The organism is Azospirillum oryzae (genome assembly GCF_900177515.1).
GTDB lineage: Bacteria > Pseudomonadota > Alphaproteobacteria > Azospirillales > Azospirillaceae > Azospirillum > Azospirillum oryzae_A.
Genome location: NZ_FXAK01000009.1, coordinates 395,915 through 623,638, shown reverse-complemented (window position 1 = coordinate 623,638; position 227,724 = coordinate 395,915). Strand labels below are relative to the sequence as shown.

Below are 227,724 nucleotides of genomic sequence, written 5' to 3'. Positions count from 1 at the left end.
GACAGATGCATCGTCGTCAGCACGACCGCGCTGCTGAGCAGGGTGATCACCGTGCCGAGGGCGGCCAACTGGGGGAACGAACCGTTGCTCCACAATTCCAGAATCACAAAGCCGACAACCGGATTCCGGCTCCCGGCGAGCATCGCCGACGCCGTGATGTCACCGGAGATGAGAACGAACAGCAACGTCCATCCGGCGACGAGCCCCGGAAGCATCAGCGGCAACGTGACGCGAAGGAACACGCGTCCCTGGGAGGCGCCGGCCATCAATGCCGCCTCCGACAACTGCGGCCCCACCTGCGAAAGCGCGGTGCTGGCGCTCAGCGTCGCCTGCGGGATGTACAGCACGACATAGGCCAGCAGCAGAATCAGAATGGTACCGTGCAGGTAGAAAGGCGCACCGGAAAATGAGACGACGAACGCGATGGCGATGACGAGGTGCGACACAGCGGCCGGCAGCTTCGTCGTGCTGTCGATCGCCGCCGCCGCTAGGGATTTCCGGTTTCGGTCGATAAAGAAGGCGATGACGGCGGCAAGAGCCATGCCCACCGTCGCGCCGAGCATGCCGAGGAAAACGCTGTTGATCAGGGCGCTCTGGGAATAGGCGGTGTCGATGAAGACGTTCTTGTAGTTGGACAGGCCGAGATTCTGGAATCGGATGACTGGCGTCCAGAAAGGCTGGAAACTCACCACCACCAGCGCGAAGAAGGGCAGCACCGACGACACCGCGAGATAAAGGAGAAGGAGAATTTGTGCCGGCGTCCTGTAGATGCCGAGCTTTATCTCCGCCGTGCGAAGTCCCCGGCCGCCGATGGTGGAAAAATTCCTGCCGGCGAGTATGCGGGATTGAGCCCACCACGCGCTTCCGATCACCACCGCGACGATCAGTGCCAGCATCAGCGCGGTTCCGGTCTGCGGCGGATAGCTGGCGGTCATGAGCTTGACGATCCGCACGGCCAGCAGCTCGACGTCCGCCGGCATGCCGATGACTGCCGGCAACGAGAACAGGGACAGGCCCATGATCAGGGCCAGGATCATCCCCGCCATGACAGCCGGCTTCACCGATGGAATCGTGACTTTCGTCAGGGTTTGCCAGGCGCCCGCTCCGCTCATCCGGGCGGCCTCCTCGATCGCGGGGTCGAGATTCTTCAGATGGCTGGAAACGCTGAGGAAGACATTGGGCAGGAGATAGATCGAGAAGACGAAGACCAGCCCGCCCCAGGAATAGATGTTGATGACGGCCTGGGTGCTTTCGATCCCGAGCATCGATCCGAGGCTGAGCGCCCAGCGGTTCAGGAAGCCAGAACGGGGAGACGCCAGAAGGACCCACCCGATCGCGCCGGCGATTGGCGGAACCAGCACGGGGAGCATCGGCAGGAAGCGCGTCAGGCCCTTCATGCCGATGTCGGTGCGTTCGACAAGCCATGCGAACAGCGAACCGATGACAGTGGCGACGATCACCGACGCGCCGATGACCGCGACAGTATTGAAAAGCACACCAACGATCCGGTCGTCGACGATCTGGTGGAGCAGAGTCAGCGTCGAAGACCCGTCGGCGATGAAGACATTGAGGATGACGACGATCATCGGATAGACGATCAGGGTGCAGGTCGCCAGCGAGATCAAAAGGGCGATCGGAGAGAATAGGTTGATGTCCCGCAATCTCTTGGGAAAGCACCGCTTGGGGATCGCCGGAGGCGGAAGCGAGGAGGCAGGGGTGTGGGACATTCAGGCGACCCTCTCGATGCGATCGTCGCCCAGCACTTGGAGGTCCGTGCTTCGGATCCAGCACCAGACCTCGGTGCCGACATCGAAACTCTGCGGACGCTGGTCGCGCACGCGCAGTTGCTGCCCGCCGATATCCACCAGATATTCGTTGTGCGTTCCCATGAAGGCCACGGCGGATACCCTGCCGCGCCAACCGTTATTCGCTTCCGACGGTGTTGCGCTGATGCTCCAGCGTTCCGGGCGCGACATGACCACGATGTCCCGCTGGCTGCTTTTCACCTGCTCGCCCGGCACGGTGAGTTCGCCGAGCGCCGTCCTGACCCGGGCGACCGGCGCCGTGCTCAGCAAGGTCCCTTTAAGGAAGTTCGCCGAGCCGACGAATTCGGCCACGCGCATGCTGGCGGGATGCAGATAGATGTCCTGCGGCTTTCCGCATTGCGCGATCCGCCCGTTGCCCAGCACGACGATCCGATCGGCCAGCGCCATCGCTTCGTCTTGGTCATGCGTCACGTAGATCGCGGTGAAGCCGAGCTTCTTCTGCATCAGGCTCAATTCGAAGCGGAGATGCTCCCTCACCTTCGCATCGACGTTCGACAGTGGTTCGTCGAACAGGATTAGGTCGTCGCTGCAGACGAGGGCGCGGGCAAGGGCGATCCGCTGCTGCTGTCCGCCGCTGAGCTGTCCCGGATGTTGTTGGGCGATGTCCGAGATGTGCATCATGGTGAGCACGTTCCGGATTTTGTCGGCGGCGTCCGTCTTGTCCACGCCGCGCATCTGCAGCGGAAACTGGATGTTCTCATAGGCCGTCATGTGGGGCCAGAGCGCGTAGGATTGAAACATCATGCCGATGCGCCGCTTCTCCGGCGCGATGTTGATCCTGGCCGTGGAATCGAAGACGGTCCGCTCGCCAATGGCCACGGAGCCGGAATCCGGCGTTTCGAGACCGGCGATGCAGCGCAGCAGGCTCGTTTTCCCGCAGCCGCTCGGTCCTAGCAGAACGAGAAATTCGCCTTTCCGGATGTCGAGCGAGATGTCGTCGATCGCGCGTACCGGGGTGCCATTCCGGCGGACAAAGTGCTTTTGCACGTTGGAAAGTCGTATATACGGAGAACCGCCAGCCATGAAAATCTCCTGGTGCGCTGGAGAGCCCTGCGATCCGCAGCGACGATCGCAAAGAGGAAAAGGGAGATGCCGTGTCAGTGACCATTCATCTCCCGAGCGGAGCGATAGCAACTCTTACCTGATCTTCAGAAGATCAAGGATTTCCTTGGTGTGTTGGGGAAGCTCGGTGATCTTCGGATCGCGGTAATTCGCCGGCAGCGGTGCCGTCCCGGGAATGTTCGGGAAGGGAGAAACGCTGGTCGCGCCGCTGAAGGCCTGCTGCCCCGCTTCGGTGAAGAGAAAATTGTAGAGGCACTTGGCGGCCTTCGGGCTGTCGGCTCCCTGGGAGAGCATGGTCATGAATTCCACCCCAGTCGTCAGCGGCGGCATGACGAAATCGATCGGCGCGCCCTGAGTCTTGAGCGGAGCGAGAACCGAGGAGACGTTTGGAACAGCGACCGCATATTCACCGGCCGCCAACTTCTGCGTGCCTGGAACGATGCTTTCGAAGATCACCGGCTGCTGCGCCGCCAGCGCCTTTAGGTAATCCGGCCCCAACTCGTCGCGCAGAATGCGGTAGATTGCCATGTAGGTCGGCACGTTGCGCGGGTCGCCCAGCGTGATCTTGCCCTTGAACTCCGGACGGATGAGATCCTCCCAGCTCTTCGGCGGCTTGGGTCCGACGAGGTCCAAGTTGTAGGAGATGCCGAGGACGTTGATGTTTGTCAGCGCGGCACCGCGATCGAACCAGCGATCATCCAGCTTGGACACGGCCGGCAGCTCTGCCTTGGCGAACGTGACGAACCATCCCTTGTTGAAGCCGGTGTTGATGAAATTCGGATCGGCCAACGTGATCAGGTCGGCGTTGACGACCCCGGCGTCCCTCTCAGAGGCGTATCTTGCGGCGAGGGCGCCGCTGGCAAGCCGGAACGCGTCGATCTTGATGGCGGGATAGGCTTTGGAGAATGCCTCCACCGCCGCGGTGTTGCGTGACGGATCCTGGGCGGAATACCAGACCAGCCGCGGTTCGGAGGCCGCCTGCCTGCAGACCTCCTCAATCGGTTCCGCGAGAGCCGGGGCCGTGAAGGTTCCGAGAACGGCGGCCAGAGACGCCATCCACAAGCCCTTGCTTTTCAACCATGTAGACATGCTGTTGCGCCTCATCCTTGTCATTGGAAGAGCATCGAGGCGGGATCGGCGCTGTCGATCATCGGCAGCGCCATGCCGCTCGACTTCATGAAGGCGATCTCATGCTTCATGTCGTCAACCGTCAGCGGCCTGGTCTTCCAGGAGGCCGATTCCGAGGCGAACAGGAGATCGAGCGTCGTCGCGTCAAGGTCCGGATAAGCCCTTGCGATGGCGGCCTTCACCGCGGCCGGGCGTTCGTCGATGGCCTTGGCGAGGTCGTCGTTCACCGTGGACAGACGCTTCATCAGCTCAGGGTTCGCCTCGGCCACCTCGCGCAGCGCCTGTAAGCTGGCCGAGCTGACCGGCGAGTTCTCGGCCGCCAGCTCGCCCTTGGGGCCGCTGATCCAGACAACGCCGGAGCCTTTGACGACCGGGGGAGCCCAAGACGGGGCTCCGGCGATGTAGCCCTGGATCGCTCCGCTTTCGAGCGCGCCGGCCATGGTCGGTGGAGACATGAAGGTCAAGCGCGGAGCCGCGCCCACGGCAGTCGTGGCCCCCTTAATGGCGACCGTGTAGACCGAGGTGGCGGTCGTCGAGGCGATCACCAGCCCGTTCAGCGCCTTCAGGCGCTCGGCCACTGGCGCGTTCGGCGAAACGCCGAGCTTGTCCGCCGCCGCCTTAGAAAGGACCAGCGACCCGCTGAGGCCGCTGTAGGTATTGGCGATCACCACCACCTTCTGGCCCCGCCCCTGGGCGGCGATAATCTCGCCGGACCCGGACAGCGCGATCTCCACCGATCGCGAGAGGAGCGCCGTCATGGAGGCGTTGGAACTCTCCATGGTGATGATCTTGGCGTTGAGGCCGTGCTTTTCGTAAAGGCCCATTTCCTTGGCGATGCGCACAGGAGCCGTGCCGAAGCCCACCGAGCCGAGGGCGATCGAGACTTCCTTCATTGCCTGGCCATGGGCCGTGCCGGCCGTTGCGAGGATGATCGTGCCGAAAAGGCCGCCCTTAAGTCTGTTCAGACCGTTCATTCTTTCCTCCCATTGCCTTGGCATCCGGCTTTCAACCGGAGCCTGCGCGCTCAGGTCTGTGTTTCCGGTTGGATCGAGCCCTTCGCGCTCTGCCAGCCGAGTGCACGGCTCTCCACGAATTTCAGGATGCCCAGCAGGATGATGCTGATCACCATCAGGATGATCAGGCCGGCGAAGACGGCGGCGGTGTTGAAGAAGGAGGTCGCTTCCTTGATGCGGAAGCCGACGCCGGCCTCCGCCGCGACGAACTCGCCGACGATGGCTCCGATCAAGGCATAGGGAAGGCCGATGCGGATGCCCGTGAAGACCCAGACAGCCGAATAGGGAAGGGCGATCTTGGTCCAGATGTCCCACGGTTGGGCGCCGAGCAGGCGGGCGTTCTCCACCAGGTCGCGATCAACTTGGCGCGTCCCCTGATACGTCGTGAAGAAGACCATGAAGAAGACGAGCATGCCCGAAAACATCACCTTGTTGGTGATGCCGATCCCGAACCAGAGCACGAAGAGGGGGGCGAGCGCGATCTTCGGCAACGTGTAGAACGACAAGATGAAGGGCTCGAAGAGATTGCCGAGAAGGCGGTTCCAGCCCAGAATGAAGCCGATGAGACCGCCGACGGCGCTACCGATCAGGAAGCCCAGCCCGGCTTCCGTCAGAGTCAGCTGCAGATCGGAAGTGAGCAGTCCCGAGGCCGCCCAGCGCCAGAGTTCGACCATGACGTTGCTCGGACTGCTCGTCCAGAAATCGGTCCGGAAAAGACGGGCCACCGTTTCCCAGGCGAGGAGGGCGAACAGCGCGATGCCCATCTGGATGGCGGCGACGCTCTCGGGGACCAGCGACGGAAGCCGGCCGGTTCGGCTTTTGCCGCCCTGTTTTGCGAACATCGACATTCCGGTCTCCTCAATGAACGTCCAGGGCGGTCCAAAGCCGCTTGAAATAGGCGCTGAAGGCCGGATCGGATTGGACGTCGATCACGTCGCGCGGCCGGGCCAAGTCGATGTCGACTACCAGCTTCGGCCGGCCCGGCCGCTTCGACATGACGACGACGCGGTCGGCCAGGGTGATCGCCTCGTGCAGGTCATGGGTGACGAACACGAAGGTCGCGCCGGTTTCCTGCCAGAGCTTCAGGAGTTCGCCGTGCATGCGCGTGCGCAGTTGCGCGTCGAGGCTGCCGAACGGCTCGTCCATCAAATAGAGGTCGGGACTGTAGGCGAGCGTGCGCGCGATCATCACTCGCTGGAGCATGCCGCCGGAAAGCTGCTTCGGATAAGCCTGCTCGAAGCCCTTGAGGCCGACCTTCTCCAGCGCGGCCGCGACGCGCGCGGCCGTTTCGGCCTTCGGGTGTTTGCGGAATTCCAGCGGGAGGCGGACATTCGCCTCGACGGTGCGCCAGGGCAGGCAGAAGTTCTTCTGGGTGATGTAGCCCACATTGTGATTGATGCGGTCGACCAGCTCGCCCTTGTAGCGCACGGTTCCCTCGGACGGTTTCAGCGTGCCGGCGACCATGTTGAGAAGAGTGGATTTGCCGCAACCGCTCGGCCCGACGATCGCCAGGAACTCCCCGCGCTTCACCGTCAGCGACGTCGGTCCCATGGCGTGCAGGCCGCCGAACCGTGCCACGACGCCCTGGAAGTCGATGACGGTTTCCCGATCGTCATGGGCCGGCAGCGGTGGCATAGTCAAAGCGGTCATTCCCATTCTTTCCCCCTCCCATCTCAAAAAGCGCTTTTGGCTTGGAACGTTTGGACAGCGGCGGCTTCCGCTCGGTCGGATGGTTCAGAAACCGGCGATGGCGTCTTTGATTCACTTAGTGACGCCGACGGCGACCGGTTGCCCGTTCCTGATCTGACCGATGTAGTTGACGGTCATGATCTGGGCGTCGGTCCCCATCGTGCTCTTGCCGCCGAAACTCAAGTCCTGGCCTTGCAGGGACTTCATTGGCAGCGCCTTCGCGAAGGCGCCAGCCACCTTCTCGGCGTTGTCCGGATCGCCGGACAGGGAAATGGCCTTCAGCAGGACCTTGACGGAGTCGTAGCAGGGAACGATGAATTCGTTCGGAGGCTGGCCGATCTTCTTCTGGAAGCGCTCCGAGAGCTCCTGGTAGGCCTTGTTGGCGGGGTCGGCATAGAGGATGTTGACCATGCCTTCCGCGGCCGCCGCGCCGGCGGCGGCGACGATCTCGCGGGGGCCGGGGCCACCCAAGGCGCTGAAGGCGTTCTTGTAGCCGAGTTCGCGCGCCTGCCGCACGATCAGGCCGGCCAAAGCCGGGCTGGAAGAGCCGAGCTCGATAAAGTCGGGCTGCATCGCGATGACGCGTGTCAGCAGCGGCTGGAAGTCCTTCTGCGTGCGGTCGTAAAGTTCGCGGGTGATGACCTCGTAGCCTTCCTTGGCAAACCCGCGGGCGCTGACATCGGTGATGTCCCAGCCCGTCTCGTCGTTCGGATTGACAATGGCGACGCGCTTGCCGGGCAGGTTTCCCTTCATCCAGCGAATGGCGCCCTCCATATACTCGGTCGGTGTGCTGTACATCCGGATGATGTGTTTGATATCGGCGTTGATGACCTTTCGGCTGTAGGATCCGGTCAGGACGAGAACATTGTCCCGCTCGACATCCTGCGTCATCGCCAGCATGGCTGCGGAACTCATGGTCATGAAGAACTTGGCGCCGTCCTCGTTGACCAACCGGTTGTAGGCGGCCAGGGACTCCGACGCTTTGTACTGGTCGTCGTAAACGATCACCTCGACCTTGCGCTTGGCTCCGTTGACGTCGAGCCCGCCCGCCGCATTGGCCTCCTCGGCGGCGAAGCGTGCCGCTTCGGCCGCGGCGATGCCCCAGGCGGCACCCGGTCCGGTCATCATGCCGATCACACCGATCTTGATGGCCTGGGCTGTGGCGTATCCGGGAAACGCAAAGGAAAGCACGATGGCCCCGGCCATCCATGAACGCGCTGGCATCGGCGTTTTCCCTCCCTGCATATTATTGTATAATGGTCGTACCATAAAAAAGGAGGATTTTCAAATTCATAGTTTCCGGCAATGCCCAAACGGGGAGGTCGGTCCGGATCGGTTGCGTCTCGATTTTAAAGATTGCGCGTATGCCTCATTGTTTCGCCCCCAAACTGCATGTCCGAAGAGCGCTTGTCAGGGAGCCGGCGCGAGAGCGGCCGGGGCGTCGTCGGCCGCGCCGCCGATCGCTCCACCGGCTTTTCGTGGCTACAGTTTTGGATCGATCAGTGTCGCGATGTTTTCCATGGAACGGATATTCCGCAGCGCCAGCAGACAATCGTCGGCCGCCGTCTCACCGTAGACCGGCGTGACGAGTTTGCGGAACTTCCGGTCGATCATGGCGTCCGACAGGGGCTTCTGAACTGAGCCGAGCGGAACAGAACAGGACAACGACAGCACGCTTCCGTCGCCGAAGGTCGCCTCGCACAGGCATTGCTGGTCCGTCAGGTCATCCCGCCCCGTTACGGTGATTAGGGCCTGCGTCTGTGCGACATCAGCAGGAATCACGAACGCGTCGGCGATCGGTTCAAACGCGCTGTCGGGGTCGCAGATCACCCGTGCGCAGAGATAGCTCAGGGAAACCATGGCCTCGAAGCCGTTGGCCGGCGTGCTGTTTCCTCCCAGCCGGTGTGCGACGGGCGAGACGAACACATCCAACCGTTCGAGGCGCCGGCCCTGCCGCAGGGCTTGAGCATGGAGATCCAGGCAGCACTCCATGGCCGCGTGCGAGATGAAGCCGGTGGGATAGGCTTTGAAGGCGGTCGTCTCGCAGACGAAGGTCCGACCGAGGCCGCCCAGCGCCGCCTCCCTGTCGGGCGTGGATGCGACAAGGCCGATAAGGCCGTTCCGGCCCGACAGGGAGGCGATGTCGCAGGTGAATCCGGCCTGGGTGAGTTTCGCCGCGACGTACCCCGACTCCGCGGCGAGCGCCGGGACGTAGGAGGCCGCCATTGCGCCGTGGGTGCCGCGCGTGCCGCTGGCGCGCGCCGCCGCCAAGCCGAACGCATTGCAGACCTGGGCTTCATCGAACCCCAGCAGATGGCCGACGGCCGCAGCAGCGCCGATGCCTCCGGCTAGTCCCGTCGGATACCAGCCGAACGGTACCTGGGCCTTGGGGCCGAACATGGCCAAGGCAACCCTGCATTCGATTTCCATGCCGAGACAAAGAGCATTGATGGCGTCGGCTCCCGACACCGGCCGACTGCGCGACAGGCCGAAAATCGCCGCGGCGACCGGGCCGGCGGGGTGCAGCGTGGTCTCGAAATGAATGTCGTCGTAGGCCAGACAGGCGGAACTCAGGCAGTCGATGAGGACGCTGGCCGAGGCGCTCAGTGTTTCGGTGCGTCCAATCGGCGGAAGGAAGGTGCCCGATCCGTCGTCTTGGCAGGATCGGACGGCCCGATCTACGGTGCTCGATCGGGTTCCCCCGACGGTGCACCCATACCAGTTCACAAACGTGGCCACGTGATAATCCAGATTCTGCGTTCCGCTGAACCCGGTGGCAAATCTGGCGAGGACCGAACCGATATCGTCCATGTGCATCCTCGGAGCTCCCACAGTCTTGGCGGATACGGTCTATGGCCGGCGGCGGCGGGCACAGGCACGGTTTCGCCGCAGATCACTGAATCTTCAGAAGCTCAAGAATATCCTTGGCGTGCTTGGGCAGTTCGGTGATCTTCGGATCTTTGTATTGCGCCGGCATGGCGGTCGCCCCGGCGAGATGCGGGAACGGGGACACCGCGATCGTGCCCGTGTAGGCCTTTTGACCGGTGTCGGTGAAAAGGAAATTGTAGAAACACTTCGCGGCCTTGGGACTGTCGGCTCCCTCGGAGATCATGGTAATGTATTCATTCCCCGTCGTCAGGGGCGGCACCACGAATTCGACCGGGGCACCCTGCGCCTTCAGCGGATTGACCACGGACAGGGAGTTCGGGAAGGCGATGGCGTATTCCCCGGCCGCCATCTTCTGCGTGCCCGGCACGCCACTCTCGAAAAGAACCGGCTGCTGCGCCGCCAGCGCCTTCAGGTAATCCGGGCCCAACTCGTCCCTGAGAATGCGGTACAGCGCCAGGTAGGACGGAACGTTGCGCGGATCGCCGAGCGTGATCTTCCCTTTGAATTCCGGGCGAAGCAGGTCTTCCCAGGTCTTCGGCGGATGACTCCCGACAAGATCGACGTTGTAGGAGATGCCGAGGATGCTGTTGCCGGTTACCGCAGCACCGCGATGGAACCATTTGTCGTCCAGCTTCGCCAAGGCGGGGAGGTCCGGCTTTTCGAATTTGACGAACCACCCCTTGTCGAAGCCGGTGTTGATGAAGTTCGGATCGCCGACGCTGATCAGATCCGCGTTGATGACCCCCGCCGTCCTTTCGGAGGCATACCGCGCAGCCAGGGCGCCGGTCGTCAGCCGGAACATTTCAATCTTGATCCCGGGATAAGCCTTCGAAAAGGCGTCCACCGTGGCCGTGTTCCGTGACGGATCCTGGGAGGAGTACCAGACCAGCGGTGGTTCGGACGCTCCTTGCTTGCAGCTCTCCTCTATCGATTCCGAAAGAGCCGGCACACTGAAGGAGCTGAGTGCGGCGATCAACGGCAGTATTCGTAGGCACCTGTGGTTCACGCTTAGTTCCTCCCGATAAAATTTGTTCAAGACGTTCGCGATCACGTGGATCGACGGCGTCTCGGATGCGGAGGCTGTGTCCGCGCCTTTTGGTCAGACCTTAATCAGAGGTCGATCCGATGTCAATGGTCGGGCTGGCGATTGTCTTCGAGGCGGACGATGCCGTCAGCGCCCTTTGGGCGGTCGGGGAGGGCGCCCATCCAGACGATCGTCTTGGAAACCGATCCATGTCGAATTGACAACGGTCGGTCGGTTTGGGTAGAAATGGTATGACCAAAATGTCTGGCGCCCGTGTCGATGTTTCCCTCACCTAGATGACGGTTTGCTTGAAGTTGTCGGAATGGCCCAGGACCACAGGGATGGGTGTCCTGACCATGAGTGCCCGATCGGGATGTCCGATAACTGCGCCACCCTCAAAAATTCAATCCGAAGGAGAGATTCAGATGAAACTCATGGACAAGCGGAAACTCGGCAGCGGGGGACTTGAAGTTTCCGCCATCGGGCTCGGTTGCATGGGAATGAGCTTTGCCTATGGTGCGGCCCCTGAAAAATCGGAGATGATTTCGCTCTTGCGCCAAGCGGTCGAACGCGGCGTGACGTTCTTCGACACGGCGGAGGTCTATGGCCCATTCGCGAACGAAGAGCTTGTGGGCGAGGCCCTGGAGCCTTTTCGTGGCGCGGTGGCGATCGCGACGAAGTTCGGATTCAAGCTCAAGCCCGACGGCTCGCGGGGGTGGGATGGATTGGACAGCCGGCCCGAGCATATCAAGGCCGTCGCCGAAGGGTGCCTGAAGCGACTCCGCGTCGAGGCGATCGACCTGTTCTACCAGCACCGGACCGATCCCGATGTGCCGATCGAAGACGTGGCTGGAGCCGTGGGCGACCTGATCCGTGAAGGGAAGGTCAAGCATTTCGGCTTGTCGGAAGCGGGGGCCGACACGATCCGCCGCGCGCACGCCGTTCAGTCGGTCACGGCCCTGCAAAGCGAATACTCGCTGTGGTGGCGCTATCCGGAAGAGGATATATTGCCCGTCCTTGAGGAACTGGGAATCGGCTTCGTGCCCTATAGCCCATTGGGGAAAGGCTTTCTGACCGGCAGCATCGACGTGAACACGGCATTCGACAGCTCCGACAATCGCGGCACTCTGCCTCGATTCCAGCCCGAGGCTCGAAAGGCGAATCTCGCGCTGGTCGATCTTTTGACGACCATCGCCGAGACTAAGGGCGCGACGGTCGCGCAAGTCGCCCTGGCATGGCTGATGGCCCAGAAGCCTTGGATCGTGCCGATCCCCGGGACGCGTAAGCTGAGCCGTCTGGAGGAGAACATTGGAGCGGCCGACGTGGTGCTTTCGGCGGAGGACCTCAAGACCATCGAAGCGGGAGTTGCCGGAATCGATGTGCAGGGTGAGCGCTACCCCGAGCACATGAAGCAGTATCTGGAACGCAAATAGCTTTGATCCATGCCCCCGCGGTTTCAGCAGGGGAATGGAATTTCCCAGCTACGGCGGGTTTGATCGAAGCGGGCGGGTGTGATAGCCGGTGCTGGGGCTGACCCCGGCACCAGCGTCACGGGACATTTGCCCCGAATATTCATTAGCACGACTTTTAAGTTTTATCAGAACGAGTCATCCAATCAAAAACTGGTAAGAAAATCAGGGTGATCGTCTTGTTCGCGTGGCAAGAGGAACCGGTCCCTTGATCTCTTTGAGATGATTGACGGGTGCGCCATTGATTAGCCGCCCTTATGAAGCCATGCCGACAATAGCAGCTAATGGCAGGCTGGCACGAGCGCTACACTGCTTTGCAACACAGCCGACAGAGCGGACTGGCAGGGCGGGATGGAAACGGACGTCTGCCGCGGACAAGGGATCGATCATGACGAACAGGACCACCGGCTCCCCCCCATCGCGGAACGGGGTCAGGGTGCAGCCGCCAGCCGTGCCCGTCAACCGAACGGTGATCTTGGCGATCATCCTGCTGAGCTACGTGATGATCGTGCTCGACGTCTCGATCGTCATCACGGGGTTACCGAAGATCCAGGCGGAACTCGGCTTCACCGACGCAGGACTGTCCTGGGTTTCCAACGCCTACACGTTGGCCTTTGGTGGCTGTCTTCTGATCGGGGCCCGCGCGGGCGACATTTTCGGCCGCCGCCGCATGTTCGTGACGGGGCTTACCATTTTCGTGATCGCGTCGCTTTTAATCGGCGCCGCCCAGACGCCGCTCTGGCTGATCGCCGCGCGCGCCGTTCAGGGGTTCGGTTCGGCCATTCTGGCGCCCTCGACGCTCGCCCTGTTGCAGACGAATTTCCCAGCCGGCCCGGAGCGGACGCGAGCGATCTCTTATTACGCCTCGGCGGCCGGTGTGTCGGCCAGCGTCGGCCTTGTGCTCGGCGGCGTGCTCGCCGACTGGCTCTCCTGGCGTGTCGGCTTCTTCATCAACGGACCGATCGGTGTCGGTTTGGTTCTCGTGGCCTTACGCGCCGTTCGGGAGACGCGGCCGCAATCAGGAGCCTTCGACCTGATCGGCGCGGTGACGTCCACACTGGGCATGAGCGCCCTCGTTCTCGGGATCGTCAACTCGGCCGCCGACGGCTGGTCCTCTACCCGAACGCTCCAGGCGCTCGCGGCCAGTGGGGCCCTGCTGGCGATCTTCGTCCTCACCGAACGGGTCGTGAAGCAGCCAATTATGCCGTTGCGGCTGTTCGCCAGCCGGGAGCGCTCCGCCGCCTACGCGGCCCGCATGCTCTTCATCGGCGCGAATGTCGGCTTCTTCTTCTTTTCGACCCAGCTCATGCAGGGTGTCCTCGGTTACAGTCCGGCCATGGCCGGGCTTGCCTTCCTGCCAGCGACGATCACGAATTTTCTGGTCGCCTTGGGAGCGCCGCGGCTGATCGCCCAAATCGGCAGCCGCAATGTCCTGGTCGGGAGCATGCTGTTTGGGTTGATCGGCATCGCCTGGCTCTCCGGCGCATCCGCGGGAGGGGACTATTGGGTCGATCTCGGCTTGCCGATGCTGCTGATCGGGATCGGGCAGGGTGGCGCGCTCGGACCGCTCACGCTGTCGGGAGTCGCCGACGTTCCGGCCGCCGACGCGGGTGCGGCATCGGGACTCGTCAACACCGCCCACCAGATCGGCGGCTCGCTCGGCCTGGGCCTGCAGGTCGCCGCCGCCGCGATCGGCGCCGGTGCGTTCACAGGCAGGGAGTTGCTCGCCCACCGGGTCGGGAACGCCATGGGCTGTGCCGTACTCCTGGTGGTCCTCGCGCTCCTGGTGGTCCTGGTCGCAGTTCCACGTGCCAAACCGGCGGAGGTCGTGCCGACAGGCGTCCCTCGGCAATCTCCTGAAGGATCCATGGAACGGCCTTTGGCACGTGAGCGCGTTCAGGAGGAACGGTGATGAAGCGGGGATTGTCGAACACCGCCTCGGCCCTGTGTCTGGCCTTGGCATCCTGTGTCATCGACGAAGAGAGCGCCGCCTCGCCGCCCGCCGGCGACAAAGCCGGTATGACGCAGGAACCGACGATGCGACATCGGAGCCATCTGGCCGTGGATGACAGGATCGGTGATCTTCTGAACCATCCCGCCTTCGCCGGCTTTGCTCCCCGGATTTTGCCGTGGGATGACCGTGTCTATGACAAGTCCCTTCGGTTGTGGGAGATTGGTTCGCTTCTTCCCTATCACAGCCATGTCGAGCCGGCGGTTGTGATGAATGCGCTCAACCGCATGATTGACGACGCCAACAACGGCGAGACGATCTTTTATGATTTTTACACGGGAGTGGAGAAGAACGAGGAGCCGGCGAAGGGGAACACCGGCTTGTTCTTTTTCCGCGGAAAGCCGCGAGCGCCATTCGCGATTGTATGTCCGGGCGGCGGGTTCGCCTATATCGGCTCCGTCCATGAAGGCTTCCCGTATGCCGCTGCCATCAACGCCAGGGGCTATAACGTGTTCGTGCTGCGCTACCGGGCCGGTCATGGCGCCGCCGTTGCGACCCGGGATCTTGCCGCCGCTCTCTCGTGGATTTTCCGCAATGCGGACAGGCTTGGCGTTGGCACCGGAGGCTACTCCCTCTGGGGCAGTTCCGCCGGGGCAAGGATGGCCGCCGCCATCGGTTCGCACGGAGCCCGGAGCCACGGAGGCGACGACCTTCCAAGGCCTGCGGCCGTCGTGATGGCCTACACGGCGTATTCCGGCCATTCCGCCAAGGAGCCGCCCACCTTCGTGGTCGTTGGCGGGCAGGACCACATCGCGCCGCCTTCTGCCATGCAAAGGCGGGTTGGCGCCTTGCGCGGGACGGGCGTGGAGGTCGAATACCGCGAGTATGGAGGTCTCGGTCATGGCTTCGGCACCGGCTTCGGCACCAGCGCCGACGGCTGGATCGACGACGCCGTCGGATTCTGGGAGCGGTTTCTCGATTCAGGGAACGGCTGGGGGCAATCGCCATAACCCCAGGCAGCACGCTCAATTCATTAACAGATCTTATGGGTGTAAGAACATTGTGCGGTCCAATCCGTAATGAACCAGCGCGCTAGTGTCCGCGATCGGACAGCAGGGCAGGTGCTGAAAGGCGTCCGCCACATCTTGGCGCGGGCCTCCCTCCCATCCTCGCTAAATCACAAGGAGCACGATCATGCAAACCCGCACACTCGGAAACAGCGGCCTCGAGGTTTCGGCTGTATGGGCTTTGCTCCGGTTTATGGCGCCGCTCCGGACAGGAAGGACGGAATCGCGTTGATCCGTGCGGCCGTCGAGCGCCGCGTCACCTTTTTCGACACGGCCGAAGTCTATGGCCCCTTCACGAATGAGGAACTGGTCGGGGAGGCGCTCGAACCCTTCCGCGATCGGGTGATCATCGCCACGAAGTTCGGCTTCACCTTCGGCGACGACGGCAAGCAGCAGATCCTGAACAGCCGGCCGGAGCATATCCAGGTGGTGGTCGAGACGTCGCTGAAGCGGTTGCGCACCGATCGCATCGACCTGCTCTACCAGCATCGCGTCGATCCAGCCGTGCCGATCGAGGAGGTCGCAGGAACCGTCAAGGACCTGATCGCCGCCGGCAAGGTCAAGCATTTCGGCCTGTCCGAAGCGAACGTGCGGACGATCCGCTGCGCACACGCCGTCCAGCGCGTGACGGCTGTGCTGAGCAAATGGTCTGCTGTTCTGGCGCGGTCCGGAAGCGGAGCTTCTTCCCGCCCTCGAGGAGCTCGGGATCGGTTTCATGCCCTTCAGCCCGCTCGGCGCCGGCTTCCTGACCGGAACGATCGACGAGAACACGCATTTCGATCCGACCGACTTCCGCAACAACGTGCCGCGTTTTTCGCCCGAGGCTCGCAAGGCGAATTTCGCCCTCGTCGAGGTGATCAGGGCCGTCGCGGCCCGCAGGGGGCGACTCCGGCGCAGGTGACGCTCGCTTGGCTGCTTGCCCGGAGTCCCTGGACCGTGCCGATCCCCGGCACCACCAAACAGCATCGGCTCGAGGAAAACCTCGGTGCGGTCGACCTCGCGCTGACGGCCGCCGACCTCTCCGAACTCGACACCGAAACGTCCAAGATCACCATCCAGGGCGAGCGGCTTCCCGAAGCCGCGCTCAAGATGACCGGGCGCTGAGCGTGACCCGGCGAACGGAGACCGCACCGTGACCGATCCCATGAGACTGCTGACCGTCGGAGCAACGGGAAGCATCGGCCGCCACGTCGTGACGCGAGCCGTCCGCGAGGGCTACGCCGTTCGCGCGCTAGTGCGCGACCCAGACCGGGCCAGGCATTTCCCGCACGAGGTCGAGGTGATCGTGGGGGACCTGACGCGTGCAGACACGCTTGAGGCGGCGGTGGCCGACATCGACGCCATCGTTTTCACCCATGGCACCTATGGTGGGGACCCTGGTGCCGCCAGGGCAGTCGATTATGGCGGGGTACGCAATGTCCTGGCCGCCCTGCAAGGCCGCAAGGTCCGTGTCGCGCTGATGACCACGATCGGGGTCACCGACCGGAAAGGCGTCCATGACTGGAAGCGACGCGGTGAGCGGCTGCTTCGTGTGAGCGGCCTACCTTATACCATCGTCCGCCCAGGGTGGTTCGACTACAACAAATCCGACCAACGGCGGCTGGTCCTGCTGCAAGGTGACCGTCGGCAATCGGGAACACCACGCGACGGCGCTGTCGCGCGCGATCAAATCGCGGAGGTTCTGGTCCGCAGTCTCCGGTCGCGTGCGGCGCTCCGCAAGACGTTCGAACTCGTCAGCGAAACCGGGTTGGAGCCCGCCGATGTCGAGGCTCTTTTCGCCGGGTTGGATGCGGATCCCGTCGATGCCTTGGACGGTGTGCATGACGCAAGGAATATGCCTCTTGCCGCGGAACCCCAGCCGGTTCAGATGGATCTGAAACAGGAGGGGACCGCGCTTTGAGGCGCGGTCCGCGTCAGGGCGTGCAAGGCGGCGTTTCGGCCGCCGCCTTGCTTTGACCGTTGCCTCAGCAGCTGTTGCGGAGGCCGGCGGCGACGCCGTTGATCGGCGTGTTGCATGGAGGAGGAAGAGGCAAAGGAGGGCGCCAATCCCCACTGTTGGTCAGGCGACACGGACGGAGATCGGGCATCCAAGATCGAGCATTCGGTTGAGGACCTGGACTGCGATGGCAACCTCGGTGGCCTGGACCTAGCCGGTGTGGAAGCGTAGGGCGTCGCCGATGACCTGCTTCCAGCGTCCGATCTGTCCCTCGACCTATGTCCTCTGATTGTAGACGCTGCTCCGCGGCCACGCCATCAGCCCGGTCTCGGCGACCCGCTTGATGTCGCGGTCGCGCTGGGAGGGTTTGGTCGCCGCCGTGGCGCTGAGCACGGCATCGGCGCGGGGTGGGATCACCATCGCGGCAGCCGGATGGCGCTCGTGCAGGGTGGCATACACAGCGGTTCGGTCATAGGCGCCATCGCCCAGGAAGAGTTCGACCGGCTCGGCGATCTGGTCGAGCAAGGGCCCAACCTGCGAAGCGTCATCGACATGGCGGTCGGTCAGCGTGGATGCGACGATCCGGCCGGTCACCGCGTCCAGGCCGATGTGCAGCTTGCGCTCGGAACGCCGCTTCTCCGTGGCGTGTTTTTCGACCAGCCACTCGCCCGGCCCGCCCAGCTTCAGTCCCGAGCTGTCGACCAGCAGGTGGATCGGCCCGCCGGTGGCGCGGGGCTGTGCCAGCAGCGCCAGCGTCCAGGCGCGCCGACCGAGCGTGGAGTAGTCAGGCACCGGCAGGTCGAAGCCGAGCAGTTGGAGGATGGAGGCGATTAGCCCTTCGGTCTGGCGCAGCGCCAAGTGGAACACCGCGCGCAATGTCAGGGCTGTGGTGATCGCCAGATCGGAGTAGTGGGGTTGACCACCCGGCGTGGTCCACGGCGCGGCTCTCCAGGCAGCGATGGCGTTATCCGTGAACCAGACCGTCAGACTGCACCGCCGGCGCAGCATCTCGTTGTAATCCGTCCAATTCGTCACGCGCCGTTTCGGTCGCGGAATATGGTGACGGCGAGCGGCATTGGCTTCGTGCGGCATGACGGGGAAATCCGAGCGGCAGGAACAGCCTCCTTCCTACGGCATCCCTCCCATCCGTATAATACGCTCGCGGGCTTACGAGATCGACGACATCCGAGGAGGATAATGTCGCAATCGGCGAGCCGCCACCGTTCCCGTGACAACGCCAAGCTTAGGGAAGTGTCCGGGAAATGGGGACCATCTCACCCCTTCAGACCACGTTCTGGTTCTGACACGGCAGGGCGGGGCCAACCGGCTGGACTTCACCGTAAAGTTGGAGCTGATTCGGCATCCCGGCCGCGCGCTTGTCCTGGTTGAGGAGGCGCTCGACGCTCTAGTCGTCTGAACCACTCTTAAGGCTCCCGCAGGCCAGCCTCGGATTCATAAGTTCTGCTAATAAGCCTTTGCCGGATTTCCGCAGAAACATTCGACCTGTTTCCAGGTTTACGAGCGGACTGATGCATTCCTTCAAAGAGCGCCGCCACCTGCATTCGCTGCGGTCGTCGAAACTCAGGAGAGCTGCATGTCCGAGCCTCGAAGTCTGCCCGTATCACGGCGCAACTTGCTTGCGGCCGGCGCCGCCACGGTCGCGGCGAGCGTCACGCCTGCAGCGGCGCGGTCCGCCCAGCCGGATCGACCGAATTTGAACGCAGGAGGCCAAGCGATGGCCAGAGTGTCGCTCCAAGTGAATGGACAGGCCCACTCCGTGGACCTCGACACGCGGACTACGCTATTGGACGCACTTCGCGAGTATCTGAAGCTCACCGGGACCAAGAAAGGGTGCGATCATGGCCAGTGCGGCGCTTGCACGGTGATGATCGACGGTCGCCGCATCAACTCCTGCCTGACCCTGGCCGTGATGAACGAGGGACGCCGGATCACGACGATCGAGGGGCTCGGCACGCCAGAAGCGATGCACCCGATGCAGGCGGCCTTCGTGAAACATGATGGCTATCAGTGCGGCTACTGCACGCCCGGCCAGATCTGCTCGGCGGTCGCCATGCTGGACGAGGTGAAGGCCGGCGTGCCCAGCCACGTCACCGCCGATCTGTTGGCTGCGCCGGACCTCACGCCTGCGGAGCTCCGTGAACGGATGAGCGGTAACATCTGTCGCTGCGCGGCCTATTCGAACATCGTCGACGCGATCACCGAGGTCGCGGGAGGGACAGGATGAAGGCTTTCACCTACGAGCGCGCCAGCTCGCCCGAACAGGCCGCCCAGATGGTCGCGCGCACTCCGAACGCAAAGTTCATCGCGGGCGGCACAAATCTCCTCGACCTGATGAAGCTTGAGATCGAGACGCCCACGCATCTCGTCGACGTCAACAGCCTGGGGCTCGACAGGATCGAAGCGACGCCGGATGGCGGCCTACGCATCGGTGGCTTGGTGCGCAACACCGACCTCGCGGCCGACCTGCGCATCCGCCGCGACTATCCGGTGCTGTCGCATGCGCTGCTCGCCGGCGCTTCCGGCCAGCTTCGCAACGCGGCCACGACGGGTGGCAACCTGCTCCAGCGCACCCGTTGTCCGTATTTCTACGACACGAACATGCCGTGCAACAAGCGCACGCCGGGCAGCGGCTGCGGCGCGATCGGCGGCGTCACCCGCCAGCATGCGGTCATCGGCCACAGCGACGCCTGCATTGCCACCAACCCGAGCGACATGGCCGTGGCCCTCCGGGTTCTCGACGCTGTCGTCGAGACGGTTCAGGGGGACGGGAAGACCCGCACCATTCCCATCGCGGAGTTCCACCGCCTGCCCGGCGGCACGCCGAACGTCGAGACCGTCCTGGCCGCCAGCGAGATGATCACCGGGGTCGTCCTGCCCAAGCCGCTTGGCGGTGTTCAACTCTATCGGAAGGTGCGGGACCGCGCATCCTACGCCTTCGCCCTGGTCTCGGTCGCGGCGGTCATTCGCAAGGATGGCGGTTCCCGCGTCGCGCTGGGTGGGGTGGCGCACAGGCCGTGGCGGGTGGAGGCAGCGGACGCCAGGCTGGCGGACGGCGCCCGCGCCACCATGGCGGAACTGCTGGCGGACGCGCGTCCCCAGCCGGAAAACGCCTTCAAGGTCACCCTGGCCGAGCGAACCCTGGCTGCCGTGCTGGCACAAGCGAGGATCTGACCATGAAGTTCGAAACCGCCGCCACCGTCAATCCGATCGACCGGATGAAGGTCATCGGCTGGCCGACCGAGCGGATTGACGGCCCGTTCAAGGCCACCGGGCGGGCTTCTTATGCCTATGAATGGCACGACGTCGTGCCGAACCAGGCCTATGGCTATATCGTCGCGAGCGCGATCGCCAAGGGGCGGATCAACAGGCTGGACGTCAGCCGGGCGAAGCAGGCGCCCGGTGTGATCGCGGTTGTCACCGCCGAGAATGCCGGCAAGCTCGGCAAGGCGCAGCGCAACACCGCCACGGTGCTCGGCGGCCCGGAGATCGAGCATTATCACCAGCTGATCGCTGTCGTCGTCGCGGAGACCTTCGAGCAGGCCCGGGCGGCCGCCGGGCTGGTGGAGGTCGACTACACCCGTGAGCCGGGTCGGTTCGACCTGAAGGCGGAATGCGACTCCGCCACGGATCCCGGCAAGATCACCGGCGGGAAATCCGACACCACCGTCGGCGACTTCGACCGCGCCTATGCCGCGGCGCCCGTGACGCTCGACGCCACGTATACGACGCCCGACCAGTCCCACATGATGATGGAGCCCCCATCGACCATCGCGGCGTGGGACGGCGGCAGTCTCACCGTCTGGACGTCGCACCAGATGGTCGATTGGGCGCGCAGCGACCTGGCCACCACCTTCGGCATGCAGAAGGAGAAGGTGCGCGTCGTCTCGCCCTATGTCGGCGGTGGATTCGGGGCCAAGCTGTTCTTGCGTGCGGATGCGGTGGCGGCCGTCCTTGGCGCGCGCGCCGCGGGGCGGCCGGTGAAGGTCGCGCTGCCGCGTCCCCTCAGCGTCAACAACACGGTGCACCGTCCGGCGACGATCCAACGCATCCGCATTGGCGCTGAACCCGGCGGCAAGATCACGGCGATCGCGCATGAATCCTGGTCCGGCGATCTGCCCGACGGCAAGGCGGATGGCGCGGTGCACCAAACCCGCCTGCTCTACGCCGGGGCAAACCGGATGACCGCAACCAGGTTGGCCACGCTCAATCTGCCGGAAGGAAACGCGATGCGTGCCCCAGGCGAGGCCACCGGTCTGATGGCGCTGGAGATCGCCATTGACGAGATGGCCGAGAAGCTCGGCCTAGATCCGGTCGAGTTCAGGATCCTGAACGACACCCAGATCGTTCCGGATTCACCCTCTGAGGCAAGCGACGATGATCCGCAGGCGGGGGCTCCCACCGAGGGTCATGAAAGCCCGGAACGCCGCTTTTCCCAGCGTCACCTTGTGGAATGCCTGCGCCTGGGCGCCGAGAAGTTCGGCTGGAACCGGCGCAACCCGCGGCCAGGGCAAAGCCGCGAAGGCGACTGGCTGATTGGGCTGGGCATGGCGGCAGCCATTCGTGGGAATCACATGACCAAGTCGGCGGCACGGGTGCGCCTCGACCGCCGGGGCATCGTGACCGTCGAAACCGACATGACTGACATCGGCACGGGCAGCTACACGATCATCGCGCAGACGGCGGCGGAAATGATGGGCGTGCTGCTCGACAAGGTGGTCGTCCGGCTTGGTGACTCGGCCTTTCCGGTCTCGGCGGGGTCGGGAGGCCAGTGGGGCGCCAACTGCTCGACCTCCGGCGTCTATGCCGCCTGCGTGAAGCTGCGCGAGGCGGTCGCGCAGAAGCTGGGCTTCAACGCTCTCGATGCGGTGTTCGAGGACGGACATGTCCGCTCGGGCGGCCGAAGCCTCCCACTGGTCCAAGCCGCCGGCGACGGCGAAATCGTGGCCGAAGACATGGTGGAGTTTGGCGGCATCACCGAACAGTACGAGCAGGCCACCTTCGGCGCCCAGTTCGTCGAGGTGGCCGTGGACGCCTACACCGGCGAGACCCGCATCCGCCGCATGTTGTCGGTGTGCGATTGCGGCCGGATCCTAAATCCGACGGCAGCCCGCAGCCAGGTGATCGGCGGCATGACCATGGGCGTGGGCGCTGCGCTGACCGAGGAACTGGCCGTGGACAAGCGCTTCGGCTTCTTCGTCAATCATGACCTTGCCGGCTACGAGGTGCCGGTGCATGCGGACATTCCCCATCAGGAGGTGATCTTCCTTGGGGATGGCGACCCGATGTCGTCGCCGATGAAGTCGAAAGGCGTCGCGGAGCTCGGCATCTGCGGCGTCGCGGCAGCCGTTGCGAACGCGATCTACAACGCGACGGGCGTGCGGGTCCGGGACTACCCCCTTACTCTGGACAAGCTTCTGCCCGGTCTGCCCGCCATCAGCTGAACTCGCATTCGGCCAGAGAGCGCCTCCACAATCGATCCACGTAAGCGCCCGCTTACGCAGGTTTCGCCAAGGATCGCAGCCCACTGTTGTCGATCTCAGACCCAACCGTGGATGACCTCAGGCGGCCACGTCCACCTGCTGGTATTAACCCACACAGCGGAGGAGTGGCTGCCGGCCGTGCGAACCCGACGCTGTCACTCAGGGCCATCGGCGCCCAGTTAGAGGCGATGCGGGAGACCACGCCGCGCGGCGGGTGCAGTTGGGCGACGGCCTCGGTCAAGAACCTGCTGGACCGTGCCTAGGCGCAGGGACTGCTCCTTGCCGGAGCCGCTCCCGCTTCGCGACCGAGAAATTGATCGGGCAGCATGTTCTGCTGCCTTCACTTTGCTGCGGGTATCGCATCCGCCCTCCCGCTGCTGCTCGAGCTTATGGGGGCGGGCGGAGCACGTCGCTCACGCCCGCGCCGGATTCAGAGCTTTCGGGTGCCGAGCCACTTCACCTTCTCGGGATCGCGATGGTCGAAGAAACTGCTGGCCTTTTGGTCGAGCGTCGCGATCAATGCGATATCATCCTGATCCAGCTCGAAATCGAAGATCGCGAAGTTCTCAGCCATGCGCTCCTTGCGCACCGACTTGGGGATGGCGACGATGCCGCGCTGGTTCAGCCAACGCAGCACGACCTGCGCTATGGTCTTGCCGTGCTTCTGTCCGATCGATTGGAGCAGCTTGTTCGAGAACAGCCCGTTCTTTCCTTCCGCGAATGGTCCCCATGCTTCGGCCTGGACCTTGTATTCATCCAAGACCGCCTTCGCATCGTCCTGGCTGTGGAAGGGGTGGATCTCGATCTGGTTGACTGCCGGCGTGATCTCGTTGTGGAGCACGAAATCCACGAGCCGGTCGGGGTAGAAGTTGCTGACGCCGATCGCGCGGATGCGGCCGGCGCGGTGTAGCTCCTCCATCGCGCGCCAGGCACCATACACATCGCCATAGGGCTGATGGATCAGCCAGAGGTCGAGATAGTCGAGCTGCAGCTTGTTGAGCGAGCGCTCGAAGGCAGCCTTGGCGCTTTCGTAGCTGGCGTCCTCGATCCACAGCTTGGTGGTGACGAACAGCTCGCGGCGGTCGATTCCATGGTTGCGGATCGCGCTGCCGACCGCCTCCTCGTTTCCATAGGAGGTCGCAGTGTCGAGCAGCCTGTACCCAACGTCGATCGCCTCGCGAACGCTGCGCTCGCACTCAGCGGGATCGGGCACCTGGAAGACGCCGAAGCCGAGACTCGGCATCTCGACGCCGTTGTTCAACTTCACGGCGGGGATGTTGGTGGTCATGGTCAGTCTTTCTGTTGAGCGGCTCAGCGGTTGATGAGACGCTGATATGACGCAGGGTAGCGTTCGCCTTGAAGCTGGATGCGGTTGAGTGCCTGTTCGATGCGGCCGAGGTCGTCGCTTGTCAGCTCGACGTCGGCACCACCGAGGTTCTCCTCAAGCCTGTGCAACTTGGTGGTGCCAGGGATTGGTACGATCCACGGCCGCTGCGCGAGCAGCCAAGCAAGCGCGATCTGGGCGGGCGTCCGCGACTTTTCCATGGCGATTGCGGTCACCAGATCGACCAGCGCCTGGTTGGCGGTGAGCGCGTTGGCCTGAAAGCGGGGAACGTTACTGCGGAAGTCATCTTTGGCGAATACCGTCTTTGGGCCGAGCTTCCCGGTCAGGAACCCCTTGCCGAGCGGTGCGAACGGCACGAAACCGATGCCCAGTTCTTCCAGAAGCGGCAGGATTTCCGCCTCCGGCTCGCGCCAGAACATCGAATATTCGCTCTGGAGCGCGGCGAGCGGCTGCACTGCATGGGCGCGCCTAATTGCCTCGGGCCCCGCCTCGGACATGCCGAAATGCCTCACCTTGCCGGCGTCAATCAGCTCCTTGACGGTGCCAGCTACATCCTCCACCGACACGTCCGGATCGACACGGTGCTGGTAGAATAGGTCAATTCGGTCGGTGCGCAGCCGCTGAAGCGCCTCATCGGCCACTTGCCGAATGCGCTCGGGGCGGCTGTCCATGCCGTCCGACGGCAGGCCATTCTTAAAGCCGAACTTGGTCGCAATCACCACCTGATCGCGGACAGGTTCAAGTGCCTCGCCAACGACCTCTTCGTTGAGGCCGGGGCCATAGGCCTCGGCGGTATCGAAGAAGGTGACACCACGCTCGTGCGCGGCGCGGATAAGCTTGATGGCATCCCGACGGTCTGTCGCCGGTCCGTAGCCGTAGCTCAGCCCCATGCAGCCGAGGCCGAGAGCAGACACCTCCAGATCTCCAAGTTTTCTGACCTTCATGCTGATGCTCCTTCGGAAAAACAACAGCCGGCACCGGGCGTCGTGTGTCGGGCTGTGTACAACGGTGGCGGGCTACCGCCGGACGACGATGTGGACGCACCGCCGAATCAAGCGCCCGGAACGGTGCGGAAGGCGATGACCAACGCGAGGACAATCATGGCTGCGGCCGTTGCCGTGGCATTCTCGACCCTGTGCGAGAGCAGACCGACTCCCATCAATGTGCCTGAACTGATGACGGAAACGGCGACCTGGACGCTGATGCCGAGGGAACTGCCAAGCTGATGGGCCGCGTTGATAATGCCGGAAGCCACTCCTGCATCTTCGACGGCGATGTTGGCGATGCCGGACGCTGTCAGCGGGCCGAGCGCGCCGCCCTGGCCAACCCCGATCAGCAGCATTGGAAGAGCGAGCCCTCCGAGATAGGTCGTCCCCGAAGAAGCCTGGGCAAGCCATGTCATGCCGATGAGCCCCAGCAACATGCTGCCCACCAACACGTTACGGCCGCCGACCAGCCTAATCAGCCTGGGTGCACCCAATGCGGCCATGAAGTTGACGATCATCGCGGGCATGAAGGCAAGTCCGGCCAGTGTGGGACTATAGCCAAGAACCCCTTGCATCAATTGGGTAGAGAAGAAGAAGAAGCCCATATTCGCGCCGATGAACAACATGCGGGCGGCATAGGCGCCGGAGCGTTCCCGGCTGGCGAACAGTCGCAGGGGCATGATCGGTCGCTTCGCCCGCCATTCGATCAGCACAAAGCCACCCAGCAGCACAACCCCGCCTGCAAGCATCTTGATCGTCAACGGGTCGGACCAGCCCGCAGACGTCGAATTGACGATGCTAAAAGCCAGCGCGCTCATCCCGAGCGTCGACGTCAGTGCTCCGGCGAAATCGAAGGTCCCGGACCGCCGGGGAGTTTCACGAATGTGCCTGCGAGCGGCGAGGATCAAGCCAATGCCGATCGGCAGGTTGATGAAGAACCCGACGCGCCACGACAGCCATTCGGCAAGAATGCCCCCGAGCACCAGGCCGATACTGGCCGACACCCCGGCCGCAGAGGCGTAGTAGGAGATTGCGCGTGTCCGCTCGGGGACAGCTAGTAAATTGGTTTGCAGAAGCGCGAGGGCCGACGGCGCTAGGATAGCGGAGCCAAGTCTCTGAACCGCTCGCGCGGTAATCAGCCACTCCGGAGTCTGCGCAAGGCCGATGAGGAGTGACGAGGTCACAAAGATGGTGAGGCCGCCGACAAGCATGCGGCGGCGGGCGAGGATGTCGTCGGCCCGTGCGCCGAGCCGGAGGAAACCGCCGATGGTCAATGTATAGTCGTTGGACACCCATGAGAGACCAGCATCAGAAAACACCAGGTCGGTGTGGATCTTGGGCATTCCGGTAATGATAATGGGGGTGTCGAGCGCGATCATCGCGTAGCTCTCCAGAAATAGAGCGTTATTCGTTTCGATTGATAGAAATATCACTTGCATGATTTTGCATTATGGCTGCCGCCGGTGCATAATTTACTGTCTTAACGGTCATGCTTCGGCACCTTGCGTGCGGCGGAGACGTATTTCCGGTTTTTGGGCTGGTTTGCTGTCTCGTACTGTAGCGCTCGCCCCGGCAAGCGATAATGCGCTATAATTTAAATACGGTCATAAGCAGGTTTAATGAATGGCGCACGATAACTACAACGACCTCGCAGCCTTCGTTCTCGTTGCGAGGGAGCGAAGCTTCACCCGGGGCGCTGCCAAACTCGGTGTGTCGCAGTCCGCCCTCAGCCAGACGATCAAGGGGCTGGAGGAACGGCTCGGGATACGGCTGCTCAGCCGCACAACCCGAAGCGTCTCACCCACGGAAGCGGGTGAGCGATTGTTGCAGACGATCGCTCCTCGCTTCGAGGAAATCGACTTGGGACTGGCGGCACTCAGCGCGTTGCGTGGGCAACCGGCAGGGACCATCCGCATCACCGCCGGCGAGCACGCAGCCATTTCCGTCCTTCAACCGGCCTTGAAACGCTTCCTGCCGGACTATCCCAACATCAAGATCGAGATCATCATCGACTATGGCTTGGTCGATATCGTGGCCGAAGGGTATGATGCAGGGGTCCGCCTGGGTGAGCAGGTGGCGAAGGACATGATTGCAATTCGCATCGGTCCGGACATGCGCATGGCTGTCGTCGCCTCGCCGGACTATTTCGAGCGCAATTCTCCGCCGCAAACCCCGCAGGATCTGACAGCCCACAACTGCATCAACATGCGGCTTCCCACATATGGTGGATTGTTTCCGTGGGGACTGGAAAGAGATGGTCGTGAGACGAAGGTGCGTGGAGAAGGGCAGCTTGTCTTCAACAGTCTGGCCATGAGGATCAGTTCTGCCCTCGACGGATTGGGCATCGCCTATCTCCCCGAAGATCATGCCCTTCCCTACATTGCAGAGGGCCGGCTAATCCGGGTGCTGGATGATTGGTGCCCACCATTCCCTGGATACCACCTTTACTATCCCAGCCGCCGGCAGTCATCGTCTGCCATGGCTGTACTGGTTGAGTGCCTCCGCTACCGTGGAAGCTGATCCCGCCATTCGCTTCCTGTGTGGATGAGGTGTATGGACAAGGTACTGTCAGGTTGGCTTGCGGGTGGAGTCTGTGGCAGGTTCCCGGGTATGAGCATGAGGACGTCGGGATGGCGTTGTTGCATAAATCGGACTGCGAGCAAGCTGCCCGCCATCTCCTGGGTTTCAGGCGAGCTTGCGTGAGACCGGCATTCCGAGGCTGGTCATCCGATTAAGGACGGCGCATGCGATCCGGGCCTCGATCTTCTGAGCAGGCAGACTCCTGGCCCGGAGGCTCCGTCCGATGAGAACCTTGTAGCGGAAGAAAACGGTTTCGACGAGGGCGCGCCTTCCATAGCCGGTCGCCGCCTGCCAGATCATTCGGCCCTTCTCGACGATCTGCTGGATGTGGTGGTCGCGCTGAGTGGGAGTGGTGTCGGCCTGCTGGCTCAGCACCGCCGTGGCGCGGGGCGGGATGATCACCGCGGCAGTGGGGTGCCGGTCGGAAATGGCGCGGTAGACGGGATCTCCATCATACGCGCCATCCGCCAGCAGCGCATTGACCGGGCCGGGGACCTGGTCGAGCAAGGGGCCAACCTGGGAGGCGTCGCCGTCCTCGGTTGTGGTCAGCTCCGCAGCCAGGATGTCACCGCTGTCCGGATCGATGGCAATGTGTAGCTTTCGCCAGCTCCGGCGCGGCTTTCCGCCGTGCTTTTCCAAGTGCCACTCGCCGGCCCCGACCATCTTCAGGCCCGAGCTGTCGATCACCACGGTCATAGGGCCGATCGGCTTCACCAGCGCGGCCGCCAGTGACAGGCGGGCGCTACGTCGGGCCAGCGTCGTGTAATCGGGAACCGGCAACTCCATGCCGAGGATCTGGACAATGGAGCGCAGCAGCCCCTCCGTCTGCCGCCATGGGCGGCCAAAGGCCAAGCGCAGCATGACCCCGGTCTCTATGGCGATGTCCGAGTAGGCTGCTGGACGGCCTCTCCGGCCGGTGACGGCGGGTGTCCATGCCGCGAGAGCCTCGGGTGTCACCCAGATCATAAGGCTCCCGCGTTGCCGAAGAGCCCGGTTGTACTCTCCCCAGTTCTCGACCTTGTACTTGGCCTTCGGGATCCGGTGACGGCGCGGTTCATTATGCTTATACGGCATGCGGGCACTCGGCGGCGGAGCCCACCTCTATACCGGCTGCGCCGACGTCCCGCACCACGAACCGGATTTATGCGACAACCCTCCTCTATACCCGTCAGAACCCTCACACCGCCAGTCCTCGGTGATTTATGCGCCAACGTCCCCCGCTGGCGACGCCGACTTCCGCCGCGCCCTTCGTTGGCCACAGGTCAATCAACTTGACGATGACGTCGGCTCGGTTGCCGTGACAAAGCCCCTGAGAGTACAGGAAGTTTGTACTTCGGAATAGAACCTACCGCGCCTATTCGTGGAATCACCTGATGGGTAGAGCGGAAGCTGTGCGCCAATGACATCAGCCATATAGCAGGAAGCTAATTAAATAAATACCCAATGCAGTTTTGCGCCTTGGTAGCTTCCATGCTTTGCCTGATTGTAAACAGCTTGGCCCACTTCAGTGGCGCTTGCGCTGGTCATCAGAGGTAAGAGCCGCCTTGGTACTTCTAAAAGGAAAAATATATTATGCAGCCTGTGTTTACATAATTCAATTTAGAGAGCACTATCAACACCTGACTCTATGTGACGTTGGAGAGTGCTTGAATGAGCGCGCATGCGGACCAGAAAGAGCTCGTTGCCTTGACCGCCAAAATCACTGCTTCCTACGTGCGTGGACAAGCGATCCCAGCCGCCGCTCTGCCTGAGTTGATCCAGTCTGTCTATGGCGCTTTGAACCAAGCGGGGCAGCGGAAGGAGATCAAAGAGGAGAGACAAGCACCTGCGGTGCCGATCCGCCGGTCGGTCGCTCCGGATGCGATCACTTGCCTGGAATGCGGTAAGCGGAACCGGATGCTCAAGCGGCACCTGGGGAGCGAACACGACATGACGCCTGACGAGTATAGAGCCAAATGGGGCCTGCCAAGCGACTACCCAATGACTGCGCCCAACTACGCCGCACAGCGATCAGAATTGGCAAAGGCTCACGGACTGGGACGCCTGCGCACTATACAACCAAACACTGAGCGCAACGAGCAGCCGGTGGTAGCGGCGCCGCAGCCTTCGCCTGCCAAGAAGGGTCGAAAAAAGTCCGCGGCATAACGCACGGGAAGCGCGGCTCATGATGGGGCAGGGCGTCGATGACGGTCGGTGGCGGCTTCGGAGCCCAGTTGGTGCTCCGGTGCCGCTGCCCCCCTGGCTGCGTGCCGACACCAGAAGACGCTGAGAACGTCGGCATAGGTGTTCTGGCAAGGTTCGGCCGTAAAGATGTCCAGAAGCCCGCCAAAGTCAGCCAATAAGCCAATTGATGACAATGCCCAGATTGCCCTAAATCGCTGTAACTTGGAAGGGGCTCAGGGCACAATCGGCCCCCAGGCGGTAGGGAGAGGCAATGTTTGTCGTGAGTGAGGAGGAGCGGTCAGCCATCCGCCAGGCGTTCGAAGCCGGCGGTGAATGGGCCGCTGTGGCCGAACTGCGTCGGTACTTCCCGCTCCAGCGCAATGAGGATGCTCTGTCAGCCGTGCGGGCGATCGTGCGTTGGCCTTCAGAGGCGTCATTGTCCAACCGCAACACCCGCCGCAAATCGGATCCGCCAAGCCCTCGAGCGAACGCACGCCACGAGCCGACCGCCCCCGAAACCACGATGATCGACCCCGCAAAGACACTTGGGCGCAACGCTGATCGTGTTGGGAGCTGGCAGTGGACACCAGCGACCTACGAGGCAGTCGCCGTCGATCCCGCCGGCGGCGAGGGTGTAATAACCATCATGCTGTCCGGTGAGGTTTGCGGCGCCTTCGGGGTCGACCAACGAGTGGCCGATGATCAGGCTGCGATTTGGGTGATCACGCATCTGTTGACTGGACAACGTCTGCCCCGCGAGTTTCTGACGCGGGAAGCGGCGACCGCCTGTGTGGAGAAGCTTCAGGGGCTGCGCTGCTGGAACAGCGGGGATGCTGCGGCAATGCTGAGCCATCCCGATACGCAATTTGCCCAACGTATTCTGCTGGCTGCACCAGACAGCCGCGAGACGTGAAAGGATGCCGTTAGCAATTCTGCCGTCCGGAAGCGACCGCGCCTTGCCTGCAGTGGACGACGAGAGCAGCACGCTTCAGAGTGGGAGGGGCAGGGTTGATCAGTCGCCGGTGGCTGAGCTACCCTTGGCCACCAGTACAGGCCAAGCCGTGTGACTCCATCACAGGCTGCGGTTCCCCCACAGGCAGGAGCGGACATGGCTGGCGGCCACAAGTGGGCGTTCAAGACGAAGCTCCGAGCACGCGCTTTTGGATGGCGCGGGTCTCAAACTGCTGCTGCGCGCTTGAAGGAGGCTGTGACCGAGATCAAGACGGTCGGCAAGTCCAATCCGTTGGTGGCGGGGGAGGGCGCCCTCGCGCTTATGGAGCGGCTGTGGCCCGCCTTCGAGCAAATCGATACCTCCTCGGGTGCCTTGGGTAGCGCTGTCAACAAGGCACTCGGCGTGCTGATTCCGGTCCTAATTATGGCACCGGCCGATCCCAAAACCCGCGCCAAATGGCTGGAGCGCCTGTACCAAGCTGTACTTGATGACGGAGTGCAGTATCTGTTCCCGGTTGAGCAGCGTTGGGGGGAGATCGCCGTCTATCCCGAACTTATGAACGAGTACGCCGACCTTCTCACGCCGTCCCTGCAACGGGTCTGGTCCGATAGCGTGCCCGGCGGCTATCTTATCGGCGGGACAATCGGTTTGTCTTGTCTGCTCGAGGTCGGGCGGTATGGTGACCTGTTGGATCTGCTCGCGACGTCCCGTCATCGCTTCTGGTCGGATCATTGGTTCGGCGCCGAGGCGCTGGCACGCCAGGGGCTGGTTGATGCCGCCATCGCCTACGCAGATGGTTGCCGTGATCCAAAGCTCCGCAGCTATGATGAGAGGGCCATCGACCGCTTCTGCGAGGCGCTTTTGCTCCGATCGGGGCGGGCAGACGAGGCCTACCAGCGCTATGGACTCCGCACCGGTGTGGGATCTACCTACTTGGCGATCTATCGCCACACTGTGCGCAGCTACCCCGGTCGGGACAAGCGCCAGCTCCTCCTCGACCTCATTCAGACCCGCGGGGACGCGGGCAAGTGGTTCGCGGCGGCCAAGGACGCTGGTTTCCTCGACATCGCGCTGGAGTGTGCCAGGTCGATGAGTGCCGAACCGGCGACCTTGATCCGCGCCGTGCGAGACAATGTCGAACGGGAGCCTGATTTCGCCGTTCAGGTCGCGGTGAGCGCGCTGCGCAGTCTTTTGGCTGGCGGTGGGTATGATCCGATCGTTACAGACCTGCATGCTGCGGTTGGTCATCTGATGGCGGCAGCGAGGCGGATCGGTCGTGAGGATTGGGCTTGGGAACAGCTACAGGCAATGGTGGCGGAACCATGCTCCACAGGACGGGAACACATGCGAACCGCATTGAGGGATGTGCTCCAGCGCGGAATGCTGGCACCGGCAGCCGCGAACTGAGCCAATTCGAAAAGGGTTGGGACGTGGCACCAGGGGTAGAGCAGGAAATCTCGGTCGCGGCTGTCGAGGCTCTGGGCGCCCGACGTCTGGCAGAGATCCTGGTTGGGCACGCTTGCTGGGATGTGGGGCTGCATCAAGCGTTACGGCTCGCGCTCGCTTCACGCAGCAGCGGCGATCAGCTGGTTCACACCTTGTGCGATGAACTCGAGCGGATTGAAGGTGATCGCCGGTTCTACGGCTACCGCGAAAGTTCATCTCTGGCCGCCGACCTCGACCGCATCCGTGATGCCATTGTCCGGGACCTGCTGCCACGGCAGCCGAAGGCAGCTATTCAACTGCTCGACCGCTTCATCCGGCTCGACGCCAATGTATTTGATCGGTCCGACGATTCCGACGGCATGATCGGTGACGTCATCAAGCAGGCGGTCGACGATCTGGGAGCAGCCTGGGCAGTGCTGCCTGGCCGTGACCAAGTTCACTTGGCGCATGAGGTCTTCGACATTCTCAATGGGGACGGCTATGGCGTTCATGGTGGTGTTGTCAGCGCCTTTACGGAGGCATTGGGGCAGGAAGGTCTGAGCGAACTGGAGCGCATGATCCGCGAAGATCTAGACCGCTGCCGGGCTGAAGAGCGGGAGGCAAGGACGTGGCCTTTGATCCGCGGGCTCCAGCAGATCGCCGATGCCCGCGGAGACGTCGACAGCTTCGTTGCCGCCCATCGGCTCGCCGGAACCGAAGATCAGGCCCTGAAGGACATCTGCGAGCGCTTGATTGAGGCAGGGCGCGTCGCCGACGCCTTGACCCGAGTGGAAGCGGCGGCGGTTCCAGGTCACCGACGCTGGGAAGTCGATGACCTCCACATTCGGTTGCTGGAACTCCTCGGACGCCAAGGTGATGCCCAAGCGGTGCGCTGGCGGATGTTCTCCAATAGCCTTTCCGAGCATACCCTGCGCGCGTACCTCGCTCATCTGCCAAGCGATGAGCATGAACGGGTGCGCGCGGCGGCGGTGGGAATGGCCCGCCAGCATCGCGAGCCCCATACCGCGCTCAACCTGCTGATCACTCTCGATCTGGATGCGGCGGCGAACCTCGTGCTTACCCGCATCAGCGAGTTGAACGGAGATCACTATTCCAGTTTACGGCCTGCCGCCCAAGCATTGGAAGCCAATCACCCCCTTGCCGCCACCCTGCTTTACCGGTGCATGGGCGACGTTGTTCTGGCGCGGGCACAATCCACACAGTACGAGCACGCTGTCCGTGATCTCGTCGCGGCCGAGCGATTGGCTTCGGCTGTTGGTGATTGGATCGATCATCTATCTCAGGAGGCCTACCGGGAGCGGATCGTCGCCCGCCACCGGCAGAAACGGACCTTCTGGAACCTGATGAAGGCTGCTGGACTGAACTGGAAAGGGTAGGGGGCCAAACTCGATCCCGTGTGTGGCGAATATCCTCTACGATGGCTTGCGAAATGTTCGGCCCACGCGATCAGCGAGTGCACCATCGACGGCGGCGGCATTGGCCGTGTTCCAGGCGGTAGCCACCTTCCAGCACGTCATCGGCATTGGGTTCGACAGCGACCGGATGCGGCTTGAGCGTTGGTTTCATTTGACAAGGAGAACGTCGATTCCGGACATACCTCTGGGTGTAGGTGCAGAAGTGGCCCTGGTACTCCTGGCTCCAACGATCCGGGAACAAATCGTGACAGAAATTGCGCCGGATTTCCCAGTGGATGGTCGAGTGGTGACGATCCACAGCCTCGGCGATCGCCATCATCGGCATTGCGCATGGTTGATGTGATGGTGCTCGGAGAAATTAATCTGCGAGTAATGCTCACCCATCAGCGGTCACAACCGGTAAAGCTCTGTGATTACAAGAAAGTTGCACTTCAGAATAGAACCTACCCCGCCTACAACAAAACGGCACATAATCTGTGTTATGGAAATATGTTTACCAACATGCGATATCGCATAGTTCTACAAACGCAAAATTTCACGTCCTGCGCCAGTGGCAATCAAGCCAAGGGTAGCGTTCGTCAAAGTTGATGATTATCAAGTGACGATGACGCGCGGGGCGTAACCCAACCCTTTCAGCAGCTTGCGAAAGAAGCGCTTGGCCGCCTTCTTGTTGCGCCGGCTCTGGACCAGGATGTCGAGGACAACGCCGTTCTGGTCGATCGCCCGCCAAAGATAATGTTACTTGCCGCGGATGCGGATGAAGACCTCATCCAGCAACCACTTGTCGCCCGGTCGGGGCCGACGGCGCTTGAGGGTGTTGGCGAACGCCAGGCCAAAGCGCAGCCCCCACTCGCGGATGGTCTCGTAACTGACCTCGATGCCGCGCGCAGCCAGGATCAACTCGACCTCCCGCAGCCTCAAGCTGAAGCAGTGGTACAGCCACACCGCTTCATTGATGATCGCCGCCGGAAAACGAAAGCCGCGGTATAGATTGGGCGTCGTGCTCATGCCCGGCACCCTGCCATGCCAATCCGGAAGTCGGCAACCTGACAGCACCTCAGCAGCATCCCAAGTCCCTGCTCCAGCCCCCCGTCATGGCGGCCTCCCGTCACCGCTCCGTCGGGGTCATTGGGGCTGCCCGGCCGGGCCGGTCGCCCTCCCGTTCTGGCCCTTCCCGTCCTGTCCAGGCTCGATGCGCCACAGCTGCGTCTCGAGGCGCGGGCCGGTCTCGGGCTTGAACCAGCTCATGTCCTGAATGCGGGAGCTGGTGACGTAGATGGTCCCGTCGGGTCCCTCCGAGAAGGTATCGGGCCAGCGCAGCCGTTTGTCCTGTACCAGGGTGGCGATGCGGTCCCCGTCACTGACCTTCACCGCGTCCTGCTCGATCGCGCTCAGATAAAGCCGCCCCCGCCCATCGATCCAGAGACCGTCCGTCGGCTCGGTCTCGGCATGCTCCACGCGGGCTTCGAGGTCCTTCTCGGACAGGCGTGGGTTTTCCAAGGCATCCGTCTTGATCCGGTAGAGAGTCCGGCCGGTCAGCGCTTTCCAATAGAGCGTGCGCCCATCAGGAGAGAGCGCGATGCTGTCGGCGGCGAATTCGACCCCGCGCCCGTCGGGCCGGCGCAACTCCCGCCCATCGGTCTTCACCACCACATCCTTTTCCGGCTGGGTGCTCGGGTGGCCGTTAAGGACGCGTCGAGCCTTGCCGCTCTGCAGGTCCACGACGACGAGAGCACCCTTGGCCCCGGCATCGGTCAGATAGGCATGCCGTCCATCCGGTGAAAACCGCACGTCGTTCAGGTAGCTGCCCTGAGGTGCGACCGTCTCGTCGAAGCGGATCACCTGGGCAACCCTGTTCGTCTTCAGATCTATCCTGACGAGCTTGGGCCCGCCCTGCACGACGGGCGCGGTGGCCGGCGCGGCCGGATCGACGACCCAGAGATTGCCGTGCGCATCGGCGACGACGCTCTGGACGCACACGAAGTGATCCCCGGCCGACATCTGGTTCTTCCTGGCATTGCGCCAGGAGTTCCAGGCGTCATCCGGGTAGGGCTTGATGTGGCCGTCGCGCGTCACCTCGGCGACCGAGACCGGTGCATCCTCCGTCCAGCGCGGGAAGTTGACGAAGATGCGCCCATCCTTCGAAACGGTCACTCCGGTCACCTGGTGTTCAAAGCTGGCGACCTGCTGCAGATGCGCCGCTCCCTGGGATGGTGCAGCACTCTGCTGCGCCATGGATGTGCAGGCGGATGTGCCGGCCAGGAGCGTTCCGAAAAGCAGGGTCACCGTTGCGAGCCGTTGCATGTTCATTTCCATCGCGTGGCCATGGTCGTGTGGGATGGGGCGGCCGTCTCACGGCGTGAACGCCGCTCGGAGGCCGCCCGTGTCGTCGATGGTTCAGTGCGGCCGTGCCTTCTCCTGCGCCTTCTCCTGAGTGGCACGATCGGACACCGCTGCGAGGGCCGGTGCGGCCCGCATGTCGGGAGGCACCTTGAAATCCCTGGCTGCGCCTCGCGCCGCCTGGACGCCCCGCGGGAAGCCCGTCCGATCCCTGTAGGAGCGCAGCTGGCTGGAGGGGCGGCGATGGCGGGCCGTCACCCCCTGCGCGCCGATGATGTCGAGCAGCGTCACCCCCAGCACCGCCGCAAGAGCGATCCCGACATTGTCGCGCTTCGGATTGTCATGCCGCATGGCCGTCATTAGGGTGGCGATGTCGAGCCCGTCCCCGGCCACCCGGCTCCACAATCCGAGATGCTTGTCGGGCGAGAGCGAGACGATGCCGTGCCCGAGTTCGCGGACGCCATAGGCCCGTACCAGGGTTTCCTTGCCCTCCATGCCGAGCGCCCGGGTGATGCGCTCCGCCGCGATCAGCTCCGCCAGGCCGAGCCCGATGCTGAACCAGCCGAGTGCCCTGGCCATGCGGTCGGCGGCTCCCAGCGAACTGGGGCCGGAATGGAGAACCTTCGGGTCGCCCTTGGACCGGGCGATGTTCGAGATGCTGTAAGTCACGTCTTCTCTCCCCGATCTTTAGGGTTTCAGGACGACCTTGATGCAGCTGTCCTGCTTGTCGCGGAACACCTTGTACATCTCGGGTCCCTCTTCGAGGCTCACGGTGTGGGTGATGACGAACGATGGATCGATCTGTCCCTCCTCGATGCGGCGCAGAAGGTCATCGGTCCAGCGGTTGACATGCGTCTGGCCCGTCCGGATGGTCAGCCCCTTGTTCATCAGCTGGCCCATCGGGAACTTGTCGACCAACCCGCCATAGACTCCGGGGATTGAAATCACCCCGGCCGGCCGGCAGACGTAGATCATCTCGCGAAGGACGTGCGGCCGGTCGCTTTCGGCTCCCAGCATCTGCTTGGCGCGGTCGTAGACCGTATCCGGCATGGAAGGCGAAACATGGGCTTCCATCCCGATGGCGTCGATGCACTTCTCCGGCCCCAGGCCGCCGGTTAGCTCGTTCAGTCGCTCGACCACGCTCTCTTCGTCGAAGTTGATGGTGACGGCACCGCCGGCTTCCGCCATTTCCAGGCGGTCCGGCAGATGGTCGATGGCGATCACCTGCTTGGCACCGAGGAGGACGGCGCTGCGGATCGCCATCTGACCGACGGGACCGCAGCCCCAGATCGCAACGGTGTCGGTCGGTTGGATGTCGCACTGGACGGCGGCCTGCCAGCCGGTCGGGAAGATGTCACCGAGGAAGAGAACCTTCTCGTCCGGGATTCCATCCGGCACCTTGATGTGCGTCGCGTCGGCGAAGGGAACGCGGAGATATTCGGCCTGCCCGCCGGGATAGCCGCCGGTCAGATGCGTGTAGCCGAACAGACCTGCCGTGGGGTGGCCGAAGACCTTGTCGGCAAGATACTTCTTGCGGTTGGTGGCCTCGCATACCGAGAAATTGCCGCGTTTGCACTGGTCGCACTCGCCGCAGATGATTGTGAACGGAACCACCACTCGGTCGCCGACCTTGAGCTTGTGCTTGGCTTCCGGCCCGACCTCGACGACTTCCCCCATCATTTCATGTCCCATGATGTCGCCGGGCAGCATCGCCGGGATGAAGTTGTGGAACAGGTGCAGGTCCGAGCCGCAAATGGCGCAGCTCGTCACCTTGACGATGGCATCGCGCGGCTGCTCGATTTCGGGGTCGGTGAGGGTGTCGCACCGGATGTCTTCCTTGCCGTGCCAAACCAAGGCTCGCATGCTTTCCTCCTTTATCCTGCCAAGGTGCAGAGCCTTGCGTTTCCGGGAATGCTCCGGACCGAAGGGCAGTTCTCAGCGGGGGTGGTCTGTCGGATTGCAAACCTTCAAACCTGAGCGGGCCGGACCACGTTCCTAGGGATGGTTCCTCAGGGAACCTCCGCGCCGGTGACGCCGGGAGCTTCCCGCTGATGGCCCGTGGAGGGCGGTCGGCGACGAGGGCGAGGTATGGGAGGTCCTCATTCGACGCCGGCGGGACAAGGCCGCCGCAAGGCCGCCGTCACGCCCCACACGAAAACTCCGCACCGGAGCCGTCGCTGCCGATAAAAATGTGCGGCACGGTTCTGCCGGGCGCGAGACGAGGCGCGCAACTTCGCAACATGCCAGACTTGGCGCGACGCCCGTCAGAACCCCAGGAAGTGCCCAGGGGCAAGATCACGGCTGGCTCACCGGCTGATGGTCGGCCCGTCGGTAGCGCGGTAGGCGGTAAGGCGGTCCTGCTGCGGCGACAGCCCGGCACTGCGGCGGTAGCTGCGCGAGAAATGCTCGTAGCTCTGGAAGCCGCAGGCCACCGCGATCTCGGCCAGCGGCTGGGTCGAATAACGGACCAACGACCGGGCACGCTGAAGCCGCAGCGCGACGTAGTAGCGTTGCGGCGACTGGCCGAAGCCGCCCTGGAACAGCCGTTCGAGCTGGCGCAGCGACAGCCCGGCCCTCAGGGCCAGCCCATCGAGGCTCAGCGGCTCCTCCAGATGCTCCTCCATCAGCCGGATCACGCGGGCCAGCTTGGGATGGGCGATGCCGTAGCGCGACGGGATCGACAGGCGCTGGTCGGTGTGCGAATCGCGGATGCCCGCATGGATGAACTGCTCCGACACCGCCGTCGCCAGCCGGTAGCCGGCGTCGAGGCGGATCATATGCAGCATCATGTCGAGCGCGGCGGTGCCACCGGCACAGGTCATCCGCCGTCGGTCGATCTCGAACAGGCAGGGTTGCACCGACACCTGCGGAAACTGTTCGCGGAAACTGTCCAGGCACTCCCAATGCACCGTCGCCTCATAGCCGTCGAGCAGCCCGGCCCAGCCCAGGATGAAGCTGCCGGTGTCGATGGCGCCGAGGATAGCGCCGCGCCGTTCGGCCCGGCGCAGCAGGGCCGTGACAGGAAGGCCACGGGCCTCGGCCGGGTCGAAGCCGGCACAGACGATCAGCAGATCCGGAACCTCGACATCGGGCAGCGGCCGGTCCAGCCCGTGGTCGACCAGCAGGCGCATCCCGTTGCTGGCCGATACGGTGGCCGCGGGGGCGATCATCGTCCAGCGATAGAGCGGCCGATCGGCCAAGCGGTTGGCGACGCGCAAGGGCTCCACCGCCGAGGTGAAGGCCAGCATCGAGAATTTCGGCAGGAGCAGAAAGCCGACATGCCGCGTTTCCGCCATTGCCGTAGCCTCCATGCCCGATCTCCCGGCCGACGTGACGTATTCTGTCATGCAAACGGCGCTTCGCATCAAGCGGAAACCATCCGTTCGCCTAGCATTGGCGAACAGGACGAAACAGCCGCCTTTCCTTCGGCCGCACACACCGATCCAGCCAGCAAGAGGCGCGGAGCCATGACACAGAGAGTCGATGACATCAACCGGCAGGTCATCATCACCTGCGCGGTCACCGGGGCCGGCGACAGCGTCGGCAAGCATCCGGCGATCCCGGTCACGCCGGCACAGATCGCGGCGGCCGCCGTCGAGGCGGCGCAGGCCGGCGCCGCCGTGGCGCACATCCACGTCCGCGATCCCGAGACCGGCCGGGCCAGCCGCAACCCGGCCCTCTACCGCGAGGTGGTGGAGCGGATCCGGGCCAGCGACACCGACGTCATCATCAACCTGACCGCCGGCATGGGCGGGGACCTCTACATCGGTCCCGACCACGCCCCGACCCGCTTCGGCACCGGCACCGATCTGGTCGGGGCCGAGGAGCGCGCCGCCCATGTCTCCGCGCTGCTGCCGGAGATCTGCACGTTCGACTGCGGGTCGCTGAATTTCGGCGACGGCTCGCTCGTCTATGTTTCCACCCCGGACATGCTGCGCGCCCAGGCGGCGCTGATCCAGCGGCTGGGCGTCAAGCCGGAGCTGGAAGTGTTCGACACCGGCCACCTCTGGTTCGCCAAGCAGATGCTGAAGGAGGGGCTGCTCGACCGCCCGCCCCTCTTCCAGTTCTGCCTCGGCATTCCCTGGGGCGCGCCGGCGGAACCGCGCATCATGATGGCGATGCGCGACATGCTGCCGGACGGCGCGCTGTGGGCGGGCTTCGGCATCGGCCGCATGCAGATGCCGATGGTGGCACAGGCCGTGCTGCTGGGCGGCAACGTGCGCGTCGGGCTGGAGGACAACCTGTATCTCGACCGTGGCGTCTTCGCCAGCAACGGCAACCTGGTGGAGCGGGCATGCGGCATCGTCGAACGGCTCGGCGCCCGCGTCGTCGCCCCGGCCGAAGCCCGCGGGATTCTCGGTCTTGCCGGCCTCGGCGACGCCGGCCATCCGGCCTGATCCCGCTCTTCATCCCATCACTACACGGGTTCGATCCTCACATGAGCACTGCACAGCCCAACGATGCCCCCCTGCGCGGCACCATCCGGACCGTCGGCCTGATCGGCGGTGGCGTTATCGGCAGCGGCTGGGCGGCGCGCGCGCTGGCCCACGGGCTGGACGTGGTCGCTTACGACCCCGCCCCGGCCGGCGCGGCGGCCCTGCGCGTCGCGGTCGACAATGCCTGGCCGGCGCTGGAGCGCCGCGGCCTTGCCGTCGGTGCCGACCCTGCCCGCCTGCGCATCGCCGCTTCGGTCGCGGAGGTCGCCGCCACCGCCGACTTCATCCAGGAAAACGCACCGGAGCGCGAGGACCTGAAGCGCGGCCTGCTGGCCGAGATCGACGCGGCCGCCCCGGCCACGGTGGTGATCGCCTCCAGTTCCTCCGGCCTGCTGCCGAGCCGCATCCAGGCGGACTGCGGCCATCCCGGACGGGTGGTGATCGGCCATCCCTTCAATCCGGTCTATCTGCTGCCGCTGGTGGAGATTGTGCCGGGCGACCGCACCGCGGCGGCCGCGGTCGACACCGCCGCGGCTTTCTACCGCAGCATCGGGATGCGCCCGCTGCGCGTCCGCAAGGAGGTCGAAGGCTACCTGTCCGACCGCCTGCAGGAGGCGCTGTGGCGCGAGGCGCTGCATCTGGTCGCCGAGGGGATCGCCAGCACCGAGGAGCTGGACGACGCCATCGTCTACGGCCCCGGCCTGCGCTACGCCTTCATGGGCACCTGCCTCACCTTCCATCTCGCCGGCGGCGAAGGCGGCATGGCCCACATGCTCGACCAGTTCGGCCCGGCGCTGAAGCTGCCCTGGACCAAGCTGATCGCCCCGGAACTGACGCGCGAACTGCGCGACCGGATGGTCGAAGGGACCGCCGCCCAGGCCGACGGCTGGACGGTGAAGGCGCTGGAACGCTGGCGCGACGACTGCCTGATCCGCCTGCTGGAGGTGTTGGAGCCGCTGCGCCGCGACCGGATCCAGGCCCCGGCGACGGTGCCCGCACCATGAGCGGGACGGCGAACGGCGGAACGGAAAACGGCGGGACGGCCGAACCGCCGGCCATCGTCACCCCGCTGCGCCTGCACCGGACCAGCGTGATTCCGGAGTGGGTGGACTACAACGGGCATCTCAGCGAGGCCTATTACGTGCTGATCTTCGGGCATGCGACCGACGCGCTGATGGACGCCCTTGGAATGGACGCGGCTTACCGCAAACGCACCGGCCGGTCGCTCTACACCGTCGACGCCCGCATCCGCTACCTGCTGGAGGTCCACCAGGGCGAAGGGCTGGAGGTTCGGACCTGGATTGCCGGTGCCGACGCCAAGCGCCTGCTGGTCGTCCATCGCATGCACCGCCTGCCCGCGTCGGGCGCCGGGAAGAGCGCGTCCGATCCGATAGCCGAAACCGAACTGGTCCTGCTATCGGTCGGTCCATCCGCGGACCGGCCGAACCCGCAGGCGATGCCTTTCGAAGCCCTCGTCCGCGCCCGCATCCGGCGGATCGCCGCCGCCCACCTCGACTCCGCCCCCGCCCTGCCCGGCCGCTGGACGCCCCCCGAACGGCAGGCCGAACGGCGGGCCAACCACCGGGAGGCGCCGATGCCGACCTGATCCGACGCACCCGCCCGGCCCCTTCCGGCACCATTGCCTGCTCGCCCATCCGGCCGCCCTTTCCCCCGGCCGTCTCGCCCTTTCCGGCCCGCCCTTTTCGGAGCAAGGAGATTCCCCATGCGGTTCCTGAAACATGTCGGCCTGTCCGCCCTCGTCGGGTTGTCCTTGAGCGGCGTCGCGCTGTGGCCTGCCGCCGGCGCCGCGGCGGAGCCGACGCAATGCCAGACGGTGCGGATGTCCGATCCCGGCTGGACCGACATCACCGCCACCACCACCACGGCCTCGCTGATCCTGAAGGCGATGGGCTACAAGCCGGCGGTACAGTCACTGTCGGTGGCGATCGGCTTCGAGGGGCTCAAGTCAGGCAATCTCGACGTCTTCCTCGGCAACTGGATGCCGGCGCAGGAGCAGGCGACGCAAAAGCTGATCGCTTCCGGCTCGATCGAGGTGCTGGCGGTCAATCTGGAAGGGGCGGCCGTGACGTTGGCGGTGAGCGGCAACGCGGCCGAGGCCGGCGTCAAGAGCTTCGCCGACCTGGAGAAGTACGGCGACAAGTTCAATCGCACGATCTTCGGCATCGAACCGGGCGCCTCCGCTAACGCCAAGATCAAGACGATGATCGACAAGAACGCCTACGGGCTCGGCTCGTGGAAGCTGGTGGAGTCGAGCGAGGCGGCGATGTTGGCCTCGGTCGAGCGGGCGACGCGGCGCAACGAATGGGCTGTCTTCCTGGGCTGGGCGCCACACCCGATGAACATCAAGCTGTCGATGGCTTTTCTAGACGGCGGCGAGGAGTATTTCGGCCCCAACCGCGGCAGCGCTACCGTCCGCACCCTGTCGCGCCGTCACTTCGCCCAGGACTGCGCGAATCTCGCCACCCTGTTCAGGCAAATGATCTTCACCGTCAGCATGGAGAGTGAGCTGATGGTCTCGATCCTCAATGACAAAATGACGCCGGAGGCGGCGGTGACCACTTGGCTGAAGGCCCATCCGGCCACGCTCGACTCCTGGCTCGCCAACGTCACCACGACCGCCGGCAAGCCGGCGCTGCCTGCGGTGAAGGGCGCCTTGGGCATCGGCTCCTGACTGGCGGCATCAGGACTGTTCTCGTCACCGCCGATGGGGATGCCTGCCAGACGGCACGCCGTACCGCCTCACCGGCGCGCCGACGCAGCGTGGGCACCGCACGCCCTCCGGCCGGCGATGCCGGCGCACCAGCGCGCAGCACTTCGCATCAGCGATCAAAGCCGTCAGATTCACCAGGGTCTGCGTGGGCATGGCGGATCTCAGGGGCAGTTCTCAGGGGGGCGATCTTCCCCACAGGCGCTGACTTACAGGTCCGATTGCTGCCGAAGCCAAGCACATCCCTTGTCGACCGTCATCCCCGTAAAGGAGTTTGTGGAAAAATCCAACGCGGTCGTGTCCCACAGCTCCTACGCCACGCCATGGGACACGATCCCAGAATGGAGGCGGAGCCTGGACTTGCTGCATCGACAGCATCCGCGCAACATGGCGGTTCAAGCCGGAGGAGCAACGACGGCGTCGCCCTGGCCACTTCGAGCCAAGGCATCGGCAATGAAGCCTGACCTTTTCATCTCCTCCATGAAGCTCCTTATGAATTCATGCCCGGCAGGTCGATTCCTGGGCAAGGCCATCGCCTGCTGGATGAGCAGGAAATTTCCCTCGACCACGCGGAATACCCGACTGCGGGCAGCGGACGCGGCGAGCGGCTGGCGCACGCCGGCGGCGGCGTCCGTCTTGCCTGCCAAAGCCGCCTCTATGGCAGCCGCAGAAGATGGATAATGCACAAGCCGCGCATGCTGCAAAACCCGCGACAAATGAAGGTCATAGGCGGTGTTGCGCCCTGCCGCGATCCGGACTCCGTCGCGGTCGAGGTCATCGACCGTGCCGAAGGGCGAGTCCGCCGGCACGAGATACGTGCCTTCGATGATCACATAGGGCGCCGAATAGTCGAGATCCTCGGCCCGTTTCGGATCGATGGCGAGAAAGCCAACGTCGCAGGCGCCCGACCGCAGAGCATCGAACGCCTTTCCGGCGGTGTCGAACGGCACGAGTTCGACCTCCAGGCCAAGCCTCTCTCCGAGCGCTCGCGCCAGATCGACGGACACGCCGCGAAGATTTCCGGCGGGGTTCTCCAGGGCAAGCACGGTATTCCCGAGGTTGATCGTCGATCGCAGACGTCCCGACGGGGCCAGATCATTGATAATGTTTTGAGAGATATCCGACATTCTTCCTGACTTCCGACAGTGGCAAGAGCCCGCATCGATCCCGCGATGTCTACTCGGATCCCATGCGGCCCGGATGGACAGCGGCTTGCATGAACATCAGCCGGCACAAGACCTTGCCGGGGTCATACCGGCACCATCCCCATCCAGAACATGGACCGGTTGCCGGTATCGATATCGTATTTCCGGATGAACTTCAGTCTGCCGTCGTCACCGATACGAAAGACCGACAATCCTGCGGCAACTACGCGCAAGCGATCGCCATCACGTACGGTGACGGGCAGGTTGTGTTCGGCGACCAGCATGCGGCCACTGGGATCGATGTGGAAGGTGCGCGGATGGATGCCGTGGGACTCGACATGCTGAAGGGGCTTCGGCTGACCCGTCAGTCCGTCGATCTCATACACCGTGATGCCGTTCTCACCCCCCTTGAACACCTGGACTCCGCCGGCCTCCTCGGTCTGCTCCGCCCGGTTCGCGACGTAGAGGAACCTGCCGTTCGGATGCACATGGATCGCGCCGGCGGCTTGCCGTGCGCGGTGCCGCCCAGGTTCGGCCAGGGTACCGGTCCGGAACAGCAACTCGGGATCCACCCTGCCGTCCGGCAGCATGCGGAAGACGCCGACCTCGTTCTGCGTTTCGATCGAGAGAAAGATCCAGGGCTCGGTCGGGTGGAAGTCCAGGTGACGCGGCCCGAAGTTTCTCCCGCCATCCGGGGCGATCGACATCCCGTTGGCAAGCGCGCCACGATGATAGTCGAAGACCTTTATCGCGCCGGGTTCCTCGGCATGGGTGGCGGTGCCTTCGTTGCCGCGCGTGACCAGGATCGCCCGCCTGTTGTCCGGGGTTACGCGCGCCTGGTGGGCGTAGATGCCGGCGTCGACCGGATCGAACTGGCGTACCTCCTCGCCCGGCGTGAAGTCGTCGTTGATCCGGTAGACACGCAGGGCGCTCGGCTTGTTGAAGGCGATCAGGATGTTTTCCGACGGAATGTCGGTGCTCAGGTGGATGGGCCGCGTCGGAAGCGCCACCGGTGCGCCATGCGGCGTCAACGCACCGCTTCCTTCCTCGATCCTGAGTGCCAGGAGATGGTGGGAATTTCCCTTGGCGGCGCCGTTGCCGGGAGACTGGTTGCTCGTCGCGATATAGAGGAAACGCCGAGAGCGATGCGGCCAGGCATATTGCACGCTGTCCGGCAGGGTCAGCGTCTCCCGCTGCGTCAGGGTCATGGCCTCGACGTCGACGTCGTAATGGACAAGGTCGGCGCCCACATTGGCGTAGAGGGCCAATCGGCGCGACGGGACCGTCCCGCCCAGGGCGGTGGTCGAGGTGGAAAAAGCGATGCTTCCGGCGACGGCGCTCAAGAAAACTCTCCGATCGATCATGATGGTGCTCCGCAATCCACGGCGACGTCTGGAATAAGGGCGGCGATCACCCTCCCCCGCTCCCTCACTCGTCACGGATGACGAGCTTGAGCAGGAGAGCGAACACCGTCGACACCGCTAGGAATCCCGCCATTGCGAGCAGTCCGGCTTCGAAGCTTCCGGTGGCGTCCTTGAGCCAGCCCACGATCGTCGGCCCGAAGAAGCCGCCGGTCGTGCCGATCGTGTTGATGAAGGCGATGCCGCCCGCCGCCGCGATGCCGGTCAGGAAGCGTGTCGGTATCGACCAGAAGATCGCCCGGGCGGCGGTGACGCCGAGAAGAGCGGCGGTCAGCCCGAGAAGCGACAGATCGAAACGCCCGGTCCAGATGGCAGCCAGGAAACCCACCACCGCAAGAAAACAGCAGGTCGAGAGATGGGCGATCTTTCTGTTCGACCGGTCGGCGACCCGTGCCCAGACGATCATGCCGATGCTCGCAACGAGATAGGGCAGCGCCGAAATCCATCCGACCTGGAGATTGGAAAGATCCTGCTGCTTGAGGATTTGCGGGAACCAGATCTGGATACCGTAGGAGCCGACGGTGAAGCCGAGATAGACGACGGTGCACACCCACACACGCACGTCGCGCAGGGCCGAGCCGAGCCGGTTGACGGCACGGTCCCGCTTCTCGCCCTCGACGCTCGCGACGATCAACCGCTTTTCGTCCGGCGTCAGCCACGCGGCATCCTGTGGGCAGTCGGCCAGCAGCTTCAACAACACCAGACCGATGATGACCGCCGGCAGGCCCTCGACGATGAAAAGCCATTGCCACCCGGCCAGATCGAGATATCCGTCCAGCCCCAGCAGCGTCCCTCCAAGCGGCCCGCCGATCACCGAGGAGAAGGGGATCGCCACGAGGAACCACGACAGGATCCGGGCACGGTATTGGGCCGGAAACCAGGTCGACAGGAAGAAGGCGACCCCGGGAAAGAAGCCGGCCTCCGCCACGCCCAATGCGAAGCGCATCACGTAGAAGCTCGTCGGACCCGACACGAAGCTCATCGCGCAGGACAGCAGGCCCCACGAAATCATGATCCGCGAGATCCAGATCCGCGCCCCGTACCGGTAAAGCATCATGTTGCTGGGCAGTTCAAAGGCACAGTAGCCGATGAACAGGATGCCGGCGCCCCAGCCGAACTGCGTCGCCGACAAGCCGATGTCGCGGTTCATCTGCAGCGCTGCGAATCCGATGTTGGTGCGGTCAAGGAAATTGAAGACGTAACCCAGCGTCAGTATCGGCAAAATCCTCCAGATCACTTTACGGAAGGCGGCTTTCCTCAGCGTATCGTCGTCATCGACGGTCAGGCTGGCAGGATGAGACTGTTCGATCGTCATATTGGAAACAGATTCCTCCCAATTTCCCTGCCTCCTTATTCCCGAGGCATTTTCGTCATCGAAATCACCCTATGCCGAGTGGCTCCGCACAGGGGATCAAGCGGGTTGGGCGTGCGCCGCGAAGGCCTGGAGTTTGGCCAGAAGCGACGGGTCGAGCCGGATTCCCTCCTGCCGGGCACGCACAAGGTTGCGATTCTCGATCTCGCCCGGCACCAGCACCGGCGCGTTGGGATCGGCCGGCGGCGTGGAATGCAGGATGTCGGCGAAGTCGGTCATGCGCCCGGACAGCCAGTCCGCGCGCCCGAGACGCTTCGTATCGATCAGGATGAAGTAATGGCCGAGGTCCTGGGGTTCCTCGGGCGAGTCGACCCAGGACTTGACGTGGGTGAGATAGGCGGCGCCGGAAAGGAGACCGGCGAGCAGATCGACGACCAGGGCCAGACCGTACCCCTTGTGCCCGCCGATGGGCAGGAGAAAGCCGTTCAGCGCCTCGTTCGGGTCGGTGGTGGGCCTGCCGGCCCGATCCGTCGCCCAACTGTCGGGAATCGGCTGCCCCGCCTTGGCGGCGTTGCGGATTTTCGCCCGGGCGGCAACGCTGACCGCCATGTCGAGGATGATCGGGTCGCCGCCCGGGTTCGGGAAGCCGAAGCCGCAGGGGCTGTTGCCGAGGCGAGCCTCGCTGCCGCCCCACGGAGCGATGGTGGTGGTCGCGTTGCTGCCGATCAGGCTCGCGAAGCCTGCTTCGGCGGCGATGTGGCAGTAGGGCGAAACCGGCCCGAAATGATTGCTGCCCCGCGCCAGCGCCAGGGCGATGCCGGTGGTCGCGGCGGCTTCCATGGCCGCTTCGAGGGCGCGCAGTCCGACCAGCGGGCCGACGCCGTTGTCGCCGTCGACCCTGATCAAGGCAGGGGCGACCTGTTCCAGCCGAATGGACGGCCGCGGATTGATGCCCTTGATCTGCAACCGCTCGCCGTAGGACTCGATCCGGCCGACACCATGCGTGCTAAGGCCGAACATCTCCGCCAGCGTCAGGATGCGGGCCGCATCGGCCGCATCCTTCCGGACCAGCCCCAATCCCATGAGCGCCGTCGTCGCCAACTCCGTGACTTCGGTTTCCGACAACATGCGGCTCGATTGCTCCTTCATCGAAACTTCCTCCACTCACCCGAACGGGCTTTCGCCTAGTGCAGCTTTTTCCCGGATCTGCCGGAACGCTCGCCGGTGATGAGTATGAGGCATTGGATACAGCAGAAAACTGTGCAATATCTATGTTCAGAACACAGGAATCCTGAGCAATGGATACCCGATTTCTCGAATGCTTCGTCGTGGTCGCAGATTGCGGTTCGGTCGCGGAGGCGGCACGCCGGCTGAACATCGCGCCGACCACGCTCGCACTGCGGATCCGCGCCCTGGAAGACGAGCTCGGTTTCACGCTCATGACCCGTTCGGGGCGCACCGCCAAGCCGACACCGGCCGGCGAGGCGCTCGCCGTCCGCGCAGCCGGTATTTTGCGCGACCTACGCGACCTCAGGACATTGCAGAGCGATGAGAAGCCCCAGGGGCAACTCAGGCTGGGGGTCGCCCAGACCGCCATCGCTACGGTGCTGTGCGACGTGCTTCCGGCTCTTGCGCAAAAATACCCGGACCTCGAGATCATCGTTCAGAAAGGCTCATCCACCCAGATATTCGGCAAGCTGGAGGACTCCGAACTGGACGTGGCGTTTCTGTTCCATCCACCATTCAGGCTGCCGAAAAGCCTGGCGTGGAGGCCGCTGAAGGCCGAGCGCTATGTCGTCATCGCGCCCGGTTCGGAAGCCTGCGGCGATCCATTTCAGCTTTTGCGGGAGCGGCCTTTCGTGCGCTACGACCGCTCCCTATGGTCCGGGCAGATCGCGGAAAACTATCTGAGGCAACAGCGCATCCGCCCCAAGGACCGCATCGAACTCGATGCTCTCGACGCCATTGCCGTGCTGGTCGACCGTGGGGTCGGCGTCTCGCTGGTACCGGACCGGGCGCTGCCCCTGCCGGCAGGCTTGACGATCATCAAGCATTCCCTTCCCGAGCCAGCCCCACAACGGGAGCTGGGCCTGCTTTGGCCCGTAACCTCGGCCTATGCGAGACTGATCCGGGTCGTGGAGGAAGAGACCGCCCTTGCAATCGGTAATCTGTAGGGCTTCGCGCTGCCTGAACCGGATGTCGCCGCCTCAAGGGATCAGGCGGTCGGCACGCAGCGCTTCGAAAAGGTCGAAGAAGGCGTCGTCGGTCGGCTGGTAGCGGGTGAAGCCGAGGCGCCGGCTCTTGCTCATGTCGGTGACGACCTCGATCGGCCGTCCGAGATCGGCGTCCGTATGCCAGGGCGAGGCGAGGCGGGCGAGATCGGGTTCCGCCAGCCCTTCGCGCTCGGCGATGCGGCGCCACAGTGGCGCATCGTCCTTCATGACCTGCTCCAGCGGCTGGACGGTGCCGTCGAAGGGCGCCGGTTCCAGGCCGAACCAGTGCGCGATGCGGCCCCACATCCAGTTCCAGCGGAAGACGTCGCCGTTCACGACGTTAAAGTCCTCGTTCGCCGCTTCGGGCGTGGTCGCCGCCCACAGCAGATGGTGGGCGAGCAGGCGCGCGTCGGTCATGTCGGTCAGGCCGTTCCACTGTGCCGCCGATCCCGGGAAACGGAAGGGCCGCCCGGTTTCGCGGCAGAGGATCGCGTAGACGGCGAGCGTCGTCCCCATGTTCATGGCATTACCGACCGCCTTGCCGATCACCGTATGGGGCCGGTGCACGCTCCAGGAAAAGCCGTCGCGCTTGGCCGCGGCGAACAGCTCGTCCTCCTGCGCATAGTAGAAGTTCGGAACGTCGAGCCGGCCCTGGCTCTCGCGGAACGGCGTCAGCGGCAGCTTGCCTTTGCCATAGGCCTCGAAGGGGCCGAGATAATGTTTAAGGCCCGTCACCAGCGCGACATGGCGCACGCTTCCCGCCGGACGGAGTCCGTCGAGAAGGTTGCGGACCATCGCCGCGTTGACCCGGATGTTCTCCGCCTCGCTCTGCTGGCGCAGCCATGTGGAAATGAAAACCACGTCCGGCTTCAGATCCTTCAAGGCGCCTGCCGTGGCCGGCGCATCCTGAAGGTCCGCGGCGACGGGCCGTACGCCGGGCTGTCCGGTCGGGCGCCGCGCCAGACCGTGAACCTCCCAGCCCTCCCCGACCAGCAAGGTCGCCGTCGCGCTGCCGACGATGCCGCTTGCGCCAACTATCAATGCCGATCCTGTCATTCCAGCTACCTTTCGTGCCGCTGGACAGTGAGTTAGAAGCGGCGCATGTGCCTTCAAGCAAATACCGGAAAGCGTTGACGTGATCCTGCCGCGGTTCGGTGGAAACCTGAGCTACGCTCCGAGTGGCGCGGGAGTCTGGCCTCCAGTCTTCGGTGCTGCGGAGCCGGTGACGGGTAGCCCGAGCCCACCCGCCGCGCTCACGGTCCGGCGCCCCTGCCATATCCCGTACCGCCATGGCGGCCAAGCCGGATGAGCAGGCGGCGGAGATCGCGAGGCTGCGACGCGAGCTGGAGCGCGCCCGGCAGGAAAGCGACATTTCAAAACGGCGATCAGCATTTTCCCGGAAGCGCCGAGATGAGGTTCCGCTTCACCGCCGAAAGCCGGGCAGTGGCGGCTCAATCCTCCGCAAGATTTTCGTAAAGCTGCTGCAGGGTGGCGTTCAGCTTGGCGATCTGCGATTCCGAGAGCCCTTCGAAGCTGCGGGCGAACAGCCGCCCCGTTGCATCCTGAATGCGCTCCACCAGTGCGTGACCGGCCGGCGTCATCGTCACCACGGTGACGCGACCGTCCTCGGCGTTGGTGCCGGTGTCGACCAGCCCCTCCGCCTTCATGCGGTAGACGATGCGGGTCATCGTCGACAGCTTGACGATGGCGTGCGTCGAGATCTCTGAAATGCTTGATGTGCCGTGCGTCTTCAGAATGAACAGCACCCGCCAGGTCGGGATGTCGGTGCCGATCCGCTTCAGCGCCGTTTCCATCTTCTGGGTGTAGATGCCCTGGACGCGGGCAAGCCAGTAGAAGGGGAATTCCTCCACCTGGAACTCGGGGTCCGACGGGATGTAGCGGCGCAGCTTCTTGGTGATGGCCATGATGCCCAGTGTCTGTCCAGCGTTTGGCCAGCGTTTGGCGAGGCCCGGCCCCTCTTGTACCAACCGCCGGTTCGGTTGCCAAACAGCTTGCGGTGCCGCACCGGCTCACCAGCCCGGCCCGCGCTCCGCCCGCATCTTGCGCACCATGGCGTCGAAGAACTTCACGGCGAAGCCGCTGTCGCGGATCAGCATGGCGGTCAGGCTGCTGCATTTCTCCCGGACCTCGGTCGACAGCTCCACGTCCTCTCCGCGCATGCTGTCGGCCAGCGTCTGGATCTCGGCGGCGCGCTGCACCGTCCACAGCAGGAAGAAGGTCTTGGCGATGCTGGACTCGCCGACCGCGATGCCGTGGTTGCGCAGCACCAGGATGTGTTTGTCGCCCAGGCTTTCCAGCATGCGCGGCTTCTCGTCGGCGAAGAGCGTGATGCCCTCGAAGGCATGATAGCCGACGCGGCCATGGAGCTGGGCGCCGTAGAAGTCGTTGTGCGAGAAGGCCTGCTTCTTCTGCACGATGGCCGACACCTCGGTGGTGTGGGTGTGGATCACGCAATGGATGTCGTCGCGCGCCTCGTGGATGGCGCTGTGCAGGGCGAAGCCGGCCGGGTTGGCGTCGTAGGGCGACGGCTCCAGCTTCTCGCCGTCCAGCCCGACCTTCAGCAGGTTGGCCGGCGTGACCTCGGTATAGTTCAAGCCGAAGGGGTTCACCAGATAATGGTGCGCTGGCCCCGGCAGGCGGGCGGAGATGTGGTTGAAGATCGTCTCGGTCCAGCCCATGAAATCGACGAGGTGATAGCAGTCGGCCAACTGGCAGCGCAGCGCCCACTCCTCCTCGCCGATGTGATCGGGCTTCACGACGCTGTTGTGGCCCATCTTGGCTGCGGTTGCGGCCATGGTCGTCATGGTTGCGGTCCTCTCTGATGGTTACAGGCGCGCGGCGGCACGCAGCGCGCTGTCGCTCTTGAAGCGGGCGAGGATGGCGATGTTGCGGGTCAGCGGCATCGATAGCCCCTGCAGCTCGGCCAGCTCGATGACGGCCTCGCAGATGGCGGAAAGCTCCAGCGGCAGCCCCTTCTCGAAATCCTGGAGCATGGAGGTCTTCACCGGTCCCATCCTGGCGCCCATCGCCAGCAGGGACGCCGGGTCCAGCTCGATCCGCGCGCCATAGGCGGCGGCGGTCAGCAGCGCTTCCGACAGCATCTGGCGGGCGATCTGCGACAGCGACGGGTCGCCGTAGATGTCCTGCAGCGTCGCCCCCGACACCACCGACAGCGGGTTGGAGGAGAGGTTGGCGATCACCTTGGTCCACAAGGGATCGCGCACCCGCCCGCTCGCCTGGGTATGGATGCCGCAGGCGGTCAGCATGGCGGCGGTGCGGGTCAGCCGGTCGCTGGGACGGTGGTCGATCTCGCCCAGGATCAGCTTCAGCGGGTTGAAGCTGCGGGCGACGCCGGGCGCCATCCGCTCCGCCGTGATATAGGCGATGGCGCCGATCACGCGGTCGAGCGGCACCAGATCCTTCAGCGCCCCGTCGGGATCGACGGCGCGAACGGCGCGGCCCTGATGGCGTCCGCCCTCGCCCTCGAAATACCACCAGGGGATGCCGTTCACCACCGGGACGACCAGCGTGTCCGGCCCGATCATCGACCGGGCCGACCGCACCAGCGCAAGCAGATCCTGCGCCTTGGCGCAGAGGAACAGCAGGTCCGGTTGCCCCAGTTCCCCCGCCGCCCCGGCCTCGACCCGCACATGATGCTCCCCCTCACGGTCGGTCAGGTGCAGCCCGTCCTGCCGGATGACGTCCAGGGTCGCTCCGCGGGCCAGCACGCCGACCCGGTGGCCGGCCCGGGCGATGCGCACCGCCAGCGTGGTGCCGATGGCTCCCGCCCCGGCGATCCCGACATGCCAGCGTCCGGCGACAGGCTGCTTCCGCCAGTCCGGCTCCGTCATGAGGCCAGCATCTCCTGATGCTTGCCGGCCATGCCGAGATACGCCGCCACCACGCGCGGATCATGCGCCAGCTCCGACGCCGGCCCTTCCATGGCGATCCGCCCCAGTTCCAGCACATAGGCATAATCGGCGACGCGCAGGGCCGCCCGCGCGTTCTGTTCGATCAGCAGGATCGACACCCCCTTGCGCCGCAGCTCCGAGATGATGCGGAAAACCTCGCGCACGATCAGCGGCGCCAACCCCAGCGACGGCTCGTCCAGCATCAGCAGCTTCGGCCCGCCCATCAGGGCGCGGGCTAGCGCCAGCATCTGCCGTTCGCCCCCCGACAGTGTCGCCGCCATCTGGCCGCGCCGCTCCTTCAGCCGGGGGAACAGGGCGTAGAGCTCCTCCATCGCCGCGTCCTGCTCGCGCTTCGACCGCGAATGGAAGCGGAAGCCGCCGAGCCGCAGATTGTCCTCCACGCTCATGGTGGCGAACAGGGCGCGCTTTTCCGGCACCAGACTCATGCCGCGGGCGACCATGTCCTGGATCGCCGGGGACTGCCCGACATGGCCGAGGAAGCGGATGTGGCCACGCGACGGCAGCACGCCCATGATGGCGGACAGGAGCGTCGTCTTGCCGGCGCCGTTGGGGCCGATGACGGTGACGATCTGCCCCTCGCCCACCCGCAGGCTGGCGTTGCTCAGCGCCTCGATCTTGCCGTAGGAGACGCAGAGGTCGGAGACCTCCAGCAGCGGCGCGCTCATTCGATCCCTCCCAGATAGGCTTCGAGGACGGCCGGGTCGGTCTGGATGGTCTCGGGCGGTCCTTCGGCGATGCGCTCGCCGAACTCCATGACATAGACGCGGTCGACCAGCCCCATGACGAAGTCCATGTCATGCTCGACCAGCAGGATCGCCATCCCCTCCGAGCGCAGCTTGACCAGCAGCTCGGCCAGCGCCTGCTTCTCCAGGAAACGCAGCCCGGCGGCCGGCTCGTCGAGCAGCAGCAGGCAGGGGTCGGCGCACAGCGCGCGGGCGATCTCCAGGATGCGCTGCTGGCCGAGCGCCAGACTGCCCGCCTCGGCGTGCAGATACTGGCCGAGCCCGACGCGGACCAGTTGGCGCCGCGCCTCGGCCAGCAGCCGGGCCTCTTCCGCGCGGTCCAGTCGCAGGGCCGCGGCGGCAACCCCCTTCGACCCGCGCAGATGGGCGCCGATGGCGACATTCTCCAGCACGGACATGGTGGGCAGCAGCTTGACGTGCTGGAAGCTGCGGCTGAGGCCGGCGCCGGCCATGGCGCGGGCGGTGCGGCCGTCGATGCGCTCGCCGCGGAACAGGATCTCGCCGGAGGTCGGACGGTCGACGCAGGAAAGCTGGTTGAACAGCGTGCTCTTGCCCGCCCCGTTCGGTCCGATCACCGCCAGGATCTCGCCGGCCCGCACGCTGAAGCTGATGTCGCGGTTGGCGACCAAGCCGCCGAAGCGCCGGGTGACGCCCTTGGCCTCCAGCACCACCTCGCCCTTTTGTGGCATGGGGCGGCGGGGCAGCGGCTCGGCGTCGGGCAGGTCCATGCTCTCCAGCGTAGCCGGACGTTGGCGGCGACGCTCGAAGGTCTTGGCGATCCAGCCGGCGATGCCGCCGGGAAGGCGCTGCATCAGCAGAACGATCAGCAGGCCGAAGACGATGGCTTCGAAGTTGCCGGTGCGGCCCAGCAGATGCGGCAGCAGATCCTGCAGCCATTGCTTGGCGAAGGTGACGCCGGCCGCCCCGATCACCGCACCCCAGACCTGCCCCACCCCGCCGATCAGCGCCATGAACAGGAAGTCGATGCCCGCCTGCAGGCTGAAGGGCGCCGGGCTGACGAAGCGCTGGGTGTAGGCATAGAGCCAGCCGGCCAGCCCGGCATAGAGGGCGGCGACCAGGAAAGCGGTCATCTTGGCCCGGAAGCTGTCGACGCCCATCGATTCCGACATGCGCTGCCCGCCGCGCAGGGCACGGATGGCGCGGCCGACACGGGAGTCCAGCAGGTTCAGCGTCGCCACCACCGCCAGCAGCAGCACCGCCCAGATCAGGTAGAACAAGGTTTCCGCCTTGTCGAAGGCGATGCCGAACAGGCTCAGCGCCGGGATGCCCGACAGGCCGGTGTGACCGCCGAGGAACTCCAGATTGCCGAACAGGTAGAACAGCGACAATCCCCAGGCGATGGTGCCGAGCGGCAGGTAATGGCCCGACAGCCGCAGCGTCACCGCCCCCAGCACCGTCGCGATGGCGAGCGTCAGCAGCAGCCCCACCGCCAGCCCGGCCAGCGGCGACCCCGCCATCCAGGCGAGCGGCGCCGGCAGGTCGGCGGCGGACACGGTGGCGAGATAGGCGGTGGCATAGGCGCTGACGCCGATGAAGGCGGCCTGTCCGAAGCTGGTCATCCCGGCGACGCCGGTCAGCAGGACGAGGCCCAACGTCGCCAGCGCGAAGATGCCGATGTTGTTGGCCAGCGTGACCTGATAGGTCGGCAGGACCAGCGGGGCGGCCGCCAGCACCGGCAGCAGGGCCAGCAGGATCCAGCCGGACGGCGACAGTCTGGGCATCGAAACGGTTGGCCTCGCAGCGGGAGTTTTCGACAGCACGCCGGGCTTCATTCCTCGTCCTCCGCGCCATGGTGGGAGAGGGAGCGCCAGACCAGAACCGGAAGGATCAGCGTGAAGACGATGACCTCCTTGTAGCTGCTGGCCCAGAAGGTGGAGAAGGATTCGGCCTGACCGATCAGCAGGGCGCCGAGCGCGGCGACCGGATAGCTCGCCAGCCCGCCGATGATGGCGCCGACGAAGCCCTTCAGGCTGATGATGAAGCCGCTGTCGTAATAGATCGTGGTGATCGGCGCGATCAGGATGCCGGACAGGCTGCCGATCAGCGCCGCCAGCGCGAAGCTGGCCTTGCCCGCCAGCTCCGGCGAGATGCCGACCAGTTCTGCCCCCAGCCGGTTGACCGCCGCGGCGCGCAGCGCCTTGCCGTACAGGCTGCGCTCGAAGAACAGGTAAAGCCCCAGGATCAGGCCGAGCGACACCGCCACCACCCAGATGGTCTGGCTGTTCAGCATCACCATGCCCAGCCTGAGGCCGCCGTCGGAGAAGGGCTCCGTCCGCGCGCCTTCGGGGCCGAACATCAGCAGCCCGATACCGACCAGCACCACATGCACGGCGATCGACACGATCAGCAGCACCAGCGGGTGCGCCGCGGCGATCGGCTGATAGAAGACGCGGTAGAGCGCCAGCCCCAGCGGCACGATCAGTGCCATGGTCACCAGCGCCTGCACCGCGACGCCGGCATCGCCCAGCGGCACCAGCGTGGTCAGCGCGGTCAGCGCCGCGGCATAGCCGACGCCCAGAACCGACCCGCGCCGCACCGCCGGCCGGCCGTCGCGTCGCCATGCGGCGTGGATGTCCATGACCATCGCGGCGGCGGACAGCGCCAGCAGCAGCCAGCCCAGCCGGACCGGCGTCCCGCCCTGCATCGCCGCCATGGTCAGGGCGGCGAAGGCGACGAACTCACCCTGGGGGATCAGAAGGATGCGGGTCACCGTGAAGACCAGCAGGATCGACAGCGCCAGCAATGCGTAGATGGCGCCGTTGGTGATCCCGTCCTGGCCCAGCAGCATGACGATCTGGAAGTTCATGACCGGTATCCCTTCGCTCCGGCGGCGGTGCCGGGAAAAGTCGGGGCCGCCGCCGGATCACTTCACGAGGTCACTTCACCAGCGTCCACTTGCCGCCGGAAACGGTGATCAGCTCGCGGCCGCGCTCGTCGAAGCCGCTGTGATCGGCGGCGGTCAGGTTGTAGACGCCCTGGGTCGCCGGCAGCTCCTTCACCTGTTCCAGCGCGTCGCGCAGCGCGCCTCGGAAGGCGGCGGAGCCCGGCTCGCCGCCCTTCAGCGCGACCGGGATGGCGCGCTCCAGCAGCAGGCCGGCGTCATAGACGTTGGCGCCGAAGGTGGCGGGCTTGGAGCCGTTCTGCTTCTCGTAGGCGGCGACATAGTCGCTGGCGATCTTCTTCGACGGATGGCTGTCGGGCACCTGATCCAGCACCAGCATCAGGCTGGCGGCCAGGATCGTGCCCTCCACCTTCTTGCCGCCCAGCTTCAGGAAGTCGGGCAGCGCCGCACCGTGGGTCTGATAGACCTTTCCGCGATAGCCCTGGTCGTAGAGCGTCGTCTGCGGCAGGACCGAGGAGCTGCCGGGAGCGGCGATCAGCACCGCATCGGGCGAGGCCGACAGGATCTTCAGCCCCTGCGCCGTCAGCGAGGTGTCCTGGCGCTGGAAGCGTTCGCTGGCCAGCAGCTTGATCCCGCGCTTGGCCGCACCCTCGCCGAACACCTTCAGCCAGTTGTCGCCATAGGGATCGGCGGTGCCGATGAAGCCGACCGACTTGATGCCGATCTTCTCCATATGCGCCAGCAGCGCCTCGGCGATCAGGTCGTCGTTCTGGGTGGTCTTGAACACCCATTTCTTCTGTTCGGTCATCGGCAGCACGACGGCGGCGGTGCCGACCGGGGCCAGCATCGGCACGCCGGCCTCGGCGGCGAACTGGATGACGCCCATGGCGTTGGGCGAACCCGACGGGCCGATGATGGCGTCGACCTTCTCCTCGGTGATCAGCTTCTTGAAGGCGGCGACGGTCGCCGTCGGGTCGCTGCCGTCGTCGAGCGTGATGTACTGCACCGACTGGCCGCCGACGCTGGTCGGCAGCAGCGGCACGCTGTTCTTCTGGGGAATGCCGACCAGCGCGATGGGGCCGGTCGAGGAGGTCACCACGCCGACCTTAACCTGCGCGTCCGCCGGAGCGGCGGCACCGGCCGCGAGTGCCCCGAACAGCAGCGAGACCGCCAGTTTCTTTGCAAACACCGCACCCTCCGTTCTGTGTTGCCCGTCTGTTGTGGTCCGCATGGATTGGCCATCGGACCCGTCGGGCCGGTCCGGCAGGCGCCCGCCGGGGCCGCTTCCACCGTCCAACCTCTTGTTATGCTGAAAGAACAAAGCAAAGACCGCGCCAGTGAAAGCTGGAATGCCATCGCAGCGATTGCAGAAAACATCGACAATAGAAGGCACGAACAGTCCATGATCGTCCGGCCGACAAAGGTTCTCTGGAAATACGGGTAGGATCGAAGCTTCCGCACGATGCCGGATCGAACGTCCGGCAATTCTGTTCTTGAAGATTTCGATTGGAACAGCCACCGCGCCCCGCCACCGAAGACCTGCAGCGGTAACGCCGGATGCCCTTGCCGTCCATTAAGCCAGAGTTCCGTGAATCCGCAATCGAATTTTCAAGAAAAATCGCCCATTTTTTAACACTCGATTGCATGCGTTTCAGGCGAATAACCACCAAGTGGGATGATCAGGTACTTTGGAATGACCTTCCGCCCAAAAAGTATCAACGCCTCTAAAATGCGTTGTTTTACAATGCAGTATGTTCAAATCTCCCCCAGCGCCAAGCCCGTGCCGCCCTTTCTCGACGCCCATGGCGTTGCTCGGTTTTTGTGCTTCGCCGTCGGAAATTATTTTTCCAAAGTCAATTGACTATTCATGTTTCTCGCCGTTAGGCTTCGGTCATCCCATCCACCCCGAACCGCTCCGATCCCGGCCGCCAGGACAGGCCCGGTATCGTGCGAGCCACGGGGAATCCGGCAGGACCGGGGAAGGCCATTGCCATGACGATCTTCGTTCAAACGCTCGACATCGCCGGCGACGCCGCGGATCGCAACACCCTCCCGACGGTGGCGATCAAGGACACCATCGACATCGCCGGCACGCCGACGCGCGCCGGGAGCCGGTCGCTGGACGATGCCCCGCCGGCCCCGGCGCATGCCGAAATCGTGCGCAACCTGCTGGCCGCCGGCTGGCGGATCGCCGGCAAGACCACGATGCATGAGCTGGCCTTCGGCACCACCGGCCTCAACCGCTGGGCCGGCACCGCACCGAACCCGAAATTCCCCGATTTCGTGCCCGGCGGCTCGTCCAGCGGATCGGCCGCTGCCGTCGCCGCGGGCATGGTTGATGCTTCGATAGGCACGGATACCGGCGGATCGGTGCGCATCCCGGCTGCCTGCTGCGGCGTCTTCGGGTTGAAACCGACCTTCGGCCGGGTCAGCCGCCAGGGCGTGATGCCGGCCAGCAGCACGCTGGACTGCATCGGTCCCTTCGCCGCCGACATGGGAACCCTGGTCGCCTGCATGATCGCCATCGACCCGAGTTTCTGCCCCGGCTTCGGCCCACTGCCGTCCACCGACGGCGTTACCATCGGCCTGCTTGCGACGGACGCCGATGCCGGGATCGCGGCGGCGGTGCGCGCGGCGGTCGAGGCCGCCGGCCTGCCGGTCGAGCCGGTGCGGCTGACCGGCATGCGCGCGGCCTTCGAGGCCGGGCTTTCGATCATCAACGTCGAGACCTGGGCCGCCTGCGCCGCCCTGGTGGAGACCGGCCTGGTCGGCGAGGACGTGGCCTTCCGCCTGCGCAACGCCGCTTGCACCACGGTCGAGGAGGTGGCGCGCGCCGAGGAGGTCCGCACCAGCTTCACCGCAGAGGTCGACGCGCTGCTGGACCGCGTCGCGGTCATCGCCCTGCCGACCATGGCCGGCCCGCCGCCGCTGGTCGCCGAGGCCGGCGACACCAGCCGCCTGATCCGCATGACGACTCTGGTCCGACCCTTCAACCTGTCCGGCCACCCGGCCATCGCCATCCCGCTCGCCCCCGTCGACGGGGCGCCGGCCAGCCTGCAGCTGGTCGCCGCCAAGGGCGCCGACGAGCTGCTCTGCGCGGTCGCCACCCGCATTGTCGACCGGTTGCCGCCTCCCGACTGACCCGGTCCGCCTCCGGGTCTGCAAGTTCCCAATCCCGATACCCCAATCCTGATGCGATGGACGGAGCCGCGCTCCGAATGCGGACGCGCGCCCTTCCTCCATCGCCTGCCATGGAGATCCCCTATGTTGGCGACTCTGCCCGTGCAGACACCTGACGGCGGCCGGAGCTTCGACGACGCTCTGCTTGCGGAGCTTCTGACCGAGATCCGCGGCCGGCGCGTCGAGTTCGAACAGCAGCAGTTCATCTCCCAGGACATCATCGAGCGATACCGCAAGCTCGGCGTCTACCGTGCCCTAGTCGCCCGGCGCTTCGGCGGTGACGAGTGCTCGCCCGCCGAGTTCTGCCGGCTGGTCGAACGCATCGCCGAGGCCGACGGGTCGGCCGGCTGGGTCGCCAGCTTCGGTATCGGCGCGGTCTATCTGTCGGCCCTGCCGCTCGACACGCTGCGCAGCCTCTATGCCCGCACGCCCGACATCGTCTTCGCCGGCGGTATCTTCCCGCCGCAGCCGGCGGTCTTCGTCGATGGCGGCCTGAAGGTGAAGGGCCGGTGGAGCTGGGCCAGCGGCTGCATGGGCGCCGACATCGTCGGCGTCGGCATCGCGCCGAAGAACAGCGACGGCACCGGCGGCCTGCCGCGCATGGCGGTGATGCCGCGCAACGCGGTCACCATCGAGCGCAACTGGGATGTCGTCGGCCTGCTCGGTACCGGCAGCCACGATCTCGTGGTCGATGACGTGGTGGTGCCGGAGGAATGGACCTTCGTGCGCGGCGGCAAGTCGGCGCTGGACGAGCCGCTCTACCGTTATCCGACGCTGGCCTTCGCGGCGCAGGTCCTGTCGGTCGTCTCGCTCGGCATCGCCCGGGCGGCCTTGGACGAACTGCGCTCGATGGGCGCGCGCGCGTCGGTCACCGGCGCGCCGAAACTGGGGGAGCGCGTCGCCTCCCAGCTGGAGACCGCGAAGCTGGAGGCCGAGCTGCGCGCCGCCCGTTCCTGGTTCTACGACGCCATCGACGAGGTGTGGCAGTGCCTGCTGGCCGGCGACGACCCGGCGCCGGATCGGGTCAGCATGCTGCGCCTGTCCGCCACCCACGCCACCCGCACCGCCGCCGACGTGACGCGCCGGGCGCAGATGCTGACCGGCATGGCCGGCGTCTACGCGCGCTGCCCGATCGCCCGCCATGTCCGCGACGTCCAGATGATCACCCAGCACGCCTTCCTCGGCGACGTCACCTACCAGAACGCCGGCGCCATGCTGTTCGGCCTGCCTCCCCTGCCCGGCTACCTCTGACCCCAATCCCGGAGACCTTCAATGAGCGACAAGAAGCCCCTGCGCGTTCTGTTCTGCATCGGCGTCAACCAGAACTTCTTCGACGCGACGGTGGAGGAGGCCAAACAGGTCTGGGGCGCCTTCTCCACCATGATGCGCGGCATCGGCGAGCTGCCGGGCGTTACGGTGCTGGGCAACCTGGATGACGACCAGATCATGGTCGGCCCGTCGACCAACTGGCCCTGGACCACCTATGTGCTGGCCGACGTGCCGGACATCGAGACGGTCACCGCCGCCTGCAACCTGTTCCGCGTCACGCCCGTCGGCGACGGCACCTTCAAGCTGTGGAAATACTGCCGCGTCGAGGCCCGCGTCGGCCGTGAGCTGGTGATCCCGCAATGACCGCCGCCCTCCCCGCCGGGATTGCCGAAACAGACATCGCCGCCCTGCAAGCACGCCTCGCCCGCTTCGAGGCGGAGGCGGCGGTCCGCGCCTGCATGGTCCGCTACATGGCGCTGTGCGACGCGCTGACTCCGGCCACCCCGCTGGACGAGCTTGCCGGCCTCTTCACGCGCGACGCGGTGTGGGAGGGCATCGGCGAGAAATATGCGAAGACCTTCGGCCGTCTCACCGGCCGCCCCGCTCTGCGGGAGATGTTCGCCAGATACATGGTCGAGCCCTCTCACTTCGCGCTGAACGTCCATTTCCTGACCTCCGAACTGATCCGGACCACCGGCCCGGACAGGGCGGAAGGCACCTGGATCATGCTGCAGACCTCGACCTTCGCCGCCGGCGGATCGCACCTGAACGCCGCCCGGCTGACGGTGGATTTCCGCCTGGAGGAGGGTGCTTGGCGCATGAGCCATTTCCGCACCGAAAACCTGTTCAGCCGCCCGGTCGACGGCTGGAACCGTCCCGACCCGGTTCCGGTCCCGGATTGATCCCCTCTTCCTGTTCGCCCCCTTCCTGTCCGCCCCCTGACGGAAAGACCATCGCGATGGCTATTGACCTCAAGGCTTCCCCGGCAGCGTCCCGCGACCTCGCCGACCTCGTGCGCGCCGACCGCGCCCACACCTCGCTCTACACCGATCCGGCGATCTTCGAGCAGGAGATGGACCGCATCTTCGCCAGCTGCTGGGTCTGGGTCGCCCATGTCAGCGAGGTGAAGGAGGCTGGCGACTACAAGTCCACCTATGTCGGCCGCCAGCCGGTGGTGGTCGTGCGCGACCGCAAGCAGAAGATCCACGTCCTGCTGAACCGCTGCCGCCACCGCGCCGCCACGGTCTGCGAGGAGAAGAAGGGCCGGACCAACAGCTTCGTCTGCCCCTATCACGGCTGGAGCTACGGCCTGGACGGGTCTTTGCGCGGCGTGCCGCATCCGGAAAGCTACGGCCAGTGCCTCGACAAGGGCGAGTATCCGCTGAAAAGCCTGCGGGTCGAGGAATATGCCGGCATGGTCTTCGCCACCTTCCGCGAGGACATCGAGCCTCTGGCCGACTGGCTCGGCCCGGCGAAGAAGTGGATGGACCTGTTCATGAAGCAGGGCGGCGGCTATCCGATCAGGGTGGCCGGCGAGCACCGCTTCCGCTTCCCCGGCAACTGGAAGATCCAGCTGGAGAACACCACCGACGGCTATCACTTTCCGGTCGTCCACAAATCCTTCCTGTCGTCGGTCGACGAGCAGACCGAACGCATGCTGGATTTCGTCAACGGCCCCGGCTTCGTCGAGGATCTCGGCAACGGCCACAGCGTCATGGTGATGATTCCCGAGCTGGTGGATCTGGAGGAGAATCTCGACGCCCCCATCCCCGCCCGCTTCGCAGAGCTGGCGGAGGAGCTGCGCAAGGAGGGCCATGACGAGGCCAAGGTGCGCCGCATCGTCCGCGCCGTCGGCGGGTCGGGCTTCAACCTGAACCTGTTCCCCAACATCGCCTGCTCGATGGCCTTCTTCCGCGTGCTGCGCCCGGTGTCGGTGAACGAGACCGAGATCCACCACGCCGTCATCACCATGGACGGCGGCCCCACCGCCGCCAACCGCGCCCGCCTCCGCTTGCACGAGCATTTCCAAGGCCCGATGGGCTTCGGCACGCCCGACGATTCCGAGGCGTGGGAGCGGGTGCAGAAGGGTGCCCAGGCCGGCACCGACCTGTGGATCCTGCTGAACCGCGGTCTGCCCGGCGAGCGCATCACCGAAGACGGCCGCGCCAGCGACGTCAGCGCCGAGACCGGCATGCGCGCAGCCTACCAGCAATGGAAGAAGCTGATGACGGCGTGAGGGTGAGCCGGGGGTGATGCCCCCACCCTGACCCTCCCCCTGACTCCCCGGAGACCCCCATGAACACCCAACTCCTCACCGAGGTCAGCGCCTTCCTCTGGCAGGAGGCCGACATGCTCGACCACCGCGACTATCAGGACTGGCTGGCGCAATGGACCGCCGACGGCCTCTACATCGTGCCGATCGACCCGGACGTCGCCTCCGGCCCTGCCGACCTCGCCGACCGGCTGAACTACGCCTATGACGACGCCGACATGCGCGCCAAGCGCGTCGCCCGCCTGACCAGCGGCGAGTCCGTCTCGACGCAGCCGGCCTCCCGCACCGTGCGCTCGCTGTCGCGCTTCCGCATCCTGGCCGACGACGGCGCCACCGTCACCGTCCGCGCCGCCCAGCATCTGCGCGAGTTCCGCAAGGAGACGCTGCGCGACTACACCGCCGACGTGACCTACGAGTTGGTCCGCGGCGCGGACGGCTTCCGGCTGAGAGGCAAGATCGTCCGGCTGGTGAACTCCACCGACGCGCTGCACAGCATCGGCTACATCCTCTGACAAGGAGCCCAAGGGATGGCACAGGTCGCACTCGTCACCGGCGCGGCCCAGGGGCTGGGCCGGGTCATCGCCGAACAGTTCCTCGCCGCCGGCTACCGCGTCGCCCTCACCGACATCGCCGAAGAGGCGGTCAAGGAGGCGGCGGCAACCCTCGACCCGTCGGGCGAGGCGGTGCTGCCGCTTGGGCTCGACGTCACCCGCAAGGTTGATTTCGCCGCCGCGCTCGACGCGGTGCTGGCCCGCTGGGGGGCGCTGCATGTGGCGGTCAACAACGCGGCGATGACGCCGATGACCCCGGTCATGCAGATCACGCCGGAGGAATTCGACGCGGTGCTGACCGTCAACCTGCGTGGCACCTTCCTCGGCTGTCAGGTGTTCGGCGCCCATCTGGCGAAGGCCGGCTATGGCCGCATCGTCAACATCGCTTCACTGGCGGGGCAGAATGGCGGCACCGCGTCGGGCGCGCATTACGCCTCCTCCAAGGCCGGCATCCTGACGCTGACCAAGATCTTCGCCCGCGAACTGGCGGCCAGCAATGTCACCGTCAACGCCATCGCCCCCGGCCCGATGGAGCTGCCGTCGGTCCGTGCCTCGGTCCCGCCGGAACGGCTGGAAACGCTGATCGGCATGATCCCGGTGAAGCGTCTGGGCAACCCCGCCTTCGTCGCCCGGATGGCGGTGGAGCTGGCATCAAGCGACGCGGATTTCGCCACCGGTGCGGCCTGGGACATCAACGGCGGCATCTTCATGCGTTGAGGAAAGACGGTCATGACGACGCAAGACACGCTGACGCTGACGGTGGCCCGCCGCCGGGTCGAAGGGAACGGGGTGCTCCTTCTGGACCTCGTCGACCGGGCCGGCCGGCCGCTGCCCCCCTTCGAGGCCGGGGCGCATGTCGATCTGCATCTGGCGCCGGGGCTGGTCCGGCAATATTCGCTGTGCGGCGACCCGGCCGACCGCAACCGCTACCGGCTGGGCATCCTGCGCGATCCCGCCTCGCGCGGCGGCTCGGTCGCGGCGCATGAGGGCTTGCAGGAGGGAACGGAGGTTGCAGTCGGCCTGCCGCGCAACCTGTTCCCGCTGGCAACCGATGCTGCCCATTCGGTCCTGATCGGCGGCGGTATCGGCATCACCCCGATGATCGCGATGGCCCACGCCCTGGTGACCTCCGGCGGCAGTTTCGAACTGCATTACTGCGGCCGCAGCCGCGACGCCTGCGCCTTCCTGGACGAACTGGCGGAGGCCGCCTTCCGCGACCGCGCCGCCCTGCATCTCGACGACGGCCCGGCCGGCCAGCGCCTGGACCTCCCCGCCCTGCTCGGTTCCGCACCCGCCGGCACCCACCTCTATGTCTGCGGCCCGACCGGCTTCATGGACTGGGTGATCGGCGAGGCGGCACGTCTCGGCCTGCCGGCTGAGCGCATCCACCGCGAATATTTCCAGGCGGAGGCCGTCACCGGCGGCAGCAGCTTCGAGGTGGTGGCGCAGCGCAGCGGCAGGACCGTCCGGGTGGCGGAGGACGAGACCATCGTCCAGGCGCTGGGCCGCATCGGCATCAAGGTGCAGATGTCCTGCGAGCAGGGCGTGTGCGGCACCTGCCTGTGCACGGTGCTGGAGGGCACGCCCGACCACCGCGACGTCTTCCTGACCGACGAGGAGAAGGCCGACAACGACCAGATCCTGCTCTGCTGCTCGCGCGCCCGCACGGACACGCTCGTCCTCGACATCTGAGATTAAGGACACTCCCATGGTTGAGGTTTCCCGCTTCCGCAACGGCATGTCGATGCTGACCGGCGCCGTGAACATCGTCACCACCGCAGGTCCCGGCGGCCGGGCCGGCTTCACCGCCACCGCGGTGTGCAGCGTGACCGACCAGCCGCCGACCCTGCTGGTCTGCCTGAACCAGTCCTCCTTCGTGCATCGGGCCTTCACTACCAACGGCGTACTCTGCGTCAACCCGCTCTGCGGCGGGCAGCAATCGCTGTCGGAGGTCTTCTCCAACCGCGGCCTGTCGGCCGACGAACGGTTCGCCCATGCCGATTGGACCAGCCTGGAGACCGGCAGCCCGGCGTTGGCCGGCGCGCTGGTCAATTTCGACTGCCGCATCGTCGACACCCACACGGTCGGCACCCACAGTGTCCTCTACTGCCAGGTCGTCGACATCCGCCAGCGCCCGGCCGGCCCGGAGGGGGCGACGGACGACCATCTCGGCCTCGTCTATTTCAACCGTTCCTATCACCGGCTGGGCGACGCTTCGCGCGCGCTGCCCTGATCCTCACCATTCAGATCGGGGAAGACCGACCCGGCATGGACGAGTTCGGCGTGCAAATCGCCGCGTCAGGCGGTGGCTACGTCATGTTCAAACATTAAGAGGTGGTTTCCAGAACCCTCATCCGATGCCCCCTCCGGAAACCCGCTGATCTGCCGTCGGTTTTCTGTGTCTTTGGCACAGGGAGGCGTGATCTTGCCCCGGTTCGGTGGACACGGGTTCACGCAGATCTTAACTCGGCCTGTTCGGGGGTGATGTATCCGATGGCCGAGTGGGCGCGTTGGCGATTGTAGTAGGTTTCGATTTAGGCGAACACCTCCCGGCGGGCCTGATCGCGGGTTTCGAGCCGAGTGCGGTGGACCAACTCGACCTTGAGGGTGTGGAAGAAGCTCTCCACCTCCCGGCCCTGGAACCTCTGAAGCGCCATTTTGGTTGAGCGATTCACCCCGGGTGGGGCCAGCGGCCTTGCTGGCCCTGGTCCGCTGGGTTGGCGAGCATCGTCATGAGCCCCGACGCGCAACCGCCCCCGATGATCTGGCGCCGCTTGCCGATGGAGCGGCGGCGCAAACTGGCCGTGCTGATCGGCCGCTTGGCCCGCCGACACCTGGAGGCCAGTCCGGGAACGGAGGAGGACAGCGATGACCGGCCCCATCCCAGCCCCGAGCGAGAAGATCCAGGGCGCCCACCGTGACCGTTTGGCCGTCGTCTACGTCCGCCAATCCACGCTTCAGCAGGTCGAGCATCATCAGGAATCGACCCGTCTTCAATACGCTCTGGTCGAGCGCGCCCTCGCCCTCGGCTGGCCACGGGAGCGGATCGTGATCATCGACGAGGATCTCGGCCGCTCCGCCGCCTCGGCCACCGGGCGCCCCGGCTTTCAACGGCTGGTCGCCGACGTCGGTCTGGGCCGTGTGGGGTTGGTCCTCGGGGTGGAGATGTCGCGTTTGGCCCGCTCGTGCTGCGACTGGTACCAGTTGCTGGAGATCTGCGGCGTGCGGCGGACGCTTCTGGCTGATCGTGATGGCGTCTACGACCCGGGTATCTTCAACGACCGCCTCCTGCTCGGCCTGAAGGGCACCATGTCGGAGGCCGAGTTGCATCTGCTCAAGAGCCGCATGCTGGCCGGGCGTTTGGCCAAGGCGCAACGGGGCGAAATCGTCACCAACCTGCCGCGCGGCTACCTCCGCCGGCCCTCGGGAGAGATCGTCTTCGATCCCGATGAGCAGGTTCAGACGACCGTTCGCCTGGTCTTCGACCTCTTCGACCGACACGGCTCGGTCCACCGGGTGCTTGGTTATTTCGTTGCTCACGATCTCACGCTGCCGCGCCGCCTGCGCGCCGGCCCGGGCAAGGGCGAGTTGGAATGGAGGCGGCCCAGCCGCACCACCTTGCAGGACATGCTGCACAACCCAGTCTACGCGGGCGCCTATATCTATGGCCGCCATCCTCACCAAGCCGGAGCGGGGGTTCCCGAGCGCTGGACGGTGCTGATCAAAGACCATTGGCCAGCCTATATCACCTGGGAAACCTTCGAGAGGAACCAGACGCAGATGGCGGCGAATCGCAATCCGGCGGCGGGCGTCGCCCGTGGTGGCCCGGCGTTGCTGGCCGGGCTGGTGTTTTGTGGGCGATGCGGCCAGCGGATGGCCACCGAATATCATGATCAGGGCCGCTTCCGCCGCTATCGCTGCAGCCAGGGAGCGATCCGCTTCGCCGCCCCTTCCTGCCAATCGCTGGGCGGGCGTGAATTGGAGGCGCTGGTTGGCGCGTTGATCTTGCGGACTCTCGAACCGGCGGCGCTGGAGGTCAGCCTGCAATGGGCGGAGGACCTGGACCTGGAACGCCAACACCTCCATCGCCAATGGCGTCAGCGCGTGGAGCGCGCCCATTACGAAGCGGATCGGGCGCGGCGTGAGTATCGCGCGGTCGAGCCCGAGAACCGCTTGGTCGCCCGCGCTTTGGAACGCGCATGGGAGGAGGCCCTGGCGGCGGAAATCCGGGTCCAGGCGGATCACGACCGCTTCCTCGCCCAGCAGCCGATGCCGCTGAGCGCGGCGGAGCGCGAGGCGATCCGGCGCTTGGCCGACGACATTCCCACCCTGTGGCGGGCCGCCACGACGACGGATGCCGACCGCCAGACCATCGCCCGCCTCCTGTTGGACAAGGTCGTGGTGACCGTGGCCGGCGCGACGGAGGCGGTCACGGTGGACTGCCACTGGGCCGGTGGTGTTCATACTCAGCACCCCTTGCGGCGCGCCGTCCGGCGCCGCGACCAACTCAGCACCTTTCCGGCCCTGATGGAGCGCATCCAGGCGCTGAACGCCGACGGCCACAAGGCTCCGGCCATCGCGGCGATGCTCAACACCGAAGGCTGGCACCCGCCCAAGCGGCGCGAAACCTTCACCGACGTCATGGTGCGCGACCTGCTGCATCGCCAAGGCGTGCCGGTGGGGGCCTATCCCCGACCGTCCGCTCGGGTCGAGCGACTGGGACCGGATGAGCGGACGTTGCCGGAACTGGCGGCCCGCCTGGAGATCCCGGCCAACACCTTGTACCACTGGCTGCGCCGAGGCTGGTTGCAGGCCCGACGGGCCTCCGCCGGCGGTCATGCGGTATGGCTGGTCGAGGCCGATGAACAGGAGATCGCCCGGCTGCACGCTTTGCGCGAGAGGAAATCGCTTGCTCTCAATGCTGCAACGAACAATCCAACTTGAGAGGCATCATGCCTGCCAGATGTCCATGGGAGCATTGTCGTAGCAGCAGCCCTTGCGCGACATGGACTGCCGCATGCCGGCCGCCTGCAACAGGTCGCGGTAGTCCCGGGAGGCATACTGACTGCCGCGATCGGAATGCTGGATGAGACCCACAGGCGGCCGTTGGCGCTGGATGGCCATGACCAGGGCCGAGGTGGTGAGTTCGGCGCGCATCGCCCAGCCAACGATCTTCCGGGTCGCCAAGTCGAGGACAGCCGCCAGATACAGCCAGCCTTCAGCGGTAGGCAGGGAAGTAAAGTCGGCAAGCCAGACCCGGTTGGGCTCGGCCACCTGGAAGGCTTGGGCCAGCAGATCGGGAGCGACCGGCAGGCCATGGCGGCTGTCGGTCGTGACGGGCCGGAACCGTGCACATGAGACGGACTGCGAACTCGTCCCGGTGGTCCTCAATGAAGCGGAACCTCATCTCGGTGCTTCCGAGAAGATGCTGATGGCCTTTTTCAAAATGTCGCGTTCCTGCCGGGCGCGCTCCAACTCGCGTCGCAGCCGCGCGATCTCCGCCGTCTGCTCGTCCGGCTTGGCCATGTCGGATACGGCAGGGGCACCAGACCGTGAGCGCGGCGGGTCGCCTTGGGCTACCCGCTGCCAGTTCCGCAGCACCGAAGCTTGCAGGCCCAACTCCCGCGCCACATGCTCCAGCGGCCGGCCGCTCCCTTCCAGCAGGGCAACAGCCTCACGCTTGAACTCATCCGTGAAGGATCGCCTTGTCTTCGTCATCAGACACCTTCCCGCTCCACGCCGAGCTTAGCTGAGGTGTCCACCGAACCGGGGCAAGATCAGATCGATGGGTCACAGAAAAACGGAGGCCAGTTCCGGCGGGCGAGACAGGGTGTGGGCGATCATCTCCAGCGCACCGCGCGTCCCGTCGCGGTCGCAGCCGCCCAGGCACAGCCGGACCGCCTCCGGCGCCGGGCTGTTGACCGAGAAGGCATCGCTGACGACGATGCCGAGCTTGGCCCCGCGCAGGGTCGCGGCGAAGCTGGACCGGCTCCATCCCGCGGGCAGCGGCAGCCAGTAGTGGAAGGCTTCCGGTTTGGAGCGAAGGGCAGGTCCCGGCAGAATACCGCGGGCGATGGTCTGGCGCAGAGCCGATTCCGCCCGGATGGCCGCCAGGATCGCCTGTGCCGTGCCGTCGCCCATCCAGCGGGTCGCCAGCGCCACGGTCAGCGGGGAGGCCATCACCGTCGTTGCCCGCAGGAAGGCGGACAGCTGCCAGACATGGCGCGCCTCGGGAACAACCAGATAGGCGATGCGCAGGCCGGCCCCCAGGATCTTCGCCACGCCGGCGATGTGGAAGACGATGTCCGGCGCCAGGGCCGCCATCGGAACCGGCCCGCCGGCCGGCAGCGCGCCATAGGCGTCATCCTCGACGATGGCGACGCCGTGCCGGCGGGCAATGTCGACCAGGGCCTGACGGCGCTCCGCCGACAGGGTGATGGTGGTCGGGTTCTGCAGGGTCGGATTGCAGTAGAGCGCCTTGGGCGGACGGGTGCGGCAGACCTCGGCGAAGGCATCGGGCAGAATGCCGTCCCCGTCCATCGGCAGGCCGACCACCTCCAGCCCCAGCTGCGCCGCCAGCCCACGCAGGCCGGGATAGGTCAACGCCTCGGCACAGATGCGGTCGCCCGGCTTCGCGAGCGCGCCCAGCACGGCATGCAGGGCACTGTGGGTGCCGGCGCAGACCAGCAGCCGCTCCACCCGCACCGGCAGGCCGCGCAGAGCCAGCCAATCGACGCCTGCCTGCCTGTCCTGTTCGGCGCCGCCGAACTCCTGGTAGCGCAGCAGATCGACCAGATCCTGCCCGACCTCCGCCAGACCGGACCGCATGCGCGCCAGCAGCTCCGAATCCTCGATATCCGGCGGTAGGTTCATCGACAGGTCGGCGGAACACCGCGCCGTGGACCGGACAGGTGGCTGGGTGGCGGAAGCGGCGGTCTCCGCGGTCGGCAGCGGTTCAGGAGCGCAAGGGATCGCCACGGCCGCGTCACGAACGAAGGTGCCGGCGCCGACGCGGGATTCGATCAGCCCGCGCCGCTGCGCCTCCTGATAGCCGCGGGCGACCGTGGTGAAATCGACTTCCAGCGCCTCTGCCAGCACCCGCTGGGCCGGCAGCCGGGCACCGGGGGCGAGGCGCCCGTTGCGCATGTCGTCGGCGATGACGTCGGCAATCGCGACGTAGCGCGGCTTGTCGCTGCCGTGGATCACCGCATGCCAGGGGTGCGGGCGCCCGACGGGAGACGGAAACTGACCTTGTAGCGTTTGCATTCAAACCACGTCCAGCGCATGGATCCAAACTATGCAGCGCCCGTTCCGGAGGCACCCCGCCCCGGACGGGACGGCGCATCCTAAGCGCCCCGCCCCGTCCGTGGCAACCACCAGCTCTGACACCGCGACGAAGTCCCGCAGCCCATTGATTTCCGCCATTTCCACCATCCAGCGGAACATGCCGCACCCTCCTGCCTCTTCTCGCCCGAACTCTGCGGAGCAGCACTGCCGTGGAGCGGAAAATCCGCCCAAATCGTGAGCATCGGGGCAGATTGGTGAAAAATACGTCACTAACAGCCCGATCATTGAGCGGAATCTGCCACTTTGACCGCATTCATTATACGCTACCTCCGCGTTTTTTGTATGGATATATAGGAGTCCCGTCGAAAAATTGACGGCACCGGTGACTGGCATGCGCTTTGCTAATGACTGTAAGCCGGACGCCGTCACGCCAGGAGCGGACAGCCCGGCGCCGGGGGCGTCGATGACGAAGACGCCGAGACCAATAAAGGAGTGCGATCCATGCCTGCCGTCACCAAGCCGCAAAACCAGACCGGCGATGTCCTGGTGGATTACGAGGAGAAGGTGTTCGAGGACGTCAAGGCCGAGCCGGGAGAGAAGGCGCTCGTCACCTTTCACACCGTGGCCTTCGAAGGGTCCATCGGCCTGGTCAACCTGCTGCAGGCGACAAGGCTTCTGCGCAAGGGCTTCGAAACATCGGTCCTGCTCTACGGTCCCGGCGTCACGCTGGGCGTGCAGCGCGGCTTTCCCACCCTGGGCGACGAGGCGTTCCCGGGCCATCAGGCGATGAACAAGCAGATCGTCAAGTTCATGGAGGAAGGCGGCAAGGTCTACGCGTGCCGCTTCGCGCTCCAGGCCCTCTATGGCCACGGAGAGGGGGCGCTGATCCCCGGCGTGCGCCCGATCAATCCGCTGGATGTGCTGGACATCGTCCTGCTCCATCGCAAAGCGAATGCATTCATTCTGAACACCTGGACGCTGTGACGGCGCCGCAAGCGTAAGACCAACCACGCCGCAGGCGTAAAACCAGAGGGCGGAGCATGATGGAGAAACGAACGGTCCGGGTGGCGGCGGTGCAGATCGCCCCCGACCTGGACAGCGCGGACGGAACGGTGGAGCGGGTGTGCCGGGCTGTCGCCGACGCCGCGGCGCAAGGGGCGGCGCTGGTCGTCTTCCCGGAGACCTTTGTCCCCTACTATCCCTATTTCTCCTTCGTGCGTCCGCCCGTCCTGGCCGGCGCCGACCATCTGCGGCTCTACGAGCGCGCCGTCGTCGTGCCCGGCCCGGTCACCGAGGCGGTCGCCGCCGCCGCCCGCGCCCATGGCGTGGTGGTGGTGCTGGGGGTGAACGAGCGGGACCATGGCTCGCTCTACAATACCCAGCTGGTGTTCGACGCCGACGGCCGGCTGGTGCTGAAGCGGCGCAAGATCACCCCGACCTATCACGAGCGCATGATCTGGGGACAGGGCGACGGCGCCGGGCTGACCGTCGTCGACACCGCCGCCGGCCGGGTCGGCGCGCTCGCCTGCTGGGAGCATTACAACCCGCTGGCCCGCTACGCTCTGATGGCCCAGCACGAGGAAATCCACGTCGCCCAGTTCCCCGGCTCACTGGTTGGCCAGATCTTCGCCGACCAGATCGAGGTCACCATCCGCCACCACGCGCTGGAATCCGGCTGTTTCGTGGTGAACGCCACCGGCTGGCTGACCGACGACCAGATCCAGTCGATCACCCCCGACGCCGCTTTGCAGAAGGCGCTCCGCGGCGGCTGCATGACCGCCATCGTCTCGCCGGAAGGCAACCATGTGGTGCCGCCGCTGACGTCGGGCGAAGGCATCCTGGTCGCCGACCTCGACATGACCCTGATCACCAAGCGCAAGCGGATGATGGATTCCGTCGGCCACTATGCCCGGCCGGAGCTGCTGTCGCTCCACCTCGACAACCGCCCCGCAGCGCCGATGACGACGACGGTCACGGCCGCCGTTCCCCCCGCAGCCGCCCCTTCCCCCCAAGCCGAGGCCGACCATGACCACGCCCAGCTCCTCCAGCTTGCCCGCTAGCCGGCTGATCACCGAACTGCAATCCTTTGGCGTCCGTCTGGCAGACCCCAAGGCCGGGGCCCCCAGCCGCCGCGGCGGCGCCGGTCCCAGCGACCACAAGGCGATGACGGTGGATGGCCGCACCGTGATGGTGCCGGTCCACACAGCAGGCGCCTTCGCCTCCCCCTATGTCGCCGAACCGCCGGGTGCCGACGGCGCCAGTCTGGTGCGGCGCGACGGGATGGCAATGGGACGGGTGACATTCCCGCGCCAGCCGCGCTTCTACGCGCTGCAAACCATGGACGGCATCCCCTACTCCAAGATCGCCGTCCTGCACGGTGCCGATGTGCTGGCGACCACGGTCCTACAGACCTGCATCCGCTACCAGAGCCGGACCAAGACCTGCCAGTTCTGTTCCATCGGCCAGTCGCTGGCGGCAGGGCGGACCATCGCCCGCAAGACACCGGAACAGTTGGCCGAGGTGGCGCGGGCCGCCGTTCTGCTCGACGGCGTGCGCCATATGGTGATGACCACCGGCACGCCGCCCACCCCCGACCGCGGCGCCGCCATCCTGTGCGAGAGCGCCGCCGCGGTGAAGGCCGCGGTCGATCTGCCGATTCAGGGCCAGTGCGAACCGCCGGACGACGACCGCTGGTTCGCCCGTCTGCGCGACGCCGGCATCGATACGCTCGGCATGCATCTGGAAGCGGTGACGCCGGAGGTGCGCGCCCGCATCATGCCCGGCAAGGCCGACGTCCCGCTGGAGCGCTATTACTCGGCCTTCAAGGCCGCAGTACCGGTCTTCGGCCGCGGGCAGGTCTCCACCTACATACTGGCCGGGCTGGGCGACAGCCACGAGGCAATCCTGGAAATGGCGGACCGGCTGATCGGGATGGGCGTCTATCCCTTCGTCGTCCCCTTCGTCCCGGTCTCCGGCACGCCGCTGGAGGACCATCCCGCCCCGCCCCCCGCCTTCATGCACGACCTTCTGTCCGCCGTGGGCGGGATGCTGAAGCGCGCCGGCATGCGGGCATCCGACAGCAAGGCCGGCTGCGGCAAATGCGGCGCCTGTTCCGCCCTGTCGCTCTTCGAAGACTGACCCATTTTCCAGGAGTTTCCCCCATGAACAGCATTCCCCATGTCCCGGTCGTCATCGTCGGCGGCGGACAGGCCGGCCTGTCGGTCAGCTACAATCTGAAGAAGCAGGGCGTCGAGCATCTGGTGCTGGAAAAGAACCGGATTGGCCATTCCTGGCGCAACGACCGCTGGGACAGCTTCTGCCTCGTCACGCCCAACTGGCAGTGCCGCCTGCCCGACTACCCCTATCAGGGCAGCGACCCCACCGGCTACATGGTGAAGGACGAGATCGTCGCCTATCTGGAGGGCTTCGCCGCCATGGTGAAGCCGCCGATCCGCGAAGGTGTCGCCGTCACCCGCCTGTCGCGCGGCGCACATGGTGGTTTCGATCTGGAGACCAGCGACGGGCCGATGACCGCCGATCAGGTGGTGGTGGCGACCGGCGGCTACGACATCCCGATCGTGCCACCCTATGCCCATGCCCTGTCGCGCGACATCACGCAGGTCCATTCAGTCGACTACCGCAACCCGGACCAGCTGCCGCCGGGTGCCGTGCTGGTAGTGGGGTCCGGCCAGTCGGGCGTGCAGATCATGGAGGATCTCTACATCGCCGGCCGGCAGGTGCATCTGTGCGTCGGTCCGGCACCGCGTTCGCCCCGCCGCTATCGCGGCAAGGACGCGACGGAATGGCTGATGGAGATGGGCTATTACAAGCTGACGGTCGACAGGCATCCGCTGGGCGACCGCGCCAAGGAGAAGACCAACCATTACATGTCCGGCCGCGCCGGCGGGCACGAGATCGACCTGCGCCGCTTCGCCCTGCAAGGGGTCAGGCTCTATGGCAGCATGGCGGGGATGGACGGCAAGACGGTGTGCTTCGCCGACGATCTCGCCAAGAATCTCGACGACGCCGACGAGGTTTACGTTTCCATCCGCCGCGACATCGACGCCTACATCGCCAAGGCCGGCATCGATGCCCCGGAAGAGCCGCCCTTCGTCCCGGTCTGGGCGCCGGACGGCGTGCCGGACGCCATCGACTGCGCCGCCGAGGGCATTTCCGCCATCGTCTGGGCCATCGGCTTCCGCCCGAACTACGGCTGGATCGAGCTGCCGGCCTTCGACGGCCGCGGCAACCCGAAGTTCCGGCGCGGCGTGTCGCCGGTCGACGGGCTCTATTTCATCGGACTGCCCTGGCTGAACACCTGGGGATCGGGCCGCTTCCTGGGCGTGGCCGATGATTCCGCCTATCTGGCCGAGGTGATGCGCGCCCGCATCGACGCCCGCCAGCCGGTCGCCGCCTGACCGCCGTCCTGCTGTCCCGCCCTCCCAGGGAGACCGACCCATGGCAGAAGCAACGACACCCGACAGCCCGCTGTTTTCCGTCATCGCGAACCCGCTCCCCCACGGGCCGCTCCCTGAACGGCCGTTCGTTCCCGGCCTGCACCGCATCAAGCATGCGACCGAAGGCTGGGAGCTGCGGCAGGCGGCGGCCCTGCGCCGGCAGGTCTTCTGCGTCGAGCAGGGACTGTTCGACGGCGACGACCGCGACGCCATCGACGACCGGGCGCTGACCATCGTCGCCCTGTCCGAGCTGTGCGGGATGCCGGACCGGGTGGTGGGCACCGTGCGCATCCACGAACCGGAACCGGGGGAGTGGATCGGCTCGCGTCTGGCGGTGGCGGCGGACCACCGGAGGGCCGGGTCGCTGGGGGCGTCGCTGATCCGCATGGCGGTCTGCACGACGACGGCGCGCGGCTGCGCCCGCTTCCATGCCCTGGTCCAGAGCCAAAACGCTCTGCTGTTCCGCCGGCTGCGCTGGCGAACCCTGGCGGAAGTGGAGTTGCACGGCCGCCCCCATCACCACATGGAGGCGGACCTCGCCCATTACCCGCCGATCCACGATGGCGCGGCCGGCTTCCTGACGCTGGCGCGGAGGGCGGCATGACCGCCGCCATCCCGTCTCTGGCAGTGCTGGCCGACCGGCTGCGCGCCAGCCCCGGCTTCGCCCACAAGGCGGACATCGCCGCGGTGGTGAGCGCGCTCGGCGTCGGTGGAGGCGGGGCGGTGCCGGTCGGCGACGACTGCGCCGCCATTCCCGACGGCGAGGGGCATCTGCTGGTCGCCGCCGAAGGGTTCGTCAACGGCTTCGTCGCGGCTGAGCCCTGGTTCGCGGGCTGGTGCGGAGTGATGGTGAATGTCAGCGACATCGCGGCGATGGGCGGCCGGCCGCTCGCCGTCGTCGATGCGCTGTGGAGCTGCGGCGAGGAGCAGGCCCGGCCGATCCTCGATGGGCTGCGCGCCGCTTCGGCGGCCTATGGCGTGCCCATCGTCGGCGGCCACACCAACTGCCGCAGCGACAGGCCGCAGTTGGCGGTGTCCATCGTCGGGCGCGCCGGCCCGCTGCTGACCAGCTTCGACGCCCGTCCGGGCGACCGGCTGATGATGGCGGTGGACCTGCGCGGCCGCTATCACGAGCCCAACCCCTTCTACGATGCCGCCACCGCCGCCCCGCCGGAGCGGCTGCGCGGCGACCTCGCCCTGCTGCCGGGGCTGGCGGAGGACGGGCTGTGCCGCGCCGCCAAGGACATCAGCATGGCGGGCGCCATCGGCACGGCGCTGATGCTGCTGGAATGCTCCGGCGTCGGCGCGATCATCGACGTCGCCGCAGTGCCACGGCCGGAGGATGTGCCGCTCGACCGCTGGCTGCTGTCCTTCCCCAGCTTCGGCTTCCTGCTGAGCGTGGCGCCGGAGCATGAGACGGCGGTCGCCGCCCGCTTCCATGCCCGCGGCCTTGCCTGCGCCACCATCGGCGAGTTGCGGCCGGGACAGGAGGTGACGCTGACCGATGGGACGGAGCCGGTGCAGCTTTGGGATTTCGCCGGCCGGCCGCTGATCGGCTGCGGTGCGCCCGTCCTTCCTGCGGAGGAGCGGCCATGACGCTGTCGGTCGCCATCCTCGCCCATTCCACCAACCCGCGCGGCGGCGTGGTCCATGCCCTGGAACTGGCGGAGGCGCTGACCGCGCTTGGCCACCATGCGGTGGTGCATGCGCCCGATCCGGCCGGTCGCGGCTTCTTCCGGACGACCCGCTGCGGAACGGTCGGCGTGCCGGCCCGGCCGGTGCCGCGGGAGGCCGGGCTGCGGTCCCTAGTGGAGGCCCGGGTCGCCAACTATGTCGCCTTCTTCAGCCGGCCCGGAGTCCCGCGGTTCGACCTTTACCACGCCCAGGACGGCATCAGCGGCAACGCCCTTGCCGATCTGCGCGACCGCGGGCGGATCGGCGGCTATCTCTACACCGTCCACCACATCGACGTTTTCGGCGACCCGGCCATAGAGGCCTTGCAGATGCGGGCGATCCGCTCTGCCGACCGGGTTCTGTGCGTCAGCCGCCTGTGGCGGGATGTCCTGGCGCAAGACCATGGCATCGACGCCGCCATCGTCGGCAACGGCGTCGATCGCCACCGCTTCACCCCGGCTTCCACGGCGGCGGATGCGGACTGGCGTGGGCGTCTCGGCCTGACCGGAGGCCCAGTCTTCCTGTCGGTCGGCGGGGTCGAGGCGCGCAAGAACAGCGTCAGGCTTCTCGACGCCTTCCTCGCGCTCCGGCGCGACCTCCCGGACGCGCAACTGGTCGTCGCCGGGGGCGCCTCCCTGCTCGATCACAGCCCCGAAATGTTGGCGTTCGAGGCGCGGATCGCCGCCGGCTCAATCACCACCGGACCCGGAGGGACGGTGATCCGCACCGGACCCCTTCCCGATGCGGCGATGCCGGCGCTCTACCGGCTGGCCGATGCGCTGGTCTTCCCGTCGCTGCGCGAAGGGTTCGGGCTGGCGGTGGTGGAGGCGATGGCCTGCGGCACCCCGGCCATCGTGCCGGCCATCGCCCCCTTCACCGAGCATCTTGAACCCGGGGACGCCGAATGGGTCGATCCGCTCGACAGCGGCTCCATCGCGCGGGCGATGCGCGCGGTGCTGGAGCCGCGACGGGCGGAGGCGTTGCGTGCCGCCGGCTTGGCGAGGGCCGCCGGCTTCGGCTGGGAGAGCTGCGCCGCACGCCATGTCGCCGAATACACCCGATTCCCGTCCACAGCGAGGAGCCTTGTCCCATGCCTGAAATGATCTTCCGCGTGCGCTGGCCCGACGGAACCGTGACGGACTGCTATTCGCCCTCCCTGGTGATCCGCGAACTTCTGGAGGAAGGGGCGGTCTATGGCCTCGCCGACTTCGTCCGCATCAGCCGCGGCGCCTTGACCATCGCCAGCGACCGCGTGGCGGCGAAGTTCGGCTTCCCCTGTTCACGTGCCTCGCGCCAGATCGCGGCCATCGACGCCGCCGCCGCGCGCTTCACCGACGATCCGGACGCGACTGTGACCGTCGTCGCCTTCACCTGACCGGAATGGGAAACACATCCATGGCAGTCGCCCTCAGCCGCTCCATCCCCACCGGCTCCATGCCGGCGGAGTCCCTGCCGTCCGCCCCCTGCCTGGACATCGCCGGAGCGGTCACGGTGGGCATGCCGCAGCTTGCCCTGAACGGGCTGTCGGAACTCTGGCTGGCGAAGGAGTGCGGGCACCGCCATTGGCTGATGCTGGCGGAGCTGTTCAGGCAGCGGTCGCCCGACTTCCGGGACAGCGAGGGTGCGACGCTCTACGCCACCTTCACCGGTTTCTCCCTGTCCGGCGCCCGCCTCCACCATGTGGGGGAACATGACCGGCTCGAGATCTCCGGCAGCATCGCCCGGATCTCGCGTACGCAGTATCTGAGCGTCCAGACCATCCATGCGAATGGCACGCCCGTCGGAACCGTCACGCTGCAATCGATTTTCCTGAAACGGGCGACGGAGGGTGACAACCTGAGCGTGCTGCGTGCATCTCCACACCCGGCGCCGCGCTTCGCCCCCGTCCCGACCGCCGACGCGCCCTTCGCTTCACTATGCCAGCGTTTCCGGCGGAACGATTGGGAGGAGCATCGGACCTTCCGCCGTGACCGGCGCCACCCCGATGGGGAGGTCGTGGTCGATCCCTGTCCGACCGTAGACTTCAACGGTGCGGGCTTCCTCTATTTCGCCAGTTTCCTGGCCATCATGGACCGGGCGGACTGGGCGCTGGAGCGAACGGCCGGGGCGGGTTGGGTCACCACCGGCCGGGAGCTGTTCTATTATGGCAACATCAACCCCGGCGACCGCGTGATCGTCCGCCGCTGCGGCAACGACGACGGGACGGACCGGCGCGTCCGCTGGTTCGACATTCTGCGGGAAAGCGACGGGAAGCGGATCGCGGACGGGTTCTGGAGACGGGATAGGCGGGACAGCCCGTATTGAACCGCTGGCCTGGAATGCGCACCGGCCGCAGGGACGACACACCTTCGAGTAAAGCCGTTCCGAAACGCTGACGAATGGTGCGGGCATAGCCGTCTCCAATACATATGAAGCAGAGGGTGAGGTCGCCCCTCGCCGTCACCATCGGATCGTCCATCGGCCTTGAAACCCAAGTGCTCGTAGAAGCCCCGATCGGACAGGTTCTGCGCGTTGACGTCGACCGTCACTTCTTCCCGGCTATCATGGAATGCCAGCAGAAGCAGGTTGCCGACACCCCTGACGTGACTCTCGGCGTGCACAAACAACGCATCCACATGGTTCCGAGTAGCGCCCAGAAAGCCATGGGGCACGTCTTCCGCATCGACTGCAACCAGCAAATAGGCAGAAGGCACGTACGACTTCTCGACGAAGCTGCCGATCTCCCGAAAAGCTTCATCTGAAAGGAATTCGTGGTTGGCCAAGACGGCACTTCGCCAAATCATAAAGCATCTAGGCAGATCTTGATCTGTCGCCGCTCTCAAGGTGAACATGCTTAATTCCTGACTTTGCGTGGACCGCCCCGGCGTCGGGATCGGCCGAGACCGGCCGTGACGGCTCGGTCGAGCGGCCACGGCGGCATTCGTCGCGGCGGTGCTGCGCACAGTGCCGCTGCGCCGGGTCGGCATCGCCCGCGGCGACACCTCCAGCTTCGCGGTGCGGGCTCTCGGCTGCTGGGGGCTGTCCTACCGCTGCACGCTGGCAGCGGGCGTCACCGTCAGCCGTACCCATGCGGACGAACCGGCGGTCGACGGTCTGGAGCTGATGCTCAAGGGCGGTCAGATGGGTGCGATGATCTGTTCGAACGGCTGCTGGGATAGGCGCCGTCAGGGTATAGCCGGGGGTTTGATGAAAGGCGCCTACACCCCGTGCCGCCGCCGCAGGAATTCAGCCGCACGCTCGCCCACGATCGCGCACGGTGCCTGCGTGTTGCCCGTCGTCACCCTCGGGAGGATGGATCCGTCCGCGACGCGCAGCCGGTCGATGCCGTGGACCGCCAGCGACGCGTCGACGACCGACATGTCGTCGATGCCCATCCGAGCCGTCCCGCATTGGTGCCAGTAGGTCACCGCGGCGTCGCGGAGGAACTGATCGTCGACCGCCGACCCCGCCCCGGGGATGGCCTCGCGCCGGACATAGGGCGCGAAAGCCGCATCGTTCCCGATCTCGCGGCAGAGCTGCACGCAGGCGCGGGCCGTCTCCAGGTCCCGCGGATCGGACAGCATGTTGGGATCGACCAGGGGGGCCACGGCTGGGTCCGCCGACCGCAGCCGCACCTCGCCACGGCTATAGGGCTGCGCCAGCCCCGCGAACATCGTCCACCCATGCCCAGGGACGCCGCGCGCCGCCGTGCGCTCGCTGGGAACGGGGAACTCGACCTGACAGAACAGAAGGTCCGGCGCCTCCAGGTCGGGACGGCTTTTCCAGTAGAGGGTCGCCTCGCTCCCGCTGGCGCGTGGGGCGATCGGCTCCCGATACTCCCAGGTGCAGCCGAACGACACATGATCCTGCAGGCCGCGGCCGACGCCGGGCAGGTGACGCACGACCGGAATGCCGTGCCGGTCGAGTTGGCTCCGGTCGCCGATCCCCGACAGCATGAGCAGCTTGGGCGTGTTGATGGCGCCGGTGGACAGGATGACCTCCGAGCCTGCCGTGAAGGACAGAATCCCGCCGCCCCGTTCGACCTCGACGCCGGTCGCCGTCGTCCCGTCGAAAAGCACGCGGCGCACCAGCGTATCGGTCAGGATCGTGAGGTTCGGCCGGTCGGCCACCGGATGGACATAGGCGCGGTAGAGCGAGTTGCGCCGCCCGTCCCGCAAGAGCATGTCGGTATAGGCCACGCCCCCCGCGGTTTCCATCATCCTGCCATTGGGGCTGTCGTAGCGCGGGATGCCGAGGGACCCGGCGGCGTCGAGCAGCGCGCCGGCGATCGGGCTCGGATCCTGTGCGGGCTGCACCCATACCGGCCCGGAGCCGCCGCGATACTGCGGGTCCGGCGCACCCCGCCAGTTCTCGATGCGTCGATAGATGCCGAGAACCGCCTCGTGGCTCCAGCCGGCATCGCCGGACTGTTCCGCGAAATGATCCCAGTCGGCGCGATGGCCCCTTGCCCACACCATGACATTGATGCTCGACCCGCCGCCGAGCCCCTTGCCCATGGACATGGGAAGCGCGCGGCCGTCCAGATGCGGGTTCGGCTCGGCCTGGAAGCCCCAGTCGCGCCGACTGCCGAGATTCGTGGGCCATAATGCCGGATTGAGCACCGCCTCGTCCTCGTCGCTGCCGCCCGCTTCGATGAGAAGCACGGAGCAGTCGGCATTCTCAGCCAGCCGGCGCGCGATCACCGATCCGGATGCGCCGGCACCGCAGACGATGAAGTCGTAGGCGGGCTTGAGGTTGGAGAGTCTCTGCATCTGATTGTCACGGATGCGTCTGTTGAACTCCTCGGAGCCGCCGGAGATGGAATGGCTCATGTCATGGACCTTTCGATGAGCGGAGGGGATGGGCCGACGGGGCCGGTGCCTAGCGCGACTGCGCGCCGGACTGTCGGGCCGCTTCGTCGATCACCGTCGCGACGACCTCCGACTGCGTGAAGTAGAGGGCATGGCTGGCCGGGACGTTCGTGACCTTCGCGCCGATGCGCTTCGCCATGTCCTGGAGCATCCGCTGGTCGAACGCCTTGTCCTCCGTCGCGATCACCGCCCAGCTGGGCTTGTTCCGCCAAGCGGCATGCTGCAGCTTCACGCCGAAGCTCGCCATGTTGATCGGGACCTGCGACGCCTTCAGGAAATCGACGTCGGCCTTCGTCGCATCCGCGGCGAAGCCGGCGGCGAAATTCTCGGGCTTGATGAAGCCGAAACCGTCCTCGCTCTTCTCGATGACGAACTCGGGCGGCGTCTTGTAGCCGTCATATTGCTGCGCCGTGGTCTCGCCGGCGTCGGGCGACAGGGCGGACACATAGACCAGTCCACGCACCTTGGGATGGACACCGGCTTCGGTGATGACGGTACCGCCCCAGCTGTGGCCGACCAGAACGGCGGGACCATCCTGCCTGTCGAGCGCGCGCCGCGTGGCCGCCACATCGTCTTCAAAGGAGGTGAGCGGATTCTGGACGATCGTGACCCGGTATCCGCGGTTGGTCAGGTCCTCATAGACCTTCCGCCATCCCGATCCGTCGGCAAAGGCGCCATGGACGAGGACGACATTCCTGACAGCCGCCTGATCGGCGGACTGGCCGGTCTGCTGCGCCTGCGAGACCGACGGCGACAGGGTGGCGACCGAAGCGGCCAGGATCAGGGCCTGAATCGTGTTCTTCATGTTTGCCTCCATCCGTTCGCGATAAATGTTATCGCGATATTTGTTTGTATCGTCGGGGCACTCTCTTGTCCAGGAAAATTTATCGCGATATATGTCAGCGGAAGATGCACCACGAAGGGAGCGGTCCATGTCGGACGTGAACAAGCCGGATGTGAACAATCCGCCGGTGCCGCTGGAGGAGCAGCTCTGCTTCGCGATCTACTCGGCCGGAATCGCCATCCAGCGGGCCTACAAGCCGCTGCTGGACGCCCTTGGCCTCACCTATCCGCAGTATCTCGTCCTCAACATCCTGTGGCGGGAAGACGGGCAGACGGTGGGGAGCATCGCCCAGCAGCTTGCCCTTGAATCCAGCACGCTGACGCCCCTGCTCAAACGCCTGGAGGCTGCGGAGCTGATTCATCGCACGCGCAACCCGACCAACGAGAGGCAGGTGATCGTGTCGCTGACGGCCGAGGGAACGGCTCTGCGCTCCAGGGCCGGCTGCCTGGGCGATACGTTGCTCCACGCCTCCGGGCAGTCGCCCGCCGCATTGGCAAGGCTCAACCGCGAGATCGCGCAGCTGCGCGATTCCGTTTACGCGCATATCGGCGGCTGGACGTCGCCAGACGCACATTGAGGAGAAAAGCACTCACCGGCCCCGGTCATGGCCGGATTATGGAATGATCTCCAGCTCGGCGATCCCGTCGCCATCCAGATAGCCGGCAATCGCCCCGGGCAGTTCGATGATCATGGTAATCTCCCTCATCATTTCTCGGCCTTGTCCGGGACGACGACACCAGCCCATCCGACGATGTGGTGCCATCCGTCCCGACCTGACTTCCCGGCACTCTACGACTGAACCCGCATCGCGGTAATCGGGACAAATCGGGATGCGTCGTCGCGGAAATCGGGACAATCAGGCCGGGACGGGCCGGTCGGGCGGAAGCCGGTGGCCGCCATGATGCTCGGTGGGCTCCCTCGCCCGCCACAACCCGATCAGCCCAGCCCCTTCACCATGCCTGACCGTAGAGTTCCAAGGCGTCCTCGTAGCGGACATCGCGCGGATTGTTGACCAGAAGCCTCTGCACCTTCATGGCGTCGGCGGCCAGCATCGGCAGATCGTCCCGCCGCACGCCTACCTGTTCCAGCCGCTGCTCCATCGGCATGGCGGCGACGAGATCGCGCATGGCCTCGATGAAGGCGGCGGCCGCCCCGGCCGGCGTGGCGAAGGAGCGGCCGGGCAGGACCGCCGGGACCAGTTCGGCATAAAGCCCCTCCGCGGCCGGCCGGTTGAACTCCAGCACCGGTCCGAGCATCAGCGCGTTGCTCAGCCCGTGCGGCACATGGAAATGGCCGCCCAGCGGATAGGCCAGGGCGTGGACCGCCCCGACCGGCGCGTTGGCGAAGGCGATGCCGGCGAGCAGCGAGCCCTGGAGCATCGCCGCACGGGCGGCGACGTCGCGCCCGTCCGCGATGACGGCGCGGATGTTGCCGGCCAGAAGGCCCAGCGCCCGCAGCGCGAGGCTGTCGGACAGCGGGTTCTTCTTGTGGCGGGTGGTGTAGGCCTCGATGGCGTGGACCATCGCGTCGATGCCGGTCATCGCGGTAACCCGCGGCGGTAGCCCCAGCGTCAGATGGGCGTCGAGCACCGCAAGGTCGGGATAGAGCAGGCTGGAAACCACCCCCTTCTTCTCGCTGGTGGGCGTGGTGACGATGGCGATCGGCGTCACCTCCGACCCCGTGCCGGCGGTGGTCGGCACCTGGATCAGCGGCAGGCGCGGCCCGTTGGCGAGGCCGATGCCGTAGATGTCCGGCAGCTCCTGCGGCGTGCCGGCCAGCAGGGCGACCAGCTTGGCGGTGTCGAGCGAGCTGCCGCCGCCGAAGCCGATCACCCCGTCGGCCCCGGCGTCGCGCGCCGCCCGCACCGCCAGCGCGATCGACTCTTCCGGCGGGTCGGCCAGCACGTCGGAGAACAGGGCGCAGGCGGTGCCGGCGGCCTTGAAGCCGGCCTCGACCGGCTCCAGCAGGCCAGCCGCCACCAGACCGGCGTCGGTGACGATCAGCGCGCGGCGGATGCCCAGCTCCTTCGCCATTGCGCCCAGCCGGGCCGCCGCCCCCGCCTCGCACACCAGCTTGGGCGTGGTTTCGAACACGAAGTCCGTCATGTCTCGGTCCTCACCGGATCGGGGTTTCAGGCGGTTTCGGCCGGCGCGACCAGCCGCCCGAGCACCGTGCGGAGCGTCTCCGGCAGCGCCGCCGGGCGGCGCGTCTCGCGGTCGACATAGACATGCACGAAATGGCCGCAGGCCGCCGGGGTGGGATCGTCATTGCGGAACAGCCCGACCTCGTAGCGGACGCTGCTGGTGCCCAGCCGCGCCACGCGCAACCCGGCCTCGACCCGGTCGGGGAAGCTGACCGGCGCGTAATAGCTGCAGCCGGTGTCCACCACCAGCCCGATCACCGGGCTGTTCTCGATGTCGAGCGCGCCGTTCTCGATCAGGTACTGGTTCACCACCGTGTCGAAGTAGCTGTAATAGACCACGTTGTTGACGTGGCCGTAGGCATCGTTGTCCATCCACCGGGTCGGGACGATCTGGAAATGGGGGTAGGAGGCGCGGGTGTCGTGCTTGCGGTCCATGCGGCATCCTCTCTGTCTTGGGTTCGTTTTCGGGGACTTCAGGCGACTTCGAACAGGCCGGCGGCGCCCATGCCGCCACCGACACACATGGTGACGACGACATGGCGCACACCCCGGCGCTTGCCCTCGATCAGGGCGTGGCCGACCAGACGGGCGCCCGACATGCCATAGGGATGACCGATGGCGATGGCCCCGCCATTGACGTTCAGCCGCTCGTCGGGGATGCCGAGCCGGTCGCGGCATTGGATCACCTGCGCGGCGAAGGCCTCGTTCAACTCCCACAGCCCGATGTCGTCGACGGTCAGGCCATGTTGCTTCAGCAGCTTCGGCACCGCGAAGACCGGGCCGACCCCCATCTCCTCCGGGTCGCAGCCGGCGACCGCGATGCCCCGGTAGAGTCCGAGCGCCTGCAAGCCCCGCCGTTCGGCCTCCGCCGCCTCCATCAGCACGCAGGCCGACGCCCCGTCCGACAGTTGCGAGGCGTTGCCGGCGGTCACGAAGCGCCCTTCCCGGATCTGCTGGCCGTCGCGGAACACCGGCTTCAGCGCCGACAGCCCGGCCAGCGTGGTGTCCGGCCGGTTGCTCTCGTCACGGTCCAGCGTGACCGTATGACGGGTGGTCTCCCCGGTCGCCTTGTCGTAGCGGGTCATGGTGGTGGTGAGCGGCACGATCTCCGCGTCGAAGCGCCCGGCATCCTGCGCCTCGGCGGTGCGGGCCTGGGAGCGGGCGGCGTAGGCGTCCTGCGCCTCGCGCGGCACGCCGTAGCGCGCCGCCACGATCTCCGCCGTCTCGATCATCGCCATGTAGACGTCGGGGCGGTGCTCGACCAGCCAGGGGTCGCGCCAGCGCTCGACGTTCATGCGGTCGGTCTGCACCAGCGAAAGCGATTCCAGCCCGCCGCCGACCGCCACGGTCATGCCGTCGGCGACGATCTGCTTGGCGGCGATGGCGATGGCCATCAGGCCGGAGGCGCATTGCCGGTCCACCGACTGCGCCGCCACCGAGGTGGGCAAGCCGGCGCGCAGCGCGCATTGCCGGGCCATGTTCATGTGGGTGGCGCCCTGCTGGAGCGCCGCCCCCATCACCACGTCGTCGATTTCCGCGGGATCGATCCCGGCGCGGGCGACGGCATGGGCGATGGCGTGCCCGCCCAGCGCCTGCGCCTGGGTGTCGTTGAAGGCGCCGCGGTAGGCCTTGCCGATGGCCGTGCGGGCGGTCGATACGATGACGGCTTCTCTCACCGGTCTTCTCCTTGTTTCAGCCGGGTCTCGGCCGGCCGGCTCAGCCGGCGGCGTCCGCCGCGCGCTTCAGGATGCGGTCGACATGGCTCAGGCCGGCGTCTATCTCGTGCTGGCGGTCGAGCGAGGCGATCTCGGCGAAGCGGGCGGCCACGGCCTCCGGCGTCCGCTCGCCCTCGGGCAGGTAGACGCCGTCCGATTCGACGATGGCGAGCCGGGCGTAGGTGCCGGCGCCGGCGAGGATCACCGTGCGGCTGGGTGCCCGCTCCGACACCAGGAACAGCGCCGCCGGGGTGACGAAATCCGGGTTCAGCCGGGCCAATGCCGTCTCGTCGAGGATGTCGGACGTCATGCGGGTCGCCGCCGTCGGAGCGACCGCGTTGACGTGGATGCCGTTGCGCACGCCTTCCAGATGCAGAACGTTCATCAGTCCGACCAGACCGGCCTTCGCGGCGCCGTAGTTCGATTGGCCGAAATTGCCGTAGACGCCGGAGGTGGAGGTCGTCATCAGGACGCGGCCATAGCCCTGCGCCCGCATGATCGGCCAGACCGCGTGGGTGACGTTGGCCGCCCCCATCAGATGCACGTCGACGACCGAGCGGAAATCCTCCAGATCCATCTTGGCGAAGCTCTTGTCGCGCAGGATGCCGGCGTTGTTGATCAGCACATCGATGCGGCCCCACAGGCCGTGGGCGCGCCCGACCATCGCCGCGACCTGCGCCGGGTCGGTGACGTTCGCGCCGTCGGCGATGGCCTCGCCGCCGCGGCTGCGGATCTCCGCGACCACCGTTTCGGCGGCATCGGAGGCGCCGCGACCGTCGCGCCCGCCGCCCAGGTCGTTGACCACCACCCTGGCGCCGCGCGCCGCCAGTTCCAGCGCATAGCCGCGCCCCAGGCCGTTCCCCGCCCCGGTGACGATGGCGACCCGCCCGTCGAAGCGGATGCCGTCAGCCCCGATACCGTCCGCCCCGATTGCGTTGGATTGAATGCTCATGCTGCGTTCACCTGTTCTTTCAAAAGGGTCAGGATGATCCAGTCGGCCGCCAGCGCCGGCCTGCCACTGCCCTCGATCTCCACCGTCACCGCATAGCGCGCGGCCAGTTCCCGATCCGACCGGCGGGTGACCTCGCTCAGCACGAAGCGGGCGCGGACCCGTGCGCCGGACCGAACCGGGGCGGGGAAGCGGACGCGGTCGAAGCCGTAATTGATGACCATCGCCTCTCCGGCGATCCTCGGCAGCACGCCCTCCCCCATCGCGGTCAGCAGCGACAGCGACAGGAAGCCGTGGGCGATGGTACCGCCGAAGGGAGTGTCTCGGCTTGCCCGCTCGGGATCGACATGGATGAACTGGTGGTCGTCGATGGCGTCGGCAAAGGCGTCGATGCGCGTCTGGTCGATCTCGAACCAGCGCGACACACCGATCTCGCCGCCGACGCGCCGCTCCAGATCCCCGGCGGGAATGGGTTCGTTCATTGGGCGCGTTCCCATGTTCGTGGTGGCCATTTGGCCTTCGGTTGGGTGCGCCCGCCGCAAAGATTGCTTGCGTCACGCACAAAAAACCTACCAAGTAGTATGTGAGCGCGACCGCTTTGTCCAGGCAGAAATGTTGCCTGTGGGACGGATTGGTCCTAGCTTCGCCTGACCGGCCCCTGCCGGGGTGCCGCGAAGGGACGATGCGGGCGGAACGGGTTGATCGCCGACGAAATTATCGAGTTGGAACTGGACGATGAGCAGTGAAAAGAGCCAGCTGTCACCCCGCATCGACAAGACCGGGAACATCGATATCCTGACCGCCGCCGCCGAATGCTTTATGGAGCAGGGCTATCACGCGACGAGCATCGATGACGTGGCGCGGCGTCTGGGCGCTACGAAGGGCCGCATCTATCATTACTACCGCTCCAAGACGGAGCTGTTCTTCGACGTCCACCGCGAGGGGATGCGGCGCAACTTCGAGGCCGTCACCCCGGTGATGAAGGGGCCGGAGCCGGCGGCGAAACGTCTCAGCGCCATGTTCCGCCAGCACGCCCTGTCGATGATGGAGAATCTCGCCCTGGAGGCGGTGGTCGTGCAGGGTGTCGAGATGCACCGCTTCGGCGCCACGACGCCCGAGCAGCGCCGCACGCTGGCCGAGTTGATGACCGTGCGCAACGACTTCGAGAGCCTGTTCAAGCGGGTCGCCTATGAGGGGGTCGAGGACGGCTCGATCCGCACCAGCGATGTGTCGGTGGCGGTCAAGGTGGCGCTGGGCGCCATCAACTGGTTGTCGATTTGGTACCGCCCCCGCCCCGCCGAGACCCGCGACGACCGCGAGATCCTGGCCGACAAGATCGTGGATTCGATCATGCAGGGGCTGAACGCGCCGGGATGAGGGAAAAAGCCCCTCTCCCATCACGGGAGAGGGGCCCGGCCACCGTTGAAAACTCACTGCGCTTGACCGCCCCTCAGCCGAGTCTTTCGCGCTTGAGGCGGATGCCCGCGGCCTCGCGGTCCCAGCAATCCTCCGTCAGGCCGTCGGCCCGCAGCATGTGCTTCTGGAGCTTGCCGCTGGCCGTCTTGGGCAGTTCCTCCACCACGCGGACATAGCGTGGGACCATGTAGTGCGCCACCCTCGCGGCCAGGAAGCCGACCAGTTCGGCCGGGTCGATCACGGCGCCGGGGATCGGGGCGACGACCGCCAGCACCTCGTCCTCGCCGACATCGCTGGGCACGGCGACGGTCACCGCCTCGCGCACCGCCGGATGGGCGCAGATCTCCGCCTCAAGCTCGAAGGAGGAGATGTTCTCGCCGCGGCGGCGGATGACATCCTTCAGGCGGTCGACGAAGAAGAAGCGCCCGTCCGCCTCCATGCGGAAGGCATCGCCGGTGTGGAACCAGCCGTTGCGCATGGACGCCAGCGTCGCCTCCGGATTGCGGTAATAGCCGGAGCCGAGCGCCCAGGGCCGGTGCGAGCGGATGATCAGTTCGCCGACCGTACCCGGCGGCAGCTCGGCGTCGTTGCCGTCGACCACGCGCAGCTCGAAGCAGGCGCGCGCACGGCCGCACAGGCCCGGCACCATCCCGTCCGGTCCGGCGGTGCGCGGTCCGGCCGTCAGGGGGCTGGCGATCTCGGTCATGTTGTAGACGGTGTGGAGTTCGACGCCGAAGCGCTCGCCGAACCGGGGCGCGTCCTCGCCGAAGGGGACGATGAAGACCTTCTTGAGCGTATGGTCGCGGTCCCGCGCGTCCGGCGGCGCCTTCAGCAGGAAGTTCGCCATGATGCCCAGAAGCAGGACCACCGTGCTGCCGGTGTCGCGGATCGAGTCCCAGAAGTCCGGCGTCCGGAACTCCGGTACCATCGCTATCGACCCGCCCTTGCCCAGCATGCAATAGACGTAAAGCGTGCTGCCGCAATGGAAAATCGGCCCGCAGATCATGCAGTGGTCGTCCGCCGTGATGCTGTCGAAGGCGTCCGGCCCCATCGTGTAGATCTGCACGTAGGAGGTCACGACCCCCTTGGCCGCCCCGGTGGTTCCCGACGAATACATGATCGCGTGGGGGTCCCAGGGCTGGATCGGCCGGTCGAGCGGCAGGCTGAGGTCGGCATCGGCCGGCGCATCCACCAGCGGCGCGACGGTCACGCCGGGCAGGTCGGGCGGGTCCGCATCCGCCGTGCCGACGGTCAGGATCCTGGCCAGCGGCCCGAGCCCGATCTCCGCCAGGCGGCCGATCAGGGCGGCGTGGGCAATCAGGACCGTGGCGCCGGCATTGTCCAGCATATGCTCCAGCGGGCGCCCGCGGCTTGCCGTGTTGAGCGGCACATAGACCGCGCCGAGATAGTTGATGGCGAACCACGCGGTCAGCAGATCCGGCCCGTTTCCCATCCAGCACAGCACATGGTCGCCCTGGCGCACACCCTGCGCCCGCAGGGCCGCGGCGCGGCGGCGGACACGCTCCAGCGTCTCCCGGTAGCTCCAACTCTCGCCCCGCCAGAAGGCGACGAACACCGCGTCGGGCTGCCGGGCGGCCTGCTCCTCCAGGAGATTGCGCAGCACGCACTCGTCCACCGTGGGGATCCGCACCCAATCATCGCCGTGCATCGCCGAAAACCCTCCCTGTTCTTTTCAAACCCTGTCCGGACCACGGGCCTCGCGCCCGTGCCGGCTGCTGCCGTTCATATGTTTGCACCGCCAATCAAACGATTGCAACATACTCAGTAGAATGTTAGGGAGTGGGCATCGGCAAGAACGGCACGCCGCGCCGGCGGAGCCCCGGTGGGGAGGAAAAAGCGGAATGAGCCTTGTTTCGATCGAGCATGCCGACGGGGTGGCGCTGGTCCGCTACGACCGTGGCGGGCGGGCCAACGCCTTGAGCGCGGCGGCGATGGAGAGGCTGACCGACGTCGCCCACCGCCTGCGCGCCGACACCGGCGTCCGCGCGGTGGTGCTGACCGGCACCGGCACGGTGTTCTCCGGCGGCATCGACCTGTCCGACCCGCTGCTCTGGCCTACCGGCACGGATGTCCTGGAACAGCACGCCGCGGTCGAGCGTGGGCGCGCCCTGTGCGACGCCTGGGCGGCACTTCCCCAGCTCACCATCGCCGCCGTCGAGGGGCCGGCGGTCGGCGGCGGCGGTGTGCTGGCGCTGGCGCTGGACCTGCGGGTCTTCGGGCGGAGCGCGCATCTGCGGCTGCCGGAGGCCCGGCTCGGCTTCAACCTCGCCTGGGGCGGGCTGCCGCGTCTGGTCTCGCTGGTCGGTCCGGCGCGGGCCAAGCGGCTGCTGATCACCGACCTGCGGGTCGATCCGGCACTGGCGCTCGATTGGGGTCTGGCCGACCTCGTCGCTGAGGACGGCGCCGCGGTCGACGAAAGCATGCGGCTGGCGGGCGAGGCGGCGGCGGTCCCGCCGCTGGCCCTGCGCATGACCAAGCGCGCCATCGACGCCCAGGCCGACCAGACGCGGCTGGCCCATGGCGACAGCGACCAGTTCCTGCTCGGCCGCCTGCTGCGCGACGCCGCGGCGGCGGCCAAGGCCTGAGACGACTCTTCAAATCAATCAGAATAGGGAGGACAAACGGATGACGACGCTCAAGACCGCTCTGCTCGCGGGTATGGCCGCCTTCGCCTTCACTGGCGCATCGGCCGGCACGGCGCAGACTCAGATCTCCGACAATGTGGTGAAGATCGCCGTGCTCGACGACATGACCGGCATCTACACCGACCTCGCCGGGCGCGGCTCTGTGGTAGCCGCGCAGATGGCGGTGGAGGATTTCGGCGGCAAGGTCAAGGGCGCGCCGATCCAAGTCGTCTTCGCCGATCACCAGAACAAGGCCGACATCGCAGCCAGCGTCTCCCGCCAGTGGATCGACCGCGAACAGGTCGACGTGATCGTCGATGTCGGCAACTCCGCCGCGGCGCTCGCGGTGCAGGAGGTGACGCGCGAAACCGGGCGGGTTCACCTGAACTCCACCGCCGGCACCACCGAGCTGACCAACGAGAAATGTTCCCCGACCGGCGTCCACTGGACCTACGACACCTATGCGCTCGCCAACGGCGCCGGCCGCGCCCTGACCCAGCAGGGCAACAAGTCATGGTTCTTCATCACCGCCGACTACACTTTCGGCCGCAGCCTTGAAACCAACACGTCGAACGCGGTGAAGAAGGCCGGCGGCGAGGTCCTGGGCACGGTCCGGGCGCCGGTGGCGACGCCGGATTTCTCCTCCTTCCTGCTCCAGGCGCAGGCGTCGGGCGCACAGGTGGTGGCGCTCGCCAACGCCGGCGGCGACTTCGTCAATGCGGTGAAGCAGGCCAACGAGTTCGGCCTGAGCCAGAGCGGCCAGAAGATGGTCGGCATGCTGGTCTTCCTGACCGACATCGACAGCCTCGGCCTCGACGTGACCAAGGGGATGATCATCACCACCGGCTGGTACTGGGACACCGACGAGCGGACGCGGGAATTCGCCAAGCGCTTCGGCCAGCGCCATGAGGGCAGGATGCCGACCATGGTGCAGGCCGGAGTCTATTCAGCGGTGCTGAACTACCTGAAGGCCATCGACGCCAGCGGCACCGACAAGGGCCTGACCGTGGTCAACCAGCTGAAGACCATGCCCATCGAGGACATGTTCGCCCGCAACGGCAAGGTCCGCGCCGATGGCCGCATGGTCCACGACATGCACCTCGTCGAGGTCAAGAGCCCGCAAGAGTCCAAGGGACGTTGGGATTATTACAGGATTCTCAGCACCATCCCCGGCAACGACGCCTTCCTGCCGCTGTCCGAAAGCAAGTGCCCCCTCGTGAAGGGCTGAGGGGCAGGACCAATGAGGGCGGTACCGCCAACTTGTTGACCACCCAGTTGCCGAGGCGGGCCGCGCGGGGTATGGGACGGCATGACGACGCGCCCCGATCCCCGCTACGCCGGCTACCGCTATCCCGCCGAGATCATTGCGACGGCGGTCTGGCTGTACTTCCGCTTTCCGCTCAGCCTGCGGATGATCGAGGAACTGCTGGCGGCTCGCGGCATCACCGTCAGTTACGAGACGGTGCGCCAATGGGCTCGGAAGTTTGGCCCCGAGATCGACACCCGGTTGCGCCGAAGGGTGCCGCGCCGGGGCGACAAGTGGCACCTCGACGAAGTGGTCCTGATCATCGGCGGCCGCAAACATCACCTGTGGCGGGCCGTCGATCAGGACGGCTTCGTATTCGACGTGCTGGTCCAGAGCCGGCGCGACACCAGGGCGGCAAGCGTTTGCTGCGCAAGCTTCTGAAGGCTCAGGGCCGGGCGCCGCGGGTGCTGATCACCGACAAGCTGAAGTCCTACGCCGCCGCCAAGCGGGAGATCATGCCGGAGGTGGAGCGCCGGCAGCACAAGGGCATCAACAACCGGGCCGAGAACTCGCATCAGCCGACCCGACGACGGGAACGGCAGAGGAAGCGCTTCAAGTCGCCATATCAGGTCCAGCGGTTTCTCTCCATCCACGATCCTGTTGCCGATCTCTTCCACCTTCGCCGAGACCATCGCCCCGTCGCCGACTACCGTGCCGCCCGCGCCCAGGCCTTCGAGGCTTGGGCGGAGGTGGCCGGCGCCCGGCTCGCGGCGTAACATTGGGCCCCGCTGGCGACGCCGGCTTCCGCCGCGCCCTTGGTTGGCCACAGGTCAATCAACTTGACGATGCCCTTCCGCCGGCTGCCGCTATGTGGCCGCGCGCTCTTCGATGCAATCGACGCGTTCCGGATAAAACGCCAAATATTCGCGGATGGCGGCCACGGCGGGATAGGGAGTCTCGTAAGTCCAGACAGCGTTGATCGCGATGCGATCACCCACGCGCAGGCTGTAGTAAGTGGCATCGCCCTTGTAAGGGCAATGCGTCGTGTGCCCCGTGCGTTCGAAGGCCGTCATGTCCGCATCCGCGCGGGGAATATATTGGACCACCGGCAACGTCGCCTCCGTCAGCGTCAGGGCGCGTGCCGTTTCGGCGACGACCCGGCCGGCGAAGACGACACGAATCCGATTCGGGTTGGGGATGATCGTGATGGGATGCTCGGGGCCGGGAATTTTCACAGCGATACTCCTTGCTCGCCAGTGGTCGCGCCGGTCATGGCGCGGCCGTCATGCCTTATACCAGCGACCTTTGATCCTGACCGATCAGGATCAAGAGCTTCGGCGGTATGGGTCGGCCGCTTGTAACCATGGTGTCGCCAATCGGCGGCCGGCGCTTTCGCCATGCTACTCTGGGCGGCGTGACGGAGCGTTGTCCATGTTTCACATCCGTGCCACAGGTGGCTCCACTGATGAAAGATTGGATCTCAATGAGCATGCAGCCATGGGAAGGACGTGACCGGCTGGTCGCGATCGACATCGAGACGACCGGACGGCGCCTGCCGAGCCTCCAGGACATCCGTAAGGCGCCCAAAGGCCTGCGTCAGCCCGGCATCATCATCGAAATCGGGTGTCTTGAGATCATCCGTGAGGGCGATGGCTGGAGGAAAGCGCGCAGTTGGGAGTCGCGGGTCAACCCCGACGCCCCTCTCCATCCCGACGCCATCAAGGTGCACGGCATCAAGCCCGCCGACCTGAAGGCGGCGCCCCGCTTTCCCGAGGTCGCCGACGCGCTTCTCGCCTTTCTGGGCGAGGATCTTCTGGTGGCGCATGCCTATGAGAACGAGATGGACTTCCTGAACTACGAGTTCGCGCGCTGCGGACGAGCCGCATGGGGTGCCGACACGTTCTCGGCAGACCGGTTCATCTGTACCAAGGAGATGTCGCACGCGGTCTTCCCCGGTGCTTCCGGCTCGCTCGATGCGCTGTGTGATCGGCTGTGGCTCGACCGGAGTGATCGCTTCGCCCACCATGGCGCGCTGCTCGACGCAGACCTGACGGCTGACGCCTTCGTCAAAATGGCGTTGGGAGATACCGGCCCGCGCGACGCCGTATATGAGTGAGGCACAGCGCCGGGCATCGGGATATCGTGCCGCGCGCCCCTGACGGGCGGAAGGCGTCAAGGTCGCGTATCGGGCCAGCTTGCGCTGAATGGCGCAGACTGCTCATGGCGCAGAGTCGACAGTCCGGCGCTTGGCAAACCGATCTCGCGCTGTCGGGCAAGGTGGCGCCGGACTTTACCCGCTGACAGTTGGCCAAGTCACCCGCGAGGACGTGCGGGACCGGCTTGAGAAAGGAGTTGCCCCCCACTTGGTCCTGATCGTTCCGGTGCTATGATTCCGCACTGCGCGAGGCGCCGGGCGAATAGCCCATGACGCGCTTGAAGGCACGGCTGAAGGCGGCTTGCGAGCCGTAGCCGAGCCGATGCGCGGCGGTTTCGATCGGCAGACGCTCCCGGCCGATCCACTGAGCGGCAAGCCGCATCCGCAGCTCCGTCACGTAGCGGACCGGGGTCACGCCGGTCACCTCCAGGAAGCGCTCCGCGAAGACCGAACGCGAGGCGCCCATCTCCGCGGCCAGTTCCGCCACGGTCCAATTGCGGCCGGGATCGCGATGCAGCGCGGTTATGACGCGGCCGAGCCGCGGGTCGCGCAAGGCGTCGATCCAGCCGCGCGCATCGCCGCAACCGCATTCGACCCAGCCCCGCACGATGGAGGCGGACACCACGTCGGCCAGCCGCGCCAGGATGCCGGCATAGCCGGCGCGCTCCGCCCGCGCCTCCCGCTCCATCGCCTCCAGCATCGGCAGGATTTCGGGGTAGCGGTCGAGCAGGGTGCCGACCTGCATCACCTCGGGCATCAGGCCGACCAGAGGCTGCATGGCGCCAAGGTCGAACTCCATGCAGCCGCTGAAGATCACCGCATCCTTCGTCCGGCAGCTTTCCGGCGGGCAGGATTCGAGCGCACCGACATTGCCGCACAGCGGCGCCGTCGCGAAGCTGGCGATGTCTCGGGCCGGAAGTTCCGGCGCCGACAGCAGTTCGTGCGCACCACCGCGCGGCAGCAACACTGCATCGCCGGTGTCCAGCGTGAAGGTGCCGCCGGCGAGCAGCCTCAGCACGACCGGCCCGCGGGCGATGAAATGGAATTGCGCCCGCCCCTCCACCGTCCCGAAACCGATACCGAAGGGAGGGGCGACCTGCATGCGGCGGTACTGCACGCCGGTCAGCCGCATGCCGAGCAGAAGCTCGCTGACGAGGTCGGCGGCGGGAGGGACGCGGGATGAGTCGGGCATATCCGGACTATCGATCAAAAGATGCGGACGTTGTGGCATGGATCGTCCAGAAACTCCATTCTATTCTGCGTCGCAGCATAATCTTCCTGCGAGGACTGACCATGATGGAACCTGTGAGGCAGGCCGGCGCCGCGCCGGCGGAGCCCGCCTGGGGTGCCGTCTTCTCCTTGACGCTCGGCGTGTTCGGACTGGTAACGGCGGAGTTTCTGCCGGCCAGCCTGCTGACGCCGATGGCGGCTGACCTGCATGTGACCGAGGCGATGGCCGGCCAAGCCGTCACCGCGACTGCCGCGGTGGCGCTGGTCGCCAGCCTGCTGATCTCCGCCGCAACCCGCCGGATCGACCGGCGCCATGTGCTGCTCGCCTTTTCGGCGCTGCTGCTGGTGTCCAACCTGGCGGTCGCCTTCGCCCCCGACCTGCTGTCGCTGCTGGTCGGGCGGGTGCTGCTGGGGGTGGCGCTCGGCGGCTTTTGGGCCATGTCTGCCGCGATCGCCATGCGGCTGGTGCCGGAGCCGATGATTCCGCGGGCCTTGTCGATGATCTTCAGCGGCGTGTCCGCCGCCACCGTCTTCGCGGCCCCGGTCGGAAGCTATCTGGGCGACCTGCTCGGCTGGCGCGCAGTGTTCCTGATGGCCGGCGGGCTGGGGCTGGCGGCGTTGGTGGCGCAGGTTTTGTCGCTGCCGCGCATGGCACCGAACGGCCACACCAGCCTCCGCACGCTGGGCGAGGTGATGGCCCGGCCGGGGGTCGGGATTGGCATGGTGTCGATCCTCCTGGTCTTCACCGGACATTTCGCGCTGTTCACCTATGTCCGGCCGTTCCTGGAGACGGTGACCGGCGTCGGCGTCAGCGGCGTGTCGGGCATCCTGCTGGGCTTCGGCATGGCGAACTTCGCCGGCACCTATCTCGGCGGCGCGCTGCTGGCCCGCAGCATGCGGCTGACCCTGACGGTCATGCCGCTGATCATGGGGCTGCTCGGGCTCGGGCTGGCCGCGCTGGGCGGGTCGCCGACCGTGGCCTCGGTGCTGATCGCGTTGTGGGGCGTCGCCTTCGGCGCCGTGCCGGTGGCCTGGTCCACCTGGATCACCCGCACCGTGCCGGACGAGGCGGAAAGCGCCGGCGGCCTCTTCGTCGCGGCGGTGCAACTCGCCATCGCCACCGGTGCGGCGGCGGGCGGCGCCATCTTCGGCGTCAGCGGCGCCGGCGGGGTCTTCGGCGCCAGCGGAATCGTGCTGCTGCTGGCCGCCCTGGTCGTGCTGGGAGGCGTGCGGGCGCGGGCAGTCGCTGTCGCCCCCTGATCACCTCCGTCAGGCGCCCGCGGATGGACCTGCCGCTGTCGCGCTCCGTCTTCAGGACGGCGGGTCCCCCGTGCCACCACCACCGCATCGTACCCGGAAAACCACCTCTCGCTCGGATCAATACCCGCGACATCAATCCTTCGTGATTGTCGACACAAGGAAGTTTAATCCATCGGGCTCAGCCCGGCGTTGCAGGCCGGGTGTCAAGCTCTCGGTGGTGGTTCCCTACTGCTGGGAACGGGATTCCTTCCGCGGTCGGCGGGCCCGTTCGCTATGCTTTATAGCAGCCAACCAACTTCAGCTCCTGGCGCAAAGCAGACTTCACCCATTGTCCGCCAACGCCCCCTGTTCCGACTTGGAGCGCGGATCAAAACCTCGACTGGCTTGAGTAGAATCAATGGTTGGATGCCATGGAATCGGGGTTTTGATCCGCGCTGCTAACACATATCGCGCTGTCCTCTACGACGCTGACCGTGCTTCGGAACAGCCTCACAAGCCGGCCGCCTGGGTGAGATGATGCGGAAGCGGTCGCGGTGCCGCTGGTAGCGCCGGGTCATCACGACCGAAGCATGACCAAGATGCCGCTGGACGAAGCGCTCCTCCGCCTCGGCGGCGGTAACCAGCCCAAGCCCGCAAGGAGTGGCCAGCGAAGCGGTGACGGCGCTCACCCTCCGGCAGATCACCCTCCGGCAGATCACCGCGAAGGCCTGCAGCCAGGGAGGTCGTCTGCACCAAGCGGGCGACATGCTTGTCGGCCAGCCGGTCGGTCAGGGCGCGCTTGCCATCGTGGGCGATGCGGCCCAACTCCATCCAACTCACCAGCGCCGCACCGGGCAACTCAGTGGCGTGGTTCCCGGTCCGACCTCGCGCCAGCCGGTCTTGCCACGGATGTGCAGGACCAACCCTCCCTCCAGCGCTTCGACCCAGCCGCGGCCGTCGGCGGTCTCCTCCGCCCCATTGTCAGCGATCCCAATAACATTTACTCGTAAATCTCATAAAACCAAGCACTTGGTCAGGTCGCAGTATCGTTAACTGGATTCCAATAAGAGGTGGTTTCCAGAACCCTCATCCGATGCCCCCTCCGGAAACCGGCTGATCTGCCGTCGGTTTTCTGTGTCTTTGGCACAGGGAGGCGGGTATGGGACCCACAGTTGCGGCCTTGGTGGCGCGGATCATCGACCGGATCGACGATCGGCCTCGCGGTCCTGGACGTCCGCCGATGCCCACTGCGGAGGTCATCGAAGCGCTTCGCTTCTTCTTGCGTGAGGGTGTCCAGTGGCGCGCGCTTCGGGCCGCGGATGGGCGTGCCTCGGGCTCGACCCTGCGCCGACGCTTGGATGAGTGGCACACGACGGCGTTGCTCCGTCGCGTCCATGCCGTCCTCGTCCGTATGGCACGTTCCGGTCCCGCCGCTGCCGCTTGGGACGTCATAGGGGACAGCTGCTCGGTAAGGGCCAAGCGCGGCGGTGACCTAACCGGGCCGAACCCGACCGACTGCGGCAAACCCGGCACCAAGTATCACGTGGTCGTCTCGACTGACGGTCTGCCGCTGGCGGTCATGCCGTCTGGCGCCAATGTCCATGACACCATGCTCTTCCCTGATCTGGTGCGCTTGGCCCAAGTCGTCTGCTCCGCCATCGGCAGGCTCTACGCCGACGCAGGCTACGACAGCACCGACAATCGATGGCTCTGCCTGCGTGACCGGGTTCAGCCACACATCCGCAAGATCGGCGAGCGCAAGATCGGCGAGCCCCACGGCTCAGGGCTCGGCAAGGTCCGATGCGTCGTCGACCACGGCTGCGCTTGGCTGCTGGCCAACAAACGCCTGGATCGACGACAGGATCGGTTGGGACGCATCATCCTCGCACTGCTCACCGCGGCGGCAATCTTCATCATCGCTAACCGCCTCAGCACATTCTGAAAACCGCCTCTTATTGCGCCGCCGTCAAGCCAACGCCCATAGACGTGGCGGAAAGGCACTCACGAAGGATCGGCCAGGAGTGGTTTGATCGCCACCCCCCGCTGCCGATCCTTGTTCACAAGGCGGCATGCTCCTTGACCGCCTCCTCGAGGCGAGCCTTGAGATTGAGGAACCGCGAATCGATGGCCAGCGGGTCATCGCGGTTGAGCGCGATCATCGCCGCCCGTGCTTCGCCGCCGCGGATCACCTCCAGCGCCTCCGTTTCTATCCCCGCCACGATGGCTGCGGCTACGGCCTCGGCGCTTTCGCGGGTGAAGCCCAACTCCGGACCGGCGTTGTTCGACGCCATCATCGGGGTGTCGGTGGCGCCGGGGTAGACGGTCAGCACATGGACGCCCTCGCCTTTCAGCTCGCGGCGCAAGGCTTCGCCGAACCGTGCCAAGCCGCCCTTGACGCCGGCATAGGTGGCGTAGAATGGCGCGCCGACCAGCCCCAGGCCCGACGAAATATTCACCACCAGTCCCTCGCCGCTGGCACGCAGCGCCGGTAGAGCTGCCCGCGTCAGCAGGATGGGCGCGGTTAGGTCGACGGCGATCATCGCGAGGATGTCCTCCTCCGTGACCTGCTCCAGCCGCCCGGCACGAACGCCGCCGGCGTTGTTGACCAGGATGTCGAGGCCGCCCAATGCGACGAGCGCCCGCTCAAGCGTCTGCCGACGCCCCTCGGTGGTCGCGACATCGGCCACGATGCCGGTCACCGACGCTCCAGCCTTCTGCAAGGTCTCGACTGCGGCGGCCAGCCGGTCGGGGTGCCGGCCGGTGATGACAAGGGCCACTCCCTTTTCGCCCAACGCCTGGGCGGCGGCAAAGCCGATGCCGCTGGAGCCGCCGGTGATCAGCGCGCGTTTTCCAGAAAGAATCATGTCAGCTCCGTTTAGATCGGTTCAGTGACGGGACCTGTCGAGTGGGAGGCGAGAACAGTGCTCCGCCCTGTGTCAGGCACTGGCGGGCTTGCTCCACTCGTTGCCCTTCATGAAGGCGTCGAGCGGCGTGTGGGTGATGTGGTTGGTGTAGTTGCTCATCACCTTGGTGGCGACGCCGAGCACCACCTCCAGGACGTTGCGGCGGGTGAAGCCGGCTGCCAGGAAGGCATCGACGTCCGCATCGGCGACCCAGCCGCGATTGCGCACCACCAGCGTGGCGAAGCGGTGCAGCGCCTCCAGCCGGGCGTCGGGCAGTTCGCTGCCGGCCCGCAGCGCGGCGATCACGTCCTCGCCCATCTTCTGCATCCGGGCGAGCGTGGTGTGGCCGGCCATGCAGTAGTGGCACTCGTTCTCGAAATTGGCGGTCAGATAGACGACCTGCTGCTCATGGGCGCTGAGCGTGGTCTTGGAGAACAGGTCCCACAGCGCCGTGTAGCCGGCCAGCAGTTCCGGCGATTCCGCCATATAGGATTGCAGGTTGGGCACGAAGCCGAAAGCGGCCTTCACGCCCTCGAAAATCGGCTTTGCAGCATCCGGGGCGGTGTCGAGGGTGTGGCTGGTGAACTGGGTCATGGTGGCGGTTCCTTGTTCCGTCGGTTGCGTTCGACGGATCGGACCCTGACCCATTCCAGAGGCGGCGCGTAGGCGGGCTGCGCGACTAATGCTTATGCCTCCTGGGAATGATCCCGCCGGGAATGGTCTCTCCCCAACTCCACCTCGTCCGCCGGCGCACCGTCGCCGGGCACGATGGTGGCGACGAACTCCGCGAAGGCGCGGGCCTTGGTGCTGGCCAGCCGGCCGGTGGGGAACACCGCCCACAGGTCGATCGGCGGCAGCGTCCAATCTTCCAGCACGCGCCGCACTGAACCATTCGCAAGCTCGGGACCGAACATCCAGTCGGACGCGACCGCCAGCCCCAGATCGGCCAGCACAGCCGCCCGTATCCCTTCCGCCGCGCTGACCCGCAACCGGCCGCGCACCACCACCGACGCTTCGGTTCCGCCCTGCCGGAACGCCCAGCTGTTGCTGAGCTGGCTGTAGACCACCGCGTCGTGATCGGCAAGGTCGGCCGGGGTGCGCGGCACGCCTGCGCGGGCGAGATAGGCGGGCGTCGCCACGACCGAGCGGCCACCGCTGGCGACCCGCCGCGCCACAGCCGTCGAGTCCGACAGCGTGCCCATGCGCAACGCAACATCGATACCCTCGGACACCAGATCGATCACCCGGTCGTCCAGGATTACCTCCATGTCCAATTCCGGATGGCGGCTCAGGAACTCGGGCAGGCGCGGCACGATCAGCAGCCGGGCGAAGGTGGTCGCGGCGGAGATGCGCAGCCGTCCCGACAGGCCCGCACCGGCGCCCCGCGCCTCCAGCTCCGCTTCATCGGCCTCCCGGATGGCGAGCCGGGCGCGCTCGTAAAAGCGCAGCCCCGCTTCGGTTGGCGTGAGGCCGTGGGTCGACCGCAGCAGCAGGCGCACCTGCAGCCGCTCCTCCAACTGCGCGATCGTCTTGGAGATGGCCGGCTGGCCCACCCCCAGCTGCCGCGCCGCGCCCGAGAAGGAGCCGGTCTCCACCACCCGCACGAAGCTGGCCATCGCTTGCAATCGGTCCATCGTTATTCCTGACAGGAATTGCCGTTATCGCTCCGGCCGGTCTGCCGCCCGGAGATTGGAATGGCGATAACTCTCCCATCGGCGGCGACGCTGCAAGGGAGAAGCGAAACATGATCGAACTTTATGCATTTGCGACGCCGAACAGCGTCAAGGTTCCGATCGCCTTGGAGGAGATTGGCCTCTCCTATGACCTGAAGCCTGTCAACATCCGCCAGGGCGAACAGAAGGCCGCGGACTTCCTCGCGCTGAACCCGAACGGCAAGGTGCCGGTGCTGGTGGACGGGGCGCTGGTGCTGACGGAAAGCGCCGCCATCCTCGTCCACCTTGCCGAGAAGACCGGCAGGCTGCTTCCGCAAGGCGGCACAGGCCGGGCGCGGGTGTTCGAGCAGCTGTTCTTCCATGCCTCCGCGCTGAGCCCGTCCTTCGGCAATGCCGGCTTCTTCAAGCGCCTCGCCGCCGAGCCGCAGCCGCTCGCCGAAGCGCGGTTCACCGCCGAGGCCAACCGCGTGCTCGACCGGCTCGACGCGCTGCTCGGGGAGCGTCGCTTCGTCGCCGGCGACGACTTCACCATCGCTGACATTGCCCATTTCGGCTGGCTGTGGCGCCGCGAGTTCCCCGGCATGACGCTCGACGGCCGCCCCAATCTTATCCGCTGGTTCGACACCGTCGCCGCCCGGTCCGCCGTTCGACGCGCGATCGCCCGCGTCGAGGCTCTCATCCCCCAGGCCGCCTGACACAGCCGATCCGAACCAAGCCAATCCAAGGAGTGACCCTGATGTCCCGTTTCGAGAGCTACCGTGATGCCTTCGCCAATGCGCGCCTGACCCGCTCGGACAGCGGCGTTCTGGAAGTGAAGCTGCACACCGATGGCGGCAAGCTGGTCTTCAACGGCCACACCCACGAGCAGTTCGTCGACCTGTTCCATCAGATCGGGTCGGACCCGGAAAACCGGGTGGTGATCCTCACGGGATCGGGCGATGCCTTCATGGACGCCATCAGCCCCGAGGGCTTCGATTTCTTCAGTCCGCGCGGATACGACAAGATCTTCCGCGAAGGCAAGAAAGTGCTGATGAACATCCTCGATATCGAGGTGCCGCTGATCGCCGCCCTCAACGGGCCGGTGCTGCTGCATTCCGAATACGCGCTGCTCGCGGATATCGTGCTGGCCACACCGGAAACGGTCTTTCAGGACAAGCCGCATTTCGACTTCGGCATCGTCCCCGGCGACGGCGTCAACCTGCTCTGGCCGGAGGTGATCGGCAGCATCCGCGGTCGCCATTTCATCCTGACCCGCCAAATCCTCGACGCCCAGACCGCCAAGGATTGGGGCGCCGTCAACGAGATCGTGCCCGCCGGCCAACTGCTGGCGCGGGCGCATGAAATCGCCGAAGGGCTGGCCGCCCTGCCGCCGCTCACCAGCCGCTACACGCGCATCGCGCTGACGCAGAAGCTGCGCCGAATCGTCGACGAAGGCGCTGGTTACGGCTTGGCGCTGGAAGGCATCAGCGCGGCCGAGGTGGCCCGCTCCGCCGCCGCGAACGGCTGATCCGTATTTCCCTCCACCCCATACGACGAAGGAAACTCCTATGTCGCTCCAGGAAAAGCTCGACGCTTTCAAGGCCGATTTCCAGGCGGGCAAACCGCCCTACAATGTCCCCCGTTCGGTGATCGAGACGATGCACCGCGCCACCGCCGAACTGATCGCCTCGGGCGCTGCCGGCCGTGCGCTCAAGGCCGGGGACAAGGCTCCCGCTTTCACGCTCAACGATCCCGACGGCAAGGCGGTGTCGTCCACCGCCCTGTTGGCGGAGGGACCGCTGGTGGTCAGCTTCTACCGCGGCGTCTGGTGCCCCTACTGCAACATGGAGCTGCAGGCGTTGCAGGCGGCACTGCCGACCTTCCAGTCGCTCGGAGCAAACCTGCTCGCCATTTCGCCGCAGACGGCCCCGAACAGCCGCAAGTCGGTGCGTCAGAATGCGCTCGATTTCCCGATCCTGTCGGATCCACGCAACGACGTCGCCGCCGCTTTCGGCTTGCGCTTCGAACTGCCCGACTATCTGGTCGAGCTTTACAAGGGACTGAAGAACGACCTGCCGGCATTCAACGGCGATCCGAGCTGGACCCTGCCGATGCCGGCCCGCTTCGTCATCGGGCAGGACGGAACCATCCTCTACGCCGAGGTCAACCCGGACTATACCCGCCGCCCGGAGCCAGAGGACATGCTGCCGGCGCTGCGTAGCGCCAGCCGCTCGGCGGTCGTCTGATCCCTGTCGATCCGCCCGCCTGCAACGACGCCCCCGTTCCGGAACTGGAGCGGGGGCTGGAGAACCAAGATGCAACGCAGTTTCCTCATCACCGGCGCGAGCAAGGGCATCGGCCTGGCTCTGGCCCACCGGCTCGCCGCGAGCGGTCACACCGTCATCGGCATCGCGCGCAATCTGACCGATGATTTCCCAGGAACGCTCTACCCGCTCGACATGGCAAGCCAGACGGCGACCGCCACGCTCGCCGACATCGTCACACGGCATGCGGTCGACGGGGTGGTCAACAATGTCGGACTCGTCCGCCCGCAGCCGCTTGGCGCAGTCGAGTTGCCGGTGCTGGAGGAGGTGATGCGACTCAACCTTCATCCGGCTTTGACGGCGGCACAGGCGGCCTTGCCGGGCATGAAGGCACGCGGCTGGGGGCGGATCGTCAATGTGTCGAGCCTCACCGTGCTCGGCGCCGTGGAGCGCACCGCCTATGCCGCTGCCAAGGCCGCTTTGGTGAGTTTCGCGCGCGGTTGGGCACTGGAGTTGGCGGGCGACGGGATCACCGTGAACGCCGTGTCGCCGGGGCCGACCGAAACCGAGCTGTTCCGTGCCAACAATCCGCCCGGCAGCGTTGGCGAGGCGCGCTACCTTGCAGGCGTACCGATGCGCCGCTTCGCCAAGCCGGATGACATCGCGGCAGCGATCGCCTTTCTCTTGTCCGACGAAGCGGGCTTCATCACCGGCCAGACGATTCATGTCGACGGCGGGGCTTCGATCGGAAAGGCCGGGTTCTGAGCAAGGACGACATGAACCGGCCTGCTCATCGACCTTCCGACAGACGGACCCGCTGCCGTTGCTGTTCACCCGGTGCAGCCGTTCGGGGTCCTCGCGAACGGCGCCCCCGCCGCCCTCCACGGCGTCGCGGGCCGATCAGGGGGCTAGTTTCACGCCGGAGAGACGTTCGCAGATCGCGATCAACCGCTCCTGAAGCCTGCTGTCTCGGCTGGCCGGATGAACCTCGCGGGGCTGCATGTGGTAGAAATAGCCTCCCGTCACCGTCGCGGCCGGATCGTTGCTGACCGCAAGCCAAACCTGTGTCCGGTGAGCCTGCTCGAGGTCGTCGGGAGCACCTGGACCGCCCATGCGCGTCGCCACCCAGCCCGGTTCGAGCGCATTCGACAGGACATCCGGCCAAAATTCCGCGACGGCAAAGGCCAGCAGCACATCGTGCAGCTTGCTCTCCGAATAGGCCTGGGTTCCATCCCAGCGGCGCATCTCCCAGGTAATGTCGTCCAGATCCGCGGATGCTGTGCGATGCAGCCCGGAACTCAAATAGACCAGCCGTTTCGGTTTTTCGATCAGCGCCGTCAGGATGAACGGCGCCAGCGTGTTGATGGCGAAGACATGCGGCAGGCCATCGCCGGTTTCGATGCGCCGCGGCTCGCGATAGCCGATGGCGACATTGTGGATGACCGCGTCATAGGGCCCATGCCGGTTGGCTTTCTCGGCAAGCCGTCTGGTGGCGCGAATGGTCGAGACGTCACCCTCGACCACCGCATGGGCCGCAGGCAGAGAACCCGCGGCGGCCTTGGCCCGCTCGCTGTTCCGTGCATGCAGGACGAGCTCATGCCCACTCTCCGCCAGCAAGGAGGCTGTCATGAGCCCAAGGCCCGCCGAGGAGCCGGTGATGAATATGCGTGCCAATGATCCTCTCCTTCTGTTGGGAAGTCTTCCGCAACGCCCTCTCATTCCGGTGCGTGTCTCAGCGCGATCAGCAATGCGGGAATGCCGATGACCGCCGAGATCGGCATGATCGACCATGGTCCGGCATGATCGACGATCACCCCTCCCACGAAAGCGCCGGCTGCAATGGCGCCGTTGTAGGCGGACACGTAAAGGGAGGACGGCGCCTCGGGTCCGTTTAGATTGGCCGCCGCCTTGAATACCCAGGTCTGCATAAGGACCGGCAAGGCGGTATAGGCGGCACCCCAGACCAGGAGAAGCGCGATGACAAGCCCGCGGTTCGTGCCGGCAAAGCTCAGTGCGGCGATGCTGGCGATCAGGACGATCATCGTGACGAAGAGCGTCGGCCGGTATCCCCGCGCCATGATCGGCCCGATGCCGAAATTGCCCACCAGGCCCGCGGCGCCATAGGCCAGCAGCAGGCCGCCGATCCATGACGTCCCGAAGCCAGTGATCTTCTCAAGGAACGGCGCGATATAGGTGAAGGCAAGGAAATTTGCCGTCATGATGAGTGCGGTCACATAGACCGCCGCGCGTAGGGGCGGTTCCCGCCATGCTTGTGCGACCGTGCTGTGCTTGCCGTCATGGGTCGCGGCGAGATTGGGCAGGGTCAGCCACATCTTGATGAAGACGGCGAGGGAAAGGACCGCGAGCGCGACGAAGACGATGCGCCAGCCGGCGTAATTGCCAAGGAAGGTCCCAGCGGGAATGCCGAGCACGGAGGCGAGCGCCAAGCCGCCATAGACCGCTGACGTGGCCCGAACGGCGTGTTTTTCGGGAACGATCCGCACCGCCATGCTGGCCGCCGTCGACCAGAAGATTCCGATGGCGGCGGCAACGATCAGCCGGCTGGCCAGCAGCACGGCATAGGTCTGCGCGAAATAGGTCAGCACATTGCCGAGCGTGCAGGCCAGGAGAAGGCTGAGCATCAGCCACTTGCGGTTCCAGCGGCGTGTCGCCGCCGTGAGCGGAGTTGCCGCAATCGCCACGAGCATGGCAAACCCCGTCACAAGGAACCCGGCCTGACCGAGCGATACACCGACGCCATCCGCCATCTGAGGCAAAATGCCGATGGGCATCAGTTCAGTGCTGACGAAGGCGAATGTTCCGAGCGACAGGGCAACGACCGCAAGCGCTTCGGCCAGTGGCGAGCGCCGTTTGACGTCCCCGATGAAGGCCGCTGTCGGGGGGGAGTCTCCATGATGCTGATGAACAGCGTTTTCCGTCATGCCAAATCTCCAGCTTTGTGGTTCGACGACCATGCCGAAGATCGATTGATGCGTATAACGTCGATTTGTCGTTTAACTCATGACTGAAAATCACATATTTTCCGATGAGGCAGAGCGGGACATCCGGAGTGTCAGGGATGAATTTCGACGGTCGTATCCTATCCGGCGTCGGCGTGCTGGCCGCTGTCGTCGAAAGAGGAACGTTCGCCGGTGCAAGCGAGATGCTAGGCCTCACCCCTTCCGGGGTCAGTCGCTCGATTTCACGGCTGGAAGACCGGCTGGGTATCCGGCTTTTCGACAGGACGACCCGATCGCTGCACCTGACCGATGAGGGCGCGCGCTTCTATGAGGCCGTCGTTTCGCATCTGGAAGGCATCGAAGAAGCGGCTGGCGCTGCATCGGGGGCTGCCAGTTCGGTGCGCGGCCGTATGCGGGTCAATGTCGATCCGTTCTTTTCCGGGCTGGTGCTGGCACCGCATCTGCGCGGTTTCACAGAGCGTTATCCCGAACTTCAGATCGAGATTCACACCCGCGACGATGTTGGTGATCTGGTCTCGGACGGCATGGACGTTGCCGTCCGCTTCGGGCCGCAGCCGGCGTCATCACTGATTTCACGGCTCCTGCTGGAGACGCGCATCCTGACGGTGGCGGCGCCTTCCTATCTCGCGGCTCACGGCAAGCCGAAAAGGCCGGAGGATCTCTCCGATCACGCCTGCATCCAGTTCCGCGATCCCCTGACGGGACGGCCATTCGAGTGGGAATTCCAGCGTGGCAAACAGGTCCTGCCTGTTCCGACGACAGGGCCGCTCCTGCTGACCGATGTCAACACCATGCTGCAGGCCTGTCTTGCAGGAGCCGGCGTGGCACAGGTCATGTCTCTGGGCATCGGGCACTGGATCGCAAGCGGTGCGCTGATCGATCTCTTTCCGGACTGGCCTGACGAGACCTTTCCGCTTTACGCGATTCAACCGTCCCGCCGCCACCCGGCAGCCAAAGTCCGTGCCTTCCTGGATTTCTGCGCTGAGCTCGCGAGGAATGAGGCTCCTGGCGGTCGCTAGGGTCTGTTGAATTACCTCAGAAGCTGTTCGTGGAGGTCACGCGCTGGCGGCTTGGGTGTCGATCCGGCGCAGGCGTCGGGAGAGGATGGAGACGAAGGCGATCTGGACGAAGGCGAGGAGGTGCTCCTCGACAAAGGCATCGGCATCCGAGAACGCGTCCCAGGAGGCTGGGGTGGTGCTTGCGGGACGAATGGCAGTGCCCATAGAGTGCGGGTCCAAGCGGTGACATCGAGGGCGGCAGACCGACCGGATCACGCCCCTGCCGCAACACCCTTGCTCAGCTTAAAGTAGCATCCCGGCTAAAGCCGGATGGGACGCGCCCGCTGCGAACAGGTTCTTAGTCTGAGGTTGGCCTGAGTTGGGGCGGGGCAGAAAATCTGCCTCGTCCCAGCCGCATTTCCATCTGCCTGGAGCTCCTGTCCGCAAGCGACGGTGCTGCCGCGGCTGGACCGGTTCCTTGGAATCGATGGGACAAAATGTCGCACATTCCTCTGTAGAGGAGGAAGATGGCGGCATCCGCCCGGCGTAGCCTCGTCTTCGTTATGGAAGGGAGGCAGACGTGACATTCTCTTCGAATGAACCATCGCCCATCAATCAAAGGGACCTTCGAAACGCCTTCGGCATGTTCCCGACCGGAGTTACGGTCGTCAGCGTGCTCGACAAAGACGGAAATCCCCGTGGGATAACGGCGAATTCCTTCACATCCGTTTCGCTCGATCCGCCGCTGGTCCTTGTCTGTATCGGAAACAGATCGTTCAGTTTTCCGATCTTCTGCAACACACCGTCCTTCGCCGTGAATGTGCTGCACGAGGGACAGGCCGATGTCTCCAGCCTTTTCGCCTCCCGTTCGCCCGAGAAATTCCAGTCGACCGGCTTCGGCCCGAAACACACCGGCGCCCCGGTCCTGACCGATTGCCTCACTTGGTTCGATTGCACGGTGCACGACCGCGTGATGGCCGGCGACCATCTGATTCTCATCGGCCGCGTGCAGGCCTTCAGCCCCAGCGGGACTGGCATTGGGACGGCAAGCCGGACAGCTCCGCTCGGCTTCTGCCGGGGCCGGTACGCGACGGTGCAAGAAGCTCCGGACGCCGGTGGGGAGACACCGCACGGCATGCAGGTCGGCTACCTCGTCGAAGCGGACGACGGCATCCTGCTGCAATCCGACGGAGCGGGCGGCTGGCGGCTGCCGGGCGGCCGCAGCCGCAAGGCCGAACGGGCACTGCCTCTGGCGGACGGGAGCACACTGCCGCTGCGGCCGGACGATAGCTTCCTTTATTCGGTCTTCGACGTCGCCGGGCAGGACGCCGGCTGTCTGGTCTATCGCACCCGCCTCGCGGCCGATGCGGCGACCATGACCCTTCCGCCGGGCCTCCGCTTCTTCGCGCTCGACGCCCTGCCCTTCGAGGCCATGCCGACGCGCGAGACCCGGGCGATGCTGCGCCGCTATGTCCGGGAACGGCAAGCGGACCGCTTCGGCATCTACATCGACTCAAGCGACGGCGGGCGGCTGGCCATGGTCGACGGCCGCCCCTCTCCCTGGCCCGGCGCCCTCGCCGAAAACGGCTGATCCCCCGCCGCCCCTTCACAAAAATACGAGACCGCGATGCACACCACCTGCAGGTCGCTCGAAGGCACCCGCCGCGCCCTCTATATCGGCGGACGGTTCGTCGAACCGAAAAGCGGCCGCTACATCCCGAGCTACGATCCCACCACCGCCGAGCCCTGGTACGAGCTGGCCGACGCCGGTGCCGAGGACGTCGACGCCGCCGTCGCCGCGGCGCGGGCCGCCTTCGTTGATCCGGCCTGGCGGCGGATGACCCAGAGCGACCGCGGCAAGCTGGTGCGCCGGCTGGCCGAGCTGATCCTCGCCAACGCCGAGGAACTGGCGCTGATGGAGACCCGCGACAACGGCAAGCTGATCAAGGAGATGCGCGCCCAGATGCGCGCCATCCCCGACAGCTACGTCTATTTCGCCGGAATGGCCGACAAGCTGCAAGGCGACACCATCCCGGTGAACAAGCTGGACATGCTGAACTTCAACCTGCGCGAACCGCTGGGCGTCGTCGGCATGATCACGCCGTGGAACTCGCCGCTGATGCTGCTGACCGGCACGCTGGCGCCCTGCCTCGCCATCGGCAACACGGTGGTGATCAAACCGTCGGAACACGCCACCGCCTCCACCCTGGCGCTCGCCGAACTGGTCACCGAGGCCGGCTTCCCGGACGGCGTCGTCAATGTGGTGACCGGCGGCGGCGCCACCGCCGGGGAGGCGCTGACCCGCCACCCCGGCATCGCCAAGATCGTCTTCACCGGCAGCACCCAGACCGGCAGCCGCATCGCCGCCAACGCCGCCGCCAACCTCGTGCCCTGCCAGATGGAACTGGGCGGCAAGTCGCCCCATGTGGTGTTCGGCGATGTCGACATCGAGCGGGCGGTGAACGGCGTGGTCGCCGGGGTCTTCGCCGCCGCCGGGCAGACCTGCGTCGCCGGGTCGCGCTGCTTCGTCGAGGCCGCCATCTACGATCGCTTCGTCGAGGCGCTGGTCGCCCGCACCGGACGCATCACCGTCAGCCACCCGATGGAGGAAACGACCGACATCGGCCCGCTCGCCCTGTCGGCGCAGCTCGCCAAGGTCGAGGACTATGTCGCCTCGGGCCTGCGTGACGGCGCCCGGCTGGCCGCCGGCGGCCGGCGGCCCCAGGCGGCGGGGCTGGAGAAGGGCTGGTACTTCGAGCCGACGGTGCTGGCCGACGCGCGCAACGACATGGGCTTCATGCAGGACGAGATCTTCGGCCCGGTCGTCGGCGTTGTGCCCTTCGCCTCGGAGGACGAGATGATCGCCATGGCGAACGACACCCGCTATGGCCTTGCGTCGGGCATCTGGACCAGCGACATCGACCGCGCCATGCGCTTCGCCACCCGGATCGACGCCGGCACCGTCTGGATCAACACCTACCGCGCCGCCGCCTACATGTCGTCGAACGGCGGCTTCAAGCAGAGCGGCTACGGCCGGCGCGGCGGCTTCGACGTGATGCGCGAGTTCTCGCGGTCGAAGAACGTCGTCATCGACTATTCCGGCGCCATGCAGGACCCCTTCGTCATCCGGCTGCGCTGATCCGCCCCGACCGGGCTTCGCCTCCCCCGAGAAAAGGACAAGGACATGAAGTTCGCCGTCGCGCTTTCCATGGAGCGCTTTTCACCGGACACGCCGATGAGCGACGTGACCAGCACCATGCTGGAGCTGGTGAAGATGGCCGACCAGGGCGGCTTCGAGACCCTGTGGACCGCCGAGCACCACACGATCGAGTGCACGATCTCCCCCAACCCCTTCACCATCCTGACCTGGCTCGGCCAGCACACCGAGCGAATCCGGCTCGGCACCGCCACCATCGTCGCCCCCTATTGGAGCCCGATCCGGCTGGCCGGCGAGGCGGCGCTGTGCGATCATCTGACCGGCGGCCGGCTGGAGTTCGGCATCGCCCGCGGCGCCTACCAGTACGAGTTCGACCGCATGGCCGGCGGCATGCCCCAGCAGGAGGGCGTCGCCTACATGAAGGAGCTTGTGCCGGCGGTGCAGAAGCTGTGGGCCGGCGACTACGCCCATGACGGTCATTACTGGAAGTTCCCGCTGGCGACCTCGGTGCCCAAGCCGTTGCAGACGCCGCACCCGCGCATCTGGGTGGCGGCCCGCGACCCCGGCACCTTCGACTGGGCCGTCGGCATCGGCGCCAGCATCCTGTCGACGCCGCTGGCCGCCCCGGCCGCCGAGATCGCCGTGCTGGGCGAGAAGTTCCGCAAGGCGGTCGCCGACCATCCGGAGGTGCCGCGCCCGCGCTTCATGATGCAGCGCCGCACCTGCTGCTACGAGCGGCCGGAGGAGGCCGAACTGGCGGTGCGGCACAGCATCGACTACGGCCGCAGCTTCGAGAACCTGTTCCAGAACATCGGCACGGTGACCAACGGCTTCCCGACCGCGGTGTCCTATGAAAGCGTCGCCGGCCGCGACAACTACAGGCCGGAGAACGTCCTGAAGAACCTGATGTTCGGCACGCCGGACGAGGTGATCGAAAAGCTGCTGGACTACGAGGCGGCCGGCGTCGACCAGTTCTCGCTCGGCCTGTCCTTCAACCTGCCGGTCGAGCTTCAGCGCAAGACGCTCGACCTGTTCGCCCGCGAGGTGCTGCCGGTCTTCGCCGCGCGCGAACGCGACCGCCGGCACGAGGAGGAGCGCCGCCTTGCCGCAGCAGCGCCGCGCATGGCCGCGGCGGGGCGCTGACCATGGCCGACTCCCGTCACTTCACGATCGGGCCGGTGACGCTGAACTATCGGCTCGACGGCCGGGGACCGGAGCCGCTGGTCTGCATCCACGGCGTCGGCTCTTACCTGGAGGCCTGGAGCGGTGTGGCGGAGCGGCTCGCCGACCGCTTCACCATCCTGACCTTCGACCTGCGCGGCCATGGCCGGTCCACAAGGATCAAAGGCCGCTACGAGATCGACGATTTCGTCGGCGAGACGCTGGCGCTGGCCGACCATGTGGGGTTCGGCCGCTTCAACCTTGCGGGATTCTCGCTGGGCGGGCTGATCGCCCAGCGCCTGACCCTGACCCATCCGGAGCGCATCAAGCGGCTGGTGCTGCTGTCCACCGTCGCTGGCCGCAATCCGGAAGAGCGCCGGCGGGTGCTCGACCGTCTGGCGGCCCTGCAGGCCGGGCAGCCCGGCTCGCATTACGACGCCTCGCTGTCGCGCTGGCTGACCGAGGGCTTCCAGGAGCAGAACCCGGAGTTGATCCGGGGCCTGCGCGAACGCAACGCCGAAAACGACTCCGACTGCTACGCCGCTGCCTACCGCGTCCTGGCGGAAACCGATTTCGGCGGCTTTCTCGACCAGATCCGTTGCCCGACCCTGATCGCGACCGGGGCGGAGGATATCGGCTCCAACCCGCGCATGGCGCGCACCATGCACGACAGCATCCCGGGTTCGCAGCTGCACATCCTGCCGGGCCTGCGCCATTCGATCCTGATCGAGGCGCCGGACGCGGTGGCGGGGCTAATGGGCCGATTCCTGACGGCCGCCGACCACCCGAAGGAGACCGCAAGCTATGGATGAACCCCTGCAACGGGCGGGCGAACGCGTCCGGCGCGACGTGCTCGGCGACACCTATGTCGACCGCGCGATGGCGGCGGCCGACGACTTCTCCCGGCCCTTCCAGCAGATGGTCAACGAATATTGCTGGGGGCAGTGCTGGGCCGACGACGCGCTCGACCGCCGCCAGCGCAGCCTGCTCAATCTCGGCATGACCGCGGCGCTGGGCCGCATGCACGAGTTCGAGCTGCACCTGCGCGGCGCCATCCGCAACGGCCTCTCCGACGCCGAGTTGCAAGCGGCGCTGATCCAGATCGCGGTCTATTGCGGCATTCCCTCCGGTGTGGAGTGTTTTCGCATCGCCCGCAAAATCCGCCAGGAGATCGCCGGGGACGGCACGGGAGACACGCCATGATCGTCGAGGAGCGCATCTACCGCATCCGTTCGGGCAAACTCCGCGAGTATCTGGCGCTGGTGCAGAGCGAGGGGCTGGCGATCCAGCAACCGATCCTCGGCAATCTGATCGGTTACTTCGTCAGCGAGATCGGCCCGCTCAACCATGTCGTCCACATGTGGGGCTATGCCGATTTCGAGGACCGCACCGCCCGCCGCCAGCAGCTCTCCGAGGATCCGCGCTGGCAGGCATTCATCCCGAAACTGGCGGCGCTGATCGAGACGGCGGAAAACCGCATCCTGCTGCCGACCGCCTTCTCGCCCCTGAAATGACGAACCGGCAGCGTCATGCTCCGATTCGGAGGAACGATAGGGCTGCTTTTCCTTTGTTTCGCAGGAAGACAGGAAGACGCACAAGTCTTCCTAATGGGCACAAGTAAAAATCTTAAAGACAGGGAAAGCCCACCGAACACAACGATGGGAGACGGTTGTGACAGAACGACTGAGGGTAGAGAATCTCTATAAAGTTTTCTCCAAATCTCCCGATCCGGCCCTGCGGATGTTGGCCGCAGGTGCAAAAAAGGCCGATGTTCTGGCAAAAACCGGAATGGTCGTAGGGTTGAACGACGTTTCACTGTCGGTTCCGAGCGGCGCCATCTATATGGTGATGGGGCTGTCGGGATCGGGCAAATCCACCCTGGCGCGCTGCATCAACCGTTTGAACGAACCGAGCGCCGGTCGGATCCTGCTGGACGGCCGCGACATCGTCGCCGCCGGCGAGGCGGAGCTGCGCGACATCCGACGCACGCGCATCTCCATGGTGTTCCAGCATTTCGCCCTGCTGCCGAACCGCACCGTCGCCGAGAACACCGAGTTCGGCCTGAAGCTCCAGGGAGTCTCCCCCCAGGCCCGGCGGCGCCGGGCGGAGGAGGTGCTGTCGATCGTCGGGCTGGCGCGCTGGGGCAACCACTACCCCCACGAGCTGAGCGGCGGCATGCGCCAGCGGGTCGGGTTGGCCCGTGCGCTCGCCACCGATGCCGACGTGCTGATCATGGACGAGGCGTTCAGCGCGCTCGACCCGCTGATCCGCACCGAGATGCAGGACGAGCTGCTGCGCCTCCAGCGCACGCTGAAAAAGACCATCCTGTTCATCACCCACGATTTCCAGGAGGCGCTGAAACTCGGCACGCGGATCGCCATCATGGCCGACGGCGAGCTGGTCCGCGAGGGCACGCCCCAGTCGATCGTGCTGGAGCCGGGCAGCGATTATGTCGCCGCCTTCACCCGCGAGGTCGACCGCTCGCGCCTGTTCGACGCCCGCTGGGCGATGACCCCGGTGCAGCCCGTCCCGCTGGCCGCCGGTCTGTGCCTCGCCGAGACGGGCGACGGCGGCGGGCTGGTGCTCGACGACGGCGGCCATGTCGTCGGCGCGCTCGACTCCGAGACGCTGCGTGGCCTGCGCGACACCGCCAACTTCGGGAATAGCGGCTTCGGCGCCCTGCGCAAGGACTTCGTCACTGTGCGCGAGTGCGACAGCCTTCTCGACGCCGCCCGCGCCCACCGGGCCGGACGGCCGATGGCGGTGGTCGACGAGGAGGGCCGGCTGACCGGCACGCTCGCCGCCGACCGCATCCTGGCGGGCATCGCCGCCGCCCCTCCTCACCCAGCGGGAGGCCTGCATGCTTGACGCAAACGACCTCAACATCTTCCCGGTCGACGCCTGGATCCAGGACGGCGTCGCGTGGATCGCGCTGAACCTTCGTCCGCTCTTCCTCGCCATCAAATGGCCGGTCGAGTATGTCCTGAACCTCAACATCTTCCTGCTCCAGGAGATTCCCTTCCTCGCCATCGTGGCGGTGGCGGTGCTGCTGGCCTGGCGGCTGGCCAGTCTGGGGGTCGCCTGCTTCAGCGCCGTCGCCCTGGTCGCCATCGCCGCGCTGGGGGTCTGGTCGGAGGCGATGACCACCCTGTCGCTGATCACCACGGCCATCGTCATCTGTGCGGCCGTCGGCATCCCGATCGGCATCGGCTGCGCCCGCAGCGACCGGATGTGGGGCGTGGTCCGCCCGATCCTCGACATCATGCAGACGACCCCGACCTTCGTGTATCTGGTGCCGGTGGTGATGCTGTTCGGCGTCGGCACGGTGCCGGGCGAGGTGGCGGTGGTGACGGCGGCGGCCCCGCCGCTGATCCGTTTCACCAACCTCGGCATCCGCATGGTCGAGACCGAGATGGTCGAGGCTGGTCTCGCCTTCGGCGCCACCAAGCGGCAGCTGCTGTGGGAGGTCCAGCTTCCGCTGGCCGTGCCGACCATCCTCGGCGGCCTGAACCAGACGGTGCTGACCGCGATGGTGATGTCGGTCGTCGTCGCCATGATCGGCGCGGAAGGGCTCGGGCTGGTGGTGCTCCAGGGCCTCGGGCGGCTCGACGTCGGCCGCGCCGCGGTGGGCGGCATCGCCATCGTCCTGCTGGCGATGATGCTCGACCGCATCACCCAGAAGCTGGCCCAGCCCGGCGGCCCCGGCGGACGCCCGCTGCTCCGCAGCCTGCGCGCTCTCGTCCGCTCCGGTCGTACGGCTGACGACAAGACGGTCGCCAGCCCGGCCACCTCCAAGCCGGCGATTTCCAGTCCGGACCAGTGATCCAGACCCCAGACCGTTAGCCCCGGACCGCAAGCCCCATTCCACCCGAATCCCGTCCCGACCCCGATTGAGGAAACCGCCATGCCCTTCTTCACAAAGTCGGTCGCCAAGTCCCTCTCCGTCGCCGCCTTCCTCGCCGCGGCCTGCGTCCAGCCGTCGCTGGCCGCCGACCAGCCCGGCAAGGGCAAGACCATCCGCTATGCCCAGTCCGACAGCCTCGGCGCAAACTACGTCACCGCCCAGATCGTCACCGCCGCCTTCAAGGAACTCGGCTATTCGGTCAAGCTCAGCACGCTGAGCACGACCCTGTTCTTCCAGGCGGCCGCGCAGGGCGACCTCGACATCGCCACCGACATCAACTTCCCGCAGCGCGAACCCGCCTTCCGCAAGGTGGAGCAGCAGGCGACGATCGTCGGCGGCGGCCTGATCAAGGAGGGCGGCGTCAACGGCTACCTGATCGACAAGAAGACGGCCGACGCCCACCACATCACCTCGCTGGAGCAGATGAAGGATCCGAAGATCGCCGCGCTGTTCGGCAAGGGCGGCAAGGCCGACCTGGTCAACTGCGATCCCGGCTGGAGCTGCGGCGACGTGGTCGATTTCCAGCTCGACAAGTTCGGCCTGAAGGACACGGTGAACTCGGTGCGCGGCAAGTACGAGCCGCTGATGGTCGAGGCCGTCGCCCGCGTCCGCCGCGGGGAGCCGGCCTTCTTCTACGCCTGGAGCCCGTCCTGGGTCACCAACACGCTGGTCCCCGGCAAGGACGTGGTCTGGCTGCCCACCCCGTTCGACGCCCTGCCCCCGTCGGTGCCCAACAAAGGCACGGCGCTGGTCAGCGGCGTGTCGGGCTGCGCCGGCGGCGCCGACCCCTGCCGGATGGCGATGGCGTCCTGGAACTGGAACACCGTCGCCAACCGGGACTTCATCGCCGCCAACCCGGCGGTGAAGGCGCTGGTCGAGAACATCGGCTTCCCGCTGCAGACCTGGGCCGGCTGGGAACGCAGCATCAGCGAGAAGGGCGCCAGCGAAAGCCATATCCGTGCGCTCGCCCAGGAATGGCTCGCCGCCAACAAGCCGACCTTCGAGCAATGGGTCGCCAGCGCCAGGGCGGCGAGCTGACCCCACCGCGAACGCTCCCCAGTTTCCACCCCCGAAGCCCCCGGCCGCTCCCCGGTCCGGCCGGCTTCGGGACCGGACATCAGAGAATCGGACAGGACATGATGGACATCGGACTGCGCAAGATCTCCACCTTCATCGAGGAGACCATCGTCGAGGGCGGTAAGCCGGCCGAACGGCCGATCACGTCGGTCGTCGTCGCCGCCGTGCTGCGCAACCCCTGGGCCGGCCAGGGCTTCGTCGAGAATCTGCGGCCGGAGATCCTGCGGGTGGCCCCGGTGCTGGGGGCCGAGATGACGCGGCGCCTGGTCGCCCTGATGCCGGCCGCGCGCATCGAGGCCTATGGCAAGGCCGCGTCGGTCGGCGTCAACGGCGAGATCGAGCACGCCTCCGCCCTGATCCACACGCTGCGCTTCGGCAACATGTTCCGCGAAGCGGCGCAGGGCACCACCTTCCTCAGCTTCACCAATACCCGCAACGCCCCGGGTGCCCTGCTCGCCCTGCCGATGATCCACAAGACGGAGACCGGCAAGCGGGCGCATTTCCTGACCGCCAATTTCCAGGTTCCCGATTCCCCCGGTCCCGACGAGCTGCTTGTCGCCATCGGCGCATCGGACGGCAGCCGCGCCCATCCGCGCATCGGCGACCGCTTCCTCGACATGGAGGAGATGGAGGCGGAAAAGGCCGGCGCCCGCTGAGGATTCGCCCGATGACGCTGCTGTTCTGTTCGGGCATCGACAATGCCGACCTTTGGCGGGAGGCCCTGAGCCGCCGCCTTCCCGACGTGACGGTGCGGGTCTGGCCGGAGGTCGGCGACCCGGACGACATCGACATGGCGCTGGTGTGGCAGCCGCCGCCCGGCATCTTCGCCGAACTGCCCAACCTGCGGCTGGTGATGTCGCTCGGCGCCGGGGTCGAGACGCTGCTGGCCGACCCGTCGCTTCCCGACGTGCCGCTCGTCCGCATGGTGGCGGACAGCCTGAGCGACGACATGGCAGGCTTCGTCGCCCTCCAGGTGCTGCGCTGGCATCGCCATTCCGACGCATTCGATGCCGCGCAGGCGGCCGCGGTCTGGCGGTGGCTGCCCTACCGGCCGGCCCGCGAGGTCTCCGTCGGGCTGCTCGGGCTGGGGGAGCTGGGACGGGCCGCCGCCACCGTCCTGGGGGCGCTGGGATACCGCGTCCTCGGCTGGAGCCGGTCGCCGAAACAGCTGGACGGCGTGGAATGCTTCGCCGGCCCCGGCGGGCTGGAGGCGATGCTGCCGCGTTGCGACCAGCTGGTCTGCCTGTTGCCGCTGACCGCCGACACCCGCGGCATCCTGGACCGGCGCCTGTTCGCCCGCCTGCCGGCCGGGGCAGTGCTGGTCAATGCCGGGCGCGGCGACCATCTGGTCGAGGAGGACCTGCTGGACGCCCTCGACCGCGGCAGGCTGGGCGGCGCCAGCCTGGACGTGTTCAGCGAGGAGCCGCTCCCGGCCGGCCATCCCTTCTGGCGGCATCCGCTCATCCGCGTCTCCCCCCACAGCGCCGCCGCCACTCACCCGGCGCAGGCGGTGGAACAGGTGGCAGCGACCCTGGCGGCCTTCCGCGACGGGCGGCCGCTGGCCAACCGGGTCGACCGGGGGCGCGGCTATTGATGATGCCGCCGCTGCTGCCGGTGATGGCCGCCGCCGTCCTGCTGCAAGCCGGCAACGGGCTGCTCCAGGCCCTGCTGCCGCTGCGCATGCAGGCGCAAGGCCTGTCGGCGTCCGATATCGGCATGGTGGCGTCCGCCTACGGCGTCGGCTTCGCCGCCGGCTGTCTGGCGGCGCCGAGAGTCGTCCGCCGGCTCGGCTTCGTCCGCGCCTATGCCGGGCTGGCGGCGCTGATGGCGATCCTCGCGCTCGCCCTGCCGCTGGCCGGCGGCAACGTCGGCTGGGTCCTGCTGCGCGCGCTGACCGGCGTCGGCTTTGCCGGGCTGTTCACGGTGATCGAGGGGTGGATCGGCGCCGGAGCGCAGGACGGCAACCGCGGGCGGGTCCTGGCGGTCTATATGGTCACCACCAAGCTGGCGCTGATGGCCGGCCCCCTCCTGCTCGACCCCGGCGGCGACCAGCCCTTCCGGCTGCTGATCCTTCTGATCCTGCTGTCGGTTCTGCCGGTCGCCCTCACCCGGCCGGCCCGCCCGGCCCAGCCGACCGCCGTCTCGCTCGACCTGCGCGGGCTGTTCAGGCTCGCGCCGTCGGCCCTGGTCGGTTGCTTCGCGGTCGGCGTGGTGACCGGCACGATGATAGCGTTCGCCCCGCTGTACGGGCTGCGCATCGGCCTGTCGGAACCGGCAGCCGCTGCCCTGCTCGTCGCCCTTCAGGGCGGCAGCCTTCTCGCCCAATGGCCGCTCGGCGCGCTATCGGACCGGCGGGACCGCCGCGTCGTGATCGCCGCCGTGGCCGCGACCGGCGCCGTCCTGTCCGCCGGGCTGGCGATGCTGCCGGCCGGCAGCCCGGCTTGGCTGGTGTGGGCGGGGTTCGCGCTGTGGGGCAGCCAGGTCCTGTGCATCTACGCCCTGTGTGTCGCCCACGCCTGCGACGTGGTGCCGCCGGGCCGCATCGTCCCCACGGTCAGCGGCCTGCTGGTGGTTTGGGCCGCCGGAGCGATGGTCGGTCCAGTGCCGGGCGCCCTGCTGATGGACAGGCTCGGCCCGCCGGGACTGTTCGTCTACGCCGCCGCCGGTTGCATCGCGCTGGCCGCCTTCGTCCTGATCCGCCGCGCCGTGCGGGAGCGGGATCGGGCGCCCGGCCGGCCGCCCTTCCGCCCGCTGCCGCCCGACAGCCTGACGGGAGCGGCAATCTCCGGCCCCCGGACGGTCATTGAACCCTCTGGCATTGAACCCTCTGGCATTGAGCGCTCTGGCATCGGGCCGCCGGAAGGGCGCTGATGTTCCGCTTTTTCCGAGTACCGTCATCGGGTTAGAGTCGGTCGAAACCGGGCCTGGGCCCATCCGTTCGCCGGAGGAACATTGGTCGAGACGTCGCGCATCCAGTCGCTGCGCGTGGTGGCGAGCCTGATCAATTCGGGTGGGGATCTGGCGACGGTGCTTCAGCGCCTCGTCCTGGCCGCCTGCCGGCATGCCAACTGGTCGATGGGGTCGATCATGGCGGTCGATGTCGAGCATGGCTACGCCCTGGTCGTCGTCCGCCACGACCCGACGCTGATCCAGCGCCCGCTGCCCGACCGCTGGGAGCTGGCGACCAGTCCGTCCCTGGTCGCCCTGCGGCGGAACGAGCCGATCTTCATCCCCGACGCCCGGGTATCTGAGGAGTTCCCCGGCTATCGTCGGGAGGCCTTCGAGCGCGATTATCACAGCGTGTTGGTCGTGCCGATGAACTGTACCGACGACAGCGGCCGGCCGCTGGTGCTGAGCGTCGTGTCCCGCGGTATCATCGAAGTGAGCGAGGAGGATCTCGCCTTCATCGGCATGATCGTCCAGCTCGGCGAGATCGCGGTGGAGCGCCAGCATCGGCTGCGCGCCGAGACCCTGGCCGCCGAACGCCTGCAACTGGCGCTGGAAGTGAATACCTCGCTGCTGCGGCAGGCGCTGGAGGACGGGGCGATGGCCACCCTTCTGCCCCGCATCCGCGACCTGCTGCCCTACTCCATCGTCATCGTCGACTTCACCGCCAACCTCGTCACCGCCGACCGGGCGCCCTGCGGCAGCGACATCGGCGACGCCGACTGGCAGGCGGCCGTCGCAGCCGACCTCGGCCCCTCGATCATGAAGGCGGCGCGCGCTGCCATCGACCATCCCGCCGCCGCCGAGGCGACCCTGTTCTGGGAGGTCAACGGCAAACGCATCCGTACGGCGCCGCGCATCGAACCGCTGACCGCCGACGGCGAAGTGGTTGGCGTTCTGATGATTTTTCCGGGTCCGCAGCCTTACGGCCAAGCCGATCAGCTCCTGCTCGACGGCATCAAGCACGCCCTCGGCATCCAGATGCTGCGCAACGTCATCCGCTTCCGTTACGAGAACCGGACATTGACCGAGCTGTTCCTGGAACTGGTGGAGCGGCGATGGCGGGATCACATCGACATCGGACAACGCGCGCTGCGGCTCGGCCTCAACCTCGATCTGCCGACCCAGATGATCCTGGTCGGACTGCCCGGCCGCAGTCCGCGGGCAGTGAGTGCCGCGGCCGACCTCCACATCCCGGTCCAGAGGCTGCTGTCGCTGCATGGGATCACCGGCACGCTCGTCACCGTTCCGGCCGGACTGGTCTGCCTCATTCCCGCCGTCGACGAGCGGAGCCATGGTCCGGTCAAACGGCTGATGGCGCAGATCGCGCGGTCCGTCGCCGACATCCTGCATGCCGAACCATTCGTTGTGCTGACGAGCCGCTGCATGGCCCCACCGGACTATGCGGAGGCATGGGACCGTGGCTGGCGGATGATCCGCATCGCCGAAGAGTTCGGCCGCCCCGGCGTCCTTGATGCCCGGCAGTTCGGCCCACTGCCCATGTTGCTGGCTGCCGCGAACACCCACGAGGTGCGCGGCTACGTCGCCGACAGCATCGGCGCCCTCATCGAGTACGACCGTCAGCATGGGACGCCCTATCTGGAGACGCTTTCCGCCTATCTGAAGACGGGGTGCCGCACCAAGGCCTGCTCCGACCAGCTTGGCGTGCACGTAACCACCCTGCGCTATCGGCTGACACGCATCGAAGAGCTGTTCGGTATCGATGTCGAAAGCCCCGATCGCCGCTTCTCGGTTGAACTCGCCATTCACCTGAGCGGGGTTATCGACCGGTCCACCTGATCTCGGAAAGGCTCCGTCAACTCCCGCACCAGTCCTGCGGTGCCACGGCGGCGTCACCTCGATCTGGATGGAATTGAGAACCTGTTCGCAGCAGGCGCCTCCCATCCGGCTTTAGCCGGGATGCTACTTTAAGCTGAGCAAGGGTGTTGCGGCAGGGGCGTGATCCGGTCGGCCTGCCGCCCTCGATGTCACCGCTTGGACCCGCCCTCTATGGGCACTGCCATTCGTCCCGCAAGCACCACCCCAGCCTCCTGGGACGCGTTCTCGGATGCCGATGCCTTTGTCGAGGGTGTGCTGGTCGAACTGACGGCAATGGCGAGTGACGGCACCCGTCCAGCCCGCAACGGGCCCAAAGATCCTCTCACCGGAGCAGCGCTGCGCAAGGCGATTTTGGCGATCTGGTGCGTATGCTTCTGCGGCATGCAATGGCGCGCCATCGGGCAGCTCACCGGCATCCCGTTCGGCAGGTTGTACACTCTACGACCGGCTGCGCCGGACGTGGCGTCTGGCCTGAGACGATACCGCGGAACCGAGCACGGTGGTGATCGACAGCCGGACCTGCCCCTCGGCCCCGAGTTGCTCGGCGCGCGGCGTGGACGGGGGTAAGAAGTAGACACTGAGGCTCGGCGCCGGCCAGTCATGCACAACTTTAGATTGCGGCATGTCGCAGGGCGGGCCGCTACTCCCTTCAGGCCGCGAACATATGGCCTAAAGCCTTGCCTTCGCCTCTTCCGCCACCCGTTCCGGCGTGATGCCGAAGTGGCGGTAGAGGTCGGGCACCGCGCCGGACGCGCCGAACCTGCTCATGCCGACGAAGCCGCCATCCTCGCCGATGTAACGCTCCCACCCTTGGACCACCGCCGCCTCGACGGCGATCCGCACGGTGGATCGGTCGATGACGGCGCGGCGATAGGCCTGATCCTGCTGCTCGAACAGTTCCCAGCAGGGCATCGAGACCACGGCGGTGGGTACCCCACCGGCCTGCAGCAAGTTGCGGGCCTGCAAAGCGATGGCGACCTCCGACCCGGTGGCGAGCAGCGTGATCCGGCGCTTGCCCCCCTCCGCCTCGGCCAGTACATAGCCGCCGCGCCGGCAGCGGTTGTCGGCATCGCCGTCGCGGCGCACCGGGTCCAGCGGCTGCCGGGCGAAAACCAGCGCGCTCGGGCCGGAGCGCTGCTCCAGCGCGATCTCCCAGCATTCGGCCGCCTCCACCGCATCAGCGGGGCGCAACACCAGCAGGTTGGGGATGGCGCGCAATGCCGCCAGCACCTCCACCGGCTGATGCGTTGGGCCGTTGGTGCCGATGCCGATGGAATCGTGGCTGAACACGAAGGTGACCGGCAGCCCCATCAGCGCAGCCATGCGGATGGCAGGGCGTTCGTAATCGCAGAAAGCCAGATAGGTGATGCCGGTGGCCACCACCCCGCCATGGGCGGCCATGCCATTCAGCATGCTGCCCATCGCATGCTCGCGCACGCCGTAATGGACGTAACGCCCGGCGCGATCGTCGGCGGTGAAGGCGGCCAGCCGCCGCTTGTGCAGAGTAGCGCCCTCCAGGTCCGGCGCGCCGCTCAGCATTTCCGGAATGACCTCCGTCATCAGGTCGACAATGTCGCCGGAGATCTTGTAGCCATGGTCGCTGTGCCCGCTCTCCGCCATGCGGCGCTTGAAGGCATGCAGCACGTCGGCCCAGCCGTCAGGCAGCCGCCCCTCGCGCAGCCGATCCAGGTCGCGCCGCTTTTCGACGGGCAGCGCGGCGACACGTGCTTGCCAAGCCTGCTGCTCCGCACCACCCCGGCGGCCGGCCTCCAGCCACGCGGCACGCACATCCTCGGGAATCTCGAAGGCAGCATGAGGCCAGTCGAGCGCCCGGCGGGCAGCGTCGGTGTGTTCCCTGAACAGCCGGGCGCTGTGGGCGGCCCGCTGCCCCTCATGCGGCAGGCCGCGGCCGATGCTGGTCGTACAGGCGATCATCGACGGCCTGGGATCAAGCTTCGCGAGGCGCAGCGCCTCCGACACCGCGTCGATGTCGTGGCCATCGACCTCCTGCACATGCCAGTTGCTGGCGCGGAAGCGGGCGGCCATGTCGTCGGACAGCGCAAGGTCGATGCCGCCATCGTCGGTGATGCGGTTGTCGTCCCACAGATAGGTCAGCTTGCCCAGCCGCAGATGCCCGGCGAGCGCGATGACCTCCTGCCCCACGCCCTCCTGCAGGCAACCGTCGCCGACCAGAGCATACGTGCAATGATCGACGATGCCGTCGCCGAAACGCTGGTTCAGGAAGGCTTCGGCCAGCGCCATGCCGGCGGCATTGGCGATGCCCTGCCCCAGCAGCCCGGTCGTCACCTCGATGCCGCAGGACTGGTGGATTTCCGGATGGCCGGCGGTGTGCGATCCCATCACCCGGAACCGCTTGAGCTCGTCCAGCGTCATCGCCTCGTAACCGCTGAGATGCAGCAGCGAGTAGATCAGCATGGAGCCATGGCCGTTCGACTGGACGAAGCGGTCGCGGTCGAACCACAGCGGATCGGCGGAGTTGAATCTCAGGTGCCGGGTGAAGAGCGCCGTCGTGATGTCGGCGGCGCCGAGCGGGGTGCCGGGGTGGCCCTCGCCTGCGCGCTCAATGGCATCCATGGACAGAAAGCGGATCGCGTTCGCCATTCGGCGCGGATCGACGCTGGTCATCATGTGGTCCTTTCGGGAATGCGGAATGGTGCGGGGCTGCGCCGTCACGTCACCAGATTGATCGGCCGCCCGGCCGCGAAGGCTTCGATGCAGGCGGTGACCTGCTCGGCGACGGCCCGCCGCGCCTCGACGCTGGCCCAGCCGATGTGCGGCGTCAGCAGGAAGTCGGTGCGCTCGGCAAGGCGGAGGAAGGGGTGGTCGTCCGGCGGCGGCTCCACCGCCGTGGCGTCGACGGCGGCACCGGAGATCAGCCCGCCTTCCAGCGCGCGGACCAACGCCATGTCGTCGATCAGCCCGCCGCGCGAGGTGTTGATGACCAGCGGCCGGCGCGCCATACGGGCGAACTCCGCCTCGCCCAGCAGATGGCGGGTGGCGGGGGTCAGCGGGCAATGCAGGGTCAGCACGTCGCTTTCGGCCAGCACCGCGTCGAACGGCACATGGTCCGGTCCGCCAGCCGCCTCCCCCTTTCGGCCGGCGAACAGCACGCGCATGCCGAAGGCGCGGCCGATGGTCGCCACCGCCTGCCCGATGGCGCCGCGCCCGACGATGCCGAGGGTCGAACCGTGCAGGTCACGGATCGGGTGGTCCAGCAGGGTGAACTGGCCGCAGGCCTGCCACGCCCCCGCCGCCACCGACTCCCGGTAGGCTGGCAGCGACCGGCGCAGCGCCAGCATCAGGGCGAAGACATGCTCCGGCACTGTATGGATGGCATAGGCGCGGACGTTCGACACCGCGACGCCACGCGCGCGGCAGGCGGCGACGTCGACATTGTCTGTTCCGGTCGCCGCGACGGCGACGAAACGCAGGTCGGGCAGTTGCTCCAGGGTCTCGGCCCGGATCGGCACCTTGTTCACGATCAGGACGGTCGCCCCACGCGCCCGCTCCACGATCTGGCCCGGCGCGGTGCGGCCGTATTCACTCCACTCGTGTGGCAAGTCCGGACGGCGCAGCGCAATGTCCGCCCCCATGGTGTCCTGATCGAGGAAGACGATCCGCTCCATCATCTCCTCCCCTCGGGCCGTCCCCCGGTAGTGCCGTTCATCGCGTGATAGCTGCGGATGACCTGACTGTCGTCCATCGTCCCTTCGCCACGGCCGGAGGTTGCGAGGAACATCTGGTGGGCGACGGCGGCCAGCGGCAGCGCCGCCTTGGCGTCGCGCCCGGCCTCCAGCACGATCCCCAGATCCTTGACGAAGATGTCCACCGCGCTGGTGATCTCCGGCTCCGCCTCCAACATGCGCGGGCCGCGGTCCTTCAGCATCCAGCTCGACGCCGACGACCCGCTCATGATCTGCAACAGGATGTCGAGGTCGACCCCGACCTTGGCGGCCAGCGCAAAGGCCTCCGCCACCACGGCGATGTGGACGCCGCACAGCAGCTGGTTGACGGTCTTGACCGTGGCACCCTGTCCCGGCTTTTCGCCGACATGGAAGACCTTGTCCCCCATCGCCGCCAGGATCGGACGCACCCGCTCCACTGTCGCGGCATCGGCGGCGGCCATGATCGACAGCGTTCCCGCCACCGCGCCCACAACGCCTCCGGAAACCGGCGCATCGACGAAGCGGCGGCCGGCCGCCTCCACCCGTTCGGCCAGCGCGGCGACGGCCCCCGGCGGACAGGTCGCCATCAGGATCACCGAACCGCCGACCGGCAGGGCCTCCAGCGCGCCGTCGGCGAAGAGCGCGGCGTCGGCCTGGGCAGCATTGACCACCATCAGCACCAGTGCGTCCGCACCAGCCGCTGCCGCCGCCGCACTGGAGGCGCCCTTGCCGCCGGCACCCTCCAGCACCCCGACACTCCCGGCCCGCACATCGAAGCCCTGAACGGCGAAGCCCTTCGCCAGCAGATTGCGCGCCATGGGCATCCCCATGGAACCGAGGCCGATGAAACCGACTGTCGTCATCGTATCTTGATCCTTGGATTGCTCGGCAGATTAGGGGGCCGCCGGCTCAGTACAGGATGGTCGCAGGCACGTAGGACACGAGGCCCAGCACGACCAGCGCCACCAGATAGAAGGGCCACAGCTCGCGCACGATGGCGCCGATGGGCTCGCGGGAAATGGCGGCGGAGATGAACAGCGTGGTGCCGATGGGCGGCGTGAACAGGCCGATGCTGAGGTTGACCGCCATCATGATGCCCAGCTGGATCGGGTCCATGCCGATGGCGCCGCCGACGGCGACGAAGGTCGGACCCAGCAGCAGGATCGCCGCCGGCAGGTCCAGGAACATGCCGACCACCAGCATGATCAGGTTCATCGCCAGGATGATCAGCCACGGCTCCTTCAGCACGGTCTGAGCATAGCCGGCCACCGCGTTGGGGATCGCTTCGGTGATCAGCACATAGCCGACGAGGTTCGACGCGGCGATCACCAGCATGACGACGCCCGTCGTCACCACCGTCCCCATCAGGGCGGCATGGATGCGCTTCCAGGTCAGGTCACGGTAGATCAGGATGCTGACCAGCAGCGCATAGGCGACGGCGACGACGCTGACCTCCGTCGGGGTGGCGATGCCGAAGCGCAGCAGCACCAGGATGAAGGCGGGCATCAGCAGCGCCGGCAGGGCGGCGAACGTCGCCTGCCCCAGCGCCCGCAGTCCGCCCTCGCCCTTCAGCAGGGGGAAATTGCGGACCCGGCCGCTGACGTAGCACACCACCATCATGCCGGCGGCCAGCATCAGGCCCGGCAGGATCCCTGCCAGGAACAGCGAGGCGATGGAGGCGTTCGACACCGCGGCATAGAGGATCAGCGGGATCGACGGCGGGATCAGCCCGGCGATCACCGACGAGGACGCAGTCGCCGCCGCACCGAAGGCCGCCGGATAGCCCTCGCGCTTCTGCCAAGGGATCAGCATGGACCCGAGCGCCGAGGCCTCCGCCACCGCCGATCCGGACACGCCGCCGAAGATGGTGGAGCCAACGACGGTGACCTGGGCCAAACCGCCGGGATAGCGACCGACCAGGGCGGCGGCGAAACGCACCAGCTTCTGGCCCAACGTGCCGCTCATCATCAGCGCGCCGGACAGGATGAAGAAGGGGATCGCCAGCAGCGGGAAGCTCTGGGTCGGCTGGAACAGCTTGACGACCGCGATCACGGTCGGCACCGACCCCATCGTCATCACCGCGGCGCCGGAGCTGATGACCAGCGCATAGCCGACGGGAAAGGAGAGCAGCAGGAGAAGGCCGAAGACGGCGACCATCACGACGGTCATATCTCTTCCTCCGACACGTGGGCGCGGACGGACCGCGGGTCTTCGGCGATCAGCAGGCGCAGGAAGGTGGTGACGGCGGTCAGACCCACACCGACGAAGCCGGCGATCAGCGACAGGTAGGCCCAGCGGGCGCTGACGCCCGTCACCGGATAGATTTCACTGCCGGTGATCTCGATGACGGCCAGACCGATGTAGGCGAGATAGAAGAAGGTTGCCCCCACCACCACCTGCATCGCCAGCAGCAGCGCGCGGGCCAACCGGCGGGGCAGCAGGTCGAGCAGCAGCGCGACCGAGATGTGTGCGCCCTTCTGCGCCGCCAGCACCACGCCGCCCATCACCAGCCAGGGGAACAACAGGTTCGGCAGTTCGGACGGCCAGCCCAGCCCCTGGGTGGTCAGGTAACGGACGACGACCTCGGCGCCCAACGCCAGGAACAGCACGATCAGGGACAGGATCGCCACGACGGCGGAGACGACGGAGATGGCACCGTCGGCCGCCTGGAGAAGGGTGGCGGGGAGTCCCGCCACCTCATGCTCCCTCTCGTGGGACACCGTCATCACGGCGCCGCTCCGGCCGCGGCTTCCTTGCGAACCAGGGCGACCAGTTCGGGGAACTGCTTCTCCCACTTGTCATAGACGGACTTGGTCTTGGCGACGAAGGGGGCCGGGTCGACCGTGTTGAACTTCACGCCGGCGTCTTCCATCTTCGCCTGCAGTTCCTTGTCGGCCTTGGCGGACATCTCGCGGTTCAGCTTGCCGGCCTCGGCCGCCGCTTCCAGCACCGCCGTCTGATCGGCCTTCGACAGGGTGTCGAAGACGATCTTGCTGGCCAGCAGCGGGGTCGATTCATACTTGTGCCCGGTCAGCGAGATGTATTTCTGCACCTCGAAGAGCTTCGACGAATAGATGTTCATCAGCGGGTTCTCCTGCCCGTCGACCACGCCCTGCTGGAGCGCGATGTAAAGCTCGGAGAAGGCCAGCGGCATCGGGTTGGCGCCGAGAGCCTTGAAGATGTCGACCGTGATCGGGTCCGGCGGGGTGCGCAGCTTGATGCCGGCGAGATCCTCCGGCTTGGTGATCGGCCGGACATTGTTGGAGACATGGCGGATGCCGTTGTCCCACATCGCCAGCAGAACCAGACCCTTGGCCTTCGACGCCTCGTCCAGCTTCTTCGCCACCGGACCGTCCAGGACCTTCCACGCCTGCGGCAGCGACTGGAACAGGAAGGGCAGGCCCAACACGGCATATTCCGGCACGACGCCCGAGGTGGTGCCCTGCGAATTGGCGCTGAAGGCCAGCGTGCCGAGCCGCATGCTGGTCAGCGCCTCCACGTCGTCGCCATACTGGGCGCTGCCGCCGACCTCGATCTTCACCCGGCCGTCCGTCTTCTTGGCGACGAGTTCCGCGAATTTCAGCGAGGCTTCCGCCTTCGGATTGCCCGGGGCCGCGTTGTGGGCCAGACGCAGGACCTGCTGGGCCCAGGCGGCGGGCGACGCGACCAGGGCGGTGCCCACCACCAGCGACAAAAGCAGCTTCTTCATCGGATCTCTCTCCCTATGGATGTTTGTTGGTTGGTCGGGTGTGATCGGGTGGACGGATGCCGGGTTACAGCCATCCCTTGATGCTGGCAGCCATGGCGTCGGTGGAGATGCCGTAGAGGTCGTGCAGGGTCGGCAGGGCGCCGGCCTTCAGGAACTCGTCGGGCAGGCCGATCTGGCGGAAGACGGGGGCGACGCCGCCGCGCAGCAGGGTGCCGGCCACCGCCTCGCCCAGACCGCCGATGACGGTGTGGTTTTCCGCCACCACCACCATGCGGCCGGTGCGTGCGGCCTCGCGCAGGATGGTCTCGGTGTCGAGCGGCTTGATGGTGGGGACGTGCAGAACCGCGACGCCGACCTTGTCGGTCTCCAGCCGCTGCGCCAACTCCAGCGCCCGCATCGTCATGATGCCGGACGAGATGACCAGAACCTCGGCGCCGTCTCGCAGCAGCTTGGCCTTGCCGAGTTCGAACTTGTAATCGTACTCGTCCAGAACCAGCGGGACATTGCCGCGCAGCAGCCGCATGTAGACCGGCCCGTTGTGGGCGGCCATGGCCGGGACCACCTGCTCGATCTCGTGGGCGTCGCAGGGGTCGATCACCACCATGTTCGGCATGGCGCGGAACAGCGCCAGATCCTCCGCCGCCTGATGGCTGGGGCCATAGCCGGAGGTCAGGCCCGGCAGGGCGCAGGCGATCTTGACGTTGCGGTTCTCCTCCGCGACCGTCTGGTGGACGAAGTCGTAGGCCCGGCGCGAGGCGAAGACGGCGTAGGTGGTGACGAAGGGCATCATCCCCTCATGCGCCATGCCGGACGCCGCACCCATCAGCAGCTGCTCGGCCATCCCCATCTGATAGAAGCGGTCGGGATAGGCCTGGGCGAAGATGTGCAGGTCGGTGTATTTGGCGAGGTCGGCGGTCATGCCGACGATCTCGTTCCGCTGCTTCGCCAGCTCGACCAGCGCATGGCCGAAGGGCGCCGGCTTGGTCCGCTGACCTTCCGCCGCGATCGAGGCGATCATGGCGGAAGTCTTCAGGCGCGGCTTTGCAGTGGTATTGGCAGCGGTGCTCATGCGGTCCTCCCGGCGTCGAGCGCATCCAGCGCCAGCTGCCATTCGTGCGCGTCGACGCGGATGAAGTGGTTCTTTTCGCGGGCTTCGAGGAAGGGCACGCCCTTGCCCATCTTGGTGTCGCAGACGATCATCCGCGGCTTGGCTTCGGGGTGCGACTTGGCGGCGTCGAACGCCGCGACCACCGCGTCCATGTCGTTGCCGTCCACCCGCTGGACGAACCAGCCGAAGGCCTCCAGCTTGTCCACCAGCGGCTCGAACGCCATCACCTGGGTGGACGGCCCATCGGCCTGCTGGTTGTTGACGTCGACGATGGCGATCATGTTGTCGAGCTTGTAATGGGCGGCCGACATGATGGCCTCCCACACCGATCCCTCGTCCAATTCGCCGTCGGAGAACAGCGTGTAGACGCGGCTGGCGGAATTCTTGCGCTTCAGCCCCAGCCCGATGCCGACCGCGATGCTGAGGCCGAGGCCGAGCGAACCGCCCGACATTTCCATGCCCGGCGTGTAGCTGGCCATGCCCGACATCGGCAGGCGGCTGTCGTCGCTGCCGTAGGTCTCCAGCTCTTCCGCCGGGACGATGCCGGCCTCAATAAGCGCGGCGTACAGCGCGATGGCGTAATGGCCGTTGGACAGCAGGAAGCGGTCGCGCTCCTCCCAATGCGGGTCCTCGGGACGATACTTCATGGCGTGGAAGTAGGAGACCGCCAGCACGTCGGCGATGTCCAGCGCCTGGCCGATATAGCCCTGCCCCTGCACCTCGCCCATCAGCAGGGCGTTGCGGCGGATGCGGTAGGCACGTTCGGCCAGCGGCACATTGTGCCCGAGCGGGGTGGTGTCGAGTGCGGTGTCCACGGAAGGTGTCTCCAGCATATCGGGATCAGTGGATCAGCATGCCGCCGTTGACGTCGAGCGTGGCGCCGGTGATGTAGGAGGACAGCTCCGAGGCCAGGAACAGGCAGGAGCGGGCCACATCCTCGGCATCGCCCAGGCGGTTCAGCGGGATGCCCTTCAGGATTTCCGCACGCAGCTCGTCGGTCAGCTTGCCGCCGGTGATGTCGGTCTGGATCAGGCCCGGCGTCACCGAATTGACGCGGACATTGTCCGGCCCCAGTTCGCGCGCCATCGCCTTGGCGAGGCCCAACACGCCGGCCTTGGCCGCGCTGTAATGCGGACCGCCGAAGATGCCGCCTCCGCGCTGCGCCGACACCGACGAGATGCAGACGATGGATCCCGACTTGCGCTCGCGCATGTGGGGGACGACAGCCTGGCTCATGTACAGCGTGCCGCGCAGGCTGACGTCGGTCACCGCCTCGTAATTCTTCGGACCAATGTCCATGAACTTCAGCGGCTGGGTGATGCCGGCGTTGTTGACCAGCACGTCGATGCGGCCGAACTCCTCCACCACGCGGGTCGCGGCGGCGAAGCAGGCGTCGCGGTCGGTCACGTCGCAGGCGAAGCCGCGATGCGCCTCTCCCAGTTCGGCGGCGGCTTCGGCCGCTTGGGCGCCGTCGAGGTCCAGGATGATCGCCCGCCCGCCATGCAGCGCGAAAAGCCTTGCGGTCGCCCGGCCGATGCCGCGGCGCGACGCGGCGCCGGTGATCACGCAGACCTTGTTGGACAGCAGCATGCTCGCTCCCTCTTGTCGAAGCAGGCTCCGCCGTGGCGGCACAGAGGGTGCCGCGACGGAGCGTCGGTTTCGCTCGGTTGTGGTGATTTCGATCAGACTGTTCGATGATTCGCTCAGCCGATGATTGATGTGATCCTATGATCTTGAGATGAATTCGACAAACGAATAAGATCGCTCATCGATGAACTGAATTCATCTGAAGGGTGCGATGCGGAAACGCGTCTCCATCAAGGCATTGCAGGCCTTTGAAGCCGCAGCACGGCTCGGTTCCTTCGCGACCGCGGCGGAGGATCTGGGACTGACGCCGTCGGCGATCAGCCATCAGGTGAAAATTCTGGAGGAACAGTTAGGGCTTCCGCTGTTCCATCGTGTTCACCGCGCGGTCACCCTGACCGACGCCGGCCGGAGCTATGCCAACGAGATCATCGGCGCATTCGCCCGCATGGATGCCGCCACCCGCAACGTCACCAGCACCGGCAGCGGTACGACGATCCTCACCGTCCGGTCGATGCCCAGCTTCGCCACCCAATGGCTGATGCCGCGGCTGAACCGGGTCAAGGCGCTGCATCCCGCCATCGACATCCGCCTCCAGGCTTCGGTCTCGCCCATCGATCTGACGGCCGGCGCGGTCGATGTCGACATCCGCTACAACCCCGGACCGCCGCCGGCCGGCTGCGTGCTGGAGCAGTTTCCGGAGGACGTCATCGTCCCGATGTGCTCGCCGGCGCTAGCAAACGGCCTCAACCCGATCCGGGAGCCGAAAGACCTCAGCCGCCACATCCTGATCCATTCGGAGGTCAATATCCTGGGCTGGCGCGACTGGATGCGCCGGCACCGCAGCGTCCATCTGGACATGGACCGCGGCCTACGCTTCGACCGCTCCTTCATGGCGATCAACGCCGCAGTGAACGGCATGGGGGTGTGCCTGGACAGCCTGCTTCTCGCCCGGCAGGAGCTTCAGTCCGGCCAACTCGTCGTCCCCTTCCCCACCGAAGGGCTGCGGGCGCAGGGGCATGGCTTCGTCACGCTGAAATCGACTGCCGCGTTGCCGAAAATCCAGCTGTTCCGCGACTGGCTGTTCGGCGAGCTGGAGGCCGGGCGCGATTGGGAGGAGCAGTATCTGATGTCGCTCGACTTTGGCGCACAAATGGGCGTGGGATCGTGGCCTCGCTGATGCGCCTGCTCGGCCTGGACCTACCGGTCTCGGATCACACGACCTTCTCCCGGCGCAGCGCCGATCTGGCAGTCGCATCGGCGCTGGCCCGGACGGACGGGCCGGTCAGCGCAGTCATCGATTCCACCGGGCTGAAAGTGTTCGGCACGGGCGAGTGGCACTTGGAAAAGCATGGTGGCCAAGCGCGCCGGAGTTGGAGACAACTGCACTTGGCGGTTGATCCCGGTAAGGGTGAGGTCCCCGCCTCCGAGTTGACGAGTAACGAGGACGGTGATGCGTCGCTGGTCGGTCCATTGCTCAACCAGATCGCCCGCCCACTTGGTACGGTACTGGCCGATGGCGCCTACGACGGCGAGCCGGTCTACCGCGTCGTGGCCGCCCACAGCCCGGACGAGGAGGTCATCATCCCGCCGCGCTCGACCGCGGTGCCGAGCGACACCGCCGCCAGCGCCTCCGCACTGGACTTGCCCGGAGCAAGTGGAGAGCCAGTGTGTCGATTCTACGCAGCGACCTCAAAGACACAGGGGCTTTTGAAGCCGAGTGAGGAGTGTCGCCGGATTGGATCATAGAAGCCGTCGGTGTAGCGGCCAATGGCGATTTCAGCCTGCCGCCGCGAAGTAAAGATCGTGCGCCACACCAACTCTGACTTCAAGGTCTTGAAGACAGTCTCCACCATCGCGTTATCGTAGCAGTTCCCGCGCCCGCTCATCGAAACCAACATCGCGCTCTCCTGCAACACCTTCTGGTAATCATCTAAACAGTATTGGCTTCCACGATTTGAATGATGGATCAGACCGGGAGGTGGCTGCCGAACGGTAATAGCCCGCTTCAACGCTGTGATCGCCAACTCCTTGGTGATCCGGTCACTGGTGGCCCATCCCACGATCCGGCGGGAGTGCAGATCCAGCACGATGGCCAGATAAAGCCAGCCTTCAGCGGTCCAGACGTAGGAAATGTCGGCTCCCATTTCCGGTTCGGCGCCGGAGCGGAGAAAACCTCGTTCTCACAACGCAGACGGACCAGTTCCTTTTGCACATCGTCATGTGGACCGGACAGAAGCTCCGCTTCCTGATATTGCGATCTCCATCGCGTCAGCGTTGATTTGCCAATCCCCAAATCAGCCGCCACTTCCCCGACAGTCCGGCCGCTCGTTGCGATAAGCCGAACAGCTTCCCGCTTGAGGTCTTCCGTCAGCTTACGCCGATGCCCGTCACCCATGCCAAAGCTTCTGGTCCCTTAGACCATAGATGGAGGCTCTCCACTTGCTCCGGGCAAGTCCAGAATGACGCTGATTGGCGGCCGGGATGAGGATCGATGCCGGGACCCCGGTAGCGATCAGCGCCGCCGGGGAGGGCACCGGCTCCGTCCTTTCATTACGGGAGCTTGCGGAAAGACCCGTTCACAAGGGGTAGTAGCCAAGGATGGCTTTTGTCTCGAAGCACTCCTCCAGCCCAAAGGTGCCGTATTCGCGCCCGTTGCCGGATTGCTTGTAGCCGCCGAAGGGCGCATGGGCATCCCAGGCGGGATGGTTGATATGGAGCTGACCGGACCGGATTTGGCGTGCGACCCGCCGGGCGCGCTCCAAGTTGGAAGACTGGACATGGCCACCCAGCCCGAACACCGTGTCGTTGGCGATCGCCACGGCCTCTTCCTCAGTTTCATAGGGAATGATGCAGAGGACGGGGCCGAAAATCTCCTCCTGCGCGATGCGCATGCCGCTGGTCACCCGGGAAAAGATGGTGGGCCGCACGAAATAGCCGGGGTCGAGCCCCGCAGGTTTGCCGGGGCCGCCACACAGCAGCCTCGCGCCTTCCGCGATGCCGACCGCGATCATCCGCTGAACGCGGTCGAACTGTGCCCTGTTCGCGATCGGACCCAGGGTGGTCTGCGGGTTTCGGGGGTCACCGACGACGATCGTCTCCACATGGCGTCGGGCCAGCGCCTCCACTTCGTCCAGCCGGTCGGCTGGTACGATCATCCGGGTCGGCGCGCTGCAGGATTGTCCAACGTTGCGAAAGGCCGACGTAATGCCCAGCGGCACCGCCTTCTCGAAATCGGCGTCCGGCAGCAGGATGTTGGGCGACTTGCCGCCCAACTCCTGGACGACGCGCTTGACCGTGACGGCGGCAGCCTGGGCCACCAGAACCCCGGCCCGCACCGATCCGGTGATGGAGACCATGTCGACGCCGGGATGGGCGGCGATGGCGGCCCCCACCTCTTCGCCGGTGCCGTTGACCAGGTTGAAGACACCCGGCGGCGTCCCGGCATCGTGCAGGATCCGGGCGAACAGCAACGCGCTCAGCGGCGAGAGTTCGCTGGGCTTCAGCACGACGGTGCAACCGGCGGCAAGCGCGGGCGCCAGCTTGGCGGTGATCTGGTAGAGCGGCCAGTTCCAGGGTGTGATCAGGCCGCAGACGCCGATCGGTTCGCGGACGATCGCCGTCGTCCCTTTCCGGATGAGGAACTCATAGCCGCCCAGAACCTCGACCATCGCCCGCAGGTGTGCAATGGCCAGCGGCACCTGCGCGGTGCGGGCGAAGCCGATGGCGGTTCCCATCTCCGCCGTCATGGCGAAGGCCAGTTCCTCGGCGCGCGCTTCCATCAGATTCGCGATCCTCTGCAGCAGGGCTCGCCGCTCCTCCACCGGGGTCATGGAGAAGGTGGCAAAGGCCCTGCGCGCCGCGGTCACGGCCTTGTCGACATCCTCGGCCGTGCCCGCCGCGATGGAGCCGATGACCGTTTCGGTGGCCGGATCGACCACAGACATCGTCGCACCGGAGGAGGGAGCGACCCATCGGCCGTCGATGTAGAAATGCCGCGCTTCCTCCAGAACCATCTTTGCTCTCCTCTTGCAGCCGTCGCCGACCGATCCGGTGTCCGGGGCCGGCTCTCAGTGCAGAATGTCCTGCAGCTTGTAATAGGCGCCGACGAAGGGCAGGAACCAGGTAGGACCGAAATGGCCCGGAATAGCCGGCCAGTCGAAATCACGCAATGGATTGGCGGCGGCGTTGCCGTCCATGACCTTGGCCATGATCTGGCCCATGTGGGTCGACATCTGCGTGCCGTGGCCGCTATAGCCCATGGAATAGAACAGGCCGTCGCGTTCGCCGGCCCGCGGCAGGCGATCCGCCGTCATGTCCACCATGCCGCCCCAGCAGTAGTCGATCCTAGCGTCGGCCAGATCGGGAAAGATCTCGATCATCGAGCGCCGGAGGATGGTGCCGCTCTTGGCGTCCGACCGGGGGTCGGATTTGGCGAAGCGCGCCCGGCCGCCGAACAGCAGCCGATTGTCCGGCGTGATGCGGAAGTAGCAGACGAAGTTCCTGGTGTCCGTCACATTGCGGCGACGCGGCAGCAAGGCGTCCAGGCGGGTGGGCGACAGGGGCTCCGTTGCGATCAGAAATGCGCCGACCGGCACGATGCGGCGGCGGAAATAGGAAAGGGGGCCGACCGCCGAGGTGCCGGTCGCCAGCAGCACCTGCTTGGCGGTGACTGAACCGGACGGTGTGGAGAGCCGGTGCGCGTATCCGTTCAGCCGCTTCATGGCGGTGACCGGCGTGTTCTCATGCAGCCGCACTCCCTGGCGTGCGGCTGCCGTCGCCAAACCATGGGCGAACTTGCCCATATGCATGGCTGCACTCTTGGGAAAGATCAGGCCGCCGAAATAGCGGTCGCTGCCCAGTTCACTCTTCAGGTCCTGTCGTGAAACCATATAGCTGTCGGGATCGGCGCCACGCGCCATCAACTCCTGCGAGCGCGCGAGCTTGTCGTAATGCGCCGGCTTCGCCGCCACCTTCAGCTTGCCGACGCGCTTGAAATCGCAGTCGATGCCTTCCTCGCCGATGATGCGCTCGACGGTGTCGACCGCGGCGTCGTAGCTCAGGTAGAGCCGCTTGGCGGCGTCGGCGCCCAGCCGGTCGACCATTGCGGCGTAATCGCGGGCGAAGCCGTTGTTGCACATGCCGCCGTTGCGTCCGGACGCGGCGCCGCCCAGCTGTCCCGCTTCCAGCAGGATGACCCGCGCGCCCTTCTTCGCCAGGGCGAGCGAGGCGGACAGTCCGGTGAAGCCGCCGCCGACGACCGCCACGTCATAGTCGCCCTCGACGGGTCCCCGGTCGGAACCGAGGAATTTGGGCGCGGTGTCGAGCCAATAAGGTGTCAGTTTCATCGCAATCGCCTCAACCGAAGGACTGGCTGGCAACGCCATAGATGCGGTCCGGCCCGGGCACCGGAGGGCGCGTGCCCCGGACCATCGTCGTGACGGCGCCGACGTCCGGCAGGCCTTGGGCGGTCAGCCAATCGCCGAGACCGCTTTCGCCATCAATGTCGATGCGCAGGAACTCGCCGGCCTTCGCCTGCAGGAAATGCCGGATCAGCGACCGGGCATCCTCGGTGGATCGGGCGACCACCGGCCCGATGGCTTGACCGAGCCCAAATGGGCGGCAGATGGCGAAGCCTCGCACAGTGTCATTGCGTTCGATGACGGCGGCACTGCCAATCCGCAGGAACTCCGTGATCAGCTTCGTCCGCCTGGCCCCGAAAGCGTTTTCATCGATGCGCAGAATCGTGGGCATGTCGTCCAGCCGTGCCGAGCGGACTTGGCCGTCATCGCCGGATGGCGGCGTCAGGGTCGTGTCCGCCGGCAGCCATGCCTGATGCTGGTGAACTGTCCCGATGTCGCGGAAGCCGAAAGCCGCGTAGAGGCACCGTCCCTCTTCGGTCGAGTTCAGCAGAATGCTGCGGCCGCCGTTCGCGGCGAGCAGATGGTCCATCAACATCCGCCCAAGACCGCGACCCTGCATGGCGGGGGAGACGATGATGATGCCGCAGGTCGCGAAACGGTCGTCATAAGGCCACCACAGGGCGGACGCCACGATCCGTCCGTCCGCCACCGCCAGCACGCCTTGCCCCAGCCCGAGCGCGACGCTCCAATCCTCGCGGCGATAGGGCCAGCCGACCGCCTGCGACAGAGGCAGCGCGCCGTCGAGGTCGGAAGGCGTCATGGCACGCACCATGATGGAGGCGGTGGTGGGAATCACTGTTCCAACTCCATCAGAAACTTGACCCGATGGATGCCGGGCTGGTCCCGGTCCGAACCGCGACGGCGTCGATTTCGACCAGATAGCCGTAATGGAGTTCAGGCACCGGCACGACCGATCGCGCCGGTCGGGCGTCCCCCAGCATCTCAGCGTAGATCGCGTTGAAGCGCGGCCAGTTCGCGACGCCCACGAGGTAGACGGTCACCTTCAGCAGGGTCGCGGCGTTGCCGCCGGCGGCCTCCACCACCGCGATCATGTTCCCGATCGCGAGGCGGGCCTGCCGGTCGAAATCCGCGTCCGCGTGATGGGTGCCGTCGTGTGCGATGGGCAACTGGCCCGAAACATAGATGAGGTCGCCATGGCGGACGCCCTGCGAATAATGACCTCCGGCTGGTGCCGCGCCGTCGCTGGATATGGGGACCACGTCCAGGCCCTGTGCTTTCGAGTCCGTCATGTCACCACCCTCCGAAACGGGGCCAGACGGCCTCGATCTGGTCGCCGCCGCTTCGCACCACGTGATAGGCCTCATGCTGGGCACCTGTGGCGCAGGCGTGGTTGGGGAGGATGCGTACCCGGGTGCCGATCGGCAGGTCGGGCAGCCGGGCGTCCAACCCTGGACGCAGGGCGATGATCCCGTGCTCCTGGTTGGCGTCGGACAGGATCAGGTCGCCGAACAGCTTTCCATCGATGTCGCAGACGAGCCCGTAGCCCTGGTCGATCTTCTGCTTGGCGGTTCCCCGGTCGCGGGACATGGCCATCCAGCCGGCATCGACCAGAATCCAGCCCTTTTCCGGCTGATGGCCGATGACCGTCGCAAGCACGGAAAGCGCGATGTCGTCGATTCCGCAGACGCCGATGCCCGCCATCACCAGGTCGAAGAAGACGAACACGCCGGCGCGCACCTCCGTCACCCCGTCCAGCGCTTCCGCGAAATGGGCGGTGGGCGTCGAGCCTACGCTGACCACCGGACAGGCGAAGCCGGCGTCGCGCAGCAGGGTCGCGGCCTGCACCACGCTGGCGCGCTCCACCTCGGCGCAGCGGCGCAGGGCGTCGTCCCCGACCGCGCCGTAGCTCGCCCCCGCATGGGTCAGGACGCCACGCAGACGGCCGCCATCCTCCAACGTCCGGGCAATCCGGACCAGGGTCGCGCGGTCACCGGGCAGAACGCCGGACCGGTGTCCGTCGCAATCGATCTCGATGAGGGCAGGGATCGGATCTCCTGCCCGTCGGGATGCCTCGGCCACCGCCCGCGCCTGTTCCACGGTATCGAGCGTAACAGCCAGATCGACACCGTCGGCGCGCAGCGCCAGGATGCGGTCGATCTTGTCCGGGGAAACGCCCACCGCATAGATCAGATCCCGGACACCCGCACGGGCGAACTGTTCCGCCTCCTTCAAGGTGGATACCGTCGCAGGGCCCGACGGGGACGTCATCACCCGCTGCGCGGCGTCGACGGATTTCGCCGTTTTCAGATGCGGTCTCAGCGTCACGCCCAGGCTGTCGAGCCTTTCACGAAGTCGGCGGACGTTGCGGTCCATACGGTCCAGGTCGAGAAGGAGGCAAGGCGTGCTGACCTCCTTCAGGCCAAGGGAGTGGGAGAGGTTTCGCATCGGGTCATCCAGCAGGGCCAGGGTCCGTTCCGCAGCTCAAAGCCGCGACAGTCCTTGCATTCTACGACGCGCCATGTAGCGTTCAATTAACGATTTATACAGCAAACATTAAGGCACAACTTAATGCTTACGAGCGACGATCTCGTCTTCTTCGGCGTCGTTTCCAGCTCCGCCTCGCTCGCCGATGCCGCGAGGACGCTCAACGTCACGCCGCCTGCCGTCACGCAACGTCTGAAAGCGCTCGAGCAGCGCATCGGCGTCCGCTTGATGGACCGCACGAGCCGCGGCCTGGCCCTCACCGACGAGGGCGAGTTGCTGGTGGCCGAAGGGGCGGCCATCATCGAGGCCATCGAAGGGCTGTCTGAGTCGCTCGACCGGCGGACGACGCGGGTCAGAGGCAGGCTGAGGATTGCGGCGCCCTATGGGTTCGGACGGGAGCATGTCGCGCCGGTCGCGGCGAAATTCGCGCGACTGTATCCGGAAGCCACCGTTGCCCTGGAGTTGTCGGACCATCCCAATGTGCTGACGTCCGACAGTTGGGATGTTGTGATCCATATCGGTACGCTGAATGCTGGCGAACGGCTGGTCACGACGCTCGCGCCGAACGGACGGGTGGCCTGCGCCTCTCCGACTTATCTTGCGGAGCATCCACCCATCCAACATCCCGAAGACATCCTGCGTCATCGCTGCCTCGCGCTCCGGGAGAATGACGAGGACGTGACGCTATGGCGCTTTTCCCATTCGACAGAGGGCGCCAGGACGGTCCGCATCAAGCCGGCGATGTCCACCAACGACGGCATGATCCTGCGCGCCTGGGCGAAATCGGGACTTGGCGTGATCGTACGGTCGGAGTGGGATGTGGCCCAGGATCTCGCCACCGGCCGACTGGTCCGGATTCTGCCGGAATGGGTGTGTCCGGCTGCGGATGTCGTCGCGTTGCTGAGCTCGCGTCATGGCCGCAGCCCGAGATCCACGGTGTTTCTGGCGATGATGCGTGAAGCGTTGAATCCGCCCCCCTGGCGCCTCTCCGACCATTGATCACTGGCAAGGTCGGCAAGGCCGGCACGATCGTCGTGCGCGCCAGTTCGGTCGGCAGATCGACCTGAAGACGCCCCCGCAGGACCGGGACAATGCCCTTGATGTCGTGCACGTTGGCCGGCGCTGCATCCGCCAGCGGAATGCCGTTATTCTCGACGGCAATATGGACCTTCACGCCGCGGATCTTCTTGCCGCCGTCCACGCCACGCGCGAAGCAGCTCGGGGCCGAAGGACAGGTGCGGCTGTCGGTCACCACCGTGCTCGGCTCGGCCGGATCGCCGCGTCCCCTCCGCCGCTATGGTTGTCAACTCCGTCAGCACCTCATCCACGAAGGCATCGACATTCGAGAACTGTCCCAGGAAGCGGGCGTGGTGCTTGCGGGACGAACGGCGCTGCCCATAGACTGCTGACCCGAAGGCTGTTGACGATGCTCACAGCCCTACCAGACCGGCCACCCGGCGCAACACCGGTCAGGACGGGCCCGTCACGAACAAGCTCTCATAACCATACTGTTATGTAGTGCGCAAAAAATCTCATTTGTCGTTAATCGCTGGGACTGCAATCTTCGTTTCCATCAGCTTAACGGATAATCTGTTGGCTGGGGCACTCGACATTTCCCAATGTGGATAGCCACCGGGGTCTGGAATGGAAAGAAGTACGGAAGTACCCACGATCACGCCACCAGCAGGTGTGGACGTCTCCGGGTTCTTGATGGAAATCAAAACTCAGCTTGGTGAACGAGGCGTCATAACCGCGACAGCGGACATGGAGGGGTATTGCACCGATTGGCAGGGCAAATATCGAGCCGCAGCGCTCGCTGTGCTGAGGCCGGCTTCAACGATGGAAGTTGCCGAGGTGGTCCGGCTTTGCCTGGAGCATGGAGTGACCATCACGCCGTGCTCTGACGGGCGCCGTCGTGGAGCTTGCCGTCCCGTACGTCAATCCGTGCCGCTCCGAAGCGTCTCCTGGACCGCCGGCATGCATTCCAGCGCGGCGGCGACGATGGGGTTGCCGGCGGCTCGCTTGTGGAAAAGCCAGATATCGCCAAGGAAGACCGCGTCATTCAGCTTGAGGATCTTCAAGCTGCCGCGGCTCACCCCGCGCCGGACGAAGGCGAGCGACATCAAGCCAAGGAAATTGTAGCTTTTCATCAACGCTTCGCTGGCGGACAGCGAAATGGTCTGCACGCAGCCCTCCGGAAAGCTCAGGCCATGGCGGCGCATCCACGCTTCCAGCGCCATGAAGGATGGGGATTCGCGCGGCGGCAGAATCCATGGCACGCCGGCAAGGTCGACAGGGACGAGGCCCCGCCTGGTGGCGAGTGGGTGCCCCTGGCCGCAGACGATCACCAGCGGGTCGTTCAGCATGGGTTGACCCATGGTGTCGGCGGCATGCAGGCCGGCGGGAGCGGTACGGCTGAACACGAAGTCCAACTCGCCGGCTTCCAACATCGGGAACAGTTTGTCGCTGGTTGCCTCAATGAATCGCAGACCTGCGTTGGGCGCTTTGTTTTTCAACTGCAGCGTCAGGATCGGCGCCACCACCGGCAATACGGTGACAACTGCCCCGACCGTCAGCGTTCCGGAGATGCCGCTGCACAGGGCATCCACCTCATGCCGGGCCTGCTCCAATTGCAGCAGGATTTCCCGCGCATAGCGCAGCAGGGACTCACCCAACGGCGTAAACTGCAAACGGTTGCCAACGCGGGTCAACACCGCCGCGCCCAATCCAGCCTCGATTTCTGCGATCTGCTTGGAAATGGCCGGCTGAGTGACGTTCAGCCGCTCCGCCACCAACCTGATCTGCCCAAGAGTGGCGAACAGCGACAGCAGACGCAGGTGGTTCAGTTTAAGCCCGCGCTGGAAGAAGCGCTCGATCTGCTCCATTGCCGTCTCCAGGCTATTCGGGTTGAGCGTTGCAAGCGAGAATCCACACGTGCTCAGCCGCTTTCACATAACCAACAGGTTATGGGGTGCAGATAAAATGTCAATTGACTATCAAGTGCCTGCATAACATCGTCGCAATACAATTAGCAGCCAAAATAATCAGCCTATCGTGCAGTTTTCTGACGGTGCAAAGCTCAGAAAATCGCCACGGCTTCCAAAAAAAGCCTCCGAATTGGAAAAATCAATGCAAGGGAGAGGAAGGGCATTGCGATGACTGAGGAAAACGCACCAGAAGCGAAGCACGCTCCTTGGAAGACCGTCATTCTGGCCAGCCTTGGCGGCGCGCTGGAAATGTATGATTTCATCATTTACGGCGTCTTCGCCATGGAGATTGCCAGCCAATTCTTCCCGGCTTCGAACCCGATTTCGTCGCTTCTGCAGACCTTCGCCGTGTTCGCCATCGGCTACGTCTCGCGGCCGCTCGGCGGCATCGTGCTCAGCAGCTTCGGCGACCGCTTCGGTCGGCGTGTGGTCTTCCTGGTGTCGATCTTCGCCATGTCGAGCTGCACGATGGCGATCGGCCTGATCCCCGGCTATGACAGCATCGGTGTCGCCGCTCCGATCCTGCTGATCCTGCTGCGGCTGGGCCAGGGCTTCTTCCTCGCCGGCGAGCTGCCCTGCTCGATCACTTATGTCGTCGAGGAGATGCCCGAGCGGGCAAGCTTCGTCAGCGGCCTCGTCATCTTCTGTCTGACCAGCGGCGTGTTTGTCGCCACCCTGGTCAGCGTCCTCCTCCACAGCACACTTCCAGCGGCCGAGGTCGGGAGTTACGGTTGGCGCATCGCCTTCGTCCTGGGCGGGCTGCTCGGGCTGCTCTCCTATTGGCTGCGCACCTCGCTGGAGGAGTCGAACGGCTACCGGCAGATGAAGAGCCATGTCGCCAGGCATCCGTTCCGCAGCGTCATCACCACCTATCCGCGGCAGGTGCTGGTCGGAATCGGCGTGGCTGGGATCGTCAACACCGCCAACAGCCTGCTGTTCGTCGTACTGCCCTCCTACCTGACCGGCGTCCTCCATTACGACGCCGCCGCCACCAGCACCGCGCAGAGCGTCGGTATCGCCGCCTCCACCGTTTCGATCCTGGTGGTGGCCTGGCTCGGTGATCGCATCTCGACCGTGATCCTGCACCGCGTCGGCTGCCTGCTGATGCTGGTCGGGGCCTATCCCCTCTACCAAGCGTTGGTCGACCATCAGATCGGCCTGCTGCCCGCGTTCGTCATCGTCGGCATCGCCGGCGGCTTCGTCAGCGGCACCTATGCCCATCTGCTCGCCAGTCTGTTTCCCACCAACGTGCGCTTCAGCGGCATCGCCCTGTCGCTGAATCTGGCAACCGTGATCTTCACCGCCATCACCCCTCTCGCCATCACCCAGCTCACCCGTTCCACCGGGCTGGTCGCCGCTCCCGGCCTCTACCTGTCGGTGGTGGCGCTGCTGGCACTCCTGGCCGGCGTCCTGCTCCACCGTCTGCAGAGCCGGGCCGCAAGGGCGCACAGGCCGGTCGACGGCGTTCCCTCAGCCGCATTGCAGTGAAAGGCATTCAGACAGATGTCCCGCCGTAACCTGATCGTCATCATGTCCGACGAGCATGACCCGCGCATCATGGGATGCGCCGGTCATCCTCTGGTCCGCACGCCGAACCTCGATGCGCTCGCCGCCCGCGGGGTCCGCTTCTCCAATGCCTATACCCCCAGCCCAATCTGCGTGCCGGCCCGCGCCGCCTTCGCCACCGGGAGGCGGGTCCACCAGACACGGCATTGGGACAATGCCATGCCCTACACCGGAGAGCAGCGGGGATGGGGCCATGTGCTGCAGCAGCACGGCATCCGCGTCGAGAGCATCGGCAAGCTGCATTACCGCGCCGAAGAGGACCCCGCTGGCTTTGATCGCGAGCACATCCCGATGCATGTGGTCGGCGGGCATGGCATGGTCTGGGCGTCGATCCGCGACCCGTACCTGGTCAAATGGACCTCCACCCGCATGATTGGCGAGCGCGTCGGCGGCGGTGAATCCTCCTACACGTCCTACGACCGCTCGGTTACCGCCCGCACGGTCGACTGGTTGCGCGACGCGGCCACCCGCAACGACGAACCCTTCGTCCTGTATGTCGGTCTGGTTGCTCCGCATTTCCCCCTGATTGCGCCGGAGGAGTTCTTTTCGCTTTATCCGCTCGACCGCATCCCGCCGGCGAAGCTGCATCCGGCCGACGGCTACCAACGGCACCCCTGGGTGCAGGCAGCCGCCGAGTTCGACCGCACCGAGGAGAAATTCACATCCCCGGAGGAGCGGCTGAAAGCTTTCGCCGCCTATTTCGGCCTTTGCAGCTTCCTTGACCACAATGTCGGGCGCATCATCGGAACCTTGCGTGACCTGGGGCTGGATGACAGCACCACCGTGATCTACACCTCCGACCACGGCGATAATCTGGGCGCGCGCGGGCTTTGGGGCAAATCGACGCTTTATCAGGAAAGCGTCGGCATTCCGATGATCGTCGCCGGGCCGGAGCTGCAGCCGGCGGTCCGCACCACGCCGGTCGATCTGCTGGATCTCTTCCCCACCATCCTGTCCGCTGTCGGGATCGATCCGGCTCCGGAGATGGAGGACCGTCCCGGCCGCTCCCTGTTCGACCTCGCCGCCGCGCCGGACGAGCCGGACAGGGTCGTCTTCAGCGAATATCATGCGGCCGGCAGCAACACGGGCGGCTACATGCTGCGCAAGGGACGCTGGAAGTATCACCATTATGTGCGGTTCCAGCCCGAGCTGTTCGATCTGGAAACCGACCCGGAGGAGGCCGTCAATCTTGCCGGCGATCCCGCCCATGCGCCGGTTCTGCGCGCCATGGAAACGGAGTTGCGCCGCATCTGCGATCCCGAGGCTGTCGACCGTCAGGCCAAACTGGATCAGGCGGCATTGATCGAGCATTTCGGTGGTCCGGACATCGCCGCGACTCTTGGCGCCGCGGGTGCCACTCCTGCCCCCACCGCCCTCCACCCGGCCTGACCTTCAGCCCCCCGCCAGCTCGATCCGAAGTGAGGCCGGTCCCTCGCCGCAGCAGTCGCGGCACGGTGGCCGGCCCCTCCGCATCGGGCGCGCAACGGATTTTCCCCATGCTGTTGCCGAAACGACCGCGCCCTCCGGCAGGAGAGCCGCGCAAGGGAGCTGCCGTGTCCGCGCGCATCGCCCGGCGCCTGAACCGCGAGCGCCCGCCCGCCGGCTCCTATCTCGTCCGTCTGATTACACGGCCGTCGCGCGGGGCGGTCACCTTCCGCCAATGGGTGCGCCGGGGCGAAATCGGCATCGTCGGATTGGCCCTGCTGTCCGGCGCTGCCGCCGGGCTTCTGGCGCTTCTGATGAGCGAAGCGACGCACGGCCTGCATGTGGCGTTGTTCGGCGCCGGCGCCCAGTACGGCCTCAGCCTGCTGGAGGACGCCGATCCCCGCCTGCTGCTGGCGCTGCCGGCCCTTGGCGGACTGCTGCTCGGACTGCTGAATTGGGGCATTGCCAGGCGTGGCCTGCGGACGCCGATCGATCCCATCGAAGCCAACGCCCTGCATGGGGGGCGCATGAGGCTGTCCGACGGCGCGGTGGTTGCGGCGCAGAACATCGTCTCGAACGGCTTCGGCGCCTCGGTCGGGCTGGAAGCCGCATTCGCCCAAGTCGGCAGCAGCTTTGCATCCCGGCTGGGTGGCGCCTTCGGCCTGCGCCGGGGGGATTTGCGGGTGTTGGTCGGATGCGGTACCGCCGGAGCGCTGGCGGCCGCCTTCTGCGCGCCGATCACCGGCGCCTTCTATGCCTTCGAACTCGTGGTCAGTACCTATTCGATCGCCAGCCTGGCGCCGGTCATGGCCAGCGCCGTCGCCGGCATGCTGTTGGCGTCGGCGCTGGGTCGGACGGCAGTGCTTGCCGGCGCCGGCAGTTTCGCGGCGCCGACGCTCGGCGATTACGCCCTCGCCCTCCTCCTCGGGCTGCTTTGCGGTCTGCTCGCCATCGCATTGATGAAGGGGATGACGCTGGTGGAGGCTTTGCTGCGCCGTGCCGTTCCCTGGGGTTGGTTGCGTCCCGTGGCGGGTGGGTTGGCCGTCGGCGGCCTTGCCCTTCTGTCCACCGGAGTGCTTTCGGCGGGCCACGGCGTGCTCCATCTGGCACTCGCCAGCGACCTGACGTTGCCACTGCTCCTTGGGCTGCTGGTCCTCAAGACCGCCGGCACCGCGATCTCTATCGGCAGCGGCTTCCGCGGCGGCCTTTTTTTCGCCTCCCTCCTTCTCGGCGCACTGTTCGGCAAACTCTTTGCCATCGCCGGAGTGACTCTGCTTCCACCGGCGATGATGCCGACCACGGTCGATCCGATGCTGTACGCGGTAATCGGAACCAGCGCCTTCGGCGCGGCGGTGGTCGGCGCTCCGCTCGCCTTGACGTTTCTGGCGCTTGAGGGCACCCGCGACTTCGCCGTCGCCGGTCCGGTGCTGGTGGCGGTCATCGCGGCGACGATGGTTGTGAGGCGCCTGTTCGGTTATTCCTTCGCCACCTGGCGCTTCCATCTGCGGGGGGAAACCATCCGCAGCGCCCATGACATCGGATGGCTTCGCGACCTGACGGTAGGACGTCTGATGCGCCGCGATGTCACCACCGTGCCGCTCGGCGTGTCGTTGGCGGTGATCCGGCGCACCTATCCCTTGGGCGCCACGCAACGGCTCATCGTCGTCGACGATGCCAACCGTTATGCCGGGCTGCTGTTGCTGCCGGAGGTGCATGCCGCCGGGCCGGTGTTCGACACCATCGACCCGCTGGTGCGCCTACGGCAGCGGGCGCTATTGCCGGCGATGAACGCCAAGGAGGCGATGGCTCTGTTCGAGGATGCCGAGACCGAGGCCATGGCGGTTGTCGATGGTGTCCAGACGCTCCGCGTCCTTGGAATGCTGACGGAGGCCCATCTGCTGCGCCGGTACGGCGAAGAGGTGGACAAGCGCCGCCGTGACGAAGTCGGAATTCCGTAGACTGGCAGATGACTTAGTCCTACAGCCGGGATCATTTTCAGGCCGGCCTGTCGAAGGGTTTATCCTACCGCGTGGAGGTTGGGATGACGACGGCAACGGAAGTGACGACTTGGGCTCGGGGTCTGGATGCGCTGGCTGGCCGGATTGGTCCACGATTTTGCCGGCCAGAGGCGCGCGAGCGGGCACGGCGGTATCCGGCTGGGCTTCTGGCGCCGCTGGGACGGAAGAACGGCTGGAGCTGGCCGAAGCAGCCGGTGACGCCAGTCCCGACGGCGTCCAGGATTTCCTGGCCCGGATGCGTTGGGACGCCGATGCTGTTCGCGACGACTTGCGGGCTTACGTCGTTGAGCATTTGGACAATCCCGACGCCGTGCTGGTGCTGGACGAGACCGGTTTCCTGATAAAGGGCGAGCGTTCGGTCGGCGTGCAGCGTCAATACTCGGGCACTGCCGGACACATCGAGAACTGACAGATCGGCGTCTTCCTGGGCTACGCCGGCCGACACGGCTATGCCCTGATCGACCGCACCCTGTATTTGCCGCAGTCCTGGGCCGGCGATGAGGAACGCCGCCGCACGGCTTGGGTGCCGGAGGAGGTGCCCTTTGCCACCAAGCCCAAGCTGGGTCTCACGATGCTGAAGCGGGCGCTGGACGCCGGCGTGCCGTGTGCCTGGGTGGCGGGGGACAGCGTCTACGGCACCGACAGCGCCATCCGACGGGCCATCCGACGGGGACTGGAGCGCCGCCGGGTCGGGTACGTGCTGACCGTTACAAGTGGTCAGCGGCTGTGGCCGGGCACGGTGAGCGACTGAATCGAAGAGGTGCCGGCCGATGGCTGGCACCGGCTCAGCGCCGGCGATGGCGCCAAAGGCCCGCGCTTTTACGATTGGGCGCGCCTGCCGTTCCGTGACGCGCCGGAGGGGCCGGCTCATGTACTTGTGGCGGGCCGTCGATGACGAAGGCGAGGTGTTGGAGGTGCTCGTCCAGCGCCGACGCGACAAGGCTGCGGCTTTGAAGTTGATGCGCAAGCTGCTGAAAAAGTATGGCTTTGCGCCCACCCAGGTCACCACCGACAAGCTCCGGTCCTACAGGGCCGCCTCCCGCGATCTGGGTCTGACCGCCCACCATGAACAAGGGCGGCGAACGAACAACCGGGCCGAAGTCTCACACCAGCCGGTGCGGCGACGAGAGCGCAAGATGCAGCGGTTCAAATCGATGGGTTCCGCCCAGCGCTTCGTATCCGTGCATGCCACCGTCTACAACACCTTCAACCTCCAGCGTCACCTGGTCTCCCGCCGCACCCTGCGTACCTTCCGGGCATAGGCCGTGGCCGACTGGCAGGCCGCGACTGCCGCAGCGGAAACCAGTTGCGGACTTCGCAACTTCTATTTGCCGCCTCAGTTGCCGTGTCAAAGCCCTGCTTGGTCATGATGACCCCACTCTCTCAGATGATGGGGACTCCAGCAAACTCGGCGCGGTTCAGTCGGCGGCGGCCGCAATCTTCCTTGCCTCGTTCAAGTTGACGTGACGGGGCCTGCCGAAGCAACCATCGCCCTGACCTGCAAGCCGAACATCGCCGGAAGGCTGGGCCGCTCATCCTGCCTTTACAGCTTCGGCTGGATGATCTTATCTCCGCATCATGGATCGTCGCAGGCTCCAGTTTTTTGTCGCGCTCTGCGAAGAGCTGCATTTTCACCGTGCCGCCGCGCGGTGCCGCATCACGCAGCCCGCCCTCAGCCAGCAATTGCGCCAACTGGAGGAAGAGCTTCAGGTTCAGTTGATCCACCGCAACAAGCGGCGCGTTTCCCTGACGAGAGCCGGCGAGACCTTCCTGGGCGAAGCCCGGAAGATTTTGAATCAGATGGAACGGGCCGCGCAACTCGCGCGTCAGACGGATCGCGGCGAAATCGGGCAATTGTCGGTCGGCATGACCGCACCGGCGCTCTACATCGTCTTCCCCGAGATCATGCACCGGTTCCGCATGGCATTGCCCAATTTCGGCGTGAACGTCCATGTCATGACGACGTCGGAGCAGGAAGAAGCCTTGAGGGCAGGAGCGATTGATGTCGGCATCTTCCATCCCCCGCTCGACGATCAGTCGCTGTCGTCCCACCCCATCGCGCGCATGCGCTTCAATGTCGTGCTGTCGGATCGCAACCCATTGGCCGAACGGCCGCGCCTGCGGCTTGAGGATCTCTCCAGGCAACGCTTCATCATCTTCCCGCGCGTAATCGGCCCACGCCTCTACGATGAGATTATCAGCCTGTGCCAGCAGGCGGGATTCAGCCCTGAGCTGATTCTCGAAGCCTCCCCCGCGCAATCGATCATCGCGCTGGCCGCAGCGGATTTCGGGATCGGCCTCATCGCCTCCGATCTTCAGCAATTCGCACGGCCCGGGGTGGTCTACCGTCCGCTCGACGGGCCGGCACCCCACCTGACGCTCGGGGTTGCCTACCAGAGCGACGACACCTCTCCCGCCATTCAGACATTTCTGGACGTCGCGACCGCGGTGGGCGAACTGGTCTCGTGAACAGTCAGCCTCTCACCCCGATCGTCAGAGGCGCAAACATCGGTCGGTGAAAACTTTCTCTTATCAATCAATCATTTTTAAAAGTTGGACCTACTCAGTTCATTGGCCCTATCGTTCGTGCAACGGAGGATAAAGCCGATGAAAGTCTTCATGATTGGGGAGGCTGCCAATCACAAGGACAAGCTGGCCGCTTTCCTGACGACTCCCTGCGACATCATACCCCTTCCCCGTGAAGCCGCCCAATCGTCCCAGTTCGATTCTGCGATCACCGGAGACGACGTGGTCGTGTCTTTGCGGTTCTCCCGACACGATGGACCCGCACCGGACTTCCGGCTTCTGCATGTGCCGGGGGCCGGGCTGGATGGCATCGACATGCCCTCCCTGCCGTCCGGCGCCAGCCTGTGCAACGTTTTCGAACATGAGATCCCCATCGCCGAATTCGTCATGTCGGCGATGCTGAACTGGGAGATCCGTCCTGACGCCCTGCGCGGCTCCTTCGCCACGGAAACATGGTCCGACGTCTACCGGGCGCGCGTGCCGCATGGAGAGATCCACGGACTGACCCTGGGACTGATCGGCTTCGGCCGTATCGGGCGGACCATCGCCCAGCGGGCGGCGGCCTTCGGCATGCGCATCCTTGCCGTGGACCAGTTCGCCGCCGATCCCAATGGTCTTGCCGAGGCGATCCTGCCGCCGGACCGCTTGCCGGATATGCTGGCGCAGTCGGATTACGTGGCGATCGCCTGTCCGCTGACCGGCGAGACGCGCGGGCTGATCGGAGCGGCCGAACTCGCCGCCATGAAGCCGACGGGCGTGCTGGTCAACGTATCACGCGCGCCCATCGTCGATGAAGAGGCGCTGTACGACGCGCTGCGGCGCCAAGCCATCGGCGGTGCGGTGCTTGACGTCTGGTACGGCTATCCGGCCGGGGCGGACGACCGGGTGGCGCCCGCGCGCTTCCGCTTCGAGGATCTGCCGAATGCGGTCTGCACCCCGCATTCCTCGGCCTGGACCACCAGGCTGCCCGAACGCCGCTATGCCTTCATCGCCCGGAACATCGACCGGCTGACTGCCGGCGAGCCGCTGCTGAACCTCGTGCGGGCACCTGCTCCGGCATCACTTCCCGCCATCCAAAACACGAGCATCCCATGATCCGAGACACCGAGGACCTCGCCCGCCGGAGCGCCGGCGTGCCGATCAAGATCACCGGCGTGAAGACCTTCGTCGTCAACGCCGAGATGCGCAACTGGATCTTCGTGAAAGTGCTGACCGATCAGCCCGGTCTCTACGGCTGGGGCGAGGCCAGCCTGAACTGGAAGACGCGGGCCGTCACCGGCGCCGTCGAGGATTTGGAGCCGACCGTGCTCGGCCGCGACCCGCGCGATATCGAGCAGTGCGTCCGCGCGATGAACAAGTTCAGCTATTACAAGCTGGGCATGGTTGGCGTGACGGCGATCAGCGGCATCGAGCACGCGCTCTGGGACATCTTCGGCAAGAGCGTCGGCCTGCCCGTCTGGCGCCTGCTCGGCGGCAAGGTCCGCGACCGCGTGCGCGTCTACACCCATCTCGGCCTCGGCGAGATGAAGTCGGTCTACGAGACCTTCGACGTCGGTTCGCTGAAGGAACGGGCCGCGGCGGTGACGGAGAAGGGCTACGATGCGCTCAAGGTCGTGTTCATTCCCTATGGCGCCCACAGCGCGCCGATTCCGGCCCAGCGCCATGTCGGCAAGATGATGCAGGCGCTGCGCGACACGGTGGGCGACGGCGTCGACATCATGATCGACTTCCACGGTCGCCCCGGCTCCATCGCCGCCGCCATGAGCTACATCCGCGAACTGGAGCCCTACCGGCCGATGTTCTGCGAGGAACCGGTCCAGCCCGGCGATACCGAGGCGCTGCGCCGCATCGCCGAGCAGGCGGACTGCCCGATCGCATCCGGCGAACGGCTGGTCGGGCTGAAGGAGTTCCAGCCCATCTTCGCCCAGAAGGCGGTCCATATCGCCCAGCCCGACCTGAACCACACCGGCGGCCTGCTTGAAGGAAAGCGGATCGCGGCGCTGGCGGAAGCCGACCTGATCGGCATCGCCCCGCACAATCCCAACGGTCCGCTGGCCGGCGTCGCTGCCCTGCATTTCGACATCTCCACGCCGAACTTCGTCATCCAGGAGGAGATGAGCGGCGCGGTGCCATGGTACGACGACGTGGTGCAGACCCCGATCCGCCGCACCGGCAGCCATTGGGAGGTGCCCGACGCCCCCGGCTTCGGCATCGAGGTGAATGAGACGGAGGCGGCGAAGCACCCGTTCAAGCCGGAGGTGATGCACACGACCTCGGCCGTTCTGGACGACGGCACCATCGTCGATTGGTAAGCGCCGCCCTCACCGACCTATCGGACGGATTTCCATCATGAGAGAATTCAGCACCCCCGGCGACGTGTTCAACGCGCTGCCATCGCGGGTCGTCTTCGGAGCCGGGGCCATCGACCGGATCGACGCGGAAGTGGAGCGGTTGGGCGCGAAGCATGCGCTCGTCGTATCCACTCCCGGCCGCAGCGCCATGGGCGGACGTGTCGCAGACCGCCTTGGAAGCCGTTGTATCGGCATCCTGCCGGAAGCGATTTCCCAGGTGCCCATCGAACTTGCCATCCGGGGCCGGGCCAAGGCGCGCGAAATGGGCGCCGACTGCCTGGTCAGCGTCGGCGGTGGAGCCTCCATCGGTTTGGGCAAAGCCATCGCGCTGGAACTCGGGCTGCCGATCATCGCCGTGCCGACCACCTATTCCGGCTCCGAGATGACCGGCTTCTGCGGGATCACCATCGACGGCGTCAAGCGGATGCACCAGAGCCTGCGCATGCTGGCGGGCACCGTCGTTTATGACCCCTCGCTGACGCACGGGCTGCCGGTGGACGTCAGCACGGCCAGCGCCATGAACGCGCTCGCCCATTGCGTCGATGCCATCTACACCCCCACCATCAGCCCTGTGATCGTACCGGCGGCGATGGAGGGCGCGCGGGCGATCATGGACGCGCTGCCGCGGGTGGCGGCCCGTCCGGACGATGGACAAGCGCGTGCCGACCTGCTGTACGGCGCCCACCTCGCCGGTGCGGCGCTGGCCGGCGGCTTCGCGCTCCAGCATGGCGTCGCCCATGTCCTGGGCGGCACCTACGGCGTGTCGCATGGATTGTCCCATGCGCTGGTGCTGCCCCATGTGGCAGCCTACAATGCACCCTTCGCTCCGCAGGCGATGGACCGGCTGGCCGCCGCCATGGGGGTGGAGGACGTCGGCGCCGCCATTTTCGACATGATGGAAACGGTCGGCCTGCCGACGCGGCTGACGGAGGTCGGCTTTTCCGCCGACCGGATCGAGGAGGCCGCCCGGATCACCGTCGAGACGGACAACAGCTACAACCCCGGACCGGTGACCGAAGAAGCCGTGCGCGGCATCCTCGCGGCGGCAGTGGAGGGGCGTCGCCCAGGATCGCCGTCGGGCCGGTAAGGGCCGGCCGGCACGGAGGGCTAACCGGACAAGAGAACACAAAATGGGAGGAAACCACGATGTTGATCAAGCGTAGGCAGTTTCTGGCCGCCACCGCGGCGGGCGCCCTGGCCGCACCCTTCATCTCAAAGGCGCATGCCGCGGAATTCGCATGGAAGTTCGGCCATGGCTTCCCGGCCAGCCACCCGCTGCATGTCCGCGCTGTCGAAGCGGCCGAACGCATCCGCAAGGAGACCGGCGGCAAGGTCGACATCGCCGTCTTCCCCAACAGCCAGCTCGGCGGCGACAGCGACCTGCTGGCGCAGGTGCGCTCCGGCGGCATCGAATTCTTCAGCACCGGCGGCCTGATCCTGTCGACCCTGGTCCCCGTTGCGTCGATCAATGGCATGGGGTTCGCGTTCAAGGACTATGACGCCGTCTGGAAGGCGATGGACGGCCAGCTCGGCGGGGTGATCCGCAAGGGCTTCGACAAGGCGGGCCTCCACGCCTTCGACCGCATCTGGGACAACGGCTTCCGCCAGATCACCACCAGTACCAAGCCGATCACCGGGCCGGCCGATCTGGCGGCCTTCAAGATCCGCGTCCCGGTCAGCCCGGTCTATGTGTCGCTGTTCAAGGGGTTGGGCGCGTCGCCGACCAGCATCAACCTGGGCGAGGTCTATGCCGCGCTGCAGACCGGCGTGGTCGACGGACAGGAGAATCCGCTGGTGGTGGCCGACACCGCCAAGTTCTACGAGGTGCAGAAATTCTGCTCCATCACGAACCATGTCTGGGACGGTTCGTGGATCGTCACCAACGGCCGCTCCTGGCGTGGACTGCCCGAGGATTTGCGGCAGATCGTCAGCCGGAACCTGAACGACGGCGCGCTGCAGCAGCGCCAGGACATCGCCGGCCTGAACGAGGCGCTGCAAGGTTCGCTCTCGCAGAAGGGGCTGACCTTCAACAAGGTCGATCCGGCGCCTTTCCGGGAAGCCCTGCGCAAGTCCGGCTTCTACGGTGAATGGAAGGCCAAATACGGTGAAGAGGCCTGGAGCGCCCTGGAAAGTTCGGTAGGGGCGCTGACATGACGGCGGTGGTGGATCACAAGTCCACCGCCGGCTCGCCCGACAGCGCCAGCCGGTGGCTGGCGCACGCCGACCGGCTTCTGGGCTGGCTATCCGAACTGCCGGTGGCGCTTCTGGTGGCCGCGGAAGTGGTGATTCTCTTCACCGGCATCGTCGCCCGCTACGTGCTCCACGCTCCGATCACCTGGTCGGACGAACTGGCGTCGATCCTGTTCCTGTGGCTGGCGATGCTGGGAACCGTCGTCGCCTTCCGCCGTGGCGAGCATATGCGGATGACCGCGTTCGTCAGTTGGGCATCGCCACGCGCGCGGGCGTTCCTCGATGTCTTCGCGGTGGCCGCGGCACTCTGTTTCCTGCTGCTGGTCATCCTGCCGGCGGGCGAATTCGCCTGGGAGGAGTTGGAGATCACCACCCCGGCCCTGCAGATCTCGAACATGTGGCGCGCGGCCGCCTTGCCGACCGGTCTCGGGCTGATGATCGCGACGGCTCTGATCCGCCTCGCACGGGTGGGCGACCTCAAGCTGGTGGCGGGTGCAGTGGCGGCGGTCGCGGCGATCGCCGCATTGTTCTTCGTCCTGCAGCCGGTGTTGGCCGATCTCGGCAAGCTCAACCTGCTGGTCTTCTTTGTGCTCGTGGTTGCAGGGGCTGTGTTCGCCGGCGTGCCCATCGCCTTCGCCTTCGGCCTGTCGAGCTTCGGCTATCTCGCCCTGACCACCAGGGTGCCGCTGCTGGTCGTCGTCGGCCGGATGGATGAGGGCATGTCACACCTGATCCTGCTGTCGGTGCCCCTGTTCGTCTTCTTAGGACTGCTGATCGAGATGACCGGCATGGCCCGCGCGATGGTGGCGGTGTTGGCCAACCTGCTCGGCCATGTGCGCGGCGGCCTGTCCTATGTGCTCATCGGTGCGATGTATCTGGTGTCCGGCATCTCCGGCTCGAAGGCTGCCGACATGGCGGCAGTCGCCCCGGTGCTGTTCCCCGAGATGAAGGCCCGCGGTGCCAAACCGGGTGATCTGGTGGCGCTGCTGGCGGCGACCGGCGCGCAGACCGAGACCATTCCGCCGAGCATCGTGCTGATCACCATCGGCTCGGTCACCGGCGTTTCCATCGCTGCGCTCTTCACCGGCGGCCTGCTGCCCGGCCTGCTGCTGGGGGTGATGTTGTGTCTGGTTGTCCGCCACCGCTACCGCCATGAAAACCTGTCGGGAGTGCGTCGGCCGACCGGTCGTGAGTTGGGCCGCAGCCTGGTGGTGGCGCTGCCCGCGCTCGCCCTCCCTTTCGTCATCCGCACCGCGGTGATCGAGGGCGTCGCGACGGCGACCGAGGTTTCGACCATCGGCATCGTCTATGCCGTCGCCGTTGGATTGCTGGTCTATCGCCGCTTCGACTGGGGCCGGGTGGTTCCCATGCTGGTCGAGACCGCGGCGCTGTCGGGAGCGATCCTGTTCATCATCGGCACCGCGACGGCGATGGCCTGGTGCCTGACACGCTCGGGATTCTCGACCGATCTGGCGCAGTTCATGGCCGGCCTGCCGGGAGGCGCCTTCACCTTCCTCGCCGTATCCATCGTCGCCTTCATCATCCTCGGCAGCGTGCTGGAGGGAATTCCGGCCATCGTACTGTTCGGCCCGCTGCTGTTCCCCATCGCCCGTGAGATGGGCGTGCATGAGGTGCAGTATGCGATGGTGGTGATCCTCGCCATGGGCCTCGGCCTGTTCGCCCCGCCCTTCGGCGTCGGTTTCTATGTCGCCTCGGCAATTGGCCGGGTCAACCCGGATGAGGGCATGCGCCCAATCCTGGGCTATCTGGCGGCTCTGCTGGTCGGACTGGTGCTGGTCGCCGCAATTCCCTGGCTTTCGACCGGCTTTCTGTGATTGCCGTTCGTCGTAGCCGCCCGAAGCCGGCCCCGGTTCGCTCCGGGGCCGGCTTTGCCGTATCAAGGCGGTCTGCGCGTAACGGCGCCTACACCGGCGCCAGCAGATGGTCGGACCCGATGGAGCGTTGGTGCACAACTTGGCGCGTTGACAGAGGTTCCGGTTTCCCACATGAACGAGCGTTTCGTACGCGAGGCGGGAGCGCACCGGCTGCTGCTGGGCACGGATTTCTACTCCTCGCCCAAACTGTTCAGTGTTCCGTTCCCCCTGCCGGAAATCCTCGCCTCCGACCTGACGGACGGGGACTGCGCGGAGATCCTGGGCGGCAACGCCCGCCGCCTGCTGGGGCTTGCCTGAAAGGCCGGCCCAGGCGGTTTCACGACCCGCCGGGGCTGCGCCCATCATTCCGGCACGGAGCCTTTCACCACGACGCGCATCAGCACACGGCGGTGCTTGCCCATCTCGTAATTGGCCGTGGCGCGGTGCAGCAGGCAGCGGTTATCCCAGAAGACGAGGTCGCCGTGCCGCCAGCGGTGGGTGCGGACGAAGCGGTCCTGCGTCGCGTGCTCCAGCAGCTCTTCAAGCAGGGCGCGCCCCTCCTCCTCCGACATGCCCTCAATGTGGGAGCTGTACATGCCGATGTAGAGGCTCTTGCGCCTGGTCTCGGGATGGGTGCGGACCAGCGGATGGGCGATGGGAGGCGCGGCGACGATGTCGTCTTCGGTCGGCGGGGCGCTGCCGGTGTAGCGGCGCATGAACTCCAGGCTCTGCACCGACTTCAGCCCGTCGATCCGCCGGCGCGTGTCCTCCGGCAGGGCGTCGTAGGCTGCGATCATGTCGGCGAACTGCGTGTCGCCGCCGTTCGGCGGCAGTTCCACCGCGTGAAGCATCGTCAGCAGCGACGGCTCGCGCAGGAAGGACTTGTCGGTATGCCAGAAATAGTTGGAGCTGATGAAGGGCTTGGCCACCGGGTTGCCGCCGGCGTCCAGGTTGGTGATGGTGTGGACCGCATCCCATTTCGACCCGTCGGACAGCCGGATCATGTGTCCCTCGATGGGGCCGAACAGTTCGGCGAAGCGGTACATGCGCTCCTTGTCCAGCGACTGGTTGCGGATCACCAGCAGATGATGGTCGCGGAAGGCCGTCCGCACCGCCTCGACCGTCCTATCGTCGAGCGGCCGGGACAGGTCGAGCCTGTCGGTCTCCGCCCCGATGATGCCGTCAAGCGGCGTGAACAGGGAGTGGGCCGCAACATCGGCTGATGCGGCGGCGGAACTGGCGGCTGGCGCATGGAGGCTGTTCATCTGGACGGTTCCTCTTGCAGGTCGGTTGGCTTTCAGAGCGGTCGGCGGCAGGCCCAGAGGGCGGCGCGCATCAGAATTTGGCGGTGGACCGGGTGTTCCAGGGACGCACGGTCATGGCCCAGCGTATCGGCCACCACCCGGCCCAGCCCGGCGTCGCGCACCCACAGGGCGGGCCAGGCGCTCCCTCCTTCCGCCGCCACGATCGCCAGAGGCTGGAGACCCTCGGCCAGATCGAAGTCGCCATAGGCCTCGTCGGTGACGGTGAAGGGCGGCAGGCCGGCGGTCAGGGGATGGGAAACGTCGGTGGGGATCAGGGTGACCGGACCGCGCGGCGGATGGGCGGAGCGGCCCCACACCCAGGCTCCACCCAGCAGATCCCTCCATTCCGGCCAGTCGTCGAAGCAGATCAGTGCGGTATGCAGGCCGAGCAGCCCGCCCCCGCCGCCGACGAAGCGTGAAAGCCTCTCCCGTCCGGCCGGCGACAGCGAAAAGGCCCAGCGCTCGCGGTGCGGGGCGTATTTCTCGCTGCCCAGCATCCGCCAACGCAACGCATAGACGGTGAGCAGGTCGAATCCACCCCGATCCAACGCCTCCAGCCCGCCTTCGATATCGTCGGTGACGGTCGAGACGACCCCCACGCCGTCCAGAATCCTGTCCAGCGCCGGAGCGGCGTCGGCGAAGGGATGGCCGATGCCGCCAGTCAGGATCAGGTTGCGGATCGTTCCGCTCATCGGTCACCCGCCAGGGACTTCGCCGCCGGGGCGCGGCGTGGCAGGTGCATCTTCAGGCTGAAGGACACGCCGCCATCGACCATCAGATGCTGACCGTGGATGTAGCGCGCCCGGTCCGACACCAGGAACAGCACCGCATCGGCGACATCGTCGGCGGTGCCGAGCGAGCGGGCGGGCACGGCGCCGCCGCGCACGGCGCGCACCTCCGCGTCGGCGTAGATCGGCGCCGACATGCCAGCGTCGATGAAGCCGGGGCCGACGGCGTTGACCCGCACGCCGCGCGGCGCCAGCGCCAGCGCCAGATGCTCGGTCAGCAGCGCGACCGCCGCCTTGGTCGCCGGATAGGCGCCTGCGTCGGGGCTGGGGGCGACGGCGTTGAGCGAGGTGATGTTGACGATGGCCCCCGATCCGCGCTCCGCCATCCGGCGCGCCACGGCGCGGGTGACGATGAAGGTGCCGGTCAGGTTCACGTCGACAACCTGGCGGAAATCGGCGACGCTGTGCTCCAGCAGTTCGCCGAAGCGGACGATGCCGGCATTGTTAACCAGCACGTCGGGTGCGTCGTCAAAGGCCTCCGTCATCGCGGCAACCACCGCGTCGATCTGCGCCTCGTCGGTCACATCGGCGGTGAAGGCCAGGGCGCCGGGAATCCGCGCCGCCTCCGTCTCCAGCCCGGCTGCATCGAGATCGAGCAGCGCCACGCGGTATCCTTCGCCGGCCAGACGGCGCGCGATGGCTGCGCCCAGTCCGCCGCCGGCTCCGGTCACCAGAGCGGTCTTGGTCATGCGATCCTCCCGGAAATACGGGTGTTGAACATTGACGGAACCTCCGTCACGGCGCGCTCTGCACTCATCACAGCGTGCTCTGCACGATGCCGCCGTCTACCGGGATGGCGGTGCCGGTCAAGTAGCTGGCGCTTTCGGACCCCAGGAAGACGATCAGGTCGGCGACCTCCTCGGGCCGGGCGAAGCGGCCGAGCGGGATGCCGGCGGCGATGCCGGCCGCGGTGTCCTCCGCGGTGCGGCCCTGGGCGGCGGCGCGGGCGCCGACGACCTGGGTCATGCGGTCGGTCGCGGTCCAGCCGGGACAGACGGTGTTGACCAGGATGTTCTCCGGCGCCAGTTGGGTCGCCATCGTCTTGGCCCAGCCCAGCGCTCCCAGCCGCAGGCTGTTGGACAGCATCAGCTCGCCGATCGGCTGCTTGACGGAATAGGAGCTGATGTTGATCACCCGCCCCCAGCGCTGCCGGCGCATGTGGGGAATCGCGGCGCGGGTGGCGTTGACAGCCGACATCAGCGTCAGGCGGAAGGCATCCTCCCAGTCGGCGCCATCCAGCCCGTCGAAGGTGCCGGGCTTCGGACCGGCGGCGTTGTTGACCAGGATGTGGATGGTGCCGAAGGCGTCGGCGACCTCATCGACCAGCCGCTCCACCGCCTCCGGGTCGCCGACATCGGCCGGCACCGTCAGCACCGGGCCGCCGTCCGCCGCCAGAAGCTCCCTCGCCTCCTCCAGCCGGCCCGGATCGCGGCCACAGATGGCGACGGCGCAGCCTTCGCGTGCGAACCCCAGCGCCGCCGCCCGTCCGATGCCCTGGCTGCCGCCGAGCACCAGCGCGACCTTGCCCTTCAGTCCCAAATCCATCGCTGTGGTCTTTCTCTTCAGAATGCGGCGGCGGACACTCATCCGCGGGGGCGCTTGCTGACGACGGTTCCGGCTTCGGGCTCGAAATAGCAGCGCTCGGGCTTGTAGGTGCCGCTCGCCACGGTGATGCCCCAGCTCCCCTCCTCCAGCGCCATGAAGCCGTGGATGTCGGCGGGCGGAGCGATCACCACGCTGTCGCCCGGCTCCAGCACGCGGTCCTCGACCACGGTCAGGTCGGCCTTGCCGGGAACCGAGCCGTCGTCGCGCCGCTCATAGACGGTGTGCTTCACCCGCCCCCGATAGATCGCCATGCTTTCCCAGTTGCCGTGGTCGTGGACGGCGATGGGTTGGCCGTCGGGCAACTCGAACAGCAGGATCGACAGGTCGCCGTCATAGTAGAGGTACTGGGAATTGGCGACATGGTTGCCGATGCGCGGCACGCCGGCCGTGCATAGGTCGGGACGGGCGGCGAGCGCGGCAAGCGGTTCGCGCAACGCCGCCGTCAGGCGGGCGGTGTCGTGTCCGTGGGTCTCGATCGCCCGGATCACCGCCTGGGCGCAGGCGCGGATGGCGGTACCGGTCTCGGGGCTCGCGACCATGATGAATCCTCCTGTAAGGCGGGGTTCAGAGCGCCGCAAGCAGGCGGCGGGTGGCGGCGACCGCGCGCGCCACGCGGGCAGGCGCGTCCATCGTCCGCGCCAGGGTGGCGGTCGGGATTTCGAGGGCGAGCGGCAGGCCGGTCGGAAGCGCGCGCAGCAGCCCGGTCAGGTCGATGCCGCCTTCACCCGGAAACAGCCGCTCCTTCACCGCCGTGTGCAGCAGGGAGTCGCGGTCGGTCCCATGGTCGCGCGGGGCATCGCAGAGATGCATGTAAGCGAACAGGCCGGGCGGGATCGCCGCCACATCGGCCGGCGTGCCGCCGGAGCGGTCGTAATGCAGCGCGTCGAGCGCGATGCCGATGTTCGGGCGCTCCACCCGGCCGATCAGCCGGGCGGCGGCGGCGGCGCTCGGCACGCTCATCCAGGGCACGAACTCGAACTGCACGGTCAGGCCGAAGCCGGCCGCATCGTCGCACAGCCGCCCCAGCCTTGCCGCCAGCCTCCCCTCGTCGGGATCGTCGCCGGTCGCCAGCACATGGCGGGCGCCCAGCTCGGCCGCGGCTTCCAGGAAGGGGCGGAAGGCGTCGAGGTCGGTGTGGGGCAGGACGCGGGCGGTGTTGGCGTCGAGCGCCGTGACGCCGCAGTCGGCCATGCGCCGCTTCATCTCGCGCCGCAAGGCGGGGTCGGCCAGCAGCGGCATCGGTTCGCCATCGGGCTGGCCGCCCAGCAGGCGCAGGCCGACATGGGCGCAACCGTGGTCCGCCGCCACCGTGACCATGTCCGGCGGCGACAGCTCCGGCACCGTGTAGTAGGAGAGCGACAGCGGATTCATGCCGCGCCTCCCGCCGCCTCGATGGAAGACGGAGCCGGACGGACGCCGCCATACTGAGCCCAGGTGCCGGCGACGTGCCATCCGGCATCCACCACCAGATTGACGCCGGTGATCGCCGACGCCCGGTCGGAGGCCAGGAACTCGATGCTCTCCGCCACCTCGCGCGGCTGCACGATCCGGCCGAGCGCCGTGAATTCGGCCGGATCGGCAGCGTAGCGGCCCGACCGGATCCGTTCGACCACCCGCGGCACCAGCGTCGAGCCGGGGGAGACGCAGTTGACCCGCACCCCGGCGCGCCCCCACTCCCCGGCGAGATTCAGCGTCAGGCTGACCACCCCGGCCTTGCTCGACGCATAGGCATGGACCGGCACCGAACCGATGGCGGCGATCGACGCGATGTTGACGATGCTGCCCCGCCCCTGCCGAGCCATGCGGGTGCCGAAGGCGCGATTGGCGTAATAGGTGCCGGTCAGGTTGACCTGGACCGTGCGCTCCCACACCTCCAGCGGCAGCTCGGCCGGCGGCAGCACCGGCTGGAAGACGGCGGCGGCGACCACCAGCGCGCCGACCGGACCATGCGCCGCCTCGATGGCGGCGGCGGTCTGGTCGACCGCCGCGGCGTCGGCGATGTCGAGCGCCAGCGCGGTGCCGCCGATCTCGCCGGCCACCCGCTCCGCCGCATCCGGATCGAGGTCGGCGACGGCCAGCCGCCAGCCGCGCGCCGCCATCAGGCACGCGGTCTCCGCGCCGATGCCGTTGCCGCCGCCGATGACGACGGCCAGCGCGCCGTCCGCGGTCCAGGTCTGCTGCGTCATGGCGGATCGCCCCGTCACTTGCGCAGGTCGGCGGCGAGGAAGGAGCTGTCCAGCACCTTCGACCAGTCGACCGGGCCGGACCATTCGCCCATGCGCTCCATGCCCTTGACCCAGATGTTCAGGGCGTCCATGTCGAAATCGCCCTGGCTCCAGTACTTGATCGCCGCCATGCGCTTCATCGAGGTGGTGGCGACATCGACCGGCAGCGTGTCGCCGTAGCGCTTGGCGACCATCTTCGCGGCCTCCTCCGGGTTCTCGTAAATGAAGTTCACCGCCGAGCGCCATGCGGCGAGCAGCCCGCGCAGCTGGTCCGGGCTCTTGCGCATGAAGTCGCCGGTGGCGACGCCGACGGTCGGCGTCATCGACGGCAGGTTCTCCAGCGAGAAGGCGACCTTGTAGCGGTCCTTGCGGGCGCTGTAGAGCGGCTCCAGGATCAGCGCCGCGTCCACCCCGCCCTGTTCCAGTGCCGACAGGCCGGAGCCGACGGAGCCGAGCGCCACCATGTCGGCCTTGCCGGGGAAGCCGGCCGCCTCGAAGGCCATGACGACCATCAGCTCGCTCGACGATTTCGGCGCGGTGATGCCGACCTTGCGGCCGACCAGATTCTTGACCGAAGAGACGCCGCTGTCCGGCCGCGTCACCCACAGCAGGTCGTCCACCCGGCGGATCGCGGTGTGGACGATGCGGATGTCCATGCCCTGCCTGATGCCGGCCAGCGCGGTGGAGGTGCTGACGATGCCGTAGCCCAGCCCGCCGCCCACCATGTTGCGGATGCCGGTGCCGCCGCCGACCGAGCTCATCACGTCGGTGACGTCGACGCCGTTCCTCTTGTAGTCGCCCCGCTCCAGCGCCACGGCGATCGGAGCGGTGTTCAGCAGGGCGCCGTAATGGGACGCCATGATCTCCAGCGCATGGGCCTGCGGCGCCGAAGCCAGCAGGCCGCCGATCAGCGGCACCGCTGCCAGCGCACGGGTCAGGAAACGGGTGATGGTCATGGCGTCCCTCCGTTGAAGATTTTGTCTTTTCTCAGCAGGCGGCGGGCGTTGCCGGCCAGCGCCGGCGACACGGCGCCGTGATGTCCGTCCTCCGGCTGGTCCCAGCCGGCGAAGTTGGTGCCGAAGACCAGCCGGTCCGGCCCAACCACCTGGGTCAGCAGCGCCAGCGCCCGGTCGTCGTTCAGGTGCGTGTCGAACCACAGGCGCGACAGCATCTCCTCGAAGGCGCCATCCTTCTTCATGGACTGGCTGGCCCAGGGCCGCTTCATGCCGGCCTGCGCCAGGCGCCCGGCGGTGAAGGCGGCGGCACCGCCGCCATGGCTGATCCAGACGTCCAGCCTGGGGTGGCGCTCCAGCACGCCGCCGAATATCAGGGTGGCGATGGCGATGGTCTCCTGCGCGGCGAAGCCGATGATAACGTCGAGGTCGAAGCGCTTCAGCGCCGGATCGCCGGGCGGACCGTCGATGCCAGCCGGGGCCGGATGCAGGAACAGCGGCACGTCCAGCCGGACGAACGCCTCGTAGAGCCTGTCGAACTCCGGGCTGTGCAGCGGCTCGCCCGCGAATTCGGTGCCGGTCGCCGCCCCCCACAGGCCCAGTTCCCCGACGGAGCGCTCCAGCTCCTCCGTCGCCGCGCGCGGATCCTGCATCGGCAGGGCGGCCAGCCCGCCCAGCCGGTCGGGGTAGCGCCCGACCAGTTCCGCCAGCGCGTCGTTGTGGCGGCGGCAGAAGGAAACGGCCGAGGGCACGTCGATGTGATGGAAGTAGTTCAGCGGACTGGCCGACAGCACCTGGAAGTCGATACCAGCCTCATCCATGCGGCGCAGCCGCAGCTCCGGATCGGTGAAGGGGCTATTCAGGTGGCGGACGCCGCTCAGCCGGTAATTGCCGACACGGTACCAGGGCTGGCCGTTCTCGTCGACGCCGTGTTCCGGCCCGTGGGCACCGGCGGCGCCGTTGGTGGCCTCCAGGCGGACATGGGCATGGACGTCGATCAGCTTTGCCGTTTCGATGGGCATGACGGGGTCCTTTCCGCCGGGCGGGCCGGCGGCCGGGAAGGAGGTGACAGGCGAAGAGGACGCTCGAAGGCGGGTGCCGCTCAGGCGACCCGGTGCATCCGGTTGTCGATCGCGAGTAGTGCGCTGTTGACCGCCAGGGCGAACAGGCCGATCAGCACGGTGACGCTCATCATCGTCGCGGTGTCGTTGACGCTGATGCCGTTCATGATCATGAAGCCCAGCCCGCGCTTGGACGCGAACATCTCGCCGACCATCACGCCCAGCAGGGTGATGGAGAAGCTGATGCGCAGGCCGGTCACAATCTCCGGGACCGTCGCCGGCACCAGGATCGCCGTCAGGGTCTGCATCCGCGTCAGCCGCATGGCGCGGGCCGAGCGCCGTAGCACCGGGTTCATGGCGCGGATGGCGCCCATGGTGACCAGCATCATCGGGATGAAGCCGTGCAGCGTGCCGAACGCCACCTTCGCCGGCATGCCCAGTCCGAACAGCAGCAGGATCACCGGATAGAGCGTGACCTTGGGAATGGCGTAGAGGGTGACGAACAGCGGCTCCAGCACGTCCGACAGCGCGCGGTTCGCACCGATCAGCACGCCCGCCAGCCCGCCGCCGATGCAGGAGATCAGCAACGACAGCCCGAGCGCCTTCGCCGTCTCCGCCACGTTTTCCCAGAAGGACGGGTTGCTGAACAGGACGACCAGCCGGTTCAGCGTGACAGCCGGCGAGGCCAGCGCCTCGTCCCCCGCGAGCCCGTGGAACAGCTGCCAGCCGCCCAGGATCAGCAGGGCGATGACGGCGGTGGCCGCCAGCTTCTCCCCCGTCCCGGCGGTGTCGCGGGCACCGCCGACACGGCCGGCGCCCGAGCGGTGGCGCACCCGCTGTTCCGCCCAGTGCAGCAGCACGGTCAGGCTGGACACGAAGACCACCACGAACAGCAGCAGCGCGTACATCGTCCGGTCCTGGAGATTGTTGTACGCGAAGGCGATGGAGTAGCCGAGCCCGCTGCCGGCCAGGATGAACTACGCTCCGATAACGCCGGTCACCGAATAGCTCAACGCCAGCTTCACCCCGGTGAAGATGTGCGGCCCGGCGGCCGGAAGCTGGATCAGCAGCGCGTCCTGGACGCGGTCGAGGCGGTAGGTGCGGCCGACCTTGCGCAGCACCGGCGGGATGCGGTCCAGCCCGGACAGCGTCGCCGTCACCATCGCCATCACCGCATAGAGGAAACCCATGGCGATGATCGGCAGCGCGTTCATGCCGAGCAGAACGATGAACAGCGGATACAGCACGAAGAAGGGCAGGGCGTAATAGCTGGCGATCAGCGGCTCGACCGCCCGGCGGACCCGCGGCAGGGCGTGCAGCGCGACGCCGCCGGCGAAGCCCGCCACCATCGCGGCGACGGCGGCGGCCAGGATGTTGCGCAGGGTGAAGCCGATCTGCGACCAGAACCCGTCGGTTCCCATCAGCCGGACCAGCTCGGCCAGCATCTCCGACGGCGGGATCATGGTGGCGCGCCCGACATAGCCAAGGCGACAGGACGCCTCCAGCGCCAGGACGGCGGCGGCAGTGATCAGCAGGCGCTGGATGCCGGCCCGCGTCATCCCGCGACCCTCCGCTGGCTGGCCATCGCCTTCAGCGATTCCTCGCGCAGCGTGTTCCACAGCCGGGTGGTGACCTCGCCGAAGGCGGGCTCGGCGGCGATGGCGCTGGTCCGGTCGCGCGGCCAGCCGGTTTCGACGATCTCGATGAAGCGGCCGGGACGCGACGACATCACGCCGATGCGGTCGGACAGCATCGCCGCCTCGTCCAGCGCGTGGGTGATCAGCAGGACGGTCGCCCCGCTGGCCCGCCACAGCCGCAGCAGCTCGTCTCCCATCAGCAGGCGCGTCTGCTGGTCGAGCGCGCCGAACGGCTCGTCAAGCAGCACGAGGCGCGGACGCATCACCAGCGTGCGGGCGATGCAGACGCGCTGGCGCATGCCGCCGGACAGCTGGTTGGGATAGGCGTCGGCGAAATCGTTCAGCCCCATGAAGTCGATTGCATGGCGCACGCGGTCTTCCGCCTCGGGACCGCGGAAGCCCGCGCGTCGCAGGCCGAAGCCGATGTTGTCGCGCACGGTCAGCCAGGGAAAGGACGCATCCTCCTGGAACACCACGCCGACCCCGTCGGGAACCGTGCCGCGCACCCGCTTGCCTTCGAAGGTGATGGTGCCGTCGGTGGGGGCGCTCAGACCGGCCAACACATCGAGCAGGGTCGACTTGCCGCAGCCGGACGGACCAACGATCGAGAAGAACTCTCCCCGGCGCAGTTCCAGATCGACCGGCCCCAACGCATGGACCGCCGATCCGAAGATACGGGTGACGCCAGTCATCACCGCATGGGCCCCGGCCGCCAGACCGTTGGAGCCCGGAGTGCGGCCGAAGGGAATGGGGTGCGCCGGATGGGACGCGCCTGCCGGATCCTGGGGGACCGGCGCTCTTTCTGACGATAGGCCACGCATGGGCTGCATCTCCCTCCCGGTGTCGGGCGTTCGGCGTTCCGCCTGACTTCTGTTTGTTTTGTAAGCATACAAATGCAGCCTGCCGACCCTGTCCAGGACAGCTTTGGACCACCCCCATATAAAAATTGTTTGCCCTCCCCCGCCGCCGGTGCGAGGCTTGTGGCCGTGCCGGCGCCGTCCGCCCTGCCGCAGCCCCCAAAAACGATGGATCACGACGGATGCGCAGCCGCCAGCTGGAAAGTTTCATTCTGGTTTGCGAATTGGGCAGCATCAGCAAGGCGGCGCTGGCACTGAACATCGCGCAGCCGGCGCTGGGGGTGCAGATCAAGGCGCTGGAGCGGGAATTCGGGGTGCCGCTGCTGGTCCGCACCGTCACCGGCACCCACCCTACCCCGGCCGGCCTCCTCTTCCTGGAAGAGGCCAGGCTGATGGTGCGGCGCCTGGAGGATTTGAAACGTTCGCTGCGCGAGCTCGCCGGGCAGGTTCCGAGGACGCTGGCGGTGGGACTGACCCCCAGCCTGTCGGGGCTGCTGGCCGGCCGCCTGATGGAACGGCTGCACGGCGCCCTGCCGGGGGTCGAATTAAAGCTATTCGAAGAGCTGAGCCACGCCCTGATCGGCCATGTCTCGTCGGGCAAGCTGGATCTGGCGCTGGCCTACACGGTACCGCCCAGCCGCATGCTGCACCGCGAACCGCGGCTGAACGAGGCCTTGTGCCTGATCACCCATCCGGGCTCGCGCTTCGACGGGACCGGCCCGGTGTCGCTGGCGGGCATCGCCGACGCCGAACTGGCGATGCCGAACGCGGGCGATCTCGTCCGACGCCTGGTCACCGATGCGATGACCGCGCGCGGGCTGGCGCCGAACATCGCCTTCTCGCTGGAATCCATGCAGGCGATCAAGGACATGGTCCGCCGCGGACTGGCCTGTGCGATCCTGCCGCACAGCGCCGTGGCGGAAGACGTCCAGGCCGGCGTGCTGGTGATCCGGCCGATCAGCGAGCCGGCACTGACGCGCACGCTGTTCCTCATCCGCCCGACCGTCGGCGAACCGAACGCCGCGACGGCCCAGGCGCTGCACATCATCAACGGCCTGCTGGACGAGTTGAGGCGCCGGGACCCGAACTTCACCGTCGCGGTGGAGCAAGCCTGACGCCCTTCCCCGTCCGCCTTCCCTGTCCGGGGCCGTAAACCGGGCCGCCGGATCACACGGCGACCATCTCCATCAGCCGGGCGCGGTCGGCGGGCGAGGCGGCTTCGCCATGAAGCGTGATGCGGCCCCGCTCCACCGCGTAGAAGCGGTCGGCGACGTCGAGCGCGCGGTGGATGTTCTGCTCCACCAGCAGGATGGTCAGCCCCGCCCGCTTCAGTTCGGTGATGATCGCGAAGATCTCGTCGACGATCATCGGCGCCAGCCCTTCCGTCGGCTCGTCGATCAGCAGCAGCTTGGCGGTGCCCACCATCACGCGGGCCATCGCCAGCATCTGCTGCTCGCCGCCGGACAGGGTGGTGCCGAGCTGTCGCCGCCGCTCGGCCAGACGGGGGAAGCGGGCGAAGGCCTGTCCGATCGCCTGCTCGTTCTCCCGGCGCGCCCGGCCGGGGCATTGCAGCAGCCCCAGCCGCAGATTCTCCTCGACGCTAAGGCCGGGGAAGATGCGGCGGTCCTCCGGCACCAGGCCGAGCCCGAGGCGGGCGATGGCGTCCGGCGTCCGGCCGGCCAGATCGACGCCGCCGAAGCGGATCGCGCCGGAACTGGCCGGAACCCACCCGGCGACGGATTTGAGGATGGTGGTCTTGCCGACGCCGTTGCGGCCGAACAGCCCGACCACCTCGCCCGGACCGGCCTGCAGGGACACCCCCTGCAGGACGTGGCTCAGGCCGTAATGCGCGTGCAGGTTCTCAATGGAAAGCATGGGTGTCACCGGTGTCCGAAATAGGCGGCCTGTACGGCGGGGTCGGCGCGGACCACGGCGGGCGGCCCCTCGGCGATCTTCCGGCCCTGGGCCATCACGACGACATGATCCGACAGGCTCATCACCAGCCCGATGTCGTGTTCGATCAGCAGCACGGTCAGGTCGCCGGCCAGCGAGCGGATCAGCGCGCCGGTGTCGGCGGTGTCGCCGTGGCTCATCCCCTGGGTCGGCTCGTCCAGCAGCAGCACCCGCGGTTCGGCGGCCAGCGCCACCGCGATCTCCAGCCGCCGCTGTTCGCCGTGGGAGAGGTTGCCGGCAAGCTCGCGCGCCTTGGCCGACAGGCCGAAGCGCTCCAGCAGCGCGTCGGCCTTGGCGAGCGCACGACGGCTGTGGCCGACCGGACGCAGCGCATGCCAGGGCCTTTCCAGCACCTGCGCGGCGATCCGCAGGTTTTCCAGGACCGGCAGCTCGAAGAACAGGTTGGTGATCTGGAAGGACCGCGCCAGCCCGGCGGCGAGCAGCCGGTCGGGCGAGCGCCCGGTGACGTCGGCGCCGTCCAGCGTCACCCGGCCGCCGGTGGGGCGGATGGCGCCGCTGATCAGGTTGAACAGCGTGCTCTTGCCCGCCCCGTTGGGGCCGATGACCGAGGTGATCCGGCCGGCGGCGGCGTCGAAGCCGACGCCCGCCACCGCCTGGAGCCCGCCGAAATTCACCGACAGGTCGCGCACGCCCAAGGCACAGGCGCCGCCGGCTGTTGCCGTTCTGAGGGGAGATGCCGTCATGGTGTCGCTCTCCCCTGTTCGCCGCGGCGGCTCAGCCGGGCCAGCAGGGCGCCGACCAGCCCCTTGCGCAGGAAAATGACGGACAGCATGAAGATGACCCCCACGACGATCAGGTGATGCTCGGTCCAGGACCCGACGACCGAGCGCAGGGCGGTCAGCAGCAGGCTGCCCACCACCGGCCCGACCAGCGTGCCGACGCCGCCGACGATGACGGTGATGACGGCATTGCCGGAGGTCTCGAAGAACATCAGTTCGGGCGAGACGAAACCGCGCAGCATCGGGTAGAGCGCCCCCGCCAGCGCCGCGACGCAGGCGGCCAGGACATAGACCGCCAGCTTGTAGCGCCAGGCGTTGAAGCCCAGGAACGGCACGCGCTTCTCGTTGGCGCGGATGGCGGCCAGCGTCCGGCCGAACGGCGCGTCCATCAGGTAGGACAGCCCGGCATAGGCGACCACGGTCAGGCCGAGCACCAGCAGGAAGAAGGACAGCGGGTCGGCGGTGTCGAGGCTGAACGGCCCGAAGCCGACCTGGATCTGCGGAATGCCGATCAGCCCGTCCGAGGCGCCCAGCGCGCGGGTGTTGTAGACGGTCTTGGCGGCGACCTGGGCCAGTCCAAAGGTGATGAGGGCGAAATAGACGCCCTTCACCCGGTTGGCAATGACGCCGCCGATCAGGCCGGCCACGCCGCCCGCCAGCAGGGCCGCCGCCATCGCCAGCCAGAAGCTGGGAGCGACGTCGCGCAGGACGAGCGCCGAGACATAGGCGCCCAGCCCGAAATACAGCGCCTGCCCCAGCGACAGCAGGCCAGTGTAGCCCAGCAGCAGGTCGACGCTCATCGCCAGCCCGGCGAAGATCAGCGCCTCGGTCGCCAGACGCAGGTAGAAGCCGTTGCCGGTCGCCCAGGCGACGGCGGCGAATCCCAGCGCCGCCGCCAGGAAGATCAGCGCCAGCCAATGGACCGGGGCCAGGCGGGACGATCGCGATGCCGGACCGGCACGGCCGGGATCGGAGACGGTGCGCAACGTGGCCTCAGGCATGTCCGAGCCTCCCGAACAGGCCCTGCGGCCGGACCATCAGCACCAGCACCATGATCCCGAACACCAGCGGGTCGGACCAGACCGGCGAGATGTAGAGGCTGGAGAGCGCCTGCACCTGGGTCAGCAGCAGACCGGCGACGACCGCCCCCTGGATCGACCCCATGCCGCCGACGATCACCACGGTGAAGGCCATCAGGATGAAATCGCGCCCCATGGTGGGAAACACCGAATAGATCGGCGCCAGCAGCACGCCGGACAGCCCGGCCAGCGCCACCCCGAAGGCGAAGGTGCCGGCATAGACCCGGCGCACCGGCACCCCCAGCGACGAGGCCATGTCCTTGTCGAAGGCGGCTGCCCGCACCATGGCGCCGAGCCCGGTGCGGAAGACCACCAGCCAGACCGCAGCGATCAGCGCGAGGCCGAAGCCGATCAGGAACAGCCGGTAGTTCGGCAGGAACATGCCGAGGATCTCGGTGCCGCCCTCGATCGGGTTCTCCGGCCGCTGGGTGTTGGGGCCATAGACCAGCTTCAGCAGGTCTTCCATGATCATGCCCAGCCCGAAGGTCAGCAGCAGGGTCAGGATGTGGCGGTCGCGGCTGTGGAAGACCCGGGCGATCAGCCAGCGCTCGGCCAGCCAGCCGATCGGCAGCATCAGCAGCGGCACCAGCACCAGCAGCGCCCAGAAACCGACGCCCAGTCCGGCCAGGGTCAGCGCCAGGAAGGCGCCCACGGCGTAGAACTCGCCATGGGCCATGTTGATGACGTCGAGCAGCCCGAAGATGATGGTCAGGCCCAGCGCCATCAGGACGACGGCAACCCCGAGCGACAGACCGTTCAGCGCCTGCGGCGCCAGGACGAATTGCAGATAATCGATGAGATCGGCCATGGGCGTCGACTCCTTGGCTGCGGTCCTCAGAAGCGGGTGCACTGGTCCGGCCCGATGGCCGCCTCGCCCGGAACGGTGCCGACGACGTCGAAACGGGTGCTGCTGCCGTCCGCCGCGATGCGCACGGCGTACATGTCCTGGATAGCCTGATGGTCGCCGGCCCGCATGGTCTTGCTGCCCTGGGGCGTGCTCCAGCTCAGCCCTTCCATCGCCTTGCGCAGCGCGTCGGTGTCGGTGCCGCCGGCCTTCTCAACCGCCGCCTTGAAGAAGCCGATCAGGCCGTAGCTGTCGGCGCCGTAGAGGTCGGGGGCGGTGTTGTATTCCTTGCGGAAGGCGGCGACGAAGGCCTGGTTCTCGGGCGTCGCCAGTTCCGCCGAATAGCCGACGCCGGTGACGAAGCCGTCGGCCGCCTTACCGATGGCACCGATGTTCTGCGCGGTGACGGTGCCCGACGCGCCGACAATGGTCAGGTTGCGCAGCAGCCCGTACTCGCCCATCTGGGTCAGCAGCCGCACGGTGTCGTTGCCGGCGGTGGAGGTGTAGAGCACGCTGGGGCGGGCGGCGCGGAGCTGGCCGAAATACTGCGAGTAATCCTTGCTGCCGAGCGGCGCGAAGACCTCTCCGGCCGATTGCGCCCCGGTCTTCTCGGCCGCCGCCTTGAAGGCCGCGACGGTGGAGCGGCCCATCTCGTAATCGGGGCCGAGGTAGTAGACCTTGGCCTTCGGCTTGTCCTTGGCCAGCCATTCCGCCAGCGCCGCCGACTGCTGCCCCGCCCGCGCGTTCACCCGGAAGACGTTGGGCGAGCATTTGTCGGTGGTGATGGCGTCGGAGAAGGAGACGGTGGTGGCGATCAGCCGGCCGTTGCGCTCCGCCAGCTGCCCGACCGCCAGGGTGGAGCCTGAATTGACGGTGCCGGTCAGGAAATCGACCTTGTTGACCTGAAACAGCTTCTCCGCCTTCTGGGTGGCGACGGCGGGATTGGCCTCCTCGTCCTCGAACAGCAGCTCGACCTGACGGCCGAGGATGCCGCCGGCAGCGTTGACCTCCTTCGTCGCCAGTTCCAGGCCCCAGCGGACCTGCTGGCCGATCGGCGCGTAGGTGCCCGACAGCGGGGTCACCACCCCGATGCGGATCGGATCGGCGGCCTCAGCCGTCCCGGCGGTCACGAGTGGTGCCGCCAGCAGGGCCAGCAGCGGCGATAGGGCGTAGACTGACCTCAAAAGAGCGTTCTTGGACATGGATGGTCTCCCTCACTGGCGCGATGCCGCGCCTGGAATTTGGAAAAGCGGCGCCCGCTCGTTGGGTGGCGGGCGCTCAAGGTCGGTGCCGAGACGGAAATGCCGGGGATCAGTTCCCCTTGAAGACCGGCTTGCGCTTCTCGTGGAAGGAGGCGACGCCCTCCTTGAAGTCCTCCGAGCCGCGCAGGCGGCCGTAGGCCTGCCCCTCGATCTCGATGGCGCCATTGACCGACACGTTGTTGCCGCTGTTCAGCACGCCCTTGATGGTGCGCTGGGCCAGCGGCGAGAAGCCGCGCAGTTCGTCGACCAGGGCGGCGACCGTCGCTTCCAGTTCGGCATCGGCGACGCAGTCGGTGACGAAACCCCAGTCGGCGGCCTGCCGGCCGGGGATGCGCTTGGCCCGCATCACCATGTCCTTGGTCCGGCAGATGCCGATCATGTGCAGCAGGCGGGCCGATCCGCCGGAACCGGGGATCATGCCGATGCGCATCTCCGGCAGGGCGAACTGCGCGGTCTCCGATACAATGCGGAAATCGCAGGCGAGCGACAGCTCGAAGCCGACGCCGAAGCAATAGCCGCGGACCTGGGCGATCACCGGCTTGCGGCAGCGTTCCGGGGCGGCGATGTTGACCGCCAGCTCCGACACATGCTCGGCCGACTTCTCCATGAAGCCGGCGATGTTGCCGCCGGACGAGAAATTCTCGCCCTCGGCGCGCAGGACGATCACCCGCACCTTGGGATCGCGATCCAGCGCCGCGAACACGGCGCTGAACTGGTCGCGCTGCAGCATGCTGACGATGTTGAAGGGCGGACGGTGCAGCACGATGTCGGCGCGTTCCAGGGATTCGTCGATCTCCACGCGGAAGCCGTCGAGGTCGGCGAGCAGGCGGTCGGTGCTGTCGAAGCGATAGGGGGTCACGGTCGAAAACTCCATGGATGAAGGCTGGGTTCAGGAGAGTGTCGGGCTATGTTCGGCTGGGCCGTGCTCAAGGGTGAATTCGCCGGCCTGCAGCTTGCGGCGCAGGATCTTGCCGACCGGCGATTTCGGGATTTCGTCGAGGAAGACGTACTCGCGCGGGCGCTTGAAGTTGGCGAGGCCGGAGGTGCGGCAGTGGTCGTCGAGATCCTTCGCCTCGACGCCGCGGGTGCGCTTGACGAAGGCGACGACCCGCTGGCCCCAGCGTTCGTCGGGCAGGCCGGCGACCGCCACCTCCAGCACGCCGTCATGCAGGGACAGGACGCTTTCGATCTCGACCGGCGAGACGTTCTCGCCGCCGGTGATGATCATGTCGTCGACCCGGCCGGTGACGAAGAGGTCGCCGTCGGCGTCGAGGAAGCCGATGTCGCCGGTGAAGTACCAGCCGGCATGCAGCGCCTTGGCGTCGGCGTCCGGCCGCTTCCAATAGCCTTCGAAGGACTCGTCGCCCGACAGGTCGGCGACGATCTGCCCCTCGACCCCGGCCGCGGCGCGCTCGTCGGGATCGAAGCTGCCGAGGCGGACGATGCGGATGCGCTGGTTCAGCGCCGCCTTGCCGGCCGACCCCGGCTTGGCCGGCGCGTTCTGGTCGATGGTGAAGGTGTAGATCTCCGACGAGCCGTAATGGTTCACGAACAGCTCTGGCCGGAAGGCGGCGTCCAGCCGCTTCAGCAGCCCGTCGGTCATCGAGGCTCCGGCGAAGCCCAGCTTGCGCACCGACGACACGTCGGTGCCCGCGAATTTCGGGTCGGCCAGCAGGTCGTGGTAGAGCGTCGGCACCAGATAGAGGCAGCTCAGCCGCTCCGCCGCGATCAGGTCAAGCGCGCGGCCGGTGTCGAAACGCGGCAGGCAGACGAAGCAGCCGTCGACCAGCGCCATCGCCAGCAGCGAGCGCACCCCCATCGTGTGGTAGAGCGGCATGACTCCCAGCGTGCGCTCGCCCCGGCGGTAGCAATTCTGGGCGACATGGGCGATCGCGGAGGCGCGCTCCGTCCGGTGGCGGCGCGGCACGCCCTTGGGCTTGCCGGTGGTGCCGGAGGTGTAGAGGAACAGCGAGACATGCTCCGCCGTGGCGCGGGAATGCGCTAGAACCGGCTCGCTGTCCAACAGCTCGGCGAAGCGGTGGTCGGCCTGATGGTCTCCATCGCCGACTGCGATGCGGGGCAGCGCCCGTGCCGCGGCAGATTCCCGGACGGCTTCGGCCGACACGTCCTGATAGAACAGGGCGCGCACCTCGGCGTTGGGCAGGCAATAATCCAGCTCGTCCGCCTTCACCCGCCAGTTCAGCGGCACGACGGCGATGCCGGCGAGCTGGCAGGCCCAATGGATGGTCGCCATCTCATGCGTGTTCTGCAGCGCGGTGGCGATGCGGTCGCCGGGATGCAGGCCAAGCCGGTCGAAGGCGCCGACCAGCCGGCGGATGCGCTCCAGCCATTGCGCGTAGGTCAGACGCAGGTCGCCGTCGACGATGGCGACCGCGTCGGGACTGCGCTCCGCGCTGGCCAGGATGCTGCGGCCGAGGTCAAACATGGGAGACCTCCTTCATCGTCTGGCCGGTGACTTCCATCACGGCGCGGACGATGCCGGCATAGCCGGTGCAGCGGCAAAGATGGCCGCTCAGCATGTCGCGTAGCTCCTCTTCGGTTGGTTTGGGGTTGCGGCCCAGGTAATCGGTCAGCGACATCAGGATGCCGGCCGTGCAGAAGCCGCATTGCAGGGCGTGATGCCGGCGAAAGGCCTCCTGGAGCGCGGTCATGCGCCCCTCATTGGCCTCCGCCAGCCCTTCGACGGTGTCGATGCGCCGGCCGTCGGCCTGCACCGCCAGGGTCAGGCAGGCGCGGGCGGCCACCCCGTCGATGCGGACGGTGCAGGCGCCGCAGACGCCGTGCTCGCAGCCGACGCGGGTGCCGTGGGCGCCCAGCTCATGGCGCAGGAAATCGCTCAGCAGCAGGCGCGGGTGGGCGTGGCCGGTGCGCGGCTTGCCGTTCAGGACGATGGAGACGGCGTGTCGCGTCTCGGCCGCCAGGACCGGCGGCGTCTCGGGGGAGGTCAGCGGCGGCATGACAGGGCCTCTTCAAGGACGGTGCGGCCGATCCGGCGAACGAGGTCGCGGCGGTAGCGCGCGGTGGCATGCTGGTCATCGTCGCCGCCGAGATCCCAGGCGAAGGCGTTCAGCGCGTCGTCGAGATCCGGCGGCAACCCGCCGTCGACCAGCGGCCAGGATCGCAGCGTCGGGCGGTCCGCCATCCCACCGACGCCGAGATTGGCGGAGCGTTCGTCCACCGTGGCGGCGCAGGCGGTGATGGCGAAGTCGCCATGCCGCATCGACTGCTCGCGGAAGGCATGGCCGCTGCCCGGCCGGGCCAGGGGAAAGCGGACGCATTCGACGATCTCGTCCGCTGCCTTCACCGTGGTCAGCGGCCCCAGGAAGAAATCGGCGGCGGGAACGGTGCGGCGGCGGCGCAGGTTGCGCAGCACCACCTCGCCGCCGGTGGCGACCAGGCAGAGCGGCGTCTCGGCGCTGGGATCGGCATGAGCGACCGATCCGCAGAGCGTGCCGCGGTTGCGGGTCTGGAAATGGCCGACCCACGGCAGGGCGGCGGCCAGCAGCGGCACCTCCCGCGCCAGCGTCGGGCGGGCCAGCACCTCGGCCTGGGTGACGGCGGCGCCGACGGTCAGCCAGCCATCCTCGGCGCGCAGCGTGCGCAACTCCTCAAGCCGGCCGAGATCGATCAGCAGGCGCGGCTGGACCAGCCGCATGTTCAGCATCGGCATCAGCGACTGGCCGCCGGCGATCACGCGGGCATCGTCGCCCCCGGCCGCCAGCGCCGCCAGCGCGTCGGCGACCGTCGCCGGCCGCAGATAGTCGAAGGACGCGGGTTTCATCGGTTGAGTCCCAGAATGCGCAGCAAGCGCGCCAGAAGCGACGGGGGCCGGGCGGAATGGGCGTCGGAAGCCGCGGAACCGCCGGCGCGGGCGACCAGCTTCTCGAAGAATTGGCCGATCAGCAGGCGCGACGCGCTGTCGAGCATCCGGCCGCCGACCGCGGCGACCTTGCCGCCGACCGATGCGCTGTAGCGGTAGGTGACGCGTGTCCCCCCGGCGGTGCGCTCCAGCGTGACGTGCCCGGTGCCGCTGCCCGAGCCGAGCGCGCTGGTGCCGCTGCCGGTCAGGGTCAGCGCCTTGGGCGGGTCGAGGTCGGACAGCGCCACCTCCGCGGTATAGCGGCCGCGCACCGGGCCGATGCCGACCACCACCTCCGCCCGGTAGGCATTGGGACCGACGAGGTCGAGCGCCTCGCAGCCGGGCAGCAGCGCCGCCAATTCCTTCGGGTCGAGCAGGATGGCCCAGACCTGTTCCGGCGTCGCCGGGACCTCGCGGCTGCCCTCCCCGGTCAGGCCGCGCCCACCCTTGACGGCGGCCGGTGGCGGAATTTCGTTCATGCCTGCCGCAGGCGCCGGCCGCGGCGGTTCCGGCGGATGGATCAGCGCCGCCAGCTTGGCCGGGGTGATCGGCAGGGATGGCGGTTCGTCCACAGAAAAGCCCGCCAGGGCGTCCGCCACCGCGTTGGCGAGGCAAACCGGGGTGCTCATGCAGTTCCCCTCGCCCACCCCCTTGGCGCCGAGCGGCGTCACCGGCGACGGGCTTTCGCGGTGGAGGATGACGGGAACCGGCACCTCGCAGGCGGTCGGCACCAGATAGTCGGCGAAGGTGCCGGACAGGAACCGGCCGTCGTCGCCGTAGGCATATTCCTCGTACAGCGCGGTGCCGACGGCATGGGCGAAACCGCCCAGGATCTGGCCCTCCACCAGCAGCGGATTCAGCAGCCGGCCGGCATCGTGCATAGTGACGTAGCGGTCGATCCGCAGCGCCCCCGTCGTCCGGTCGATCTCGACCCCGCAGAAGTCGAAGATGAAGCCGTAGCAGGCCGAGCTGTTGATGTGGTCGCCGTCGGTCGGCGCCTTCAGCGGCTCCGGCGTCCAGAAGGCGGTCTCACGCAACGCCGCCTCCTGCCCGTCGGGCAGCGTGCCGGGCGACCAGTGGCCGGCGGCGGCGACGCGGGAGAAGGAAAGGCCGTTGTCCGGGTTGGCGTCGGAGAAGACCTTGCCGCCGGCGAAGCGGACATCGTCGGCCCGGCAATTCAGCTGGGCGGCGACCAGCGCCGCCATGCGGCCGCGCAGCCGGGTCGCCGCCACCTGGGCCGCCCCCGCCACCGCTCCGGCGAAGCGGCTGGAATAGTTGCCCGACGCGATCGACCAGGCATCCTTGCCGGTGTCGAGGTCGGTGTTGACGCGGATGTCTTCGAAACGCAGGCCGAAGACGTCGGCCACCACCTGGGCCAGCACGGTGCGGTGCCCCTGCCCCTGGGGGGCTGAGGCCACCGTCACCGACACGCCGCCGGTGGGATCGACGGCGACGCTGGCGGTCGCCTGCGCGCCGTTCTTCGGCCCGGCCTTGCGCCGCTCCTCGGCGGTCAGGACGGTGGTGATGTAGCCCATGTTGGAGATCGACGGCTCGACCACCGCGGCATAACCGATGCCGTAGAGCCGCCCCTCCGCCCGCAGCGCGTCGCGCCGCGCCATCAGCGCGTCGAGCGCGCCCTCGCGCACCGCCTGCTCCAGCGTCGCGCGGTAATCGCCGCTGTCGAGCGTCCCGCCCGACGCAGTGCGGTAGGGCATGGCGTCGGCCGCCACCAGGTTGCGGCGGATGACGTCGAGCGGATCGAGCCCCAGCTCCGCCGCCACCCGGTTCATCAGCCGCTCCAGCCCATAATAGAGCTGCCCGCCGCCGAAACCGCGGTTGAGGCCGGTCGGCGTCTTGTTGGTGACGACGATGCGGTTGGTCAGCGCCAGGTTCGGGATGTCGTAGGCGCCGGTCAGGTTGCCGTGGTTGCGGTAGAGCGAAGCCGGCTCCGGCGCCCGCAGATAGGCGCCGCAATCCTCGGTCTGCTCCATCCGCAACGCCAGCACCCGGCCGTCCGGCTCCACTGCCGCGTCGATGCGCATGCGGCGCGCGGTGGCAGAGGTGGCGGCCATCAGATGCTCCAGCCGGTCCTCCACCCACTTCACCGGCCGGCCGGCGACGCGGGCGCACAGCCCCATCAGCACGACATAGGGGAACACCGCCTGCTTGTTGCCGAAGCTGCCGCCGGAATGGGGCGGCGTCTTCAGCCGCAGCCGCGACCCCGGCACATTCAGCGCCCGCGCCATCACCGGATGAACGGCGAAGGGGCCGGAGAAGTTCGACAGCACCTCGTAGGAATCCTCGGCCGCGTCGTAGTCGGCGAGGACGACGAAGCATTCCATCGGGGTGCAGGAGTTGCGGGGATACTCGACCTCGACCGACACGGTGCGGGCAGCGCGGGCGAAGGCGGCCTCGGGATCGCCGTAACGGAAGCTGCGGCTGTTGACGAGGTTGGAGCCCACCGCCGGATGCAGCGGCTCCGATCCTTCTTCCAATGCCTGGGCGATCGAGGTCACCGGTGGCAGCGGGCGATAGCGCACCTCGATGCGGTCGAGCGCATCTTCCGCCAGATAGCGGCTGTCGGCCAGCACCACCGCCACCGGTTCGCCGACATGGCGCACGCGGTCGATGGCGAGGCACCAATGTTCCATCGGCGCGCGGATGCCGACCAGGAAGGCGCTGGCATGCCGTTTGGCGTCTTCCCCCGTCACCACCGCGGCGACACCGGGAACCGCCAGCGCGGCGGCGGTGTCGATGCCCAGCAGGTCGGCATGGGCGTGCGGCGAGCGCAGGATCGCGGCGTGCAGGGTGCCGGGCTTCACCGGCAGATCGTCGGCATAGCGGGCGACGCCGGTCAGCAGCGCGGCGTCTTCCACCCGCGGCATCGCACGTCCGACGAACGGCGCCGCTGCGGCTACCGGCTCCGCCCCTCTAGCCGGACTGCCTTTTATTTCAACGGTCTGCGTGGCGGTCTGCGTGGCCGTCATCGTCATCCTCCGGTTACCGGAGAAGACTAGACCGTTCGCCCCGCAAAGCTTTTACCGTGGAGTGTCGCGATTTACCCTAGCGTCTCATTTTCATGCATGGCCGACTTCCAGCCGCCCGGCACCGGGCCGGTCCAGCAGGTTGACGACGCGGCGGTACTCGGTGGGCGTCACGCCCTGGTGGTTGCGGAAGAAGCGGCTGAAATGGCTGGGCGCCGAAAAGCCGAGCCGGCCGGACACCTCGGTCGCACTTTCCAGCCCGGCGGCCATGGCGTCGATGGCCGCCTCCATCCGCAGCACGTTGAAATAGAGCGCCGGGGTGATCGCCATCGTCTGCTGGAACAGCCGGAACATGTGGGCGCGCGACAGGCCGGCGGCGGCGGCGACGCGGCCGGCGTCGAATTCCTCGCCCAGCGTACCGCTCATGAAACGGATGGCCTGCCGGATGCGAAAATCGCCGGCCGCCGGTGCGGCGTAGCGCGTCCCACCCAGCGTCCGCCATTCGGAAAAGCGGTCGATGATGGCGATCATCAGGTCGAAAAGCGCCTCCTCCATCCGCTCGCCCGACGGGTCGTCATACAGCAGCTCCGCCGCCATGCGGTCGGCCAGCCGGCGGATATACGGCGTCAGCTCGCCGCAGGACTGCGCGAAGAATCCGGGATTGCCGCTGGCGTTGAGTTCCCGCTGCATGGCGCCGAGCCAGCGCGGCTCGATATAGAGCGCCAGGATCACGGTGCGCGGGGCGCCCGGCTGGTGGGCGTAGGAATGGGCCTCCCAGCTGTTGACCAGCACCGCGGTGTCGTCGCGCAGCGGATAGAGCTGTTCCCCCACCGCGAAGCGCGTATCGGCGCCGGACGCCTTGATCAGCACATGGCAATGGGGATGGGCGTGATGGATCAGCGCGTTGTCCATATCCAGCAGGGCGACACGGCCGAAGCTTCCCTGATGGATGCGCATCGCTTTCGACATGGCGTCCGGTCCCTTCCTACCCGCCCGCAGCCAACGGCTGCCGGGATGATCTTCAATGGTTTGCTTTACAAGCTAATCGTCGGCGGGCGCCATTACCAGATCCATCGGACCGGATCCGGCGCACGCATGGCTGCCGGCAGCGCAAAAAAGGACCGGCCTCAAAAAAGAAGGGCCGGTCCGCAGCCCGAAGACGGCGGATCGACCCCAGTGAGGGAGATGCGGGGGCCGGCGGCGCTCCGGAACCGTCAGGATCGCCGCCGGCTCCTCATTCGATCGCCGCGCGCCAGTCGATGCCGGGAGCGGCCAGCCGGTCGATATCGACGGACTCCTCGCCGGGAACGCGGATGCGCTTGAACTTCATCTCGGGCGAACCGATCGGGATGGTGGCGTCGATGCCCCATTTCGCCCCCAGCCCCTCGTCGGTCGAGGGGTCGAGCTTGGAACACTGGCTGTTCCCCACCACCACCAGATCGCGGTCGGCCTGGAAGCGGGTGGCGACCGCCCATTCGACCTCGCGCGCGTTGTGGATGTCGACGTCGGGATCGACCACCACCGCATGCTTGATGTCGTAATGGGCGGCAAAGGCGCCGAGCAGGACGTTCTTCGCCTCGCCATGCTGGGTCTGCCGCAGCTTCACCACCAGATGGTAGCGGCCGACCCCGCCCAGCGAAAGATGGACGTCCTGCACGTTGGGGAAGTTGCGCTGGAGCGTCGCCAGGATCGTCGCCTCGCGGGGGATGGCGCCCAGCAGCAGATGCTCCAGCCCGCCGCCGACGATGGTGTGGAAGAGCGGACGGATACGGTGAGTCACCGCGTCGACCTGGATCACATGGCGGTCGGCGCGCTCGCCGTAATATTGCGGGAACTCGCCGAACGGCCCCTCCGCCTCGCGCACCCGCGGCAGCAGCCGGCCTTCGATGACGATCTCGGCCTCGGCCGGGACGCGCACGCGGTTGGTCTTGCAGCGCACGACGTCCAGCGGCTCGCCGCGTAGCGCCCCGGCGATCTCCAGCTCGTCCTGGCCGACCGGCACGATGGCTTGGGAGGCCAGCAGCGTCGCCGGATCGACGCCGATCACCAGCGCGATCTCCAGCGCCTCGCCCTTTGCTTCCGCCTTGCGGTAGAAATGGTCGGTATGGCGCGGCAGCAACAGGATGCCGATGCGATCCGGCCCATTGATCTGGCAGCGGTGGATCGAGACGTTCTGCACCCCCGTCTCCGGATCGCGGGCGATGGTCAGCCCGGCGGAGATGTAGGGACCGCTGTCATGCTCGTTGTGGGTCGGAATCGGCAGCAGCCGGGTCAGGTCGATGGCACCGCGGTGGGCGACCTCCTGCGCCGGCGCCTCCGTCACCTCGCGCCAGGGCAGGGGTTCGGCGGCGGCGCGCTGGCAATGGGCGATCAGTTCGTCCCCCGGCACCCCCAGCGCCTCGGCCATCCAGGCCCGGTCGGACACCAGGCCCGACACCACCGTGCCGGAATGGCCGTCGGGGTGGGGGAACAGCGTGGCGGTCGTCCCGTCCAGGCGCTTGGCAGCGGCGGCGAGCTGGTGCACCAGCCCGACGCCCGGCCGCATCACCGTCAGGCGGTCGGTCGCCTCCAGCCGGTCGAGCCAGCCGCGCAGGCTGTAGGCGGCGCTCCGCGTTTCCGGGACCGGAGACAACACCGGGGGCGGGGTGGGGAAACGGTCTATGGCGTGGTTGCTCATGGCTGTCTGCCTTGGAATAGACGGTGCGACGATGCGGGCAAGAGGGCGGGCGTGGCCCTGGCTCAAGCGGCGTCCCGCATCGTCCGGGAGGAGGACATCAGGCGCGGCAGGTGGCTAACGCTCATCACGATCAGCGGGATGACCAGGGCGACATAGGCGTTGTCGATGCCGTAGGGATCGCCGGCCAGATACCAGCCGATGGTCAGCACCAGCGACAGCAGGATGCTGGTGAGGGCGCCCTTCGGCGTGCCGAACTGCGGCGCGTAGAAGATGAAGAGGACCAGCACGGCCAGGGTCAGGCGTAGCGACTTCGCCAGGAAGGTGACCTTCAGCACGTCGGGGGCGAAGATGGCGAGCGGGATCGGCAGCAGGCAGACGGCGGTCGACGCGATCCGCACGAACATCAGCGCCCGGGAGTCGCCGGCCGTGACCGCATCGGTCTTATGGACGGCCGGCAGGTAGAAATCCTTGTAGAGCAGGGTCGCCGTGCCGATGCTGATGGCGGAGATCGTTCCGAACAGCGAGCCGGCCAGACCGGCGACGACCACCGCCGCCATCAGGCTGTCCATCTGCGACACGATCATCGGAAAGGCCTGGAGCGCGTTGATCTTCGGGAACATCAGCGACGCGCACATGCCGCACAGCGCCGCCGCCAGCCCGAAGGGCACCAGCAGCAGGGCGGTGTAGAGGCTGGCCCGCTGCGCCTTGGCGGCGTTGTCGACGGTGCTGATCGCCTGGAGCACATACTGGGTGGAGAAGACGGCGCCGGTTCCCGCCAGGATCCAGGCGAAGATCTGCGGCCAGCCGGCATTGCCGACCTCGAACATCTCGGCCGGCAGGCGGGCCTGCAGTTCCCCCATGCCGCCGACCTGCGACAGGGCGAAGGCGGTGGCGACGATGATACCGATATATTTGACGATCGCGTGCATCACGTTGGTGTAGATGACCGACCGCATCCCCCCCATGCTGACATAGAGCGCGGCGACCATCCCGGTGATGACGATGGCGGTCGCCCGGTCGATCTTCAGCAGCCCGGCCAGCACAGCGCCGCCGCTGGCATAAACGGAGATGGCGACGATCTGCAGCGCCGCGATCATGATGATGCTGGTGGCGAGCTTCGTCCCCTTGCCGTAGGTCTTCGCCATCACGCCGGAAATGGTGTTCTCGCCCAGATCCTTGAACTTGCGGGCGAACAGGAAGGCGTAGAACACGAAGCCGATGCCCAGCGCCGCGAGGTTCCACGCCGCCGAGATGCCCCACTTGTAGGCGGCCTGGGCGGTGCCGACGCTGGCGGTGGTGCCGATGAACTCCGACATCAGCAGGAAGCCCACCAGCAGCGCCGGATAGGTGGCGCCTCCGGAGGTGAAATTATGCGCTGTGTTGGCGAAGCGCTTGGCGGCATAGCTGATGACGCCCATCGCCAGGATGTAGACGATGGCGAGCGACATGGCGGTCCAATTGGCGTCCATGGCGAATCTCCTCCCGGTGTGGCAAGGCCCGCCCGTTGCCTGGGTCTTTTGCGGGCATGTGGGTGCGTGCGGGGCCGACGATGTCGGCCGGCCCGATCGACGGCGTGCTGCGGTGCAGGCGCGCTATGGCGCGGACGCACCGGCGTGCGATGGCATATGGTCGTGAAGCGGGGTTCCGCTCTGGATGAGGGCGGTCCGGAACTCCTCGGTGAACAGGCGGACGACATGGTCCAGCCCGTCGGCACCGGCGGCGGCGTAGGCCATCAGGAAGGCACGGCCGGCGAAGGCCGCAGCGGCTCCCCGCCTGCGGGCGCGCAGCAGGTCGAGGCCGGAGACCATGGAACCGTCGACCAGGACGGTGGCACGGCCGCGCACCCGTTCCTCGATCGGCGGCAAGGCGTCGATGGCCGCCGGCGCCGCGTCGAACTGGCGGCCGCCATGGTTGGAGACCAGGATGCCGTCGGCCCCCAGCGACACCGCCTTGTCGGCATCGTCCGGATGCAGGACGCCCTTGACGATCAGCGGACCGCGCCAGGCGTCGCGGAACCGGGCGACCGACTCCCAGGTCAGCGGACCGGTCATCTTCTGGTAGACGAAGCCGGCGAGATCTCCGGTGCTGGCCTCCGGACCCAGATAGGGTTCGAAATTTAAGAAGCGCGGCTGGCCGCGCCGTAGCATGGCCAGCGCCCACAACGGCGCCCGCGCCACCTCCCAGGCCGTCCGCAGGGTCGGGCGGAACGGCACGACGAGGCCGTTGCGCACGTCGCGCACCCGCTTGGAGCGGACCGGCACGTCCATCGTCAGCACCAGCGCATGGGCACCCGCCGCCTGCGCCCGGCGGATCAGGTCGAGCGACACCGCATGGTCGTTTTCCGGCACATTGTAGAGCTGGTACCAGAACACGTCCGGGGCGATGCGGGCGATGCGCTCGATCGAGCTGTTGGCGACCGTCGACATCACATAGGGGATGCGGGCGCGCTGGGCCGCCGCGGCGATCGCCTCGTCGGCGTCCGGCCACAGCAGGCCGGCCAGCCCCATCGGCGCCACCCCGACCGGCAGGGCATAGCCGCGGCCGAACAGCGTGGTCTCGATCGATACGCCCCGCAGATCGACACCATAACGCGGCACGATCTCGATGGCGTCGAGCGCCTGGCGGTTGCGCGCCAGCCCATGATCGTCCCCCACCCCGCCGGCGACGAAATCATAGGCGAAGCGCGGAGTCCGCCGCCGGGCCTGCGCCGCGAGATCGGCGACTGTGGGGAAGCGGCGGCGCAGCCGCGCCGCCTCGCTGCTCAATCCACCGCTGCCCCAGCCGGCCCCGGCCGTGGGGGTCGCTTGCGGCTTCGGAACGGACGGCACCGCGGAGGCTTGAGGCGTCGCCGCCTCCATGGCCGGATCGCGCGTCGACATCAGTAGTCGCACAGCACGTTGACCAGCGCCTGACGCCGCTCTTCGGTCACCACTGCCACCGCGCGGCGCAGGGTGTCGCGCAGCTCCTCCGGCCGCTCGACCCGGAAGCCGACGCCGCCGCTCGCCTCCACCAGCTTTTCGAAAGCCGGCGACGGGCTGAGGTCGGCCAGCATGCGCCCGCCGCTGCGTGCGGCGACGCCGGTCTTGTACATCGCCATGGTGGCGTTGCGCACGGCACCATAGAGCTGGTTGTTGAAGACGATGGTCAGCACCGGCAGGTCATGGGCTTCGCCGACCCAATGGGAAGCCGTCGGGTTGGAGAACATGTAGGCGCCGTCGCCCAGCGTCGCCACCACCAGCCGGTCCGGGTTGGCCAGCTTGGCCCCTAGCGCCGCCCCCAGTCCCCAGCCGAGGCCGCCGGCGGCGCTGAGACCGAAATAGGTGCCGCTGCGGGTCTGGGGGCAATGGTCCAGACGCAGGGGATATTCATTGACGACGATCGCGTCCGGACCGACCGCCTCACCGATGCAGGCGCTGAGCCATTCCGGGCCGATGCGGCCGTCGGACGGCACCGTGTCGGCAGACACCCGCTTGCCGGCCAGCGCCTGCGACTGCGCCCGCAACGCGTGGCCGCGGGCGGCGATGCTCTTACGGTCCAGCCGCTCGTGACGATCCAGAATGGCTTCGATGGCCGTCAGCACGTCGGCGGTCTCGCCGGCGACGCAGAGATCGGAGGGAAAGCTGCGCATCGGATAGCGGGTGTAGGCGGGATCGGTCGCGACATGCACCACCCGGCAGCCGGCCGGCGGCGATTCCAGCGCCGGGATCCAGGGCACGTCGGCCTCCAGCGCGATCACCAGATCGGCCTGGGCCAGCAGCCCGCCGGGCAGCGAGCCGAGATTCATCGGATGGTCAGCGGCGATGTTGAGGAAGCGCGGGTGGAAGGAGACCACCGGCAGGGCGAAACGCTCGGCCAGGCGCGCCAGCGCGTCGAAACCGGCCTGGGTGCGCCCGGCGCCCTGGGTGACGATCAGCGGACGTTCGGCCTCGGCGATCCAGTCGGCCAGGGTGCGGATGTCGTCGGGCTGCGGGTGGGGAGCGGCGGGCGCGGCGCGGCGCCCGGCATCCGGTCGGGACACGCGGATCGGGTCGGCCAGCACGTCGCGCGGCAGCGTCGCATAGACCGGACCGCGCGGTGCCGTCATCGCCACTTGCCAAGCTCGCGCCACCATGTCGCCCGCTTGTTCGGGCAGATGGAGTTCATAATCCCACTTGACCGCCTCGCGCAGCATGCCGCCCTGGTCGAACATCTCCTGCGCCCAGTGGATGTAGCGGGTGCGGGTGCCGTGGCGGCCGCTTTCGCTGTAGGGGGAGCGGCCGGCGAACAGCAGCACCGGGGTTTCGTCGCGGCTGGCGTTCAGCACCGCGTTGACTGTATTGGCGGTTCCGACATTCACATGCACCATGACCGCCTGGGGCCGTCCGGTGGTCATGTAGACCCCGTGCGCCATCGACACCGCGAGATTCTCGTGCGGGACCACCATGGGGCGCGGAACGGCCGTGCCGGACTCCTCCGCCCGGGCGAACGCCTCGGCGATCGGGGGGAAATCGGTTCCGCCGTTGGCGAAGAAGTAATCGACGCCGAAAGCGGAGAGTTGAGCCAGGAACAGATCCGATGCACTCCGCTCCGATTGCCCATTTTCGTTCGCATTCGATTGGCTATCGACCAAGGATTGTACTCCCTCAACGTGCATTGGCTGATTGTTGCTGCTCGTTCCGCCGCTTCATAGGTCGCTCAATTGGGAACGCTAATCAAATAATTTAAAATCATCGGCCCGATCATCCGATTTGATCGCATGGCTGACTGATGGATTTGCCGACCTTTGCCCACCCGGGGGCCGCAAGATTCCGCCGCCGTTGGTAGCGCCATCAGTTTTTATGATTATCAGCATTCCCAATCATTATTTGTGATGGGAATCCGGTTTCACCATAATCCGGCGGCAACACATGCGCCCCGCCCGCGGGCGGGACCGACCAGGATGAGGATGCCGACCGATGAAGATGTCCGCCGATACGCCGCACCACGGCACAGGTCCGGACGGGCGCCCATGTCCCGCGGCGCCGCAGCGGCTGATCGTCGGCATTTCCGGCGCGTCGGGTGTCGTGTACGGCATCCGGATGCTGCAGACCCTGCGGGCGCTGGAGATCGAGACGCATCTGGTGCTGACCCGCTCGGCGGAGGTCACCATCGCCATGGAGACCGACTGGAAGATCGCCGAGGTCCGCGCGCTCGCCAGTGTCGCCCATCCGGCGGACGACATCGCGGCGTCGATCTCCTCCGGGTCGTTCCGGACGATGGGGATGGTGGTGGCGCCCTGTTCGATGCGCAGCATGTCCGATATCGCCTGCGGCACCACGACCGGTCTGTTGAGTCGGGCGGCCGACGTCGTGCTGAAGGAGCGGCGCCGGCTGGTTCTGGTGGTCCGTGAGACGCCGCTCCATCTCGGCCACCTGCGCACGATGACCGCCCTGGCCGAGATGGGCGCGATCATCGCCCCGCCGGTTCCCGCCTTCTACGCCAAACCGGACGGGCTGGACGACCTGATCGACCACACCGTCGGGCGGGTGCTGGACCTGTTCGACCTGGACAGCGGACGGGTGCGGCGCTGGGGGGAAACCGCACGCCGCTCCGGCCGGTCCTCTCCCCGCTCGGCTCCTGCCGGTCAGCCCAGCGGAAGTGTTTGATGGACCTGCGCCAGCTCCAGTATTTCATGTGCCTGTACGAGGAAGGCAACGTGACCCGCGCGGCGCGCCGGCTGAACGTCGTGCAGCCGGCGCTGAGCATGCAGATCGCCAAGCTCGAGGCCGAACTCGGCGAGAAGCTGTTCGAGCGCAGCCCGCAGGGCATGATCCCGACGGCGGCCGGCCGCACCATGTTCCGGCTGTTCCTGCCGATCCTGCGCGACATCGCCGCCGCCAAGCAGGAGATCAGCAATCTGGCCGGCCGCATCACCGGCCAGGTCTCTATCGGCCTGATCGCCTCGGTCACCCAATCGGTGCTGTCGCGGACGATCGAGATCTTCTCCAACCAGTATCCAAGCGTGGAGTTGAGCGTCGCCGACGGCTACACCGCCACCTTCGTCGAACAGGTGACCTCCGGCCAACTGGACATCGCGGTGATCAACCGGCCGCGCAAGCGGCTGGCGCTGGAAACCACGGACATCCTGAACGAGGAGATGGTGCTGGTCAGCGGAGCGGCCCGGCCGCCTCCCTTGCCCGACACGGTGCGGCTCAGCGACCTTGCGCAGTTCCGCTTGGTTATCCCGTCCAAGCGGCACGGGCTGCGGGCAGTGCTGGAGCAGGCCGCCGAGGCGCAGGGCATCGACCTGAAACCCCAGTTGGAGATCGACACCCTGATCTCCATCGCCGAACTGGTCGCGCGCACCGACTGGGTCACCGTGTTGCCCAGCATCGCCGTTCATCGCGGTCTGGCCGACGGCACCCTGCGGGCAACCCCGATCGTGGAACCGACGATCATGCGCACGCTCGCCTGGCTCCATCACCCGCGGCGGCCGCTCAGCCTCGCCGCCGTCCGGTTCATGGAGACCATGAACGAACGCCTTATCGAGGCTGCCAACCCCGGCGCGCATCTGGACGCCGGCCGTGCCGCCGCCGAGAGCCATCAGGCGAAGTGATCCCATTGATTAGAATAGACTATTTGCCTTGACGCCACCGCCGGGGATTAGCTGGCTGTGGGACAGAGGGCGCCTAGGTCCCGCGCGTCCCTTGCAACGAAAACGTCCAATGGACATGGGAGGACAACAGTGACCAACCTGAACAGCCTGCAGTGGATCGACGGTGCGTGGGTGCCCGGCACCGATCGCTTCGCCAGCATCAACCCAGCCGACGGCAGCATCGTCGGCCATGCCGCCGAGGGCGGACGCGCCGAGGCCGAGGCCGCCATCGCCGCCGCGCATGCCGCCTTCCATCGTCCCGATTGGGCGCAGAACCCGCGGCTGCGCCAAGCCGTTCTGCTCGGCTGGGCCAACAGGCTCGACGCCGAGGCGGAGGATCTCGCCCGCCTGCTGACGCTGGAGAACGGCAAGGCCATCGCCCAGTCGCGGGGCGAGATCGCCGGTGCCATTTCGGAAATCCGCTATTATGGCGGCCTCGCCCGCCACGTCCCCGGCCATGTGCTGGAGGTCGAGCCGGGCGTCCTCTCCACCATGCTGCGCGAACCGGCCGGCGTGGCGGCGCTGATCATCCCGTGGAACGCGCCGGCGGTGCTGCTGGCGCGAGCCATCGGCCCGGCGCTGGCCTGCGGCTGCACCGTCGTGGTCAAGCCGGCGGCGCAGACCACCCTGCTGACCGCCGCCTTCCTGCGCGCCCTGTCCGAGGTCCCCGGCCTGCCCCGCGGCGTCTGCAACATGGTCAGCGAGACCGGCCATGCCGCCGCCGCCCGGCTGGTCGACTCACCGCTGGTCGATGTGGTCAGCTTCACCGGCTCGACCGCCACCGGCAAGCGCATCATGGTCGCGGCAGCGGACACTATGAAGAAGCTGTCTCTGGAACTGGGGGGCAAGAGCTGCTGCGTCGTCTTCCCCGACGCCGATCCGGCGGAGACCGCGGCGCGCATCGCCACTGCCGCCACCATCATCTCCGGCCAGCAATGCACCGCTGCCCGCCGGGTGCTGGTCCATGCCTCGGCTTTTGACGCGATGAAGACGCATTTGCGGGCGGCGCTGGCTGCCATGACGGTAGGGAACGGCCTCGATCCGGCGATACGGATGGGACCGCTGATCGACCGGCCGGCGCGTGACCAGGTGCAGACCCAGGTCGAACGGGCCTTCGATACCTGTGACGAGGTGCTGCTGCGCGGCGGCGTGCCGACGGACTCCCCGGCCGCCGCGTCGTTCCTCACCCCGTCGCTGGTGGCGCACGACGACCCGTCCGCCTTCTTCTGCCAAGACGAGATCTTCGGCCCCTTCCTTGTGCTGGAGCGTTTCGAGACCGAGGCGGAGGCAGTGGCCAAGGCCAACAACACCGTGTTCGGCTTGTCGGCCAGCGTCTGGACCCGCGACGGCGCCCGAGCGCTGCGCATGGCCCGGGCGTTGCGCAACGGAACCGTCTGGATCAACGACCACAACCGCCTGTTCGCCGAGGCGGAAACCGGCGGCTACCGGCAAAGCGGGTTGGGCCGGTTGCATGGCTATGATGCCTTCGCCGATTTCACAGAGCTGAAGCACATTTGCCAGACGGTGGGAACCATCGGCTGATTGATCTTTCCCCGGTTCGGTGGCTCTCGCGCCCTTGGTGGAGGCCTGTGTGAGCACGCCGGCCTGGATCCAGTTGACAGCATAAAATGAACCGGAACCACGCATATTCCGGCCGCAAAACTGTCCGGAAAGGAGGCCAAGCTCTGTCTCCAGCCCCTCGATCACCTCCAGCAGGTGGGAAAGCGAACGGGCCAGTCGGTCGGTGCGGGCAACCACGAGGATGTTGCCACGCTACATACGGTCGACTGCCTTGACGAGATCCGGCCGCGACCGGCTGGCCTCCGATGCCTTCACATCGAAGATCAACCCCGCAGCCGGTGTCCTTCAGCTCGTCGAGCTGAAGGCCGCTTGACCCTCGGTGGAGACACGGAGGTAGTCGATCAGGGCTATAGGGACGCTCCGGGCCGAAGGTCGAAACGCCCCTTTGTACAGTTTGATCAGGTTTGAGGAAATGATCATTTGGCCGCCTGTACAGAGTGTTTGACCAGGCAGCAGCCCGCGCAGGCCGTCTCTGCATGCTCACCGAAGCCGACGCCCATCGTATTGGTTTCCAGGTGCGTCGCTTCACGAAACGCCGAATTGCCTCCTATATTCATCTACTCGCCGGTGCCGCTACACGAGGGAATGCAGAACAGGAAAGGTCCTTTCCTATCGCTGCAGGCCAGACGCCACGTCCGGCGCAGCCGGTCGTGCAGACGGCGCCACAGCCCGAGCCGGGTCCAGCAGGCAAACAGAGTTTACAACGTGCCGAACGGGATGCCGGTGAGCTGCTCGATGGCGCGCCATCACATGCTGCAGAAGCATACGCACCAAATCGCCAAAATCGCCTTGCGCAGCGCCGCTCCGGTGAGAGGATCTTTGGGCCCGGTGCGGGCTGGACGAGTGCCGTCACTCGCCATCGCCGTCAGCCCGAACAAGCACCTCCTCGACAAAGGCATCGGCATCCGAGAACGCGTCCCAGGAGGCTGGGGTGGTGCTTGCGGGACGAATGGCAGTGCCCATAGAATGCGAGTCCAAGCGGTGACATCGAGGGCGGCAGACCGACCGGATCACGCCCCTGCCGCAACACCCTTGCTCAGCTCAAAGTAGCATCCCGGCTAAAGCCGGATGGGACGCGCCTGCTGCGAACAGGTTCTCACTTTGCCCGGTCGCCGAGAAGTTGACGGTGCCCCAAAGTCGCATGACCATGACTACGAGGGGGTTCGGGACACGCCGCAGCCTCGCCGGCTATGGGCCGATCGCCGCCGAAAGGACCGGGTAGCGGGCGATGGTGGCCGAGATCGCCGTCGCCGCCGCGCGTAGAGCGAACAGCCGCTCATCGACCAGCGTCTGTGGCGTCAGTAGCCCTGTATAGCCGGAGGAATTCACCGCTGCGACGACCTCGTTGCTTGTCCCGTGGATCGGCACGGCTAGCGCCGTAATGCCGTAGTCGAGCTGGTCGACGGTCGTTGCGTAGCCGTCGGCACGGGCTTGCAGGATTATGGTGCGTAGAGCGTTCTTGTCGGTGACGGTGTGGCGGGTCAAAGCCTGGGGCGTCATCTTATCCAGATAGGCGTCCAATGCCGTGTCCGACAGTCCGGATAGCAGCACGCGGCCCAGCGAGGTGGCGTGCGCCGGATAGCGGGCGCCGATTACCGCGGTTGCGCGGCGGGCATGCTGGACCGAGACGTGCGCGATGTAGATCACGTCCGTACCGTCCAGCGTCCCGACAGAAGACGCATCGCCGTAAGTGTCGACCATACGCTTCAACTCGGGCTTCAGCAGTTCTTCGATGCGGGCCGAGACATAGTATGCCGAACCCAGCGCCATCACCTTCGGCCGCAGGTGAAATCGCTTGTTCTTCTGCCCGACATAACCGAGCGCCATCAGCGTCAGCAGGGAGCGCCGCGCCGAGGACGGTGATGCATCGATCCGGCGCGCCACCTCGCTTAGCGTCATCTCGCCATGATCGGCGTCGAATGCCTCAATGACCGCCAAGCCTTTGGCGAGCCCTTCGACGAACTCTACGGGTTTTTCCGAATCGTCCAAATCCATCCTCGCCTATTGCGCGTCCGCGCTCGTCACCGGCGCAATCAGACACGAGGGCGGAGGCTAACGCCGCCGAACATTTACGATCAAGATTTTTCGCATTCCGAAATGTCGAACCGGACGCTCTGCTTTGCCAGAGAGTGCCGCAGAGAGGCGATAATTCGTTCGTCTCGCAATCATTCTTCTTGACTCCCTTGTCGATAAGCGAAAGAATTTTCGCTATGAGAAAAAATTGTCCGGGAGCTGATCGTTGAGAATTGGAAAGCAGGACAATGCGGTCACCGCCATCGCAACGTCCGATGCCGACAGCATCACCGTCCGTGGCTTCGACCTCTGCTCAGAGCTGATCGGTGCCGTCGATTTCGTCGACCATTTCTGGCTTCTGGTGACCGGCGACCGGCCGAATGCGGCGCAGCGCATGGTGACGAACGCCTGTCTGGTCTCGCTTGCCGAGCATGGACTGGTGCCCAGCGTGCAGGCGGCGCGCATGACGCTCGCCGCCGCACCCGAGGCTTGGCAAGGAGCGATGGCCGCCGGCCTGCTCGGCATGGGCAGCGTGGTCGCCGGCAGTTCGGAAGTGGCCGGACGCTACCTAGCCGAACTGGCGCAGGAGACCGAGGCCTCCGGCGCCGACATGGCGGCGGTCTGCGCGCGCAACCTGGAAGCGATGAAAGCGTCACGACGCAAGGTTCCCGGACTTGGGCACCCGCAGCACAGTGGCGGCGATCCGCGCGCCCACCGGCTGATCTCGATTGCCGAGGAGGCCGGCATCGCCGGCGTGCATGTCGCCGTCCTGAAGACGCTCGACGCGCTGGGGGCTGACATATTCAAGCGCCCGCTGCCAATGAACGTGTCGGGCGCCATTCCGGCGGTGATGCTGGACGCCGGCTGGCCACTGGAGGCGATGAAGGGCATTCCGCTGCTGGCACGCTGCGCCGGCCTCGTCGCCCATCTGTTCGAGGAGGCGCGGCGTCCCATCGGCTTCATCATGTCCCACCAGGCCGACATGGCGATTGGTTACGACGGCCGCCCAGCCTCCCCGGCCGGCCGCAAGACGGAGTGACGACGATGACCAAAATGCTCGCCGCCATCCGTGTCGTGGAGATGGGGACTTACATCACCGGCCCGGCCGCCGGCATGCACCTTGCCGACCTCGGTGCCGATGTCATCAAGGTGGAGCGGCCGGGGGAAGGCGACCCGTTCCGAGCCTTCAAGGGCGGCCTCTACTCCCCGCATTTCCAGACCTACAACCGGAACAAGCGGTCCATTGCGCTCGACCTGCAGGAGCCGGGGGACCGAGCGGTTTTCGACGGGCTGATCGCCGAGGCCGACGTCTTCATCCAGAATTTCCGGCCCGGGGTGGCCGAGCGCATGGGCTTCGGACCCGAGCAGCTCCGCGCCGCCAACCCGCGGCTGGTCTATTGCGCCATCTCCGGCTTCGGCCGCACCGGCCCATATCGCGACCGTCCGGCCTTCGACACTGTGGCCCAGGCCGCAGCCGGATACCTTCGCCTGCTGACGCCGCCCGATCGGCCGCGCGTCATCGGCCCGGCCATCGCCGACGCGGTGACCGGCCAGTATGCCGCCCTCGGCATCATGGCGGCGCTGCTGCAGCGGGCCGCAACCGGGCAGGGACGGGTGATCGACATCTCCATGCTGGAAGCGATGACCCATTTCAACCTGGACAGCTTCACCCACTACTTCAGCGCCGGCGAGGTGATGGGACCGCTCAGCCGGCCAAAGGTGTCGCAGTCCTACACCTTCGCCTGCGCCGATGACCGCTGGCTGGCGATCCATCTCTCCTCTCCCGTCAAGTTCTGGGAGGGACTGACCGATGCGGTGGGGCGGCCAGACCTGCGCGAGGATCCGCGCTTCGCCGAACGCCCGGCCCGCATCGCGAACCAGGACGCGCTGATCGATATCATGGCGCCGCTGTTCGCCGCCAAGCCGCGCGACGAATGGTGCGCGACGCTGGAGACGCTCGGCGTCCCCCATTCCGCCGCCTATGACTCCGACGAGGCGCTGGAGGATCCGCAGGCACTTCACCTCCGGCTGGCGGTGGAGGCCGAGCATCCGGTGATGGGCCGTTTCCGCACCGTGCGCCCTCCCTACACCGTTGACGGCGAACCGGACCTCCAGGTCCTGCCGCCTCCCACACTCGACGAACATGGCGCGGCCATCCGCGCACATCATGCCTCCGGCGCGTCAAGCCGTTGGCCGGCAGCCTGAACACCAAGAACGGGAGGATAACGAGATGAAAATGGGCTTCAAGGCGTTCCGCAAAACCGGCCTCGCCCTGCTGGCGGCGGTGGCGACGACGGCACTGACGGCCGGCACCGGCCATGCGGCGGACACGATCCGCATCGGCCTGTCCACCAAGGCGTGGTTTCCCTCCTTCGTCGCGGAAATCACACAGCAGCAGGGCATCTTCACGAAGCACGACATCAAAGCCGAACTGACCGTCTACCAGAGCGGCTCGGAAGCCCTGACCGCCATCGCCGCCGGTGCCGCCGACCTGATGTCGAGCAATCCCAGCATCGTCGGCGAGGGACGCGAGGCGGGAGTGAACGTCAAGATGGTCGCCATGCTGGCGACCCGGAATTTCGGCTGGCAGATCATGGTGCCGCCCAAGAGCGGCATCAAGACCGTCGCCGACCTGGCAAAGCACAAGGTCGGCATAACGTCGGCCGGTTCCAACACCGACCTGCTGGCAAGCTGGGTAAAAAAGAAGTACGGCATTGACTTCATTGCCATTCCGGTCGGCGGTGCCGGCCTCGTCCCCAACCTGATCAGCGGCAACCTGGACGCCGTCATCATCTATCCGCCGCTCAGCTACCAGGTCGCGCTCGACGGCAACGGTCGCGTGCTGACCGACTTCAGTGACGTGATGCCGCCCCATCTCGAGGCCGGCTGGGCAGCCGACGACGAGTATGCCGCCAAGCACAAGGATGCGTTGAAGCGAGCGCTGACCGCCCTGTTCGAAGGGGTCGCCTACATCAAGGGCAATCCCGACGCGGTCATTCCGCAGCTCGCCAAATACGACGGCATCTCGGTCGAGGTCGCCAAGCAGGAATACACCAACACCTTCGGTCATCTGTCCGACGACGGCGCGATGACCAGGGAACTGGTTCAGGAGACGTTGAACCTCTACGCCAACGGTAAGAAGGAGCTGGATGCGGCGGTGCTGTTCGACAGCTCCTTCACGCCCGTCGCAATCGCGCGCTGAGGCCAGAGATGGCGACGCGCGACGCGGTGTTGGGTTACGGAGCGGCGGGAGCCGTCTTCCTGGCCCTGTGGGAGGCGGCGCCCCGGTTGGGCTGGATGGACGGGCGGTTGCTGCCGCCCTTCTCCGACGTCGTCGCGGCGCTGGGCGCCATGGCGGCAACGGCGACCTTCTGGCAGCAGGTCCAGCTCACCCTGCTGGAAACGTTGACGGCCTTCGCCATCGCTCTGCCCGTCGGCGCCCTGCTGGGGGTGCTGGTGCAGGAGAGCCGGTTCGCCTCACTGATCTTCAAGCCGCTAATCTTCTTCGTGTTCAGCATCCCAAAATCGATCTTCCTGCCGATCTTCATCCTGATTCTCGGCATTGCCTTCTGGCAGAAGGTCGCCTTCGGCGTCTTCTCCACCGTCTTTATCGTGATGATGACAACCTTCTCGGCGGTGGAGTCGGTGCGCGAGGACCAGTTGCGCGTCGCCCGCTCCCTCGACGCCTCGACCATGCAGAAGATTCTCTTCGTGTATCTGCCGAGCATGACGCCGGTTCTGCTGGAGGCGGTGCGGGTGGCGATGATCTTCAACTTCACCGGCATCCTGCTGGCCGAGATGTATGCCTCCCGCGAGGGAATCGGCAATGCCATCGGCGTCTGGGGCCTCGGGTTTCAGATCAAGGAGCTGCTGGCGATGGTGCTCTTCGTCTCGGTCCTGGCAATCAGCTTCAACGAGGCGATCCGCTACCTGGAAGCCAAGTGCGAACACTGGAGGAACTGACTGTGATGCCCCGCATGACACAAGCCACGGCCTCCATCCGGAAACGGCACGGCACCACCATGTCGGTGGTCGGGCCCGACCACCCTGCGGCCGACGCAGGCAAGACGCTGGACGTCCGCGACCTCAACCACACCTACAGCGTCAACGGCAAGACAACGCAGGCGCTGCAGGATATCGCCTTTAATGTCTCCGCCGGCCGCTTCATCTCCATCGTCGGGCCGAGCGGCTGCGGCAAGTCCTCGCTGCTGATGATGCTGGCCGGCCTGCTGACGCCGAGCGAGGGCAGGATCGCCGTCGGCGGCCGGCCTCTGGTCAAGCCCGACCCGACCCGCGTCGGCGTCGTCTTCCAGGACGCCAGCCTGTTCCCCTGGCTGACTGCCCGCCGCAACGTCGAGTTCCCGCTGTTCCTGCGGGGCGTCGCCAAGGCCGTCCGGCGCGAGAAGGCCGAGGAGGCGCTGGCGCTGGTCGGGCTGGAACGGTTCGCCGACAGCCTGCCGCACGAGCTGTCCGGCGGCATGAAGCAGCGCGTTTCCATCGCCCGCGGTCTCGTCCAGGATCCGCCGATCCTGCTGATGGACGAGCCCTTCGCCGCGCTGGACGAGCAGACCCGCATCACCATGGGCGACGAGCTGCTGCGCATCTGGGAGAAGGCGCGCAAGACCATCGTCTTCGTCACCCACGGGCTGAGTGAGGCGATCTACCTGTCCGACGAGGTGCTGGTACTGTCCGGACGTCCCGGCCGCATCCTTGATCGCGTGGCCATCGACCTGCCGCGTCCGCGGTCGCTCGACATGATGGCGCAACCCCGGTTCGCAGACCTGCGTGAGGCGATATGGCATATGATCAAAGCGTGACGCACGTCCCGCGCGGAAGCGGAGCGTCCGTCGGGATAAGCCTGGAGACCAAGGCCCGGATCTGCCGCTACGCCATCATCGCCGCGGTGATCGTCGCCTGGGAAATCGTGCCGCAGCTCGGGCTGGTGCCGCGCCTGTTCCTGCCGTCACTCAGCAGCACGCTGGCAATGCTGATGGCGCATTCGGGCGACTTCGCAGTCCAGATGCTGGTAACGCTGCAGGAGGTCGGTATGGCGCTGGTCTTCGCCTGCGGCTTCGGCATCCTCTTCGGCCTGTGGGTCGGCAGCACCTTGACCGTACGCAAGGCGCTCCTGCCGGTGGTGTCGGCGCTGTTCGCGGTGCCGCTGGTGGTGCTCTATCCGCTGTTCACGGCGTGGTTCGGCATCGGCTCGGCTTCCAAGGTGGTGTTCGCCAGCGTCTATGGACTGCTGCCGACGGTGCTGGGGACCGCGGCCGGCGCGCAGACGATCGATCGCCAACTCACCCAGGCTGCCCGCAGCATGGGGGCGACGCGCCTCCAGCAGATCCTGTGGGTCACCCTTCCGGCGTCCGTCCCCACCGTACTGGCCTCGTTCCGGCTCGGCGGAGCGCTGGTGATCGTCGGGGTGGTGGTCGCCGAGATGATGATGTCAAGTGCCGGCATCGGTTTCCTGCTGTCCAAGTACCGCACTCAACTCAACAGTTCCGGCGTCTTCGCCGCCATCATCCTGATCCTGGCGCTGGCCATCGGGTTCGACCTTGCGGTGCAGGCCATCGAGAGACGATGGACCGGAGGCGTCAGGAACAAGGCGGCGCGCCGTCCGGCGGATGCGCCGTGAGCAAGGAGAGGCCAGCGCGATGAAGAAAGTCACATTGAGCTTCGACAATGGTCCCGATCCGGACACCACCCCGCAGGTGCTGGACGTGCTGGCCCGCCACGGCGTGACCACCACCTTCTTCGTGGTCGGTGAGCGGCTGCGCGATCCCGGACGCCGCGCGCTGTGTGCGCGTGCGCGGGCGGAAGGGCACCTCATCGGCAACCACACCTACAGCCATATCATGCCGCTGGGCATGAGCGCCAACCCGGACCTGCCCGCCTGGGAGATCGGCAAGGCGCAGGATCTGATCGGCACGTTGTCGGAGCCAGCGCCGCTGTTCCGCCCGTCCGGCGCGCTGGGCGCGCTGAACGACACGCTGTTCAACCGCCAGGCGCTCGACTATCTGGTGGCCGGTGGCTACACCTGCGTGCTGTGGAACGCGGTTCCGCGGGACTGGGACGACCCCAAGGGCTGGGTCGACCGTGCGCTGGACATGTGCGAACAGCAAAGCTGGCCTCTGGTCGTGCTGCACGACATCGACACTGGTGCGATGGACTCGCTCGACTGCTTCCTGGGCGAACTGGCGCAGCGCGACATGACCGTGGTCCAGAAGTTCCCGCCCGACTGCGTCCCCATCGTCGGCGGCCGGATCGTCGGCCCGGTGGAGCGCTATGTCGCCGCGTGACGGGGTGGCGGACCCTGCCGCTGCCGGCCGCACCGTCGACCTGACGACCCCCGACGGGGTCAGGCTGGCGGTGCAGGATTGGCGCCGTCCATCGAGCGGACGGGACGTGCTGCTGATCCACGGCTTTTCGCAGTCGCACCGATGCTGGCGGCGGCAGACCGCCGGGATGCTGGCCGGGCGGCTCCGGCTGGTGACATACGACAACCGCGGCCATGGAGGGTCCGGCAAACCGGCAGAGGCCGCCGCCTACCGCGATCCGGTGCTGTGGGCAGACGAGGTTCGGACGGTGATCGACGGTATGGGGCTCCAACGGCCCATCCTCGTCGCATGGTCCTATGCTGGGAGAATTGTGCTGGATTATTTGACGCGTCACGGTGACGGAGCGGTCGGCGGCCTTGTCATGGTCGGCGCCACCAGCACGCTCGCCCCTGTTTGCGTCGGACCAGCCGCCGCCCTGATGGCGGCGATGGGGCACGAGGACCGGGCAATAGCGGATGCCGCAGCCGCGGACTTCATCGATCGCTGCACCCGCCGACCGCTGCCCGCGGAGGAGGCGGAGGCGATGCGGAGCCATACCGCACTGACGCCGCGGGAGGTGAGGCGCGCCCTGGTGGGGCGGCCGGCCGACTACGACGCCACTCTGAGCGGGCTGCGCGTCCCCGTGCTGGCGATCCATGGCGAAGATGATGCGGTGATCCGCCCGGCCATGGCGGAGCATACCATCCGGCAGGCCGGGCACGCCGAACTTCGCCTCTACCCGGACGTCGGCCACATGCCGTTCTGGGAGGCGTCCAGCCGGTTCGATGCTGATCTGGCAGCCTTCGCCGACGACTGCCTGTGAGGATCTGTGAGAAAGCAACCGCCACTGGTGTCGTGAACCGGATGCCCTACAAGGCGGATGCGAGCCACCATAGGTCCCGCAGAGCCATCATCGGGCTGACAATTGAGTGGCGGCGGGAGGGACGGACCCCGCTTTGATGCGCAGGCGATCAGGCGACCTACCGCGAGTCGCGCCGGAAAGGAACCGTGTCGGCAGCGTCGCTCACCACTGTGGTGGCGCGCAGTGGGAATAATCACCTCGAAATCCAGACCACGTTCGGCAATGGCACGATAGACGGGTTTGTTATCGTACGCTCTCTCCACCAGGACCGTGCCAACCGGACGCTTGATCCAATCAAGCAACGGAACGACCACCGAGGCGTCCCCATCCTCAATACCCGTCAACTCCGATGCGAGGCCCACGCCTGTATCGGGATCGGCGGCCAGATGAAGTTTTCTCCGGCTGCGGCGTATCGTGCCGCCGTATGTTCCTGGTGTCACCCCCCTTGCCGACCACCTTCGGCCCGGTGCAATCGATGACTGCCATGATGGGTCCCTCCGTCGTTGCTGAGGCCGGTGCAACCGCGAGATTGGGGCTGCGCCGGTCAACCGTCGTGTGATCCGGAACCGACCGGTCCAGGCCGAGCAGGTGCATGAGGGTGCCCGACAAACCTTCGGTTTGCCGCCACGGCCGGCCGAACGCAAAGCGCCGCATCAATCCGCCCTTGAACATAAGTTCTGTATAACGGCGGAGCCAACCGCGCCGTTTCGTGGTGGGGGACGTCCACGCGGAGATCGCGCCTCCGGCGCCACCCAGGCCTTCGGGTCGCCGCATCTGCATAGTGCAGCGTCAGAAGCCGCCCAATTCTCAATCCGATAACGGCCCTTTAGGATCTCTTGGTGCCCGCTCGAACGCCTCATCGGCATCCTCGTCGGAACAAGCCGCGCAAAGACGTCCGGCCAAAGGCGAGGCGGTCAACTGTTCTGATCCAGATTGTTCGATGCCCCATTGACAGCGGCATCCGCAACACGGCATGTTATGAACGTACTTTGGATGCACTGTACGAACGCCGTCGTGAACGGCGCCCATTCGAAGGCTTGGTTCGATCGCCATCGATGCCTACCCGCCCCGCTTTCCGGAGCACGGCAGACATGGCGGCGCGCCCGCCGCAACTCATGGGAATTCAATGCGCCCACCCGAACCGCTCATTACCTGCATCGAAGACCTGCGCGTCCTCGCGCAACGTCGGGTGCCGCAAATGTTCTACGACTATGTCGACTGCGGCTCCTGGACCGAAGGTACCTATCGCGCCAATTCGGCCGACCTTGCCGCGATCAGGTTCCGCCAGCGCATCGGTCTCAGCATCGCCGGACGCTCCACCGCCACCAGCATGCTGGGTGAGACCGTAAAGATGCCGGTGGCGCTTGCGCCAACAGGCTTGACCGGTATGCAACATGCCGACGGCGAGATTCTGGCGGCTCGGGCGGCCGAAAGGTTCGGCATCCCCTTCACGTTGTCGACCGTCAGTATCTGCTCGATCGAGGACGTTGCCGCCGCGACGCGGAAGCCCTTCTGGTTCCAGCTCTATGTGATGCGGGACCGAGATTTCGTCACCCGGCTGATCGACCGCGCCAAGGCGGCTCGCTGCTCCGCGCTGGTGCTCACCCTTGACCTTCAGATCCAGGGGCAGCGCCACAAGGATCTGAAGAACGGTCTGTCGACGCCTCCCAAGCCGACGCTGCGCAATCTGATGAACCTGGTGACCAAGCCGCGCTGGTGTCTCGGCATGCTGAACACCCGGCGCCGCAGCTTCGGGAACATCGTCGGCCATGTCTCCGGTGTTTCCGACGTCAGCTCGCTAGCCGCCTGGGTCAGCCAGCAGTTCGACCAGACCCTGTCCTGGGAGGATGTCCGGTGGATCCGGAAGAAATGGGACGGCAAGCTGATCGTGAAGGGCGTGCTGGATCCCGGCGACGCGGTGCTGGCTGTCGAAAGTGGGGCGGATGCCATCGTCGTCTCCAACCATGGCGGGCGCCAGCTCGATGGAGCACCGTCCAGCATCGCCATGCTGCCGTCCATCGCCGAGGCGGTGGGGGGGCGGACCGAAGTGCTGTTCGACAGCGGCATTCGCTCCGGCCAGGACATCCTGAAGGCTGTGGCCCTGGGCGCCGATGGCGTCATGATCGGCCGCGCCTTTCTCTATGGGCTGGGCGCTCTGGGCGAGGCGGGTGTCACCCGCTGCCTGGAAATCCTGCACCGCGAACTCGACCTGACAATGGGGCTATGCGGCGTCACCTCCATCGGCGCGGCCGACCGGACGATTCTGCTCGACGACGGACCGGCAGGCGGACGCGTCGACGGTCTTCGGCCTACACGGCCGGAAGCCGCCATTCCGGCGGCCTGACGCCGCCCTACCCTTTCCATTCGACGACGGACCGGCTGGACCCAAGAAAGCCGGCATGACGAGAAAAGGACACGAGATGTTCGGCAAGTACAAGATGCACGAGAACAGCGGCGTCAACCCGCCCTACGCGCCGGCCTATCCGCTGGAATGGGAGTGCCCGCTGCGGACGGTCGAGGTGGTGACCCGGGTGGAACAGGCCAAGGTGGCGAAGCTGCTGTCGGACACGCCGTTCGAACTGGTGAACGATCGCGTCGCCTTCCGCTTCATGCTGTCGCCTGGCCATACGCTGGCGATCCATGCCGGCGAGATGTTCGACCTGATGGTCTCGGTCCCGGTCCGCTACGAGGGACTGTTCACCCACACCCATATCTTCATGTACTGCTCCGACCCGATGGGCATCGCCGCCGGGCGCGAAATTTTCGGCTACACCAAGAAGGACGCGACCTACCGTTTCAACGAGACGGCGGACGGGGCGGTCGAGGGCTGGGTCAAGCGCCGCGGCATTCCGCTGGCGGATTTCAGCTTCACGCCGGATCCGCAAGCGCCGCTGGTGGCGCTGGTCGATGGCGAGGAGCAGCCGGCTGGCGAGATCCATGTCCGGCGGGTTCCGCATCCGGAACGTCCGGAACCGGTCTACTCGGACATCGTCTACCGCCGGACGCCGCTCGCCTATTCGCCGCCGCTCCGGGGACGGGTGAGCATGACGCTGCATGCATCGGAGTATGACCCGATCGCCGCCCTGGAACCGGAAATCCTCGGCGCGCATTTCATGGCGTCCGACGTTTACGGTGGCGGCTTTGAGGTCGAGGACCGGCGCCTGCTGAAGCGCCTCATTCCCTGACCGCGTCCCCACAAACATCAAAACCGCGCATGGCCATCGTGCCGGACCGCAGCCCCAAGCAAAGCACCAAGAATGGCTGATGGTCCGGCGGAAGCGGAGTGAACCCGCCGAGCCGCGTTCCCTAAATGAACGGGAGGAAATTCATGACGACATCGACCCGGCCGCTCCACCGCCGCCGCCTCATGGCATCGGCCGCCGGCTTTTTCTGCCTGGCCGCCGTCGCGGCACCGGCAGGTCTCGCGCAGGCCCAGACGCAGGCACCGACGCCTCTCCGCATCGGCGTGCTTACCGACATGTCCAGCCTTTATGCCGACATCACCGGCAACGGCTCGGTCGTCGCCGCCCAGATGGCGGTGGAGGATTTCACCGCCGGCCACAAGATGCGCCCCATCGAGGTGCTGAGCGCCGACCATCTCAACAAGGCGGACATCGCCGCCTCGCTCGCCCGGGAATGGATCGACACCAAGGGCGTCGATGTAATCGTCGATCTGCCGAATTCCGCAGTCGCCTTGGCGGTCAACAACATCGTCCGCGACAAGAACAAGGCGATGCTCGTCGCGGGTGCTTCTTCATCGGATCTCACCGGCAAGGCCTGCTCGCCCAACACCATCCAATGGACTTACGACACTTATGCGCTGGCCGTCGGCACCACACGGGCGGTGGTCGGCGCCGGCGACAAGACATGGTTCGCCCTGACCGCCGACTACGCCTTTGGCCAGGCGATGGAAAACGACGTGCGCAACGTCCTGAAGGAGTTGGGCGGCACCATGGTGGGCAGCGTCCGCACGCCGCTGAATACCCAGGATTTCGCGTCCTTCCTCCTTCAGGCGCAGGCGTCGCCGGCCAAGGTGGTCAGCCTGATCAATGCCGGCGGCGACACCATCAATTCGATCAAGCAGGCAACCGAATTCGGGATCACCGAGTCCGGCAAGCGTTTGGTCGCCATGGTCCTGTACCTCCATGATGTCCATTCGCTGGGCCTGAAGATCGCGCAGGGGTTGCAGTTCACCGCTGCCTTCTACTGGGACCTCAACGATCAGACCCGCCAGTGGAGCAAACGCTTCGCCGAGCGCAACGGCGGAAAGTATCCCAGCCAGCTCCAGGCCGGCGTCTATGCCGAAGTGCTGCATTACCTGAAGGCTGTCGAGGCGTCCGGCGGCCAATCCGCGGACGGCAAAGCCATCATCGCCAAAATGAAGGAAATCTCGACCGACGACCCGCTGTTCGGCAAGGGCAGCATCCGGATCGACGGCCGCAAGCTGCACGACATGTACCTGTTCGAGGTCAAGACGCCGGCCGAGTCGAACTATCCCTGGGACTATTACAAGGTCAAGCAGGTCATCCCCTCCGAACAGGTCTGGCGGCCGCTGAAGGACGGCGGATGCGCGCTGGTGGCGCAGTGACCACCGCCCTGGTGAGCGGCGGTGGCGGCGGCATCGGACGGGCAACCGCGGCGGCGCTCGCCGCGGCGGGCACCGATGTCGCCATCCTCGACCTGGATGTCGATGCCGGCCGCGAAACCGCGAAACTGGTGGAGGCCGCCGGACGCCGGGCGCTGTTCCTGCAAACCGACGTTTCGGACGGCGCGCAGATGGCCAAGGCGGTCGACGAGGTGGAACGGAGATTGGGTCCGATCAGCGCCTTCGCGAACAATGCCGGCATCGAAGGCGTCGTCGCCCCCCTCCACCTTTATCCGGACGACGTCTTCGACCGGCTCTTGCAGGTCAACGCCAAGGGCGTTTTCCTCGGCCTGAAACATGTCCTCGCCCGCATGATTCCACGCGGAGAGGGGGCGATCGTCAATACGGCATCCACTTCGGCGGTTCGCGGACGCGCCGGGCTGGCCGGTTATGTGGCCACGAAGCACGCCGTGCTGGGCCTGACCCGCGTGGCGGCGCTCGACGTGGCGGGGACGGCGATCCGTGTCAACGCGGTCCTGCCGGGCCCGATCGACACCCGCATGATCCGCTCCCTGGACGAGCAGGCCGGCAGGTCGGGGGGCATCCGGCGGGCGGGGACGGCAGCCTACGGCAGGCCCGAAGACGTCGCCGAGGTCATCCGCTTCCTGCTCTCGGATCAGGCCCGCCACGTCAACGGCGCCGCCTGGACGGTCGACGGCGGTTCCACCGTCGCCTGACCGGCCGTCGGCTTTCACACCAGCCCAAACACAGGATCCATCCGATGAAATTGTGCCAGTATGGTGACCCGAACCGGGAGAAGCCGGGTCTGATCGACGACGAGGGCCGGCTGCGTGACCTGTCACACCTCCGCGGCGCCTTCACCCCCGAAGACCTGTCTCCGGAAGGCCTGTCCAGGCTGTCGGCGATCGATCCGCGGGAACTGCCCCTCGTCGCCGGGTCGCCCCGCCTCGGCGTGCCCTACCACGGCATTTCCAAAGTCGTCTGCATCGGCCTGAACTACTCGGACCATGCCGCGGAAACCGGCCTGCCCATCCCGTCGGAACCGATCATCTTCCTGAAATCGACCTCGGCCATCTGTGGACCGAATGACGACACCATCCAGCCCCCACATTCGACCAAGCTGGACTGGGAGGTCGAACTGGGCGTGGTCATCGGTCGGACCGCTCGCCACGTCAGCGAAGGCGACGCGCTCGACCATGTCGCCGGCTATTGCGTGGTGAACGACGTATCGGAGCGTGCCTTCCAGATGCAGTCGTCGCAATGGGACAAGGGAAAGGGCTGCGACAGCTTCGCGCCGATCGGCCCGTGGCTCGTCACCGCCGACGAGGTGCCCGATCCGCAGAATTTGGATATGTGGCTGGACGTCAACGGCGAGCGCATGCAGACCGGCAACACCCGGACGATGATCTTCGGCGTGGCGGCCCTGCTGTCCTATTGCAGCGCCTACATGACGCTGTTTCCGGGCGACGTCATCGCGACCGGCACGCCTCCGGGCGTTGGCATGGGCAAGACCCCGGAACCGGTCTGGCTGAAGACCGGCGACGTTGTGACCCTCGGTGTCCAGGGGCTTGGCCGGCAACGGCAGACCGTGGTGCCGTGGCGGAGGTAAGGGAGGAAGCCTGACCGTCCGGCACCCTCACCCGCCGGCCGGTGACAGATAGGCGGGGAACTGGAGTTGCGTCGTGCTCGCGATGATCTCGAAACGCCTCAGCCACCGGTCGTCTGCGACCTCCAGGTGATCGTGCAGTGCCTGTGCCGCGCCAGCGACATCGTCGCGCAGGGTGCGGTCCAGGATCTGCATATGCTCCTTCAGGGCGCCGTCGATCATCTCGACCGGCACGCCCAGGAAGGGGTGGAAGAGATAACGGGTCGGCCCGAACACCATGTGTGTCCGCTCCAGCGCCCGCAGGATCTCCGTGTTCGGGCAGCATGACAGGATATCGATGTGCAGGTCGCGCTCAATCCGGTCGAAGGCCGCACTGTCGGGCGTGGCACATTCCAGCGCCTGCGCGACGCGGTCGCGGGCATGGCGCAGCATCGGCACCGGAAGGTGCGGCAGGGATTTCTGCAGGGCCTTCGGCTCCAGCAGGCGGCGCATCTCGTAGAGGTCGCGGATATGGTCGGGCGTGATGCGGCGTGACAGCCAATGACCGGCATCGTCCTTCTCGATCAGACCCATTCCATGCATGCGCGCCAGCAGATCGCGGGTCACGGTGCGGCTGACGTCGAAATGCAGGGCAAGCTGCTTCTCGTTGATTCTCACCGCCCCGAACAGAATGCGAATGAAGAGTTCCTGCTCGACCTCCTTGTAGATGCGTTCCCATTGGGGCGTGGACTGGATCTTGACCGGCTCCAGGCTGGCGAGCGACCCGTCGGCGACGCCGGCCCCACGTCCGGCGACCACATATCCCTTCCCGTCATGCTCCTCGACCAAAGCCTCAACGCACAGCGTCCGCAAGGCATGGCGGGCAGGAGAGCGGCTGATGCCGAAGGCTTTCGCCACCTGGGCTTCCTGCAGACGCTCCCCTGGCCCGATCCGGCCGTCCTCGATCATCGCTCTCAGCAGCCGATATGCGCGCTCCTGCAATGAAACGGCCTTCTCTGCGTCATCGGAGATGTCGCTTGGCAAGTCTGCCACCCTCATCCTTCCACTCCCCTGCTCTGGCACTCGTCACGATCAATGGACTGGCGGGAAATTATGGCCCCTGAGTTCGATCCCCTCGCCGATTCCCTTTTCTGAATCCTGTCCGGAGATTGGAAGAGGCACCGGCGTATCCCCTCCGATCCTTGTGTTCCGGCTCTGCCATTCCGGCAGGATGCCGGGTAATCCCTCTCTGGTTGCGCAGGATGCATGAAGCACCTCCGACCTTATCCAATGCGCTCTTCACCGCCAACATGGTTGGACCATCACTGAGCGGCTCCAGAATGCATGGATCCCATATCGATTGACAAACGTACAATGGATGCACTATACACATATCAGGATCGCTTACGGTGCCGGAGCGCAGATGTCGCGCGGACGCCTGAACGGGAAATGCCCGAAAAGCCGAAAACAGGAGAATTCCGATGCACAAGAGGAAGAGCGGTCGCCCGCTCGTGCCCTGACATGCACGGCGGACATCAAGCTCCGTCAGCCCACCAAGCTGATGCGGCATCGAACCCCAAGGTGCCCACCGACGACATCATCCTGGAAGCGCGCAACCTGACGAAGGAGTTCAAGGGCTTCGTGGCGGTGAAGGAGGTGAACCTGCAGGTTCGCCGCGGCACCATCCACGCGCTGATCGGCCCGAACGGCGCCGGCAAGAGCACGGTGTTCAACCTGCTGACCAAGTTCCTGACGCCCACCCGCGGCCAGATCCTCTACAAGGGCCGGGACATCACCCGCACCAAGCCGGCCGACATCGCCCTGATGGGGCTGGTCCGCTCCTTCCAGATCTCGGCCGTCTTCCCGCACCTCAGCGTGCTGGAGAATGTCCGGGTGGCGCTGCAACGCCCGCTCGGCACCAGCTTCCACTTCTGGAAGTCCGAGTCGTCGCTCTACGACCTGCATGACCGGGCGCTGGAACTGATCGAGGCGGTCAACCTCACCCCCTGGGCCGGCCACACCGCCGCCGAGCTGCCCTATGGCCGCAAGCGCGCGCTGGAGATCGCCACCACCCTGGCGCTCGACCCGGAGGTGATGCTGCTCGACGAGCCGCTGGCCGGCATGGGCCATGAGGACATCGAGGGCACCGCGGCGCTGATCAAGCGCGTCGCCGCCGACCGCACCGTGCTGATGGTGGAGCACAACCTGTCGGTCGTCGCCCACGGATCGTCAGGGACATGGATGTCTCCAGAAATCGTGTGGGCCAAACGACACTGAATGCGGAGCACAAGGCGTCGACGCGGATACACCCGCCGACTTTCGTGCGCCCGATGAGGCTCGGTGTCGGACGATGACGTTGGGAGCGGACGGCGGCTAAGGCAGGGGGATGCCGAAAAATCCCGCGATGGCTTCAGCTTGGCTGTCCAGCATGGCCTTACCTGGGTGAACGATGCAGCCACGCGCAGCCGCGGCGTGCAGAAGCGGCGTGACCGCCGGCTTCATGATGATGTCGGCCACGAGTATTCCCGGTGTGAGGCGCGCGGGATCCAGGGGCAGCGGATCGTCGGGCCGCATGCCCAGCGGCGTGGCGTTGATCACCAGATCGTGGCCATCCGGCACCGCAGGCCCACGGTCAACGCGAACCTGCGGACACGCCGCGGCGACGGCTGATGCCAATCCATCCGCCTTGGCCGCATCGACATCGACGATGGTGAGGCGCTCCACCCCTGCCCCGGCCAGAGCGAAGCCGACCGCGCTGCCGGCCCCGCCCGCGCCGACCAGCAACGCGCGCCGCCCTTCGGGGGCGTGACCGGCACGGCGCAGCCCGATCAGGAAACCCTGCCCGTCGAACATATCGCCGACCAGCCGCCCGTCAGGCTCGCGCCGCACCGCGTTCACCCCACCCACCAGCCGGCCGGTCGGCCCGATGCCGTCGATCAGACGGGCGGCGGCCAACTTGTGCGGCACGGTAACGACGATGCCCTCGAGGTTGTCCATCGCACGGAACCCCTGGAAAGCCGCAGCGAGACCGCCGGGACGCACATGGACCGGGACCAGCACGGCATCCCGGCCGGCGCCGGTCAGCAGCGGGTTGAAGACCTGGGGCGAGCGTACCTGATCAATCGGATCGCCGATGATGACGAAAAGGCGGGTCGTGCCTGTGATGGTGGCTTGATGGCCCATGATGCTTTTCCTTCCCCGCTTTGCAGCGTCGGTCAGGACGCGAGACGCGGATGGACCGGCCGGCTTTTCCCGGCAAAGCCTTCCGCAAGCCCCATTGGCTCCGGCCGGAACAGACGGCTGTCCATGATGCGCAGGGAGTCCGAAATAGCCGGCCGGAAATCCATCTGGCCCAGAACGTCCCGCTCCAGGTCGATGCCCGGCGCAATCTCGATCAGCTCCAGCCCGCGTTCGGTCGTCTGAAACACCGCGCGCTCCGTCACGAACAGGGTCACCTGCCCGCGCGACTGCGCGTAGGGGCCGCTGTAGGAGATCTGCTCCAGAGTGTTGACGAACTTGTGATGCCGCCCCTCCTCACGGATGGCCAGCGTTCCGTTCCCGGCCTCGATCTTGAGGCCGCCGGCGGTGAAGGTGCCGCCGAACACCATCTTCTTGGCGTTCTGGCTGATGTTGACGAAGCCGCCGATTCCGACCACCCGGTTGGCGAAGCGGCTGATGTTCACGCTGCCCTGGGCGTCCACTTCGACCGCCGACAGAAACGCAATATCCAGACCGCCGCCATCGTAGAAGTCGAACTGGTAGGGCTGATCGATCATGGCGGCGTAGTTGCGCGAAGCGCCGGCGTCGAGACCGCTGGCCGGGGCGCCACCAATCAGGCCCTGTTCGTTGGTCAGGACGATGTGGTCGAGGACGCCCTCCTCGGCGCCAACCAGGCCGATGCCTGTGCAGATCCCGGACCCGACGTTGCAGACGGCGCCCACCTCCAGCTCCATGGCGCAGCGCCGGGCGACGATCTTGCGCTCGTCCAGCGGCAGCTTGGGAAAGGCGTCGAGCGGGATGCGCAGCTCGCCGGCGAAGGCCGGGTCGTGGGCGGTCTGGTAGGTCTGAGCCTGGTCCGACGCGACCACCACGGCGTCGACCAGCATTCCGGGAACCTTTACGGTCTTGCCCGGTAGCGTGCCACGGCGGGCGAGACGCTTCACCTGGACGATGACCAGGCCGCCGCAGCGTTTCGTTGCCTGGGCCATCGACAGCGCGTCGCCGAAGATCGCCTCATGCTCCATGGAGATATTGCCATCTTCGTCCGCCGTGGTTCCACGCAGGAAGGCCACGTCGATCCCGAAGGGCTTATAGAACAGCCACTCCCGCCCCTTCAGCTCGACCAGCTCCACGAGTTCTTCCGTCGAGCGGGTGCTCTGCCGACCGCCCGAAATGCGGGGGTCAACGAAGGTGTGAAGTCCGACGTGGGTGAGCAGGCCGGGCCGGCCGGCCGCGATCTCGCGCAGAAGCTGGGACAGGGCGCCTTGCGGCAGGGTGTAGGCTTCAATTTCATTGCGGCTCGCCATCGCCGCGACCGGCGGCGCGTCCACGATGGTGCCGCAGACAATCCGCTTTAGAAGGCCCGCATGCGCGAGGCGGGATGCCCCCCGTTCGCCGCGGTTCCCGATGCCGACCGGATGGATGGAGGTGATCGACTTCGGCAATCCGGAGGACAGGAAGCGGCGCTCCACGGCTTCGATCAAGGACTCCGGTACTCCATGACCAGCGCCCGAGCCGGCTATGAGAACGGTGTCGCCATCGTGCACGAGCGCCGCCGCAGCGTCAGCTGTAATGACCCGCATGGTCCTTCCTTTTCATGATTTTCGGTGCACCAGCCGTGCAAACTTACTTACTGATAAGTCAAAATTGGGGGCGGCGCAACAGCTTCGTCAGCATACTGGACAGTTTCGCGGCATGATTTTCATCGGCTGTCGCCCGTGCGCTGGAGCGACATTGCGGGCAACCGCCGCCGGTGCGGCGGCGCGGCCAGCTCAGGCCTTTTTGGCCCGTCGTGTCCGGCTGGTCCGCGCCGAGGCCGGTTCGGAAGCGGGCTCTCCGCTTCCGGCCATCGCCGCGGACGCATCCGCCGCGCCGCTGGCGGCGTCGAGCTTGGCTGGTGTGGTGCCGGCCGCAATTGGGTCGGCCGCATACGCAGAGAGCATGACGCGGACGAAGGCCTCGAAAAACAACTCCAGCCGCTCGAAGCTGCCGGCGTCCTGCGTGAACACCGAGGAGCTGTTCACGATGTTGATGATCAGGAAGGCCAAATCCTCCCGTGGCGTGTCGGGACGCAATTCCCCCTTCTGCCAGGCCATTTCGACCGCGAGCCGGATGGCATCGTGGACGGAGGTGGTGAAAGAGGCGAGGCTGGCGCGGGCGACCTCGCTCAAAACATTGCTTTCCAACCGAAGCCGCCCGATCAGACTCCAGGGCTGACCCGTGTGCTTTCCGCGATTGAACCGTTTGTAGCGTTCATAGTTGTAATCAACCACCCGGCGCAGTTTGTCTGCCAGGGTTATTTTCTCGTCAAGCCAGATCGCCCGGTGACGGGCGGTGGCATCCGCCACGTAGTCCTGGACAACCTCATCGACAAGCCGCTGTTTGTTGCCGAAATGGTAATGAATGTTGGTCGTCGTGATGTCGAGCTGCTCCGCTATGCTCCGGAAGTTCATCCCATGATAGCCGTGAGCAATCAGCAACTCGGTCGCGATGGCTTTGATGCTGTCCGGCATGCTGGAGCGCCCGGCCGGTAACGTATCTGAGGTCTGCTTTCGCGGCATTCGTCTATCCAGTCCAGGCGTTAACAGTTCTTCGCATGAACGAAGTTGCGCTGCGGGTCAAGTCGTGACTCCGGGTGTTCCCGCCCGCATCAAGAGAAGCGACTCGCCATCCTGGACAACGACCCCGTCCTGGTTGATCACTTCCATGCCGAGCGTGACGATGCCGCGATCGGACCGCTTGGTGGTGCGCTTCGCCCTGATCGTGATCCGCACATGGATCCGGTCGCCGATCATCAACGGCGCCCGGAAAGACCAGTTCCAGCTCAGCGTCGCGATCCCCTTGAGATGGACCTTGCAGCGGGTCTTGAGACCGTCGGCCAGGGCAAGCCCCAGCAGGCCATGCGCGATGCGGCCGGGGAAGCCGGCCTCCCGGGCGAATTGGTCATCCATGTGCACGTCGAAGAGATCGCCCGAAAGCCCTGCGAAACCAACGACGTGCGTTTCGGTCACGGTGACACCCGCGGTCTCATACGAGTCGCATGTATCGACATCGTCGAACCCATACTCACCCGCCGCAAGCTTGCGTCCAGCCGCAATGCCCTGTGTCGGCATCAATCCTTCCGTCATTCGGTCATCCTGCTCGCTCGGTGTCGAAAAACTTACTTATTGATAAGTAACTATCGCATTGACGACCCAACCCGTCAATGTTAGTTTTCAAAACAATCCGGGGCTGCCACAAGGGCCTCGCCCAAGCGATACGACCGAGGGGCGCGCCTGCGAGAGGTTGGGCCGGTTCTCGGAGCCGGCTCGCCCATCTCACACAGCTTCGAGCAAGGCGCACATGACTTCTGTGAACATCGCCAACGTGCACAAAAGCTTCGGCGCGACGCATATTCTCCGCGGCGTCTCGGTGGACATCGAGGACGGAGAGTTCGTTATTCTCGTTGGTCCGTCCGGTTGCGGGAAATCCACGCTCTTGCGTATGATCGCCGGCCTTGAAACCGTATCTGCCGGCGAAATCCGCATCGGGCCACGCGTGGTGAACAACGTTCCGCCGAAGGAACGCGACATCGCCATGGTGTTCCAAAGCTACGCACTTTACCCGCACATGACGGTGGCGGAGAACATGGCGTTCTCCCTCAACTTGCGGAAGGCGCCGAAAGAGGCGATCACCCAGCGCGTCGACCACGCCGCGCGGATTCTCGGCCTCGGCGCCCTGCTCGACCGCTACCCGCGCCAGCTCTCCGGCGGCCAGCGCCAGCGCGTGGCCATGGGCCGCGCCATCGTGCGCGATCCGCAGGTCTTTCTCTTCGACGAACCTCTGTCAAATCTCGATGCCAAGTTGCGCGTTGCCATGCGCTCCGAAATCAAAGAACTGCATCAGCGCCTGAAGACCACGACGATTTACGTGACGCACGACCAGATTGAAGCCATGACCATGGCCAGCAAGATCGTGGTCATGCGTGATGGCGCCATCGAACAGATCGGCGCACCGCTCGATCTCTACGATCGGCCGGACAACATGTTCGTCGCCGGCTTCATTGGGTCGCCGGCCATGAACTTCCTGAATGGGCGGACTGAGGGCAACACTTTCATCACCCAAGACGGCTTTCGGCTGCCGCTCAGTGATGTCGCTCCGGCGAGCGAGCGCGCGGCGGTCTATGGCATCCGGCCTGAGCATTTTAGTCTGACCGACGCAGGCGTCCCTGTCGAGGTCGTGGTGGTGGAGCCCACGGGTTCCGAAACCCAGATCGTGGTTCGCAGCGGTTCGCAGGAAATCGTCTGCGTGTTCCGCGACCGCGTGTTGCCGAAGCCCGGGGAGACCATCCGCATCCTTCCCGATGCCGCCCGCGTCCACCTGTTTGACACGGCTTCGGGCCGACGGCTGGCCTGAACGCCGAGCTGCACCCGCGCCACCTTCCAATCAGCCACAAGAAGTGTATGGGGAGAAACGCATGACCGACCGTTCGGCCACCACCACGTCCAATTCACGCCGGTGCATCAGCCGACGAGCCCTTGGAGCCGCCGTCGCCGTGTTGGGCATGGCCGCGGCTATCACGCTGCCCACCGGGGTTTACGCCGCCGATGAGCAGACGCTCGTCGTTAATTCCGACCGCAGCGGCGCCGGGCAGAAGGCGGCGATGAACAAGATTGCCGCGGATTTCGAGGCCAAGAATCCAGGAGTCAAGGTCACGATCAACTACAGCGACGTGGAGTCCTACAAAACCTCGATCCGAAACTTTCTTGTCACCAACCCGCCCGACGTCGCCTTCTGGTTCACCGGCGCCCGCATGAAGACCTTTACCAAGCGCAACCTGTTCGACGATATGAGCGGCTTCTTTGCCGAGAACAATCTGACGAACGTGATGAAGCCCTGGCTGCCGGCTGTCTCCGAAGGCGACAAGCAGTACATGATGCCGACGAACTTCACGACATGGGGGTTCTTCTACAACAAGCAGGTGTTCGAAAAAGTCGGAGTCGCACCGCCGGCGACGTGGGACGAACTGATGGCCGCGGCGGCTAAGATCAAGGCGTCCGGCGTTACTCCCTTCACCATCGGGACCCGCGATCTCTGGGCCAACGCACTGTGGTTCGATTATCTCGACATGCGCATGAATGGCCTTGATTTCCACATGCAGCTTATGGACGGCAAGGCCTCTTACACGGATCCACGCGTGAAGGCGGTTTTCGCAAAATGGGGTGAGCCAATCGGCAAGGGCTATTTCCTCGACAACGCGTCGTCCTACGGTTGGCAGGAGGCAATTCCGTTCCTCGCTCAGGGCAAGGCCGCCATGTATCTGCTCGGGCCCTATGTCCTCACCTCGCTTCCCGCCGAGGCCCATGGCAACATCGGCTTCTTTCCGTTCCCGGTGATCGACCCGTCGGTGCCCAAGGCCGAGGAAATCTCGGTCAATGGGGTGACCATCCCGAGCGGGGCGAAGAACAAGCCCCTTGCCCGCAGCTTCCTGGCTTTCCTCGCGCAGCCGGATAATCTCAAGGCCTTCGCCTTGGGCGGGGCCGTACTGCCGGCGCGGACCGACGTCGACATTACCGGTGATGCCTTCGCCCAGTCGCAAATGGCTCTGGCGAAGAACGCGCAGGGATCGGCGCAGTTCTACGACCGGGACACCGACCCGGAAATGGCACAGGTCGGAATGAAAGGCTTCCAGGAATTTCTCGCCAATCCCAAGCGTTCCGACACCGTGCTTGAGCGGCTTGAGGCCGCCCGGCAGCGGATATTCAAATGAGCGCGCCGCGCACTGATGGCTGGGAGGGGCGGATGTCCGCCGCCCCTCCGCCAGCGCGTCGGCTGAGCGGGCTGCGCGTGTGGCAGAACAACCAGGCGTGGCTGACACCACTGCTGTTGCTGGTCCTGCCGGTCGGCCTTTTCGGTCTCCTCATCATCACGCCCATCGTTCAAAGCATCTGGATCAGCTTCTATGACTGGGATGGCACCGGTCCGGCGACCTGGGTCGGCCTTTCCAACTATGCAGAACTGTTCAGCGACCCGCAGTTCTACACGTCGCTGAAGAACAACGTGATCTGGCTGGTCCTGTTTTTGCTGGCTCCGGTGTTCGGGCTGGCGCTCGCGTTGTTCCTGAACCAAACTCTGCCGGAAATGCGGTTGGTGAAGTCGATCTTCTTCATCCCGCTGGTGCTGGCGCACGTGATCATTGGCGTCGTATTCACTTGGTTTTACGACCCTACCTTCGGGCTGCTCGCCATCCTGTTCAACTGGCTGGGGTTGGAACCGCTGGCGATTTTGTCTGACGAGCATTTCGTCACTTTCGGCATCATCGCGGCGGCGCTCTGGTCGCAGATCGCCTTCTGCCTTGTCCTGTTCCTCGCCGGCCTGTCCCAGCTTGACCAGGAATTGATCGCTGCCGGCCGGATGGATGGCGCCGCCGGCTGGAGCCTCCTCCGCCACATCGTCCTGCCGCAGCTCCGCTCCGTGTCCTTCGTCGCCTCGATCATCACGGTGATCATGTCCCTGCGCAATTTCGACATGATCGCGGTGATGACCCAGGGCGGCCCCTATGGGAGTTCCACTGTGCTGGCCTATCAAATGTATGACGCGACCATCTTCAGCTACCGGGCCGGCTATGGCGCCGCCATCGCCACCGTGCTGTTCGCGATTATGAGTGTCTACATCGCATGGTTTCTGTGGCATACGCTCCGCCGCGAAGCCAGGGGAGGCTAACGTGTATCCCACCCCCATTCAGGAGCGATCGCGCCCGGTGCGCATCGGCTATCGCGTGTCGCTCTACGCGGCGATGCTGCTGTGGATGACGCCGCTGATCGCCATCATGATGACAGCGATACGGCCCCAGACTGATCTCCTTGCCGGGAATTACTGGCGCCTGCCGTCCCATTTTGCGCTGTTTGAGAATTATCGTGAGGTTTTCGCCACGTCGCCGATGGGCGCGTTCTTCCTGAACAGCGTCGTGATCACCGGTGTGACGGTGATTGCCGTCCTAGTGCTCAGCACCATGGCCGCCGTGGCGCTCGCCAAGTACCCGCTGCCGGGAAGGACGCTGCTGTTCGCCATGTTCATCGGCGGCAATTTCGTACCCTATCAGATTCTGATGATTCCCGTCCGCGACCTCATCCTCCAGCTTGGCCTGTACGACACGGTGTGGGGCTTGATCCTGTTCCACACGGCCTTTCAGATTGGGTTCGCAACGCTGTTCCTGCGCAACTTCATCGCGGCGCTGCCGAACGAACTGTTCGAAGCCGCGCGGCTTGAGGGGGCAAGCGAGTTCCAGATCCTGCGCAAGATCATCGTACCGCTGCTGCGCCCGGCCCTGGCCGGCTTGGCAGTCCTGATCTTCACCTTCGTCTGGAACGATTACTTCTGGGCGCTCGTCCTGGTGCAAAGTGATGCGGCCAAGCCGTTGACGCTCGGTCTCGCCGGCCTCAAGGGCGAATGGCTCACCGCCTGGAACCTGATCTCGGCCGGCGCCCTGTTTGCGGCCTTGCCGCCGGTTGCCTTGTTCTTCCTGATGCAGAAGCATTTCGTGGCAGGACTCACTGCCGGCGCTGTACGGGGATGAGCCGGGTCGTCGGTGGGCTTGTGCGCTGTCAGAATATCGATCGGGACACCAGTCGGGTATTGTCAACTTCGCGGCTGGTTGACGGGCTGAGGGTCCGAACGGCTCTGTTGCAAAGTTTACCGACAAGCGGCGGAATAGCTGGACGCTGTTGGGAGCCAAGCCGTGTCGGACTTCAAGGGACGCCAACTTCGAGGGTGAGGTCGTGCTCTGGGCGGTGCACTGGTATTGCCGATACGGCATCAGCTACCGTGATCTCGAGCAGCTGATGGCCGAACGCGGCGTCACGCTCGATCACTCGACCATTTACCGTTGGGTGCAGAAGTATGCGCCGGAGATCGGGAAGCGGCTACGCTGGCAGTGGCGCTGTCCGAGGTCGACCAACTGGCGGGTCGACGGGACCTACGTGAAGGTCGGTGGCAGGTGGGCCTACCTGTACCGAGCCGTTGACAAGCATGGCAACACCATTGACTTCTACCTCTCTCCCACGCGCAACACCGCCGCCGCCAAGTGCTTTCTGGCCAAGGCGCTGAACGGCTTGAAGGCGTGGGAGACGCCGCCGGTCATCAACACCGATAAGGCGCCAACTTATGGGCTAGGCCTGGCGGAACTGAAAGCCGAGGGCAAATGCCCGGAGGACACGGAGCACCGGCAGGTCAAATACCTGAACAATGTGGTGGAGGCCGACCATGGCAAGCTGAAGCAGCTGATCCGCCCGGTGCGGGGCTTCAAGACCCTGAATACGGCCTACGCAACGATCAAGGGCTTTGAGGTGATGCGGGCGCTCCGCAAAGGCCAAGCGTCCAGCCTCAACATCACCCGCGACATGCAGGGCGAGGCGCGCCTCGTCGAACGCGCCTTCAATCCTGGACCCCGTGTGCTCGCCGAGGCCGTGCAGTTCATCAGCCAGCAGCTCGAACTCCAGGGCGCATAGCATCGGCGGTGATGCCCGTAACCATCATCTCGCGCCTGCCGGCAAGCTTTGCAACAGAGCCACCGGCGCTCCCCTGCCCCGCCGCTCGTGCCGGTGGGTCCACAAGCACGAGCTTTCCCAGATCGGCGTAATGGCTAAAAAGCGGCCCCTCCGATCAACAAAAACGTGTTGTCGCACTTCAGCTTGATTCCGCGACCAGAGCTTTCAGACACCATGATGAAGAGGGCCCGTCCGGACCTCGGAAAGAACCACAGAGCCGGCAGAGCACCTCATCAATGCCGTTGGCGATGATCCTTCTTTTGAGGGCTTGCCTCCTGTGCCCGCAATCAAAGAACCAACGTTCCTCATCCGGCTTCCGGGATGAGACTTGATGCAACCATCATAGGTTCAGCCAAAAAAGTCCCAAATTCCAATGGTCAGGAACGGAAAGGCGCACACTGCCGCCAGGACCACCAGCACGGCCGCGACGAACACGCCGACCTCGCGGAACACGGCATAGGGTGGGACCTTGGCGATCTGCGCCGAGATGAAGACCAGGATACCAACTGGCGGAGTCACGCCACCGAGCTGGAGATTGATGATCATGATGAGGCCGAGTTGGATCGGGTCGATGCCCGCCTGGGTCATCAGCGGCAGGAACAGAGGCGCCGCGATCAGCATCGCCGGCGTCAGGTCCAGGAACATGCCTGCCACGAACAGGGTAAGGTTCATGATCAGCAGCAGCCCGAACTGTCCCTGAGCGGTTTCCCGCGCCCAGCCGATCAGTTCCTGCGGCACGCCTTCGGCGATCAGGATCCAGGCGAAGGGAACCGACGTCGCAATCAGGAAGCCGATCAACGCAGAGTCCGTCGCGCAGTCGATGATGGCCCGGTAGAAGCTGCGCCAGCCATAGGCGCGGTAGACGAACTTACCCAGGATGAAGGCCCAGACCAGCGCCATGACCCCCGCCTCGGTTGCGGTGGTGATCCCCAGACGGATGCAGCCCAGGATCAGCACGGCAATCGCCAAGGTCGGGGCCGCCTGCAGGAAGCTGCTCCAGACCACGCTGACGGGCGCCCGCTTCTTACCTCCCTCGTAGCCGCGGCGGACGGCGAGGATATAGACGACAATCATCAGGGCCATCGCGACCAGCAAACCGGGGATGATGCCGGCGGCGAACAGGCGCGAAATGGAAACATTCGAGACCGAGGCATAGACCAGCATGGCGATGGCTGGCGGAATGATGTTCGGCAGGATCGACGACACCGCGGTGATGGCGCAGGAGAAGGCCGGCGAGTAACCGCGCTTGATCATCTCCGGCACCGCGACCTTGGTGGTGCTCGCTGCGTCGGCTCCCGATGAACCGGAAATACCACCGATCAGCACGCTGTTGACCACCACGACCTGGGCCAGACCGCCGCGGAAATGGCCGAACAGGGATTCAGCAAAATCGATCAGCCGCTCCGACAGGCGCCCGAGATTCAGCAGATAGCCGGACGTCAGGAAGAACGGGATCGCCAGCAGGATGAACTTGGTCGAACCGGCGATCATGTTCTGCAGAATCGCCGGTGCCGGCAGCAGATCGGCGCTCCAGGTCGTCACGAACACGCCCAGCATCATGCAGAAGGCGATCGGCACGCCCATCAGCATGGTGAGGAAGAACACCAGCGTCATCAGCAGGCTGGGCGACACATCCTGGAACGGCGACAGCGCCTGATCCTGCACGACCAGATACATGGCACCGGCCAGCACAACCGACCCGGCCCGGCGCAGCAGCCCGGCCATCGTCGTCTCGCCCAGTAGGAGGAACAGCAGCCCGATGCAGCCCGCCGCCGGAACGACGCCATAGCGCAGGGCGTTCGGCCATTGCAGCGTAGTACTGACCCCGCCGATCCGGTCGGCCAGCTCGTAACCGCTGAAGGTGAACAGCAGGAGCGTCAGCGCGACCAGACTGTCACGCAGGAAATCGACGGCCGGCCGCGCCGTCGCCGGCAAATGATCAACCAGCAGGTCGACATGCACGTGCCGCTTTTGCCGGATCCCGGTCGCCGCACCCAGGAAGATCAGCCAGGTGAAGGCCCAGATCGCGAATTCCTCGGTCCAGGGAAAGCCGCTGTTGAAGAGATAGCGTGCGATCACGCCAACGAAGACGACCAGCGTCAGCGCGATCAGAACCAGGAAATTGACGGCTCCGACGGCGCCTTCGATCAGGCGGCAGACGGTCTCCCCCCAGGCCGGTTGCAATCGGCCGGACAGTGTTTCAGAGCTGGTAGCTTGGACTTCCGACATCATCGGGCCTTTCCGATTGGCCAAACTGCTGGCCGAACCTTTCTGCGGGCGGGCGCGCGGAGGTGCCGAGCATCATCCGCGCGACGGCTTCCCCTCCCGTTACTTCACCGCCTCGATCGCCGGGATCAGCGTGTCGGCACCCGGGATCGTCGGCGTGAACTCCGCCCACACCGGCTTCATCAGCTCACGCCACGCCGCCTTGTCCTTCACCTCATGGATGGTGGCGCCCAGGGCGACGGTCTTGGCGAGCGCCGCCTCGTCCTGCTCCGCCTGCAGCGGCACGATGTCGGCCTGCGCATCATGCGCCGCCTTTTCGATGGCGGCCTGCTGGTCCGCCGTCAGCTTCTGCCACCACGGCTCCGAAACGACCCAGGCACCCATCGCATAGATGTGGCTCAGCTTGGTGTAGTTCGGCGCCACTTCATAGAAGCGGAAGGTCAGATAATTGGTCGCCGTGTTGTCGAAGAAATCGACGACGCCGGTCTGCATGCCGTTGTACACCTCCGGCGCCGGGATCGGCACGGGATTGGCGCCGACCGCCTTCCACAGAGCCACATGGATCGGGCTCTGGATCACCCGCATCTTCTTTCCGGCCGCATCGGCCGGCGTGACGATCGGGTCCTTGCTCATCAGCTGGCGGGCACCATTGACCGAAAAGCCCAGCAGATGGAAGCCCTTCTCGCGAAAGCTGTCGGCCAACGCCTTGGTCAGCACCGCGTTGGCGGCGACCGCGTGCTGGTCGTCGCGGAACAGGAACGGAAGGTCGAGCACCTGCACCTGGGGAATCCAGGTCGTGAAGACCGAGCTGGTGATGATTCCCATCTGGATGGACCCGAGCCGGATGCCTTCCGCCGACTCCGCTTCCGCGCCCAGCAGGCTGTTCGGGAAGATGCGGATCTTGATCGCACCCTTCGTCGCTTCCGATACCGCATCGGCAAAGCGCGTTGCAGCGATGTGCTTGGGGTTGCCTTCCTGAACATCGAGTGACAGGCGGGCGGTGGTGGCGGCGACCGCCGGCACTGTGATGCCGAGGGCGATGGCTGCCAGAGCCAGCCCTGCCAACAGAGCCTTCTTCATGGTTTTCCTCCTTTTGAGATTGTTCTGGGTGTGATTGTTCGGGATCGGAGTTCCGTCCGGAAGGCGACCCGCCCGCCGGGGCCGGGCTCCGGTCACAGGGTGAAGAGCGGCTCGACGCTGCAATCGAGCAGCCGCGGGTCGATGCGGGCTTCCAGTTCGTCGAACATCGCGTCGACGAACTGCACGATTTCGTCGGAAGCCTTGACCGCATCGTCGGCGCGGCGGTTGGCGATGGCGTCGGTCAATGCCAGATGGCAGTCCACACTGCGGTGGAGTGTCGCCTCGCCACCGATGTGGTTCTGGTGCAGGAAGCCGATACGCCGGAAGATCGTGTGCAGCGGACGCAGCGCGTTTCCGACGAAGGGTTCGTTGCCGGCCGCCAGGATCAGGTTGTCGATGCTGCGGTCGAACTCGTTGAACTGATCGATGGTGATCGTCGCCCGCCGCTCCCGCAGCACCCGCGACAGGTGCATCATCTGATTGCGCTGTGTCGGTCCCGACCGTTCAGCGGCAAGGCGCACGACGAAGCGCTCGATGTCGCGGCGCAGTTCCAGCAGCAGCCGATCGCGCGCCAGATCGATGGGAGCGATCTGGATGCCGTTGCGCGGATTGACAATCACCAGCGTGTCGCGGGCCAGCATGCTGACCGCCTGATGGACAGGCGTGCGGCTCAGGCCGGTGATGTCCTGCAGATCCTGGATCGACAGCGACCGGCCGGGCGCCAGCGTGCAGTTGACCAGCAGTTCCTCGAGCTTGCCATAGGCCAGTTCCAGCAGGTTGGCGTGGTTTGCCCGCGCCTGCTTGCGGTCGATGGTGCCACCCGGCTCGATCAGCACCGGCTTGCTGCGTCCACGTCCCATAACGCCGTCCTCCTTTACCGTAAGCTGCCCAGGATCGTTCATGCTCACCCTGCAAACAGTGGCACATTAAAACATGTTGTGAAATATCACAAACGGAAATAGGATGCCCCGGCATGCATGGGCATAGGCACGCGGGGGTCTCAACCTGCCCTGCCCCTCTTCCATGCCTTTGATTTCCCAGAACTTCCTTCCTCATTCATCGCGGGACGGCTCATGAAAATCACCGCCATCGAAACCCTTCGCACCGAAGAGTTCGCCAACGTCCTGTGGGTGCGCGTCCACACTGATGCCGGGATCGTCGGGCTGGGCGAGACGTTCTACGGGGCCGGTGCGGTCGAAGCCCATCTGCACGACACGCTGTCCACGCGGCTTCTGGGCCGGGACCCCTTGCGCATCGAGGCGATCAACCGCGACATGGTTAACCTGCCGCTGGCGCAGTCCTCGACCGGCACGGAATACCGGGCGGCTTCGGCCGTCGACATCGCGCTGTGGGACCTGTTCGGCAAGGCCTGCAACCAGCCGGTCCACCAGATGCTGGGTGGCCTCTGCCATGACCGGGTGCCGGTCTACAACACCTGCGCCGGCTATGGCTATGTCCGCTCCCATCGCATCAAGCCGGTGGACACCTGGAACCTGGGCGCCAGCCCCGGTCCGTATGAGGATCTGAACGCCTTCATGTCGGACGCTGGCGGGCTGGCCGAAAGCCTGCTGGAGCAGGGCATCTCGGCGATGAAGATCTGGCCGTTCGATCCCGCGGCGATCGAGAATGACGGTCGCTTCATCACCGCGGAACAGATGAAGCGCGCTGTCGAGCCGTTCGAGAAGATCCGCAAGGCGGTTGGAGACCGGATGCAGATCATGGTGGAATTCCATTGCCTGTGGAACCTGCCGACGATCAAGCGGATCGCCCGCGTGCTGGAGGACTATCAGCCGACCTGGTATGAGGATCCGATCCGCATGAACTCGGTCAACGCCCTGGCCGAGTTGGCGGCATCGACCAGCGTGCCGATCTGCGCGTCGGAAACCCTGGGATCACGCTTCCCCTACAAGGACATGCTGGAGGCCGGCGCCGTCGGCGTGGTGATGACCGACCTGGCCTGGACCGGCGGGCTGACCGAAGGGCGCAAGATCGCCGCTCTCGCCGACACCTACCACCGTCCCTATGCGCCGCACGACTGCACCGGCCCGGTGGCCTATGCCGCCGCGGTCCATTCCTCGCTGTCGCAGCCCAACACCCTGATCCAGGAGTCGGTGCGCGCCTTCTACACCGGGTGGTACAAGGAACTGGTCACCGAGGTCCCCCGCATCGAAGGCGGCTATGTCTATCCGATGGAAGGGCCGGGACTGGGCACCGACCTGCTGCCCTCGGTGTTCCAACGGTCCGACCTGACCCGTCGCGTCAGCACCTTGGATTGAGGCCCCGCCGCCCGATGGAGACCCACCCCATGAAGACATCCCCGTTCGATCTTTCCGGCCGCACGGCGCTGATCACCGGCTCCATCCGTGGAATCGGTTTCGCGTTCGCCCAGGGACTGGCGGAGGCCGGCGCCCGCGTCATCCTGAACGGGCGCAACGAAGAGTCGCTCGCTGCGGCGGTGACGCGCCTGACCGATCTGGGCCATGCCGCGGAAGGTAGCCTGTTCGACGTGGTGGACGAGGCGGCGGTGGCCGCCGCCTTCTCCGCGCTTGACGAGCGGGGAATTGCCGTCGACATCCTGATCAACAATGCCGGCATCCAGTTCCGCAAGCCGATGGTCGATCTGGCGCTTGCGGACTGGCAGCGCGTCATCGACACCAACCTGACCGGGGCCTTCATCGTCGCCCGCGAGGCGGCGCGTCGGATGATCGCACGGGGGACCGGCGGCAAGATCATCAACATCGGGTCGCTGACCAGCGAGGCGGCGCGGGCGACGGTGGCGCCCTACACCGCTGCCAAGGGCGGCATCAAGATGCTGACGCGGGCGATGGCGGCGGAATGGGCGCGCTTCGACATCCAGGCGAACGCCATCGGGCCGGGCTACATCGCCACCGACATGAACGCGGCCCTGATTCAGGATGCCGCTTTCGATGCCTGGGTGAAAAACAGCAACCCGGCCCAGCGCTGGGGCCAACCGGAGGAACTGACCGGGACCGCGGTGTATCTGGCCTCGTCGGCGTCGAACTACGTCAACGGACAGATCATCTATGTCGATGGCGGCTGGCTGGCCGTCCTGTAATAGGTTCGCATTCATTTGCCGGTGCGGCCGGAAGCCGGAGGATACGGTTCCCGGCCGCACCGGGTTGGACTTGCCCGGAGCAAGTGGAGAACGAGTGTGTCGATTCTACGCAGCGACCTCAAAGACACAGGGGCTTTTGAAGCCGAGTGAGGAGTGTCGCCGGATTGGATTACAGAAGCCGTCGATGTAGCGGCCAATGGCGATTTCAGCCTGCCGCCGCGAAGTAAAGATCGTACGTCACACCAGCTCTGTCTTCAAGGTCTTGAACACAGTCTCCACCATCGCGTTATCGTAGCAGTTCCCGTGCCCGCTCACCGAAACCAACATCGCGCTCTCCTGCAACACCTTCTGGCAATCATCCGAACAGTATTTTCTTCCACGATCTGAATAATGGATCAGACCGGGAGGTGGCTGCCGAACGGCAATTGCCCGCTTCAACGCCGTGATCGCCAACTCCTTGGTGATCCGGTCACTGGTTGCCCATCCCACAATCCGGCGGGAGTGCAGATCCAGCACGATGGCGAGATAAAGCCAGCCGTCAGCGGTCCAGACGTAGGAAATGTCGGTTCCTCATTTCCGGTTCGGCGCCGGAGCGGAGAAAACCTCGTTCTCACAACGCAGACGGACCAGTTCCTTTTGCACATCGTCATGTGGACCGGACAGAAGCTCCGCTTCCTGATACTGCGATCTCCATCGCGTCAGCGTTGATTTGCCGATCCCCAAATCAGCCGCCAGTTCCTCGACAGTCCGGCCGCTCGTTGCGATAAGCCGAACAGCTTCCCGCTTGAGGTCTTCCGTCAGCTTACGCCGATGCCCGTCACCCATGCCAAACATCCTGGTCCCTCAGACCATAGATGGAGGCTCTCCACTTGCTCCGGGCAAGTCCACCAAGACCTTCGGTTGCGGTTCAATTTACCGCAGCCGGGTGTCTCATCGAACTGTGCCGCACCCCAGCCGTAATCTCGTGACTTTCAATATATGGAGCAGCGCTTGACCTGCGCGCGTCACGAGTTCTGTAGTCGAACAAGGACTTTTCCGACCGCCTTGCCGCTATCCTGGAACTCATGTGCTTTGGCCACAGCGTCGAGGTCAAATGTGTTGGCGATCCGCGGGGTATAGGCTCCGGACGCGGCGCAGGCGGAGACCTCCTCGGCCGCCTGCCGCATCGCTGCATCCGGCATGGTGTAGACATAGACGAAACGGAACAGGAAGCCGCCTAGCAGGGCCGGGAAGAACGGGATCGTGAGAGAGGCCTGCGGCGATTTTGTTGAGTAGGCCGAGATGACGCCGTCGCTCGCGAGACAGGCGATCGCCACATCGATGTTGGCGGCGATGTCCACGTCGACGATGCGGTCGACCCCCTGGCCGGCGGTCGCAGATCTCACCGCCTGGGAGACGTCTTCCTCATGCCTGTTGACGACAAGATCGGCACCGGCCGCTCGGGCGACATCCGCCTGTTCGTCGCGGCTCACCGTCGCCGCCACCCACGCCCCCGCCCATTTCGCAAGGAGGATCGCCGCATTGCCCACGGCGCCCGCTCCGCCCTGAACGAGAACCCGCCTGCCGCGCAGGTCGCCGTCCGCGAACAGGCACCGGTGCGCGGTCATCGCCGGAACGCCGAGGGACGCGCCGATCTCGAAGGACACGTTGTCGGCAAGCCTGACGGCCTGCACCGAAGGCACGACGACAAATTCGGCCGCGGTACCGAACGCCCTCCCCGTTTGCGCCATATAGATCCAGACCCGCTCGCCGATGCGTTCTGAAGGAACACCGGGGCCGACATCGTCGATGACGCCCGCTCCGTCCTGATGCGGCACGATCCGCGGGAACGGCATGGCCTTGCCGCCAAAACCGGTCCTCGTCTTGATGTCGGAAGGATTGATGCCGGAGGCGACCACCCTCACCCGGACCTCCCCGGCTCCCGGCTGCGGATCGGGCAGGTCGCCGACGGTCAGCACCTCCCTCGCGGTTCCCTGTCTGTCGTAGAAAGCAGCCCGCATGATGACGCACCTCTCAAATTGGCTGCTTCCAGCTAGGCGCGACACAGGCGAACTTGCAAGTAGGCAACAGTTCTGCCTATAGGGATAGAAATTACACTGTTGGAGCGATCGATGACCGTTGGCCGGAAATGCCCTGTCGAAACCACCGTCGACGTTACCGGAGGCAAGTGGAAGCCGATGATCATCTACCGCCTCCTCGACGGTCCGCGCCGTTTCGGCGAGCTGCGCCGCTTGGTCGGAGACCCGAGCCAGCGCTCTCTGACGATGCAACTCCGCGAACTCGAAGCCGACGGGATCGTCGCCCGGGAAGTCTTCGCCGAGGTCCCTCCGCGCGTGGAGTATTCGCTCACTCCGTTCGGGCAGACCCTTGCGCCCGTACTGATGGCGATGCGGGATTGGGGCGTCGCGTTTCAGGAGCGGGGCGTGTCCGCAAAGGGCTAGCCCACATCCCGCCGACCGGTTCCGGAGTTCGCCGAAAACCGCTCCACGAAGAAGTCGATCAGCACCCTGACCTTTCTGGATACGTGCGATCCCGGTGGCCTGACGATGTAGACGCCGATTTCCGGCAGGCTGTATTCCGCCATGATCGGCACGAGGGCGCCTGCGGTCACATAGCTTTGCGCGATGACGACAGGGAGCGCCGCGACGCCCAGTCCGGCCGCCGTCCCTTCGGCGATGCC

Annotated in this window: 200 protein-coding genes and 18 pseudogenes (2 of these 218 only partly in view); 106 read left to right on the top strand and 112 right to left on the bottom strand. The window is 66.3% G+C overall.

Going from position 1 to position 227,724, the window contains the following annotated elements:
* From B9N97_RS31315 to B9N97_RS31275, 9 genes are all read right to left on the bottom strand, one after another.
* On the bottom strand, positions 1 to 1,727 hold the 5' portion of the coding sequence (locus B9N97_RS31315; RefSeq protein ID WP_085091694.1) for an ABC transporter permease. 28 nt of this gene lie to the left of the window's left edge; the window shows 1,727 of its 1,755 coding nt (coding positions 1-1,727); it begins with the start codon at positions 1,725 to 1,727; its stop codon lies beyond the left edge, outside the window.
* Positions 1,728 to 2,849, bottom strand: a complete 1,122-nt coding sequence (locus tag B9N97_RS31310; protein WP_085091693.1) for an ABC transporter ATP-binding protein — start codon at positions 2,847 to 2,849, stop codon at positions 1,728 to 1,730. It lies immediately after the preceding gene.
* 114 nt (positions 2,850 to 2,963) lie between these two features.
* The gene (locus B9N97_RS31305; protein WP_167393443.1) at positions 2,964 to 3,944 is read right to left on the bottom strand and encodes an extracellular solute-binding protein; all 981 of its coding nucleotides are present in this window, start codon (positions 3,942 to 3,944) and stop codon (positions 2,964 to 2,966) included.
* A gap of 53 nt (positions 3,945 to 3,997) precedes the next feature.
* Positions 3,998 to 4,990, bottom strand: a complete 993-nt coding sequence (locus tag B9N97_RS31300; protein WP_167393442.1) for an ABC transporter substrate-binding protein — start codon at positions 4,988 to 4,990, stop codon at positions 3,998 to 4,000.
* Between the two features lie 50 nt (positions 4,991 to 5,040).
* On the bottom strand, positions 5,041 to 5,793 hold the full coding sequence (locus B9N97_RS31295; protein WP_167393441.1) for an ABC transporter permease: 753 nt from the start codon (positions 5,791 to 5,793) through the stop codon (positions 5,041 to 5,043).
* A gap of 94 nt (positions 5,794 to 5,887) precedes the next feature.
* Positions 5,888 to 6,679, bottom strand: a complete 792-nt coding sequence (locus B9N97_RS31290) for an ABC transporter ATP-binding protein (RefSeq protein ID WP_244561027.1) — start codon at positions 6,677 to 6,679, stop codon at positions 5,888 to 5,890.
* A 111-nt stretch (positions 6,680 to 6,790) separates the two neighbouring features.
* On the bottom strand, positions 6,791 to 7,942 hold the full coding sequence (locus B9N97_RS31285) for an ABC transporter substrate-binding protein (RefSeq protein ID WP_167393440.1): 1,152 nt from the start codon (positions 7,940 to 7,942) through the stop codon (positions 6,791 to 6,793).
* 258 nt (positions 7,943 to 8,200) lie between these two features.
* Positions 8,201 to 9,535, bottom strand: coding sequence for an MmgE/PrpD family protein (locus B9N97_RS31280; RefSeq protein ID WP_085091688.1), 1,335 nt, complete (start codon positions 9,533 to 9,535; stop codon positions 8,201 to 8,203).
* Between the two features lie 76 nt (positions 9,536 to 9,611).
* Complete coding sequence (locus B9N97_RS31275) at positions 9,612 to 10,583, bottom strand: extracellular solute-binding protein (protein ID WP_167393439.1); 972 nt, start codon at positions 10,581 to 10,583, stop codon at positions 9,612 to 9,614.
* A 473-nt stretch (positions 10,584 to 11,056) separates the two neighbouring features.
* On the opposite strand from B9N97_RS31275, the gene B9N97_RS31270 reads away from it, so the two are divergent.
* The 5 genes from B9N97_RS31270 (at position 11,057) to B9N97_RS31250 (ending at position 17,018) form a co-directional block, all read left to right on the top strand.
* Entirely contained in the window at positions 11,057 to 12,064 is a 1,008-nt protein-coding gene (locus B9N97_RS31270) for an aldo/keto reductase (protein WP_432264221.1), read from the top strand.
* Positions 12,065 to 12,569: 505 nt separating this feature from the next.
* Positions 12,570 to 14,012: an MFS transporter gene (locus B9N97_RS31265; RefSeq protein ID WP_244561036.1), complete on the top strand. Its 1,443-nt coding sequence runs from the start codon at positions 12,570 to 12,572 to the stop codon at positions 14,010 to 14,012.
* A complete protein-coding gene (locus B9N97_RS31260) occupies positions 14,012 to 15,061 on the top strand; it encodes an alpha/beta hydrolase (protein ID WP_208621328.1) in 1,050 nt (349 codons plus the stop codon). The genes B9N97_RS31265 and B9N97_RS31260 overlap by 1 nt, the downstream gene beginning before the upstream one ends.
* A 231-nt stretch (positions 15,062 to 15,292) precedes the next feature.
* Complete coding sequence (locus B9N97_RS37105) at positions 15,293 to 16,222, top strand: aldo/keto reductase (RefSeq protein ID WP_432264220.1); 930 nt, start codon at positions 15,293 to 15,295, stop codon at positions 16,220 to 16,222.
* A gap of 28 nt (positions 16,223 to 16,250) precedes the next feature.
* Positions 16,251 to 17,018: an SDR family oxidoreductase gene (locus B9N97_RS31250; RefSeq protein WP_208621327.1), complete on the top strand. Its 768-nt coding sequence runs from the start codon at positions 16,251 to 16,253 to the stop codon at positions 17,016 to 17,018.
* A 159-nt stretch (positions 17,019 to 17,177) separates the two neighbouring features.
* On the opposite strand, the pseudogene B9N97_RS31245 reads toward B9N97_RS31250, so the two are convergent.
* Positions 17,178 to 18,146: pseudogene (locus B9N97_RS31245) on the bottom strand (IS5 family transposase).
* A 502-nt stretch (positions 18,147 to 18,648) separates the two neighbouring features.
* Between B9N97_RS31245 and paoA the strand changes: the two are divergent.
* The 3 genes from paoA to paoC are packed head-to-tail and all read left to right on the top strand — an operon-like array spanning position 18,649 to position 22,516.
* On the top strand, positions 18,649 to 19,299 hold the full coding sequence (gene paoA / locus B9N97_RS31240) for an aldehyde dehydrogenase iron-sulfur subunit PaoA (protein ID WP_085091684.1): 651 nt from the start codon (positions 18,649 to 18,651) through the stop codon (positions 19,297 to 19,299).
* On the top strand, positions 19,296 to 20,246 hold the full coding sequence (locus B9N97_RS31235; RefSeq protein WP_085091683.1) for an FAD binding domain-containing protein: 951 nt from the start codon (positions 19,296 to 19,298) through the stop codon (positions 20,244 to 20,246). The genes paoA and B9N97_RS31235 overlap by 4 nt, the downstream gene beginning before the upstream one ends.
* A 2-nt stretch (positions 20,247 to 20,248) precedes the next feature.
* Complete coding sequence (gene paoC / locus B9N97_RS31230; protein WP_085091682.1) at positions 20,249 to 22,516, top strand: aldehyde oxidoreductase molybdenum-binding subunit PaoC; 2,268 nt, start codon at positions 20,249 to 20,251, stop codon at positions 22,514 to 22,516.
* A 469-nt stretch (positions 22,517 to 22,985) separates the two neighbouring features.
* On the opposite strand, the gene B9N97_RS31220 is transcribed toward paoC, so the two are convergent.
* The 3 genes from B9N97_RS31220 to B9N97_RS31210 all read right to left on the bottom strand — a co-directional run bounded on the left by B9N97_RS31220 (position 22,986) and on the right by B9N97_RS31210 (position 26,265).
* Complete coding sequence (locus B9N97_RS31220) at positions 22,986 to 23,843, bottom strand: aldo/keto reductase (RefSeq protein ID WP_085091681.1); 858 nt, start codon at positions 23,841 to 23,843, stop codon at positions 22,986 to 22,988.
* Positions 23,844 to 23,866: 23 nt separating this feature from the next.
* Positions 23,867 to 24,844 carry an aldo/keto reductase gene (locus B9N97_RS31215; protein WP_085091680.1) on the bottom strand — a complete coding sequence of 326 codons (978 nt, stop codon included), beginning with the start codon at positions 24,842 to 24,844 and terminating at the stop codon, positions 23,867 to 23,869.
* Between the two features lie 107 nt (positions 24,845 to 24,951).
* Complete coding sequence (locus B9N97_RS31210) at positions 24,952 to 26,265, bottom strand: MFS transporter (protein ID WP_167393438.1); 1,314 nt, start codon at positions 26,263 to 26,265, stop codon at positions 24,952 to 24,954.
* Positions 26,266 to 26,509: 244 nt separating this feature from the next.
* Between B9N97_RS31210 and B9N97_RS31205 the strand changes: the two genes are divergently transcribed.
* Complete coding sequence (locus B9N97_RS31205; protein ID WP_085091678.1) at positions 26,510 to 27,406, top strand: LysR family transcriptional regulator; 897 nt, start codon at positions 26,510 to 26,512, stop codon at positions 27,404 to 27,406.
* A 165-nt stretch (positions 27,407 to 27,571) separates the two neighbouring features.
* On the opposite strand, the gene B9N97_RS31200 is transcribed toward B9N97_RS31205, so the two are convergent.
* A complete protein-coding gene (locus B9N97_RS31200) occupies positions 27,572 to 28,540 on the bottom strand; it encodes an IS5 family transposase (protein WP_085091677.1) in 969 nt (322 codons plus the stop codon).
* Positions 28,541 to 29,116: 576 nt separating this feature from the next.
* Between B9N97_RS31200 and B9N97_RS31195 the strand changes: the two genes are divergently transcribed.
* The 4 genes from B9N97_RS31195 to B9N97_RS31180 all read left to right on the top strand — a co-directional run bounded on the left by B9N97_RS31195 (position 29,117) and on the right by B9N97_RS31180 (position 33,403).
* The gene (locus B9N97_RS31195) at positions 29,117 to 29,611 is read left to right on the top strand and encodes a Ros/MucR family transcriptional regulator (RefSeq protein WP_085091676.1); all 495 of its coding nucleotides are present in this window, start codon (positions 29,117 to 29,119) and stop codon (positions 29,609 to 29,611) included.
* A gap of 289 nt (positions 29,612 to 29,900) precedes the next feature.
* Complete coding sequence (locus B9N97_RS31190; RefSeq protein WP_085091675.1) at positions 29,901 to 30,542, top strand: hypothetical protein; 642 nt, start codon at positions 29,901 to 29,903, stop codon at positions 30,540 to 30,542.
* Between the two features lie 294 nt (positions 30,543 to 30,836).
* Positions 30,837 to 31,988 (top strand): hypothetical protein, encoded by a 1,152-nt coding sequence (locus B9N97_RS31185; RefSeq protein WP_143266940.1) that lies wholly within the window; start codon positions 30,837 to 30,839, stop codon positions 31,986 to 31,988.
* Entirely contained in the window at positions 31,904 to 33,403 is a 1,500-nt protein-coding gene (locus B9N97_RS31180) for a DUF6880 family protein (protein ID WP_167393437.1), read from the top strand. The genes B9N97_RS31185 and B9N97_RS31180 overlap by 85 nt, the downstream gene beginning before the upstream one ends.
* Positions 33,404 to 33,572: 169 nt before the next feature.
* Here B9N97_RS31180 and B9N97_RS36610 read toward each other — a convergent pair.
* The 7 genes and pseudogenes from B9N97_RS36610 to B9N97_RS35380 form a co-directional block, all read right to left on the bottom strand.
* Positions 33,573 to 33,826, bottom strand: a pseudogene (locus tag B9N97_RS36610) (IS30-like element ISAzs27 family transposase); the annotation flags it as partial.
* Positions 33,827 to 34,036: 210 nt separating this feature from the next.
* Positions 34,037 to 34,168 (bottom strand): annotated as a pseudogene (locus B9N97_RS36025) (DDE-type integrase/transposase/recombinase); the annotation flags it as partial.
* A 12-nt stretch (positions 34,169 to 34,180) separates the two neighbouring features.
* Positions 34,181 to 34,450 carry an IS6 family transposase gene (locus B9N97_RS31175; RefSeq protein ID WP_208621325.1) on the bottom strand — a complete coding sequence of 90 codons (270 nt, stop codon included), beginning with the start codon at positions 34,448 to 34,450 and terminating at the stop codon, positions 34,181 to 34,183.
* A gap of 117 nt (positions 34,451 to 34,567) precedes the next feature.
* Entirely contained in the window at positions 34,568 to 35,746 is a 1,179-nt protein-coding gene (locus tag B9N97_RS31170) for an SMP-30/gluconolactonase/LRE family protein (protein ID WP_085091827.1), read from the bottom strand.
* Positions 35,747 to 35,839: 93 nt separating this feature from the next.
* Positions 35,840 to 36,451 (bottom strand): hypothetical protein, encoded by a 612-nt coding sequence (locus B9N97_RS31165; protein ID WP_085091672.1) that lies wholly within the window; start codon positions 36,449 to 36,451, stop codon positions 35,840 to 35,842.
* Positions 36,452 to 36,469: 18 nt separating this feature from the next.
* Positions 36,470 to 37,645: a zinc-dependent alcohol dehydrogenase gene (locus tag B9N97_RS31160; RefSeq protein ID WP_085091671.1), complete on the bottom strand. Its 1,176-nt coding sequence runs from the start codon at positions 37,643 to 37,645 to the stop codon at positions 36,470 to 36,472.
* A gap of 443 nt (positions 37,646 to 38,088) precedes the next feature.
* The gene (locus tag B9N97_RS35380; RefSeq protein WP_167393436.1) at positions 38,089 to 39,093 is read right to left on the bottom strand and encodes a GlxA family transcriptional regulator; all 1,005 of its coding nucleotides are present in this window, start codon (positions 39,091 to 39,093) and stop codon (positions 38,089 to 38,091) included.
* A 156-nt stretch (positions 39,094 to 39,249) separates the two neighbouring features.
* Between B9N97_RS35380 and B9N97_RS31150 the strand changes: the two genes are divergently transcribed.
* The 4 genes from B9N97_RS31150 (at position 39,250) to choX (ending at position 42,910) form a co-directional block, all read left to right on the top strand.
* Positions 39,250 to 40,179: a 3-dehydrocarnitine:acetyl-CoA trimethylamine transferase CdhC gene (locus B9N97_RS31150; protein ID WP_244561026.1), complete on the top strand. Its 930-nt coding sequence runs from the start codon at positions 39,250 to 39,252 to the stop codon at positions 40,177 to 40,179.
* A 41-nt stretch (positions 40,180 to 40,220) separates the two neighbouring features.
* Positions 40,221 to 41,222: an L-carnitine dehydrogenase gene (locus B9N97_RS31145; protein WP_085091670.1), complete on the top strand. Its 1,002-nt coding sequence runs from the start codon at positions 40,221 to 40,223 to the stop codon at positions 41,220 to 41,222.
* Complete coding sequence (locus tag B9N97_RS31140; RefSeq protein WP_085091669.1) at positions 41,219 to 41,824, top strand: thioesterase family protein; 606 nt, start codon at positions 41,219 to 41,221, stop codon at positions 41,822 to 41,824. The genes B9N97_RS31145 and B9N97_RS31140 overlap by 4 nt, the downstream gene beginning before the upstream one ends.
* Positions 41,825 to 41,941: 117 nt before the next feature.
* Positions 41,942 to 42,910: a choline ABC transporter substrate-binding protein gene (gene choX, locus B9N97_RS31135; RefSeq protein ID WP_085091668.1), complete on the top strand. Its 969-nt coding sequence runs from the start codon at positions 41,942 to 41,944 to the stop codon at positions 42,908 to 42,910.
* 431 nt (positions 42,911 to 43,341) lie between these two features.
* Here the strand turns inward: choX and B9N97_RS31130 are convergent, their stop codons facing one another.
* From B9N97_RS31130 to B9N97_RS31115, 4 genes are all read right to left on the bottom strand, one after another.
* Positions 43,342 to 44,073 (bottom strand): ABC transporter substrate-binding protein, encoded by a 732-nt coding sequence (locus tag B9N97_RS31130; RefSeq protein ID WP_085091667.1) that lies wholly within the window; start codon positions 44,071 to 44,073, stop codon positions 43,342 to 43,344.
* 122 nt (positions 44,074 to 44,195) lie between these two features.
* Positions 44,196 to 45,434 carry a lactonase family protein gene (locus tag B9N97_RS31125; RefSeq protein ID WP_167393435.1) on the bottom strand — a complete coding sequence of 413 codons (1,239 nt, stop codon included), beginning with the start codon at positions 45,432 to 45,434 and terminating at the stop codon, positions 44,196 to 44,198.
* 85 nt (positions 45,435 to 45,519) lie between these two features.
* Positions 45,520 to 46,827, bottom strand: a complete 1,308-nt coding sequence (locus tag B9N97_RS31120) for an MFS transporter (RefSeq protein ID WP_085091665.1) — start codon at positions 46,825 to 46,827, stop codon at positions 45,520 to 45,522.
* A 96-nt stretch (positions 46,828 to 46,923) separates the two neighbouring features.
* Positions 46,924 to 47,973: an Ldh family oxidoreductase gene (locus B9N97_RS31115; protein ID WP_085091664.1), complete on the bottom strand. Its 1,050-nt coding sequence runs from the start codon at positions 47,971 to 47,973 to the stop codon at positions 46,924 to 46,926.
* Positions 47,974 to 48,122: 149 nt separating this feature from the next.
* Between B9N97_RS31115 and B9N97_RS31110 the strand changes: the two genes are divergently transcribed.
* Positions 48,123 to 48,998, top strand: a complete 876-nt coding sequence (locus tag B9N97_RS31110; protein ID WP_085091663.1) for a LysR family transcriptional regulator — start codon at positions 48,123 to 48,125, stop codon at positions 48,996 to 48,998.
* A 33-nt stretch (positions 48,999 to 49,031) separates the two neighbouring features.
* Here B9N97_RS31110 and B9N97_RS31105 read toward each other — a convergent pair whose 3' ends face one another.
* The 8 genes from B9N97_RS31105 to B9N97_RS31070 form a co-directional block, all read right to left on the bottom strand.
* Positions 49,032 to 50,078, bottom strand: coding sequence for an SDR family oxidoreductase (locus B9N97_RS31105; RefSeq protein ID WP_432264219.1), 1,047 nt, complete (start codon positions 50,076 to 50,078; stop codon positions 49,032 to 49,034).
* Between the two features lie 410 nt (positions 50,079 to 50,488).
* Complete coding sequence (locus B9N97_RS31100; RefSeq protein WP_085091661.1) at positions 50,489 to 50,962, bottom strand: MarR family winged helix-turn-helix transcriptional regulator; 474 nt, start codon at positions 50,960 to 50,962, stop codon at positions 50,489 to 50,491.
* A 105-nt stretch (positions 50,963 to 51,067) separates the two neighbouring features.
* On the bottom strand, positions 51,068 to 51,862 hold the full coding sequence (locus tag B9N97_RS31095) for a class II aldolase/adducin family protein (RefSeq protein ID WP_244561025.1): 795 nt from the start codon (positions 51,860 to 51,862) through the stop codon (positions 51,068 to 51,070).
* Positions 51,863 to 51,883: 21 nt separating this feature from the next.
* Positions 51,884 to 52,909: a ketopantoate reductase family protein gene (locus B9N97_RS31090; RefSeq protein WP_085091660.1), complete on the bottom strand. Its 1,026-nt coding sequence runs from the start codon at positions 52,907 to 52,909 to the stop codon at positions 51,884 to 51,886.
* Positions 52,906 to 53,655 carry an ABC transporter ATP-binding protein gene (locus B9N97_RS31085; RefSeq protein ID WP_085091659.1) on the bottom strand — a complete coding sequence of 250 codons (750 nt, stop codon included), beginning with the start codon at positions 53,653 to 53,655 and terminating at the stop codon, positions 52,906 to 52,908. Before B9N97_RS31085 ends, B9N97_RS31090 begins: the two co-directional genes overlap by 4 nt.
* Positions 53,652 to 55,475 carry a branched-chain amino acid ABC transporter ATP-binding protein/permease gene (locus B9N97_RS31080; RefSeq protein WP_167393434.1) on the bottom strand — a complete coding sequence of 608 codons (1,824 nt, stop codon included), beginning with the start codon at positions 55,473 to 55,475 and terminating at the stop codon, positions 53,652 to 53,654. The genes B9N97_RS31085 and B9N97_RS31080 overlap by 4 nt, the downstream gene beginning before the upstream one ends.
* A 47-nt stretch (positions 55,476 to 55,522) precedes the next feature.
* Entirely contained in the window at positions 55,523 to 56,560 is a 1,038-nt protein-coding gene (locus B9N97_RS31075; RefSeq protein WP_085091657.1) for a branched-chain amino acid ABC transporter permease, read from the bottom strand.
* Between the two features lie 70 nt (positions 56,561 to 56,630).
* A complete protein-coding gene (locus B9N97_RS31070) occupies positions 56,631 to 57,785 on the bottom strand; it encodes an ABC transporter substrate-binding protein (RefSeq protein ID WP_208621324.1) in 1,155 nt (384 codons plus the stop codon).
* Between the two features lie 803 nt (positions 57,786 to 58,588).
* On the opposite strand from B9N97_RS31070, the gene B9N97_RS31065 reads away from it, so the two are divergent.
* From B9N97_RS31065 to B9N97_RS31025, 9 genes are all read left to right on the top strand, one after another.
* A complete protein-coding gene (locus B9N97_RS31065) occupies positions 58,589 to 59,737 on the top strand; it encodes an amidase (protein ID WP_085091656.1) in 1,149 nt (382 codons plus the stop codon).
* Between the two features lie 123 nt (positions 59,738 to 59,860).
* A complete protein-coding gene (locus B9N97_RS31060) occupies positions 59,861 to 61,027 on the top strand; it encodes an acyl-CoA dehydrogenase family protein (protein WP_085091655.1) in 1,167 nt (388 codons plus the stop codon).
* A 21-nt stretch (positions 61,028 to 61,048) separates the two neighbouring features.
* On the top strand, positions 61,049 to 61,408 hold the full coding sequence (locus B9N97_RS31055) for an IacB protein (protein WP_085091654.1): 360 nt from the start codon (positions 61,049 to 61,051) through the stop codon (positions 61,406 to 61,408).
* A complete protein-coding gene (locus tag B9N97_RS31050) occupies positions 61,405 to 61,947 on the top strand; it encodes a nuclear transport factor 2 family protein (protein ID WP_085091653.1) in 543 nt (180 codons plus the stop codon). The genes B9N97_RS31055 and B9N97_RS31050 overlap by 4 nt, the downstream gene beginning before the upstream one ends.
* Positions 61,948 to 62,003: 56 nt before the next feature.
* Positions 62,004 to 63,281 carry an aromatic ring-hydroxylating oxygenase subunit alpha gene (locus B9N97_RS31045; protein WP_085091652.1) on the top strand — a complete coding sequence of 426 codons (1,278 nt, stop codon included), beginning with the start codon at positions 62,004 to 62,006 and terminating at the stop codon, positions 63,279 to 63,281.
* Between the two features lie 59 nt (positions 63,282 to 63,340).
* Positions 63,341 to 63,829 (top strand): aromatic-ring-hydroxylating dioxygenase subunit beta, encoded by a 489-nt coding sequence (locus B9N97_RS31040; protein WP_085091651.1) that lies wholly within the window; start codon positions 63,341 to 63,343, stop codon positions 63,827 to 63,829.
* Between the two features lie 15 nt (positions 63,830 to 63,844).
* Positions 63,845 to 64,585 (top strand): SDR family NAD(P)-dependent oxidoreductase, encoded by a 741-nt coding sequence (locus tag B9N97_RS31035; RefSeq protein ID WP_085091650.1) that lies wholly within the window; start codon positions 63,845 to 63,847, stop codon positions 64,583 to 64,585.
* 12 nt (positions 64,586 to 64,597) lie between these two features.
* Entirely contained in the window at positions 64,598 to 65,560 is a 963-nt protein-coding gene (locus tag B9N97_RS31030) for a PDR/VanB family oxidoreductase (protein ID WP_085091649.1), read from the top strand.
* Positions 65,561 to 65,576: 16 nt separating this feature from the next.
* On the top strand, positions 65,577 to 66,101 hold the full coding sequence (locus B9N97_RS31025) for a flavin reductase (RefSeq protein WP_085091648.1): 525 nt from the start codon (positions 65,577 to 65,579) through the stop codon (positions 66,099 to 66,101).
* A 217-nt stretch (positions 66,102 to 66,318) separates the two neighbouring features.
* Here B9N97_RS31025 and B9N97_RS35375 read toward each other — a convergent pair.
* Positions 66,319 to 66,495 (bottom strand): annotated as a pseudogene (locus B9N97_RS35375) (IS3 family transposase); the annotation flags it as partial.
* A 241-nt stretch (positions 66,496 to 66,736) separates the two neighbouring features.
* Between B9N97_RS35375 and B9N97_RS31020 the strand changes: the two are divergent.
* Positions 66,737 to 68,812, top strand: coding sequence for a recombinase family protein (locus B9N97_RS31020; protein ID WP_085091647.1), 2,076 nt, complete (start codon positions 66,737 to 66,739; stop codon positions 68,810 to 68,812).
* A 21-nt stretch (positions 68,813 to 68,833) separates the two neighbouring features.
* On the opposite strand, the pseudogene B9N97_RS36605 reads toward B9N97_RS31020, so the two are convergent.
* Positions 68,834 to 69,586, bottom strand: a pseudogene (locus B9N97_RS36605) (IS3 family transposase); the annotation flags it as partial.
* A 72-nt stretch (positions 69,587 to 69,658) separates the two neighbouring features.
* Positions 69,659 to 71,134: an aminotransferase-like domain-containing protein gene (locus B9N97_RS31005; RefSeq protein ID WP_085091644.1), complete on the bottom strand. Its 1,476-nt coding sequence runs from the start codon at positions 71,132 to 71,134 to the stop codon at positions 69,659 to 69,661.
* A gap of 522 nt (positions 71,135 to 71,656) precedes the next feature.
* Here B9N97_RS31005 and B9N97_RS30995 point away from each other — a divergent pair.
* Genes B9N97_RS30995 through B9N97_RS30955 form a run of 9 tightly spaced genes read left to right on the top strand, consistent with a single transcriptional unit; the run spans position 71,657 to position 79,590 of the window.
* A complete protein-coding gene (locus B9N97_RS30995) occupies positions 71,657 to 72,139 on the top strand; it encodes an MSMEG_0572/Sll0783 family nitrogen starvation response protein (RefSeq protein WP_042693693.1) in 483 nt (160 codons plus the stop codon).
* Between the two features lie 56 nt (positions 72,140 to 72,195).
* Entirely contained in the window at positions 72,196 to 73,215 is a 1,020-nt protein-coding gene (locus B9N97_RS30990) for a Nit6803 family nitrilase (RefSeq protein ID WP_085091642.1), read from the top strand.
* Positions 73,181 to 74,293, top strand: a complete 1,113-nt coding sequence (locus tag B9N97_RS30985) for an MSMEG_0568 family radical SAM protein (protein WP_208621323.1) — start codon at positions 73,181 to 73,183, stop codon at positions 74,291 to 74,293. The genes B9N97_RS30990 and B9N97_RS30985 overlap by 35 nt, the downstream gene beginning before the upstream one ends.
* 23 nt (positions 74,294 to 74,316) lie before the next feature.
* The gene (locus tag B9N97_RS30980; protein ID WP_085091641.1) at positions 74,317 to 75,573 is read left to right on the top strand and encodes an MSMEG_0569 family flavin-dependent oxidoreductase; all 1,257 of its coding nucleotides are present in this window, start codon (positions 74,317 to 74,319) and stop codon (positions 75,571 to 75,573) included.
* 40 nt (positions 75,574 to 75,613) lie between these two features.
* Entirely contained in the window at positions 75,614 to 76,216 is a 603-nt protein-coding gene (locus B9N97_RS30975; protein ID WP_085091640.1) for an MSMEG_0567/Sll0786 family nitrogen starvation N-acetyltransferase, read from the top strand.
* Complete coding sequence (locus tag B9N97_RS30970; protein ID WP_085091639.1) at positions 76,213 to 77,208, top strand: sll0787 family AIR synthase-like protein; 996 nt, start codon at positions 76,213 to 76,215, stop codon at positions 77,206 to 77,208. Before B9N97_RS30975 ends, B9N97_RS30970 begins: the two co-directional genes overlap by 4 nt.
* Positions 77,205 to 78,389, top strand: a complete 1,185-nt coding sequence (locus B9N97_RS30965; RefSeq protein WP_085091638.1) for an MSMEG_0565 family glycosyltransferase — start codon at positions 77,205 to 77,207, stop codon at positions 78,387 to 78,389. Before B9N97_RS30970 ends, B9N97_RS30965 begins: the two co-directional genes overlap by 4 nt.
* Positions 78,377 to 78,661 carry an MSMEG_0570 family nitrogen starvation response protein gene (locus tag B9N97_RS30960; protein WP_085091637.1) on the top strand — a complete coding sequence of 95 codons (285 nt, stop codon included), beginning with the start codon at positions 78,377 to 78,379 and terminating at the stop codon, positions 78,659 to 78,661. The genes B9N97_RS30965 and B9N97_RS30960 overlap by 13 nt, the downstream gene beginning before the upstream one ends.
* Before the next feature lie 20 nt (positions 78,662 to 78,681).
* Entirely contained in the window at positions 78,682 to 79,590 is a 909-nt protein-coding gene (locus tag B9N97_RS30955; RefSeq protein ID WP_167393433.1) for a Pnap_2097 family protein, read from the top strand.
* A 206-nt stretch (positions 79,591 to 79,796) separates the two neighbouring features.
* On the opposite strand, the pseudogene B9N97_RS37100 reads toward B9N97_RS30955, so the two are convergent.
* Positions 79,797 to 80,069 (bottom strand): annotated as a pseudogene (locus B9N97_RS37100) (GNAT family N-acetyltransferase); the annotation flags it as partial.
* A 148-nt stretch (positions 80,070 to 80,217) separates the two neighbouring features.
* On the opposite strand from B9N97_RS37100, the pseudogene B9N97_RS37095 reads away from it, so the two are divergent.
* Positions 80,218 to 80,355, top strand: a pseudogene (locus tag B9N97_RS37095) (four-carbon acid sugar kinase family protein); the annotation flags it as partial.
* 128 nt (positions 80,356 to 80,483) lie between these two features.
* On the opposite strand, the gene B9N97_RS30940 reads toward B9N97_RS37095, so the two are convergent.
* Complete coding sequence (locus tag B9N97_RS30940) at positions 80,484 to 82,097, bottom strand: GMC family oxidoreductase (RefSeq protein WP_085091635.1); 1,614 nt, start codon at positions 82,095 to 82,097, stop codon at positions 80,484 to 80,486.
* 49 nt (positions 82,098 to 82,146) lie between these two features.
* Positions 82,147 to 82,941, bottom strand: a complete 795-nt coding sequence (locus tag B9N97_RS30935) for an alpha/beta fold hydrolase (RefSeq protein WP_085091822.1) — start codon at positions 82,939 to 82,941, stop codon at positions 82,147 to 82,149.
* 127 nt (positions 82,942 to 83,068) lie between these two features.
* On the opposite strand from B9N97_RS30935, the gene B9N97_RS30930 reads away from it, so the two are divergent.
* Positions 83,069 to 83,557 carry a MarR family winged helix-turn-helix transcriptional regulator gene (locus tag B9N97_RS30930; protein ID WP_085091634.1) on the top strand — a complete coding sequence of 163 codons (489 nt, stop codon included), beginning with the start codon at positions 83,069 to 83,071 and terminating at the stop codon, positions 83,555 to 83,557.
* A 373-nt stretch (positions 83,558 to 83,930) separates the two neighbouring features.
* Here B9N97_RS30930 and B9N97_RS30925 read toward each other — a convergent pair whose 3' ends face one another.
* From B9N97_RS30925 to B9N97_RS30905, 5 genes are read right to left on the bottom strand one after another with little or no spacing between them, the layout of a single operon-like run.
* Complete coding sequence (locus B9N97_RS30925) at positions 83,931 to 85,085, bottom strand: iron-containing alcohol dehydrogenase (protein ID WP_085091633.1); 1,155 nt, start codon at positions 85,083 to 85,085, stop codon at positions 83,931 to 83,933.
* A 26-nt stretch (positions 85,086 to 85,111) separates the two neighbouring features.
* Positions 85,112 to 85,558, bottom strand: a complete 447-nt coding sequence (locus B9N97_RS30920) for an acyl-CoA thioesterase (protein ID WP_085091632.1) — start codon at positions 85,556 to 85,558, stop codon at positions 85,112 to 85,114.
* Between the two features lie 38 nt (positions 85,559 to 85,596).
* Complete coding sequence (locus B9N97_RS30915) at positions 85,597 to 86,799, bottom strand: acetyl-CoA C-acyltransferase (protein WP_085091631.1); 1,203 nt, start codon at positions 86,797 to 86,799, stop codon at positions 85,597 to 85,599.
* Between the two features lie 40 nt (positions 86,800 to 86,839).
* Positions 86,840 to 87,790, bottom strand: coding sequence for an SDR family NAD(P)-dependent oxidoreductase (locus tag B9N97_RS30910; RefSeq protein ID WP_085091630.1), 951 nt, complete (start codon positions 87,788 to 87,790; stop codon positions 86,840 to 86,842).
* Positions 87,787 to 88,269, bottom strand: coding sequence for a MaoC family dehydratase (locus B9N97_RS30905; protein WP_085091629.1), 483 nt, complete (start codon positions 88,267 to 88,269; stop codon positions 87,787 to 87,789). The genes B9N97_RS30910 and B9N97_RS30905 overlap by 4 nt, the downstream gene beginning before the upstream one ends.
* Before the next feature lie 253 nt (positions 88,270 to 88,522).
* On the opposite strand from B9N97_RS30905, the gene B9N97_RS30900 reads away from it, so the two are divergent.
* Entirely contained in the window at positions 88,523 to 89,164 is a 642-nt protein-coding gene (locus tag B9N97_RS30900) for a TetR/AcrR family transcriptional regulator (RefSeq protein ID WP_085091628.1), read from the top strand.
* 73 nt (positions 89,165 to 89,237) lie between these two features.
* On the opposite strand, the gene B9N97_RS30895 is transcribed toward B9N97_RS30900, so the two are convergent.
* The gene (locus B9N97_RS30895; protein WP_085091627.1) at positions 89,238 to 90,872 is read right to left on the bottom strand and encodes an AMP-binding protein; all 1,635 of its coding nucleotides are present in this window, start codon (positions 90,870 to 90,872) and stop codon (positions 89,238 to 89,240) included.
* Positions 90,873 to 91,065: 193 nt separating this feature from the next.
* Between B9N97_RS30895 and B9N97_RS30890 the strand changes: the two genes are divergently transcribed.
* The 3 genes and pseudogenes from B9N97_RS30890 (at position 91,066) to B9N97_RS30880 (ending at position 93,870) form a co-directional block, all read left to right on the top strand.
* Positions 91,066 to 91,809 carry an enoyl-CoA hydratase/isomerase family protein gene (locus tag B9N97_RS30890; RefSeq protein ID WP_167393432.1) on the top strand — a complete coding sequence of 248 codons (744 nt, stop codon included), beginning with the start codon at positions 91,066 to 91,068 and terminating at the stop codon, positions 91,807 to 91,809.
* Between the two features lie 40 nt (positions 91,810 to 91,849).
* On the top strand, positions 91,850 to 93,076 hold the full coding sequence (locus B9N97_RS30885; protein ID WP_085091625.1) for an ABC transporter substrate-binding protein: 1,227 nt from the start codon (positions 91,850 to 91,852) through the stop codon (positions 93,074 to 93,076).
* Positions 93,077 to 93,157: 81 nt separating this feature from the next.
* A pseudogene (locus B9N97_RS30880) lies at positions 93,158 to 93,870 on the top strand (IS6 family transposase).
* 90 nt (positions 93,871 to 93,960) lie between these two features.
* Here the strand turns inward: B9N97_RS30880 and B9N97_RS30875 are convergent.
* A complete protein-coding gene (locus B9N97_RS30875; RefSeq protein WP_085091624.1) occupies positions 93,961 to 94,329 on the bottom strand; it encodes a DUF427 domain-containing protein in 369 nt (122 codons plus the stop codon).
* A 230-nt stretch (positions 94,330 to 94,559) separates the two neighbouring features.
* Here B9N97_RS30875 and B9N97_RS30870 point away from each other — a divergent pair, with 230 nt between their 5' ends.
* A complete protein-coding gene (locus tag B9N97_RS30870; protein ID WP_244561024.1) occupies positions 94,560 to 95,210 on the top strand; it encodes a 3'-5' exonuclease in 651 nt (216 codons plus the stop codon).
* Between the two features lie 268 nt (positions 95,211 to 95,478).
* Here the strand turns inward: B9N97_RS30870 and B9N97_RS30865 are convergent, their stop codons facing one another.
* Positions 95,479 to 96,441: an AraC family transcriptional regulator gene (locus tag B9N97_RS30865; protein WP_208621322.1), complete on the bottom strand. Its 963-nt coding sequence runs from the start codon at positions 96,439 to 96,441 to the stop codon at positions 95,479 to 95,481.
* Between the two features lie 101 nt (positions 96,442 to 96,542).
* On the opposite strand from B9N97_RS30865, the gene B9N97_RS30860 reads away from it, so the two are divergent.
* Positions 96,543 to 97,739: an MFS transporter gene (locus tag B9N97_RS30860; protein ID WP_143266937.1), complete on the top strand. Its 1,197-nt coding sequence runs from the start codon at positions 96,543 to 96,545 to the stop codon at positions 97,737 to 97,739.
* A gap of 1,138 nt (positions 97,740 to 98,877) precedes the next feature.
* Positions 98,878 to 99,660 carry an IS5 family transposase gene (locus B9N97_RS30850; RefSeq protein ID WP_085091621.1) on the top strand — a complete coding sequence of 261 codons (783 nt, stop codon included), beginning with the start codon at positions 98,878 to 98,880 and terminating at the stop codon, positions 99,658 to 99,660.
* Between the two features lie 115 nt (positions 99,661 to 99,775).
* Here the strand turns inward: B9N97_RS30850 and B9N97_RS30845 are convergent, their stop codons facing one another.
* From B9N97_RS30845 to B9N97_RS30835, 3 genes are all read right to left on the bottom strand, one after another.
* Positions 99,776 to 100,582: an SDR family NAD(P)-dependent oxidoreductase gene (locus B9N97_RS30845; protein ID WP_085091620.1), complete on the bottom strand. Its 807-nt coding sequence runs from the start codon at positions 100,580 to 100,582 to the stop codon at positions 99,776 to 99,778.
* Between the two features lie 72 nt (positions 100,583 to 100,654).
* Positions 100,655 to 101,215, bottom strand: coding sequence for a carboxymuconolactone decarboxylase family protein (locus B9N97_RS30840; RefSeq protein WP_085091619.1), 561 nt, complete (start codon positions 101,213 to 101,215; stop codon positions 100,655 to 100,657).
* 92 nt (positions 101,216 to 101,307) lie between these two features.
* Complete coding sequence (locus B9N97_RS30835; protein WP_085091618.1) at positions 101,308 to 102,255, bottom strand: LysR family transcriptional regulator; 948 nt, start codon at positions 102,253 to 102,255, stop codon at positions 101,308 to 101,310.
* A gap of 110 nt (positions 102,256 to 102,365) precedes the next feature.
* Here B9N97_RS30835 and B9N97_RS30830 point away from each other — a divergent pair, with 110 nt between their 5' ends.
* The 4 genes from B9N97_RS30830 to B9N97_RS30815 all read left to right on the top strand — a co-directional run bounded on the left by B9N97_RS30830 (position 102,366) and on the right by B9N97_RS30815 (position 105,302).
* Positions 102,366 to 102,989, top strand: coding sequence for a glutathione S-transferase family protein (locus B9N97_RS30830; protein WP_085091617.1), 624 nt, complete (start codon positions 102,366 to 102,368; stop codon positions 102,987 to 102,989).
* A gap of 41 nt (positions 102,990 to 103,030) precedes the next feature.
* Positions 103,031 to 103,801, top strand: a complete 771-nt coding sequence (locus tag B9N97_RS30825) for an enoyl-CoA hydratase/isomerase family protein (protein WP_085091616.1) — start codon at positions 103,031 to 103,033, stop codon at positions 103,799 to 103,801.
* Between the two features lie 40 nt (positions 103,802 to 103,841).
* Positions 103,842 to 104,519 (top strand): peroxiredoxin-like family protein, encoded by a 678-nt coding sequence (locus B9N97_RS30820; RefSeq protein WP_085091615.1) that lies wholly within the window; start codon positions 103,842 to 103,844, stop codon positions 104,517 to 104,519.
* 69 nt (positions 104,520 to 104,588) lie between these two features.
* Entirely contained in the window at positions 104,589 to 105,302 is a 714-nt protein-coding gene (locus B9N97_RS30815; RefSeq protein ID WP_085091614.1) for an SDR family oxidoreductase, read from the top strand.
* Between the two features lie 135 nt (positions 105,303 to 105,437).
* On the opposite strand, the gene B9N97_RS30810 is transcribed toward B9N97_RS30815, so the two are convergent.
* Together B9N97_RS30810 and B9N97_RS30805 are read right to left on the bottom strand one after the other, a co-directional pair.
* Positions 105,438 to 106,211, bottom strand: coding sequence for an SDR family NAD(P)-dependent oxidoreductase (locus B9N97_RS30810; RefSeq protein WP_085091613.1), 774 nt, complete (start codon positions 106,209 to 106,211; stop codon positions 105,438 to 105,440).
* Between the two features lie 41 nt (positions 106,212 to 106,252).
* On the bottom strand, positions 106,253 to 107,479 hold the full coding sequence (locus B9N97_RS30805) for an MFS transporter (protein ID WP_167393431.1): 1,227 nt from the start codon (positions 107,477 to 107,479) through the stop codon (positions 106,253 to 106,255).
* Between the two features lie 137 nt (positions 107,480 to 107,616).
* Between B9N97_RS30805 and B9N97_RS30800 the strand changes: the two genes are divergently transcribed.
* Complete coding sequence (locus B9N97_RS30800) at positions 107,617 to 108,537, top strand: LysR family transcriptional regulator (protein WP_085091611.1); 921 nt, start codon at positions 107,617 to 107,619, stop codon at positions 108,535 to 108,537.
* A 36-nt stretch (positions 108,538 to 108,573) separates the two neighbouring features.
* Here the strand turns inward: B9N97_RS30800 and B9N97_RS35815 are convergent, their stop codons facing one another.
* Positions 108,574 to 108,741, bottom strand: coding sequence for a hypothetical protein (locus tag B9N97_RS35815; RefSeq protein ID WP_167393430.1), 168 nt, complete (start codon positions 108,739 to 108,741; stop codon positions 108,574 to 108,576).
* A gap of 355 nt (positions 108,742 to 109,096) precedes the next feature.
* On the opposite strand from B9N97_RS35815, the gene B9N97_RS30795 reads away from it, so the two are divergent.
* The 14 genes from B9N97_RS30795 (at position 109,097) to B9N97_RS35370 (ending at position 123,167) form a co-directional block, all read left to right on the top strand.
* A complete protein-coding gene (locus B9N97_RS30795; protein ID WP_208621321.1) occupies positions 109,097 to 110,107 on the top strand; it encodes a flavin reductase family protein in 1,011 nt (336 codons plus the stop codon).
* A gap of 36 nt (positions 110,108 to 110,143) precedes the next feature.
* Positions 110,144 to 111,655, top strand: a complete 1,512-nt coding sequence (locus tag B9N97_RS30790) for an aldehyde dehydrogenase (RefSeq protein WP_085091609.1) — start codon at positions 110,144 to 110,146, stop codon at positions 111,653 to 111,655.
* 45 nt (positions 111,656 to 111,700) lie between these two features.
* Complete coding sequence (locus B9N97_RS30785) at positions 111,701 to 112,816, top strand: LLM class flavin-dependent oxidoreductase (RefSeq protein ID WP_085091608.1); 1,116 nt, start codon at positions 111,701 to 111,703, stop codon at positions 112,814 to 112,816.
* A gap of 2 nt (positions 112,817 to 112,818) precedes the next feature.
* A complete protein-coding gene (locus B9N97_RS30780) occupies positions 112,819 to 113,646 on the top strand; it encodes an alpha/beta fold hydrolase (RefSeq protein WP_085091607.1) in 828 nt (275 codons plus the stop codon).
* The gene (locus B9N97_RS30775) at positions 113,639 to 114,037 is read left to right on the top strand and encodes a carboxymuconolactone decarboxylase family protein (RefSeq protein ID WP_085091606.1); all 399 of its coding nucleotides are present in this window, start codon (positions 113,639 to 113,641) and stop codon (positions 114,035 to 114,037) included. The genes B9N97_RS30780 and B9N97_RS30775 overlap by 8 nt, the downstream gene beginning before the upstream one ends.
* The gene (locus B9N97_RS30770; protein ID WP_085091605.1) at positions 114,034 to 114,348 is read left to right on the top strand and encodes an NIPSNAP family protein; all 315 of its coding nucleotides are present in this window, start codon (positions 114,034 to 114,036) and stop codon (positions 114,346 to 114,348) included. The genes B9N97_RS30775 and B9N97_RS30770 overlap by 4 nt, the downstream gene beginning before the upstream one ends.
* 157 nt (positions 114,349 to 114,505) lie before the next feature.
* Positions 114,506 to 115,702, top strand: a complete 1,197-nt coding sequence (locus tag B9N97_RS30765; RefSeq protein ID WP_085091604.1) for a quaternary amine ABC transporter ATP-binding protein — start codon at positions 114,506 to 114,508, stop codon at positions 115,700 to 115,702.
* Positions 115,695 to 116,657, top strand: a complete 963-nt coding sequence (locus B9N97_RS30760; protein ID WP_085091603.1) for an ABC transporter permease — start codon at positions 115,695 to 115,697, stop codon at positions 116,655 to 116,657. The genes B9N97_RS30765 and B9N97_RS30760 overlap by 8 nt, the downstream gene beginning before the upstream one ends.
* An 81-nt stretch (positions 116,658 to 116,738) precedes the next feature.
* Positions 116,739 to 117,776 (top strand): glycine betaine/L-proline ABC transporter substrate-binding protein ProX, encoded by a 1,038-nt coding sequence (gene proX / locus B9N97_RS30755; RefSeq protein ID WP_085091602.1) that lies wholly within the window; start codon positions 116,739 to 116,741, stop codon positions 117,774 to 117,776.
* A 98-nt stretch (positions 117,777 to 117,874) separates the two neighbouring features.
* Positions 117,875 to 118,471, top strand: a complete 597-nt coding sequence (locus B9N97_RS30750) for an amino acid synthesis family protein (protein WP_244561022.1) — start codon at positions 117,875 to 117,877, stop codon at positions 118,469 to 118,471.
* A gap of 11 nt (positions 118,472 to 118,482) precedes the next feature.
* Positions 118,483 to 119,409 carry a 2-hydroxyacid dehydrogenase gene (locus tag B9N97_RS30745; protein ID WP_085091601.1) on the top strand — a complete coding sequence of 309 codons (927 nt, stop codon included), beginning with the start codon at positions 118,483 to 118,485 and terminating at the stop codon, positions 119,407 to 119,409.
* Positions 119,409 to 120,686: an MFS transporter gene (locus B9N97_RS30740; protein ID WP_085091600.1), complete on the top strand. Its 1,278-nt coding sequence runs from the start codon at positions 119,409 to 119,411 to the stop codon at positions 120,684 to 120,686. The genes B9N97_RS30745 and B9N97_RS30740 overlap by 1 nt, the downstream gene beginning before the upstream one ends.
* 81 nt (positions 120,687 to 120,767) lie before the next feature.
* Positions 120,768 to 122,561 carry a helix-turn-helix domain-containing protein gene (locus B9N97_RS30735; protein WP_085091599.1) on the top strand — a complete coding sequence of 598 codons (1,794 nt, stop codon included), beginning with the start codon at positions 120,768 to 120,770 and terminating at the stop codon, positions 122,559 to 122,561.
* Between the two features lie 210 nt (positions 122,562 to 122,771).
* Entirely contained in the window at positions 122,772 to 123,167 is a 396-nt protein-coding gene (locus B9N97_RS35370; RefSeq protein ID WP_143266936.1) for a hypothetical protein, read from the top strand.
* A 102-nt stretch (positions 123,168 to 123,269) separates the two neighbouring features.
* On the opposite strand, the gene tkt is transcribed toward B9N97_RS35370, so the two are convergent.
* The 9 genes from tkt to B9N97_RS30690 all read right to left on the bottom strand — a co-directional run bounded on the left by tkt (position 123,270) and on the right by B9N97_RS30690 (position 132,693).
* Positions 123,270 to 125,249: a transketolase gene (gene tkt / locus B9N97_RS30730; RefSeq protein ID WP_348520103.1), complete on the bottom strand. Its 1,980-nt coding sequence runs from the start codon at positions 125,247 to 125,249 to the stop codon at positions 123,270 to 123,272.
* A 41-nt stretch (positions 125,250 to 125,290) separates the two neighbouring features.
* The gene (locus B9N97_RS30725; RefSeq protein WP_208621320.1) at positions 125,291 to 126,250 is read right to left on the bottom strand and encodes a D-2-hydroxyacid dehydrogenase; all 960 of its coding nucleotides are present in this window, start codon (positions 126,248 to 126,250) and stop codon (positions 125,291 to 125,293) included.
* The gene (locus tag B9N97_RS30720) at positions 126,247 to 127,149 is read right to left on the bottom strand and encodes an NAD(P)-dependent oxidoreductase (protein WP_085091597.1); all 903 of its coding nucleotides are present in this window, start codon (positions 127,147 to 127,149) and stop codon (positions 126,247 to 126,249) included. Before B9N97_RS30720 ends, B9N97_RS30725 begins: the two co-directional genes overlap by 4 nt.
* 46 nt (positions 127,150 to 127,195) lie before the next feature.
* Positions 127,196 to 128,455 carry a TRAP transporter large permease gene (locus B9N97_RS30715; RefSeq protein ID WP_085091596.1) on the bottom strand — a complete coding sequence of 420 codons (1,260 nt, stop codon included), beginning with the start codon at positions 128,453 to 128,455 and terminating at the stop codon, positions 127,196 to 127,198.
* Positions 128,452 to 129,012 (bottom strand): TRAP transporter small permease, encoded by a 561-nt coding sequence (locus tag B9N97_RS30710; protein WP_085091595.1) that lies wholly within the window; start codon positions 129,010 to 129,012, stop codon positions 128,452 to 128,454. Before B9N97_RS30710 ends, B9N97_RS30715 begins: the two co-directional genes overlap by 4 nt.
* A complete protein-coding gene (locus tag B9N97_RS30705) occupies positions 129,012 to 129,995 on the bottom strand; it encodes a TRAP transporter substrate-binding protein (protein WP_085091594.1) in 984 nt (327 codons plus the stop codon). The genes B9N97_RS30710 and B9N97_RS30705 overlap by 1 nt, the downstream gene beginning before the upstream one ends.
* Positions 129,996 to 130,059: 64 nt before the next feature.
* Positions 130,060 to 131,064 carry a transketolase family protein gene (locus B9N97_RS30700; RefSeq protein ID WP_208621319.1) on the bottom strand — a complete coding sequence of 335 codons (1,005 nt, stop codon included), beginning with the start codon at positions 131,062 to 131,064 and terminating at the stop codon, positions 130,060 to 130,062.
* Complete coding sequence (locus B9N97_RS30695) at positions 131,061 to 131,918, bottom strand: transketolase (protein ID WP_143266935.1); 858 nt, start codon at positions 131,916 to 131,918, stop codon at positions 131,061 to 131,063. Before B9N97_RS30695 ends, B9N97_RS30700 begins: the two co-directional genes overlap by 4 nt.
* A 25-nt stretch (positions 131,919 to 131,943) precedes the next feature.
* Complete coding sequence (locus tag B9N97_RS30690; protein ID WP_085091592.1) at positions 131,944 to 132,693, bottom strand: SDR family NAD(P)-dependent oxidoreductase; 750 nt, start codon at positions 132,691 to 132,693, stop codon at positions 131,944 to 131,946.
* Between the two features lie 208 nt (positions 132,694 to 132,901).
* Between B9N97_RS30690 and gcvA the strand changes: the two genes are divergently transcribed.
* A complete protein-coding gene (gcvA, locus tag B9N97_RS30685; protein ID WP_085091591.1) occupies positions 132,902 to 133,867 on the top strand; it encodes a transcriptional regulator GcvA in 966 nt (321 codons plus the stop codon).
* Positions 133,825 to 134,319, top strand: a pseudogene (locus tag B9N97_RS30680) (IS5 family transposase); the annotation flags it as partial. The gene gcvA and the pseudogene B9N97_RS30680, both read left to right, overlap by 43 nt.
* Before the next feature lie 47 nt (positions 134,320 to 134,366).
* Here the strand turns inward: B9N97_RS30680 and B9N97_RS30675 are convergent.
* The 7 genes and pseudogenes from B9N97_RS30675 to B9N97_RS30650 form a co-directional block, all read right to left on the bottom strand.
* Positions 134,367 to 134,860: pseudogene (locus B9N97_RS30675) on the bottom strand (IS3 family transposase); the annotation flags it as partial.
* A 78-nt stretch (positions 134,861 to 134,938) separates the two neighbouring features.
* Positions 134,939 to 135,085, bottom strand: a pseudogene (locus tag B9N97_RS37090) (transposase); the annotation flags it as partial.
* 181 nt (positions 135,086 to 135,266) lie between these two features.
* A complete protein-coding gene (locus tag B9N97_RS30670; RefSeq protein WP_085091590.1) occupies positions 135,267 to 136,703 on the bottom strand; it encodes an aldehyde dehydrogenase family protein in 1,437 nt (478 codons plus the stop codon).
* Between the two features lie 54 nt (positions 136,704 to 136,757).
* Positions 136,758 to 138,035: an NAD(P)/FAD-dependent oxidoreductase gene (locus B9N97_RS30665; protein ID WP_085091589.1), complete on the bottom strand. Its 1,278-nt coding sequence runs from the start codon at positions 138,033 to 138,035 to the stop codon at positions 136,758 to 136,760.
* A 10-nt stretch (positions 138,036 to 138,045) separates the two neighbouring features.
* The gene (locus tag B9N97_RS30660; protein ID WP_208621317.1) at positions 138,046 to 138,906 is read right to left on the bottom strand and encodes a GNAT family N-acetyltransferase; all 861 of its coding nucleotides are present in this window, start codon (positions 138,904 to 138,906) and stop codon (positions 138,046 to 138,048) included.
* A gap of 13 nt (positions 138,907 to 138,919) precedes the next feature.
* On the bottom strand, positions 138,920 to 139,360 hold the full coding sequence (locus B9N97_RS30655) for a RidA family protein (protein WP_085091588.1): 441 nt from the start codon (positions 139,358 to 139,360) through the stop codon (positions 138,920 to 138,922).
* Position 139,361: 1 nt separating this feature from the next.
* Positions 139,362 to 140,516: a DSD1 family PLP-dependent enzyme gene (locus B9N97_RS30650; protein ID WP_143266934.1), complete on the bottom strand. Its 1,155-nt coding sequence runs from the start codon at positions 140,514 to 140,516 to the stop codon at positions 139,362 to 139,364.
* 123 nt (positions 140,517 to 140,639) lie between these two features.
* On the opposite strand from B9N97_RS30650, the gene B9N97_RS30645 reads away from it, so the two are divergent.
* Positions 140,640 to 141,554 carry a LysR family transcriptional regulator gene (locus tag B9N97_RS30645; RefSeq protein WP_085091586.1) on the top strand — a complete coding sequence of 305 codons (915 nt, stop codon included), beginning with the start codon at positions 140,640 to 140,642 and terminating at the stop codon, positions 141,552 to 141,554.
* Positions 141,555 to 141,687: 133 nt separating this feature from the next.
* On the opposite strand, the pseudogene B9N97_RS37085 reads toward B9N97_RS30645, so the two are convergent.
* A pseudogene (locus tag B9N97_RS37085) lies at positions 141,688 to 141,756 on the bottom strand (hypothetical protein); the annotation flags it as partial.
* A gap of 736 nt (positions 141,757 to 142,492) precedes the next feature.
* Positions 142,493 to 143,440 carry a LysR family transcriptional regulator gene (locus tag B9N97_RS30635; RefSeq protein ID WP_085091584.1) on the bottom strand — a complete coding sequence of 316 codons (948 nt, stop codon included), beginning with the start codon at positions 143,438 to 143,440 and terminating at the stop codon, positions 142,493 to 142,495.
* 270 nt (positions 143,441 to 143,710) lie between these two features.
* Here B9N97_RS30635 and B9N97_RS30630 point away from each other — a divergent pair, with 270 nt between their 5' ends.
* From B9N97_RS30630 to B9N97_RS30575, 12 genes and pseudogenes are all read left to right on the top strand, one after another.
* Entirely contained in the window at positions 143,711 to 145,030 is a 1,320-nt protein-coding gene (locus B9N97_RS30630) for an MFS transporter (protein ID WP_085091583.1), read from the top strand.
* 15 nt (positions 145,031 to 145,045) lie between these two features.
* A complete protein-coding gene (locus tag B9N97_RS30625) occupies positions 145,046 to 146,497 on the top strand; it encodes a sulfatase-like hydrolase/transferase (RefSeq protein WP_085091582.1) in 1,452 nt (483 codons plus the stop codon).
* A gap of 164 nt (positions 146,498 to 146,661) precedes the next feature.
* Positions 146,662 to 148,491, top strand: coding sequence for a chloride channel protein (locus B9N97_RS30620; protein ID WP_244561021.1), 1,830 nt, complete (start codon positions 146,662 to 146,664; stop codon positions 148,489 to 148,491).
* 83 nt (positions 148,492 to 148,574) lie between these two features.
* Positions 148,575 to 149,413 (top strand): annotated as a pseudogene (locus B9N97_RS36595) (IS701 family transposase); the annotation flags it as partial.
* Positions 149,412 to 149,813: pseudogene (locus tag B9N97_RS30610) on the top strand (IS6 family transposase); the annotation flags it as partial. The pseudogenes B9N97_RS36595 and B9N97_RS30610, both read left to right, overlap by 2 nt.
* Positions 149,814 to 150,129: 316 nt before the next feature.
* Positions 150,130 to 151,020 (top strand): LysR family transcriptional regulator, encoded by an 891-nt coding sequence (locus B9N97_RS30605; RefSeq protein ID WP_085091580.1) that lies wholly within the window; start codon positions 150,130 to 150,132, stop codon positions 151,018 to 151,020.
* Between the two features lie 138 nt (positions 151,021 to 151,158).
* On the top strand, positions 151,159 to 152,172 hold the full coding sequence (locus B9N97_RS30600; protein WP_085091579.1) for a 2-hydroxyacid dehydrogenase: 1,014 nt from the start codon (positions 151,159 to 151,161) through the stop codon (positions 152,170 to 152,172).
* The gene (locus B9N97_RS30595) at positions 152,169 to 153,389 is read left to right on the top strand and encodes an enolase C-terminal domain-like protein (RefSeq protein WP_208621315.1); all 1,221 of its coding nucleotides are present in this window, start codon (positions 152,169 to 152,171) and stop codon (positions 153,387 to 153,389) included. Before B9N97_RS30600 ends, B9N97_RS30595 begins: the two co-directional genes overlap by 4 nt.
* Before the next feature lie 37 nt (positions 153,390 to 153,426).
* Entirely contained in the window at positions 153,427 to 154,515 is a 1,089-nt protein-coding gene (locus B9N97_RS30590; protein WP_085091578.1) for a maleylacetate reductase, read from the top strand.
* Positions 154,516 to 154,574: 59 nt separating this feature from the next.
* On the top strand, positions 154,575 to 155,582 hold the full coding sequence (locus B9N97_RS30585) for a TRAP transporter substrate-binding protein (protein WP_085091577.1): 1,008 nt from the start codon (positions 154,575 to 154,577) through the stop codon (positions 155,580 to 155,582).
* Positions 155,579 to 157,453, top strand: coding sequence for a TRAP transporter large permease (locus B9N97_RS30580; protein ID WP_085091576.1), 1,875 nt, complete (start codon positions 155,579 to 155,581; stop codon positions 157,451 to 157,453). The genes B9N97_RS30585 and B9N97_RS30580 overlap by 4 nt, the downstream gene beginning before the upstream one ends.
* 171 nt (positions 157,454 to 157,624) lie before the next feature.
* On the top strand, positions 157,625 to 157,810 hold the full coding sequence (locus B9N97_RS30575) for a hypothetical protein (protein ID WP_085091575.1): 186 nt from the start codon (positions 157,625 to 157,627) through the stop codon (positions 157,808 to 157,810).
* A gap of 44 nt (positions 157,811 to 157,854) precedes the next feature.
* Here the strand turns inward: B9N97_RS30575 and B9N97_RS30570 are convergent, their stop codons facing one another.
* The 12 genes from B9N97_RS30570 to B9N97_RS30520 all read right to left on the bottom strand — a co-directional run bounded on the left by B9N97_RS30570 (position 157,855) and on the right by B9N97_RS30520 (position 167,757).
* Positions 157,855 to 158,757 carry a TauD/TfdA dioxygenase family protein gene (locus tag B9N97_RS30570; RefSeq protein WP_085091574.1) on the bottom strand — a complete coding sequence of 301 codons (903 nt, stop codon included), beginning with the start codon at positions 158,755 to 158,757 and terminating at the stop codon, positions 157,855 to 157,857.
* 32 nt (positions 158,758 to 158,789) lie between these two features.
* Entirely contained in the window at positions 158,790 to 159,488 is a 699-nt protein-coding gene (locus B9N97_RS30565; RefSeq protein WP_085091573.1) for a ThuA domain-containing protein, read from the bottom strand.
* Positions 159,485 to 160,273 (bottom strand): SDR family NAD(P)-dependent oxidoreductase, encoded by a 789-nt coding sequence (locus tag B9N97_RS30560; protein ID WP_085091572.1) that lies wholly within the window; start codon positions 160,271 to 160,273, stop codon positions 159,485 to 159,487. Before B9N97_RS30560 ends, B9N97_RS30565 begins: the two co-directional genes overlap by 4 nt.
* A gap of 67 nt (positions 160,274 to 160,340) precedes the next feature.
* Entirely contained in the window at positions 160,341 to 161,129 is a 789-nt protein-coding gene (locus B9N97_RS30555) for an SDR family oxidoreductase (protein WP_085091571.1), read from the bottom strand.
* 38 nt (positions 161,130 to 161,167) lie between these two features.
* Positions 161,168 to 161,728 (bottom strand): cupin domain-containing protein, encoded by a 561-nt coding sequence (locus tag B9N97_RS30550; RefSeq protein WP_085091570.1) that lies wholly within the window; start codon positions 161,726 to 161,728, stop codon positions 161,168 to 161,170.
* Positions 161,729 to 161,753: 25 nt separating this feature from the next.
* Positions 161,754 to 162,560 (bottom strand): sugar phosphate isomerase/epimerase family protein, encoded by an 807-nt coding sequence (locus tag B9N97_RS30545; protein ID WP_167393428.1) that lies wholly within the window; start codon positions 162,558 to 162,560, stop codon positions 161,754 to 161,756.
* A complete protein-coding gene (locus B9N97_RS30540) occupies positions 162,557 to 163,375 on the bottom strand; it encodes an SDR family NAD(P)-dependent oxidoreductase (RefSeq protein WP_085091568.1) in 819 nt (272 codons plus the stop codon). Before B9N97_RS30540 ends, B9N97_RS30545 begins: the two co-directional genes overlap by 4 nt.
* 14 nt (positions 163,376 to 163,389) lie before the next feature.
* Positions 163,390 to 164,370, bottom strand: coding sequence for an ABC transporter substrate-binding protein (locus tag B9N97_RS30535; RefSeq protein WP_085091567.1), 981 nt, complete (start codon positions 164,368 to 164,370; stop codon positions 163,390 to 163,392).
* Positions 164,367 to 165,389: an amidohydrolase family protein gene (locus B9N97_RS30530; RefSeq protein WP_085091566.1), complete on the bottom strand. Its 1,023-nt coding sequence runs from the start codon at positions 165,387 to 165,389 to the stop codon at positions 164,367 to 164,369. The genes B9N97_RS30535 and B9N97_RS30530 overlap by 4 nt, the downstream gene beginning before the upstream one ends.
* An 80-nt stretch (positions 165,390 to 165,469) precedes the next feature.
* Positions 165,470 to 166,336 carry an ABC transporter permease gene (locus tag B9N97_RS30525; RefSeq protein ID WP_085091815.1) on the bottom strand — a complete coding sequence of 289 codons (867 nt, stop codon included), beginning with the start codon at positions 166,334 to 166,336 and terminating at the stop codon, positions 165,470 to 165,472.
* A gap of 69 nt (positions 166,337 to 166,405) precedes the next feature.
* Positions 166,406 to 166,987 carry an ABC transporter permease gene (locus B9N97_RS35805; protein WP_167393404.1) on the bottom strand — a complete coding sequence of 194 codons (582 nt, stop codon included), beginning with the start codon at positions 166,985 to 166,987 and terminating at the stop codon, positions 166,406 to 166,408.
* The gene (locus B9N97_RS30520) at positions 166,984 to 167,757 is read right to left on the bottom strand and encodes an ABC transporter ATP-binding protein (RefSeq protein ID WP_167393427.1); all 774 of its coding nucleotides are present in this window, start codon (positions 167,755 to 167,757) and stop codon (positions 166,984 to 166,986) included. The genes B9N97_RS35805 and B9N97_RS30520 overlap by 4 nt, the downstream gene beginning before the upstream one ends.
* 347 nt (positions 167,758 to 168,104) lie before the next feature.
* On the opposite strand from B9N97_RS30520, the gene B9N97_RS30515 reads away from it, so the two are divergent.
* Positions 168,105 to 169,037 carry a LysR family transcriptional regulator gene (locus tag B9N97_RS30515; protein ID WP_085091565.1) on the top strand — a complete coding sequence of 311 codons (933 nt, stop codon included), beginning with the start codon at positions 168,105 to 168,107 and terminating at the stop codon, positions 169,035 to 169,037.
* 52 nt (positions 169,038 to 169,089) lie between these two features.
* Here B9N97_RS30515 and B9N97_RS30510 read toward each other — a convergent pair whose 3' ends face one another.
* The 15 genes from B9N97_RS30510 to B9N97_RS30440 form a co-directional block, all read right to left on the bottom strand.
* Positions 169,090 to 169,797, bottom strand: coding sequence for an ABC transporter ATP-binding protein (locus tag B9N97_RS30510; RefSeq protein WP_085091564.1), 708 nt, complete (start codon positions 169,795 to 169,797; stop codon positions 169,090 to 169,092).
* Between the two features lie 5 nt (positions 169,798 to 169,802).
* The gene (locus B9N97_RS30505; RefSeq protein WP_085091563.1) at positions 169,803 to 170,579 is read right to left on the bottom strand and encodes an ABC transporter ATP-binding protein; all 777 of its coding nucleotides are present in this window, start codon (positions 170,577 to 170,579) and stop codon (positions 169,803 to 169,805) included.
* Positions 170,576 to 171,616, bottom strand: a complete 1,041-nt coding sequence (locus B9N97_RS30500; RefSeq protein ID WP_085091562.1) for a branched-chain amino acid ABC transporter permease — start codon at positions 171,614 to 171,616, stop codon at positions 170,576 to 170,578. Before B9N97_RS30500 ends, B9N97_RS30505 begins: the two co-directional genes overlap by 4 nt.
* Complete coding sequence (locus B9N97_RS30495) at positions 171,609 to 172,502, bottom strand: branched-chain amino acid ABC transporter permease (protein ID WP_085091561.1); 894 nt, start codon at positions 172,500 to 172,502, stop codon at positions 171,609 to 171,611. Before B9N97_RS30495 ends, B9N97_RS30500 begins: the two co-directional genes overlap by 8 nt.
* Before the next feature lie 26 nt (positions 172,503 to 172,528).
* Positions 172,529 to 173,740 (bottom strand): ABC transporter substrate-binding protein, encoded by a 1,212-nt coding sequence (locus B9N97_RS30490; RefSeq protein ID WP_085091560.1) that lies wholly within the window; start codon positions 173,738 to 173,740, stop codon positions 172,529 to 172,531.
* A gap of 109 nt (positions 173,741 to 173,849) precedes the next feature.
* Positions 173,850 to 174,659, bottom strand: coding sequence for an enoyl-CoA hydratase/isomerase family protein (locus B9N97_RS30485; protein WP_244561020.1), 810 nt, complete (start codon positions 174,657 to 174,659; stop codon positions 173,850 to 173,852).
* A 30-nt stretch (positions 174,660 to 174,689) separates the two neighbouring features.
* Positions 174,690 to 176,246, bottom strand: a complete 1,557-nt coding sequence (locus B9N97_RS30480) for an AMP-binding protein (protein WP_085091558.1) — start codon at positions 176,244 to 176,246, stop codon at positions 174,690 to 174,692.
* A complete protein-coding gene (locus tag B9N97_RS30475; RefSeq protein WP_085091557.1) occupies positions 176,239 to 176,778 on the bottom strand; it encodes a (2Fe-2S)-binding protein in 540 nt (179 codons plus the stop codon). The genes B9N97_RS30480 and B9N97_RS30475 overlap by 8 nt, the downstream gene beginning before the upstream one ends.
* Complete coding sequence (locus B9N97_RS30470; protein WP_085091556.1) at positions 176,766 to 177,602, bottom strand: FAD binding domain-containing protein; 837 nt, start codon at positions 177,600 to 177,602, stop codon at positions 176,766 to 176,768. The genes B9N97_RS30475 and B9N97_RS30470 overlap by 13 nt, the downstream gene beginning before the upstream one ends.
* Positions 177,599 to 180,667 (bottom strand): xanthine dehydrogenase family protein molybdopterin-binding subunit, encoded by a 3,069-nt coding sequence (locus B9N97_RS30465; RefSeq protein WP_143266931.1) that lies wholly within the window; start codon positions 180,665 to 180,667, stop codon positions 177,599 to 177,601. Before B9N97_RS30465 ends, B9N97_RS30470 begins: the two co-directional genes overlap by 4 nt.
* A gap of 90 nt (positions 180,668 to 180,757) precedes the next feature.
* On the bottom strand, positions 180,758 to 181,633 hold the full coding sequence (locus B9N97_RS30460; RefSeq protein WP_085091555.1) for an AraC family transcriptional regulator: 876 nt from the start codon (positions 181,631 to 181,633) through the stop codon (positions 180,758 to 180,760).
* Between the two features lie 265 nt (positions 181,634 to 181,898).
* Positions 181,899 to 183,341 carry a UbiD family decarboxylase gene (locus tag B9N97_RS30455; protein WP_244561019.1) on the bottom strand — a complete coding sequence of 481 codons (1,443 nt, stop codon included), beginning with the start codon at positions 183,339 to 183,341 and terminating at the stop codon, positions 181,899 to 181,901.
* A gap of 62 nt (positions 183,342 to 183,403) precedes the next feature.
* Positions 183,404 to 184,810, bottom strand: a complete 1,407-nt coding sequence (locus B9N97_RS30450; protein WP_085091554.1) for a sodium:solute symporter family protein — start codon at positions 184,808 to 184,810, stop codon at positions 183,404 to 183,406.
* Positions 184,811 to 184,933: 123 nt separating this feature from the next.
* Entirely contained in the window at positions 184,934 to 186,220 is a 1,287-nt protein-coding gene (locus B9N97_RS30445; RefSeq protein ID WP_244561018.1) for an alpha-hydroxy acid oxidase, read from the bottom strand.
* Positions 186,220 to 187,950: a thiamine pyrophosphate-requiring protein gene (locus B9N97_RS30440; protein ID WP_244561017.1), complete on the bottom strand. Its 1,731-nt coding sequence runs from the start codon at positions 187,948 to 187,950 to the stop codon at positions 186,220 to 186,222. The genes B9N97_RS30445 and B9N97_RS30440 overlap by 1 nt, the downstream gene beginning before the upstream one ends.
* Before the next feature lie 331 nt (positions 187,951 to 188,281).
* Between B9N97_RS30440 and B9N97_RS30435 the strand changes: the two genes are divergently transcribed.
* The 3 genes from B9N97_RS30435 (at position 188,282) to B9N97_RS30425 (ending at position 191,496) form a co-directional block, all read left to right on the top strand.
* Positions 188,282 to 188,965 carry a UbiX family flavin prenyltransferase gene (locus B9N97_RS30435; RefSeq protein ID WP_085091810.1) on the top strand — a complete coding sequence of 228 codons (684 nt, stop codon included), beginning with the start codon at positions 188,282 to 188,284 and terminating at the stop codon, positions 188,963 to 188,965.
* Positions 188,965 to 189,915 (top strand): LysR family transcriptional regulator, encoded by a 951-nt coding sequence (locus B9N97_RS30430; RefSeq protein ID WP_085091552.1) that lies wholly within the window; start codon positions 188,965 to 188,967, stop codon positions 189,913 to 189,915. Before B9N97_RS30435 ends, B9N97_RS30430 begins: the two co-directional genes overlap by 1 nt.
* Before the next feature lie 129 nt (positions 189,916 to 190,044).
* Complete coding sequence (locus tag B9N97_RS30425; RefSeq protein WP_208621314.1) at positions 190,045 to 191,496, top strand: aldehyde dehydrogenase family protein; 1,452 nt, start codon at positions 190,045 to 190,047, stop codon at positions 191,494 to 191,496.
* 1,227 nt (positions 191,497 to 192,723) lie between these two features.
* Here the strand turns inward: B9N97_RS30425 and B9N97_RS30420 are convergent.
* Positions 192,724 to 193,530: an IclR family transcriptional regulator domain-containing protein gene (locus B9N97_RS30420; RefSeq protein WP_085091551.1), complete on the bottom strand. Its 807-nt coding sequence runs from the start codon at positions 193,528 to 193,530 to the stop codon at positions 192,724 to 192,726.
* A 244-nt stretch (positions 193,531 to 193,774) separates the two neighbouring features.
* Here B9N97_RS30420 and B9N97_RS30415 point away from each other — a divergent pair, with 244 nt between their 5' ends.
* The 8 genes from B9N97_RS30415 to B9N97_RS30380 are packed head-to-tail and all read left to right on the top strand — an operon-like array spanning position 193,775 to position 200,688.
* Entirely contained in the window at positions 193,775 to 194,587 is an 813-nt protein-coding gene (locus tag B9N97_RS30415) for a citryl-CoA lyase (RefSeq protein ID WP_085091550.1), read from the top strand.
* Positions 194,588 to 194,592: 5 nt separating this feature from the next.
* Positions 194,593 to 195,753 carry a CaiB/BaiF CoA transferase family protein gene (locus B9N97_RS30410; RefSeq protein WP_085091549.1) on the top strand — a complete coding sequence of 387 codons (1,161 nt, stop codon included), beginning with the start codon at positions 194,593 to 194,595 and terminating at the stop codon, positions 195,751 to 195,753.
* A 25-nt stretch (positions 195,754 to 195,778) separates the two neighbouring features.
* A complete protein-coding gene (locus B9N97_RS30405) occupies positions 195,779 to 196,750 on the top strand; it encodes an ABC transporter substrate-binding protein (protein WP_167393426.1) in 972 nt (323 codons plus the stop codon).
* An 8-nt stretch (positions 196,751 to 196,758) separates the two neighbouring features.
* Positions 196,759 to 197,511, top strand: a complete 753-nt coding sequence (locus B9N97_RS30400) for an ABC transporter permease (RefSeq protein WP_085091547.1) — start codon at positions 196,759 to 196,761, stop codon at positions 197,509 to 197,511.
* 14 nt (positions 197,512 to 197,525) lie between these two features.
* Positions 197,526 to 198,365: an ABC transporter ATP-binding protein gene (locus B9N97_RS30395; protein ID WP_085091808.1), complete on the top strand. Its 840-nt coding sequence runs from the start codon at positions 197,526 to 197,528 to the stop codon at positions 198,363 to 198,365.
* Positions 198,362 to 199,183, top strand: a complete 822-nt coding sequence (locus B9N97_RS30390) for an ABC transporter permease (RefSeq protein WP_167393425.1) — start codon at positions 198,362 to 198,364, stop codon at positions 199,181 to 199,183. Before B9N97_RS30395 ends, B9N97_RS30390 begins: the two co-directional genes overlap by 4 nt.
* A gap of 19 nt (positions 199,184 to 199,202) precedes the next feature.
* Positions 199,203 to 199,847 carry a polysaccharide deacetylase family protein gene (locus B9N97_RS30385; protein WP_085091545.1) on the top strand — a complete coding sequence of 215 codons (645 nt, stop codon included), beginning with the start codon at positions 199,203 to 199,205 and terminating at the stop codon, positions 199,845 to 199,847.
* Positions 199,834 to 200,688, top strand: coding sequence for an alpha/beta fold hydrolase (locus B9N97_RS30380; protein ID WP_085091544.1), 855 nt, complete (start codon positions 199,834 to 199,836; stop codon positions 200,686 to 200,688). Before B9N97_RS30385 ends, B9N97_RS30380 begins: the two co-directional genes overlap by 14 nt.
* A 166-nt stretch (positions 200,689 to 200,854) precedes the next feature.
* On the opposite strand, the pseudogene B9N97_RS36590 reads toward B9N97_RS30380, so the two are convergent.
* A pseudogene (locus tag B9N97_RS36590) lies at positions 200,855 to 201,593 on the bottom strand (transposase); the annotation flags it as partial.
* Positions 201,594 to 201,853: 260 nt separating this feature from the next.
* On the opposite strand from B9N97_RS36590, the gene B9N97_RS30370 reads away from it, so the two are divergent.
* The 5 genes from B9N97_RS30370 to B9N97_RS30350 all read left to right on the top strand — a co-directional run bounded on the left by B9N97_RS30370 (position 201,854) and on the right by B9N97_RS30350 (position 206,942).
* Entirely contained in the window at positions 201,854 to 203,071 is a 1,218-nt protein-coding gene (locus B9N97_RS30370; protein WP_085091542.1) for an alpha-hydroxy acid oxidase, read from the top strand.
* A gap of 55 nt (positions 203,072 to 203,126) precedes the next feature.
* Positions 203,127 to 203,912 (top strand): acetoacetate decarboxylase family protein, encoded by a 786-nt coding sequence (locus B9N97_RS30365; RefSeq protein ID WP_208621313.1) that lies wholly within the window; start codon positions 203,127 to 203,129, stop codon positions 203,910 to 203,912.
* Positions 203,913 to 204,055: 143 nt separating this feature from the next.
* Positions 204,056 to 205,315, top strand: coding sequence for an ABC transporter substrate-binding protein (locus tag B9N97_RS30360; RefSeq protein WP_085091540.1), 1,260 nt, complete (start codon positions 204,056 to 204,058; stop codon positions 205,313 to 205,315).
* The gene (locus B9N97_RS30355) at positions 205,312 to 206,049 is read left to right on the top strand and encodes an SDR family NAD(P)-dependent oxidoreductase (RefSeq protein WP_208621312.1); all 738 of its coding nucleotides are present in this window, start codon (positions 205,312 to 205,314) and stop codon (positions 206,047 to 206,049) included. The genes B9N97_RS30360 and B9N97_RS30355 overlap by 4 nt, the downstream gene beginning before the upstream one ends.
* A gap of 44 nt (positions 206,050 to 206,093) precedes the next feature.
* Positions 206,094 to 206,942 carry a fumarylacetoacetate hydrolase family protein gene (locus B9N97_RS30350; RefSeq protein WP_085091538.1) on the top strand — a complete coding sequence of 283 codons (849 nt, stop codon included), beginning with the start codon at positions 206,094 to 206,096 and terminating at the stop codon, positions 206,940 to 206,942.
* A 27-nt stretch (positions 206,943 to 206,969) separates the two neighbouring features.
* On the opposite strand, the gene B9N97_RS30345 is transcribed toward B9N97_RS30350, so the two are convergent.
* Positions 206,970 to 207,920: a GntR family transcriptional regulator gene (locus B9N97_RS30345; protein ID WP_208621311.1), complete on the bottom strand. Its 951-nt coding sequence runs from the start codon at positions 207,918 to 207,920 to the stop codon at positions 206,970 to 206,972.
* 579 nt (positions 207,921 to 208,499) lie between these two features.
* Between B9N97_RS30345 and B9N97_RS30340 the strand changes: the two genes are divergently transcribed.
* A complete protein-coding gene (locus B9N97_RS30340) occupies positions 208,500 to 209,195 on the top strand; it encodes an ABC transporter ATP-binding protein (protein ID WP_085091537.1) in 696 nt (231 codons plus the stop codon).
* A gap of 96 nt (positions 209,196 to 209,291) precedes the next feature.
* Here B9N97_RS30340 and B9N97_RS30335 read toward each other — a convergent pair whose 3' ends face one another.
* The 4 genes from B9N97_RS30335 to B9N97_RS30320 all read right to left on the bottom strand — a co-directional run bounded on the left by B9N97_RS30335 (position 209,292) and on the right by B9N97_RS30320 (position 213,265).
* Positions 209,292 to 210,101 carry a shikimate dehydrogenase family protein gene (locus B9N97_RS30335; protein WP_085091536.1) on the bottom strand — a complete coding sequence of 270 codons (810 nt, stop codon included), beginning with the start codon at positions 210,099 to 210,101 and terminating at the stop codon, positions 209,292 to 209,294.
* Between the two features lie 32 nt (positions 210,102 to 210,133).
* Positions 210,134 to 211,720, bottom strand: a complete 1,587-nt coding sequence (locus B9N97_RS30330; RefSeq protein ID WP_085091535.1) for an acyl CoA:acetate/3-ketoacid CoA transferase — start codon at positions 211,718 to 211,720, stop codon at positions 210,134 to 210,136.
* Positions 211,721 to 211,909: 189 nt separating this feature from the next.
* The gene (locus tag B9N97_RS30325) at positions 211,910 to 212,650 is read right to left on the bottom strand and encodes a TetR/AcrR family transcriptional regulator (protein WP_085091534.1); all 741 of its coding nucleotides are present in this window, start codon (positions 212,648 to 212,650) and stop codon (positions 211,910 to 211,912) included.
* 105 nt (positions 212,651 to 212,755) lie between these two features.
* Complete coding sequence (locus B9N97_RS30320) at positions 212,756 to 213,265, bottom strand: MaoC/PaaZ C-terminal domain-containing protein (protein WP_085091533.1); 510 nt, start codon at positions 213,263 to 213,265, stop codon at positions 212,756 to 212,758.
* Between the two features lie 214 nt (positions 213,266 to 213,479).
* Here B9N97_RS30320 and B9N97_RS30315 point away from each other — a divergent pair, with 214 nt between their 5' ends.
* From B9N97_RS30315 to B9N97_RS30295, 5 genes and pseudogenes are all read left to right on the top strand, one after another.
* On the top strand, positions 213,480 to 214,532 hold the full coding sequence (locus B9N97_RS30315; protein ID WP_085091532.1) for an ABC transporter ATP-binding protein: 1,053 nt from the start codon (positions 213,480 to 213,482) through the stop codon (positions 214,530 to 214,532).
* Between the two features lie 61 nt (positions 214,533 to 214,593).
* Positions 214,594 to 215,886 carry an ABC transporter substrate-binding protein gene (locus B9N97_RS30310; RefSeq protein WP_085091531.1) on the top strand — a complete coding sequence of 431 codons (1,293 nt, stop codon included), beginning with the start codon at positions 214,594 to 214,596 and terminating at the stop codon, positions 215,884 to 215,886.
* Positions 215,883 to 216,839, top strand: coding sequence for a carbohydrate ABC transporter permease (locus tag B9N97_RS30305; RefSeq protein ID WP_208621310.1), 957 nt, complete (start codon positions 215,883 to 215,885; stop codon positions 216,837 to 216,839). Before B9N97_RS30310 ends, B9N97_RS30305 begins: the two co-directional genes overlap by 4 nt.
* Position 216,840: 1 nt before the next feature.
* Positions 216,841 to 217,692 (top strand): carbohydrate ABC transporter permease, encoded by an 852-nt coding sequence (locus B9N97_RS30300; protein ID WP_085091529.1) that lies wholly within the window; start codon positions 216,841 to 216,843, stop codon positions 217,690 to 217,692.
* A 162-nt stretch (positions 217,693 to 217,854) separates the two neighbouring features.
* A pseudogene (locus tag B9N97_RS30295) lies at positions 217,855 to 218,623 on the top strand (IS6 family transposase).
* 387 nt (positions 218,624 to 219,010) lie between these two features.
* Here B9N97_RS30295 and B9N97_RS30290 read toward each other — a convergent pair.
* From B9N97_RS30290 to B9N97_RS30280, 3 genes are all read right to left on the bottom strand, one after another.
* Positions 219,011 to 220,894 (bottom strand): TRAP transporter large permease, encoded by a 1,884-nt coding sequence (locus B9N97_RS30290; protein ID WP_085091527.1) that lies wholly within the window; start codon positions 220,892 to 220,894, stop codon positions 219,011 to 219,013.
* A 96-nt stretch (positions 220,895 to 220,990) separates the two neighbouring features.
* Positions 220,991 to 221,968 (bottom strand): TRAP transporter substrate-binding protein, encoded by a 978-nt coding sequence (locus B9N97_RS30285; protein ID WP_085091526.1) that lies wholly within the window; start codon positions 221,966 to 221,968, stop codon positions 220,991 to 220,993.
* A 92-nt stretch (positions 221,969 to 222,060) separates the two neighbouring features.
* Complete coding sequence (locus B9N97_RS30280; RefSeq protein WP_085091525.1) at positions 222,061 to 222,828, bottom strand: GntR family transcriptional regulator; 768 nt, start codon at positions 222,826 to 222,828, stop codon at positions 222,061 to 222,063.
* Positions 222,829 to 223,041: 213 nt separating this feature from the next.
* On the opposite strand from B9N97_RS30280, the gene B9N97_RS30275 reads away from it, so the two are divergent.
* On the top strand, positions 223,042 to 224,244 hold the full coding sequence (locus tag B9N97_RS30275) for a mandelate racemase/muconate lactonizing enzyme family protein (RefSeq protein WP_085091524.1): 1,203 nt from the start codon (positions 223,042 to 223,044) through the stop codon (positions 224,242 to 224,244).
* 29 nt (positions 224,245 to 224,273) lie between these two features.
* On the top strand, positions 224,274 to 225,044 hold the full coding sequence (locus tag B9N97_RS30270) for an SDR family oxidoreductase (protein WP_085091523.1): 771 nt from the start codon (positions 224,274 to 224,276) through the stop codon (positions 225,042 to 225,044).
* A gap of 105 nt (positions 225,045 to 225,149) precedes the next feature.
* Here B9N97_RS30270 and B9N97_RS30265 read toward each other — a convergent pair.
* The 3 genes and pseudogenes from B9N97_RS30265 to B9N97_RS30260 all read right to left on the bottom strand — a co-directional run.
* Positions 225,150 to 225,644, bottom strand: a pseudogene (locus tag B9N97_RS30265) (IS3 family transposase); the annotation flags it as partial.
* A gap of 27 nt (positions 225,645 to 225,671) precedes the next feature.
* Positions 225,672 to 225,869 (bottom strand): annotated as a pseudogene (locus tag B9N97_RS37080) (transposase); the annotation flags it as partial.
* A gap of 179 nt (positions 225,870 to 226,048) precedes the next feature.
* Positions 226,049 to 227,002 carry an NADPH:quinone reductase gene (locus tag B9N97_RS30260; protein ID WP_244561016.1) on the bottom strand — a complete coding sequence of 318 codons (954 nt, stop codon included), beginning with the start codon at positions 227,000 to 227,002 and terminating at the stop codon, positions 226,049 to 226,051.
* Positions 227,003 to 227,155: 153 nt separating this feature from the next.
* Between B9N97_RS30260 and B9N97_RS30255 the strand changes: the two genes are divergently transcribed.
* Positions 227,156 to 227,485, top strand: a complete 330-nt coding sequence (locus B9N97_RS30255) for a winged helix-turn-helix transcriptional regulator (RefSeq protein WP_085091521.1) — start codon at positions 227,156 to 227,158, stop codon at positions 227,483 to 227,485.
* On the opposite strand, the gene B9N97_RS30250 is transcribed toward B9N97_RS30255, so the two are convergent.
* A protein-coding gene (locus B9N97_RS30250; RefSeq protein WP_085091520.1) for a LysR family transcriptional regulator crosses the window boundary here: on the bottom strand, positions 227,482 to 227,724 show its 3' portion. Its footprint extends 657 nt past the window's final position; 243 of the gene's 900 nt are visible here — the last part of the coding sequence; its start codon lies off the right edge, out of view; it ends in the stop codon at positions 227,482 to 227,484. The genes B9N97_RS30255 and B9N97_RS30250 overlap by 4 nt on opposite strands.

Bases quoted from the DNA above. Each gene is read 5' to 3' on its own strand.
- B9N97_RS31310 (WP_085091693.1), bottom strand. From the start codon at position 2,849: ATGGCTGGCGGTTCTCCGTATATACGACTTTCCAACGTGCAAAAGCAC.
- B9N97_RS31305 (WP_167393443.1), bottom strand. From the start codon at position 3,944: ATGGCGTCTCTGGCCGCCGTTCTCGGAACCTTCACGGCCCCGGCTCTC.
- B9N97_RS31300 (WP_167393442.1), bottom strand. From the start codon at position 4,990: ATGAACGGTCTGAACAGACTTAAGGGCGGCCTTTTCGGCACGATCATC.
- B9N97_RS31295 (WP_167393441.1), bottom strand. From the start codon at position 5,793: ATGGGCATCGCGCTGTTCGCCCTCCTCGCCTGGGAAACGGTGGCCCGT.
- B9N97_RS31290 (WP_244561027.1), bottom strand. From the start codon at position 6,679: ATGACCGCTTTGACTATGCCACCGCTGCCGGCCCATGACGATCGGGAA.
- B9N97_RS31285 (WP_167393440.1), bottom strand. From the start codon at position 7,942: ATGCCAGCGCGTTCATGGATGGCCGGGGCCATCGTGCTTTCCTTTGCG.
- B9N97_RS31280 (WP_085091688.1), bottom strand. From the start codon at position 9,535: ATGCACATGGACGATATCGGTTCGGTCCTCGCCAGATTTGCCACCGGG.
- B9N97_RS31270 (WP_432264221.1), top strand. From the start codon at position 11,057: ATGAAACTCATGGACAAGCGGAAACTCGGCAGCGGGGGACTTGAAGTT.
- B9N97_RS31260 (WP_208621328.1), top strand. From the start codon at position 14,012: ATGAAGCGGGGATTGTCGAACACCGCCTCGGCCCTGTGTCTGGCCTTG.
- B9N97_RS37105 (WP_432264220.1), top strand. From the start codon at position 15,293: ATGGGCTTTGCTCCGGTTTATGGCGCCGCTCCGGACAGGAAGGACGGA.
- paoA (WP_085091684.1), top strand. From the start codon at position 18,649: ATGTCCGAGCCTCGAAGTCTGCCCGTATCACGGCGCAACTTGCTTGCG.
- B9N97_RS31235 (WP_085091683.1), top strand. From the start codon at position 19,296: ATGAAGGCTTTCACCTACGAGCGCGCCAGCTCGCCCGAACAGGCCGCC.
- paoC (WP_085091682.1), top strand. From the start codon at position 20,249: ATGAAGTTCGAAACCGCCGCCACCGTCAATCCGATCGACCGGATGAAG.
- B9N97_RS31220 (WP_085091681.1), bottom strand. From the start codon at position 23,843: ATGACCACCAACATCCCCGCCGTGAAGTTGAACAACGGCGTCGAGATG.
- B9N97_RS31215 (WP_085091680.1), bottom strand. From the start codon at position 24,844: ATGAAGGTCAGAAAACTTGGAGATCTGGAGGTGTCTGCTCTCGGCCTC.
- B9N97_RS31210 (WP_167393438.1), bottom strand. From the start codon at position 26,265: ATGATCGCGCTCGACACCCCCATTATCATTACCGGAATGCCCAAGATC.
- B9N97_RS31205 (WP_085091678.1), top strand. From the start codon at position 26,510: ATGGCGCACGATAACTACAACGACCTCGCAGCCTTCGTTCTCGTTGCG.
- B9N97_RS31200 (WP_085091677.1), bottom strand. From the start codon at position 28,540: ATGCCGTATAAGCATAATGAACCGCGCCGTCACCGGATCCCGAAGGCC.
- B9N97_RS31195 (WP_085091676.1), top strand. From the start codon at position 29,117: ATGAGCGCGCATGCGGACCAGAAAGAGCTCGTTGCCTTGACCGCCAAA.
- B9N97_RS31190 (WP_085091675.1), top strand. From the start codon at position 29,901: ATGTTTGTCGTGAGTGAGGAGGAGCGGTCAGCCATCCGCCAGGCGTTC.
- B9N97_RS31180 (WP_167393437.1), top strand. From the start codon at position 31,904: ATGCTCCACAGGACGGGAACACATGCGAACCGCATTGAGGGATGTGCT.
- B9N97_RS31175 (WP_208621325.1), bottom strand. From the start codon at position 34,450: ATGAGCACGACGCCCAATCTATACCGCGGCTTTCGTTTTCCGGCGGCG.
- B9N97_RS31170 (WP_085091827.1), bottom strand. From the start codon at position 35,746: ATGCAACGGCTCGCAACGGTGACCCTGCTTTTCGGAACGCTCCTGGCC.
- B9N97_RS31160 (WP_085091671.1), bottom strand. From the start codon at position 37,645: ATGCGAGCCTTGGTTTGGCACGGCAAGGAAGACATCCGGTGCGACACC.
- B9N97_RS35380 (WP_167393436.1), bottom strand. From the start codon at position 39,093: ATGGAGGCTACGGCAATGGCGGAAACGCGGCATGTCGGCTTTCTGCTC.
- B9N97_RS31150 (WP_244561026.1), top strand. From the start codon at position 39,250: ATGACACAGAGAGTCGATGACATCAACCGGCAGGTCATCATCACCTGC.
- B9N97_RS31145 (WP_085091670.1), top strand. From the start codon at position 40,221: ATGAGCACTGCACAGCCCAACGATGCCCCCCTGCGCGGCACCATCCGG.
- B9N97_RS31140 (WP_085091669.1), top strand. From the start codon at position 41,219: ATGAGCGGGACGGCGAACGGCGGAACGGAAAACGGCGGGACGGCCGAA.
- choX (WP_085091668.1), top strand. From the start codon at position 41,942: ATGCGGTTCCTGAAACATGTCGGCCTGTCCGCCCTCGTCGGGTTGTCC.
- B9N97_RS31130 (WP_085091667.1), bottom strand. From the start codon at position 44,073: ATGTCGGATATCTCTCAAAACATTATCAATGATCTGGCCCCGTCGGGA.
- B9N97_RS31120 (WP_085091665.1), bottom strand. From the start codon at position 46,827: ATGACGATCGAACAGTCTCATCCTGCCAGCCTGACCGTCGATGACGAC.
- B9N97_RS31115 (WP_085091664.1), bottom strand. From the start codon at position 47,973: ATGAAGGAGCAATCGAGCCGCATGTTGTCGGAAACCGAAGTCACGGAG.
- B9N97_RS31110 (WP_085091663.1), top strand. From the start codon at position 48,123: ATGGATACCCGATTTCTCGAATGCTTCGTCGTGGTCGCAGATTGCGGT.
- B9N97_RS31100 (WP_085091661.1), bottom strand. From the start codon at position 50,962: ATGGCCATCACCAAGAAGCTGCGCCGCTACATCCCGTCGGACCCCGAG.
- B9N97_RS31095 (WP_244561025.1), bottom strand. From the start codon at position 51,862: ATGACGACCATGGCCGCAACCGCAGCCAAGATGGGCCACAACAGCGTC.
- B9N97_RS31090 (WP_085091660.1), bottom strand. From the start codon at position 52,909: ATGACGGAGCCGGACTGGCGGAAGCAGCCTGTCGCCGGACGCTGGCAT.
- B9N97_RS31085 (WP_085091659.1), bottom strand. From the start codon at position 53,655: ATGAGCGCGCCGCTGCTGGAGGTCTCCGACCTCTGCGTCTCCTACGGC.
- B9N97_RS31080 (WP_167393434.1), bottom strand. From the start codon at position 55,475: ATGCCCAGACTGTCGCCGTCCGGCTGGATCCTGCTGGCCCTGCTGCCG.
- B9N97_RS31075 (WP_085091657.1), bottom strand. From the start codon at position 56,560: ATGAACTTCCAGATCGTCATGCTGCTGGGCCAGGACGGGATCACCAAC.
- B9N97_RS31065 (WP_085091656.1), top strand. From the start codon at position 58,589: ATGACGATCTTCGTTCAAACGCTCGACATCGCCGGCGACGCCGCGGAT.
- B9N97_RS31060 (WP_085091655.1), top strand. From the start codon at position 59,861: ATGTTGGCGACTCTGCCCGTGCAGACACCTGACGGCGGCCGGAGCTTC.
- B9N97_RS31055 (WP_085091654.1), top strand. From the start codon at position 61,049: ATGAGCGACAAGAAGCCCCTGCGCGTTCTGTTCTGCATCGGCGTCAAC.
- B9N97_RS31050 (WP_085091653.1), top strand. From the start codon at position 61,405: ATGACCGCCGCCCTCCCCGCCGGGATTGCCGAAACAGACATCGCCGCC.
- B9N97_RS31045 (WP_085091652.1), top strand. From the start codon at position 62,004: ATGGCTATTGACCTCAAGGCTTCCCCGGCAGCGTCCCGCGACCTCGCC.
- B9N97_RS31040 (WP_085091651.1), top strand. From the start codon at position 63,341: ATGAACACCCAACTCCTCACCGAGGTCAGCGCCTTCCTCTGGCAGGAG.
- B9N97_RS31035 (WP_085091650.1), top strand. From the start codon at position 63,845: ATGGCACAGGTCGCACTCGTCACCGGCGCGGCCCAGGGGCTGGGCCGG.
- B9N97_RS31030 (WP_085091649.1), top strand. From the start codon at position 64,598: ATGACGACGCAAGACACGCTGACGCTGACGGTGGCCCGCCGCCGGGTC.
- B9N97_RS31025 (WP_085091648.1), top strand. From the start codon at position 65,577: ATGGTTGAGGTTTCCCGCTTCCGCAACGGCATGTCGATGCTGACCGGC.
- B9N97_RS31020 (WP_085091647.1), top strand. From the start codon at position 66,737: ATGACCGGCCCCATCCCAGCCCCGAGCGAGAAGATCCAGGGCGCCCAC.
- B9N97_RS31005 (WP_085091644.1), bottom strand. From the start codon at position 71,134: ATGCAAACGCTACAAGGTCAGTTTCCGTCTCCCGTCGGGCGCCCGCAC.
- B9N97_RS30995 (WP_042693693.1), top strand. From the start codon at position 71,657: ATGCCTGCCGTCACCAAGCCGCAAAACCAGACCGGCGATGTCCTGGTG.
- B9N97_RS30990 (WP_085091642.1), top strand. From the start codon at position 72,196: ATGATGGAGAAACGAACGGTCCGGGTGGCGGCGGTGCAGATCGCCCCC.
- B9N97_RS30985 (WP_208621323.1), top strand. From the start codon at position 73,181: ATGACCACGCCCAGCTCCTCCAGCTTGCCCGCTAGCCGGCTGATCACC.
- B9N97_RS30980 (WP_085091641.1), top strand. From the start codon at position 74,317: ATGAACAGCATTCCCCATGTCCCGGTCGTCATCGTCGGCGGCGGACAG.
- B9N97_RS30975 (WP_085091640.1), top strand. From the start codon at position 75,614: ATGGCAGAAGCAACGACACCCGACAGCCCGCTGTTTTCCGTCATCGCG.
- B9N97_RS30970 (WP_085091639.1), top strand. From the start codon at position 76,213: ATGACCGCCGCCATCCCGTCTCTGGCAGTGCTGGCCGACCGGCTGCGC.
- B9N97_RS30965 (WP_085091638.1), top strand. From the start codon at position 77,205: ATGACGCTGTCGGTCGCCATCCTCGCCCATTCCACCAACCCGCGCGGC.
- B9N97_RS30960 (WP_085091637.1), top strand. From the start codon at position 78,377: ATGCCTGAAATGATCTTCCGCGTGCGCTGGCCCGACGGAACCGTGACG.
- B9N97_RS30955 (WP_167393433.1), top strand. From the start codon at position 78,682: ATGGCAGTCGCCCTCAGCCGCTCCATCCCCACCGGCTCCATGCCGGCG.
- B9N97_RS30940 (WP_085091635.1), bottom strand. From the start codon at position 82,097: ATGAGCCATTCCATCTCCGGCGGCTCCGAGGAGTTCAACAGACGCATC.
- B9N97_RS30935 (WP_085091822.1), bottom strand. From the start codon at position 82,941: ATGAAGAACACGATTCAGGCCCTGATCCTGGCCGCTTCGGTCGCCACC.
- B9N97_RS30930 (WP_085091634.1), top strand. From the start codon at position 83,069: ATGTCGGACGTGAACAAGCCGGATGTGAACAATCCGCCGGTGCCGCTG.
- B9N97_RS30925 (WP_085091633.1), bottom strand. From the start codon at position 85,085: ATGACGGACTTCGTGTTCGAAACCACGCCCAAGCTGGTGTGCGAGGCG.
- B9N97_RS30920 (WP_085091632.1), bottom strand. From the start codon at position 85,558: ATGGACCGCAAGCACGACACCCGCGCCTCCTACCCCCATTTCCAGATC.
- B9N97_RS30910 (WP_085091630.1), bottom strand. From the start codon at position 87,790: ATGAGCATTCAATCCAACGCAATCGGGGCGGACGGTATCGGGGCTGAC.
- B9N97_RS30905 (WP_085091629.1), bottom strand. From the start codon at position 88,269: ATGAACGAACCCATTCCCGCCGGGGATCTGGAGCGGCGCGTCGGCGGC.
- B9N97_RS30900 (WP_085091628.1), top strand. From the start codon at position 88,523: ATGAGCAGTGAAAAGAGCCAGCTGTCACCCCGCATCGACAAGACCGGG.
- B9N97_RS30895 (WP_085091627.1), bottom strand. From the start codon at position 90,872: ATGCACGGCGATGATTGGGTGCGGATCCCCACGGTGGACGAGTGCGTG.
- B9N97_RS30890 (WP_167393432.1), top strand. From the start codon at position 91,066: ATGAGCCTTGTTTCGATCGAGCATGCCGACGGGGTGGCGCTGGTCCGC.
- B9N97_RS30885 (WP_085091625.1), top strand. From the start codon at position 91,850: ATGACGACGCTCAAGACCGCTCTGCTCGCGGGTATGGCCGCCTTCGCC.
- B9N97_RS30870 (WP_244561024.1), top strand. From the start codon at position 94,560: ATGAAAGATTGGATCTCAATGAGCATGCAGCCATGGGAAGGACGTGAC.
- B9N97_RS30865 (WP_208621322.1), bottom strand. From the start codon at position 96,441: ATGCCCGACTCATCCCGCGTCCCTCCCGCCGCCGACCTCGTCAGCGAG.
- B9N97_RS30860 (WP_143266937.1), top strand. From the start codon at position 96,543: ATGATGGAACCTGTGAGGCAGGCCGGCGCCGCGCCGGCGGAGCCCGCC.
- B9N97_RS30850 (WP_085091621.1), top strand. From the start codon at position 98,878: ATGGGACCCACAGTTGCGGCCTTGGTGGCGCGGATCATCGACCGGATC.
- B9N97_RS30845 (WP_085091620.1), bottom strand. From the start codon at position 100,582: ATGATTCTTTCTGGAAAACGCGCGCTGATCACCGGCGGCTCCAGCGGC.
- B9N97_RS30840 (WP_085091619.1), bottom strand. From the start codon at position 101,215: ATGACCCAGTTCACCAGCCACACCCTCGACACCGCCCCGGATGCTGCA.
- B9N97_RS30835 (WP_085091618.1), bottom strand. From the start codon at position 102,255: ATGGACCGATTGCAAGCGATGGCCAGCTTCGTGCGGGTGGTGGAGACC.
- B9N97_RS30830 (WP_085091617.1), top strand. From the start codon at position 102,366: ATGATCGAACTTTATGCATTTGCGACGCCGAACAGCGTCAAGGTTCCG.
- B9N97_RS30825 (WP_085091616.1), top strand. From the start codon at position 103,031: ATGTCCCGTTTCGAGAGCTACCGTGATGCCTTCGCCAATGCGCGCCTG.
- B9N97_RS30820 (WP_085091615.1), top strand. From the start codon at position 103,842: ATGTCGCTCCAGGAAAAGCTCGACGCTTTCAAGGCCGATTTCCAGGCG.
- B9N97_RS30815 (WP_085091614.1), top strand. From the start codon at position 104,589: ATGCAACGCAGTTTCCTCATCACCGGCGCGAGCAAGGGCATCGGCCTG.
- B9N97_RS30805 (WP_167393431.1), bottom strand. From the start codon at position 107,479: ATGACGGAAAACGCTGTTCATCAGCATCATGGAGACTCCCCCCCGACA.
- B9N97_RS30800 (WP_085091611.1), top strand. From the start codon at position 107,617: ATGAATTTCGACGGTCGTATCCTATCCGGCGTCGGCGTGCTGGCCGCT.
- B9N97_RS35815 (WP_167393430.1), bottom strand. From the start codon at position 108,741: ATGGGCACTGCCATTCGTCCCGCAAGCACCACCCCAGCCTCCTGGGAC.
- B9N97_RS30790 (WP_085091609.1), top strand. From the start codon at position 110,144: ATGCACACCACCTGCAGGTCGCTCGAAGGCACCCGCCGCGCCCTCTAT.
- B9N97_RS30785 (WP_085091608.1), top strand. From the start codon at position 111,701: ATGAAGTTCGCCGTCGCGCTTTCCATGGAGCGCTTTTCACCGGACACG.
- B9N97_RS30780 (WP_085091607.1), top strand. From the start codon at position 112,819: ATGGCCGACTCCCGTCACTTCACGATCGGGCCGGTGACGCTGAACTAT.
- B9N97_RS30775 (WP_085091606.1), top strand. From the start codon at position 113,639: ATGGATGAACCCCTGCAACGGGCGGGCGAACGCGTCCGGCGCGACGTG.
- B9N97_RS30770 (WP_085091605.1), top strand. From the start codon at position 114,034: ATGATCGTCGAGGAGCGCATCTACCGCATCCGTTCGGGCAAACTCCGC.
- B9N97_RS30760 (WP_085091603.1), top strand. From the start codon at position 115,695: ATGCTTGACGCAAACGACCTCAACATCTTCCCGGTCGACGCCTGGATC.
- proX (WP_085091602.1), top strand. From the start codon at position 116,739: ATGCCCTTCTTCACAAAGTCGGTCGCCAAGTCCCTCTCCGTCGCCGCC.
- B9N97_RS30750 (WP_244561022.1), top strand. From the start codon at position 117,875: ATGATGGACATCGGACTGCGCAAGATCTCCACCTTCATCGAGGAGACC.
- B9N97_RS30745 (WP_085091601.1), top strand. From the start codon at position 118,483: ATGACGCTGCTGTTCTGTTCGGGCATCGACAATGCCGACCTTTGGCGG.
- B9N97_RS30740 (WP_085091600.1), top strand. From the start codon at position 119,409: ATGATGCCGCCGCTGCTGCCGGTGATGGCCGCCGCCGTCCTGCTGCAA.
- B9N97_RS35370 (WP_143266936.1), top strand. From the start codon at position 122,772: ATGGGCACTGCCATTCGTCCCGCAAGCACCACCCCAGCCTCCTGGGAC.
- tkt (WP_348520103.1), bottom strand. From the start codon at position 125,249: ATGATGACCAGCGTCGATCCGCGCCGAATGGCGAACGCGATCCGCTTT.
- B9N97_RS30725 (WP_208621320.1), bottom strand. From the start codon at position 126,250: ATGATGGAGCGGATCGTCTTCCTCGATCAGGACACCATGGGGGCGGAC.
- B9N97_RS30720 (WP_085091597.1), bottom strand. From the start codon at position 127,149: ATGACGACAGTCGGTTTCATCGGCCTCGGTTCCATGGGGATGCCCATG.
- B9N97_RS30715 (WP_085091596.1), bottom strand. From the start codon at position 128,455: ATGACCGTCGTGATGGTCGCCGTCTTCGGCCTTCTCCTGCTGCTCTCC.
- B9N97_RS30710 (WP_085091595.1), bottom strand. From the start codon at position 129,012: ATGACGGTGTCCCACGAGAGGGAGCATGAGGTGGCGGGACTCCCCGCC.
- B9N97_RS30705 (WP_085091594.1), bottom strand. From the start codon at position 129,995: ATGAAGAAGCTGCTTTTGTCGCTGGTGGTGGGCACCGCCCTGGTCGCG.
- B9N97_RS30700 (WP_208621319.1), bottom strand. From the start codon at position 131,064: ATGAGCACCGCTGCCAATACCACTGCAAAGCCGCGCCTGAAGACTTCC.
- B9N97_RS30690 (WP_085091592.1), bottom strand. From the start codon at position 132,693: ATGCTGCTGTCCAACAAGGTCTGCGTGATCACCGGCGCCGCGTCGCGC.
- gcvA (WP_085091591.1), top strand. From the start codon at position 132,902: ATGCGGAAACGCGTCTCCATCAAGGCATTGCAGGCCTTTGAAGCCGCA.
- B9N97_RS30670 (WP_085091590.1), bottom strand. From the start codon at position 136,703: ATGGTTCTGGAGGAAGCGCGGCATTTCTACATCGACGGCCGATGGGTC.
- B9N97_RS30665 (WP_085091589.1), bottom strand. From the start codon at position 138,035: ATGAAACTGACACCTTATTGGCTCGACACCGCGCCCAAATTCCTCGGT.
- B9N97_RS30655 (WP_085091588.1), bottom strand. From the start codon at position 139,360: ATGACGGACTCGAAAGCACAGGGCCTGGACGTGGTCCCCATATCCAGC.
- B9N97_RS30650 (WP_143266934.1), bottom strand. From the start codon at position 140,516: ATGCGAAACCTCTCCCACTCCCTTGGCCTGAAGGAGGTCAGCACGCCT.
- B9N97_RS30645 (WP_085091586.1), top strand. From the start codon at position 140,640: ATGCTTACGAGCGACGATCTCGTCTTCTTCGGCGTCGTTTCCAGCTCC.
- B9N97_RS30635 (WP_085091584.1), bottom strand. From the start codon at position 143,440: ATGGAGCAGATCGAGCGCTTCTTCCAGCGCGGGCTTAAACTGAACCAC.
- B9N97_RS30630 (WP_085091583.1), top strand. From the start codon at position 143,711: ATGACTGAGGAAAACGCACCAGAAGCGAAGCACGCTCCTTGGAAGACC.
- B9N97_RS30625 (WP_085091582.1), top strand. From the start codon at position 145,046: ATGTCCCGCCGTAACCTGATCGTCATCATGTCCGACGAGCATGACCCG.
- B9N97_RS30605 (WP_085091580.1), top strand. From the start codon at position 150,130: ATGGATCGTCGCAGGCTCCAGTTTTTTGTCGCGCTCTGCGAAGAGCTG.
- B9N97_RS30600 (WP_085091579.1), top strand. From the start codon at position 151,159: ATGAAAGTCTTCATGATTGGGGAGGCTGCCAATCACAAGGACAAGCTG.
- B9N97_RS30595 (WP_208621315.1), top strand. From the start codon at position 152,169: ATGATCCGAGACACCGAGGACCTCGCCCGCCGGAGCGCCGGCGTGCCG.
- B9N97_RS30590 (WP_085091578.1), top strand. From the start codon at position 153,427: ATGAGAGAATTCAGCACCCCCGGCGACGTGTTCAACGCGCTGCCATCG.
- B9N97_RS30585 (WP_085091577.1), top strand. From the start codon at position 154,575: ATGTTGATCAAGCGTAGGCAGTTTCTGGCCGCCACCGCGGCGGGCGCC.
- B9N97_RS30580 (WP_085091576.1), top strand. From the start codon at position 155,579: ATGACGGCGGTGGTGGATCACAAGTCCACCGCCGGCTCGCCCGACAGC.
- B9N97_RS30575 (WP_085091575.1), top strand. From the start codon at position 157,625: ATGAACGAGCGTTTCGTACGCGAGGCGGGAGCGCACCGGCTGCTGCTG.
- B9N97_RS30570 (WP_085091574.1), bottom strand. From the start codon at position 158,757: ATGAACAGCCTCCATGCGCCAGCCGCCAGTTCCGCCGCCGCATCAGCC.
- B9N97_RS30565 (WP_085091573.1), bottom strand. From the start codon at position 159,488: ATGAGCGGAACGATCCGCAACCTGATCCTGACTGGCGGCATCGGCCAT.
- B9N97_RS30560 (WP_085091572.1), bottom strand. From the start codon at position 160,273: ATGACCAAGACCGCTCTGGTGACCGGAGCCGGCGGCGGACTGGGCGCA.
- B9N97_RS30555 (WP_085091571.1), bottom strand. From the start codon at position 161,129: ATGGATTTGGGACTGAAGGGCAAGGTCGCGCTGGTGCTCGGCGGCAGC.
- B9N97_RS30550 (WP_085091570.1), bottom strand. From the start codon at position 161,728: ATGGTCGCGAGCCCCGAGACCGGTACCGCCATCCGCGCCTGCGCCCAG.
- B9N97_RS30545 (WP_167393428.1), bottom strand. From the start codon at position 162,560: ATGAATCCGCTGTCGCTCTCCTACTACACGGTGCCGGAGCTGTCGCCG.
- B9N97_RS30540 (WP_085091568.1), bottom strand. From the start codon at position 163,375: ATGACGCAGCAGACCTGGACCGCGGACGGCGCGCTGGCCGTCGTCATC.
- B9N97_RS30535 (WP_085091567.1), bottom strand. From the start codon at position 164,370: ATGACCATCACCCGTTTCCTGACCCGTGCGCTGGCAGCGGTGCCGCTG.
- B9N97_RS30530 (WP_085091566.1), bottom strand. From the start codon at position 165,389: ATGCCCATCGAAACGGCAAAGCTGATCGACGTCCATGCCCATGTCCGC.
- B9N97_RS30525 (WP_085091815.1), bottom strand. From the start codon at position 166,336: ATGTACGCGCTGCTGCTGTTCGTGGTGGTCTTCGTGTCCAGCCTGACC.
- B9N97_RS35805 (WP_167393404.1), bottom strand. From the start codon at position 166,987: ATGACGCGGGCCGGCATCCAGCGCCTGCTGATCACTGCCGCCGCCGTC.
- B9N97_RS30520 (WP_167393427.1), bottom strand. From the start codon at position 167,757: ATGACTGGCGTCACCCGTATCTTCGGATCGGCGGTCCATGCGTTGGGG.
- B9N97_RS30515 (WP_085091565.1), top strand. From the start codon at position 168,105: ATGCGCAGCCGCCAGCTGGAAAGTTTCATTCTGGTTTGCGAATTGGGC.
- B9N97_RS30510 (WP_085091564.1), bottom strand. From the start codon at position 169,797: ATGCTTTCCATTGAGAACCTGCACGCGCATTACGGCCTGAGCCACGTC.
- B9N97_RS30505 (WP_085091563.1), bottom strand. From the start codon at position 170,579: ATGACGGCATCTCCCCTCAGAACGGCAACAGCCGGCGGCGCCTGTGCC.
- B9N97_RS30500 (WP_085091562.1), bottom strand. From the start codon at position 171,616: ATGCCTGAGGCCACGTTGCGCACCGTCTCCGATCCCGGCCGTGCCGGT.
- B9N97_RS30495 (WP_085091561.1), bottom strand. From the start codon at position 172,502: ATGGCCGATCTCATCGATTATCTGCAATTCGTCCTGGCGCCGCAGGCG.
- B9N97_RS30490 (WP_085091560.1), bottom strand. From the start codon at position 173,740: ATGTCCAAGAACGCTCTTTTGAGGTCAGTCTACGCCCTATCGCCGCTG.
- B9N97_RS30480 (WP_085091558.1), bottom strand. From the start codon at position 176,246: ATGTTTGACCTCGGCCGCAGCATCCTGGCCAGCGCGGAGCGCAGTCCC.
- B9N97_RS30475 (WP_085091557.1), bottom strand. From the start codon at position 176,778: ATGCCGCCGCTGACCTCCCCCGAGACGCCGCCGGTCCTGGCGGCCGAG.
- B9N97_RS30470 (WP_085091556.1), bottom strand. From the start codon at position 177,602: ATGAAACCCGCGTCCTTCGACTATCTGCGGCCGGCGACGGTCGCCGAC.
- B9N97_RS30465 (WP_143266931.1), bottom strand. From the start codon at position 180,667: ATGACGGCCACGCAGACCGCCACGCAGACCGTTGAAATAAAAGGCAGT.
- B9N97_RS30460 (WP_085091555.1), bottom strand. From the start codon at position 181,633: ATGTCGAAAGCGATGCGCATCCATCAGGGAAGCTTCGGCCGTGTCGCC.
- B9N97_RS30455 (WP_244561019.1), bottom strand. From the start codon at position 183,341: ATGAGCAACCACGCCATAGACCGTTTCCCCACCCCGCCCCCGGTGTTG.
- B9N97_RS30450 (WP_085091554.1), bottom strand. From the start codon at position 184,810: ATGGACGCCAATTGGACCGCCATGTCGCTCGCCATCGTCTACATCCTG.
- B9N97_RS30445 (WP_244561018.1), bottom strand. From the start codon at position 186,220: ATGTCGACGCGCGATCCGGCCATGGAGGCGGCGACGCCTCAAGCCTCC.
- B9N97_RS30435 (WP_085091810.1), top strand. From the start codon at position 188,282: ATGTCCGCCGATACGCCGCACCACGGCACAGGTCCGGACGGGCGCCCA.
- B9N97_RS30430 (WP_085091552.1), top strand. From the start codon at position 188,965: ATGGACCTGCGCCAGCTCCAGTATTTCATGTGCCTGTACGAGGAAGGC.
- B9N97_RS30420 (WP_085091551.1), bottom strand. From the start codon at position 193,530: ATGGATTTGGACGATTCGGAAAAACCCGTAGAGTTCGTCGAAGGGCTC.
- B9N97_RS30410 (WP_085091549.1), top strand. From the start codon at position 194,593: ATGACCAAAATGCTCGCCGCCATCCGTGTCGTGGAGATGGGGACTTAC.
- B9N97_RS30405 (WP_167393426.1), top strand. From the start codon at position 195,779: ATGAAAATGGGCTTCAAGGCGTTCCGCAAAACCGGCCTCGCCCTGCTG.
- B9N97_RS30400 (WP_085091547.1), top strand. From the start codon at position 196,759: ATGGCGACGCGCGACGCGGTGTTGGGTTACGGAGCGGCGGGAGCCGTC.
- B9N97_RS30395 (WP_085091808.1), top strand. From the start codon at position 197,526: ATGACACAAGCCACGGCCTCCATCCGGAAACGGCACGGCACCACCATG.
- B9N97_RS30385 (WP_085091545.1), top strand. From the start codon at position 199,203: ATGAAGAAAGTCACATTGAGCTTCGACAATGGTCCCGATCCGGACACC.
- B9N97_RS30380 (WP_085091544.1), top strand. From the start codon at position 199,834: ATGTCGCCGCGTGACGGGGTGGCGGACCCTGCCGCTGCCGGCCGCACC.
- B9N97_RS30370 (WP_085091542.1), top strand. From the start codon at position 201,854: ATGCGCCCACCCGAACCGCTCATTACCTGCATCGAAGACCTGCGCGTC.
- B9N97_RS30365 (WP_208621313.1), top strand. From the start codon at position 203,127: ATGACGAGAAAAGGACACGAGATGTTCGGCAAGTACAAGATGCACGAG.
- B9N97_RS30360 (WP_085091540.1), top strand. From the start codon at position 204,056: ATGACGACATCGACCCGGCCGCTCCACCGCCGCCGCCTCATGGCATCG.
- B9N97_RS30350 (WP_085091538.1), top strand. From the start codon at position 206,094: ATGAAATTGTGCCAGTATGGTGACCCGAACCGGGAGAAGCCGGGTCTG.
- B9N97_RS30335 (WP_085091536.1), bottom strand. From the start codon at position 210,101: ATGGGCCATCAAGCCACCATCACAGGCACGACCCGCCTTTTCGTCATC.
- B9N97_RS30330 (WP_085091535.1), bottom strand. From the start codon at position 211,720: ATGCGGGTCATTACAGCTGACGCTGCGGCGGCGCTCGTGCACGATGGC.
- B9N97_RS30325 (WP_085091534.1), bottom strand. From the start codon at position 212,650: ATGCCGGACAGCATCAAAGCCATCGCGACCGAGTTGCTGATTGCTCAC.
- B9N97_RS30320 (WP_085091533.1), bottom strand. From the start codon at position 213,265: ATGACGGAAGGATTGATGCCGACACAGGGCATTGCGGCTGGACGCAAG.
- B9N97_RS30315 (WP_085091532.1), top strand. From the start codon at position 213,480: ATGACTTCTGTGAACATCGCCAACGTGCACAAAAGCTTCGGCGCGACG.
- B9N97_RS30310 (WP_085091531.1), top strand. From the start codon at position 214,594: ATGACCGACCGTTCGGCCACCACCACGTCCAATTCACGCCGGTGCATC.
- B9N97_RS30305 (WP_208621310.1), top strand. From the start codon at position 215,883: ATGAGCGCGCCGCGCACTGATGGCTGGGAGGGGCGGATGTCCGCCGCC.
- B9N97_RS30290 (WP_085091527.1), bottom strand. From the start codon at position 220,894: ATGATGTCGGAAGTCCAAGCTACCAGCTCTGAAACACTGTCCGGCCGA.
- B9N97_RS30285 (WP_085091526.1), bottom strand. From the start codon at position 221,968: ATGAAGAAGGCTCTGTTGGCAGGGCTGGCTCTGGCAGCCATCGCCCTC.
- B9N97_RS30280 (WP_085091525.1), bottom strand. From the start codon at position 222,828: ATGGGACGTGGACGCAGCAAGCCGGTGCTGATCGAGCCGGGTGGCACC.
- B9N97_RS30275 (WP_085091524.1), top strand. From the start codon at position 223,042: ATGAAAATCACCGCCATCGAAACCCTTCGCACCGAAGAGTTCGCCAAC.
- B9N97_RS30270 (WP_085091523.1), top strand. From the start codon at position 224,274: ATGAAGACATCCCCGTTCGATCTTTCCGGCCGCACGGCGCTGATCACC.
- B9N97_RS30255 (WP_085091521.1), top strand. From the start codon at position 227,156: ATGACCGTTGGCCGGAAATGCCCTGTCGAAACCACCGTCGACGTTACC.